The following is a 230,686-nucleotide window of genomic DNA, read 5'->3' on the forward strand; positions in this document are numbered from 1 at the left end:
ATGGATCATGAATTTTCTGTGTATCTGGTTGAACAAACTGTTAATTTTAACGGCGCCAGCCCGTTTTATGAAACGGGGACACAGTGGGTAAACCGTTACTGGTTTGATGATAAAAGTGGTGAAATGCTGAAATCTGAACAACTGTTATCGCCGGCCGGAGAGTTAATTACCATGACGTATCTGAGTCGTGCCCAGAGACTGATTGATGGTCAGGAGGTGAAGCCATGAAAGGATTGATGGCGCTAATCATTATCTCATTATTCAGTGCATCCACGCTGGCATCGGTGAATGTAAAAGTAAACGGTCAGCAGTACCGTTATCTTAATCCGGTCAGGCTGTCTCTTATTTTGCAGACCACGGCAAAAAATGGCGACTGGTACTGGCCCGCCTGTGCTATTTACAGCGAAGACACTGCAGACGTTGAAGCCATGCGTAAAGACGTATTGCAGTCCATTGATGCGGTAGCTGTAGATTTAAGTGTGAACGACGAAAAAGCGATTGCACTGAATGCGCTTAAAAGACAGGTAGAAAACTGGACGCTGGCAAAACGCCTGCCTGTTAAGTTAAACCGGAACGCGGCCCGGCTTGACGTGAAGCAAAATCCTATGCTTCAGGAAGGGAATTACGCCATTTACCTTACTGGCAGACCGGATACCGTGTGGCTCAGTGGCATGGTGAAAACGCCGGGGTCATATGAATACCGTAATCAGAGTACGCCGGCAGATTACGCTGAAGGGGTGAACCTGAGAGGCTATGCCGACCCTGATTATGTGTATGTCATTTCCCCCCGCGGAGAAATCACTAAACAGAATATCGCGTACTGGGGGAAATCTTATTCTCAAGTCATGCCCGGCAGTCAAATTTACGTGCCGTTGTTTACCTGGTTGTTATCGCCTGACGTTGATGATTTAAATGAAAAAGTGGCCAGTCTTGCTGTTCACAGGGTGCTGCCATGATGAAATTTAAAGGAACGCACACACGGTGTGCGGTAGCTGTTGCTGCTGCCTGTTTTAGTAGTGCTGCGATGAGTAACGACAGCGTAACGCTACAGGTTCAGCCTTCACAGATGGTGCAGGGCGGAACCGGACTGATACAGACACCAACTTCGCGAATGGGTGAGGAAGGTGATTTATTTATTAATTACACCGACAATCAGGAATACCGGTTCTGGTCGGTGAATTTACAGTTGTACGACTGGATGCAGGCCACTGCCCGTTATACCGACGTACGTACCCGGCTTTACAGCGATGTACCAAGTTTCAGTGGCGATCAAACGCTGAAAGACAAGGGTCTGGATGTAAAATTCAGATTATTGAAAGAAGGGTTTTATTTCCCTGAAGTGTCGCTGGGTTTCCGTGACTTTGGTGGCACCGGTTTTTTCGAAAGCGAATATGTCACAGCATCAAAAGCCTGGGGGCCGTTCGACTTTCACCTTGGCCTTGGCTGGGGTTATATGGGCACTGCCGACGATATTACTAATCCTTTCTGTAAGCTGAAAGACAGTTACTGTGACAGACCGACCGGATTCTCAGGCCGGGGCGGTAAAGTTGACTATCAGCAATTCTTCAAAGGCCCTATGGCTGTATTTGGTGGTATTGAGTATCAGACTCCCTGGGAGCCTCTGCGCCTCAAGCTGGAATACGAAGGGAACAATTATACCAATGACCGGGCGGGTGCACTGGAGCAGGATACCCGCTTTAACATCGGTGCCGTGTACCGTTGGAAAGGATTCGACTTCTCTGCAAACTATCAGCGCGGAAATACATTCGGATTTGGTGTGACTTATCACTTCAATATGAATACCGCTAAACAGGTGAAAATAGATAAGCCGCCCAGAGATATCGTGCAGTCAAAACCTGCTACAGGTGTGGATTCCGTTAATAAGCGCCGCTTATACCGTGACCTGGCATTTGATGGCGGCTTTATTCTTTCTGATGCCTCTATCGAAGAAGATAAAGCCATTTTCTACGGTAATCAGATTGCATACCGTGATAAAAATGAGGCGGCTGAGCGGATTGGACGTATTGCTGCATCTGAGTTGCCTGAGTCGGTGAAGTCTTATCATATCGTCGAAAATGCCGGTCGTTTACCGCTGGTGGATACTGTCATTGATGCGGATGCATTTAAAGTGGCTGCTAAATACGAAGATATCGAAGCAGATATTAAGCAGACATACACGCGACAGGCGCCGGAAGACAATGTACTCGATAAGTATGATCCGGAAAAAACCAGCGGATTGTTCCATTCTGTCGACTTCTTCTATACGCAGACATTCGGTAACCCGGAAGATTTTTATCTTTATCAGGGCGGCCTGATCCTGAGTGGCGGCTATGCGATAAACCAGAACTGGACTGCAATTTCCAGTATCCGCGCCACACTCTTCGACAATTTCGACAAGTTCAGTTTTACCGTTGACCAGGATACCTCAACCCTTCCCCGTGTACGAACCTACGTGCGTGAATATGTGGAAAATGACTTGTGGGTTGATACCGCCTTCATGCAGTGGAATGACAGCCTTGGCAATGATTTCTTCGCCCAGGCTTACGGTGGCTACCTGGAAACCATGTACGGCGGTGCTGGTGGTGAAGTACTCTGGCGTCCTGTAGACAGTTCTCTGGCGTTTGGTGTGGACATAAATTACGTTAAGCAGCGTGATTATGATGATCAGTTCAGTTTCCTGGACTATACAGCCTTCACCGGCCACATCAGTGCTTACTGGGAACCTGAGTTTCTGGATGACACCATGCTGACGGTGAGCGCCGGACAGTTCCTTGCTAAGGACAAAGGGGTGAATATTGATTTCGCCAAGCGCTTCGACAGCGGTATTGTGGTGGGAGCGTATGCTGCATTTACCGATGTATCGTCAGAAGAGTACGGAGAAGGAAGCTTTACCAAAGGTTTCTATATTTCCGTGCCGCTGGATTTATTTACGCTGAAGCCGGCGAAAGGGCGTGGTACGTTCCCCTGGATCCCGATTTCACGTGATGGCGGACAAATGTTAAGACGGCCGGCGAGACTGATTGATTTCACGAATGCGCGATCGTCATTCCTGGATTGATCTGATCATTGAGTAAAAGATCTGCGATCAGATCGTTACAGGATCGATTTTAGGTGGTATTATGCGCCCCCGATTGTGCGTGACGGATGAATTTTCATGGTCTGCGCGCGGCTAAAAAATGAGTTAGCGTAAAAAATGTCGCGATGAAAAGAAGGTTTTTAGCCTTTTTTATTGAAATCTGCGTCTGTTTGCTGTATAAAATGCGCCCTCTAATTTATCGTAATATCGTCAACTGACCCGGAATACTTATTAGGTGGGATCGATTGGCGCGACAGTTTTGTAGTTCTGGAGACAAATACAATGTCAAGAGTATGCCAAGTTACTGGTAAGCGTCCAGCGGTTGGTAATAACCGTTCGCACGCGCGCAATGCGACTCGTCGTCGCTTTTTGCCAAATCTTCAAACTCACCGTTTTTGGGTTGAGAGCGAAAACCGTTTTGTTAAACTGCGTCTGTCTGCTAAAGGCATGCGTATCATCGATAAAAAGGGTATCGATTCAGTTCTGACTGATCTTCGTGCCCGTGGTGAGAAAATCTAAGGAAGCCGACAATGCGTGATAAAATTAAATTAGTTTCTTCAGCAGGTACAGGTTTCTTCTACACCACTGACAAAAACAAGCGTAACATGCCTGGCAAAATGGAGATCAAAAAATACGATCCCGTTGTGCGTAAGCACGTTATGTTCAAAGAGGCAAAAATCAAGTAATAAAACTTGCTTTTGTCTCCACGAAAACCCGGCTCTTGCCGGGTTTTTTGCGTTTAGCCTCCAGTGCGTTAATCTTACCGGAAAAGGCGCAACACCGGAGTGAGCGCCCGTTCAGAAACCGTCTGCCGCAGGGATGCGGCAGCCGAGGCCCCATGGATGGGTTTACGCCGTGTTTCTGAACGGGCGCTGACAGCAGGTGTAGGAGCCTTTCCGGTTTCTTTAGTGAGTAACTTTATGGCTTTTCTTTCACAGCGCGGTATGAACAACGTAGTGATATTTTCTATGTTGCTTATGATTGCCTTGTTCAATCTGGATACATTTCTGCCATCGGCAAAAGCGCCCGCCGTGGTGCCGTTGATCCCGCAAGACGCTTATGTATTAAAAATAGAGCAGGGGCAGAGCCAGCTGGTCAGAAACGGACAGGGTTGGCGGCAGGTTTCTCCGGACCCGGAGATTGTCACTACTCCCGCGCAGCAAATCAGCGCCTGGCGTTCAGCAACGTTGCAGCCTGAGGAAATGGCGGCGGAGCCGCGCACTGAGCCTCTGGTAGCAGTGGTATGGCTGGCCGGCCAGTCTGACGGCCTGGTGTTTGCCTTTTATCCCCAACAAGATAAAACGCTGGTGAAAACAGAGAATGCCTGGTACCGCCTGAGTGATGCTACACTCACCGGTTTACTACCCTGGGATCAATAGGAAGTAATGTTCTATGCCTGAATTACCTGAAGTTGAGGTAAGCCGCCTCGGCATTTCGCCCTGGCTGATGAATCAGACAATCAGCAAAATCATTGTGCGTGATAAGCGGCTTCGCTGGCCTGTACCGGATGATATTTTTAAAGCTGAGGGCTGTGAAATCCGTAACATCCGCAGGCGGGCGAAATATTTATTGATAGATACCGGCAACGGAGAGATTGTGCTGCATCTGGGTATGTCCGGTAAATTACGTGTGATTGACGCCACGCATCCGCCGGTTAAACATGATCATATCGATATTGTGCTTGAGAGCGGTAAATGCTTACGTTTTAACGATCCCAGGCGCTTCGGAGCCTGTTTATGGCAGCCAACAGGTGAGATGCATAAACTGCTTTTGAAACTGGGGCCTGAGCCGCTTACAGACGATTTTGATGCACAACGGCTGGTGGAACTGGCAAAAGGGAAAAAGAGCCCGGTGAAAACCTTCATCATGGATAATGACGTGGTAGTGGGAGTCGGGAATATTTATGCCAATGAAGCGCTGTTTATGTCGGGTATCGACCCGCGCCGGGCAGCTGGTCGTGTCAGCGCAAAACGTTATGCTGTGCTGACAGACGCCATTAAAGAAGTGCTGGCAAAAGCCATTGAACAGGGCGGTACTACACTGAAAGATTTTGCTCAGAGCGACGGTAACCCCGGCTATTTCGCCCAGCATTTAAGAGTCTATGGCCGTGCCGGAAAGGAGTGTGAAGTGTGTGGCAGTGAAATCAAAAGCGTGGTGATTGGACAACGCAATACCTTCTACTGTCCGGAGTGCCAGAAATAGCTTTCATTGAGAAACACGGCGTAAACCCATCCAGCGGGTCCTGACTGCCGCATCTCTGCGGCAGACGGTTCATCACACTTTGCCAGCCATCACTTACCGTGGAAGCGCTGCTTCAGCGCTTCTTCCACGACCGGATGACAAAAATCAGTGACTTTACCCTTATGCAAAGCAACTTCTTTGACCAGCGTGGATGAGATAAACGAGTTTTCTTCTGCCGGGGTCAGGAACACACTTTCCAGCTTCGGATTCAGGCGGCGGTTCATATTCGCCAGTTGAAATTCGTACTCGAAGTCCGACACCGCCCGCAAACCACGGATGAGTATCGTAGCATTAATCTCATCAGCAAACGCGGCGAGGAGTCCGGTAAAGCCACGCACTTCTACGTTAGGTAAGTCTCTGGTGACTTCACGAATCATCTCCACCCGTTCTTCCAGCGAGAAAAGTGGCTTTTTGCTGGGGTTTGACGCAATAGCCACAATGACATGTGAAAACATTTGGGAAGCACGCTCGATTAAATCTGCATGCCCGTTTGTTATCGGGTCAAAAGTGCCCGGGTAAATGGCTCGTGTGTGCATAGTGTGTCTTCTTTTCTGTAGAGATAACGAAATTACCTGTCTGCGGGCTGAGTTTCAATCACACAGATTGCAAGCCCTCAAGAAAGGCATTCCAGTCGCTTTGCTGCCAGTGAAATCCGGCATGCTTATTTTTTTCTTTAACCAGTGAGCGTAAAAAACGCGCCACGTTTCGGGTTTTCCATTTATCGCCGGCGCGGAAGTCACAGCGATCAAAATCAATGATCCAGATTTCTTCCCGACTATCTATCATCACATTTCTCACATTCAAATCGTGATGGTACACACCGGCACGGTGCATTCTGGCTACGGCAACACCTGTGGCGAACCATCTGTCTTCCGGTAACGGTTGGCGGCATAGCACAGCATGCAGATCCTGACTCTCAGGAATCATTGCGGTAATTAAATCCCCACGGTATACCAGACCACTGCGCTGTACATGTGCGGCCACCGGGCGGGGGACGTTCAAACCCTGGTCACGCATGGCTGACAGCAAACGAAGTTCTTTAAAGGGACGTGTTGCCTCAAGTCCGCCAAACACATACTGGTCGTCAAGCAACTTGCCCGGTAATCCGCCGCGACGATAATGGCGCAGCACAAGCGCCTCTCCGTCTACGTCCAGAAATAACGTGGTTCCCCGGCCTTTCGCCTGACCGTTAACTGCACCTTTTTCCTGCCACCATTGCGGGTCAAACCACTGCGGTGTAATTTGCGGATATTCATCTGCGCAGGTCAGGATATGGTGACTGCCTGCTGACACTTGTTTTATCGCCATGCTACATCGTTAATGTGGTAAATTGGTCATTGTAATGAAAATTTCACAGTTTTCAGCTTTAGAGGTGGGTCCTTGAAGAAAAAGATTTGTTTGATGAGGTTGTCTGCTATTGGCGATGTCTGCCATGCGGCGGCGTTAGTCCATCGGATAAAACAACACTGGCCGGATGCAGAGTTAACCTGGGTCATCGGCAAAATTGAATATGAGCTGATGAAAATGTTGCCGGACGTCCGTTTTATCGTGTTCGATAAAAAGCAGGGCAAACAGGCCGTTAATGCCCTGCGCGAAGCCGTCAGCGGAGAATATTTTGATGCATTGCTGATGATGCAGGTGGCATTAAGAGCGAACCTGGCTTCAAGGGTTATCAAGGCCCGTGAGAGGATCGGCTTCGACTGGGCCAGAAGCAAAGAGCTTCACTGGCTGTTTGCCAATAAAAGGGTCAAAGCGAGGCAGCATGCGCATGTTCTGGACGGCTTCATGGATTTCGGCGACGCACTTGGTCTGCCTCCAGCCGGAAAGCCTGAGTGGGATTTACCCCTGCCTGAAAGTGCTTTTGAATTTGCCGCGGAACTGGCAGAAGAATATCGCCGTTATGCGGTAATCAGCCCTGCAGCAAGCAAAGCTGAAAGAAACTGGTTACCTGAGCGCTATGCGGCGGTTGCTGACCACCTGCATGAAAAAGGCATTCCTGTGATACTGTGCGGTGGCCCCGGGCCAGTTGACCGGCAACTTGCCGATGCCATTTTACGTTGCACCAGCCATATCGCCCGCGACCTGGTAGGTAAAACTTCATTGCACGATATGCTGGCCGTGCTTGAGCGGGCATCACTGGTGATCGCACCGGATACCGGCCCTGCACATATGGCAACGATGGCCGGCACTCCGGTTATCGGTTTATACGCCCACTCTAATCCCCGCCGGACCGGCCCGTACAATGATTTACAGCGCGTCGTGTCGGTTTACGATGAGTGTATTAAGGAGCAAACCGGCAAATCCTGGGAATCACTGCCCTGGGGAACAAGAGCGAAAGGACCGGACTTGATGTCCCGGATTTCAACAGCCAGTGTTATTCAAATGGTTGACCAGTTGCTGTAGATTTATTGGTTATTTTGTATGAATGTGATTTTCCTCAAAAAAAATCACGCAAAATGGCCAGAACCCTCTACACTGTATATACGCAAAATTCTATCAGACACGTTTCTTTAAGGATGAGGTGTCATTTGCTCATTTTCTTCCGCCAGGACGTTGCGACCAGACAGGGTCTCCCGCTGCTACGGATGCTTGTAGCCTGCATCATTCTGTGTATCACTTTTTCAGCCCATGCTTCTGAAGCGGCAGTGATTCTGAATAAAAATATTCAGCAACATCAACTTACCCGCAGTGAAGTGCGCGATATTTTTTCAGCCCGCAAACAGTACTGGCCCGATGGCACAAAAATTACGGTGTATGTGCTGGAATCAAATTCAGATGCTCACCGGGACTTTTGCCGGCAAGTGCTGAAAATGTTTCCCTATCAGCTGGAAAGGCTGTGGAATCAAATTATTTATTCCGGTCAGGGAGAACGGCCTAAGACTCTCGCAACTCAAACTGAAGTGCTGGAAGCCGTAGCCAGCACGCCGGGCGCCGTCGGCTATGCGTATCAGGGTACCTGGTCGCAGGACGTCAGGGAGGTTATCGTACCATGAAGTCTTTTCCTGCCATTTTTGTATTTTTCTTTTCTTCACTGGTCGCCCGGCACTGCCTGGCTGAAGATGCGTTCAGCTGGCACGGGTTTCTCTCTCAGGGAATAAGCCAGTCAATCGACAGCGACTTTATCCATGAAGATGATGAAATCAGCTTTGACCTCACTGAGTTGGGTATAAACATGCGCTACGACATGAACGCTTCCCTTGCTGTGGTCGGGCAGGCTGTTTATCTGAATGGCGGTAATCGCTATGAGCGCGGTGCCAGAATTGACTATTTGTTTGTCGACTGGCGTTTACCTGATATGGAAAACTGGACCGCAAATATCAACCTGGGCCGTTTTAAAAGTCCGCACTGGTTATATTCCGCCACCCGGGATGTACCGCAAACCCGTTCTACTATCATTCTCCCGCAGTCCATTTATTTCGATAATTTCCGTGATGTAGCGCTGGGCAGTGATGGAGTGTTACTGCAATTGTACCGCTCCTCTGACGAGGGAAATCTGAAGATAAACTGGAGTTACGGCAGTTCCCCCATGAGCAGCTATCAGACAAAAGCGTTGCTGGGCGAATTTGCACAGGGAGAATTGAAGCAGGACTATGCCCATCAGTTCAGTGTGTTCTGGCAGCCGCCGTCACTGGACTGGCAACTGGGCGCAAGCTGGCTGGATTCCGACTTCACTTACCATCCATCAGCCAATGAAAACCTGTTCGAGGGCGGAAGGACTGTCAGGTTATATACGTTGTCTGCGGTTTACTATGCGGAAAACTGGGAGTTTAATGCAGAGCTGCAGCGTAATCACAGTCGTGATTTCGGCGGCTATTCACCAGCCTTCTTTGATGAAAATAAAGGGGAAGGGGGATATGCGCAGATCCGTTACATGCTTAATTCTCAGTTTACCCTGACGCTGGGATACGACATGTATGTCTCCGACCGCAATGATCGTGATGGTGAAAAGCTTGAAGCGGCAACCGGTGGTGTCATTCCTGCTTATTTTGGCTATGAGAAAACCGCTACGGTAGGCGTTCAGTGGGATCCAAGGCCCAACTGGCGTATCCAGGCTGAGCACCACTGGGTAAACGGAGCCGGCCGGCTGACAAGCATTCCCGGCCCTCAGAATACACCAGACACAGCCGAGTACTGGCGAATGTGGGCAGTACAGGTTATGTACTGGTTCTGATATGAAAGTTAAAGTATCGGTTACCACCAAATTACTGAGCATTGTCGTTGCAATGATGCTTACTGTAACAGTCGCTATCGCGGTAATGCTGATTGCGCAGTCGCAAAGCAATATCGAGCAGCAGCACAAAGACTTCCAGCTTAAAAATCAGCGTCAGATGGCATGGATGGACGAATTGTTCACTGTAAGGCTGTTGGTCTGGGTGGAAACTTTTTCCCGCTGGGGCCATACCGAAACCTTATCAGAGCAGGAATTACTTAACGCTTTGAAAGAGTCTGAGGATGCGCTGAATGTCAGCCTGCAAATCAGTGACATGTGGCTGTTCAATGCAGACGGTAAGCTGATAACCGGTAACCGTGAAAAGATGCCCGTGTTCATACCGGAGATGGAGCAACATACCCGGGATCAAATTCGCCCGCAGAACCGGTTTGATTGTCGTGAGATGTGTTACCGCTACGTGACCGCGCCCATCATGATAGAAGATCAACAAATCGCGGTGCTGGTGCTCAGTTCCAGCTTCGGTGAACTTCTGGCTGCACTTTCCCAGTTTTCCAGCGCTTATAAAATTGCCATTGTGCGCTACGAAGGATACAGCGCTGACAATATTGATTTAAAAATTGTCAGTCAGTTGTCGAATCAGAATCAACAAATCGTCAATACTGTACTGGCGGCGACGCCTTCAGATGCCACCACTGAAGGGATGGTTGAACGGGGCGTGCTGGTCAAACAGGATAAGAAGCGCCTGCTGGTGAGCTTGCTGCCTATGTCTGAACAGCATTACTACATTCTGTTTATCCGCGATATTACGGCGGTCGTTGAGTCGGTAAACGCCTACCAGAACATGGTTATCGGTACAGCCATCACACTTTTCTTTCTCTTTACTGTTTTGCTGCTGTTACTTATCCACCAATATAAAACCAAGTTGCTTCAGCTGGTGGAGCGGCTACCGTTACTGGCAGAACACAGGTATCAGGAGTTTTCCCATGGCAGTAGTTTTCGCCGTCAATGGAAAGACAAGCTGTTCCCTGATGAACTCGATTTGCTGGAAGAAACGGCGCATAACCTTGCTGAACGGCTGGAAGAACAGGATTCAAAGATTGCAGCGTCGAACGCCCAGCTTGAAAACATGGCCATGTTTGATGGCCTGACAGGCCTGCCAAACCGCACAATGATGACCTTTCAGATTGAAAAACACATTGTGAACGCCACCCGTGATCAGGGGCTGGCTGCGGTGTTATTTCTCGACCTGGATGATTTTAAAAAGGTCAATGACAGTCACGGCCATGATGTCGGCGACAAATTAATTCATGCTGCTTCTGAGCGTATAGCCAATGCAGTAGGTGAACACGACCTGGTCGGGCGCTTTGGCGGAGATGAGTTTGTTATTTTACTCAGCAAAGTCCGTGATAAAAGTGAAGTGGAAGCGGTGGCGAAATCGGTTATTAACGTGTTTTCACGGCCTATTCAGGTAGATTCCCTGCCGTTTTACGTGTCTACCAGTATCGGTGTTGCCATCACTAATCAGCCCGAAACAACGGCGATGGAGCTGTTGCGGCATGCTGACATTGCCATGTATGAAGCCAAAGCATTGAAAGGCGCCTCTTTCAAACTTTACGATGCATCGATGAATATTAAGGTCATGCGTAAAGTAGAACTTGAGCGGGAAGCCCGTGTGGCGCTGAGAGAAAACCAGTTCAGTCTGGCATTGCAGCCGCAAATCAGTATTGATACTTTCCGGCTGGAAGGCTTTGAAGCGCTTATCCGCTGGTATCACCCGGTAAAAGGATATATTTCTCCGGGGGAATTCATTCCCATGCTGGAAAATACGCCGTTTATGCTGGAACTGGATTACTGGGTACTCACCCGTTCTCTGCGTATTCTCAATGAGTTGAATATCAGTGGATACAGTGAACTGAAAATGGCAATTAATATCTCTGCTGCACAGTTTTCAGATATCACACTGCCCAATTTTCTGGCCCAGCAACTGGCACTCTATGAGCTGGCTCCGGATAAAGTGGAGCTGGAGCTGACAGAAACCGCGCTGGTGTCTGATATGGATTCCGCCATTGATGTGTGCAAAGCCTTGCAGGATATGGGGTGTCTGGTGGCTATCGATGACTTCGGCACCGGTTATTCGTCGTTGAGTTACCTGAAATCCCTGCCTGTAGATTACGTAAAGATCGATCAGTCTTTTATCAGCGGCATGCTGGATAATCCGGAAGATGCCAATATTGTGGAATCTACCATCGCCCTCGTCAGAAGTCTGGGAAGAACCGTGATAGCTGAGGGGGTGGAAACGCCGGAACAACTGGGCAAACTGGGAGAGTTTTACTGTCATCAGGCCCAGGGTTATTTAATCAGCCCGCCCATTCCTGAAGCGCAACTCTGGGAGCGGCTGGAGAAAAACGTCAAAGACGGCTGCTGGCAAAATGTGGATAAACGCAACGCTGGCAGTTCTCAGCATCAGTTTGAGTTTTGATCTCAGAAATAATCCGCAAATGCCGGGCAAAGGTGTGCGAAAAAATTTACACTCCCCGTCTGCAGGTTTGAACCCTTGATACAGCAAGGCTGTACCCATCAATACCCAACCATTAGAATACGCGTTTTCGACGGCGGAGAGAAACATGTCACAGTCATTTATCACGCATTTGCGTGAGCAGATAGAAGAAGTAAAACAAGAAGGTCTGTACAAAAATGAGCGGGTTATTACTTCACAGCAGCAAGCTGACATTGCCGTCGACGATGGCAGTGAAGTCATTAACTTTTGCGCGAACAATTATTTAGGTCTGGCCAATCATCCGGATCTGGTATCGGCAGCCAAAGAAGGCCTGGACAGTCATGGATTTGGCATGGCGTCGGTGCGCTTTATCTGCGGTACGCAGGATATTCACAAACAACTGGAAGGGAAAATCAGCGATTTTCTGGGTACCGAAGACACCATTTTGTACCCGTCCTGTTTTGACGCCAATGGCGGCTTATTCGAAACCTTGCTCGGGCCGGAAGATGCGATCATTTCTGATGCACTGAATCACGCCAGCATCATCGACGGTGTGCGCTTATCCAAAGCAAAACGTTACCGCTATGCAAATAACGATATGGACGCACTCGAAGCGCAACTTAAGCAGGCCGTTGCTGATGGCGCACGGTTTAAAATTATCGCCACCGACGGTGTGTTTTCCATGGACGGCGTTATCGCCAACCTGAAAGGCGTGTGCGATCTTGCAGACAAATACGATGCGATGGTGATGGTTGATGACTGTCACGCTACCGGTTTTCTCGGTGAAAATGGCCGTGGCAGCCACGAATACTGTGACGTTATTGGCCGCGTTGACATCATCACCGGCACGCTGGGTAAAGCCCTTGGCGGAGCATCCGGCGGTTACACCTCCGGCAAGAAAGAAATTGTTGAATGGTTACGTCAGCGCTCACGTCCGTACCTGTTTTCTAATTCCGTTGCGCCTCCCATCGTATCTGCCTCACTGAAAGTGTTCGATATGATGGCTGACGGTCATGCACTGCGTGAGCAACTGTGGAAAAACGCTGTGCATTTCCGTACACGCATGGAAGAAGCGGGCTTTACTCTGGCGGGTAAAGATCACGCCATCATTCCGGTTATGTTAGGTGATGCCCGTCTGGCCAGTGAAATGGCCGAAAAAATGCTGGCGAAAGGTATTTATGTTGTGGGCTTCTCTTATCCCGTCGTACCAAAAGGTCAGGCCCGTATCCGCACGCAAATGTCAGCCGGCCACACCATTGAGCATGTAGATAAAGCTGTGGATGCGTTTATCGAAGTGGGTAAAGAGTTAGGAGTTATCTGATGAAGTCACTGGTAAAAGCGCATCGCGAACCCGGGATCTGGATGCAGGATACGGCAGAGCCGGAAGTGGGTCACAACGATCTGCTGATCAAAATTCGTAAAACCGCTATTTGCGGTACCGACATGCATATTTATAACTGGGACGAATGGTCTCAGAAAACCATCCCTGTACCCATGGTCGTTGGTCATGAGTATGTGGGTGAAGTTGTGGGCATGGGTCAGGAGGTGGCCGGTTTCAAAATTGGTGACAGAGTGTCCGGTGAAGGTCATATCACCTGCGGGCATTGCCGTAACTGCCGTGCCGGGCGTCGTCATCTGTGCCGGAATACCGAAGGGGTTGGTGTTAACCGGGCCGGTGCTTTTGCAGAATATCTGGTGATTCCGGCGTTCAACGCATTCCGCATTCCTGACAATATCAGCGATGATATGGCGTCAATCTTCGACCCGTTCGGTAACGCTGTACATACTGCATTGTCCTTTGATCTGGTCGGTGAAGATGTGCTGATTACCGGTGCCGGTCCTATCGGTATTATGGCTGCGGCAGTAGCGAAGCATGTTGGTGCACGTCATGTGGTGATCACTGACTTAAACCCGTACCGTCTTGAACTGGCCGAAAAAATGGGTGCAACCCGTGCGGTCAACGTGGGTACCACCTCATTAAAAGATGTCATGAACGAACTGGGCATGACCGAAGGCTTCGATGTGGGCCTTGAGATGTCCGGTGTCCCTGCTGCTTTCCGTGACATGTTAGATAAGATGAATAATGGCGGAAAGGTTGCTATGCTGGGGATCCCGCCAACTGATGTGGCGGTAGACTGGAATCAGGTGATTTTCAAAGGCTTAACCATCAAAGGTATTTACGGCCGTGAAATGTTTGAAACCTGGTACAAGATGGCCAGTCTGTTACAAAGTGGTCTGGATATTTCTCCTGTTATTACCCATCAGTACAGTATCGACGATTTTCAGAAAGGGTTCGATACCATGGGGTCAGGGCAGTCCGGAAAAGTTATTCTTAACTGGTAGTTATCAACAATGTCAGAATTTCAGCATATCAGCGTACAGGATGCAGCAGCCAGACTCGGCGAGTTTGCGGTTGTCGATATTCGTGATCCGCAATCTTTTGCAACAGGGCACATGCCTGATGCTCTTCATCTCAGTAATGACAATTTCGCTGAATTTCTGACAAACACTGCCAAAGACAAACCCGTGCTGGTGGTGTGCTATCACGGCGTCAGCAGCCAGCAGGCGGCTAACGTTATCGCGCAGCAGGGCTACGATTCCGTGTACAGCATGGACGGCGGCTTTGAAGCGTGGAAGCTCTCTCAGGATGTGGTGACAGCATAAACGTGAGTACACCGTTAATTGCTATTACCAATGAAAGTTACGCTCATCTGCTGGCGAATTATCTGACCAGCCAGCAGTTACCTTCTCAGGTTGCAGATTCTGAAAAAGAGGGTGAGTACATTATTGTACTCGCTGATGGCGGAGACATTAGCCGTGCGACTGCAATTTGCGAAGAGTTCATCCGTCAGCCAGGCCATCCTAAATATCAGCAGGCTGCCTGGGAAAACGGTGAGCACGTGGCATTACATCCTTCGAAATCCGGTAATCTCGGCATCGGCAATTTGTTGTCGTGGGCGAAAACTGCGCCGTTCGCAGCCTCCGTTCTGTTCATCTGTACACTGGTTTATGCCTTATCCTGGCTCGGCTTCTTCGGTACTGTCAGTCAGTACCTGAAAATGCAGCCTGTGGGACAGTTGCTGCAAACCCATGAGTACTGGCGCCTGATTACCCCTGCATTCATACATTTCTCTGCATTACATTTTATTTTTAATCTGTTGTGGTGGAGTATGCTGGGCGCGCAGATTGAACGCACCTTTGGTTTCTCCATGTTACTGCTGGTGTTTGTGGTCTCCGCGATAGCATCAAATCTCGCGCAGGCTGTGGTAAGTGGTCCTGCCTTCGGCGGTTTGTCCGGTGTGGTTTATGCCGTACTCGGATTCGTATGGTGGATTGGCTGGCTGAGACCATCCTGGGGATTATCTATTCCCAAAGCCATTGTTGGCTTTATGCTGGTGTGGCTGGTACTGGGCTATGCTGATGTGCTGTGGGTGAACATGGCCAACACGGCTCATACTGTCGGCCTCATCAGCGGTTGTTTGATGGCGGCGTTACTGGCACTGGGCTCAGGCCGCCGCAAACCGGCTCAGCTGTGATACAGATACTTGGTAAAGATGACGTCTTTTACAATGCTTGCGCCGGTCTCTTTACGCATGTGATCCTGCAGCGCCTTTAAAATTGCCAGCCGGATGTCTTCCCGTCCGGTGAGCGATTTCACTTTATCTTCCGGTTGCTGACCAAATATCTCGATGGCTGTCGCACGCAATAGTGGCAGGTGATGCTCTGCAATATCGAGTACATCCACACTGTCTATCATCAATTCTACCGTGACCCGCACATAGCCAAGTTTTTTCGCGGAAGGACCAATGTAATTAGTAATAATGTCCGGCTCCAGGCTTAAATACCCGTAGTTCGGAGCATCCTGGGCATGGCTTGAAAAGCTCAGCAGGCTACAAAGTAATGACAACGCTGCGAATGCACGAAGAGATAACATTTTCATAGGCTATACAGAATTTCAGTCAGTTAACGCGTTACAAGTATGAGTGTAGTTTAGCAAACGCCGCGAAATAAACACCGCAATATAGGGTATCTTTGCACAGGACTTTGGGCTCAGTGCTATACCAATGCTAAGATAGGACCGTTATCTTCAATGGTGTATTAGTCTTTGGAATTAGATTTAACCTTTCCCGCCGGTCTTGATGTTGCCTGGGAAGCTGCCAGTGCTGCTCAGGCTTTGCCGGTCTGTGCCCGTTCCTGGTTGCTGGACACCGGCTCACTGACCGACCGGATAGAATCCCTTACAGACAAATTTTCTCTGGCACTGGTGGGGGAAGGCAATGCGCCGCTCCATGATGCTGAATTATCTTGTCTCAGTGCTGTGGCGCCACCAGATGGCGACGGTAAATACATTGTTCGTGAAGTCCTGCTGCAGAATGGCGGCACGCCCTGGGTATTCGCCCGCTCGGTAATTCCGGTGGTGCTGATGGAAACTGAATTTAATCAGCTTGGCAGTCAGCCTCTGGGTAAGCGTTTATTTAATGATGACCGCTTCGAACGCGGCGCCTTTGAGTTATGTAAAGTGGGTAATTCATCTTTCGCCGGCGATACCGGTATCACGCTTCTTGGCCGGCGCTCCTGCTTTCATTACCGGCAGCATGCCCTGCTGGTCGCTGAACTGTTCTTACCTGCATCACCTGTTTATCAAACGGAACGTTAAACATGTCACTTGAATTGTCTTTTAGTAACTGGCGGGCGTACATGCAACTGACCCGCATGGACAAACCCATCGGTATTTATTTACTGCTGTGGCCCACTATCTGGGCGCTGGTTATCGCTGCCGGTGGCCTGCCGGATTTGGGGCTCTCGCTGATATTCATCGCCGGCGTGGTATTGATGCGTTCTGCCGGCTGTATCATCAACGACTACGCAGACAGAAAAGTAGATGGCAGTGTAAAGCGCACCAATCAGCGTCCGCTGGTAGCGGGCACAGTAACTGAAAAAGAAGCCTTGCAGTTGTTTGCTTTGCTGGTCGGGATCTCGTTTTTACTGGTTTTGCTGCTTAACTGGCAAACCATTGCACTGTCAGTCGTTGCCCTGTTACTTGCTGCCAGTTATCCGTTTATGAAGCGCTACACCCACATGCCGCAAGCTGTGCTGGGTGCGGCATTCGGATGGGGGATCCCCATGGTTTTTGCGGCCACACTGGGGTATGTGCCCGTTGAAGGCTGGCTGCTGTTTATTGCTAATCTGGCATGGACCATCGCTTACGATACTTACTATGCCATGGTCGACCGCGATGATGATTTGATTGTCGGCATTAAATCGTCTGCTATTTTATTTGGTAAAAACGACCGCCTGATCATTGGCTTACTGCAACTGTTCACGTTGGGTGTTCTGGGAAGTATTGCGGTTTCACTGAATTACGGCTGGCCAGTGTATGTGGCGCTGGTGGCCTGTGCCGTTTTATTTGCTATTCAGTCTTACGAAACACGGGATCGCGGGCGGATGGCCTGCTTTAAAGCGTTTCTGGACAATCACTATGTCGGTTTAGTGTTTGCTGTGGGGTTAATGGTCGACAGAATAGGCCTTAACGCATTGTAGCGTTAAGGCGTTTACTGCAGCGCTGAAACAATTATGCGTCCGGTGTATTGTCTTCTTCAAGCTTAGCCAGACGGGCTTCCAGGGCTTCCAGTTTTTCACGGGTACGGATCAGTACCTGGCTTTGAATATCAAATTCTTCCCGCGTAACAAGGTCCAGTTTGCTTAACTGGGCCTGCAATACCTGCTTCACCCGTGCCTCGGCTCCTTCGGCCATATTGCGTACCCCGGGTGGTACAGCGTCTGAAATTTGTTTGGCGATTTCTTCGAGTTTTTTCGGATCAAGCATACTATTTCCTTTATAATGCGCGTCATCGCGACTATGTGTTTCGTATTCTAATTAGATGCCGCGCACATGCAATTAAAAAACCGTCATTCTCTCAAACCGTTAGCTCGCTCCTTTTCATTATGAAGTTAAATGATGCACAACAATCTGCTGTGACGTACGTCTCCGGACCTTGTCTGGTACTGGCTGGTGCCGGAAGCGGAAAGACGCGCGTAATCACCAATAAAATAGCTCACCTGGTGAGGGAATGCGATTTGCCGGCGCGGCAAATCGCCGCTGTGACCTTTACCAATAAGGCTGCGCGGGAAATGAAAGAGCGGGTAGGGCAGACTCTTGGCAAGCAGGAGGCCAGAGGCCTGAAAGTGTGTACGTTTCACACCCTGGGCCTGACCATCATCAAGGCTCATGTCAAAGAGCTTGGGCTCAAACCCGGCTTTTCATTATTTGACGATAAAGATTCCACAGCGCTACTGAATGACTTAACCGAAGACACTATCGACGGCGACAAAGATCAACTTCAGTTGCTGCAAAGCTGTATTTCAAACTGGAAGAATGACCTGTTATTACCCGATGCGCTGGCGAAAAAAGCCACCAGTGCCGGTGAACGGGAATTTGCAGAAGCTTACCGTCATTATCAGAATCACCTGCGGGCCTATAACGCGCTGGATTTTGATGATCTTATCCTGCTGCCTACTTTACTGCTTAAAACCAATGAGCAGGTCAGGTTGAAGTGGCAAAGTAAAATCCGCTATTTGCTGGTGGACGAATATCAGGATACTAATACCAGTCAGTATGAACTGGTTAAACTGCTGGTGGGAGAGCGGGCAAGGTTTACTGTGGTAGGTGACGACGACCAGTCGATATATTCCTGGCGTGGTGCGCGTCCGCAGAACCTGCATTTACTGCAAGAGGATTTCCCGAAACTGAATGTGATAAAGCTGCAGCAGAATTACCGGTCTTCAGGCCGGATCCTGCATTGCGCCAACATTCTTATCCAGAACAACCCGCACCTGTTTGATAAAACCCTTTTCTCTGAGATGGGCTACGGCGAACCCTTGCGTGTTCTTTCGGCCAAGAACGAAGAACACGAAGCGGAAAGAGTCGTCGCCGAACTGATTGCGCATAAGTTTATGAACCGCACCCAGTACAAAGACTACGCGATTTTGTACCGTGGTAATCACCAGAGCCGTCTGTTCGAAAAGCTGCTGATGAGCAACCGTATTCCTTACCGTATCAACGGTGGCATGTCGTTCTTCGGCAGAACTGAAGTGAAAGACATCATGGCCTATCTGCGCTTGCTGGTGAATCAGGATGACGATAACGCCTTCCTGCGTGTTGTTAATACACCGAACCGGGGAATTGGCCGTGCAACACTTGAGAAACTGGGAAATTTTGCTAATCAGGTCGGTATTTCGCTGTTTGCTGCTACCACACACTCAGGCCTTTCCGGCGTATTAGGTGAATCGGCTTACCAGCGTGTTGCCGGGTTTGGACGGTGGGTGGTGGAAACCTCGGATAATGTAGTGCGCGGCGACAGCAAAGCGGTATTAAGGGATATGATCCGTTCCATGCAGTACGAAGAGTTTCTGTATGAGCATAGTCCCAGTCCCAAAGCGGCTGAAATGGCCATGGCGAACGTCAGTACCCTGTTTGGCTGGGTGACTGATATGCTGGAAGGGTCTGATTTAGAGTCACCGATGACCATGCAGGAAGTGGTAAACCGTCTTATTTTGCGCGACATGATGGAGCGGGGCGAGGAAGACGGCGAAGCCGATCAGGTGCAACTGATGACATTGCACGCTTCTAAAGGTCTGGAGTTTCCGGTGGTGTTCCTGGTGGGAATGGAAGAAGGCTTACTGCCTCACCAGAGCAGTATTGATGAAGATAACGTGGAAGAAGAACGGCGTCTGGCTTATGTAGGGATCACCCGTGCCCAGCGCGAACTTATCTTTAGTCTGGCGAAAGAGCGCAGACAGTTCGGTGAAGTTATCAACCCTGAGCCCAGTCGCTTCCTCTACGAACTGCCTGTAGATGACGTTGTGTGGGAAGAAAAGAAAGTGAAACCCTCAGCGGAGCAGCGCAAAAAGACCAACGAAGCGGGACTCGCCAGCTTAAAAGCCATGTTAGGGAAGAATTAAAGCGCGTTGTTACGCGCGTTTCTGTCTTGCCACCGGTTCCGGGGTTGAAAGTATCTTGCCCTGGGCATAGTGACAATCAATTTCATTCAGGGCTTTAAGCTGAGCTCTGGCGTCCACGCCTTCGGCGATAACGTCGAATTTCAGATGTTCTGAAATCAGCATAACCGACTGGATCAACTTCAGGTTCCGTTGTGAGCGGGGAAGTGATTTCACGAATCTGTGGTCAATTTTGATGTAGTCGAATGGGTAGGCAAACAGGTAGCTCAGTGATGCCAGACCACTACCAAAGTTATCCAGCACCAGGGTGATGCCGGCCCGTTTCAGTTTCTTAATCGCAGGCAGGATAAACTGGGAACGCCGGTTTAAATCGTTTTCATCAAACTCAAACACAAGCCGGTCAGGTGATACCTTATATTCTTCTACTAACTGCAGAATTTTTGTGACCAGTGATGCCTGCAGCAGGTGATTAATCGACACATTCACTGCAATCTTTTCGATACCGGCAGGTTCTTCTGTTTCATTGTTCAGCAATTCACAGGCTTTACGGAGCTGGAATAAATCAAGGTCGAGTGTCAGGCCGCTTTGATCTGCCACTTCCCGGAAATGCTTACGGTTAACTTTTCCGTGTCTTGAATGCTCCCAGCGCACGTACAGTTCATGATAAAACGCGCTGTCGTTCCGCAAATCCATCACAGGTTGCAGATAGCAGTCGAACTCCTCCTGGCGCAGAGCAAGACGGAACTCGTTTTCCAGCTCAAGCTCCTCAATCAGGCGGTCGCGCATGGATTTATCGAACATCACAAAACGGCCTCGTCCCAGCGTTTTGGCCTGGTACATAGCTGCATCTGCATCCCGCAGCACTTCATCAGCGGTGCGGTAGTATGATTCAAGATGAGCTATTCCCACGCTTGCGCCGGAATACATCTCCTTGCCATCAAGAAGGAAAGGTTTAGAAATCGCATCAATGATACGGGTTGCTACGTCTTCAGCGGCGGCAGCATCTTCAAAGTTATCCAGCAATACCACAAATTCATCACCGCCAAGGCGGGCAAGCAGATCGTGTCCGCGGATACACAAAGCAATACGGCGGCTGACTTCGATAAGGAACTCGTCGCCGGCATGATGCCCGAGGGTATCGTTAATGGTTTTGAAGCGATCTAAGTCGATAAACAACACTGCAAACAGGTTTTCAGGGTAGCGCTGCTTGTTGGCAACAGCCAGCTCAAGCCGGCTGGTGAACATTGTGCGGTTGGGTAAGTCGGTGAGACTGTCATGATGCGCGTCATGGATCAGTTTAAGTTCTATTTCTTTTCGTTCTTCAATCTGCTGTTTCAGGAAGGAATTGATCTTATCAAGTTCCCGGGTGCGTTCTCTGACCTTTTCCTCAAGCAGTGCATTGTATTGCTGAATCGCGTCGGTATTCCGCTTTCTGCCAATTGCTGCTGCAATGTGATGGGAGACAAAGCGCAGCAATTCCAGATCTTTAGCCGTGTATTTAGCCAGCTTACCGTAAGTCTGAATGCCTATAACGCCGGAAATCTTTCCGTCTACCACCAACGGGGAACCAAGCCAGGAGTTCGCACTTTTCAGCATTCGCTGGGCAGCTGCCACATCCAGTTCGCCTGCCTGAGTCAGTTCCAGGACCCGTGGCGGGTTGATAAGCTCCGTCTGGCCAGTACGTAAAACGAATTCCGATAAGCCCAGTCCCAGCGGCCGGCGTTCAATGGTCTCTTCAGTGGTATCGCTGAAGTAGGGGAAGTCGAGGTATTCTCCGGTTTCATCCAGCGTGGCAATGTAACAGTTAGGTGCAGTGATCAGGCGGGCCAGTATTTTGTGTATGCTGGCGTAGAAGGCATCCATGTCGCCTTCCAGGTTCGCCGACAACTCTGAAATTTCATATAACGCCTGTTGCAGGGTTTCTATTTTCTGGCGCTCAAGAATTTCTTCCTGTAACTCGTCATTGATTTTACGAAGTTGCCGCGTTCTGTCCCTGATGGTGCGTTCAGTCAGTTCGCGGCTTTTTACCCGGTCCACCGCATTCACAATGTGCTGGGAGACAAACAAGAGCACTTCCAGATCTTCATCTGTATAGAACACTGTTTCGTCGTAAGTTTGTACCACCATTGCACCGATAACCTGGGAACCGCGCTTTAGTGGTACACCGAGAAACTGGTGAGGAACAGCGCCAACAATGCTCACCCCGGTTTCACGGGTGAAGGCTTCCTGATTCTCTTTTTCGAGAAATACATGACGGCCGGTACGCAGAATGTGGCCGGTGATCCCGTCCATCAACGATTCTGCCGGGATTTGTCTGATAGTCTGCTCGTCGAATTCATCGACAAAATAAACAAAATTAACGAGGTTGGCGTCTTTTTCGTAGAAGGCAACGAAGAAGTTATCCGCATTCATGAAGTCACCAATGATTTCATGGATAGCCGGATAGAGGCGGTTTAGATTGCTGACGGAACTTGCCAGTTCGGCAATATCGAAAAGCGCTTTCTGTACTCGCTCAGACCGTTTGTACTTGTCCGTAAGTTGTTGCAGCTGCGGTATGAGTTCGCGAAGCTCTTCCTCTGACAACTCGTACTGCGTTGACTCTGAAGACATCCTGATAAGCCGGTTATTATTCTGTTTAGTGCCCGCTAATAAATTAACCGATTTGTATGAAAAATGCTACTTATTGACGTTAATCTGAGGGAGTTTGTCAGGAACTGGCGGGGAAGTGTATGAAGATTAATACCCTGCAGCCAAAATGCTTATTATGAATGCAGGGTAAAGTATTTGTTAATTAAATGCCTTCGATCATGAACTCGATGGCTGCTTTAATCTCGTCATCACTACAATTGGCACAGGTACCTTTGGGTGGCATAGCGTTAATGCCATTCAAAGCATTTTGCCATACGCCGTCCAGCCCACGCTCATCCAGGCGGGGTTGCCAGTCTGCAGCATTGTGCAAACGCGGCGCGCCTAAAACACCTGAACCATGGCAGGCTACACACGCGCCATTGTAAACATCCTCACCGGAACGGGCGGCAGATGCGCCGGCGCCTGCAGCCGCTGCACCTGCGATGTTCAGTTCACCGTAAGGCTTTATTCTTTCTTTTATTGCTTCGTCTGTCATTTCCTGTGCATGGGCGGTGGTGAGCCCCAAAGCAACAGTCATCGCTATCAATGCTTTTACTTTCACATCTGTCTCCGGCAACGGTCTTGTTAGCAGTAATTGCCTGATTATAGCGGTTAAAAAGTCCCCGACAACATTTTGGTCACAAATACCTGGAAAAAGTGGGTGAAATATTCTTTAACCTGATTTCGGTCATGAAAACGCCAGATTCATGAAGACGTTAGCCGGAGCTTTAGGGTTTTGAGTATGTCGTGCGTGTCCGGATGAAATAATTCCGATCCTTTAAGCGAAGATATCGTAATGCATACGGTGGTGCGAATGCGTTACCGCCGAGTTAGTTGAATACCGCTTGAATACTGTTTATTCTGCGTGTTTTAAGCGCGAAATGTTGTATGACCCGGTACGGAAGTTATGAATTATTGGATGAATGGCACGGATGCTGAAAGTGGGCACACTTTACGGGGCAGGTGTTCGTCACAAGGTGTGAACCGATGAACGAACAGCAGGCCATACCCAAAGCGCCCTCCGCGCATAAATTAAAGCCGCTTAACGATGCGGCAACCTCACCGTTTGGTTTCTTTTTGTTGTGTTTATACACGGCGCTGGTTTTTATTCGTCCTCACGAATGGCCGTTCTGGGAAGTTGAATTCCCGATCCTGCGTACCATTCTGATCTCCACATTCGTTGCTTATCTGCTTTTCCTGAGACCGAAAATATGGGATATCCAGTGTACTTTGCTGGTGTTGCTGCTGTTTTCCATGGTGCTGTCTGAATTCCGCGCCGGGCGGTTCTTAAGTGATCTCACGCCGGTAATTGACTGGGTAAACTCGAACGTTATTCCATTCATTCTGTATCTTGGCTTTCTGGTGTCATTGAAGCGGCAACGCATTATCATGCTGATATCGCTGGTGGCGTGCCTTGTCATGGTTCATCAGGCATGGAGCCAGCTTGCCGATCCTCTCGGACAGGGCTGGGCGGAAAGCGCCATTTACCGGTACGACAGTGCTAACGAAATTCAGCAGGTTCGTTATATCGGTATCTTTAACGATCCCAACGACATGGGAATGTTCCTGGTCATGAACATTCCTTTTGCTGCTTACTTTCTGGTGACGGCTAAAGGCAAACTGGCCAAGCTGGCATCCTTAAGTGTGTTTGCGCTGCTACTGCTCGGGGTTTACTGGACCGGTAGCCGGGGCTCCATGATTGGCGCGTTTGCTGTTTTCTTTGCTTTCTTCTATATCCGCTTTGGCAAGGTAAAAGCTATGCTGGTGGCCGCAATGGGCGTGCCTGCCGGATTTATTGCTTTGATGTCTTTCCGGTCAATTGATGATAAAGACGCCAGTGCCATGGACCGTCTGACAGCCTGGTATGAAGGGATCCAGATGGTTAAATACCGGCCTCTGTTTGGGTTTGGTAAAAACCGCTTTCTGGAGTATCACCCCAAGGTTGCTCACAACTCATTTGTAACTATTATGTCCGAGCTTGGCATCATCGGGTATACGCTGTGGATGGCGTTTTTCATCTTCATCTTCTACATGCTGTTCCGTATCCGCAGAATGCCGGATATTCCGGGTGAAGCCGGAGACAGCCTGCGCCAGGAGAAAACGCTGAGCCTGTACATGGCGGTGTCGATCATCGGCTTTGCTGTAACGGCTTTCTTCATCAGCCGAAGCTATGCCATGTTCTTCTACATTTTTGCGGCAATCGTGTCGGCGTCTTTCTACCGCTTGCGTAATAAATATCCGAAGTTGCCGCTGGCGTTACAGGGTAAAGATATTGCGCGGGGTATCGGATACAGTGTTGTCAGTTTGATTCTGTTGTACCTGCTGCTGAAAAGCTTGCTGTCGTACTTCTACTAAAGCATTCAGGGAGAGGTAAATTGAGTACTTTGAAAGCCAGTGTCATTGTTGCCGTATACAACGGTGAGAAAACGTTGGGCTTAACCATAGACAGCCTGCTGGCACAAACGTATCCCAACCTGGAAATACTGCTTATTGATGACGGCTCTACCGACGGCTCAAAAGCACTGATAGAAACCTATCTGCACGATCCGCGGGTGAAATATCACGCTAAACAAAACGGTGGTGTTGCCTCTGCACGTAATTACGGTATCAGCGTGGCCGAAGGGGATGTGATTGGTTTTTGCGATCAGGATGACCAATGGAAACCTGAAAAGCTGGAGTACCAGCTGCCGGCCTTTGATAATCCGGAAACAGGTCTGGTTTACAGCTGGGTAGAAGTGAGAAAACACGGCGAAGTGTCGGTCAGTAAGCCGGAATTCGAAGGACAGTGTTTTGAAGCGTTACTGAAACGGAACTTTATTTCCTGCTGTACCGCTATGGCCCGTAAATCACTGTTTCTCGAAATTGGTGGTTTCGATGAAAGCCGCGAATTGCATGGTGTGGATGACCGCCACGTGTGGCTGCGTATGGCCCGTGTTTCTAATCTTGCCGTAATAAAGCGTCCGCTCGCTATTTATTTCATTCACGGAGAAAACTATTCTCTGAATGAAAAGAAAATGCTGATCGCTGACCTGGTCTGTGTGCGTAAAATTGCAGCTATGGACGGGGTTAGTGCGCAGGAAAAAGCACTGTGTAAACAAGCCGAGTACGGTATTTATCTGCATTATGCCAATAATTTGTTATATCAGAATCACCCGCAGGATGCCGGTCACTGTTATCTGAATGCCTGGAAAGTAAAACCCGGACAGGTGAAATACCTCATTTCCGGGCTGTTGTTATCTGTTACGCCGCCGCCTTTGCTGCGCACCCTGAAATCATTCCGTAAGAGAGTTGTATAAATGGAACAGAAAGCCGTTATTGTGATCGGAATGCACCGCAGCGGTACTTCCGCTGTCTCCGGTATGCTTGCCGAACTGGGTGTTTTCATGGGCAGTGCTTTGTTTGCGCCGCAAAAAGGGGTAAACGAGAAAGGGTTTTACGAGAACTCGTATCTGGTCAACATGAACGAAAAGCTTCTTGATGAGGCCTTATGGTCATGGGACGATCCTCTTGCACAAAACATGTACGCCGCGCCACCGGAAAACGGTAGTCATTTGTTTGATGAAGCGGTAAAGGTGCTTGAAAGCGATTATGGCAAACAATCATGCTGGGGAATGAAAGATCCCCGTACCACGTTACTGCTGCCTTTCTGGCAACAGGTGTTCGATAAAATGGCGTTGTCGCCCTTCTATCTGCTGATGGTGCGCTCTCCCTTTGAAGTATACGGCTCGCTGAAAAAGCGTGACGGCTTCTCTGCCGATAAATCATTAATGTTATGGCTAAATTATACACTCACCGGTTACTTCTGCAGCCAGGGAAAGCCTCGCTATATCTTAAGCTATCACACGTTACTGGAGCGTCCTGAGGAGATGGCAAAGGCCGTATCTGATGCTGCCGGACTCAACATCGATGTGGATGCGCTGAAACTGGGTTTTGTTGACAAGAAAATGCGTAATCAGAAAAGCGTTAACGTACCTGAAGGTGAACTGTCTGATATTGCTGCTCAGGTGTACAACGCACTTACTGCACCGGAAACAGATCATGATAAACTGGTCGCACTCAGTGCGCGGTATCAGGCGTATCTGGACAATTTGTCCCCCGTGCTGGTGGAGCATTTGTTATCGCTGAAGAAAGAAGAAGTGTACTTCCGCCGTCATTTTCTTGAAGCCTACGAATCAGTGTGGTGGAAAGTCAGCTGGCCGCTTAAAAAGCTGGAACAGTTCGTTAAAAGCAAAAAGTAAGATTTTAAAAGGTAAAGTAGTAAATGTTCACAGTGGGCGTGTACCGGCCGCAGACGCTGCCGGAAAGCTTTAATGTCTGTATCGACAATATCGTGCAGTATTTGCCGGAGCTCGGTGCGTCTTACTTTTGTTCCGGTGATCCCGCGCAGTTATCCGCTGCTGATGTTATCTGGGATCCCCGCGCAGGAGGTGGGCATGCACCGCCGAAATGGCTGACGCTGCTGGAAAAGCCGCTAATCATTACTCTGCACGGTGTGGGCCCGCTGGTATTTCCGGAACATTACAGTGAAGGTTTGCGTCACCGCTTTGAAATCTATAAAAGTAACCGTCGTAAGAAAAAAGCGTGGAAAGCGGCGTCCGGTCGCTACAGCCGCATTGTTACCGTGTCAGAATTTTCTAAAAAGGTAATAAACGACACCCTGAATATTCCGTCCGGTAAAATCGACGTTATTCTCAACGGCGTGGATTTATCGGTATTTACGCCGCCTGAGAACCCCGCTGAAAATACTGCGCCTTACTTTCTCCATGTGTCCAACGACGAGTCCCGCAAGAACGTTGACCGTATTATTAAAGCATACGAAAAAATTAAAGCAGACAACAAGTGGCCACTAATTTTAAAGCTGGCCGGTGACCGTACCTGCGATGTACCCGGGGTTAAAATTATCAATAAGCGGCTGTCGGCAGAAGAGCTGGTTGCGCTGTATGCCGGTGCCGGCGCATTTGTCTTCCCGTCCGTTTACGAAGGCTTCGGGATCCCGATTATTGAAGCGATGGCCATGCGCTGCCCGGTGATCACTTCATCAGGTACCGCCTGTGAAGAGGTTGCCGCCAGTTACGCAACGCTGGTCGATCCGGCGTCTGTTTCTGCCCTGTCGTCAGCGATGGAATCACTGATGCTCAATCCTGTTTCAGAGCAGGCGATTGAAGCTGCTGTTAAACATGCCGGCTCTTTCAGTTGGAAAGAGACTGCTGAACAATATTACCGCGTTTTTCTTCAATCCGCCGGTGAAGGGAAAGCGTCTAAATAATGAAAAGCATTGTTCTGCATTCACTGAAGTGGGTGGCTATCGGTAAAATCCTTGGACAGAGTGTGCGCTGGCTAACCACCATCTTCACCCTGCGTTTCCTGTTTCCGGAAGATTACGCCGTTATCGCTTTATCGTCGTTCTTTACATCACTGCTGTGGGCGTTCAGTAAAAACGGTATTGCTGCTGCGCTTATCCGGGAAAAAGACGTCGATGATGACATTCTCGGACAGTTTTATACGCTGACCATTATCGCCCACACCTCACTGTTTCTGTTACTTCAGCTACTGGCGCCGGTTCTTGCCGTTGTGTACGACGATCCCAGGCTGGAAGATGTCATCCGCGTGTCATCCCTCACTTTCCTGATTTCCCTGATAGGTTTCATGTCGGGCACCATGCTCAACAAGGAAATGCGCTTCAAGAAGTTGTCGATGGTCGATGCAGCGTCAGAGTCTGTCGGCGCGCTTTCCACTGTATTTATGGCATGGTACGGGCTGGGTTACTGGTCAATCGTGTTTGGTGTTCTGGCGATGGAAACGGTGCGGCAAACCGGTTATCTCATCCGTGCCGGTAAATGGGTACGGCCCGGCAAACTTACATCCAAAATCAAAGGGATCCTCGATTTCTCATGGAAGGCGGCACTACAGGCCACCGTGGGTTACAGCATCTTCAATCTCGATATTGCCATCGCCGGTTTGTATTTAAGCACTACCGATCTTGGTTTTTATCAGTTCGCCGCCGTGCTGGCGATGATGCCGGCGGTAAAAGTGCTGCCGCTGCTCAGGCAGGTCGCGCTGCCGGTTTATTCCAAGATTCAGGACCAGGCTTCGCAGATTGAATACTATTTCCTGAAAAGTCAGCGCATGAGTGCCTTGCTATTCGTTCCCGTATTTTGGGGCGTCGCGGCCACCGCTAATACCATGGTACCGGCATTCTTCGGTGAGAAGTGGGTGCCGGCTGCAATGATCATCACACTGTATTGTTTATCTATGCCAATGCGGAGCCTGGAACAGCTGTTCGGGCCGGTGCTGAAATCACTGAATAAAATGAATGTGATCATCGTCAACACCATCATCTTCGCCGCTATTCTGATCCCCGGCTTTTATATCGGTGCACAGTTTGGCAGCGGAGGCATGGCATTGTCGTGGCTGTTCTCATTCTTTATCAGCTTTATGATTGCATCTTACCGTTCGTGCCGCTGCCTGAATATCCGCTTTAAGCGTTTTATCGGCGCGGTGTACAAGCCCCATCTGATCGGCTTGTGTATGCTTACCGCTACCTGGTGGCTGGGGCAGTACCTGATGCAATCCATGACTCCCTGGCTGGTATTTATTATCCAGGTCTTTACCGGTGGTGTGATTTACACCGGTCTGTCTTTACTGTGTGCCCGAAAAGAGAGCATGGAGCTCATTAACCTGGTCAGAAACAGGAACAGCAAATGAAAAATGTGGTCATTGCCGTTATTACCTGTCGCCGCCCGGAATGGCTGGGGCGGTTACTGGACGGTCTACTTGCGCTTAAGTGCGATGAAGACATCAACCCCCGTATTCTGGTGGTGGATAACGATGCCAGTGAGAGCAGTAAGGACGTCGTTATCTCCCGTCAGCAGGACGGGGCTATTCCGGTGTCTTACGACGTGGAAAAACAGCAGGGTATTGTATTTGCCCGCAACCGCTGCGTGGAACTGTTCCATCAGATGAATGGCGATTACCTGGTGTTCATTGATGACGATGAATGGCCGCAACAACCCGACTGGCTTAACCGGCTGGTCAGTGCGGCGGGTGAATTCAATGTGGATGTGGTGACCAGCCATGTTATTTCTGTGGGCGAGCCTGGCACACCGGAGTGGGCTGTCGATTTAATTTACGGCAAAAATCCCTACACACACGGACAATTCATTGACGTGTTTTACACCAATAATTTGTTGTTGAGCCGGCGCATGACCGAAGCCCTGACGCCGTGTTTTGATGCCCGTTTTGCCATGACCGGTGCCAGTGACTATCACTTTGCGCTGCGGGCTAAGCAGGCAGGATATCAGTGCGTTTATATCGATGCTCCGGTGGTGGAAGAATTTCCCGCTTCACGGGCATCCGTTAAATGGTTCTGCCGGCGGGGATTCCGTTCCGGGATCGGCTATACCCGTTCTCACGTGTTTGAAGAATCATACAAAACTGCCTTACTCCGCTGCGTGGCATTAAGTGGTGTCAGAGTGCTTCGCGGACTGGCGAAACTCATTACCGGTGTTGTTACCAATAATAAAACAACCCGGGTGGACGGGCTGTTCCGCCTGTGCTCTGCCGCAGGCACCATTGCCGGTTTATTCGGTATACAGCACGAAGAATATAAAGTGATCCACGGCAAGTAATTCACTGTGCCGTGAACGCTGATTGCATCAATAAGGAAATACTGTGAGTACAAGTAAGCCGCACGTTGTTATTCCGTTAGCATCCAATGCCCGACATTTGCAGCAGGTTTACACCGGTATGGAAGCGCTGGCTGCAAAAGGACACATCAGGCTGGATTATCAGTTCGACTGTCAGCGTCATCACAAAAGCGGGTTGTCATTTACTGTAGATAACCGCTCAGTGTTTGTCGATACAGCCGACTCGCCGGCAATCAGCCTGCAGGACTACGATAAGTGCGATGTCTACTTCAAGCGTACCCTGAAGCCTGAAGATGCGACGGCAATGAACAAGCTGGAGCCATTCGGGCTTTATTTTGAAATCTATCCGTCAGTCCGCTCCGTGCTCACAACCCGCCGGTACATGGCTTATTCTGAAAGCGGCGCATCCAATAAACTGAAAACGTTTATTAAGTCTGTGGATACGGCCAACAAAATGAGCTTTATGCCCCGTGCTGCCCAGTTTGATAATCCGTATCCGGCCGGCAATACCGTGATGTTTTATGTGCGGTTGTGGGACCCGGATTTTGATAAAGAATTTGAAATCAGTGAAGCGGAGGCCGAAGACCGGCGTTTAATTAATTCCCTGCGTATTGCCTGTGTACGCCAACTGAAAGAACGCTTTGGCGACAGAGCGCTGGTGGGGGTGATGGATGACGCATATGCCCGCAAGGTTGCACCGGACTTGGTTATCGCTGCAAACGATACCTCTAAACAAAATTATCTGGAAAGAGTAAAACAGGCCGGCGTGTGCATTGCCTCTACCGGCTTACATGAATCTCTGGGCGCAAAATTTGCGGAGTATGTTGCTCTGGGCAAACCCATTGTCAGCGAAGTGTTTAACTACAGCCTGCCCGGCGATATTCAGGATAAACAGAATTACCTGCAATACACCACAGCAGAAGAATGTACTGAGCAGGTAGCCAGCTTGCTGGAATCACCTGAAGCCATGCAGAAAATGCGTGATGCGAACCTGAACTACTACCGCAACATGCTCACGCCGCAAGCTATAGCACAACGTATTATCGATACTGTACAGCGCCGCTGAGGCGCTGCTGTATTTCACCGTTCGTGTGCGTCAGAAAGATTTAATTTCAATGTAGCCACCTTCCTGTGGCCGTAATTCTTCGATTTTATCCATCGTCGTGACAATAGGAGGCAACTCCCGGTTGCCGGTAATGGTCACCGCAGAACGGTCGTCGCCGTCACCGGTTTCATCCCGCTTCAGCAGACGGGTATCTTCCGTCACGTTATTGTTCTCAAGGGTGATCACCGGGTGGCCTTCTACCCAGTTTGCATCCGGAATTTCATCTGTCAGCAGTACCGGCTCATTCTCATCTTCAATAAAGGCAATCGAATTATTGCGCAGCGTTACTGAGTGCAGCCCCTGAAAGGTTCTGACAATGGTGCGGCCAAAATCTTCATCTATCAAAAACAGGTTGTTTTCGTACAGCGTATCGCCTCTTGAGCCGCTGTTACCGTCACCACCTGTACGGCTGCCCAGACCCGGCGGGCGCATCAGCATAGTGTTGCCCTTTACCTTAAATTGCTGGCCGGCGAAATCATATTTCTGATCGTACCCGATAAGCTCCACCAGGTATTTCGCCTGAGGATCTTCTCCGGATTCAATCCAGTTATTCTCAATCAGTGTGTTTTCAAAACGGGATTTCACACTGTTGCCTCGGTTGTCGTGCAGAAAGCTGTCTTTCAACAGAAACTGGCTGCCCGGAAAGCTGTGCTGATCGCTGGCTACGTACACAGCATGTCCCCAGGAGCGGCCCGGCTTCTTACCGCCGCTTTCCGTGACTTCCACATTGATCATCGATAAATTGCCGGAATTACGGTCGGTGGACAGCACACCGGTACTGCAACGGCGAATAAGCACATTCTTAAGTACGGTGTTCGTGGCTTCATTCCGGAAACACAGCCCGCCGTCCTGCAGGACCACGTTTTCTATAGTCCAGTTGTGAGAATGGCGCACTGCCAACGTCCAGTTGAAACGCTCTGTACCGCCCGCAAAGACTGGTCTGTCTCCGGCATTTTTTGTGTTACCGATAAGCCGGATAGGCAGCGCTTCTGTGCCGGAGATGTTTTTTATCTCAACAGGCTCATATTCGGCATCCGGATCCAGATAAATTGTATCGCCTGCGGCAAGTTGCGGGAGAATGTCCTTCAGCTGACGGTACTGACGGGAAGGGCCCACGTACCAGGTTTCAGGTTTTCTGGGCGTATTGGCGGTTTGTGTTATCCATACAATGCGGTAAATACCACGGCGGCGCTCACTGTCCGATTCTTTGAATTCCAGACGGTTCGTCCACATCGTATTGTATCTGTCCGGTGCCTGCAGACTGACCCGTAAAGTGTCACCATCTTTTACTTCAACGGGTTGATCTTTCACAGCCGGTGCACCGTTTACTGAAATCGCAATGCCTCTGGCTGTCAGTGTAAGCGGGTATTTGCCTACACCTTTCATGGTAAAGCATTCTTCCACCATCGCGCCGGGTGCCAGTTCCAGACGGGCCGGCAAATCGGCAGGATGTCGCACACGCCACTGATAATCAGACACATCTTTCACCAGACATTCACCGTCAGCCGCGTTTGCCTGTGTGATGCCTGAAAACAATATGGAAAAAAGAAGTGCTGGTACTGCGTGTTGCCATCGGCGCATAGAAATCCCTGTAAAATGGTGTTGCAAGTAAAGCTATACGGGACATTACCCAAATTAGCTTAAACTCACAAGTTACCGGCAGATGACAAAGGCCGTATTTACCGCCTTTTACGGCATACTGCATAGCGCCGTGAATGCTTGAAATACAAAGGCTTCGTTGCTATGTTGCCTGTTCAGGGAATGCCGATGCCTGAAACAGGTGAACAGCTCTAAGCAGTCATCAGCGCTAATATTTACCGATGTGGTATCAGCTAAACAATGAACGTGTATTTCTATTTACCGGAAGATCAGAAACCTGCTCAGTTACCCGCGCAGACCGACTTCACATGGAAAGATTATTCGCTGGGCAAATATTGCTGGGGTCTGCAAACCTATAACCGTTTGCAACTGGCCGGCGTACCCTGTGAACTTACCCACACACTGCCGGAAGAAGGCGTGATTATTGCGCACCGGGCATTCCTGCCGGACTCCATAATTCCAACCCGTAAGCAGGTGCTGGTGTGTATACAGGCCGACTGGAGCCGTCATCCCTTCGCCCAGTTGCATATTTGTCAGAATATGGCGCAAACCAAAATGTCCGGTATACCGCGGCCGGAACGGTTCGCCACCGGTGAAACCTATTTCGTGCACCACTGGCCACAACCGGGTATGACGCCCAGAGATCCTGCCCGTGGCAATACCTTTGAGAACATTTACTACTTTGGCCTGGCCGAGAACCTGGCGCCGGAGCTGAAATCAGACGACTGGCATCAGTTCATGGAAGAAAACGGCCTTAAATGGCACCTGGAATCTTCACCGGCAAACTGGCGGGACTACAGTCAGGTAGACGGTGTGTTATTCGCCAGAGACTTCACTGGTAAGAAGCACATCAACAAACCCGCCAGCAAGTTGTTTAATGCCTGGATAACCGGTGCTATTCCAATTTGTACACCGGAATCTGCTTACGTCGATGAAATTGAAAACGATACCCAGGCCGTCGTAATAAACAACTACGACGATTTAAAAGCCAAACTCGTTGCTCTTAAAAACGACCCCGACCGCATCCGCAATATGCAGCAGCAAGGGGCGGTTAAAGCGAAGCAGTATTACCCCGAAGCCATTGTGCAGGAATGGGCAGCCATTCTGGAAAAGGTAAAGCAATACAGGATGAGTCGCGGTCAGTACGCAGCATTCATCACCAAACGCAGCTTCAGCTGGTTGCTGTGTAAGTGTGTGCGCTGGTTAAGATAACAGCAATAAATACACCGGCCGGCTTCTTAAACAACGAATATGCCCGATAACGGATAAATCAGTTGAAGCCGGTGCAATGCATCAGTATCATTAGCGCCCGATTGAGCAGACAACCACTGTCATTCAATCCCCCTTCTACGCACCCGTAGCTCAGCTGGATAGAGCGTTGCCCTCCGGAGGCAAAGGTCATAGGTTCGAATCCTATCGGGTGCGCCATTCAAATCAATCAGTTACACCAATTCCCAATTTACTAAAATCGCCCTGTGCCCAAATTGTGCCCATTCTGTGGCAACTACTCATTTTGACCAACTTCCCAAATGTCGATTTTGATATTTGCCCTAGAAATTTAATTTCTTCGGAGCTTATTAGTGATTTGTGTAGGTCAAAGTAGTAGTATAAAAAGCCGATAGAAGCACTGGCTAACAATTCCAGTGTTATTTTCGGCACAATACTTTTCCTTTTTACTTGTTCTTAGTTTAGTTAGTTCCGCTAACTCTCATAAGGAACGCCCTCACAATAGACGAAGTCCCCTTTCCCTCAACATAGATAATATCTTTAGTAATACCTTTAACAGCATAGTATGCTTGGTGTGCAGCGCTTTTATTACAAAAAATGAAGTAGTCTGCTGTTTTAGCAAGGTGAGTCAATTTATCAGTTGCGACTTTATCGTGGTTTAAGATAACTTCTATATCCTTAAACTGGCTTTTCAGAATTTCAGCCGCTCGCAGTCCCGCTTTTTCTGTGAGTGTCGATATGCCCACCTTGAGCCCTTCTAAAGCTCTATTACCAGACTCTTTTTCAAATTCTTTTTTGTCTAGGTTACTTAAAATAAGTATGTCAACTGAAAGCTTTCTTTCAAGCCACAACAATACCGAGGTGTGAGCTAAATCAAGATCGTTCCAATTCCGTTCCGCAAACGCTCTTACTCTTGGCCAGATTTCATAATTCAGTTTGTTTTTATCCTTAATTGGATAATCGTGAAGCCGTTCAAGAAATTCAATAATGTAGGGGAGAGATCGTGTGCTTAATTCAGTCTCAATAACCAGTTCAATACCAGACAACGCATCAGTATATTCATCGGACGAGTGAGGTACATCCAGTAAATTGAAAATTAACTCCTTTAAAAGCAGTATCGTGCCCGAAGAAGTCTGATCGTCAATTGAAATAAGTTCGATGAGGGCTAACCAAAATGGAGCGTTCGTTTTTTTATTTTTATTTTGAATCCATTGTAGGAGAGTAGGTGTTATGTTTCTAATCTTTTCAGAATCACTACTTTCTTTAATACGCTCAGTAATGAGCGAAATCTCAAATCCAGACTCATCACTCTCTAAAAGCACATCAGTGCTGATTTCTGTGTTGCTACAAAACCAATCGTTCCAAGTGGCTTGAGCAGATATTTTTGTTTCTGTTTGACTATTTTCAGGGTCATCCTGAATTTGTTCTGAATCAAAGATGAAATCTTCCAGTTGATTCCATCGTTGTCGAAGTGGACTAACAGATTTTACCTGCTTGATTACCTTTGAAGGTAATTCGTTAAGCCAGTCAACGATTTCAGGAATCTCCGTAGACGGAGCATTGTTGCTATAGTCGAGGAGTTTAGTCGCTGAATCTAACGTTTTATCGTTTTTAATCAACGCCTTTAATTCGGATGAGAATGCTTCTCTCACTTCCATTTCGACGTGAGAAGCTTGTATCTGCTTATATGCTAAATCAAACCATGCTTCATCAATAAAGTTCGGAAGTATTTGTTTTACATCTTTCGCACCTAGAAGCAGGTTGAAAATCGCCCAATGTTTCCATTGAGATTCAAAAGACTGGTTAATTGGGATTGATGCTTTGTTCAATAACAAAGGAGCATATGGATCAAGTTTGGTAAGTACGTCGCCAAAATCGACATCAGTTAGGTTCTCTAAATCTATATTAAAGATTTTAGATAGCCCCTCGATTATTAGTAAATAAATTTTGCTCGGAATAATGCCATTACTATAATCGCGAAAGGAAGGATGCTCAAAAATTTTGCCCCATTCTTCTTTTGCTGCATACGCCTGCAATTCTATGCCTACAAAGTTACGATGACTGAGCCCTTGTGCATGTTTTAGCTCTTCTTTGTATTCATCGATCAAATCGGCATCTTTTTGATCGAGTGCAATGAAAAAGTCTCTTAAAATTCGACCCACAGGCCTTTTGGTGTTGATGCTCAAAATAGGACGTTGCTCAAACCTTTTGTGCATTTGAGCAAGGGTGGTGACCACATAATTTATGTTTGTTTGGTTTTGGTTTGGACTTTTAGAAAAGTAAAATTCGAATTTGATTATCCCATTACGAAATTTTTTTAAAGATTCTATTTCAAAGCCCAAGTCAGGTGATGTAATTATCTTGTGAGTTGAGGTGTGAGATGTACCAAGCGCAAAGTACAGACTGTTTTTTAGTTCAAGTAACTGTTTTTTTGAGTGTGCGAACCCATAAAAATAGAGCCTGTTGTCTGAATAAGAGGCTAAAAAAAATGGATTTTCTGAATTTAGGCTGTCTATGGCTTTTAAGAATAGTGGAGATATAGAGTTGAGCAATGCATTTGCATTGGGCTTATCAAAACTAACTTGATTCTCGTTACTAAAGAAGGCGTTTAACCACGAAGGATATTTAGAGGAACTCATAATCATCCTCTTCATCGCCCACGGGTCTCTCTGTCACTGAAGATTCATCACCAATTTCTCTGCTCTTGGGGGAATATGAAAATATATAGTCATTTTTGAATTCTATTTTCATATTTGATATTTCGTGTTGGTCTGATGTCAGTGAAATGAGTTCGTCGTTTAAGTTTGCGCCTCGATAAGTAAAGTTCATAGAACCCTTTAAAAAACAAGTTTGAGTTAGAAATCCTTTTTTGTGTAAATCCTCTGTTTCCAAAATTTTAAAGTCAGTATTTTCTCTCAAATTTGTTTTTAACCGGTAAACAGATTTACTGTTAATTTCGTCCTTTTTTACAACTACATTAAGTTTACAGCCTTTATGCGCAGCAAACTCTAAGAGTTCAATAAATGTGACAGTCTTAGGTCCCCACTCAGGATTTAAAAAGCTCCAGTTCCCTGAGCGATTGTCTAGAACATCAAAATCAGTAAGCCAGGCCGTAACAAGCCAAATCTCCTCGGGCACAATTATTAAACCGGCAAAAATGTTGGTGAGTACCTCTCTAAGTTGACGTTTCCCGAGCGGCGTCTTAGTAACAATATCTCGTGTCATTGATTTGCTCATTGAATGGTTTCTGCCATCTCAATAAATAAGGATAAAAAGTCTTCTTGTCGCTTAATTTTGGATACTCTCATATGAAAAAGAAGGCCATGATAGTCTATTGTTTTTAGGTTGATTTGACAGAGTATTTGGTTGATTTCTGCAACCATTAATGTTGGCAGACGAAGCTCAGCTTTGCCTTGGTTTGAAGATGACAAAATAGTTGTAATTTCTTCTAACCAAGACTCAGAATATTCTACGTACTTAGTTTTGCTTGAAATCATCTGATAAACAATTTTTCTCTCGAAAAGCTGTTTATCGGCTACAAATCGGTTATAGAACTGCAAAGAAGAATTTCTCACAACACTGCCTCGAGGCCAGAGCTGTCCAACAATTTTGTTTTTGTTATTGTTTATTTCGATGGGGTCATCAGAATCTCTTGCAAGTATGTAAGCTATGGAAACAAGAGGTACTTCAAAAGCCATTCTTTTTTCTAGTTTTTCCCACTCATCTAGCCATGTTAGCGTTTTATCGTCGTCTTTCTCAGTACTACCTGCCTTAAGGATCCTAGTATGAAGAATACTATTGAAACTGTGAGTTTGTGTTATACCCAATTTCGCAATCGCGGTTCTTAAAACTTCAAGCGCCGTTAAGCGAGTATGGAAGTCTTTTGCCTCTCTAAACTTTTTAAACTTAGCCTTTAACTCATCATCACTAGTTAATTGTCGGAGGATTTGGTGGATGTCATAGTTAACTTGCTCGTACTCACACATTTCGAAACAGTGAGACAGGTGGTTTAGAACACTCAAAGGATCAGCTATGAAAATTTCTTCTAGTCTATCTATTATTCCAACACCACCAGCTTCATTTTCGGTGAGCCATACAACTAATTCATCATTGGACCAGATACTATCAACGTTTACATCGACTTCGGCAACATCAGGAAGGAGCGTGTTGACTAAGTTTGATATTCCTCCTGAAAGCGTCGATGAAAGAATGTCAAAAGCCCAAGAATAAAACGAATCATCCGTCAATTCGCAATAAAGCGATTGAAGAAGAGGTTTAAGCTTTACCAGATTTTCAATCCTACTTAAAAATGTAAGTATCTCTTTTTGCAGTGCTTGCTCTTCCGCCGCATTCTCATCAATTTTTTTTAGTTGAAACAACTCGATAGGTGTTTGCAAAACTATCTTATAGTTTTTATCACTATCAATGTTTGAAAGAACTGTTTTGACTGTTTGATTGTTCTCTTTCGCAATACGAAGTATTGCACTTAAAATACACTCAAAAACCCAAGCACCAATAAATTCGTTTTTGAACAGTGGGGACTGTTTAAAGCTCCATTCTGTATAGGCAATTCGGAGGCTATCTACAACATCTTTCTCTTGTAAAGTAGTAGTAAGTTGCTCTTTTGAAAAACTAAAACGCCACTTTATGCCGTCAACATAAAGTATGGTTCCTATGCCGACAGCACTTCCATTTTCAGTCCATGAAAACTTAACTTTTGAACTGGCTCCAGATTTAAAGTTGATGACGGAATTGGAACCTTTTGTATACCGAGTTAACTCGATCTGAGATGTTTGGTCATGCTTGAAAAACGTAATATCGCTTAGAATTTCATTCCATTCAGAGCTTTTGGGCGTTTGATGGGTCGTACCATTGTCGGATGTTGAGAAATCTGAATGCCATCTCAAAAAAGCATTCGAAGTTTCAGTAATTGATGACTCTTTTACGCGTGATGTAAGAATTTCAGACGGTTTATATACTTCGAGCTTAGTTCCATTTTCAGCTAATAAAGATTTTAAGTGAAAAAAATCACCTCCAAAAGCTTCATCAATTTCGAAATCCATTGCTGTTTCGACATCAGGAGAAATTTCAAAATTACTTGGGATAAGCCAATCACTTTCATATTTATGGTTTAAAGCATACCTTTTTGAAATTCTTCCTGGAGCATATTCCTTCAGCCCTTGAAAAAAGCCAAGACTCTCCCACTCTTCAACTCTATTGTCTTTAGGGCCTCTTAGAGTTCGAATTCCTAATGTTGGTAAAACTAATTCGCTGAATAATGTAGGAGGAAAAAACTCTGGCAAGGGGGAACCCTGGTTACTAACGGATTTCCATTCCTCGCAACCCAATGCCCAATTGGTTGAAAGTTTTTGATGCAAACTTGGTATGAAGTCCATCATTAGATCTCTCGGTCCTTGCCAACAAATTCTCTCAACAGCGTCTTGCGATATTTTTAATGCCCAAGACAGATAATGCTTAAGTTCCTCTGCTGCGCTATCACTTTCTATTAATTTTTGAACTTCATTTCTTAATTTGATGAAAAATTGGTTGTTTTGTCTTCCTTGTGGATTCTTCAGGCTCCACCAAATGTTGCCTTTTCCAATTTTGCTGCTCAACCAGTCAAGTATTGCTTGGCAAGCTTGCATTTTTTGAATGTGACTGTTTTCAATTGGTAATTTACTCGGTTTAATCTCCGGATCGATCAAACTTTCATAACGCTGAAAAGCAACTCTATCTCTACCATAATCAGATAAAACTGTAACCATCCAGGGCCTCATGCCTCGAGAACGGCCTGCTCGACCTTTTCTCTGCACATAAGAAGCCATTCCTCTAGGAGCCTTATGTTGTATTACTGCACCAACACTTGAGTCGTTAAAACCAACCTCAAGTGAAGCGGTTGCAATGATAACGTTCGCATTTGCTTCAACGCCTGTGTCTTGGCTTGATGTTCTTGATACGATAGCTCGATCATGTTCATCCATACTGTGGCCAATGTATTCAGCTGAAGACCAATCTTGACCCAATTGTTGGAGTATAGATTTTTGCTGAGCAAATTCTGGGTGGGAGGAACTCCTCAAGAAGGCTAAAGGAGGTTGAGATGGACGTAAAGCGCCAAACTTATGGTCCCATCCTTCAGCGTCAGCGACCATTTCAAACAGCCTATTATTTACATCTAGATCGTCTGTAAATACGAATGATTTTGTTCCATAGGTACCATGAGATACATGATTACTCTCATTGTCTAGCATTCGCCTTAACAGCATTACTGTTTGTATAGAGGTTGATAAAAGAGCAGTTTGTGAAACCGGATCTCCCCTCAATGCGAGCATGTATTCAGCACCTTCTTCAATCATTTCAGAAGCTAAGGGCTCAATTTTCTCTACTAGATTCTCATGGACGCCAACAAAGTTTGCGAAAAACTTTGATGCGTTGCTAAGTGTTGCGGATAATCCAACGAAGTGGGGGCGCGAGTTGGTTTTTTGCATCCAACGTCTTAATAAATATGCTGTTTGTGCTCCTGTAGAGCCCTCATACGTATGAACTTCGTCTAACAATACCAAAGGTATTGATTGACCAAAGCGATCGCCAAAAAGGTGATTGTAGTTAGAATTACCGAGGTGTTGATTCAACATTTCAGTGGTTGTGAATAAAATATCTGGCGGCACAGATTGCCGCGATATCGATAATTCGCTTGAATCGATGCTGTTGCCGCATCTTTTGCAATCTAGAATCTCTTCCTTTTTGATAAAGCGCTCATTCCGCCAAACGAATTGGCCTCCGCAATCACATGATAAAAGGTCAAAAGGCGCACCGCCCTTAGACATTACGTCGTCTAGATAGTTAGCGTCTAATGTATCTCCAAAAAATGTACCAATTCGAATTTTTCGGGAGCCTTTTTGTTGTAAAAAACGATCTAGCTTTCGAACTTGTTGGAAAGTCTCTTTAAATTGATCTTTCAAGAGTTCTTTTCTAGGATAAATAGCTAATATCCTTACTTTAGAGGATGAATCGCTTATTAGATTTTGTGCAAGGTAAGAGATTGCCGGTAAATAGAAAGATAAGGTTTTTCCACTGCCTGTTCCCGAGCATACAATGGTTCCTGAAGATTTATTGACTGTCGTATTATTGAGTGCATTTAAAATGCGTTCTGTTGCTCTAACCTGAAACCCAGATAGTTTAAAGCTTTCGTCGTCACCAATGATTGATGACAATGCTTCTATTTGAGTGTCGTTTAACTGATTGTTTTCTCGAATATTACGGATGACTCCAACAGCAGCATGCTCCCTTTGTGGATAAAACCTTGGGCGTCGAACAAACCTGAAGTCAGAAACAAGAGTTTTTGAGTTTTGTATTTTTTTACTATGAAACCATTGGCGAAGCTTTTTACTGAGATTTACCGTTTCTGCCATTCTGCTGCGATACGTAGTTTGACCAAATGCAGATGGGATCGGTAGTATCAGAGCGCGTTTCCGCAATGTTTTAAACAGTGAGACGCCATATTTTGGGGATACAGTATCGAAGAGATTTAGTAATTCAGTTTCAGTATGCTGAACATCAGTGTCTCCCCATGCAAGAAGTTTATATTCTTGCTCTTCTAATGCGTCCAAGCACTTTTGAATAGTTTGTTCGTCAACCATATTGTTTAGACCGCTAGTGTTTGCGTTCTACCTTAAAGTTTTTCAGATAATTATGCTCCGTTATCCACTCTAGAACTTCAGGAGTTAGATATTCAAGAGTTGCGGTTTCGAAACGGTTGTCAACGGATTTAAAAAATTTTTCAACGTCTTTGGGAAAGTCGGATAGGTCAAAGTTAGCTTTAATATCTGCTAATTCAGTTGCCAAACGTTGAATATCTTGTGCTAACTGACTCGACTTATCTCTTTCTTTGAGTTTGGTTTTATATCTTGACTGTTTCTCGTGAAAATCATCGTAGTTTGCTTTTTGGCTAGGGTTATGCCTCTGTTTTTCTAGAAATTCGTCCTCAATTTTAATATCGGCATCTAGGATTTTTAACCAATTTTCCCAGTGTGAAGTGTTATTTTGCTTCAGTGTTTCTACTATTGATTTTAGAGAATCTCGTGTATCGGTATATGATTCTTGTTGCTGAACTTTATACTCTAGTCTTTCCCAATCATTATTAAAAATATTGAACTTTGAAATGATTGTTTCTAATCTTAACGAGAACTTTTTCCTAAACTCCAAAGTGCCTAAGTACGCATGATATTCTTGGTTATTTTGAAAGATTTCATTATACGAACGCGAGTTCTCATACCGTTTATTTATAAACTTGATGGCATTTAAGAATTGGACTTGGTCCTCTAGTGATTCAGTTATTTTCGATAACTCTCTAGCGATAATGCCAGTTTTCTCAATGATATCCTCGTTTCTTTCGTTATCGTTAATGCGAATTAACTTTCGTTTAAACTCGCTAACCTCCTCTCCTAGTTTACTCATTCAGTATCTCCTTTGTGTTGCTCGAGACTAACTAAAGACCTTTCTATTTTAAGGATGCTCTGTGTTACTGCCTCACTTAATTCATCAATATGTTTCTCATCTACGGAGTTTAGACGTTGGTTCATGATTGGATTTATAGCTTTATTAAACTCAGACCAATGAATTAAGACCTTTCTAATATTGTCGATCATCGAACCATCAATATTCGATAGTATCTCTAACAGTTTTTTTTCATTACTTGTGACTTGTAATTTAATAATCTCTTTAAACTGATTCCATTTTAAATTTTCTTTTAAATCATTGATGTATTGCTTGGCCGTTCTGTAAGTAACAGTATTCGGCGGATACAGTCCCAACTTTTCGGAGGTTTTATATGACTCCAGTATTTCATCAAGAATTTGGTATAATTCTTCGACGTTTTCAGTTTCGCTTAAATTCTCTGTTATTTGTGAAAAAACGGGTTTGAGTTCTTTTATTACAACGCTTTGAAGTTTACGTAAGTTACCTGGTAGTTGGTTGTCGACTTTTTTTCTTGCTTGTTTTAACGCTATATTGAAGTTGTCACGATCTACTGCAACATTGCTGATACTGAGAAGATCTTTCCACATACTTTGATTGATTTCCCATTCATCCAAAACAGCACTTCTATATTCTTGAAAATTCTCGTTTATTGGTTTCTCAAGTGAGTTTTCGATATGAACGCGCGTCATTAAAAACGTATCCAATATATCTGTTTTAACCTTTAACCCGAGTCCCTCTTGTAATGCCAAGTGTTTTGCAACTGCGTCCGTTAAAAAGCGTTTTCTTATGGTCTTTGCAATTTCCTGTATTTGAATCGGCACCCACTGAAATTCAAAGTTTTTATAATATGTATAGTCTTCAAAGCCTTGTGGGTAATCCCATCCTTGTTTCTGACCATCGTTTGGATTATTCTGTCTATATCTAAGTATTGCTAAAGCGGTTCTTTGCGCCAGTGCTGAGGTGTCGCTACCAGAAAAAAAATCCTCTTCTGAGTAAAAATCAATGTTGCTCGTTCTTTCATTTGTCGATGACCCAGGGATATTAATTAAATAACGCTGACCGGACTTAAGTGTAAAATCAAATACATCGCTCTTCGAATTAACTTTGGTAAATATCTTACTATTTTTGAATCCATACCAATCGCTAGGAGAGTGTTTTCTAATCATTTCATATAGTTGGATTCTGAGTTCATTTGCATACTTTTGTGATATTTGGGCTTGCTTGTTAAACCAAGGAAGTAACTCATCTTCTAGGTTTGATCCTTTATCTGGAACATTTATAGGATTTTTGGGTTCTCTTGGAACGGTTGGAGGTGGAGCGGGGTCGATAATAATATTAGACCCCAAAAGTTTCGCAAAGTCTTCCAAATTGAAAGCTTGCGCAATTTCCTTCGGTGTTGAAGATGAAAGCTGCTCAACTGTCTTTACGTCAGCCCAAATTATAGACAATTTTATTGCTTGGTCTGGAGAGTTTAATGAAAGTTGATTAATTCCTTCTATTAAAGAAGGGATTCTCTCCTTTATCTCTACATTTAGTGGAAATAAACCTTTGATATAGTCTTCTCTGTGATCTCTTAAAATATTCAATAGAACATCTTCGAGTATATCTCTAGGGTTAAACACAATTTCATTAGAACTATTGCGGCAATACCAAGAAGCTAGCCTGATTATTGATTTTCTGTTGTATGGGAATAAAGGAATGTCGATTGATGACTTACCGAATGACTCAAGTTGATTCGCCTGTTTCTCATCAAGCTCGGTTGACCAGACATCAATGTTGTCTGCCTGTTGGTTTCTTTGTACTATTTCGTTTAATTGTTTACTGCCGTGCCGTGCCGCATTTAAATATCGACTACAGAAATCTACGATTCGATTCTGTATGTTTTCTTGAGTGTCATTGTTATCTCGGATTTGCCATTCGTATCTTGCTCTTGTTCTTATAGTGGCTTGTCGTTTGGTATAACCAGTATATCCGCCCGTTACAGCTAGAACTGACTTAAGAGTGCATAAATCATCTTGTGCTTCCTCTAACAAACAGTCAATCAAAACATCTTCAATCGCAGAAACTGCAGCAAGATCTTCAACTAAAATGACAAGAGTTCTATCTAAAGACTTAAGGTGTCTTCTGATCTCTTTAAAAACATCTTGAAAATTACCATTGTTAAATTGGAACAATTGTTGAAAAGTTGTTTGAGTCGCTTTTACGATACCGTCATTAATAACTTGAAGCGCACTTTTTCTTTTCTCTTCCACCGAGTCCAATTGTAGCGCTTTAATGGCGTTTCTACTGGGAAGCGAAAGGTCATCAATGCTAAAGCTGTTGATTATTTTTTCAAACTCAATAATGGATAGTTCGAATTCTTTTAATTCTAACTCTCGCTCGGAAACTCCCTTAATCCACCTTGTTGCGACTTTATAGACGTAGCTTTCTGGATGGATTAGGTATTTTTTAAATTCAACATCGTCTACAAGTGAAGGTAGTGCCCTAGCAATACTTGCCTTTTCTCGAAGTTTCTTTAGTTGCTCTGGGTCCCCATCTCTACCAATGCTGCGCATTGTGTTTTGTGCGTCCACACTAATTTCTTCGATCCGATGTTTAAGGAATGTTACAAAAAGGTCAGCTACTTCTTTTGCGACTAAACTACTTCCAACTTCATCAATTTTTTTTCTGGCGCTTTCGAATATTTCCCCATCTAAATTCTCGAGGAGTAGGTGTAGAGTTTGGCGAAGACTAGCATTTTTTGGGATTCTGACAATTTGCCATTTTTGTTCTTTTACTATTTCTTGTGTTTTCAGTTTGGCGTGTAACCATCTCACTAGGTGTGATTTACCCAAGCCTGCGTCCGCTACTATCGGGATAGGGCGGTCAATTTGTAAAAAGTGCTTTAATAAATCGTTTTCAGTGGCGACTACTTCATCTGTACTTGTACTAAATTTTACAAGTTGCATGGGTTCATGTACTGAAAGTAGCGTCTCTTCCGATAACTCTTCAGCTTCAATTTTTACACAGGCTAATACGTTTTCTCTTGCTGGCCAATAATTCTCAAGTCCCATTACATCCCTCCTAAGCTTATGTGACTTATTGGCCTAGTTGTATTGCCGGGCAGCAACATATGCATAGTTAACTCAGAGTCAGACTTGTTCTCCAACTTAATCACTCTGCCTACCGTAAGTCTATGAAGCGCAATAGAAAGGCTTGCAGAAAGCTGGTGACTTTGTGGTTTTATCCAATCGCTATTTTTACTCGAAATTAAATTCTCTACGATTACCCTATATTCTCCGCCATCTACAACTGGTATCTCTCTTCGCAATTCAATCAGAAAATCATCGATCGATAGTCCATTTTTCGCAATATCTGAGGATAGTACTTTCTTAATGAATGGAGAAAAAAGGCGCGTTGGATCAACCGTGAAAAGGTTCTTATCAACTTTCTCAAATAATCCCAAAAGTATTCCATAATCAGATAGCACCCCAGTCTCAGAGTTGTTTATGCTCAATCGAGTTTGATTTTCAGAAAAGCTAGGGAAATATTTTGAAGCTATATTTCCGATATCTGTTGACCTAAAGTGCTCGTTTCCAACAAGAGTGTATCGACCTAGCGAGAGGAAAAGTACCATTGAACGAATTAGGGGCTCAATGCCATTTCCGTCTATCACATCGACTTTTTCGCTAAAAATGCACTCGCATAATCTCGATGGAAAATTAAGTTCAGAGGCATTCATATCTTTTGCACAAATATTGTCGTCTTTTTTTTGCCATAAGCCTAAATTAGACCAAAAACTCAATGATTCCTTCAACTTTTTGTATGGATTATCCTGAAACTTGAATTCACCATTTTCATCTTTTTTATCATCTTTAAATAGATAGTCGGGGCGATACTTTTCCAGTATTTCTTCCATAGGAATATACTCTGCCTTACCGTTCTTTATTCTTCTGTTTACTAGACGATCTATAAAAATCAACGAAGCGATATGGCTTCCTGAATGTGCATTATTTATAACAGACATCGTTATATACCCACTAGTAGTTTAAAGTTATGAAGGGATATAGAGCATTGCTCTATTTGATACCAATTCCTGAAGCTTGATGAACTGTTTTTGGCACTTTTATTTGCAATAACAAGCGTCATTTGTTCCTGCAATTTCGGTAAATCTATAGTGCTATGATCCGTATATAATAAAATCGATGGCCACAGACTCTGGTCATTTGAATTTGAGTCAGATATCCAAAAGTGTGAGAAGCCTGGAGGAAGATGCTCCTGGATCTCAGCAAGACACTTTTCATCTCCTACGATTCTATTGACTAACTTTTTTTCCAAAAGTGATTTTACAAGTTTTGACCATTCCAAAAAGTCGTTGTACGACTCAGATTTTTCAAAATAGATGGGTAAAACATTGTCAATTGAGAGGAGGTTGTCCAACTCTTTAATAACTGAGTTTTCTGGTTCAAAGTTCTGAAGGGTAGGGGATGTTCCTAGGGTTGGCAGAAAGCCTTCACATCCAAGACATCCGCGACATGCTTTCTCGGGACGACTACCGAATAGTGAGTAGTAGGTTGTCAAACGTTCACAAAGCGGAATTTCAGGTGAGGTAATAACCTGCCTTAGCTCCTCAAATCTTTTACGCTGTATTTTGAGTTCTTCATCTCTGGCAGAATTTAGCTCATTTTCCCAAAAACTATCATGTAAGACATTTGAGTCGATGAGTTCCACAATGACCTTTTCTTGGTATCTTTTCCAGAATTCTGAATCTGCTTGTGTGATAGTTCCATCATCATTGATTGTCGTTGTGTCCGGTATGTCATAGTAGATTCTAATCAAACCATTTCGTTGCAAAAACAAAAGAGTACCCCAATTCCAATCCGCGTTTGTTTCTGTTTTTTTTCTTAAATTATTTCCAAACAATCCAACGTTTAATTCGTAAAAACCTTGCTCTTTAAAATATGAATTTTGTGGTTCCTTATTATCTCTCCACATGTCCTTCCATCGACTTAAACCTTTTTCAATACTAATTATTTTGTCGCTGTTTACACCCTGAGCAGTGCTCAACTGCGCTTCATGATAGATAAGATAGGCAGTCGCCGCACTTCCGTTACGTCCTGCGCGGCCGATTTCTTGATAAAATCTGTCAATGTTTTCTGGTACAGATGCGTGTATTACAGACTTAATATCATCCTTGTCCATTCCTACGCCGAACGCAGAAGTTGCAACCATGATGTCATACTCATCTCTCTGCCATTTATCTATTACGTCTATTCTTTGATTGTAGGAAGTCTCACCCGTAAACAAACCTACTCGTGTGAGCCCGAGTTGTTTGAATGCTTTGTATATCTTATTTGAGTCATCTTTTTTTGTTGTGTAGATGATTAATGGTTTTGGAAGTTTAAACGCTTTATCGAGAAGTTTTGTGAAGTGCTCCTTATAAGGTAATTTTTCAAATGATGTTTTTATCTCTGGACGCAAAAAGTTGCCGTTAACCACTGTAGGTAAGACATTTGGTTCACCATAAATCTTGTTAATTTTTTCAATACTGTTTTGAGTGAAAGTAGCGGATAAGAAAATTAAGTTGAATGGAGTTGCTGATACTGTTCGGAGTGTGGAGACTAGTGCTCCAAATTTTTGAAACTCAGGTCTAAAATTAGCTCCCCAAGAGTCAATTAAATGCGCTTCATCAATAACAATTTCAGATAATTGTCCTCGTTTGGCAAGAATGAATAATGTGTTAAGTAAACTCGTTGTAAGTGCTTCTGGAGATGTAAACAGCACTTGTTGATTACCAGCTAACAAATCACTTCGAATTTTCCTCCTTTCATTCTCGCTTAAATTTGCGTGCCAAGATAAATTTTCTTTTAGTGAGCCTTGAAGAATTTCGCTCATTCTTTGAGCTTGTTCAATCGCTAGGCCTACTGTTGGCATTAGGACTATTGTGCTTGAAAACTTTCTTTGAAATAGAACTGAAGATTGAATAATTAAGCTTTTTCCACAACCTGTTGGGAGATTTATAAATAGGGTCGACCCCTTTTTAGCCGTAAGGCATGTTCTCACGGCAAGTTGCTGACCTTCTGTTTTATAAGTTTTGTATCCATGCGCTTTTAGTTTTTGCTGGAGGCATATATCCATATCCTTTTTAACTGTGTTGCGAGTATTTTTGAATTGGTAAATGTCTAAGTCAGCTTCATGGACAGCACTTTCAATAAGGTACAATTGATTTCCAACTTCCCTCTGAGAGACACCTATCAATCGTGCAAGTTCAAGTTCGGATTGATTCAACTTCCTAACAAAATTAAACGTCGTATATTTCAGTTCTACTTGATGTTGGATCGATAGGAAAAAGTCTTTCAACAAGTAAAGAAACTCAATGCTCGAGACTTTATGTTGCTCGACCGCCGAAAATAAACGACGGAAAAACATATTATCAGGATAGTCACTTTGAAGCTTTTCTAGTGTTTCTAGTAACGACTGATACTGGGTCTGTGTAAAACTAGTGGAGTTGGAAGTAATCACAACACTTATCCCCCGATCAGCGTTACAGACATTGCAGAGACTAATTTGACCGATAGCTTAGAAAATTGGTCTGGTGTCAGTTTTTCTGAAATTAATTCTTCAATTAATTCGGTTTCTCTATTCGACAGTTGTGTTTCAATTATTTCCTTCCATTCGCTTGGATCAATAAATTGATTGACAAGTTCCCAAACATCCTTCTCAGCAGAAACCGAAATCTCGAAATCCTGATAAGAATCGTTTGAGTCGAGTTGTTTAAATTTTATTGGCTTTTCTAATAATCCTAGTATTGCTTCGTTGTTTTCAATGTTTCCACGAGAGTTTAGCCACTCGCTCTTCAATTCTGGCGGAAATGTCTCATCTAAATCTCTTTGCTCAACGGATGATTCTGACTCAAGAGTACAAAGCCAATTAAGGTTAATAAAAGTTTTTGGTTCCTCAAGCTTTACATTTATTTTTCTTATCACAGCACTGGATAAGCCTATGGGTGTTGCAAGCGTGAAATTAAAAATAGTGTCTAAAAATGGTTGGCCGAAACGCAATGGATACGCGCCCGTTCTTGATGTGAGTTGCCTATCTGGAGTCATAGGCTTTGTAGATGGGTTTCTTTGGCCACTGTCGAAGTCCATGCCCAAAATGCAGTGTTTTAAAAACTCATCCACATTAAGTCGAGTTCTGCCTAGACTATATTGATAAACGAAGCAGTTATTCTCTGTTTTTTTTACGTTGAATTTGAGGCTTTCTTTAATCCATTTTTGAATGTGTTGATGACTTTCCTCTGAATCGACATCACTAGTTTGTAGGTTGTGCGAAAAGGCCTTTATTTCAGCTATTCCATACTTCATTTCTTGCCAAACTTCTTGATCGGCTACTTTCTTCTTTTCTTTGGCAATTAGCCCATCGTCACCACTGAGTGTTTCTTTTATAAATTCTAGTCGGTTAAATCCACTTTCTAGTAGTTCAGGCTCTTCTCGTTTTAGCAACTCCTCTAGAACTAACTGAATACTGGCAGTTGTTTCGGTAAAAACTCCAATCGTATCAACCAATAAACGGGCCCAATTGGCAATAAAACCGCCTGATGATGGAACTAACAGCATGTTTTCTATTGGCTTTATGCCAATGTCGGTAGCACAGTACCTATTTAGCCTTCCAATTCGCTGCTCTATTCTCACGATTGAACGGGGAAGACTATAATGTATGGCTAAACGCTTTGAGCCTTGCAGGTTTAACCCGTCCTCTCCGTTTTTATCAAGAACAAGAATGTGAATTTTATCGTTGTGAATAAACTCGGGTAAACTCAGAGGGATGTGCCGCTCAACATCATCCCTTGATTGCTCAATTAAGCGGAAAAAGTTATCTGCAACTGAAGATTCTCCACAGAAAACGGTAACCTTTCCCTCGGGGTTTTCTAACAACCATTCATCGATGTACTTCTTCGCAGAAATATCTTTTGAAGTTTGTTCGTCGTTTATACTTTCTAGAGCAAAAGCAATAATTTCATTATACTTTCGGAATTCGTCTTGTTTTTTCAAGATGTTGAGTTTTTTTGCTAACTCATTCGGTGAGTCGAGTAATGCATCGAGTAGTTCAAGAATAAACTCATGATTGGATACATAATTTTCCCCAACGACTATGCTTCGAAAATCATCTAATTGTTCGTCGAGACTGGGTATGTCATCGTTCACCGCCCATTCGACAATATCCGCTTTTCCCAAACCTGGAAAAAGTTGTTCTATGCTACTGTTTTTGGCTCCACGCCTATTTCTAATGAATCTCTGAAAGAGTCTATATTTTTCACCAAAATGGTTTTTAATTTGAATAACTAAGTAATTTCTTAACTCTTCGTTTTTTTCATCATTAAAAAAATCTATTTCAGGCTTCAGTTTGTCCAATAATTCAATAAGTCGATTATCATCTAGGTTTAGCGCCTCAATATCTGCTACAACGCCTTCAAGCGTAAAGTCATCGGTTTCGATAGATAAAGCTTCATAAATCCCTGCTAATTGTTGCCTTGACTCTACCTTAAAATCAAAGTCCTCAATTCCCTTCTGAGTTAGATGGTAATTTTCAGGACTTAGACAATGAAGCATAGCCAAAAAGGATTTAGCATTGCCCGAGATGGGCGTTCCAGAGAGTATCAGCGTTGTAGTCGACTCATTGCATAAATTTGAAATCTTGTTGTAAACATCCGATTCGTCAGACCATGCAAAGTTAGCAAGGTTATGCCCTTCGTCAACAACGACCATTGTTGGGCTCTCAAAGTGTTTCGTAATAGAAATAGCGTCCGTGTATGGAACAACGAGAATTTTTTGCTCATCGTCTCCAAAATCATCTTCCATTACGTCTTCAAGATGAAACTTTGTAACCAGTTCAGACTTCCATTGGTCAACCAAGGCATCTGGCGTAAATACTATAATTACAGAGTTATTCTTTTTTTCTAGAATATGCTCTCGAATCAAAAAACCTGCTTCGATTGTTTTTCCTAATCCTACTTCGTCACCAAGAAGATATTTTTGTTTCGGGTCACTTAAAACCTGCATTACGACAGAGAGTTGGTGTGCTTCCAAATTAACAGCGCTGCTTGGAAGAGAAGATATAGATCTACAAGCTTTTCTTTGTTTAATGTAAGAATCGATGAATTTAGTTCTATTTATGTAATGCTTAACAGAGGTCGTTGCTCTTGCTGCAATAAAGTCCAACGCTGAAAAAGAGTGGCGGTTTAGAGGGGTCGGTACGAACAAGTCCTCTATGTCAAAGGTATCTGATTCTGCATTGCTGAAGTAAATAAGATGTTTATTATTTGGCCGTTGTCCGTCATAGAAACCCATACGCCAACTTTGTAGTGGGCCGAACCTGCAATAAACGACTGTTTTCTCGAACAGTCGCTCTTTGCCATTTATTTCAGAGCCTTTTAATTCAATGACTGAATCATATGGTGTTTTGGGGGATGTAAAAAAGCCAATTTTAGCTGTCTGATGTTCAACAGAAATTTCAATTATTTTACCAATTCCTTTGAAGTGCTTTTTACTTTCTACTAATGAGCCTACACCCAGTTTCAAGACATCCTCCTTGTCGACAAAATACTACTAATACTGTCATTTAAACTACTACCAATAGTGCCATCTATAGTTAATATTAAAACTCCTTCATTCGTTAGCACGAGGCTCGAACCACCATTTCTGGATAATCTCCACCGTCGTGTTTCCTGGACAATGACCGATATTGCTTTGTATTATCAATGTTACCTTAACATGTACACAATTCCAGTACACCAATGGCTCTGCACGATACAGTCTACTAAAACAAGCCAAATCACCATCTTAACAACACATTAACAAACTAAACTCCTGGTTTGTATCAGAAAATGGCTTAGAGAAATACCCTGAACGAATTTTAGTGCTTTGTTACTGTAATCCTCAAGGGAAAAGTTAAGAGAGTTAAGTGTCCGCTTTATGATACTTCCTTACGAATGTATCAGGTACCTTTGTGCTCTTGAGGGTTTGTCCACTTCCCCTAAACTGAGACAGACTTAATTGGAGTTTTCTGCAATGATTAATGCAGGAGACGACTATGAAAAAATCACGATATACAGAATCTCAGATTATTGGGGTGTTAAAGGAAGTTGATGCAGGTATGAAGGTTGAGGAAGTCTGCCGCCAACACGGTATCAGCAGCGCAACCTACTACAATTGGAAGTCCAAATACGGCGGCATGGAAGCGTCTGACGTCAAACGGTTGAAAGAGCTTGAAGAAGAAAACGCTAAGCTCAAAAAGATGTTTGCAGATGTCAGCTTAGAAAACAATGCCATTAAGGAGCTTGTCGCAAAAAAGGGTTGGTGACAGCAGAGAAACGAGAGTGCGTTAGGATCCTAGTTGATGCGGGACTAAGTATCGTAAAGGCCTGTCTGTTTGTTGGTATTGGCCGTGCGACCTTTTATCGTCCAGAAAGAGACTGGCGCAAAGTAGATGCTGCTGTCATTGATGCTATCAATGCGGTCTTGGAGAAGTCGCCACGAGCAGGCTTCTGGAAGTGTTTTGGCCGAATGCGGTTCAAAGGCTTTCCCTTCAACCACAAGCGTGTCTATCGCGTTTATTGCCAAATGGGATTGAACCTGAGGCGCAGAACTAAACGGGTACTGCCCAAACGAATAGCCCAGCCATTAGAAGTGCTGGATCAGGCAAACCATCAATGGGCGTTGGACTTTATGCATGACACGTTATATTGCGGGAAACGGTTCAGGACACTGAATGTGGTGGATGAAGGCACGCGGGAGTGCCTTGCTATTGAAGTCGATACGTCTTTGCCTGCTGGCCGTGTCGTACGCGTGTTAGAACAACTTAAGGCCGAGCGGGGATTACCAACTCAACTACGCATGGATAATGGCCCGGAACTCATTTCGGCAACGCTGACAGACTGGTGTGAGAACCACAATGTTGAACTGATATATATCCAACCAGGTAAGCCACAGCAAAATGGCTTTGTTGAACGCTTTAACGGTTCATTCCGCAGAGAGTTTGACCTTTCCCCCAAAAATAACACCATGACATTGATGAGATTTCCAATAAACTGGAGACAATGGAGATCTCAACATGAAGAAACGTTACAGCGAAGAGCAAATTATCAAGGCAATCAAGCAGCATGAAGCTGGGGCCAAGGTAGACGACATATGCCGTGATATGGGCATATCGTCGGGTACGTTTTATAACTGGCGAAGCAAATATGCGGGCATGGAAGTCAACGAAGCTAAGCGGCTCAAAGAATTAGAGTCCGAGAACAGTAAGTTGAAAAAGATGCTGGCTGACAAACTTCTTGAAGTTGAAGCGATGAAGGATGTGCTGTCAAAAAAGTGGTGACGCCAGCAGCAAGAAAGCCTGTAGCCCGCTATTTGATTGATGTATTTAAGCTCAGTGAACGGGTTGCTTGTAAGCTTGCTGGTGTTAGCAGAACGGGATTTCGCTACTGCCAAAAAGGTAAAGCTGATGATTCAGTTCGTTCACGTTTGAAAGAGCTGGCGTCTCAATATCCTCGATACGGCTATTTAATGCTTCATGGCTTACTGAAAGGTGAAGGTCTGGTTGTTAATCGCAAGCATACATACCGACTTTATACCGAAGAGGCGCTCCAGGTACGTACTAAGAAGCGTAAAAAGCTAACGCGACCAAGACAGCCAATAGAGGTGCCTTCAGCGCCGAATCAACGCTGGTCTATGGATTTTGTATCAGACCAGCTAAGCAGCGGAAGGCGCTTCCGCGTTCTGAACGTGGTTGATGATTTCTCTAGAGAAATGGTTGGACAGCTAGTCTCGGTATCAATTAGCGGACGACAGGTCGCTCGTTTTCTCAGCCAACTGATAGAGCTACGGGGAAAGCCTAAAAAGGTGATTTGCGACAACGGTACAGAATTCACCAGCAAGGCGATGTTCTTCTGGAATAAAGAAACAGGTGTTGAGCTTGGATTTATCCAACCAGGTAAACCGACACAGAATGCATTTGTTGAGAGCCTGAACGGTAAGTTCAGAAACGAATGCCTGAATCAGCACTGGTTCAGAACCTTAGATGAAGCAAGATACGAAATCGATCTATGGCGCGAACATTACAATAACGTTCGACCACATAGCTCACTGAATTACCTGCCGCCTGTTGAGTATGCAAAACGGGCAGCATAATATGAAAAATCTCATCGGAAGATTGGTGCTAATTCGGGGGAAAGGTCAAGTTCCTTGATGCTTACTTGTTTGAAAATCTCAATCAGGTTAGAGAAATGGCATGGTTCTGGCGACTGGATTATAACGAAGAAAGAACACATGAAAGTCTGGGTAACCTGCCTCCGGCAGCTTACCGAGCAAAACTGGAAAACTCTAATTTAGCACTGTCTCATTAATGGGGAAGTGGACAGGTTGTCTTTCTTGGCGGTGATTGTCAGTTCAACTATACACATTGACTTTTATTCATCGAATCCAGCCATTTCGTTTATTTAGTTTGATAAGTCAGTGGGTCAGGTTTTTTATTCGCTTCGAAAGCCTCTAACCTCTCAACACAAGAGCCACATTTACCGCAGGCTTTTTCAAGCCCTTTATAGCAGGTCCACGTTTTTGAATAGTCTAGGCCCATCTTCAGACCATCTTTCAAAATGCCTACTTTGTCAGATTGGAGGTAGGGGGCGACGACTTTTACAGGTTGAAAGTTAGCGACTGAAGAAGCTTTATCCATGATTTCGACGAATTCTGGTCGGCAGTCAGGGTAGATCACATGATCACCAGAGTGCGCTCCATACCATACTTCTGAGGCCTCGATGTTTACTGCGTAACCAATAGCCAGAGACAGTAAAATCATATTCCGGTTGGGTACTACGGTTGATTTCATATTGTCGGCCTCGTAGTGCCCTTCTGGTATGTCGATTTGGTCAGAAACCAACGATGAATTGGTGAACAAGGAACTTATACTTTGGATATCTAGTATTTTATGCGGAGTAGAATGTTCTTCCGTTACCTCTTGGGCACAAATGAGTTCCTTGCTGTGCTTTTGGCCGTAATTAAATGATAAGGCATATACCTCATGACCGGCACTAAGAGCTTTGTGAAGAACGGTAAAAGAATCCATACCGCCTGAATAGACCACGACTACTTTACTCATTTTTTATCTCCACACTTCATTACGATATTTGCGTAACAGGTGATTAGTGAGAGTTTGTAGATCTTTAGAAATATTTTGCAGTTCATTCCATTTAACTTTGTGATCAACACCAAAATCCCAGTATCCATTTGTCCATTTGCAGTATGGTCTAAGTAATTCTAAATCTTGTTTAAATTGTTCTTTTGATACGAGTTCGTCATGAGTTTCTGAGTGATAACGGTCGTATATAGCATCCATTACATGCCCCATGGCGGAAATGCCCGCACCGTGCATTAAACGTGAATCTTTAGGATTTACATTCCATGCATCAGGGAATACTTCACTGATAGCTCCCCAATAATTACACAAGAGAGTAAACATTGACTCAATATCGCCTTCACCTGTTTCTGGATCACGAAATCTATACAGTGCTCCTTCAGAAAGACTACTTTCAATCAATTTTAAAATTGAATTATCCTTAATTTTTCCGTCAGGATTTGTAGCAGTTTTAATCATCTGATACATAGGAGATGAAGGTTGATAATTGAGTTCATCCAATAACTTCGCAGGGAATCGCTTCTTCTGTAAGGGGCGTGCGAGTTTAGTATCAGTAAATGGTAGTAACTCGTAGATCAACCCCTTCGGCAATGGCTTAGTTGAATTTACTAAAATAAACTGCTCTCTTTGTTCTTGAGAGTCATTAGTGATAAATGCTGAAACAGGCATTTGGAACTCACCACAATCAGCTTCTCTCAGCGCCGCGGATCTTTGTTGGCCATCTACAACCCAGCCAGGTTTGGGGTTGTCACCTTCAACAAGCGGAATATTCAACTCCCCGAAAGTGCCATCTTCAGTTAATGCGGTAAAAGAGACTCTGTCATCGAATGCAATTACGATTGCATTTGGGATCATCGGGTTATCTGATTCTAAGTACCTGGCAATTTCATTGATGTGCGAAGATACTTCTGGCCTTTGATATCCAGCTAAATTATTTTGTTCTCGTTTTACTCGCGAAATTGCAGCAATATCTTGTATTGCTTTTCCTTTGATTGCGAAACTATATAGTTCACGTTTAGGGCCTTGTTTAATCTTTAAGGCTGGAATTTTCAACATCGTCATAGTGTTAATCCGGAATTTTCTCTAATTCTTTACGTATGGTGTTATAGGCATTAAATAAGTTATGAAAACCACGGCGGCGGTTTCTAGCAGCTGCACGCTTTAGAATGACATGTATGCCAATTTCCTGACATATTTCGCAAGGACAGTTTTTCCACGGCTTATCGGTTAGTACTTTATCCATGAGTTCTCGTCTGCTTTTTAAGTGTGCATCTTTTAAATACAGCTTTTCGTATTCGCACAATGAATGGAGAACCGATTCCTTTGAAGCTAGTCCTTTGTCATATTTAATAACAAGGTCTAAGCATAGCTTTTCTAACTTTAATGCATCGTCCTGGTTAACTGTCCCACTGGCCACCAACTTTCTCATTGTATTGTTAGCATCTACCTGAGGGATAGCTATTGATGTGTACTTATGATTGGGTAGGTGGTAATTAAATTTATCATCCTTTAATCCTTGCATAAGAGGCGATGTTGAATCAAAGCTAGTTACTCCATATTTATGGAATTCCGCAATATATTCGAGTCTATTCACGCCTAATAGGTGGAATTGCGTCTTAGTATTTCTAACATCCTTAACACATTCGAGAATCTCTAAAATATCCTTTGTTTTTAGCGGAATCATTCCCCCCAGAGCGATTCTTGTATAGCCCATGGCCTGCAGATTGTATACGGAGTCTGCAAATGACGAAGGGCTCCATCCGTGCGCAACACCATAAGGAGTAAAAGGTTCGCTTTTGGATACATGAAGAAACTTAGAGGCATTTTCTAAATTAAGCTCTGCTCTTCTCAGGCACTCTTCTAAACGCTCACCAACGATCTTGGGCGCTTTAACATTATCGCTCTCATAGTCAAAGATGATGTGGTCCATTGCGATGCCATAAGTAACGCCGGAATTGGTATAAAACTCAGCGACATCTTCTACTTTGTATGGCGGTTCCTCTTCCTTAACATAACTGAATGCACCACAATCGCCGATGGTTTCATAAGACCTTGGTAGTCTAAAAAAGCGGTAGATGCCTTCCCTGAAAAAGCGCTGCCGTTGCGCAACTGAGTATCTTCCTTTTACGCCGCTAAGACCCTCAACAATGGCTTTTGATACGAGTATTCCGTCATAAACAGGTGACGAAAATATTTCATGAGCATACTTGTCATCTCTTTGAATAACACGGTGCTCGTTGTTCGTTTCCTTTTCAAAGTCAAAACTTGGATCTACAAAGTCATGACTATCAGGGAAGTAGAATTTAACTTTCTTCATATTCTATTCAACTACAAACCTAATCGCGGTTTTGAATAACCGAGAAAACCTTTTTTGCTCGCAAGAATAACCTTTCTCTCTAAATCTTCTTAAGACCACAGACGCTGCAAGTTTTACATCGGGTAACTCAACGAGTAGATCTTCAATAATTTTTAAAACCTCATCATCCGATAGTTTTTTTATTGGTTTTTTTTCAATGTCGGACGATTGCTTCTCGAGCGCTTGGTATTCCTCTTTCATATTCGCTATGGAATAGTTAGATTTCTTGCCGGACTTCAATAAATGCCTTGCAACTCTTGTATGAAGGGAGACCATAGAACCTCCGATGGCTTTGTGGGTTCTAACTTTTTCTCTAGTTACTACCGAGAAATCTTGCAGGTCTTTATCAATTAAACTGGTAATCATAAGCAGGTTATCTTTACTTAATAGCCGGGATGAAATGCTTTTTTTTATGTCCTGCTTAACAACATTGATGTAAGTGGGGGCCGCTGCAATAATAAAAATATCATTCTGAAAGCGTCTAAAAAGTTCGGTTAAGGACAATGAATTATCATTTAATTCTGTAAGCCCATTCCACCATATTCTGTTTTGTTCTTGTGGAAGCGAATCTAGACCAAGGTTGTTGCAAACTGAGTTTCTATTGCCAGTAGAAAATGTTGCGTCATATGATGCTATTTCATTTCTAGCATTTATAAGGCCATAACCAGCAGATAGAACCCATAACTCAGCGGCGTAGTTTTCTAGAATATCCTTAGATACCGACCAATGATCACCTGTATAAACCTCCAAAGCAGGGCCCTTTTCCGCTCTTTGCGAAAGTGCACTTAGCCATTTTGCAGGGCTAAACTCCGGATGTTCTGAACACTCCGATAAGGGTAATGCATTGCCATACTTTACTGCTTTAGACTGTGTGCAACTGGTAATAAAATGAACAGTTCGCTTACTGTCCACGATAAATGGCACCACAAGTACAGGTTTCCTTAACTTCAACTGCGCTAATTTGCGGGAGTTCAGGTTTTAAGCGGTCCCAAATCCACTTTGAAATAACTTCTGCTGTTGGATTTTCTAATCCTTCAATATCGTTTAGATAGTTATGATCAACCTGGGATAATATAGGTTTAAATGCCTTCTTAACGTCCGCAAAGTCAATAAACCAACCTGTAGTGGCGTCTATTTGGTCGGTTAGGTGAATTCTCACTTTGTAAGAATGTCCATGTAGCCTTCCACATTTATGACCTTCTGGAACATTAGGTAAGAAGTGCGCTGCTTCAAACGTAAAATCTTTATAAATCTCAACAGTCATATTAAGACCTCCCTTAATTTTTATATTGTATCCAATCATTCGCTAGACAGCTACTGTGGATTTTGTCTAAACGGGGTTAATAGGTGTTATCCAACCATAAATGTTTTTAAAAGATGGCATCTCTTGTTTGTATTGACATAAAACTGCATTAGTACTTTACTGTGATTAGAACCTATTAATGGAGTCTCACGGTATGAAAGAGCAAGAGTTAATTCATTCACTAGAAAGAATCGTAGAGGTTTTGTCGCAAAACAGGAATGGTTGCAAGCAAGAGGCAATTAATATTGCGCTAGATGCTTTAGGCGTTCATGTTGAGCATAACCCCATAAGAGAGTTTCTTAATTCAACTCAGAGTGATTACAGAGAAAGCGCATAGTCTCAATCTACTTTTTCAAATAAGTCGCTTACTTCACACTCGAAAAGATTACAAAGTTTGTCTATAGCTTCCAAGTCTACGCGAAGGGCAGTTTCTTTGTAGAGCAAGGTTATGGTGTTTCTATTGAGGCCTGTCTCTCTTGCAACGTCTGTTATTTTCATTTTCTTTTCACCCATCAATCTAGCTAAGTGACACTTTATCACTTTTTAACCTCCTGATTAAAAAAATGCCATTTAGAATGTAAAAAAGCCATTGAAAATGGCGTTGAATGTGTGTAGCTTGTCATTCTGGATGGCAAGTTTGTTTTTAGTATGAATATTTGCCTTGTAAAGTAACACTAAAGTAGATTTATAGCGACTAAGCCATGGCAAATTATGTAACGACAGAAGAACTGTCTCAATTGATAAAGTATGATTGTCGTACGATTCGTGAACAACTAAAAGACAATGTATTAATTCACGGAGTTCACTATATTCGCCCGTTTGGTGGGAGGAAAATCCTGTACGATTGGGATGAGATCAAGAAAGATATGTGTTTATTTTCTAAGGGGAAAACTAACTAAAACCACTCGATAATTAATATGAAAGGAACTCATCCGCGGTATCTACAAAAAGTTTCTCGTTGATTAATTCATGTTTTATGGTTGTAGGGCTTTGTCCACTTCCCCTAAACTGAGACAGACTTAATTGGAGTTTTCTGCAATGATTAATGCAGGAGACGACTATGAAAAAATCACGATATACAGAATCTCAGATTATTGGGGTGTTAAAGGAAGTTGATGCAGGTATGAAGGTTGAGGAAGTCTGCCGCCAACACGGTATCAGCAGCGCAACCTACTACAATTGGAAGTCCAAATACGGCGGCATGGAAGCGTCTGACGTCAAACGGTTGAAAGAGCTTGAAGAAGAAAACGCTAAGCTCAAAAAGATGTTTGCAGATGTCAGCTTAGAAAACAATGCCATTAAGGAGCTTGTCGCAAAAAAGGGTTGGTGACAGCAGAGAAACGAGAGTGCGTTAGGATCCTAGTTGATGCGGGACTAAGTATCGTAAAGGCCTGTCTGTTTGTTGGTATTGGCCGTGCGACCTTTTATCGTCCAGAAAGAGACTGGCGCAAAGTAGATGCTGCTGTCATTGATGCTATCAATGCGGTCTTGGAGAAGTCGCCACGAGCAGGCTTCTGGAAGTGTTTTGGCCGAATGCGGTTCAAAGGCTTTCCCTTCAACCACAAGCGTGTCTATCGCGTTTATTGCCAAATGGGATTGAACCTGAGGCGCAGAACTAAACGGGTACTGCCCAAACGAATAGCCCAGCCATTAGAAGTGCTGGATCAGGCAAACCATCAATGGGCGTTGGACTTTATGCATGACACGTTATATTGCGGGAAACGGTTCAGGACACTGAATGTGGTGGATGAAGGCACGCGGGAGTGCCTTGCTATTGAAGTCGATACGTCTTTGCCTGCTGGCCGTGTCGTACGCGTGTTAGAACAACTTAAGGCCGAGCGGGGATTACCAACTCAACTACGCATGGATAACGGACTACCTATTGAGTCAACCATTTTCGGGGACAGCATATCCCTAGCTACACGTCATATGTAACGCTGTTTAATCTTAGTACGTTGCTGACGACAATACCCAGCCCGAAAAAATATTGCTTACCATGATGTACAGGTGTCCCTATCTGAAGGGCACTAACGGACTTAACATAGCATTATTAAAAGTCGGGGACGTAGAGCATTATCCACTAGGTCGCGTAACGCGCCTTAACGGCCCGATTGATTTACGTCCCCCGACAAACCTCGTGATAACCGTGGTAGTCGACATCATTCTTGACGATTGAGTGGGCAACTCTGGCTAACTTAACTGCCACAGCGGTATATGCTTTGCGTTTAATATCAGCAGAATTACCATTGAGTCTGATATAACGCTCATACTTATAACGAAAGCTATTTTCTTTCATTCTGATTGCTGCGTTCGCAGCGAGCCAGTAACCATACCTTAAGCGCGCGTTGCCACGCTTTGATAGTCTGTAGCTGCCTTTCTGTTGCCCACTTTGCAGAGCTGACAGGTTAAACCCACAGTAATTTAAATATTGCCGATAATGAGCAAAACGAGATAAATCCCCGCTTTCAGCAATTATGATAAGCGCGATGATGGCCCCAACCCCAGGTATCGTTTTCAACCTTTGGTAATCTGAACGTTCTGATAGAAACATTTCTGACTTACGCTCAAGCTCCAATCGCTGCCTCGTCAAATCGATGTATCGCTGCAGTTGCATGCGATACGTTTCTACGGCAACACTTTTGATATCTACTGGCAAACCGATTGATTTTTCGGCGATGACGTAAAGATGTTCAAGGAACTGCTGCTTGAATTGCTTTCTACCGATGACATCCCATGCTCGCTTTACAAATGTCTCTTGCCGGTATCTGGTAATCGACTGAGGGGTTGGAAACTTCAGTAAAAAGTCACAAAACCATTCTGATCTAGAGTTGTGAAGAAATTGTTCAGCTTCAGGGAAATACAATGTCAGATTGTGGTTAACCAGGCTGTTCAAACAGCGAGTTCTGGCAATAGTTACCTGGTGATAAGTATTAGACAACTCCTGAATATCCATAGTTTGATGAACTAATGGATCAAAAAATGGCCGGGACATGCCCTGACTGAGTAGATACAAAATAACGCGCGTATCTTTACGATCATTTTTGTCCCAAGTTTGATAGAGCATCTCTCTAGCGCGGGCGCAGGACAATGAAGAGACGAGATGACATTGCGCTCCCTTTGCTTGAAACCAATGAGCAACATTGCGATGGTAATCAGCCGTCGGTTCAAATCCAATCCGGATAGTTGAGCCGTGGGCACATGATTCATCCCACAAACGCTGGTAGCCTTGTAATGTGTTTTCAATTTTCATCTGCACAGTGCGGCCGTTCGTAAATTGAATAAGAGCATCATGACTTTTCTTGGCAATATCGATCGCTACGTAAGTCAGATTTTTACTATCATTATTCTTGTCGGTCATTAGTTAACTCCACTTATTGTTTGGTCACTATAAGTAATAGTTAATGGCCGACATCTTTAAAAAGATTGCTCGAAAAGCATTATTCAATAGGTACCACGGACCGGAATTCATCTCTGTCACTCTGGCCAGTTGGGCTGAAGAACATGGCGTTGCTCTGGAATTTATTAAACCAGGCAAACCTACACAGAACTCCTTCATCGAGAGATTCAACCGGACTTACCGGACAGAAATACTCAATATGTATGTCTTCAGAACCCTGAATGAAGTTCGGGAACTGACCGAAAACTGGATAACGGAATATAACGAAGAACGCCCCCATGATGCTCTGAACGATCTGACACCATGGGAATATTTAAGCAAACATGAACAGGCCGAAAGCTCTAATTATGGGTGTAACTAATTAGGGGAGGTTTACAGTAGCCTGAAAGTTCAGTATCGCTTATCCGTTTGTCGCCCATTTCTATAGTATCGCTCTTTGAACCACCACTAATTCCCCTGAAGCTTCTCTGTCAGCTAAACCATGCGGAAAAGAGTATTCAAAACCAGAAAATCAGCCCCCGGAGTCAGTAAATCCGGTATACTCAGGTTCGGTACTTTAAGGTGGAGTTTTGTAATGCGTGTATGTGGTGTAGAACTGGCGGGAAATGATGCAAACATTGCCCTGTTGAATCTTGAGAACGATATGTTCAGGCTCCCTGATTGCCGCACTCGTAAATTGAGCCTGCAAAAGGCCGCGACTGCCCATGAGCTTAAGTACTTTCAGAAATCCTTCGCTCAGTTGGTGCAGGATTACAAAATCGAAATAATCGTTATCCGCCAGCGTCCGATGAAGGGCAAGTTTGCCGGTGGCGCTATTGGCTTCAAATTGGAGGCGGCGCTGGAATTACTAAGCGGGGTGCAAGTTATCATAATGCCGCCGACCGAAATTAAAGCAGCATTAAAAGATAGCCAGATGTACGTAGAGTTTAGCGAGACGGGTTTAAAAGGATTCCAGAAGTCAGCATTTGAAACTGCTCTGGCCTACATGAGTCAACACCTGTAGTTTTCCCGCAAGGTCATTTTGCTGAGTATCTCTCCCTTGTGCCAAACCCGCCTTGCTGATATACCTGTTTCATTCAATTGCATCTTGCAAATAGCTGGCGAAGGAAACGCTGCTTGACTGACAACATCACCTATTATTCGAAGCATGCTGAGCGTTTGACTGCGCAGTACAACAGTGTGTCTTTCGAACAGGTGCATGAGGACTGGCTGGATGAAATACCGCAACAAGGCTTTGCGCTGGATATTGGTGCCGGTTCCGGTCGTGATGCGCGCTATCTGGCGTCCAGAGGGTTAAGTGTGGTTGCTGTTGAGCCAGCCGGCGGCATTCGCGAGCGGGCGCAACACTATGCCGTAAATCAACCTGTTCACTGGCTGGATGACAGTCTGCCGGAACTCAAAAAAGTGTTTAACCTGTCTGCCCGGTTCGATCTTATCTTACTCAGCGCGGCCTGGATGCACATTGTGCCTTCTGAGCGGGAGCGCTGCCTGCGCAAAGTCAGTGGCCTGCTAAAAGCCAATGGCAAAATTGTTATCTCTCTTCGCCATGGTGGCGCAGTTGATGACGGGCGCACTATGTATCCGGTTTCCGCAGATGAGCTGTCAGCGCTGGCAAAGCGGTTTGGATTAACCTTCAGGCTGCTAAGCAAAAAGGCAAAACTTGATGAGCTTGGACGTAGCGACGTAACATGGGAAACCGTGGTGCTTTCGTTACCGGACGACGGCTCCGGTGCATTTCCGTTACTTCGAAATATCATCGTAAACGACAGTAAGTCGTCGACATACAAAGTCGCCTTACTCAGAACCCTGCTCAGAATAGCCGAAGGCCACCCCGGAGCGGTTATCGACCGTACCGACGGGTATGTTGTATTACCGGCGGGACTGGTGGCGTTGTACTGGATCCGTTTATTTAAGCCTCTCCTCGATCATTTTAATCTCCCGCAGAACAGCGACCCGGCTAAAAAGCCCGGATTCCTGAAAGAAGATGGCTGGGAAAAACTGGCTTCTTTTTCCGGCAATGATTTGTATGTCGGGGCGAACTTCTCAGACCCTCTGAGTGCCCGTGCTGTTCATCGCACAATAAAAGATGTGGCCACCGTTATCAGAGATATGCCGGCCAGATACATCACGCTTCCCGGCACAAAAGACAGTGTGTTTGATGTCACTCTTAACCATCCCCGTGTTAAGGACTGCCTGTCACTCGACGGGGCTTATTTTGCATCTGTAGGTAAATTCTATGTGCCTGAACACATCTGGGATTCCCTTTCACGGTTCAGCGTTTGGATAGAACCGTCGCTGGTGAATGAGTGGGTAGCGCTGATGGAAAGCTACATGACCAGACAAAACCGCACGGTCTCTAAAGGGGATTTACTCCGTGCACTGAGCTGGGAAGATCCTGTCAGAACAACAGCCAGAGTAAGGGGCCGCGTGGACAGCTTGCTGACGCAGGAAGAAGTGAAATGCTGCTGGTCCAGCAAGGCTATCAGGATAAACAGCTACGCCGTTGATCACGCAATGCCATTTTCACGTTGGCCTAATAACGATCTTTGGAATCTTTTACCGGCACAATCAAAGATAAATGCTGAAAAATCCGATAAGTTACCGACGAGTTTGCGGATGATGAATAGCCGGCATGTCATTACCGGATGGTGGGAGCAGGCGTGGCAGGATCAGGCTGATGAGTTTTTTATTCAGGCTAACCTGTCTCTGCCTAATTTAAGTGCCGCAAACCGTAGTTTCTCAGACGTATTCGAAGCCATGGTGATGCAACGGGACAGAATTAAAGATTTTCAGCAACTAAAAGAATGGTAGTGCGGCGCAGCGTTAAGTCCTATAGTAAGTTTAGTGAAACTGCCCGAACCATGCGCCAAAGAGGGAACGATGAACGCATTCAAACACCTGTTACTACTGACAACTCTGATGCTTACTACACTTACTCAGGCTGCTGAGAACGGTAACTTTGAAAAGCTGCCGCCGCTGAAGAACTTTCAGGTAAATACTGAAAATATGGTGAGTTCCGGACTGCCGTCAAAGCCTCATTTTGATGTGTTCAAAGCGCAGGGGGTTACCACTGTGATTGACCTGATCCCCGGTGACAGAAGTGAGGAACGGGAAATTGTTCTGGATACCGGCCTGGCGTACGAGAATGTGCAGGTGGTGTGGGATAACCCGACGCTGGAAAATTTTCAGGAGTACGTGGGCTATATGCAGCAGGCACAGAGCCGGGAAGGAACAACGCTGACCCATTGTAAACTGAACTGGCGTGGCGCTGTGTTTACCTATTTGTACCGCGTCACTCAGCTGGGCGAGCCTGAAGCTGAGGCGAAGGCAGACCTGGATGCCATCTGGCAACCTAACGAAACCTGGCAGGCTTTCATCGACACCGTTAAAGCGCATTATCAGGTAAGCTGAATGCCGGGGCGCATTTCATCAAATGCGCCTTTCACTTCGACCCTTTTTTTATGGCACTCTAAAACCGTCCCTAATCTGCCCGTAAGCCCGGTTTTCTTATCGGGACCGCGCTGTAGTCTGAGTCTTTTACCTTACCGGACTACCTGAATGACATATCCCGCCTGTGCTTTTCTGTTCATGATTATCACTGTCTTCTCTGCTGCTGCGCTGGCAAATAAGCCTGTTGATGAGGAAAAGTTGCCTTTGCAACTCGCTTCACAGTACTCAGATTCGATTGATATTCAAAATTACCTGATAAGTGAAAAGCTGGATGGCGTCCGGGCCCGGTGGACGGGTACAGAACTGAAAACACGAAACGGCAATAAAATACATGCGCCTGAATGGTTTACTGCGAACTGGCCGGCACAGGCGCTGGACGGGGAGTTGTGGACGAAGCGTGATGATTTTCAGCGTATTGCATCGGTAGTACTACGGGATACGCCGGATGAACGGTGGCAGGAAGTCAGCATGATGGTGTTCGACTTGCCGGGGTCCGCAAAGCCCTTTGCTGAGCGGGTAAAACTAATCAATAAGCTGGTGGCCAGCACAAACAGTACTGCGCTTAAAGCTGTGCCTCAGGAGCAGATGGCTACTGCAGCAACTTTGGAACAAAGGCTGGATGAGGTCGTTAATGCGGGCGGTGAAGGGCTTATGCTGCATCACAGGCAGGCCCTGTATAAGGACGGTCGCAGTGAGCTGCTGCTGAAACTAAAACGTCACGAAGATGATGAAGCAGAAGTGATTGGCTATGTGTCAGGGAAAGGCAAATATGCAGGACTGACCGGCTCGCTCATTGTACAAAGCCGGAATGGCCTCACTTTTAAAGTAGGCAGTGGCCTGAGCGATGCCGATCGCGCCAGTCCGCCACCGGTGGGCAGTTGGATAACGTATAAATTTTACGGCAGAACACAAAAAGGTCTGCCCAGGTTTGCCAGTTTTATGCGGGTGAGGCCGGACAAGGATATGGGAAATCATCAGTAAAGAGAGTCACATCTCTGCCGGCTTCTCTTTGCTCACTTTTGCCCGGCTAACCGGTACACTTTCACTGACGAAGAGTCCCGCACTGCATCAAACCGCACCAGTGCAGCATGGGCGTGTTCTTTCATTAAGGCTTCTGCACGCGCTCCCTGACGGTTTAGCAAGGCATCAACAACGGCATAGTGCTGCTGGTGTGCGTAAAGCAGGCGCCGGTATTCCCTGGCGCTGTCTTTCGGGTCAAATACCATGGCGCTGACCGAGGCCATGGGTAAAAATTCGTTGGGCTGCAATGCCGCCGCAATGGCAGGATTGCAACTGGCTTCAAGGATCACCGAATGGAAGGTGTTGTTCATTTCTACATAACGCTGGACATCATCATCGGTGAGTTCGCCGTCAGCAAAAATTTCATCGCCCTCATGCAGGCATTCTGCTAACTGTGCCTGATGCGCTTCGCTCAGACCTTTCTCTGCCGCCAGCCGCGCGGCTAATCCTTCCAGCACACCACGCACTTCCACAGAACCGTTTATGTCTTCCTGATTAAGATGACGTACCTGATAACCACGTCGCGGGAGTTTGGTAAGCAGTCCTTCCTGCGCTAACTGTCTGAATGCAATACGTACCGGAGTGCGTGAAACACCAAGTGCCTCTGCGGTGGGGATTTCCGCCAGTCGCTCACCCGGAGCAAAATCACCGGAAAGGATTTTGTTTCTCAGAATACTGATAACAGCGTGTTTACCTGTAACCAAAATGAACCTGTTGTTAATGCTGTACAAACTGAGACAAGCATACACGCCCCCGTGTAAAACATCATGTACTCCGTGAGACAACGCGCATTTCTTTCTTTGGATCCATTCTTGTTTGCGAAACCGGATTAACACTATTTTTTAGTCCGAATAATGATCTATTGGATCCAATATTAAAGTTAGTGTAGGGTTAATGCCGTTACTTTACTTTAACATTGGATCCAATTTCAGGGTGTTCCTATGACGACGTTTATGAAAAATACCTGGTATGTGGCTGCAGCAGCTGACGAGGTCAATACCACTGCGCCACTTGGCAGAACCGTATGCAATATCGACATTGCTTTTTATCGTGATGAAACAGGGGCAATTCAGGCCGTTGAAGATTTCTGTCCTCACCGGGGAGCGCCCTTGTCGCTGGGTTACGTGGAAGAGGGCAAGCTGGTATGCGGTTATCACGGTTTGCAAATGGACAAAACCGGTAAAACCCATTCTATGCCTAATCAGAGAACGGAGCGTTTTCCCTGCATCCGCGCTATTCCTGTTGAGGAAAAGTATGGCTATATCTGGATATGGCCCGGCGACAAAGAAAAAGCCTGTGTGTCTGACATTCCTCATCTCGAGTGGGCAGAAAGTCCTGAGTGGGCGTACGGCGGCGGGCTGTATGAAATCGCCTGTGATTACCGGCTGATGATAGACAACCTCATGGATTTAACGCACGAAACTTACGTGCATGCCACCAGTATCGGACAAAAGGAAATTGATGAAACACCGGTAAAAACCACTATGGAAGGTAAGCAGGTGGTCACCAGCCGGTTTATGGAAAATATCATGCCTCCGCCATTCTGGCAGGCAGCGATGGAGATGAACGGGCTGGATAAGAATGCGCCGGTAGACCGCTGGCAAATTTGCCGCTTCGACTTACCCAGTCATGTGATGATTGAAGTGGGCGTAGCTCTGGCCGGTAATGGCGGGTATCACGCACCCGACGAGGTGAAAGCCAGCAGTATCGTGGTGGATTTCATCACGCCGGCGACCGACACCTCTATTCTGTACTTCTGGGGCATGGCCAGAAAATTTAAACCGCAGGATCCGGCGCTGACCGATAAAATTCGCGAGGGGCAGGGTAAAATTTTTGCCGAAGATCAAGAAATGCTGGAACGTCAGCAACGGAATCTCAGCCGCTATCCTGAACGCCATTTACTGAAACTGGATATCGACGCTGGCGGTGTGCAGGCAAGACGCATGATCACAAAAGCCATCAAGCTTGAATCGGAGTCTTCTGTTGCGGAGCAAGTGGCATGATTAAGGCTACGGTCGTCTCTAAAATCTTACTCAATGACTCGGTATGTCAGTTAAAGCTGGTGGCTGAAAATGGCCTCCGGTTGCCTGAGTGGCAAGCCGGTGCGCACATTGATGTGCAGTTGCCGGGTGATTTCACCCGTCAGTATTCTCTGTGCGGTCAGCCGCAAGATAATCATTACACCATCGCCGTACTAAAAGATAAACAAAGCCGTGGCGGCTCTGTGAGCGTGCACGAAACAGTGCAGAAAGGCGACACGCTGATCATCAGTGAGCCCCGTAATCACTTTGCCCTCGATAACAGCGATGCGCCCTGCTACCTGTTTGCTGCGGGTATTGGTATTACGCCCATTGTGACCATGGCTGAAGCCTGTCAGAAAGCAGGGCGGTCGTTCCGTGTTTTCTATGCAGTTGCTGACGACAAACGGGCCGTGTATGCAGACCGGCTCGGACCGGCATCCTGTGTGCACGTTATCAGTAAGGCTGCATTCGTCGGTAAGCGGGTTGATCTGAACAGTTGTTTTTATGGTGCGCCTGATAAAGCACAGGTGTATGTGTGCGGGCCGGGCGCGTTTATACAAGATGTACTCAGTGCGGCAAAGAACGCCGGGTTATCGCCTTCACAACTGCACCGCGAGTTTTTCACCGCAGCAGAAACAGATACCTCATCAGATGAAGCATTTGAAATTGAACTCAAATCCAGTGGTGACATTTTCACCGTGAATAAAGACAGCACAATCCTCTCGGTACTGGAAGAAAATGACGTGTTTGTGCCGGTTTCCTGTGAAGAAGGGGTGTGCGGCACCTGTGTCACCGGCTTGCTGGATGGCGAAGCTGAGCACCGCGATGTTTTTCTCACCGACGAAGAAAAACAACAGATGAGACTGATCACCCCTTGCTGTTCGAGGGCCAGAAGCGGACGCTTAGTGCTGGATCTGTAGAATGCTGAAAAACTCAATCGTGAATGTGCGTCAGTATATTCACGATTTTAAGCGTTTCTTCTTTAAGTTACCCGACCCACTCCTACGTTCGTCGAATATGGTATCGCAGCCTTTCCATATACTCTGAGCATACAGAGTCTCTCATCGTAATATGTACAAACACATACACTTGACTGACGATTCTTTTCAGAAAATATAAATACTGTAAAAAGAAACGTAAAAATATGAACAGGGCAATTGAAAAGTGTGTCTTTTGTTTGCGTTTGATGGTGTTTTCTCTTTTAAACTCTTTTGAACTCATATTTGTGATCCGTTACAAAGCAGAACACAGACATAAAAATTTAAGATATTTTATAAACAGGAGGTTTTCATCACTATGGCTATCACAGCAGTTTTGCCATTATGTATACAGGGAAGTTACGGTGTTGATGATCTGGGCCGTACGGAAATTTTATTTGCTACGTTCAGCGCGTTTAATGCCGCTGAGGTTTTCAGTGAGTTTCTGATTGTCTGTCCACCGGATGAAGTGGATATTATTCGCCGTCGCACTGCGAAGTGGTCAGAATTTTCTATCCGCGTGATGTCTGAAGAAGCGCTAATTCCGGAATTTGAAAAGCACCGTCATGTCCGCGGCTGGCGTAAGCAGCAAATCGTCAAGCTGGCAGCACCGAGAGCGATAACCACGCCTTATTATCTGACACTGGATGCCGACGCAATTTGCCTGCGTCCGTTAACCGAATCGCTTTTATTACCCGGCGGCAAAGCGCTTATCCAGTACGAGCAGCGGGCGCAGCATCCCAAATGGTGGAAGTCCTCCGCCCGCATCTTAAAAATGTCCGGCGATGTGGGCAATCCTGAGCTGGGCATGACAGTAACTCCGGCGCTGATGGCCAGTGACATCAGCGAAGCTACCGGCGAAGAAATTGCCGCTAACCTGCGTGGTAAGGGGTCTTGGGTGGATAAATTATGCGGTCTGCATAATCCTAAATCGCCAACGAACTGGACCCTCTACCGGCATCGCCGTGGCAGATGGACCGAATATTCTCTGTATTATCTGACGGCGCACAAGCGCAATATGTTGGAGCAATACCACGTGGATGCCTGCACAGCTGAAAATCCTCAGGCGCTGCTTATTCACGATTCACACCCTTTTGAAGCCTGGCAGGCAGAGCAAAGCTTCGCCCCGAACGGACACGGTTTATTTTGTGTTGTAAACAGCAGTATGCGGTTTGACAATAATCTTGTATGGGACAAAATAGCGCCTTTCATCCCGGGTCCTGAGAGGAAGCTTCATGCCAGCTAAACGGCAGTTATCCTGTTTTGTTATTGCCAAAAATGAAGGCGACAGAATTGAGCGTTGCCTGAAATCACTGCATGGCTGGGTCGATCAACTCATTGTGCTGGACTCAGGAAGTACGGATGATACCGTCGGTATCGCCAAAAAGTATGCAGACGAGGTCATCGAAACAGACTGGCCGGGTTACGGTGTACAACGAAACCGTGCCCTCACTTACTGTAAACATGACTGGGTACTGAACATCGATGCCGATGAAGAAGTCACGCCTGCTCTCAGAGATGAAATTGTGGCGGTGTTGTCCTCAGAGCACCTGTCTGCAAATTTCATAAAATGCCCCTGGCACACTGTCTTTTTGGGCTCTGTGCTGAAGCACGGACGTTACAGCACGCCGCAGGGTAAATTGTTCCTAAAGCACGGTGCGAAGTTCAAAGAAGCCAGCGTGCATGAATCGCTGATTCTGGAAAAAGAGCAGGTACTGGTGCTGAAATCGCCTTTATTGCATTACAGCTGGCGTAACTATAAACACGCTATCGATAAGCATGTACAGTACGCGGTATTGTCTGCAAAAGATAAATTTGCCCGTGGTAAAAAGGCGTCGCTGGGTTATGCCTGTCTGCGTTTCTTTACCGATTTTCTGCAACAGTATGTGCTTCGTGGTGGCTTTCTGGATGGCAGAGCCGGATTGATGATGGCCATTATTCTTGCCCAGTACGGGTTTCATAAATACGCCGCACTGTGGGCCATGAACAGAGAAGGAAGTACCGGTGAGTAACCCGTGTCCACTGAGTGTTTATCTGATTACGTTCAATGAAGCTGAAAGGCTGGACGAGGTGCTCTCTGCTGTCAGCTTTGCTGCAGAAATTATAGTGGTGGACTCCGGCAGTACCGATGACACTATCATGATTGCAGAGCGTCACGGGGCCAGAGTGATCCACCGGAACTGGCCCGGCTTTGCTAAACAAAAGGCCTTTGCGATGAGTCAGTGTACTCAGCCCTGGTTACTGAACCTTGATGGTGACGAGGTGCTGAGTGAAGAATCCGCAGCACACATTCAAACGGTAGTTACCGGCGAAAACCCGTCTCACGGTGCGTACCGCCTGCACTTCGAAGATATTTTCTGGGGCAGACCCATGTCGTCGAAAGCGGCAAAGCGCCATATTGTGCGGTTGTTCAGACAGGGCACTGCCCGATACCCGGAAGATCGTATGGTGCATGAAAATGTGAAACTGGAAAAGGGTACCACCACCGGCGATATTAAAGGGCTGGTCATGCACTATGGCTATGGCAGTACCGAACTGCTGATGAATAAACAGAACAGTTATTCATCGCTGAAAGCGCAGCAGAAATTTAACAGCAACAAAAAACCGTCTTTGCTGAAATTGTTGCTGGTTTTCCCGCTGACTTTTTTAAAAACTTACCTGTTCAAACGGCATTTCATGTCCGGCAAGCGGGGACTGACCCACGCGTACATTGAATCGATGTATGCATTTTTAAAAGAAGCGAAGCTGTTCGAGCTGACTGAGCGGAATAAATAGTACTCATAAGGTAGAAATTCAAAGTAACTAAAATCCGGAGTCCCGGACGATCAGGCAATAAAGCCGGACAATTACGTTATCCGCTTCTGGCAGCCTTGTGCTAAAAATAACGTTATAAGCAGCGTTTTTTTTCACCCGGGATCAGGAATATGCTTCACTCTGCAGCCATCGATATTATCAGCGATAAACTCGCTGACCGGATTAGCCGGCATACCGCCGGTCAGTCAAATGTGATCACTGATATTGCCGGGCTCAGTTTTTATCGCAAAGATGCGCCGACGGAGTGTACAACCTGCTTTGTTGAACCAAGTATCGCGCTGGTGGTACAGGGGGAAAAGCGGATGGCGTTGGGTAGTGACATCTTTCATTACAATCGCTACCGCTTTTTAATTACCTCACTGGATTTACCGGCGCAGGCGCAGATTTTAAAAGCAGAGCGTGCTGAGCCATATCTCGGTCTGGCGTTGCGGCTGGATTTTACCACAATGAGCGAACTGCTCATGCAAGCGTCTGCAGATACCAAAACCTTAGCCTCTTCTAACAGCGGTATGTCGGTCGGGAATACTACGCCGGAGTTGCTGGATGCCTGTGACCGGCTGGTTAGTCTGCTGGACGATAAGGCATCGCTTTCAGTGCTGGCTCCGCTAATTAAAAAAGAGATTTACTGGCGGGTTCTGAATTCGGAGCAGGGTGACAGACTCCGTCATATTATTTCAGCAGGAAGCCAGGGCTTAAGGATAGCGAAAGCCATCGACTGGTTGAAAACTCATTTTACGCAATCTTATACCGTGGAAGAGCTGGCGGAACGTGCGCAAATGAGTAAATCCACCTTCCATCATCATTTCAGACAGCTCACCTCTATGAGCCCGCTGCAATATCAGAAAAGCCTTAAACTGATGGAAGCCAGACGTCTTATGATAGGCGAACAAATTGACGCTTCGGACGCTGCATACCGTGTGGGCTATGAAAGTCCTTCCCAGTTTTCCCGTGAGTATTCGCGGTATTTTGGGAACTCTCCGAAGCGGGATGTGGAAGCGCAATGGCGTATGATCGAAGGCGAAAAAAGGACTCTGCAGGCGGGGTGACAGTGAACATCACCGCGCCTTTATTCCTGATATTTCAACCGGTCGATAACCAGTCGCATGGCTGAACTGATCTGCCGGTTGCTGGAAATACACAAATGGTAGCCGTCGAAAGGCGGGCACCAGTCCGCAAGTACACGGCGTAATGCACCGCTTTCTATTTCATTTTCTACTTCCTGTTCAGTGACAAAGGCAATGCCGTGGCCCTCACGTGCCGCATCAATACACATATCGCTTTCACTGAAAATGAACGGGCCTGATACTTTTTTTACGATCTCAATACCGTCCTTTTCAAACTCCCAGTCATAGGCCGGTGCCAGCGCATTAAACCGCAGAGACAGGCAGGCGTGATGGTCCAGTTCGTCGGGATGTTCGGGGACACCATGTTTTCGGAAGTAGTCAGGCGTAGCGACTGCTGCCAGTGATACAGGGGGGCCAATTTTTATCGCAATCATGTCGGGGCTGACAAATTCACGCAGCCTGACACCGGCATCAAAACGTTCCGCAGCAAGGTCATTCAGACGGCTGTCGAGGTTCAGTTCAATATTCACTTCGGGGTAATCCCGAACAATACCAGATATCTTCGGCCACAAAAGAAAACGGGCCGCAGGTTTACTGGCTGAAATCCGCACTGTTCCTTTGGGCGCATCGCCAAGCATCCGCAGCTCTTCTATTCTGGCAGTGATCTGGCTGATACCGGGTTTCAGTGCAGCCAGCAACTTCTCGCCGGCATCAGTTACCGACACTTTTCGTGAGGTTCTGTGCAACAGCCGGATCCCCACCGAAGCCTCCAGTCTTCTCACCGCGTGGCTTACTGCCGACTGTGATACGCCCAGTGTTACAGCTGCGCGGGTAAAACTCTTTTCCTCTGCGACCACCATAAAAAGTGACAAATCGCCCAGTTCGTCTCTGATCATCACATTATCTCTTTCGCTAATCTGCCTGCCAGTGTACGCAGTGCCAGCATAAAAAACATCTTCTTTGATGAAATCAATTCATGGTTGAGATGACAGCGAGCCAATTGTTCGCTGTAAATAACGAAAATATAATTAACGTGAATTTTATTGAGCAGGTTGTAATGAATAGAACTCATCAAAACGATAGCAGTAACAAAGCCGGTTACTGGAGTGCAGTGTTCTCAATGACACTGTGTGTTGCCATGCTGATTGCTTCTGAGTTTATGCCCGTCAGTTTGCTCACACCTATTGCAGATGGCCTGGATGCGACCAAAGGGCAGGCCGGTCAGGCAATTTCAGTCAGCGGTTTTTTTGCCGTTGTCGCCAGTCTGTTAACCAGCACTGTAGCAGGAAAACTGAACCGGAAATGGGTATTGCTGGCGATGACAGGGTGTATGCTGCTGTCACTGGTATTCATTGCTCTTGCGCCTGACTTCATCATGTTAATGGTAGCGAGAGCGTTACTTGGAATTTGTGTCGGCGGGTTCTGGTCGCTGGCGACTGCTGTGATCATGCGCCTTGTACCGGCAGACAGTGTATCAAAGGCTTTGGCAATAATGTATTCGGGACAGGCGGTGGCTGCTGCATTCGCTGCTCCTCTTGGCAGCTACCTGGGTGATCTGATTGGTTGGCGCGGTGTCTTTTGGGTACTGGTACCTGTGGTGGCAGTTAATCTGATTTGGCAGATGATTTCACTGCCTTCGATGCCCACAGATAAAAAACAAGGTTTTGGTGAGATGTTCGGATTACTGAAACGGGGCTACTTTGCCCGCGGCATCATTGCCTCTATTTGTGTTTATGCCGGTGCATTTGCCATGTTTACGTATTTGCGGCCCTACATCGAATCTGAAGTGAAAGGGGACGTTCTTCTGCTTACCTTCCTGTTACTCTTACTCGGCGTAGCCGGATTCGCAGGCACCTGGCTTGGCGGCAAATTCGCAAACGATCACGCTGTACGCTTTCTGCAAGGGGTACCGCTGGTGATGAGTGTGGTAACCGCCGGACTTATCGGGTTAAGCGGTTCTGTATTCATGGTAGGTGTGCTGCTGGCTTTATGGGGCATCTGCAACACGGCTATGTCCATCGGCTGGATGACCTGGCTCAGTCAGAATGTGGATGATGCACCTGAAGCGGCGGGCAGTATTATAGTGGCGGCTATTCAGGCGGCGATACTTTTCGGTGCAGCAGCCGGCGGTGTATTACTGGACGGTTTCGGTATCAATGTGACCTTTGCAGGCAGTGTGGTGCTGACGCTGGCATCGTTATGTCTGGTGGGGAGTGGTCGCGGAGTGCTTAAGCCTCAGGCGGAGTGATTACTCCGCCATCAGGTTATGCAGTTTGAACGACACAACAAAACCGCCTTCCGGCGTGCTTTCATTATAAATGTCGCTGGCCAGTGTTACTTTTACCAGGTTGTACACCACACTCAATCCCAGGCCCGCGTTTCCTGCACCCCGTTTAGTGGTGTAGAAAGGCTCAAACACTTTTTTGAGTTCTTCTTCGGTGATCCCCACACCGTCATCGGCAAAAGTAAACTGATACCCGTCGCCGGCGGGGGCAATGGTGATGGTAATTTTGCAATGCTCATGACCCGGGCCTGAGGCGTGGATCATCACATTGGATGTGAGTGCCGTCAGGATCTGAATAAGCACGGCCGGGTAGGTGGTGACGATGATTTTAGGTGGAAATCTTGGAATAAAAGTAATGGTTTTATTCTGAGAATGATGCTCATAGGAGGCGATAAATTCTGTGACCAGTTCTGATACGTTTACCTGCTCCAGCTGGCTGGCTTCTTCAGACTTTTTAACCGCAACTTTCTTAAAGCTGGTCAGCAGCTTCGATGCGCGCTGCATGTTCTTCAGCATACTGGAAGTGATGTCCTGCGAAGTCTCCAGGAACTCTGCGAATTTATCGGTATCAAGCTCGCCGTTGTCAAAGTCCTGTTTGAGTTCGTCAAGCAGTTCCATCAACAGCGTGCAGTTTGCAATATTAACACCCAGGGGCGTGTTGATTTCGTGGGAGACACCGGCAACCAGTCCGCCCACTGCATCCATTTTTTCAGATTCAAACTGCTTTTCCTGATCTGTTTGAGAGGATGAATTTTCAAATGCTTTGTTCATGTACGTCAATTCAGTTTCAGTGCTGAGAACCAAAAAGCAGGGGAGCATATGTCGCCTGCTGTACCTGATAAAATCGTAGTGGCTAAAAAGCAGAACTGCAAAAAAAGTGACGGGTCAGTTGCGGGGGAAAGTGGTACATATTTGCACCACTCAGAGGGGAAACGGGTAGTGGATCTACTGGTAGTCTTCACCGGCTGCAGCCGTAAACGCCATTTCTACCAGCCAGTCCGGATCAGTCAGTTCCACTTTCACACAAGCGCGGCTGGGGGCTGTCCCTTCGTCAAACCATTCGTCCCATACCGCATTGAGGCGGTCTACATTGGCAAAGTCGGTTATATAAATAGTGACAGTAAGAATTCGGGACTTGTCGCTGCCCACCAGTGCCAGCATGGCTTCAGCCTGAGAAAACACGGCTTTTACCTGTGCTTCGATAGTGGTGGCGCTTTCGTCTTCCGGTACTTCAACAAAGTTCGCGATACCGTTAAAAACAGTGACTTCAGACCAGCGTCGGGTGGGATTAATTCGATGTATTTTCATGGCTGTGAGGCTTTCATTGCAAAACGTCTAGTGTGGCATTTTTGCTCCGGTAAATCGACCCGAAGGATCACCGCGCATTAATGAGTTTTACTAATAACGCTGTGTGAGACTTAGTGATTATCGTTTGTGGTGACCGCCGGTATGGTGATGCACGGGGATGTATAAGGAGAAAAGAATGTTATTCAAAACACTGAACAGTGGCGAAACGATGCCGGCTCTGGGTCTGGGCGTGTATCAGGTTGAGGAACCGCGGCTGTGTACCCGCTGCGTGGAAATTGCGCTGGATACCGGTTATCGCATGTTTGACACTGCATCAGCCTATCGCAATGAAAAAGCGGTGGGTGAGGCGGTCAGAACCAGTCATGTTGCCAGGCAGGATATCTTTCTGACAACCAAATTATGGATCTCTGACATGGGGTATGACTCAACCTTAAAAGCAGTAGAAACATCCCTGAACAACCTGGGCACGGACTATCTGGATTTGTATCTTATCCATCAACCTCTCAATGATATTTACGGCTCATGGCGCGCCATGGAAAGGTTGCACAAAGAAGGTGTGCTGAAAAGTATCGGAGTCAGTAATTTTCATTCCGACCGGATTGCTGATTTAATCGCCTTTAACGAGATTAAACCGGCGGTAAATCAAATCGAATATAACCCTTTCTATCAGCGCAAAGCCGAGCTGGAATATCTGAAAACTAAGGGTATTGCGCTGGAGTCATGGGCACCGTTCACTGAAGGGCGGCATAATTTGTTTGAATTGCCAGAGCTTAAGGCCATTGCAGGAAAGTACGGCAAATCCGTGGCTCAGGTAGTGCTGCGCTGGCAACTTCAGGAAGGTGTCATTGTGATCCCGAAATCAGTAACGCCTTCCCGCATTAAAGAAAATTTTGAGGTGTTTGATTTTGAGTTAACTGCAGATGACATCGCACAAATTGAAGCTCTGGACCGTAAACAAAGTTGTTTCTTTTCTCACAGAGATCCGCAAACCATCGAGTTTCTGGCATCTTATAAATAGGCTGGCAAAGTGTTGGTATTAACTAAGCAAACGCGGAATAAGATGTAGAGCAGGTCAGCGATGAAAATGCTTCCGCCACTGAAGAGCTTTGTTTCCCGTAGCGATCTGGCCAGCAAAAACATTTATCCGTTTAATACGAACACCGGCTTCTTCAGCCGTCAGATAAATATAAACACTAAGCGGATACATTTAAAACGTGAATCCGGTTACCACCATTTTTGTTGCGGCAGCGATTCCAGTGTGAATGTTTCGCCAATGTGTGGTGTTGCTACATTCAGGTTCTTGCCTTCGGCGGCCCTGGTGAACCGGATCACAGGCTCGTTCCAGTCATGAAAAGCGAGGTCGAACTTACCCCAGTGGATTGGCATCACGTTCTTCGCTTTAACATCCAGCGATGCCTGCACGGACTCTTCCGGCAACATGTGAATTTCCGGCCAGTAGGGGCTGTAAGCGCCGTCTTCCATAAATGCCATATCGAAAGGACCAAACCGCTTTCCTATTTCGGCAAAATCGGGGCTGTAGCCACCGTCACCACTGAAATATACCGACACTTCGGGTGCCTGAACAACCCACGAACCCCACAGTGTGTCATTGCGTTGTCCGGGCTTGCGGCCGCTGAAATGTTTCGACGGCGTGAATATAAACCGCGTATCATTCAGCATGGCATCACCGAACCAGTCCAGCTCAGTAATTTTACTGTCGTCTATACCCCATTTCAGTAAATGCGCCCGCACAGCAAGGGGGACATAGAAGTGACCTGTTTTACTATCAAGCTCTGCGATGGCTTTGGCATCCAGATGGTCATAGTGGTCATGAGAAATCAGTACCGCGTCGATATACGGAAGACCGTCGATAGTGAGCTTTTTATCCGCCGGATACGGTGTGCCAATCAACCACACAGGAGAAGCGCGGTAAAAAACAGGATCCGTCAGCACAGTCATTGAACCGGTGTTGATAAGAATGGTGGAGTGTCCGAACCAGGTAAACGGAGGTGTTTGCTGTGCAACAAAATCCGGCAATTTCGCCGGCAGCAAGCCGGTAGGGTGCTTACCCGCCGGCGGGAAGATAACCGAATTCAGCCATTTTCCCATGGGAGGCTTCGCGCTGTCGGGATTGTCGGAAACTGGGTGGCGGTTAACAAAAATGTCGTCTTTAAAGTTATCGGAAGCCAGCATCCGCGCCCGGGTTTGTTCATCAGGCTTACCACCAAATACCGGCGACAATGTCACAAATAAAAAACCGCTGACAAACAGCAGTATCACAATGGCCAGCGACCAGACCAGTAATTTCTTCATAACACCCAAAGCAGGTACTCCGGCAACTTACTCACCGTCATTTAGTGCGTTCAAAAATTATCAGCTAAATCGTGGCAGGGACGCAATCTTTCTGCGTTCAAGTCAGTACTATGCCGATTTTCCGGCTGGTAAAGCAAGGCAGGGGTGAAGAGTGACTTGGGTTCATATTTTAAAGGATACCTTCATATGTGGCATTTGGTAAGGCCGGTTGTTATGTGTTGAATATGGGATTTACTCTATGAAAATACCAAATGTTAATATATCTATATTTTTGATGACTGCTATCCATATCTTGGTAGCAACCGTATATGCATGAAATTAATAAATTTTTCATTATGTTTTGCATTGTTGGCCGTAGGGTTTCAAGAAAGTTGTTAACAGAAGGTTGTCAATGTTTATATTTAACGTATATTGGCCTTACCAAATATTTCTGTTTTACCAATTTCAAATGAAAAGAGTTATTTGAGAGAACTTATGAAACCTGCGAGCGAAAAAAATCTATCACCATTAGCCATTTGTATTTCTGCACTCGTATCGGGCGTTTCGATTGATGCCGTGGCCGCCGAGCTTGAAATTATTGAAGTAAAGGCGCAAAAGCGAGCCCAGGCGCAGCAAACTATACCTGTAGCCGTGTCAGTACTAGGAGAAAGCGCCCTTGAAAGACTCGATGTAAAGAACTTTGACGATGTGACCCGGGTCTCTCCATCATTGACGGTAGAGCATGGTGACGATCCTCAATCAAGTAGCATTCGCATGCGGGGCGTCGGCACATCAGCTTATAGCATCGGTGTGGAATCCAGTGTGGCGGTGGTTGTCGATGAAGTGCCGCTGATGATGGCTGCACAAGCTTTTAGTAATCTTACAGATATACAGCAGGTCGAAGTGTTAAGAGGTCCTCAGGGAACCCTGTTTGGTAAGAATGCGTCTGCGGGTGTTGTAAACGTAACCACTAAAGCGCCATCGCCGGATTTCGAAGGCAGGGTGGAAGCAGGCCTGACAAGTGATGATGAGGTCAAAGGCCTGATAACCTTATCCGGCCCTGCTTCAGATACGCTGAGTTATCGGATTAATGGCTATTACAAAGATCGTGACGGCTATCTTAATAACTTAACTACCGGCGAAAAAGAAAACGGTGAGAAGAGCCATGGCTTGCGCGGAAAATTACTCTGGTATGCAACAGATGAGCTAGACGCCACGCTAATTTACGACATCTCACATATCGAAGGTGGAAGTACCCCCACCTGGGTCGATGCAGAAGAAGGGGTTGTTGGTGAAGGCGAGGTGCCGGGAGAAGATAATCGCAACGTCAGACGTGATATACCCAATGAGTTCGAAACAGACCAGTCGCTGGCTGTTCTTAAGCTAAATTATAATATCAATGACGATCTGGTATTTACTTCCGTATCAAGCTTTCAGTCATTTGAACAAGCAGCTATTGCAGATGCCGATTTGACAGACGTTGCGATCGAAGATGCTTTTCCTCCATTTCTGCAAGAGAGATTCAATCCACTGGGGCTGACCGGCCCTCAGGTTGAGCAAAAAGGCTACATTGACGCTGATGCTTTTACCCAGGAACTGCGTCTCACCGGTACATTGTTTGAAAAATTCGAATTCATAACCGGGCTTTTTTATAGCGATCAATCGGTATACCGGGATTTCGATCGAAAGCCTTTGGTGTTCGTGCTTGATAAATGGGATGCGCAAGCGGACTCAGAATCCATCGCTTTGTTCGGGCAGGGGGCTTACGAGATTTCAGAAAGTACTTTTGTTGATGTAGGGCTTCGCTTCAACCATGAAAAAATATCTGTCGACTTCAATGATTATTATGCGAACGGATATGTGTTGAATCCAACCAGTGCTGCTACTTTCAGTGGAAATGATGATCAGGATGCTGTTACCGGTAAGGTCGCACTTCGTCATTTTCTCGAAAATGGCACCATGATATTTGGCTCTGTAAGTACAGGCTATAAAGGTCAGGCTTATGATGTTGCATCCGGGTTTACGCAAAATGACGCGGACAACCCAATTGGGGAAGAAACGTCGGTATCTTACGAACTAGGCATAAAAGGGTTTTCTGATAGCCGGAATTTTAGCTATGAAATCATTGCGTTTATGACAGATTTCGAGGATTACCAGGCACAGGGCGGTCGTAATGACGAAAATGGCGCGCCAGTGTTCACGTTGAATAATGTGGGTGAGCTTCGCACTAAAGGCATAGAAACCGAGTTCTCTTATCAGGCTACTGATGCTTTGCGATTGGATGCTTCCATTGCTTATACCGACGCTGTTATTGAGTCGTTCGTCAATGCGCCCTGTTACGGTGGACAAACTGAAGCTGAAGGCTGCACATTGTCTGCAGATATAGAAGGCCTGAATGTACAGGACTTAAGCGGACATGACCTCAATAACTCTCCCGATTTCAAATACAACCTTGCCGCTTATTGGGAACAGCCTGCTCAGGGATACGAATTCAGCTGGTTTGCGCAGGCAAGTTACCAGTGGCAAGACGATGTAAGCTACGACTTGTACGGCGACCCGTTAAACCGTCAGGAAGCATATGGGATTGCTAACGCCGGCGTTGGCATCGTGGACAACCAGGATCGTTACAAAGTGACCGTATTCGTCAACAACCTTTTTGATGAAAATTATTCTATGGGTTACACAAATTATGATGAGCGTTTTCAGGGCCTGACAGCACTCTCGAAACGTTGGTCGCGGGGAGCTATGCGCTATTTCGGTGTAAACGTGTCTTATCGATTCTGACACTAACATGATTAACAAAAGCAGTATGACAACAATCCATGCTGCTTTTGTCATTTTAAACATATTTAAGGAGAGTTCATGAAGCGTTGTAGCGCACTCTTTTTCATCTTACCCGCGGTTTGTATTCTTATCGCTTGTACTCAGGTTGCTGATTTTAATGCTGACTTACCAAAAAATGTGGAAGTACGAGACCAGCAAACACTGAATAACGACTGGCAGTTTATCTTTGCCGATGAAATTCCAGCGGGTATCCATGCCCCAACATTTAAATGGACTGGCGCAGAGTATGTCTCCGTGCCCCATTCCTGGAACCGCGTAGGCTATTATCTCGATGATCAGTCAGCTCATATTCATAACGCAGGCAATATTAATAATACGCAGGGTAAGGGCCTCTACCGGAAAGTGTTTAATGTACCTGCACAGACTGAAAATAAAAGGCTTTGGCTGGAATTTGATGCAGTAAGTCGTGTGGCAAATGTGTGGGTTAATGGAGAATTTGCCGGTGAACATCGCGGAAGCTTTAATCGTTTTCGCTTTGATATCACTGACCTCATAAACGTAGGCCGACCTAACGTTCTGGTGGTTCAGGCAGACAACAGCAAGCCAACAGCAGATTCAACCACTGCAGATACGTTACCTATTGCCGGAGATTTTTTTGTACATGGGGGAATTTACCGGCCGGTAAGACTTATCACAACGAGTAATATTCATGTTGATATGAAAGACTTTGGTGGTCCTGGCGTTTACGCGACTACCGCGGTTGAGGGCGACAAGGCGGTGGTTAGCATCGAAAGCAGGATCACTAGCAATGAAGGCGAAGCAGAAAACGTAACGCTACTTACTCAATTGACTGACGATACTGGAAAGATAGTAGCAAAAGATGTCCGGGATATTTTGCTTCAGCCGGATGAAACAGAAATAACCGATGTGTCTCTTTCCGTATCTTCACCACAATTATGGCAAGGTATAGATGACCCTTATTTATACACGCTCGCAGTGTCGATATTAGACAACAATGACAATCTCCTCGATACGGTGAAGCAAAATATCGGCTTGCGCACCATTGATATCTCGGCAGATAAAGGATTGACGTTAAATGGTCAATCCCTTGAGCTTCGCGGTGTGGGCTATCATCAGGACAGAGAAGGAAAAGGTTGGGCAGTCTCTGCTGAAGAAATAGAAGAAGATGTGCAATTGCTGATGGATATGGGGGTAAATACTATCCGGCTGGCACATTATCCTCATGGTCAGCCAGTGCACGATTTGGCTGACAAACTTGGCCTGTTGTTGTGGGACGAAATCCCGCTTGTTTCTGCGTGGCGTTACGGCGAGGAACATGAGGCTGTAAATACCGCGTTAGCTGATAACGCCAGTCTGCAACTCACAGAAATGGTTAAGCAGAACTTTAATCACCCCTCTGTAGCGGTATGGGGTATAGCCAACGAAGTTGACTTTGGTGCCGTCGTCCCCGTGTTCGTGCAGAGTAGTCCCGGCTCTAATCCTGATCCGCGACCTATCTTAAATCGCTTGAAAGCGGAAGTAGCGCAGTTGGATCCGACGCGTAACTCGACGTTAGCCAACTGTTGTGCGGGTGTGCCAACATGGGATCAGTCAAAGGTGCCCAACACCTCCGCTATCACCACTACTACGGGCGCAAACCGCTATTTTGGCTGGTACTACGGCGAGCCTGCAGGCCTGGCGGAGAACCTCGACGCCTTGCATAAGCAATATCCGGAGCAGCCGCTGGCTGTCACTGAATACGGCGCAGGCGGAGCGCCTAGCTTCCATTCTGACAATCCTCTGGGAGGGCCGGTAGCGGCAACCGGCAGAAATCAGCCGGAAGAGTATATGAGCTATGTGCATGAGGAGAATTGGCGCGTACTCAGTGCGCGGGATTACCTGTGGGCAAACTGGATTTGGAATGGTTTTGACTTTGCGACAACTACTCGAAGAGAAGGTGACTCACAGGATATTAATACCAAAGGGCTCATCACTTATGATCGCGCCATAAAGAAGGATGCATATTATTTCTACCAGGCGAACTGGTCAGCTCACCCTATGGTTCATATTGCTTCACGGCGCTATATACAGCGGGCTTACCAAACCACCGATATCAAGGTGTACAGTAACGGCAAACAAGTCGAGTTGTTGGTGAATGATCGGGAAGTGAGTGAGGCTCCTGATTGCGATCAGAACACCTGTGTCTGGCGGGATGTGCGGCTAGTGGCTGGACAAAATAAGATTGTAGCGCGGGCAAGTAGTTTCGCTTCCGCACCTTCAGATCGCGTTGAAGACAGTGTGATGTGGCATCTGGATGAATCGCAGATCAACGCATATTACATTGATGCGGGCGCCATTATGTCAGCGGATTCGTCAAAAGCCCATTTCGGCTCGGATGACTTCTTTACCGGAGGAAAAGCAATGTCGCTTGATAAGCCAGGGGGGTGGGGTAGACCATCAGTTAAAGCAGTAATCGGGAATACGCAAGAGCAGGCTTTGCATACAACTTACCGTGCCGGTGAGTTCTCATATCATTTACCGTTGGATAACGGGCAGTATAAGGTCACACTCTCTTTAGTCGCTCCAGACAGTAAAAGCCGCTTTGATGTATTCGCGGAGGGAAGTACTCTGTTTGTGAATATCTCTGGAAAACAAAATGCAGATGGAAGTTTTACCGCGTTTACGGTGGCAGAAAATGTGAATGTGGCAGATGGCAGTCTTGAACTCAGTTTTAAGCCGTCAGTAGGTGACGCTTATGTGTCAGCAATAAGTGTGATGCCCGTTAAGTAAAATAGAATGCGTGTTATTTCGCCCGGCCGTGAACAGCGTGCCCGGGCTTTTTTTGACTCTTTTTATAGAGTGTAGCAATATGTAGCAAATCATATTTTATTGGTATATTCATGGGCATTGTTAAAATCTCCGAACAATTGCACGAAGAAGTGCGTAAGAACAGTGTGGTGATGGAGCGTTCTATCAATTCGCAGGCTGAGTTCTGGATGAAAATCGGGAGACTTGCAGAGCAAAACCCCACGCTTACCTATGAGCAAATTCTGGAACAGGAAAAACGTCAGCAAAACGTATCTACAGTGAGGTTGGTTCATGAGTAATGTATCGATAAAAAATGCACAGGAAATCGCATTGATGCGTGAATCCGGTCGGTTACTGGCCAGTGTATTTCATGCGCTGGACAAAGAAATTCAGGCCGGCATGACCACCATGGAAGTGAATGATTTCGTCGATGCATTCATCACTGATACCTTGCAGGCAAGACCGGCCAGCAAAGGGCAGTACGGCTATGAATATGTGCTTAATTCATCGGTAAACGAAGTGGTATGTCACGGCGTGCCGTCGGTGGCAAAGAAGCTGCGGGAAGGGGATATCGTGAATGTGGATATCACGCTTGAGAAAAATGGCTTTATTGCCGACAGCAGCAAAATGTATTGCATCGGTAAAGTATCACCCATTGCGAAAAAGCTCGTAGATACGACTTACGAAGCCATGTGGAAAGGCATCGAAACTGTAAAGCCAGGCGCTACACTGGGTGATATTGGTCATGCTATTCAGTCGCATGTAGAAAAAGAAGGCTTCAGTGTCGTGCGGGATTACTGCGGGCACGGTATTGGCCGTGAAATGCATGAAGAACCGCAAGTTGTGCACTATGGCCGTAAGGGCACTGGCATGCATTTAGTGCCGGGCATGACATTTACCATTGAGCCGATGATTAATCAGGGCACCTACAAAACCAAGCAAAAGAAAGACGGCTGGACAGTGGTGACCCGCGACAAAAAACTCTCAGCACAATGGGAGCACACCATTCTGGTGACTGAAACCGGGTTCGAAGTGCTTACGTTGCGGGATGAAGAGAAGTAGTAAGCAACAAAGACTGGCCAGAGTGACGGCTTGAACGTGCTTATAATTTGGTCTATAAATGAGCTTCATTCCGACGTAGGGGGTAAGTTGTGCAAATTAAGCCAATAAGTTTTATAGAAAAACATGCAGCAGATCTGCCTGTTGACGAACCTATTGTTGTGACGCAAAACGGGGAGCCTGCCTACGTTATCGAGAATTATGCTCAGAGAAAGTTCAGGGATGATGCTATCGCAATGCTGAAAATGTCCACGTTTTCCGAAAAAGATGTAGCTGCGGGTGAAGTGATTGATTCTGATGTTCTTAAAACCCGTCTGAGGCAAAAACTAAAGGCTGCGTCTGAGAGCCGCTAATTTGTTTCCAAGCAGAAAGGAACTCTGCCGTGGACTACTCCATTTACTATACGAAGACATTTGAACAACTTGTTGAACTCTGTGTTCAGCACCTGGCCCCATTCACTTCAGAGGAAGAAGTGCTGGAAAGAGTATTCAGGGCAATTGAGCGTTTTGAATTCACATTGGCTGCAGGCTCTGAGGCTGCTCCTGTTTCTCCTTATCTGTCGACACTGGGCGTCTTTAATTACAGAGAGTTTAATGTCGATGGCTTTCGAATATTGTATCGCCACGATCGGGCTGCAGATGCCATCATCGTCGTTCTCTTCTGTTCTCAGAAACAAGATCTGGTTGCGCTTCTCGTAGATTACTGTCTTATTTACAAATGACAAGATAACAAAGGCAGCCGAAGCTGCCTTTTTCATTAGCGCTTAAACATCAGGATTAGAACGTCAGTCCTGCGCGGCGTTTATACAGCGGGTTTTCGCTGTCGTCTGCATAACCGGGTTTCTGTGCTTCTACGGCTTCATCAGAAGAAGGCAGCTCCAGCGGCAGGGTGCCGGTGGGTGATACTTTGCCGGTTAGCACATCAATCACGGCATCGTCAGCACTACCGAAGTTAGCCAGAATAGCGCCTGCGGTATTGTTCAATTCACCCATGATCATGGGGCGTTCCAGGAAGACGGATAAGATAGTTGGCACTTGCTGGCTGACGGCCAACATTTGCTGATACTTCTCATCGTCTTCGCGGAATGACACGCGGCCTTCGTTCTGGCGGCTGCCGAAGAAGTGGTTCGGATGCAGCTTTTCACTTGGCGTTGAGAAGCGGAAAATCGCAAAGTCGGCTTGGGCCGGGTCGGTCACAACTTCAAAGCCACGAGCGGTAAGTGCCTCTGCATTTAAGCCATCAACGAACACTTTCTTCATCGAGTCAGCCAGTGGCAGCAGCTTATCTGCATTTTTCAGTAGCACCTGAGATTTTGCCTGAACTTCCCGTGCCAGTGCCCGCCATTCCGGTTTACCTACATTCGATGCTGCAGTCGCTTCATCCACGTAGGGGTTGTCGAATAAACCGAGCTCAAACTTCAGTGTAAGAATACGGGTGGCCGACTCATCGATACGCGCTTCTGTCAGTTTGCCTTCATGTACCGCGTTAACGATGATTTCAGGCTGGTCTTCACCGCCGAACTGGTCGATACCTGCGGTAATACCTTTCACGAAACGCTCAGGAATCGTCAGGTCTTCCACACCCCACGGCGTCGCAATTTCCCGCACACCTTGTGGTTTAGTCGGTGCCTTGCATTCTTCGCTACAGTCCCGGGTTACCGCCCAGTCTGAAACAACAACACCTTTAAAGCCGGCATCGCCGCGCAGCAGGTTTTGCAGTATTTGTTTGTTGAAGCCCGGGCTTACTGCTTCTACCGGCTCACCGTCTACAGTGATGCCGTGTAAGATAGGATACGCAGGCATAATGCCGGTGGTTTTGGCTTCGAAAGCTCCGTCAAATGCGCGGATATGGTCTTCAAAACTGGTATCGTCCAGTTGGGCATTGCGGCCGTAATAGTTATGGCCATCAAAACCTTCTACCGCTGCACCGTAACCCACCCAGTGTTTGGTAACAGTTGATACGCCTTCCGGCGTGATGCCATCAGAACTGCCCTGGAAACCACGAATATACGCGCCAACCTGCTTACTCACTTCACCAGCATGGCTACCGAAGGTGGCAATGATACGGGGCCAGCGGGGTTCAGTGGCTAAGTCAGCCTGCGGTGATAACGCCATGGTAAAACCGGTTGCACGGTATTCCTGACGGGTAATGTCACCAAACTGTTCGGTAATTTCAGGGTCGTTCAGCGCACCAAAACCAAGAGGCTCAGGCCACTGCGTGAAACCATCGGTAGACTCTGCAGCACCTAGCACGTACTGGAAGTGGTTGCGCGGGTCGGTACTGATGATAGCAGGAATACCCAGCCGGGTGGTTTCTGCCAGTGCCTGAACTTTGTTGTTCTCAACGGCCAGATCTGCCGGAGACATATTCAGGCGGCTGATATAACTGCCGATGTGTTTATCTTTGAACAGTGATGTGGCGACATCGATGTCATAGCCGTCCTGAGAAAAACCGGCAAATCCATTTTTACCAGGCAGTGTGCCGTGCACCATTTCACCGGCTTTTTCTTCCAGCGTCATGCGTGCAACCAGGTCGGCCACACGTTCTTCAACCGGCAAACGCCAGTCTTCATACGGGGTAAGTTTGCCATCGGCATTCAAATCACGGAAAGTCAGGCCGTCCTGTTCGATAACCGCTTTGCTGGTGGTTTTTACCGCCACCTGGCTTACAGGGGCAGAATCTTTCTTCGGTTGCTCAACCCGGGAGGGCGAGGGTTTCTCGCCACAACCAGTAAGCATAGCGGTAGTGATAAGGCAGGCACTACCCAATGTTGCTGTATGCTTTTTCATTAATCGTGTCCTTGACCGGATAATTATTCGTTAACGGCGCCTGTGATCTGGTAAGTACCTGAACCTAATGAAAAGGTGTTCAATTCACCGGCACGGGAAACGTTAGCTACGAACTTACTGGCTGTCACATTCTCGCCGTCAATCTTCAATGCTTGCTGCGCGCCGGGTAACGAAATTGTTGCTGTCGTGTTAGCAGGAATGGTTACCCGGTAGTCAAACTTACCATCTTTTACTTGCCAGTGGCTCGAAATTTTTCCGTAAGGTGAATCATATTCAGCTTTTACCCAGTCAATTTCGTTCTGCGGGTCAAACTCCGGCTTCAACGCAAAGGTTTTAAAACCGGGGCTCAGTCGTTGAATACCGCCTGAGTGGCTGATTAACCATTCACCGATAGCACCGAATGAATAGTGGTTGAAGGAGTTCATGCTGTTATTGCCACCGAATCCGTCTTCTACTGTGTAACCGTTCAGGCGTTCCCAAATTGTTGTTGCACCCTGGTCGATAGGATACAACCACGACGGATACTGGTCGTTGAGCAATAAGCGGTATGCATCACCGGTATAGCCATTCTCAGACAGCGCTTTGCTGATCCAGGCAGTACCAATAAAGCCGGTCATCAAAGAGTAAGCCGGGCGGGTTTTCCCTGCATCGTCAACGTTTTGTGACGATACCGAACGGGTGAGCTTCTCTGCCATCGCTGCTGCGTTATCTTCGTTGAATGCGTTCATCGCCAGACCAACCGCAAACGAGGTTTGGGTGTCTGCTACTGCCCATTCTGCCGGTGGAGCCACCGGATTAAACATACTCGGGCCGCCCACCAGGCCAACGGTTTGCTGTTCATCATTCACGAACTTATCGTTAAAGAAGGCTTTGCGTTCATCATACTGATTGCGGTACTCGCGGGCCTGCGCATCATCGCCCAGTACCGCTGCTACCTGCGCCATAATATCCAGCGCATAAATGTGATAAGCGGTAGCCAGATAATCTGCACCTAACTGATTGTTCTGCGGGCCTAACCAGTCTCCTAAACCTGAGTCAGTGCTTAAGCCGGTTTCGCTGTCGATGGAGTCGTGCAGGAATGTCATGTATTCATTCATGGACGCGTAGTGTTCAGCGAGCAAGCCTTTATCACCATATTGAAAGTAGGTTTCCCACGCAACGGTGATACCGGCTACGCCCCACAGCACGCCACCGAAACCGCCGCCAACAGGAGCAACGTCTGCATACCGGCCACTGTCAGCCTGAGTATCCCGCATTGCCTGTAAATGGCGACGCATAAACTGTGAGGCATCACTCACATACGTCGCGGTGGGGGCAAACACGTTGATGTCGCCGGACCAGCCCATACGTTCGTTTCGCTGTGGACAGTCAGTCGGTACAGACAGAAAGTTATCTACGTTAGACCATGTCAGGTTTGACCATAGCTGATTAACCTTGTCGTCTGAACATTCGTAACTGGCAGTCAGCGCCTGTACTGAACTTACTACCACACCGTTGACCGCTTCAAGGGGCAGAGGCTTTTCAATGCCTGTGACTTCAATGTACTGGAAGCCATGTGAAGTGTAATGCGGCTCAAAGGTTTGCTCGCCGTCAGTCATGATATAGATATCCTGACTGAGTGCGGCGCGATAATTTTCTGTCATGATCATGCCCACGTTCGGGCCTGATTCTGGTAAGTCCGGATAGAGCATTTCGGCAAAGCGCACGGTAACGGCTTCACCTGATTTACCGTCTGCGAAATGCAGACGAGGTACGCCAACGATATTTTGTCCAAGGTCGTAGACAAACACGCCGGGTCGCACCTCTTCCACACTTTTTGCCTGAACGGTGGTAAATTTACGGGCCGGTTCACCAATTTGCCCGATAAGCTTCATATTGTCGTACGACAGCGTTTGTGCAGGGCGCATCATGTTTGGTTGTACATTCTGCGCTTTTGTTTCCTCAAGAGAAATTTCAACTGCCGGTTCCCATTCACCTTCAAACGACGGGGTCGCCCAGCCTGCCTGCGCTTCTGCGATTCGGGCATCGTACACTTCACCCATAGACAAACTGCCGTACACTACCGGTGACGTGTCGCTGAACTGCCAGCTGCCCGGTTGGGTAACCACAATACTCTCAGAGCCGTCTTCATAGGTAATGACCAGTTGCGCGAGCAACGACTGTCGATCACCAAATCCATTCCAGGTGTTGCCGAAGCCCAGCATACCGCTCCACCAACCTTCGCCCAGCCGTGCGCCCATGGCGTTTTCACCTTTTTGAATGGCACTGGTGACATCATAAGACTGATAAAGGTGGGTCAGGTTGTATTGGGTAAGGCCCGGATTGTAATAATCGTTACTAACCTTTTCACCGTTCACATAGTATTCGTAAATGCCCCGCGCGGTCACATACAGACGGGCTTTGCTGACGGCCTTTTCTGCCACATCAAACTCAGTACGTAACTGCGGCATACCGTTTTTTTGGGTATCAACAACAACCAGCTGGCTGTCATCAGAGCCGGTGAAGGTAATCCCTGCTTTGGTATCGCTGACCTGAGCAGATTTTTCTGCGAATGCAGCGCCATGCTCGGCGCCATTAAACAGCACGCTGTGAGGCGTGTGCATGTTGCTCACCGTCAGATTGCTTACTGTGACGGTTGTACCAGCATCTGCCGCTACACCTATATCGTTAAGCATGCCATAGGTAACATAGTCGTGGTTGTGACCCAGAGGATTCAGCTGTACCGTTGCCCCTTCCACCAGTGGCGGAAACATCATCTGGAATCCGGATTTTTCTTCAGATTCCGCACCCACCCAGAATGCAGGGTTGCCATCTAACTGAACGGTGACATTGCCGAATTCATTATTGATAAGCAGGTGGTGAGGTTTAAAACGGTTATAGGCATTGATCAATGATTGCTTAATATCGAAGGATTTAACCGGTGTATCTGCGTTGTCATCCGGCGTGTAACCGGCACGGTAAAAGTTCAGCGTCGCCGGTTCACCGTTTTCAACACCTTCCACGTCCAGCTCAATCTTGAAATAACTCTCGTCTTCGCCGCTTTCTACCTGATAGATATTCTTATACTTATCCATCATTCTCGGGTCATTAGCCGCATAAACAATACCGCCGGCTGTACCACCTTCAGCAATGGTGATATCTGCACCGATACGGAAGAGAGGCAGATAATCGCCATACAGGGGGAGGGCGTTGTCATCACCACCAATCCAGGTTGCGCCGTTCCAGGCATTCAGTGAGGTATCCAGTAAGCCTGTTTCAAAAGTAGAGGTGGCTTCACTCGCATCGCCTTCGCTGTCCCATACCGTCAGCTGCCATGTGTACTGTGTACGCGGGCTTAAAGGCTTGCCCTTATAGGTAATATGCAGCGCTTCTGAGGAGTTTTGTTTGCCGGAGTCCCATACCTGCGCGCCGTTTTCATCTGTCACGCGGATGCGGTAAGCCGACTGGCTAAGACCTTTTGCTCCGCCTTTGGCTGACATCTGCCAACTAAAACGGGGCGTAGTGACGTCAATGCCAATGGGTTGGGTGCGATAGTCAGTTTTCAGTGCTGCAAGATCAAACTGATCAGTAACACTTCCGACGCTGCCAGTTCCTCCGCAAGCTGAAAGTAACGTGGCGGGTGCTGCAACAGCAAGGGTGAGAATAAGTTTGCGCATGCAAATCTCCGGTACATACCTGATGGCAATCTGTTCAAGTGAAACTGAATATATCGTCAGTTTTCCTGAAACGTTATGATTGAAAGTGATTGGCATGTTGCCCTAAGCATATAGATGTTGTCAATGTGTTAACGGCGGTTCACCGGAAACGAATGGTTTTGGAGGCGTGTGAGTGTTACCAACCGGACTGAATAATCCGCGCCGGTGTAGTGCGCTGTAAAGTGATTAGCGCATTTTGGATGCGCTGCAAAGCATGTTTTATCAACTTTACATCCAGTTCTGCGTCGATCTGTCAGTTCGCAAAAAATTGCTTGTTTTTTATCCATGAATTTTATCAATAGCTGGTATTAATCATATTTGTTTGTGATTGTTATTGACTGCATATGATTGTCGATGTACTTTGTTGCCTCAATGTTAATTAATATCGAGCAGTTTTAATAAAAATAACACGCTGCCAAAAATTAGATAAATCACTGACACAACCACGCAAGGAGTTGAAAATGGCTTCATTTTCAGGACTGACAACCACACCAGTTTTCCGCCGTTCTGTACTCGCGGCACTTATCACTGCTTCTTTTTCTCAATGTGCAGTTGCACAGGAAGCAGAGTCTGCACAATCTGAACCGGATCCAATGGTAGAAACCATTGAAGTTCGTGGTTCAGCAACTGGTACCCTTATCCGCGGTGCAACACCGGTAGGTACTAACGTTGTAGGGATTTCAGAAGAAGATGTCGCTGAAATTGGTGTGCCTGACAGCAACGAACTTCTTGCACAAATTCCGCAAATGACCAGCACCTTCAACAGCCGCCCGACCATGGCGACTGATATTGGTCAGGGCATGCCGATGCCAAAATTGCGGGATATCGGTACCGGTGGTGGTAGCACGACACTGGTACTGCTGAACGGTTTACGTTTACCGGGGTCGGGTATTATCCAAACCGTTCCAAATGCTGCGGCCATTCCTCCTTCAGTATTAAGCACGGTAGAAGTGGTAATGGATGGTGGTTCTTCTATTTACGGTTCTGATGCCATTGCCGGGGTGGTTAACTTTATCACCCAGCGTCCGAAAGATGGTGTGACCGTAAACCTTGAAGGTGGATTCGGTGACAGTTATACCGCAGGTTCCCTTAACCTGACTGCCGGTACTTCATGGGATTCCGGTGCGGCGATGTTGTCTTTCTATCACGCGGAAAACGGTGATGTGATGGGCTCAGACCGTGATTTTATTACTGCTGACAGCACAAGCAACGGCGGCGGTGACTACCGTACCCGTCAGTGCAGCCCGGGCAATATCACGGCAAACGGGACCAGTTACCGCATGGACACGCTGACAGAAGGCAGTAATTTATGTGATCCTAACGATGGTATTTCTTATGTACCGGAACAAAAGCAGGACACCATCTTCCTGGCTCTGGAGCAGGAATTTTCTGACAACGTTTTCCTCAACCTGAATACTTACTATAGCGACTGGGGTGTAGACATTACCGGCGATGCGACCAACGCGTTAACGGATCTGGGTGCTTCCGGCACGATAACGTCAGATAACCCTTATTTCACAGCTATCGGTGATGAAACTTCGCAAACTGTGGACTTCAGCTTTTCTGACGTAGTTGGCCCGGGCGCGAAAAACAGCAGCGACTTTAAAGCGTTTTCTTTCATGCCGGAACTGACCGTAGAATTACCGAACTACTGGCGTCTGAAAGCCGCATACAGTTACGGCTGGGCGGAAACCCACGGTGAAGAAACCGGCGTAAATGCGACTGCCGTTGCTACTGCGCTGGCCGGCACGGATGTATCTACTGCGCTGAACCCGTACGATGTAGCTTCAACAGACCCTGCGGTACTGAGCAGTATTCTTTCTTACTACGGTACTCTGGGTGATGCCAAGCAAACCCACCATCAGATCCGTCTTACACTGGATGGTGCTATTTATTCCTTACCGGCCGGTGATGTGATGCTGGCTGTGGGTACTGAATACTTTAAACAAAACTATGACGTTTCGTTCGGCGGTGGCGCAGCAGATGCCCTGCAAATGACAGAAACATCCGCGTCACGCAACGTGAAGTCTGTTTTCAGTGAAGTGGTTGTGCCGGTGATGGATGACATCGATGCCGGTACTATCGACTTTACTGCATCCATCCGTTACGACAGTTACAACGATGTGGGCAGCACGACCAATCCGAAGATTGGTGTGGATTATTCACCTACGGACAATTTACGTCTGCGTGCACAATGGGGTACCTCATTCCAGGCGCCAAGTCTGGCAGACTCCGGTGCAGCCGTTGATACCCGTGCGATTACAATGAGTGTCAGTCCGTTCATGGCGCCGGATGCCGCTGATTCTGACTTCTATCGCGGTACTATTATTCTTGCCGGAGGTAGCGACGGACTGCAGCCTGAAGAATCTGAGTCATACAGCGTAGGTTTCGACTGGACACCAGAGTTCTCTGAGGGACTGAAAGTCAGCATGACCTATTTCGATGTGGACTATTCAAGTGCAATCAGCCTGGCACCGTTCTACACGCCTAGCGTACTGTTCAGCACGGAAGGTTACTCGGATTACTACACAATTAATCCAACACTGGATGAGGCGCTGGCAGCGGCTGATGGCATGCGCATTGACGGTCAGTCCATCGAAAGTCTGTATGCTGACGGCAATTCAGCCTACGTCCTTTTCGATGCCCGCCGAAACAATATGACGGCCACCAAGCTGTCAGGTATCGATTTCGACATCGCCAAAGAATGGCAAACCAGCTTTGGTAGCGTGAATGCCAGCGTCGCCGGTTCTTATACTCTGGACAGAACATTCCAGCCTGTACAGGGCGCGGCGTATCAGGATGAAAAAGGTACCGATGAGCGTGGTGACTACAACCTGTTAGCCCAGGTAGGTGCGACTTACGAAAACATGCTGGGTACTGTGCGTATTCTTCACACCGATGGCTGGGAAAACGCGGTTGCTTCAGCAGACTCTCTGACCACAGTAAATCTGTTCGGTAAGTACGATTTAGGCGAATATGAGTTTGTGGAAGAGGCATCTGTTACTGTAAACGTAGACAACCTGTTCGACGAAGATGCAGTTTACTATGATGATGCAAACGGCTTTATCAGTGGTTCAACACTGGGCCGGGTGATTTATCTGGGACTGAATCTTAAGATGTAATTCAGTGCATGAACTGAAAGCGGAGTCTGCAGACTCCGCTTTTTGTCGTTCAAAGTAAGGCTTAGAAACGGCCTGAGCACTGACGAAAGCAACATGACGGAACACAATAAATGCAGGAGAAAAATCATGCTTAAAGCCGTTCTGGATATAGGCAAAACCCACATTAAATTGCTGTTGGTAGATAACGGTAAAGAATGCGCCAGCTTCAGCTGTAAGAATGCGCCCATTGCCGGCATGTATCCTCAGGCAGATGTGGAAGGCATATGGAACTGGCTGGCAGAAACCTTACGCTCCTGCACACTTACGCCTGATATCAACGCTTTTGTTGTCACCACTCACGGCGCGACGGCTGCGTTAGTGAATACAAACGCCCCTGAAGGAGAGCAACTGGCACTGCCGGTCCTTGATTATGAATATCAGGGCGTAGAGAGTTGCTCTGATGCTTATGAAAGTGTGCATCCTGACTTTTCAGAAACCTTGTCACCCGCGTTGCCTGCAGGTTTGAATCTGGGTAAACAATTATTCTGGTTACAGCAGAAGTATAAAGAGGCGTTCGACTCAGCCTCAACCATTTTGCTTTATCCGCAGTACTGGGCCTGGCGTCTCGGTGGCTCACCGGCTGCAGAAGTAACATCTTTGGGGTGTCATACCGATATGTGGCAACCTCAGATAAAAGACTACTCTTCGCTGATTGATAAGTGTGGCTGGCGGGAGAAAATGCCGGCACTTAAAAACGCATGGGATTGTCTTGGCACCGTGTCGGCACAGGTTGCAAAGGAAACCGGATTATCTGAACAGTGCGAAATTTTTGCCGGTATTCACGACAGCAATGCCAGCCTGCTGCGCTATTTGTCACTGGCGAAAAGTGGCGAGAGTTTCAACGTGATTTCTACCGGAACCTGGACCATTCTGATGCAGGCAAACGGTAACACCGGCAAACTTGCCAGCTATAAAGATACCCTGGCCAACGTGGATATTTTCTCTAACCCGGTCAGTTGCGCACGTTTCATGGGCGGACGGGAATACGAAAGCATTTGTACTTCTCTGGGCGGCAACATTCGCATGAGTGCTGAAGCCGGGGATATTCAGCAGGCGCTGGATGAAGGCTGGATGGTGACGCCGGATTACAGTCAGGGGAACGGCCCTTTCGGTGGCCTCACTGCAAAACAATTATGTCCGGATGCGCCGCCTGCTCCCCAGGCTATTGCGACACTGTATTGTGCGCTGATGATTGATCAACGGTTAACTGATCTGCATTCCACCGGCACGATATATATAGAAGGGGCTTTCCTGAAGAACCCGATGTTATGTCAGTTAGTCGCGCAGCTACGTCCGGGCCAGACTGTTATGCTCTCCCGTGACAATACGGGGACTGTAATGGGCGCGGCGAGTTTAATTCACTTTGATAAACAGGCTGCAGCTGAACTGGACTTAGTGCCCTGTGAACCTGCTGCATTTGATAAGTTGGAAGCGTACCGGGAAAAATGGTACAACGCGATTGGATGAATCTATCATATTCAATCAAAAACTTGGTGTTTTGATTGATTGTGCTTGAACAGGTGACTATATTATCGCTTACACGAATAACAATTATACAGGCAACACCATGCTGGAGAAGCAACGTCACCAGCTCATTCTGGATATCCTTGATGAGAGCACCTTTGTGAGTGTGCGCGACTTGTGCGCGCAACTTAACTCGTCTGAAGCGACCATTCGTCGTGACTTAAACAAACTGGCTGATGCGAAGAAAATTAAAAAAATTCGCGGCGGCGCGCAGGTGTTAGACAGTAAGACCGTGTCTAATATCCGTCTTTCCGGTAATGCATTTCTGGTGGACAGAGAGCGCAATACCAGTACTAAGCAACTCATTGCCAAAGCGGCTACTGACATGTGTGAAGACGGCGAATCTATCATCATCAATGGCGGTACATCCACGTTCATGATGTCTGAGTTTCTCGCCGAAAGACGCATGAACATTCTGACGAACTCCTTTGTACTTGCACATGAGTTACTGGAAAACAGTCAGAATCAGGTCACGCTCCCCGGCGGGGAAGTGTACCGCAAGCAAAGTATCATTCTCAGCTCATTCGAAAACGACACCACACAAAACTACCGTGGCAGTAAAATGTTCATGGGTTCACCCGGTGTCAGTGAATTCGGCGTAATGGAAACCGATCCACTGCTTATTCTGGCGGAGCAAAAACTCCGTAAGCGGGCTGATAAACTTATCGTACTGGCTGACAGCAGTAAAATTGGCGTGAAAGGTAATCTGATTTTCTGCGGATTGTCTGAAGTCGATACGGTCATCACCGACAGTAATGCAGCACCCGAAGCACTGGATAAAATCCGCGAATTCGGTGTGAATGTGATTGTGGTCGAGGCCTGCGATTAAGATTTACCACTTGTACAAACAGAGCGCGGTATCCTTCCGCGTTCTTTTCAGCTTCTGTCTCTGAATCAGCCCTGCCTTCATCAACAACTGCTAAACATCCGCAAATCGTCACCCCCGAATAAATTTATACAACCCTTAAAATACTTGTAACAATTCTGTTATATTGTGATTGGAAATGATTGACAAAGATTGTATTGGATGTATATTGAATCATTAATGAATTAATGAGTCTCACAAAAGACCAGTTTCAATTAATTAACTTCACAGGATGCCTATAAATGCCTTATCAGCCAGATGAATACAAACACGTTAAATATCTGTGGGAAGACGAGGTTGCAGATAAACTCGATCCCGTAGAAAACCTGGTATACCGCTCGAATAAGCTGGGCGAAGACCAGCGTATTACTAATACCGGCGGCGGTAATACTTCGGCAAAGTTAATGGAAAAAGATCCGTTAACCGGTGAAGAAACTGAAGTGCTGTGGGTAAAAGGCTCCGGTGGCGATCTGCGTACATCAAAGAAAGAAAACTTCTCTTCTTTATACCAGGACAAACTGAACGCACTTGACGGCGTGTATCAGGACTATTCAGATAAAGGCTATAAGTCTGCCGGTGAAGACCGTATGGTCGGCATGTTCAAGCACTGTAACTTCTGCCTGAATCCACGGGCCTCGTCTATTGATACGCCTCTGCATTCAATGATTGACGAAAAGCACGTTGATCACCTGCACCCGAATGCCGTTATCTCCGTTGCATCCTGTAAGGCGCAGAAAGAACTGACTGAAGTGATCTGGGGCGGCAAGCTGGCCTATGTGCCGTGGATGCGTCCCGGTTGGGAAGCGGCGAAACTGTGTGAAGACACCTATGCTGCGAGCCCTGACATCTGGGGTATTCTGTTAGGTCAGCACGGTCACACCAACTGGTCATCTGAAAGTAAAAGCTGTTACGAAACTTCTTTATGGGTTATCGAAACAGCGGCACGTTACATTGAAGAGCATGACAAAGGCGAAATGACCTTTGGTGGTCAGAAGTATCAGTCTCTGGACGATGCAGCCCGTACTGATCTGTTAAAAGACTTTTTACCGGTAGCCCGCGGCCTGCTTTCTAATAAAGTGAAGTTCATCGGTACTGTACAAACTGATGATGCCACACTGCGCTTCGTAAACAGCGTTGATGCGCCCCGTCTGGCTGAGTTAGGTACATCGTGTCCAGACCACTTCCTGCGTACTAAAATTAAGCCGCTGTTCGTCGATTTCGATCCGCAGAATGACGACTTCGATACCCTGATCACTAAGTTTAAAGCTGGTCTGGAAAAGTATCGTGAAGATTACACGGCATATTACGAAGCCTGTAAACGTGAAGATTCTCCGGCTATGCGTGACCCGAGCCCGACGGTTGTACTGATTCCGGGTGTAGGCATGATTGCCTGGGGCAAGAACAAGAGTGAATCCCGCGTTACTGCAGAATTCTATAACTGTGCTATTGAAGTAATGCGTGGTGCAGAAGCGATTTCTGAATATACCGCGCTGCCAGCTCAGGAAGCGTTTGATATTGAATACTGGGCGTTAGAAGAAGCAAAACTTCAGCGAATGCCGGCAGAAGCGCCACTGGCCCGCGACGTGGTTGTAGTGATTGGTGCCGGTGACGGTATCGGTAAAGCGACAGCGCACCGTGTTGCTAAAGAAGGTGCCCACGTAGTGTGTGCAGACCTTAACCTTGAGAACGCACAGCGCACCGCGAAAGAACTTACTGATAAATATGGTCAGGGAATTGGTGTAGCCGGTACAGGGATTTCTGCCTGTGGCCCGGCTGTAGCACTTCAGGCTGACATCACTAAACGTGAAACCGTGGAAGAGTTGTTCACACAGGTACTGCTGGCGTATGGCGGTCTGGATAAAGTGATTGTGACTGCGGGTGTATTCATCGCAGAAGGCGCAGACATGGCGAAGAACGATCAAATCTTCGACCTGAGCTTTGGCGTGAATGTGAAAGGCGGTTATGTGGTTGGCTCAACGGCTCAGAAAATCTGGGAAGCGCAGGGCCTGAAAGGCGCACTGGTACTGACTACCAGCGTGAATGCAGCCGTATCGAAGAAAGGTTCTCTGGCGTACGACACCAGTAAAGCTGCGGCAAACCATCTGGTTCGCGAACTGGCGGTTACCTTGTCACCGCTGGTCAACGTAAATGCACTGGCACCGGCAACAGTTGTGCAGGGCAGTAACATGTTCCCGAGAGACCGCGTGATTTCATCACTGACCAAGTACGATATTGCTCATGATGAAAGTGAAAGCACGGAAGAATTACGTAACAAGCTGGCGCAATTCTATGCACAGCGCACGTTAACCAAACAACCTATCACACCGGATGATCAAGCCGAGGCGGCCTATCTTCTTGTATCCGGTCAACTGAGCAAAACAACCGGGCAAGTGATCAGTGTAGACGGCGGTCTGCATGAAGCTTTCCTGAGATAAGAGGTGACTTATGTTAAGAAGAATTGATGCATCCATTATCAGCGATGACAACGAAAAGCTGAAAGGGCACTTAGACGCAGATTACGCTGCGCTGGCAGATAAACTGGCACGCCAGGATATCGATATTGAGAAAATCACTGAGCTGGCCGGCGAATTCCAGGTTGCCGTACCTTCATGGGGTACAGGTACCGGCGGCACCCGTTTTGCCCGTTTCCCCGGTGAAGGCGAGCCGCGCAATATCTGGGAAAAGCTGGAAGACTGCGCAGTGATCAACGAAATGTCAGGTTGTACTGACAGCGTATCGCCTCACTTCCCCTGGGATGTGGTTGACGATTTCTCTGAGCTGAAGCAAAAAGCAGATGAGTATGGTCTGAAGTGGGTATCGGTGAACTCAAACACGTTCCAGGACCAGCGCGGCCAGGAACACTCTTACAAGTATGGCAGTTTGAGCAACACCAAAAAAGAATCCCGTGACCTGGCGATTCAGCACAACCTTGATGTGATTGGCTACGGTCAGCAACTCGGTGCAAAAAGCCTGACAGTATGGGTTGGCGACGGTTCAAACCATCCCGGCCAGCAACATTTCCAACGTGCATTCGAGCGTTACCTTGCCAGCATGGAAGAAGTGTATAAAGGCTTGCCCGATGACTGGGAAATGCACATTGAACACAAAATGTTCGAGCCTGCATTCTACTCAACAATCATTCAGGACTGGGGTTCAAACCTGCTTGCCGCTATGCACTTAGGGCCTAAGTGTAAGTCTCTGGTTGATTTGGGTCACCATGCACCGAATACCAACATTGAAATGATTGTGTCACGCTTAATTCAGTTCAAGAAGCTGGGCGGTTTCCATTTCAATGACAGTAAATATGGTGACGATGACCTGGACAGTGGTTCACTGCATCCTTATCAGCAGTTCCTGATCTTTAACGAACTGGTTGATGCTGAATATCGTCAGCAGGACGAGTTCGGTCCGGCGTATATGCTTGATCAGTCACACAACGTGACCGACCCGGCAGAGAGCCTGATCAATTCAGCCATTGAAGTACAGCGCTCTTACGTCAAAGCATTGCTGGTTAACCGCGAAGCCCTGTATGGTTTCCAGGAAGACAATGATGCACTGATGGCGTCACTTGAGCTGAAAAATGCGTTCAACCTGGATGTATCACCTATTCTGGCGATGGCGCGTTACCGTAAAGGTTCACCGATCAACCCTCTTGGTGTTTACCGCGGTGTTGGTTATCGTGAAACCATGGCAAAAGAGCGTCCACGCGACCCCAATGCCACCGGTTCTGGTATTGTCTGATTCAGACGGACTGTGAATTTGGCCTGAAGATACAGCTCGCGTTTGCGGGCTGTTTTGTATCTGAGGGCTGTGGATCTGTAGCATGAGAACGGAAAACAATAATGCGATTAAGCCAGTGTCATAATTTTCATGATTTTCGTAAGTTGGCGCAGAAGCGTTTGCCGGGGCCAATTTTTAACTACATCGATGGCGGTGCTGACGATGAAACCACGTTACGCCGCAACACGTCGGCTTTCCGTGAGTGTGATCTGATCCCCCGTGTACTCACCGGGGTGAAAGATATTGATTTGAGTGTTGAAGTGATGGGGCAAAAACTGCAGTTGCCGGTTTATTTGTCACCAACCGCACTGCAACGTTTGTTTCATCATCAGGGTGAACGGGCTGTGGCAGCGGTCGCAGAGCAATTCGGTACCATGTTTGGTGTGTCATCCCTCGGCACAGTCAGCATGGAGGAAATTGCTAAGCAATACGATACGCCTCAGGTATATCAGTTCTATTTCCATAAAGATCGCGGTCTCAACAGAGCCATGATGGAGCGGGCGAAAGAGTCTGGTATCGAAGTGATGATGCTTACTGTCGATTCCATTACCGGCGGTAACCGCGAACGGGATTTACGTACCGGTTTCTCCATTCCTTTCCGGTTGAATCTGGCGGGCTTGTGGCAGTTTGCGACTAAGCCGGCGTGGGGCATTAACTATGTCACCCATGAAAAATTTTCGCTGCCGCAACTGGATGCCCACATTAATATGGGCGGTTCAACCAGCTCTATTGGTGACTACTTCACAAACATGCTCGACCCGTCGATGAACTGGAAAGACGTGGCAGAGATGGTGAAATTTTGGGACGGCCAGTTCTGTCTCAAAGGGATTATGAGTGCCGACGATGCTAAACGTGCCGTTGATATCGGCTGTACCGGCATTGTGATTTCAAACCACGGTGGCCGTCAGCTTGATGGTTCCCGAAGTTCCTTTGATCACCTGGCTGAAATTGTTGATGCCGTTGGTGACCAGATTGACGTTATGTTCGACAGTGGTATTCAGCGCGGTACACATGTACTCAAAGCATTAGCGCTGGGTGCGAAAGCGGTCGGACTGGGGCGCTATTATCTTTATGCACTGGCAGCGGCTGGTCAGAAGGGCGTAGAGCGTGCGATGCAGCAAATGGTGGCTGAAATCGAACGGGACATGCGCCTGATGGGCTGTAGCAAAATCAGTGAGCTGAACCGCGACCACGTGCGGTTCAGATAAGCGTTTTGTACACTTTGTAAAAATAAGCACGCACGCAGGCTAGCCTGCGTGCTGTCATTCTGATGCCCTCCATCTATCCCTGAATCCTGATTCAATCCGTTAACAGTTCTCCGGATCTCCTTTAAATACATCACTGTATGCGTATCCCTGCACCTCATGATTACTACTTTTGAATATTTGTGATTGAAAATGATTAAAAGTGTGTGATTTACATAAAATTATTGTGTATGCTGGCAATTGTATTGTTTAAATGATGTAAACCCGTTACTTAAAAATTACATGCGGGTGGTGTACCGGGAGTAAAGGCATGACACCAAATCCATTACTAGGGGTATTGTTTCACTGGCTGGGCGGTTTGTTCTCTGCCAGTTTCTATGTTCCGTACAAACGCATTCAAAAGTGGTCATGGGAAATCTTCTGGCTGACCGGTGGTATTTTCAGCTGGTTCCTGTGCCCCTGGTTTTTCGCGATGGTCCAGACCGAAGATTTATTTGGCGTTCTGGGCAGTACACCGGCAAGCACATTGCAGCAATGTTTCCTTTGGGGTCTGGGCTGGGGCTTTGGCGGTTTAACCTTTGGGCTGGCTGTACGCTACATGGGTATCTCGTCAGGCATGGCTATCGTGCTGGGTCTTACTACAGTATTAGGGACGTTAGGCCCACCTATATTTGATGGCACAATCGGTGCCGTACTGGCAACCACCAGTGGCCAGTTTGCTGTAGGCGGTACGTTGATGACCCTCGTCGGGGTTATTGTTGTTGCCAGGGCGACTGCTGAAAAGAACCGCAGTCTCGGCACCACAGAAGAAGCCGAAACCATTGATATGAAAAAAGGCTTAGCCATCGCCGCGTTTTCCGGCGTCATGTCTGCCTGTTTTGCTTTCGGTATTGCGGCGGGTAAACCCATCCGTGAACTGACTCTTGAAGCCGGCACCGATCATCTCTGGCAGGGTTTGCCTGTATTGTGTGTTGTATTGCTGGGTGGTTTAACGACTAACGCTGTCTGGTGTATTTATCTGATTGCGAAAAATGGTTCTGCCAAAGAATTTTTTGGTCAGGTCGCCAAAGGCACTGAGCGTCTGCAGGGCAACACGATGGTGAAAAACTATCTGCTGGCTGCATTAGGCGGTGCATTCTGGTACTTCCAGTTCTTCTTTTACACCATGGGCGAAAGCAACATGGGTAAATACGAGTTTTCCAGCTGGACCATTCATATGGCCAGTATCATCATTTTCTCCACGCTGTGGGGATTAGCGTTGATGGAATGGAAAGGCAGCAACAAAAAGAGTCGTATGCTTCTGCTGACCGGTATCTCTTTACTTGTTCTTGCCACGCTGGTGATCGGCGTAGGTAACTCTCTGCAATAACGTAACAGTCCCTAGCGCCGGCCTTGGTATGGTTTCCAGTAGGTTGGCGCGCTTAATTCCTTTCCGGTACGCTGAGCTGTATTGTCAGCCGGTTAAGTGACAAAACTTAATTTCCTTTTGTGCGTTCAAATTATAAAGGCTTCCGGGCCTTGTCTTGCATTATTCACAAGAGGTAGTTGTATGAATATCAATAAATTGCTGGGTCAGGTTTTAAATTCTTCTGCGGTAAAACAACACAAAGATAAATTAAGCGGTCTGACAGGGTCATCAGGCTCCTCCGGCGCAAGTTTATTGAAAAAGGCTGGCCTTGGCGCTGCGGGCGGTTCATTGCTGACATCTATGTTGAAAAAAGGCAAAGGCTCAACCTTGCTGAAGGTGGGTGGTGCCGCGGCGATAGGTGCACTGGCGTACAAAATCTACAATAATTATCAGATAGAGCAATCTGCTGCGCGAAAGCGGGAAACGTTTGAAGACAACGACCCTCAACATCCGGTAATTATTCTTAAAGCCATGATAGCGGCAGCCAAAGCGGATGGTCATATTGATGAGGCGGAATTGTCCCGTATTCACGATGCCCTTGCTAAGTCTGACGCAGGATCTGATGAGAAGGTCTTCCTGGAGGGAGAGATTAATAAACCGCTGGATCCGGCAGACGTGGCAGCAATGGCAACTTCACCCGCAATGGCCGCAGAAATATACCTGGCATCATTGTTGGTGATCGATGAACAGAACCATATGGAGAAGGTCTACCTCAGAGAATTAGCGGCTTTGCTGCAGTTGGATGATGAAATGGTACGTCGTCTTAACGAGAGTGGCAGAACGTAAACGAATAGAATTTCATACCTGAAAGTTTTCAAATCCCATCCAAAGGTATCTTTTTCCAGAACCAAAAAAACGATATTGTTGTGCTACATTTTTAATCAGTCGATGCAGATACCCATTCAGGACAGATTATGAAAAAGTTATGTAGTGCAGCAGTATTGGCGTTCGCCGCCGTTTCTTCACCCGTCAGCGCCATCAGCGAGGGTGAGTATTATTATCTTCCAAGTGATCTTTGTGAAACCGCCAGTACCGAAAATGTGAGCCAGAACAAGCTGCTTACCGTTATCGGCAATAACTCTCAGTCGCAGGTGCAACTGAATCTGGAATTACTGGCAGACTATCCTGAAACAGGACTGAGTTATCTTGAACAGGCGCAAAACGCTGCACAAATTGCGATTGTAGAAAAAGCTTCAAAAAACTGGGTACACTTCACGCAGGACAATATGTACATCTTAGGGAAAGAAAAAATCCCTTTGTCTGAAGCCGCTAAAATTCCGGCTATCCTTGCTAACTCACCGGAAAAAGCTGAAGCGTATCTGAGTAAAATCGAGTCTCTGGCGAAACGCTACAACTTAAAAGACGATGACATTATTATCGTGCAGACCGGTGCCCGGGTGCTGGTGCAGGACGATACCAACGAAGTATTCCTGAAATCTTTCTTTACAGCATTTGATGCCAGACGGGTAGAAAAGCATCTGCTGACTATCGACCATCACGCTCCGATGATGCAGTCACTGGAAGTGGCCTTCCATGAAAAGCGCAGCCATGGTGCATGCGGTGTGAAAACCCAGGATGTCGCTAAGCTTTAATACAGTCCGGTAATCGTTGCTCCCGGCAGTCATCTGTGCGCGGAGCAATGATTTCAAATCCGCTATTTTTTCTTCTGAACTTCCCCGTTTTCTTCTGCAACAAATTTCAACACATTCACATCTTATCTTCTGAGGAATTGTTGTAATCCTAATTGATACATTATAACATTTCAGTAGTTGTTATAATATAACATATCTGGAGTGATTATGGCTTTATCTTCTGTTCGCATTTTCATGGCAGCCACATCCGCAGCCGTTCTTTTATGTTTAGCTCCTTTTTCTGCAGCCTATGCCCTGGCAGGCAAGCATATTCACGGACACGGGCAGTTACTCGTTGCCCAGGATGAGAGTAACTGGCAGCTTCAATTTTCAATTCCTGCAGCGGATTTACTGGGTTTCGAGCATGCACCGGAAAGTGATGAACAGATGCAGCAGGTACATCAAATTGAAAAACAAATAAGTGAGTACAGCAACGTTTTCTCAGTAGACGGAAATTGCCAGCTGGTCAGTCAGGAGATTGATTTTCCCCACCACGAATCTCCTGAACACAACGTTGGCCATGAAACTCATGGCTCGCTGCATGAAGATGAGCAACACCATGACGGGGAGCATCACGACGAGGATCATCATGATGCGCACCATCACGAAGATGTCACGTTAGCCTATCAATTATCTTGTGGTGACGACATTTCTGAAATGACGGTAACCCTTTTTCGTCTTGCTCCATCATTGTCAGCCCTGGAAGTTCAGTGGGTAAACGACAAAGGTCAGGGGATGACTGACGCCACACCTCAAAGCGCAACAGTAAGCTGGTAAATATCACATGCAAAATACTCCTCTTTACAACGGAAATACTATGCCGCGAATTCAGGAAACGGGCGATAAAATCGCTATCGCACTTTCATCTTTATGCGTTGTTCACTGCGTACTCACACCATTATTAATCATCGCCTTACCCACTTTCGGCGGGCTTGCAATCCCCGACCACGAAGTCTTCCATCAGGTTTTACTGTTTTTTGTTGTACCGGTAGGTCTTGTGGCGTTACTTGCCGGTTACCGGCATCACAAGAATGGCAAAGTACTTTCCTGCGGACTGGCAGGTTTGTTTCTGCTTACCCTCGCCGGCACGGTTGCCCATGACATTGCCGGTGAAGAAGGAGAGACGGTGTTAACCATAATCGCCTCACTATTTATCGTCATCGCACATATTCAGAACTTTCGAAAGCGAAACCTCACCCGCTGTGAGCACGCCTGAAATACCGATTGTTAAACGCTCAGAACAGGCACCACCATGCACCGCAATAAATTACCTGTTACCGGAAAGCGGTGAAAAACACCTGATCATGACACTGGATTTTATGTAAGGCCCTTTTTACTCAAACAGTTCGTAACGATCCACATTCAGTGTGTAAGCTGCGGTGCCTAATTCATGCTGACGGGTTTGAATATCCACTTCGCCCTCGAACCAGAATGGCTGCTGCAAATCCTCTAACGCCAGTCCTTGCTCATAGCTCACATAAATAATCTGGTTAGGCGGTGGCGGCGGCATATGCAGACAGGCACCAAAGTAGGGTACGATGAAAAATTCGGTCACTAACTTTTCTTCATTTTGTTGAAGAGGGACCACGTAGCCCGGAATTTTAATTGAACGGCCGTCGAATTCAGGAATGACCTGCACAGAGCTTAACGCCTGCTTGAAACGCTCTACTTTCTCATCTTCAAACGAGTTCTGTGTAAACGCCTTTACAGAATCTTGTTGAGATCCGTCCTTAACATTGCTTAGATAGTCAGGTGGGTCCAGCAGGGCAGCCAAATCACTGGCCGGCATTAACGCGGTCCACTCTATTTCTTCATATTCGGTAGCAGATAGTGACGCGCTGAAGGGAAACGTACTCATACACATTAAAATTGCGATTTGTCTCAGGATTCGTTTCATTAAAAGCGTCTCTATTGGTTAGGTAAAATGCCCGATGTTATAACATCACCAGATTCTATAATAACGATAAGAGTTCAGTTTGAATAGTCAGCATACCAGCACTTCGTCGGCTTCTGTCGCGATACATCTCAAAGATGTGGTTCATCAGTATCCGAAAAGTAAAACCCGCATGACGCTGCCGGAATGGACAGTGGAAAAAGGTGAACGCATCTTTTTGCATGGCCCGTCGGGCTCGGGAAAGACCACGTTATTGAATATGCTGGCCGGTGTGCTGAATGCAGACAGTGGTGATATTACCTTGCTGGGCGAGGATTTCTCTTCACTGTCATCCGGTAAGCGGGACGGGTTCCGTGCCCGGCACATCGGCGTAGTATTCCAGCAATTTAACCTGGTGCCTCATCTCAGTGTTTTGAAGAACATCGAACTGGCCGCTTATTTCGGTGGTAACAAAGGCAATATCGAAAGCAAAGCAGGGGGCTTGATCAACGCACTAAAATTGCCTGCAGAAGTGTTAACCCAGTCAGCCAAAAGCCTGAGTGTGGGGCAGCAACAACGGGTGGCCATTGCCCGCGCGCTCATCAATGAACCTGAAATTCTGCTGGTGGATGAGCCAACCTCTGCGCTGGATACCGACGCCCGTGATGCTTTTATGACTCTGCTGATTGATCTGTGTAAACAACATCACACTACGCTTATCTTCGTCAGTCATGATAAAAGCCTCGCGCAGTATCTGTCGTCATCGGTGTCTTTGCAGTCGTTATGCTCATTTAGTGAGGTGGCGTAATGTTGTTATCTTTTGCAGTAAGCAGTTTACGAAGCCGCGCGAAGTCAGTGCTGCTTACTTTTCTTTCGTTGCTCATCAGTATCAGTGTATTACTCAGTGTTGAGCACATCCGCCTGCAGGCAGAAGCCAGCTTCAATCGCACGGTGTCCGGTGTGGACTTAATTGTCGGTGCGCCAAGCGGACAGATGAACCTCATGCTCTACAGTATTTTCCGCATGGGCAGTCCCACCAATAACGTGGAATACGACAGTTTTGAAATGCTCGAAAATAACGAACAGGTAAGCTGGGCAATTCCTATCGCACTGGGAGACTCTCATCACGGTTACCGCGTGTTAGGTACCAATCAAACCTACTTCGATCAGTATAAGTACGGTAATAAGCAGCATTTAGCCTTTGCTGACGGCGAACCGTTCAAAGGCATATTCGACACCGTCATCGGTGCGGAAGTGGCAAAGAAGCTGGGCTATAAGGTCGGCGATAAGATTGTTATTGCCCACGGTACCGGAGCAGTAAGTTTTACTAATCACGACCAGTCGCCTTTTAACATTACCGGTATTCTCGCGCCTACCGGCACGCCGGTTGATAAAACCGTACATGTGAGTTTGGCGGGTATCGAGGCCATGCATCTGGCGCCTTCCCAACTGAAAGACATCCTCGCAAACCCCGATGATTTTTCCAATCCGCTGGTTCAGCCTGACAGCGTAACCGCCGTGTTGTTGGGACTTAAATCGAAATTTGCCACGTTCACTTTACAGCGGGCGCTGAACAATTATGAAGATGACAGACTCATGGCCATTCTGCCCGGCGTGGCCATGGCTGAGTTGTGGAAGATGATGGGCACGGTGGAAAATATTCTGCGCGTGATCAGCGTACTGATCCTGGTGTCGTCACTATTCGGCCTGTCTACCATGCTGCTGGCTTCTATGCAGCAGCGGGAAAAAGAGATTGCAGTGCTCCGTATATTAGGTGCCGGAGCTGGTGTGGTCTTCTTGCTTATTTTAACCGAAGCCCTTGTCATTGCTGTCAGTGCCAGTGTCGTGTCACTGGGGTTAGTCACATCCATTTTTGCCGGCGCGAAAGGCTGGCTGGCCAGTGAGTATGGCCTGTTTTTATCTGCCAATGTGTTTAATACGCACAGTGCAATGGTTATTGGTGCTGTGGTAGTAGCAACGCTTATTACCTCGCTGTTGCCCGCCATTGACGCCTATCGCAGTGCTATTCACTCAAGGCTATAGCGGGCAATAAAAGTCAATTTGCCCCGCGCTGCAATCTGCGTTCTGCTCTATTGGTTGCAAGCCGCTGCTGATACCAAAGCAGTGGCGCGCACACGCAAAACAGTCCCAGCGCATAGAGCATCTTTGTGCCCAGTCCCACAGCGATGGTGGCGCAGAACAGGCAGCTCAGCATTACCAGTGGACGGTGCTTTACTGATAAAAGACGGACAGCCGCCAGCATGCTCGCCAGGTAAATGAGTACAAACACGCCATTAACCCAACCAATCAGGTCTTCCAGGTTGTACGCACCGTAATGGGTGATAACCAAGGTGAGTGTCATGACGATAAGTACGCATTGCAGTGCCCGTTGAGGCACGTTGTGCTGGTTAAGGCTTTGAAAGTAACCCGGTAAAACTTTATCGTTGCTTAAACTCCAGGTTAACCGTGCCAGACTGGCTGTGTACACATTCACAGTTGCCAGGCCGCCTGCCACTCCGAGGGCGCCGATAACCGCCGCGCCACCACCGGAGAAGATCTGATCAAATACGATGACCATACTCAGAGAATCCGACACCGGCGTGTCGATGAGCAGCCAAGTACAGCCCAGATAAATTAAACCCACCAGTATTGTGCCGGTCATAATTGCGGGGACTAAATCCCGTCCCGGGTTTTTAAAATCGTCGGCCAGATGGGAAATGGCTTCTATGCCGAGAAAACTCCAGAACGCGATGCCCATGGCGGCCAGCATAGGATTCATATCAAAAGGCGTAGACGTTGCCTCAGGGATTAGTTCGCCCGACGCTACAGGCTGACCTGCCAACATAGCGATGACCACTAAGGTAATCACCAGGGTAAGGATAAGCTGCAAGGTGGAAGAAAACTGAATACCCCGATAATTAAGCGCAAATAGCAGCGCGATAATACCCAGCTGAACGGACAGCGCCCAGTCTGGTGAGAGACCAAACAGCGTTTCGATAAACCAGTACGTCATAATGATGGCAGCAGGCGCGCCAATAGGTACCACAAATAAGAAAAGCAAACCGATAGTCCTGCCTGCAGATTTGCCAAACGCCTTTTCAACAAAATAGGCCGGACCGCCCGCATGAGGGTAGCGGGAAGAGAGTTTAGCAAACACCATGGCAACGGGCAGTATTGCCACTGTTAGCACAAGCCAGCTGATCATTGCCCAGTGGCCAGCGGTGTTAATGGTCATCTGTGGCAGAATAAATACGCTGGTACCCAGCAAAGTGGTGGTCAGCAGCCCGGCGCCCTGCCAGCGTCCAATTTTGTTATTTGCATCGTGCATGGTGATAAACAAACCCAATCGTACTGCATTAATTTCAATTGCGTAATATACTGCGTTTTTGCGCTTCATAACGTGTTACTTTGCGTGCATTCAGCGCGTTGTTGCCGTCATTTTGACGGCAGAAAGACTTTTTACCTGCAAAATGACGGAATTACGATGGACAAATTCGATCAGGCTATTCTTGCTCAGCTCCGACAAAATGCCCGGGCCAGTATTTCAGCGATTGCCGATGAAGTGGGCCTGTCACGTTCCGCCGTCACAGAACGGATCAAGAAACTGGAATCGAACAATGTGATCCGCGGCTATCAGGTTATGTTGTCAGAATCGCAAAAAGAAGGTGTTGCGGCTTATCTGGAAATCCAGCATAAGCGGGCGCGGTGCGCAGATGTGGTGCCCTATTTTCGCGCTATTCCCGAGGTGGTGTCGTGCTATGGTGTTACCGGCGAGTGCGACCTGATCGTGCTGATAAAAGCAGACACCATGCGCCGGCTACATGAAATCCGTGAACATATCGATACTATCGACGACATCATCAAAATCAAAACTCACGTGGTGCTGAATCAGTGGTTGGGGTAACTTCGTCTTAACTGAAGCGGGAACACACAAATGCTCAGAAATACCAACCTCAACTTGCTTCGCACGTTACACGTATTGTTGCAGGAAGCCCATGTGAGCAAAGCAGCGCAACGACTTCATATCACCCAGTCAGCGGTGAGCAGGCAGTTGGCGCAGCTTCGTGATATCTGGCAGGACGAATTGCTGGTACGCAATGGTAATGTGCTTATCATGACGCCAAAAGCTGAAATGCTGAAAGCGAAGCTCGACACGCTGATGGACGATTTCGATTTGCTGCTGGCTGAAACCGTATTCGACCCTGAAAACTGGTTTGGTGAGCTGGTGCTGTCGTCGAGCGATTATGTCGCCCAGTATGTCATGCCGGATGTATGCAAGCTACTCAATACGCAAGCGCCAAACCTGACGGTGAGCTTGCGGCTGTGGGAGCCCGAATATATTCACCGGCTCCACGAACTTAATATTGATATCGCTTCCACTATGTTGCCGCAAAAGCCGGATGGCATTTCTGGTATCCGCATTGGCGCGGACCATTCGGTGCTGGTGATGCACCAGTCACATCCACTGGCTTCAAAAAAGCATGTCACCGTGAACGAACTGATTGCTTATCCGCATATTAAAATTACCGGTGGGGCGGACAAAGATACCTTTGTTGATGACATGCTGCGGCAGCAAGACTTACAGCGCCGGGTTCATTTGCGGGTGCCCTTCTTCAATGCGGCATTAAGCCATTTGCAAGTATTCGACGGGCTAATGGTGATGCCAGAGCACATTGCTGAGAGTTTGGGAGACAGCTGGAATATTGTGCACAAGCCACTGCCTTTCGACGTTGATGAAAACCAGTACTGGCTTATCTGGCATCCAAAATATGATAACGACATCAGACATAAATGGGCGCGGGAGCAGGTAAAAGACGCGATTGCTCATTGCGAAAGCTCAATCCAACTTTGATTGCTTTGTGGTATTACTCTAAATCATAGTTATGATGATATCTTATGATTTCCAGTTATGTTTATGATGCTTCTACAATGCAGGAAATTGGAGGGGCATCATGACCATCGTTGTATTTTTCACTTTATTTTCTGTTTGTTTGTTGGGAGCCATGTCGCCTGGTCCGAGTCTGGCAGTTGTGACTAAACATGCGCTGTCCGGCGGGCGTTTTAATGGGCTTTGTACTGCATGGGCCCATGCGTCGGGTGTTTTTTTCTATGCGTTATTAACCAGTTCAGGGTTGGCCGTGCTGCTGCAACATTCGCCAGTTTTGTTTAAAGCACTCACCTGGCTGGGAGCCGGGTACCTGGCTTATCTTGGGGTAAAATCGCTGATGTCGAAGGGCGGCATCCAGGCGCAATTGCAGTCTGGCAAAAAAGTCTCTGCGCTGGCAGCAGCAGGGGATGGCCTGGCAATATCATTGTTCAATCCTAAGATCGCACTCTTTTTTATTGCCCTGTTCAGTCAGTTTATCGGTGTGGCCGAAAACATGGCGGAAACCGCAGTTATCGTTGCAACCCCAGCATTGATTGACGGGCTGTGGTACACGCTGATTGCCGTGGTGATGTCGAGTCAGGCGGTAGTACAACGGATTCAGGCAAAAGCAGGCATTATTGATAAGGTCACCGGCGGGGTGTTGATCTTACTGGCTTTAAAAGCGGTGTCACTTTAAGAAAATTAAAAATGGAATTAACATTCCATTTTTCAATTAAAGCTATTTATAGAATCAATTTTTAATCAGCAGGAATTTTAGTCACAGTGTTACCGTGACCATAAGCTTATCATTCCAGTTGAGTCGTGAAGGTCGTCAGGCCTGCGTGTCACACTTACCGGTTGCGAAAGCGGACTTCCCTTATGTTCACTTTCGCAACCATTTCCCCTGATCACCATACAGACCGCGCTTTGCAGCGCTTTTACAGGTTTAACGGATATTATCAGGGTGTCCGAGCAGGTAATGCAGTGTTATTTCGCTCAAGTCTTCCAGCATTTCGTCCCAGTCTTCTTCACCACTGGTGGAGTCCACAAAACCCAGCCCCAGAAAACGGGATAAAGCAGAATAGGCATACATAAAACCACGGTGAACGGCACGGGTTGGATCGGGTTGAGTAATTTCATCTTTGCATTCTAAAAGCAGCTTAAGAAAGTCCTCGGTATTTTGCCAGGCGTGTTGTTTACCAATTTCCCGCACCACTTCATCTACCACAGAAATTTCCATTAGCGGCCGTAGAATTCCCTGATATTTGCGAAGGATATCGCCATACTGACGAATAACCGCCGGCACCAGTTGCCTGAGCTTCAGGTTTTGTCTGCGGATCATGTTAATTGCTACAGCTGAGTCGACTTCCAGCGCTTCGAGTTCGTTGCGCTGAACCTGACGGATCAGGTTCTCTTTGCTGTTAAAGCGGTTATAGATAGAACCGATAGAGACGTTGGCACGCTTACTCACTTCCTGAAGCGTAAATTCTGCGTAACCTTTTTCGATTAATAAGTCGGCGGCGGCCCGAAGCAAGCGCTCCAGAGAAGCCCGGCTCCGACTCTGCTTCGGTTCCCTGTGAAATTCAGTAGTATCTGTACTCAAACGGGTATTCCAATTAACAATTTAACGTCATTTTATGCCCTGAATAATAGCGTTTTTCGCCGCAGATAAACACTGGTTTATCGTGGCGGGGCGTGATCACGGCAGTGCCGTTACTTTCTCACGTTAGAATATTACGGCAAAGTTGTAAAAAATTATTTAAACAAATGTGCTTGATCCAATTTTTAGAATCTGTATTCTAAGAACATATTCTGAAGCTGGACCATTTTGAATGAAATCTGTTATCGCTTTTTTCAAACGGCTGGAGCAAATACCGCAGGGCCTGATCATTGTTATCTCTGCATTTCTTCCTCTCTTCGCCATCGTGTCGATGTTTCCGGCATTGCCGTCCATCATCGACCACTTCAAAGACCATCCTAATGCCCGGGAGCTTGTGCCGCTAATTGTGTCGGCGCCCGGGTTAACTATCGCGCTAACCGCTTCTTTTGCCGGTGTACTGGTAGACAAATACGGCAGGGTACGGTTGCTACTGTGGGCAACCTGTCTGTACGGTGTATTCGGTGTGGCGCCTTTCTTCTTAACTGACATCTACGCCATGTTCGCCAGCCGTCTGCTGCTGGGCTTTGCTGAAGCCATCATCATTACTGCGGTAAATACGTTAATTGCTGATTACTGGGAAGATGAAGGTCGTCGCGACTGGTTATTCCTGCAAGGACTGGCCGGGCCGTTCCTCGGCGCTATTGTTATCCGCACCGCAGGCCCTGCTACGGAAATTCAATGGAACGGCGTGTTCCTGATTTACTCAGTGGCTTTCGTTATTTTCCTGCTGATGCTGAAGTATTTAAAAGAGCCGGCGCGTCAGGTGAAAGCGGGAGTCGCCAGTGCAGTAGAAGCCGTCAACAAAGTGCCGTTTCCCACCGCTACCATGGCTGCGATTGGCGCAGTAACCCTGCTGTCATCGGCACTGTACTACGTATTTATTATTTCCGGTGGACTGGTGTTCCGCGAGCTCGGCATTAACGAGCCGTCACGGATCAGCGAATTGTCAGCCATTCCCAGTTTGTTCGTAATGGTGGGAGCATTCCTCTTCCGCTTACTGGGTGGCAAGTCGAATGCAATTCAAATCGGCAGCTTCCTGGTAGTGCTGTGTGGTGGCCTGCTTATTATGGGCACCGCCAACAGCGTAGAAATGCTGGTTCTGGGTCTGGTTATTCAACAAACCGGTGCCGGTATGTCTGTACCCAGTCTGATTGCCTGGACACAAACTAAAGTCCCAGCCCAACACCGCGGTCGGGGTATGGGAGTGTGGGCATCGTGTTTCTTCTTCGGTCAGTTCTCCAGCCCCTGGCTGGTGGCCCGCATCGAATCGATAACCGGCAGTGTGCATGGCGCATTTGCTGTGGCGGGTGGCATTGGCCTGGCGGCCGGCTGCATCGGCCTGCTTCTTCACTTCAAGTCTGACTCCGGCTCTAAAACAGCCAGTGCCGGTCAGCACTAATTAAACAAGAATACTCTTTGGGAGAAAACTCACATGGCAATTAAGCGTGGCGTGAGCCTTTATAGCTACCAGAACGAAACGTTTCTGGGTGAAATGACACTGGACGATTGTATTCGTGTGTGTGCAGAGATGGGCGCGAATGGTATTGAAGTCATCGGCGAGCAGTCGTTCTGGGGTCACCCGGAGCAATCCATTGAAGATGCGGCGATTGAAGGCTGGCACGAATCAATTAAAAAGCATGGCGCAGTGCCGGTTGCTTTGGATTTCATGATTGACTACAAGCGCTACAAGGGTCGCATCATGACACTTGAAGAGCAGGTGGAAAGCATCAAAAAAGACATCGCACTGGCAAAGCGCCTGGGTACGCCGTTCATGCGTGTGCTGGTGTCAATCGACCCTGATGTACTGGTAGCTGCAGCGCCGTTTGCTGAAGAAGCCGGCGTTAAACTGCTGGTAGAAGTGCATGCCCCGCTGCATTTCGATCATCCGTGGATTTTACGTCACGCCGAAGCATTTGATAAATCCGGCTCTGACGCGCTGGGTTTCCTGCCTGATATGGGCATGTTCCTCGATAAATTCCCGCCTTGCTGGAAAGCCCGCTTTATTCGTAATGGTGTGCCGCAGAATATTGCTGATTACATTGAAAAGGCCTACGAAGACCGTGTTCTCAGTGAGTATGTGATCCAGAACGTGCGTGAAATGGGTGGTACAGGCCCTTCACTGGGTATGGCTGAAACCCTGCGTCACAACGGTGCGTTTGCGCCGGAACGTATGCTGCCGCACATGGATCGTATTCATAACATCCACGGCAAGTTCTATGAAATGACCGAAGACTGCATTGAGCCGGCCATTCCCTATGAGCGCATTATCCAGGTACTCACCAAAGGTAATTACGACGGTTACATTTGTTCTGAATATGAAGGTAACCGTTGGATTGAAGATGCGCATACCGTGGATTCGGTAGAGCAGGTCAGACGCCAGCAAAAAATGCTGGAAAACCTTATCAACAAATATCAGCGCTAAGGAGTCATTATTATGTTTGATAACAAAGTGATTGTAGAAAACAGCCTGACACGGGTGACCAGCGCTGAAGCGGGTTTTGATGGCGTAAGTGTACTGGCACGTTTGCCTTACTATCGTGGTCTGGGCCTGTCGATGGTTGAAAACATTGCAGTAACCGTTGATGACAAAATAGTGGCCCGGGAAGACACCCTGTTTTCTGTACGTGGAAACACCTGGACGCTCGATGAGATGGAAACCGAATACGGTGAACGCTGGAATTTTGGTGAAAAGGCCAAAGTACTGGTGAAGCTTCCTGAAGGGCTGGATGACGGCGAACATGATATTTCTGTTGCCATCACCATGCGGGTTTCTTATCTGCCGTTCGTGCCTACCACTAAAGATACAAAGCGTCTGGCGTTGCAGGGTTAATCCTGCAATTCCCTTCTCGTATCGCGTCGGAGCATAGCATGACTGACTCAACTAATTCGTCACGCCGCCAGTTTATGGCAGGTGCATTAATGGCGGCGGCAGGCCTCACGGTAGCACCGCATACTATCTGGGCGGCAACGTCTGCATCTGCTGCTTTTGATCATAAAGCGATGCTGGATTGTCTTTGCGATATTGTTATCCCGGTCACAGACACGCCCGGAGCCAAAGGCGTGAATGCCAGCGCTTTTGTTATGAAAGCGGCGGAACACGCCCTTAAAGGCGCGCAAATAAGTGATGTTGATACGTTTGCCGTTGCACTGAATGACTATGCCGGCGCAGATTTTTTGTCGGTTAAAGCAGAACAACAATTCAGCCTGATAGAAAAACTGGATGCGCAGGTCTACGACCGCGCAGCTTCTGCTTCCCTGCCGCCTGCGCTCATGCTGTGGCAAAAGATAAAGTCGCTGATCCTGGTGGCTTACTACACCTCTGAGGTGGGGGCATCGAAGGAGCTGAAGTATTTACTGATACCCGGCCAGTTCAAGCCGGATGTGCCGTTGAGTGAAGAACCGAGAGCCTGGTCAAACGACTGGACAGGAGTGAAGTACGGATGAATCAGTCTGATAGTACAACCTATGATGCCATCGTCGTTGGCTCCGGTATTACCGGAGGATGGGCGGCAAAAGAGCTCACCGAAAAAGGGCTAAAAGTGCTCATGCTGGAGCGGGGAGAAGATATTCCTCACCGTACCGGCTATAAACATGAAATGACGCCGCCCTGGGAAATGCCATTCCGCGGGGAAGGGGATCAGGCATATTGGGAGAAACACTATCCCATTCAGCAACACAGCGGTCATCTCACCGAATGGACGGAAGACTACTGGGTAGACGACAGTGAACAGAGTTACGAAACTGCGCAGGAACCGGGCTTTCGATGGTTGCGAGGCTATCACCTGGGTGGCCGCTCCCTGATGTGGGGCCGGCAATGCTACCGTTGGAGTGATTACGATTTTGAATCGAACGCCAGAGACGGTCATGGCACCGACTGGCCTATCCGTTATAAAGATATTGCCGACTGGTATGATTATGTAGAGTCTTTTGTGGGTATTTCCGGTGCGAAAGAAAATCTGCCCCAGCTACCCGACGGGCAGTTTCAGCCGCCTATGGCATTAAATGCCGTCGAGCAGCACATGCGCGAGGAGATCTTTAAAACCTATCCGGATCGCTGTTTAACCATTGGCAGAACCGCCAACCTCACCGAGGGCAAGCCCGAAGAGGGGCGGGTGAACTGCCAGTACCGTAATATCTGCTCCCGGGGCTGTTCATTCGGTGCCTATTTCAGTACCCAAAGCAGCACTTTGCCAGCGGCGCAGAAAACCGGAAACTTAACCCTGCGAACCGACAGCGTGGTTGAAACCGTGATTTACGATAACAAGACGAAACGGGTTACCGGTGTCACGGTTATCGACCGGAAAACCAAAGAAAAACTGACGTATAACGGAAAGCTGGTATTTCTCTGTGCCGGTGCGTTTAACTCTGTTGCATTGATGCTGCGTTCCACGTCTGAAGCCTTTCCTGACGGGCTGGCCAATTCGTCGGGCACGCTGGGTAAATACATCATGGATCATGCCGGTACACTGGGCGTAGCGTCCATTATTCCCGGTTACGATGAACACTATTATCACGGCTCCCGTCCTACCGGCGTGGTGATCCCCCGCTTTGTGAACCTGGAAGAAAATGACAAACCTTACCTGCGCGGCTTCTCATACCAGGGCGGAGCTTATCGTTCTGGCTGGACCCGTGGCATGCGACAGGCCGGTGTGGGCGAGGCGTTCAAAGATGAGTTACAGGCACCCGGCCCGTGGAAATTCGTACTCACCACCTTTGCTGAGTGTTTGCCACAAGAGACCAACCGCATCACCCTCAGCGACACAAAAACTGATGCTGATGGCTTACCCCAACTGCGTATCGACTTTGCTTTCAGCGATAACGAATACAAGTTGCTGGCAGCAGCCAAAGAAGAAGCTGCAAAAATGGTGGAAGCGGCAGGCGGTAAGGTGCTGTTCGGCTCTGATAAACCCAATCCCGGAGGCTCGGCTATTCATGAAATGGGCGGAGCAAGAATGGGGAAAGATCCTAAAACCTCGGTACTCAATGGCTATAATCAAGCCCACGATATTCCGAATCTGTTTGTCACCGATGGCGCAGCAATGGCGTCTTCTGCCTGTCAGAACCCGTCTCTCACCTACATGGCGCTTACCGCCAGGGCTGTAGATTATGCAGTGAAAGCGCTGCAAGCGGGTGCAATCTGACCCGGGTTCCTCCTTTCTTATATTTTTAGAATCTATTTTCCAATAATGAGGTATCAATTTCCTTGATGCCTCTCATCATTAAGTTCGCGTTTTAGATAGCGGGAATTCCTGTATTTTATTTTTTGTTAACTAAATGTGTCATTCGGTACATGGGGTTAACAAAGGCGATGTGAGTGATGTCCGGTGGCATGGTGAAACGCAGCAAAGATTGCGGTAACCCGTCCACAGGCATTCGCATAAGAAGACATACAGGAAGCCAAAATGAAAAACACGCAAATTTTCAAAGTCACGGCGCTGGCGGCTGCCATTGCCAGTCCGGTGCTTTACGCTCAAGAAACAGTTGAAACTGAGGAGTCTCAAGGGTTTGAAGTTATCCTTGTGGAAGCGCAGCGGACCACTCAAAACCTCCAGGAAGTGCCGGTGAGCGTTCAAGTGCTCTATGGTTCTGATCTGGCAGAACAGAATATCAATGAACTGACACAACTCTCTGTCATGGCGCCCACACTGCAGGTGGGACAGGACAATACCTACGCCATTCGTGGCATCGGTTCCCAGATTTTTGCCGAGACTATCGACCCCAGCGTTGCGCTGGCCATTGACGGCGTAAGTCTGGGGAGAAATGCACTCGCCGGTCAGCCCTTCAACGACATTGCTTCAGTGGAAGTGCTGAACGGTCCGCAAGGCTTGCTATTCGGTAAAAATGCGTCGGCAGGTCTGGTCAATATCGCAACGAAACGCCCGGTCATTGATGAAAGCTCAGGCAATATCTCATTTGAATACAATTTAAGAGATACCACGCCAACAGATGCTACCGGCAAGATTGCAAAAGGCACTATTAATCTGCCGGTATCAGAAAATTCTGCTCTGCGCATCAATGCGTTGTATTCCATGCAGGACAGTATTATCGACAACATCTATCCCAATACTGAACGTACGGACTTAGATCAGGAAAAGTCCGGGATTAAATTGAAGTACCTGTATGAAGATGGTCCGCTGAGCCTTTATTTTATTGGTGACTACAATAAGAACGAAGGCACCGGAGAGCGCTATGCCAGAACGTTCCGTGAAGTCGATCCTGACAGTGAGATTGTCGCGCTACTGGCAGCAGACAACATTACGCCAGGGCCAGAAAACATGACCAATAATTCCGATGGTGAGATGTTTCAGGACGTAGAAACCGGTGGGCTGCAGGGAGAAGTGGTTTACGCATTCAACAATGGTATGGAGCTTTTCAATATCGCTGCGTGGCGCTACTTCGACAGTGACGCGAACCTGCATAATGACTTTTCATCACTGCCCGATATCGTAAATAACCCGAACACCAATGAGTATGAACAGTTCTCCAATGAATTGCGTCTGGTGTTACCTGCCACTGAAAACTATTCCGGTCAGGTGGGCTTATTCTATTTTGATTCAGAATCGAACATGACAAATAGTCTGGAAGTGCAGGGGCCGCCGCCGTTTGTGGCTGTTGGGTTCCCGTTCTGTGTGGAGGCTGAGATATCCGGTCCGCCACCGGGATGCCCTTACAGCAACGATGTGTTTTTAGGAAACGACTCTGTGACTACACTCACCCAGACCAGTTACGCCGCTTTCGGGCAGTTCGATTTCTATCTCACAGATAAACTCACTGCCACCGCCGGCGCCCGGGTAACGCAGGATGAAGTCACTTCCGATGTACTGCAAATGCAGAAAGATTATTTCATCGGTATCGGTGGCCCCCGTGGACAATTCAATGAATCAGTAGATAACACCAATCTGAGCTGGAAGCTGGGGGCACAGTACCAGTATGACGCCGACCTGATGATGTATGTGTCGGTAGGTCAGGGCTATAAAGCGCCGGGCTTTAATACCGACAATCAGGATAACGAAGCGATTCCGTTTGCCGTTGAAGATGAGATTTCTACCACCATCGAAGCAGGCTTTAAGAGCAAAGTGCTGGATGATAGGGTCATTTTCAACCTGTCAGTGTTTAATACCGATTTTGATAATTACCAGGCGCAGTCGTTTAATCTCGATGCTCAGGCTTTCATCATCCAGAATGCTGCCACCGTAACCTCGCGGGGTGCTGAAATTTCAGTAAGAGCACTGGCCAGTGACAACCTGACTTTCTACTGGGATGCAGCCCTGCTGGATTCAACTTTCGATGAATTTGCGCAGGCATCCTGTACGCCAGACTCAACAGAGTGTGGCCCCGATGATGCTTTTTTTGATGCATCCGGGTATTCCACACCACTGGCGGCAGATTTCACATCCACACTGAAGGCACAGTACGAGCAGGAAATCACGGCAACGATATACGGATTCCTTAATGCCAGCGTATATTACCGGTCTGATATTAATTACGGTATTGCATCGCCTTCAACAGAGCTTGATGCCATCACTACGTTTAACATCAGTGCAGGTTTTGAAACCGATGACGGCTTACGGGTGTGGGTATTCTGTAATAACTGTACCGACGAGAAATACCCCGTCTCTATGGGCTTTGATCCCGGTGAGAATAACCGCGGCTTTGCCTCAATTCACCAAACCTGGGGGCTCAACTCAGTGCGCTCACTCGGTCTGGCTGCCTCCTGGGCATTTTAATCTCATCCAAAGCCAACTCGCCGGGAGTTGGCTTTTTCTTTATTCCGAATTTTCTGTGGGCCGGGTTGTACCTTGTGGGGGCGGTGTACTTCATTTTCAGAAGCAAATTCAGTTAAACTTTGCTGAAAAGGAGTATCAACATGACTGCATTATTTGTTTACGGCACCTTACGGCAAGGTTTCCCAACGAGCATATACTTACCGCAATTGGCGGCGAATTCGAAGCCGGATATCTGCACGGACATTTAATTGAAGAAGGGTGGGGCGCTGCACAGGGCTGCCCGGGATTAAAGCTTGCTGCACATGGGCAACGTATCGACGGTCAGGTATTCACGTCTCCCTCTTTGGATAAACATTGGCAAGGTCTCGATGATTTCGAAGGTGAAGAGTATGTGCGAACAGAAACCGAGATCCAGTTGATAAGCGGTGAAAAAACGAAAGCCTTTGTGTATGTTTTGAAGTAGGGGCTGGCAATTACCAGCCCCCGGCGATGTTACTTTTCAATGGCCACGATACCGTAGGTACCGGAATTATCCGGATAGCTGGTGTCATCACAGTTACAATACGAGAAGGTTTCTGAGAAGGTGTAGTAGGGCTCAGGAATTCTTGGGTAAATCAATCCCGGACGTGATGGCGAGTAAACAGGATACGAATATGCCGGCTTTTTAAAGTGAATTAGTTCCGACCAGATCTGACACATCGACTTGAAAAGATGAGAGTTACCCAGTTTGATAAAGGTGTCGAATCTTTATTAAACAAACCAAAAGGTAACTCTCATGTTGCATACTAGCAATCCAATCATTAAACACAAAGCAGGATTACTTAATCTGGCCGAAGAACTCGGCAACGTCTCTAAGGCCTGTAAAGTGATGGGCGTATCCCGAGACACGTTTTATCGCTATCAGGAGTTAGTTGAAGATGGCGGTGTTGATTCACTAATCAGCAAATCCAGAAGAACACCTAACTTAAAGAATCGCGTTGATGAGCAGACCGAGCAAGCGGTACTCGTTCACGCCGTCGATTATCCCGCACACGGCCAAGCCAGAACCAGTAATGAACTTCGCAAGCAAGGCGTATTCGTGTCCGGCAGTGGCGTGCGTTCTATCTGGCTCCGTCATAACCTTGAGAACTTTAAAAAGCGTCTGGCTGCTCTTGAGGAGAAGGTCGAGAAGGAAGGAATTATACTAACCGACGAGCAAGTTGCGGCACTGGAAAAGAAGAAGCAGGATGATGAGGCCTGCGGTGAAATTGAAACACATCATCCAGGCTATCTCGGCTCTCAGGACACGTTTTATGTTGGTAATTTGAAAGGTGTTGGTCGGATTTACCAGCAGACGTTTGTTGATACCTACAGCAAAATTGCGTTTGCTAAGCTCTACACAACGAAGACGCCTATCACCTCCGCAGATGTACTGAATGATCGCGTCTTGCCGTTCTTCGAGGCTCAGTAGCTGCCAATGCTCAGAATTCTTACAGACAGAGGCACGGAATACTGTGGGAAGGTCGAACAGCATGATTACCAGCTCTATCTGGCGATAAACGATATCGACCACACCAAAACAAAAGCCCGTCATCCCCAGACAAACGGTATCTGTGAACGCTTCCACAAAACCATTCTCAACGAGTTTTATCAGGTTACGTTCCGCAAGAAACTCTATGATTCACTGGAGATGTTGCAGAAAGATCTGGACGAGTGGCTGAATTATTACAACAATGAACGAACTCATCAGGGCAAAATGTGCTGCGGCAGAACGCCAATGGAAACATTAATCGATGGGAAACAGATTTGGGCTGAGAAGAATTTAGCTCAAATCTAATCTGACGCTGGCACCAGAAAAACTGGGTAACTGTCAGATCAGGTCTGAGCTAGTACATTTAAAGCCTGGCGGCAGTCCTTCCATGCGTTCTCCGGCTTCACGCATGGGGCCGGTATCTGCTTTGTGATCGGCTGCACCATTGATTACCGATAAGTTTTCAATCATCGATTCAGGCAGGCCAGGCGTAAAATCGTAGGCCATTTGTAAATGCCAGATCTTCCATTTACCGTCTTCCAGAATGAAATCGCCGGCATATTTTTCCCAGAAAAAGACGCTGCCAACTTTAGCATCGTCGCCTTCAATGTTGGCCATTAAGCCCATACCAGGTGAATACCAGATCCCTTTCGCTGTTTTACCGTCACCGGCCACTTCAATCACCGGCGTGGTGTTGGTATGCATCGCCCACTCATGACCGGCGCCAAGGTTTGATTCTTCCAGTTTCAGTTCCGGCATAACTTTCTGCATGGCTTTTAATGCCAGTTCACGGTTTTTCTGATTTTCTTTACCATAAGCATTGCGCACAGTTTGTAAGCCATCCATCACCCACAGCGGGCTGGCAAAAACGGCAGAATCGGCAAACTTACCTTTCGCATCTACCCAAAGGGTGTCGACTTCTTCAAGGTTCATACCCGCAGCATGTAAATAGGCATGTTTGCTCATCACGTTTTGCACCTGAAGAGCTATATACGCGTGTTCACCTTTGCTGATAACCGGTCTGTTGTCTGCCATAGCTTCCCCGGATGCCATAAAGCCGGTGGTGGTAGAGAGAAGCACTGCCATAGCAACTGCTTTTACTGATGAATTAATCATTATCTTTCCTTAACGTTGATTTGTGCCGTGCACAATTTGAGAATACGTTGATGAATCTTTCTAAATACTTATGGGAGCGCTCCCATGTTGTTGCGATGTCAAGTCGCGATGTCAAACCTGTCAAAATACATTGCAATGTAATTAAAATGTTATCAAATTGGTAATGGTTATGAAGTTAATCCAATTTATGGATGCCGTTCTTCTTGTTGCCCGCGAAGCGTGTAGAATAAAGTGAAAGGGATCAGATTCCTCAGTTAAGGGTCGGAGTAGCGGGTGTCATCGGATAATAAAAAAACAGTCAGAAAAATGAGCAGAGCAACCGGAGAAGATGTTGCAAGACTGGCTGGTGTTTCCAAATCTACCGTTTCGCGGATCTTTAATGGTGGAGTGGTTTCTCCGGTGGCGCGGGAAAAAATTCTGGCCGCGGCTAAAACGCTGCATTATCGTCCTAATCCTACCGCGCGTTCTCTCACAATAAAGCGTTCTTTTCTGGTGGGCGTTGCGATTACCCAGCTTGATAATCAATTTTATCCTGACTTTGTGCAGTTGCTGTCAGACAAGCTGGCATCTCAGGGATACAGAATTGTTTTATTTGTGACACACGGTGAACGTGGAGATGATCCTACCCTTGAGGAAATTCTCAACTACAGCCTGGATGCTATCATCTTTGCTTCCAGTCGCAGTGCTACAACAACGGCTGCGGCTTGTGCGGAAGCGGGTATACCCACAATCATGTTTAACAGTGTGGACCCGGTAGAAAACTGCAAGTGCATCAGTACCGATGACATTGATGGTGCTGAGCAAATCGCGAAGGCGCTCTATGAGGCTGGTCACCGGTTCATCGGTGTACTGAAAGGACTGGAAGAGAGTGTGATTACCCGTCGCAGGGTGAGCGCGTTTTCAAACAAGATATGCGAGCTGGGCGGCGCAAAAGTGGTGGGTGAGAACTGCAACTTTCAGTTTGAATCAGCAAAACTGGCTACCCGCCGCCTGTTAACCCGGTTCCCTGATACAGATGCTATTTTTGCGTTAAACGATCATATGGCTCTGGCCTGCATGGAAGTGTGCCGGAATGAATTTCAACTTACGCCGGGTGAAGATATATCTATAATCGGGTTTGATGATGTGACGATATCTGGCTGGGGGACGTTTTCCCTTGCCAGTTTTGCTCATCCTCTGGGTCATATCACCGATGAAATTGTAAACTATGTGCTGGCGTCACAGCGTGCAGAGCAGCCCGACACCTCGCCAGTCTATCTCAAAGGTGAACTGAGATACCGTTCATCATTGAAGTCTCCTTCTTAATGCTCTTCTGAGTACTTCCTTATCACTATTTGTTAATCAAATGTTTTAAATTCGTTTATTGGATTTTTCCGATTACTGAGTTTTAAGTAGTCTCATCGTCAAGTTTTCAAATTTGGGAGCGATCCCAATTGGCTATCTGTCGGGGGATTCCTATTGCTCCCGGCGTGAACAAGGAGCATTACGGTGAAACGCATAATCTTAAGTTCTTTTATCGCTGGACAGTTCATATTAGCTGGCTGTGCGTCGACTTCAGCAGAACCCGGAGCCGGCGTGAGTGTTGCTAACGCTGATTTTAGTCCGGTACTGGAAGCGGTTGATACTAACCGCGACGGAAAAATGTCCCGTGCAGAGTGGCAACATGCTGGTTTGCCAGCATCCTCTTTCGGCATGTTTGAAAAAGGTCGGGGTTTTGTTACTAAAGCCGATTTTGATGAGAATCCCGCTCCTCCGGGCATTGATATAAATGGTGACGGCAAGCTGACCGTTAACGAGTTCAGACAGTTCGACCGTATGATGTCTGCAAAAATGAACCCCCGCGAATCCATTTCTGCCGCTGAACGGGCGCTGGCAATGTGGGAAGTTCAAAATGTGATGAGTAAGCATGCTTACTATCACGCCGCTGCATTAAATCTGGAAGAAATCACCGCGATATGGGTAGACGAATATGGTGACAATGCGGCCACGGCTAAGTTCTCAAGCCCTGCCTGGGTAATGAATGGCATAAACACCATCAAAGGTGCTTATGGCAGGATAAATCAGGACAACCGTCAAAAAGCGCTGGAGAAGATTGCCAAAATTTATCCGGACATCGAAGTGACAGAAGCGAATCTTGGCGCAGGCCATGAGTGGGTGATGCATACCAATACGACACCTGTCATCGAGGTGGCGGGTGACGGTAAAACAGCGAAAGGGATCTGGTATTCACCGGGCATGGGGTTAATCACTGAATTTGAAGGTGATACCGCACGTGTTGACGGTACGTTTTTCTGGGAGAAATATGCCGCCGACTTCGTTAACGAAAACGGCGTTTGGAAAATCTGGCATTTGCAAATGGCGTATGACTTTACGCCCAAGCTGGATGATAAATGGCTGGATTTTGAGAAGAAAGGCATGGTGCAAACCGGAGAACGGGACGGCGAAATGCCGGATGGTTTTTCAAAACCAGAATATTCCTACCCGTCTTACAGTATGAAACGAGCCGCAACGATTTATCCGGCCATTCCTCAGCCTTACTACACCTTTTCAGAAACATTCAGTTATTGAGTTATCGCCGCCCGGTCGGGCGGCGTTTTATCAGTCGTGGAAGCCGCTGCTTTGCCGCTGGTCAGGCTAATTCTGAGCTCTCCACATTAATTTCCAAAACTAGCGGGTATTTGTAACTCAAATGTTTTGGATTTGTTAATTCGATTGGGCATGTAAAACAGGATTTTTAATAATCATCCACAGACGCTCCTGTCTGTAACGTTTTGGGAGCGCTCCCATAAGTGAAAAGAAGATTCGTTAACAGCAAGGACATGAGATATGAGAACTAATCAAAGAACATCACTTGCCAGTGCGGTTGTGCTGGCTTTGTCCGGCATTGCCGGTACTGCTGCTGCGCAAACAGATAAGAAAGATGACGATAAAACACTGGAAGTGATTGAAGTAACCGCGCAGAAGCGGGTGCAGAGTATCAATGATACCGCTATCGCCATCAGCGCAGTGAGTGGCGATGACATCACCAACCGCGGCGACAGCTCCTACGATGCTGCCATTAAAGGTACACCGTCTGTGAAAGTGCAGGGCATTGCTCAGGGGGCTCAGGTATTTATTCGTGGTGTGGGTTCCCAGATCGATCCTGCCTTCGCCGACCCGGCAGTGGCAACGCTGATTGATGGTGTGTATACCGGCAGAACTGAATCTGTGCAGGCGGGCACTTTCGACATCTCACGAATCGAGGTATTAAGGGGGCCGCAGGGAACCTTGTATGGCAGAAACGCGTCTGGCGGCTCGATGAACGTTATCACCCGCGACCCGGTGTTGGGTGACGTAGAAGGCTACGTCACTGCACAACTGGGCAACTTCAGTATGAAACGTCTGGAAGGCGCACTTAATCTACCCGTCGGCGAAGATTTTGCCATTCGTGTTGCCGGATATAAAAGTAGCCGGGATGGTTATTTAAGTGATGGCAGTATGGAAGATGACTCGTCAGCGTTACGGGTAAAAGCCCTGTATGTGCCTTCTGATGAAACCCGCGTGTTGTTCAAATACGAGAAATCCACCTATGAAGGCAATGCGGCAAATACAGTGCCGGTAGAAGGATGGGAAGGTAACCTCACATTTCCGCCGTTTCTCGCTGCTTTCGCCCCGGATGGTTGGGTGACGGACAATCCTGACGACCCGTGGACAAACGACAAGTATCACCAACCCGGCCTCAACAAGCGTGACTCGGTTACCTATTCATTGCAGGCGAGTCAGGACTTTGACTGGGCTACAGTTAATGTGATTGCGGCTTATTCAAATCACGAAAACTCCGAGAAAACCAGTCATCTGTTCGGTATTACAGACCCGGATATCTTCCTCGCCTGTGGTTCATCGGATTGTTACGACGATAATACCGGTAATGCAGATTATAAAACCGTTGAAGTACGCCTTGATTCACCGGCCAGCTCGGACGTAATGTGGATGGTTGGCGGTTATTTTCTGAAAAGTCAGGGGGATGTGGGCGGTGACGGACAGGAGCTGACACTGGGTGATGCCATTTATACTTACAACCAGGCGTTCGCTCCCAGTGAGACAAAAGCCATTTTCGGGCAGATGACTTATCCGTTGTCGGATACCCTGCGTCTGACAGGTGGTTTGCGTTTCAGTAATGATACCCGGGAGAACAGTTATGAGCTGTATGATCCCGAGGGTGTGCAACTTGAAACCGACAGTCAGACCACGGAAGACGACTCAGTTACGTGGAAAGCGGGTATAGAATATGATGTCAGCGACGATCAGCTTTTTTATGCGCATATTGCTTCCGGGTTTAAGCAAGGTGGCGTTAATACCACAGTGCCGGTGACGGATTTCGACCCTGAAGAATTGATCAGTTACGAAGCCGGTATGAAGAACACGCTGCTGGACAATCACCTGCAAGCCAACTTTGCCGTGTTCTACTATGATTACATGGATTACCAGGTCCCCACGCTGCAAAATATCCCCGTTGGTGATACCGGCGAGATATCTTCTTTCCCGGTGGTGCTGAATGCCGGAGACAGCACTATTTACGGTGCGGAAGCGACATTTGACTGGATTGTGTCAGATGCCGGCAGATTGAAAGCATCCATGAGCTATCTGAACACCGAATATGGCGAAACAGAGTTACCGGTCAACCCGTTTATCGACGGCGGCCCTTATCAACTTGAAGGGCGGGAAATGGTCAACGCGCCTGAGCTTACCGCGATGCTGGGTTATGAGCACAGCTGGTATCTTGACAGCGGCTCACTGATTGCGGGCATCACAATGAATTACTCCAGTGACTATATGACTTCCGTTGAGTTTTATGTGCCCGGAGCGAGGCAGGAAAGCTTCACCCGCACCGATGCAAGCATTCGTTATGAATCTGACTCAGACTGGACGTTGGGGCTGTGGGTGAGAAATATTGAAGACGAGGCGCAAACTACGTATGTATTTCCTGCATACAGACGTTTTGTTACTTCTCCCCGAACCTTTGGCTTAAATTTCACATACCGTTATTAACGGTATGCAGAAATCAAAAAAGCAGCTTTATAAAAGCTGCTTTTTTTAATTCTTTTCGCAATTATGATGACGGCGATTCTGAAATTTCCGGTGATTCCGCATCTTCGTTTTTCTCAATAATTTCCGGATTGCACATCGTTAAAATATCGCAAAGAAAATACATCATTTGGAATGTCTCCCGTCTGTAAGATGAACCGAATATACCGCCACATCAACAGCTTTACAAGTGGAGAACAATAAATTTACAAAAGCGTGTTTTTCACCAGTGTTGTAATGTCACCGTCGTGGCGGAATCCCGCATGCTCTGCAGCTGGCGTGAACAAAGGCGGCTGTTTTCCAAATCCTTCTTCCAGCGCTGCATCCGGCTTCCAGCTCACCAGTTCTTCAGACGCGCCGGTCTGCGAGGCAATTTCCTGAACCAACTCACGCATACTGACTCTCACTGCAGGCAGCGTAACCACACGGCTTACAGGCATTTGTGAGCTGTCCAGCACGGCAGCATTCAAAAGGTTATTCACACACTGGTTCACTGACATCAGCCACATGGTAGCCTGTTCAGACACCGGAGAAACATAGGGTTGACCGTCTTTGAGTAAATGGAATACATCACTCAGAAAAGCTGATTTAAGGCCACTTTTGGCCAGCGGACGGGCGACAATGCCAGGTAGCCTCACTGTAACGGTATCGGCAAGTTTGCGGCGGGAAAAATCAGCCAGAGCTAACTCTATCATGGCCTTATGCGTGCCGTAGGTCATGGCCGGTACAATCGGGGCATTGTCGTCTACCACGTCAGGCATAGGAGCGCCGAGGACTGCTATGGTGCTGGTGTATACAATACGCGGGCGGTGACCATTTTCGCACGCCTTTGAAAACAGGGTCAGTGTGCCATCCAGATTCACTGTTTTGGAGAGTGCGGGGTTCTGTTCTGCTGCACCGCCGGGAACGGCTGCAAGGTGGAACAGAATATCACAGGGTGATGAGAACACTTCTGACAGCATGGTTTCATCAGAAAAAGGGGTTTCAAACGCCGCAACCCGGTCATGATTTTTCAGGAAATCGGGTAATACCATATCAATGGCAATCAACTGCCAGTCCGGCTTTGCCAGAATAGCATCACACAACTTTTGTCCTACGAAACCGCCTGCGCCGGTTACCACCACTCTTTTCATTTGCATTTACCTTTTTCTCATTGTGGATACAAATAATAAAACACCTTTTAAAGCGTAAATATTCGTTTTCCAGATACATTTTATTAATAAATCCGATTCGGATTTCACGCCCTAATTTCTTATAAATACACTCACTGATTTATACCTGTTGACTGCGTGAATTTGTTTGTCAGGAAAACATGCCTGAAATTAACAAAGCAATTAATCTGAAAATTTTGGAGTGAAAATATGGTGACAGAAATGGCGCGACTGGTCGTTTCTCCTGAGAACAAGATCCGGTTTGAAAAAGCGGTCTCTCTGGCTGTGGAACACTTCAAACAAGCAGAAGGTTGCCACAGCTTTGCTCTGGATGCAGTGATTGAGAACGAAGGCGAATATGTTTTGCTGGTGCGCTGGGACTCTGTCGAAGCGCATATGGAAACTTTCCGGCAGTCTGAAGGCTTTGCAGCCTGGCGGTCGCTGGTGTCTGAGTTCTTTATTGCCCCGCCGGCGGTGGTTCACACCAGAACAGTGATAGACGGCTTTTAATTACCCTATTTGTAACGGAGACCACCATGGCTATTTGGTTAAAGCGGGGCGCGGAAGCGCAGGTTAAAGCAGATGCTGACCGCAAAGTACGCGAGATTGTAGAAGCGACACTTGAAGACATTGAAAAGCGGGGCAATGCGGCTATCCGCGATCTTTCCGTTAAATTTGATAACTGGGACAGAGAAGATTACCGGCTGACAAAGGAAGAAATTCAGGCGTGTATGGACTCGCTGTCTCCACAAGATCTGAAAGACATTGAATTCGCCCAGACGCAGGTGCGTAATTTCGCGCAAATTCAGCGCGACTCCATGAAAGATGTAGAAGTAGAAACTCTGCCCGGTGTGATTCTGGGGCACAAGAATTTACCGGTAAACGCTGCCGGTTGTTATGTGCCGGGCGGAAAATATCCGCTGCTGGCTTCCGCTCACATGTCGGTTATCACCGCAAAAGTGGCCGGTGTTCCCCGTGTTATTACCTGTGCGCCACCGTTTAAAGGCAAACCTGCACCTGCCATTGTTGCGGCACAGGCACTGGCCGGTGCGGATGAAATTTATGCGCTGGGCGGTATTCAGGCTATCGGCGCAATGGCGCTGGGCACCGAAACCATCAGTGGTGTGGATATTCTGGTTGGCCCGGGCAATGCGTTCGTTGCTGAAGCGAAGCGTCAGTTATATGGCCGTGTAGGTATCGACTTATTTGCCGGTCCTACAGAAACTCTGATCATTGCTGATGAGTCGGTAGACGGTGAAATGTGTGCTACTGATATTCTCGGTCAGGTCGAGCACGGACCGGACAGCCCGGGTGTGCTGCTGACTAATTCAGAAAAACTGGCCAGAGAAACCATGGCAGAAATTGAGCGTCTGCTGGAAATTCTGCCTACCGCCGACCATGCCCGTAAAGCGTGGGAGACCTTTGGTGAAGTTATCGTGGCAGAAAGCTATGAAGAAATGGTGCAGATTGCTGATGAGATTGCCAGTGAGCACGTGCAGGTAATGACGGCTGATCCGGATTATTTCCTTAAAAACATGACTAACTACGGCGCGCTGTTCCTTGGTCCGCGTACCAATGTGGCGTATGGCGATAAAGCTATCGGTACTAACCACACGTTGCCAACAAAGAAAGCCGCCCGTTATACCGGTGGTCTGTGGGTTGGCAAATTCATTAAAACCTGTACCTATCAGAAAGTGGTTACCGACGAGGCTTCTGCATTAATCGGTGAGTACTGCTCGCGCTTATGTGGTCTGGAAGGCTTTGCCGGTCATGGTGAACAGGCAAACCTGCGGGTGCGTCGTTACGGCAATATTGATGTGCCGTATGCCGGAACGGTTACACCCACCGCAAAAACGAAGGTTTAGGAGTCACTATGACAAACAGTACTTTACCGGCATTACCGGACTTTCGTCTGGAGGGTAAACGGGCACTGGTTACCGGTGCAGGGCGGGGCATTGGCCTCGCCATTGCTGCCGGACTGGCGGAAGCCGGGGCATCGGTAACACTGGTTGCCCGCTCCGCCGGCGAAATTCAATCTGCGGCAGAGGCCATTTGTGCGCGGGGCGATAAGGCGCAGGCTGAGGTACTGGATGTCAGTGATCTTAATGCAGTGCGTGACTTCTTCGAACGGCACGACCCGTTTCATGTGCTGGTCAATAATGCCGGTACTAACCGGCCAAAACCGGTCACTGAAGTCACAGAAGACGACTACGATGCGGTACTTAATCTGAATGTGAAAAGCGCCTATTTTGTCGCACAATCCTGTATTCAGCGCATGATTGCCGGTGGCGTTAAAGGGTCGCTGATTCACATCGGATCGCAGATGGGACATGTGGGCGGCGTTAACCGCTCGTTATATTGTGCATCGAAATGGGCACTGGAAGGCATGAATAAAGCCATGGCCCTCGATCTCGCTCCGCACGGGATCCGCACTAACACTATTGCCCCTACGTTTATTGAAACGCCGCTGACCAAACCTTTCTTTGAGGACAAAGCTTTTCTGGCTTCTGTGCTTGAAAAAATCAAAATCGGCAGACTGGGTAATGTGCAGGATCTTATGGGCGCGGCATTGTTTCTGGCATCAGATGCATCCGCATTAATGACCGGCACCAGTCTGGTAGTCGACGGTGGCTGGACAGCGGAGTAAGCATGACTGATAACGTGTTACCGGAATTTATATTCCATCATGGCGGTGTAAGTGTGCCTGATCTTGAACAGGCAAAAACCTGGTATGCCAGCGTGCTGGACTTTGCCACCGAGCGGGAATTTTACATCGAAGCTGCCAGGGCGAAGGTGGCGATGGTACGACGGGGTGACCTGCGCTTCGAAATATTTGAAGTGGAAGGGGCGGCTTCGTTGCCCGAAGAAAGGCGGCATCCACCGCAAGATGTAAAAACCCACGGCAATAAACACGTGGCGTTCAAAGTACCTGATCTGGAACGCTTTCTCGACGTTGTGGAAGCTCGGGGAGCCGATGTTGCCTTCGTGGTCAGGGAGAAGTTTGGTAAAGGCTGCTTTATCCGCGATTGCGCAGGAAACCTTATTGAATTTGTTGAAGAAAACAGAAGCTAACTGCCTGCGTTTCTGTTGTCCGTAACGGCAGTGTGTTTATCACACTGCCGTTTTTTTTCGCCCGACATTCACTATTGCCGTTACGAATATCTGGCATCGGTAATGACGATTTAATTTAATCTTCACGTTTCTCTATTGTTGTTCCGTTGTTAATCAATTGTGATTGCTCATAGCGGTTAGCCGGCGCACTATTTTGTCGCCAGGATAATAAACCGCCCCGGCGTTTCACAAACGGATGAGAGAACCTGGAGTACAAACCTGTGAACAAAACGCGAATCCCTACCATGCTCGCCCTGGCTGTTGCTGCTGCCGTGACCCCGGCTTATGCACAATCAGATAATGAAACCGCGCAGTCCGGCCTGGAGGTTATTGAAATCACTTCCCAGCACCGTACTGAGAATGTGCAGAAAGCGGCACTGGCGGTATCGGCCATTTCCACAAAGCAGTTGGAGAAGAGCGGTATTACGCAGCCTGATCAATTGTCATTTTTAGTGCCTGCACTGCAAATCAACAAGACCGGCGGCACAGGGAACAGTTTTTACGTACGGGGTGTGGGTACGCAGGGTACGAATGCGTTTGCCGAAAACGCGGTGGCCTTCAACTACGACGGTGTTTACATTGGCCGTCCTGGTTCCGTGGTGGGAACTTTTTTCGACCTTGAGCGACTTGAGCTGCTGAAAGGACCTCAGGGAACGCTTTACGGCCGTAATGCTACCGGCGGTGCTATCAATGTTATTTCCCGCAAGCCTGAGTTGGGCTACACAGAGGGCTACATTAGCGGCAGTGTTGGAAATTATAATTCACGTCAGTTGGCGGGCGCGGTAAATGTTGCTGTCAGTGACAACTCAGCTTTGCGCATTTCCGGGCAGTGGGTCAGCCGCGACGGGTATTTATCAGACGGTTATGATGACGAAGACGGAAAAGCGTTGCGGGTGCACTACCTGTATGCCCCCAATGATAAATATGACGTATTGCTGAGCGGTGACTACTACAAGGCTGGCGGCAAAGGTGCGGGCAGTGTGCTGATCTCTGACGGCGCGCCGGAAATTGATGAGCGGATTGGTGGTGCAGACCCGGTGAGTATAGCGGCATTTGAAGCAGCCCAACCCACCTCCTTTTTCCTCAGCCGCCCTGAGTTTGTCAGTACTTACATGGATTTTGAGACCTTCAATTTCTATGACGCTGACGAGGGCGTTGATTACGAAGGCTATCAGGACAGTACTTTCTGGGGGGTGTCCGCCACTATCAACGCTCACTTTGACAGTGGCTCGCTGACGGTTATTCCTTCTTACCGCGTGGCTGAGCCTGACACAACCTTCTACTTGCCTGGTTTTCCGGTTATCAACCAGGACGAGAATAAGCAAAGTTCACTGGAAGTGCGCTTCGCCTCAAACGATACCGGCGCAATTAAGTACGTTGCCGGTGCATTCATTTACGCTGAAGATCAAAAATCTTTGACCTGGGCGGCGCCTTTTTCCTTTGCTGCTTCATTATGGGGGCCGGCTGGTGAGTATGTTTACTCTGATCTAGGCACAGACAGTCAGGCGGTGTTCGGACAAATGACCTGGTCGGCCACTGATAACCTCCGCTTTACTTTAGGTGCCCGTTTCACTGATGAAGAAAAAGAGATGCAGGTGCGTCAGTCCCCGCTGACGCTGGAAACGTATAACTTATACGACTTTAACAATACGCCCGACACTGTGCAGGCTGAAGACGAGCGCTCTTTCAGCAACTTCACCTACCGCGCGGGAATTGAATACGATGTGAATGCAGATTCCATGCTGTATGTGAACTACACCACCGGCTTTAAATCGGGCGGCTTCTTTGCTGACTCTGTCGATAACTCCTATGAACCGGAAGAAATCGGCGCGCTGGTGGCCGGTAGTAAAAATCGCTTTATGGATAATCAGCTACAGCTGAACATTGAAGCTTTTTACTGGGACTATAAAGATCAGCAGGTGACTTATCTGGGTTACTTACCGTCCGGCGCATTTGGTTCTCTCACTCGTAATGCCGGTGCTGCCACCATGCAGGGGGCAGAGGTAGATATTCAGTATGCTGTCAGCGATTACGGTTTGCTGAAAGCGAATATTCAGTATCTGGATGCCAGTTACGATGAGTTCATTTATGACGGAGCAGGAGCAGACACAACAGTAACCACCTGTGCAACTACTCCCGATGATGACGGTACTACTCTGGTGGTTGATTGTTCCGGTAAACCGGCACTCAATAGTCCTGAATGGACATTGAATCTGGGGTACGAACACACATTCGAACTCAGTGACGGGCTTTATCTGGTGGGCTCAGTCTGGCATCACTACGAAACAGAACGCTATCTAGATATTGGTTACGAAGATTCACAAAAACAGGATGCTGTTGGTGTCACAGATCTATCATTTACACTAGACAACGGCGGGGCCTGGACAGTGACTGTGTACGGAAACAATATCACTGACGAAACGGTACTGACTGCCGCAATACATCGCCCGGCATCAACCGCTACTTATGCAGCACTGAAAGCACCACGTACTTACGGTGTCAGAGCTAAGTACAACTTCTGATATACAGATAAGAGAAAACCCCGCTGACAGTTAACTGGCAGCGGGGTTTTTAATTGGCGGGTTATACGGGCAATGTCTTGCCCGCTATTCGCCAGACGACACTTACCAGGCAATGGCCCCTGCATCAATGGAAAAATCTGCGCCGGTGACAAAGCTGGCTTCGTCACTGGCAAGATAGGTGGCGCACCAGGCAATGTCTTCCGGCTTGCCTAAGCGGCCCAGCATGTTTTTTGCCATGACATTACTGAGGAACTCTTCATCGTCAATCACCGGAGCTGTGGCGCCGGTTACAATGAGCCCGGGTGATATAGTATTTGCCCGAACACCATGAGGCCCACCTTCCATCGCCAGTTGGCGGGTCATTGCCAACACACCTCCTTTGCCCGCACAGTGAGCCAGTGCGGCAGAGCCTTTTAATGCCTGGTAAGCGTTGGCCGAAGCAAAATTAATCACAGAACCGGATCCGGATGCTTTCAGATGTGGCCAGAATGCCCGGGTGACCAGATATACCGAGTCCAACTCTGCTTTTAAGGTTAACTGCCAGTCGGCATAGGTCATGTCTTCTATCCATTTAAACACGGCGGTGGCCGCCGCATTAACGATGATATTTAGGGAGCCGGTTAGCGTCGTCACTCTTTCACGCAAATTGGTGATGTCATCTTCATCGGTGAGGTCAGCGGCACAGGCGAACTGCAAAGACAGACCTTGTGACTGCGCTTCTTCTACCGTGCGCAGCGCCGCTTCTTCATTAATATCAGTGCCAATGACCGTCGCGCCCTGTCTGGCGAACATGAGAGCGCAACCTTTACCGATGCCGTCACCGATACCTGTGACCAGTGCGGTTTTCCCTGCCAGACGGCCGTTTTGTTCTGAAACCCTGTTACTTTCGCTTTGCATATTCTTTCCTCTGAATTATTTGAATTAAGTGTAAAAAATGTTGCGAAAGTTTGAAAATTTGCGTTACTGATGAGCCGAATCCCCCGCACAGATAGTGTGTTGTTACGGGCAAGCCGCGAAGCTGTTGTGAATCATTTGTTATTGGAATGTGTGCTATCGGCATAACCGATTTGTGCGCACAGAGCCTGTCAGTACACTTTGAGTCATAACATGAACATGCTCAAAGAAAGGTAAACGATGGGACGACTTAAAGATGTACGCCGTGTGGTAACGGGGCACGATGAGAATGGCAGATCGATTTTCAAAGACGATCAGGCTTTTGAAACAAAATTAATTCCCAGCGGTGATGCGGAGTTTGCACTTGTCTGGACAGCGCCTGATTTGCCGGTGGAAAACAATGATGAAACCGACGGTCGTTACCGTGATGCCGGACTCACATTGAACGGCGGTTCTGTGATCCGTGTGGTGGACATGCTGCCGCAATCGGCGTCGCCTTTTCACCGCACCAACAGTCTGGACTACGGCATTGTGCTGCAGGGCCAGCTGGAACTGGAGCTGGACGATGGCAACAAAACTCTGCTTCATGCCGGTGACATCGTAGTGCAACGGGGCACTATCCATCTTTGGCGGAATCCGTCTGAGAACGAAGTATGCCGTATTGTTTTTGTACTTACAGAAGCAACGCCGGTAGAAATTAACGGTGAACCTCTGCCGGAAGTTCACCCTTAACAGGAAGTAAAAAATGGCTGATTTTGATGTAATCGCAATGGGCGCAGGCCATAACAGTCTGACAACGTGCGGATATCTGGCAAAAGCCGGAAAGAAAGTACTGCTGCTGGAGCGCCATGACTACGCCGGTGGCGGTGCAGCCACACAGCAAATCCTGACCCCGGGTTACCACCACGATCTGCACTCCAGCGTGCATATCATGATTCAGGCGAATCCGCTTATTACCAACGATGAACTGGATTTGTTCAAAAAGTACGGCATGGATTACAAATATTCAGACGTACCTCACGCCACTATTTTTGCCGACCAGTCTGCACTGATGACCTACAAAGATCTGGATAAAACCTGCGAAGGCATGGCGAAAATTTCTCAGCGCGACGCTGACGCGTACCGTCGTTTCGTGGAACTCGGCCAGAGCATGCTGCCAATGATCATGCCCGGTATGTATAAGCCTCAGCCTCCCCTTGGCGCGCTGATGGCTATGCTGGACAGCAGTGAAGAAGGCCGTGTGATGATGGACATGATGCAACGCAGCAGCATGGATATCATTAACACCTGGTTTACCCACGACAAAATCAAAATGCACATTGCCCGTGCGGTGTCTGAAAACCTGCAGTTGCCTGATGAGCTGGGCACTGGCATGGGTACGGTGATGTTTACGGCGCTTATGCATACCTACGGTGTGGCGCAACCCTGGGGCGGTTCCGGGAAGCTGTCTGAATCTATGGTCCGTGCCATTGAAGCCACCGGCGGTGAAATTCGTTATAACAGCGAAATCAGGCGCATCCTGGTGTCAGGCGGTAAAGCCAAAGGCGTTGAACTGACCACCGGCGAGAAAATCATGGCACGTGACGCCGTTATCGGTTCCATGCATCCCCATAAAATCCGCCAGTTTGTTGATGGTGTATCTGAACCTGTACTCAAGCGTGCTGAAAATGCCAGTCTGGCTGCGTTCAGTTTGTTTGTTTCTCACTACGATCTTCGTGAACCCGTGCAATTCCGGACTTCAGAAAAAGACGTGGAAAAAGCCATCATGCTTACCCTTTGTCAGCATGAATCCATGGCGGATATGCAGCGTGACTTCGATGCCCTTAAGCGGGGTGAACTCACCGACATGATGTTCTCTGCCGGTAATGATGAATCTAAAACCGATCCTACCCGTGTGCCCAAAGGGGCCGGTATGTGGCACAGCACCGGTTTTGCGCCGTTCAATCTGCTTGAAGGTGGCAGCAGCCGCTGGGATGACATTCGTGAAGCTTACGGTGAAGAACGCCAGAAGCAACAGGGCAAGTTTGTGTCGAACCTCAACAGCGACAATATCATCGCTCATAAATTCTATACGCCACTGGACCTGGAGCGTAATTCTCCGAACTCCATGGTGGAAGGTGATGTGCACGGGGTTGCACCGTATTTCTATCAAAGTGTGGGGCACCGTCCTACGCCGGATCTCGGTCAGTTTAAGGTGCCGGGTATCGATTCACTTTATCTGGTTGGTCCGTCAATGCCGCCTGCCGGTGGTGTGGTGGGGGCGGGTCGCGCCGCTGCCATGGTGATGTTTGAAGATCTGGGCATGGATTTCGACAGCACGTTCCAGACCGGCGAAAGCAAATCCAAAAATACCGTGAAGGCCAGAACACAGGCGCCGGATGACGGTGCAGTGCGACTGTTCGACGAAAACGATGCTGAACTGATGACAGTTGACAGCATTGATACACAAGATGATGAGCTGGTGGTACGGGGCAAAACCTTCGGCACCATGCCACTGACTGCCCGTCTGGGGCCCGGAGACTTACGCAGAGCCGCGAAGATGGCGCTGTCTCCGGCGAAGTTCATGACAATCGTAAAAATGCTGTTCAGCAAAGATTAAACAATAACAACTCTACTACGGAAAGGCTCCGGGAGGACGCAACATGGTTACCAGAAAGGCAGGTACGATACAGGGAATTATTCTGATACTTCCTATTACACTCACAGTGATGGGGGCCGTGTTGTTAGCGCCAATCATGCCATTGCTTATGCAGGCCTTCGGGCATATTGAGCATGCAGATTACCTGGTGCCTATTCTTATCTCCATCCCGGCTTTGTGTATTGCTCTCGGTGCGCCGCTGGCCGGCTGGATGGCAGACAGAGTAGGGCGCAGAAAGCTGCTCATCGGAGCAATTGGCTTATATTCAGTATGTGGTGTGTTGCCTCTGTTTATCACCACCTATCCGCCATTGTTATTATCTCGCATTGGTGTTGGCCTGTGTGAAGCGGTCATTATCACCTGCAGTACAACGCTTATTGGTGATTACTTTTCCGGAGCACAGCGGGACAAATGGTTAGGCAGTCAGGCGGCACTGGCGTCACTGACGGCTATGCTACTGTTTCCTGTTGCGGGATGGTTGGGTCAGCAGTACGGCTGGCAGGGACCGTTTGCCATCTACGGTTTAGCGTTCCTGTTTATGATCGGCGTGATTGTATTCACATGGGATGTGACCAAGCAGGAAGCGGCAGAGACCGAAGTCGCGGCAACGCCGGCACAGGCAGATATGCCCGGTGCGCAGTTCCCCTGGGCACACATGGTTAAAGTGTGCTTCTTTACGCTGGTGGGCGGTGTGATGTTCTACATCCTTCAGTTCCAGTTAAGCAGTGCACTGGCGACGTTTGATATCCAGGATACCGGACAGGCTGGTCTGATGCTGGCGGTGGCAAGTATTGGGGTACCGGCCGGTGCGATTGCTTACCGCTATATTCACAAACTGCTCAATACACAAAAACTCATTCTGCTGGAGTTTGCGATTCTGGCGCTGGGCTTCTTTGGTATGTCGCAGGCTGATACTCCGTTAATGCTAATCATCACCGGCTCTATCAATCAGTTCGGTGCCGGCATGGTGCTGCCTACCATGCTAACCTGGGCGGTATCTCCTCTGGTATTCAGCTTCCGTGGCCGGGGTACCGGGATCTGGCAATCAACCTTTGCTATCGGACAATTTGTGTCTACCGTCAGCTTCTCCTTTGTGTTGCAGCAGGTGGGCGGTAATAACTTTCAGGGCGCATTTATGGTGTTCTCTGTAGTGGCGGCCGCCATGTGTGTAATGACACTGTTGCTCATAAAGCCTGTACGCCCTGTGAATACGGCGATGGCACTTTAGAACAGTCGTCAGCGGCTCTTCGAAGATCCGCTCACTGAAAAGACGAAAAACCCCGCTACAGACTTTCTGTCGCGGGGTTTTTAATTAGCTTCTGAATCATTGGAAATGATTATGGTGAGACTACACCGGTATTTCCGGCAGGTAACACTTAACAATCTGAGATCAGTGTTCCCCCGTCTACCACAATATCCTGACCTGTTGTAAAGCCACCGGCTGCACTGGCCAGATAAAGTGCGGTAGCGGCGATTTCATCTGTTGAGCCAAGGCGGTTAAGTGGCGTTTGTTGCATACGTTTCGTCATAAACGCAGCGTCCGCCTGCAGATGTTTTGATAATGGCGTATCAATAAGACCGGGGCAAATACAATTGGCAGTAATGCCATATTTGCCTTGTTGCACCGCGTAGTTGCGGGCAAGCTGAGACAGTCCGGCCTTCGTGACCGAATACAGCCCCAAGGCCGATGTGCCCCGTTTGCCCGCAATACTGCCTACGTAAATTAACCGTCCGTCACCCCGCTGCTGCATGCCTTTAACTGCGGCAGCAGACAGTAACTGGGCTGACAGCAGATTAATTCTCATGGTACGCAACCAGTCGGCCTCAGCGCAGTCGTCCATGCTTCCCACATGACCTTCAATGCCTGCGGTGTGAATAACAATGTCTACCGGCGCATTCTGAATATGCTGGATGAGCGCATCAGCACCGCCTTCAGCACTGAAATCCGCAGGAATATACACTGTACCGGGCGGAGTTTCCCGGAAGCTGTGCTCACGGTCAGCCAGAATAAGCTTTGCACCAGCCTCCAGAAAAAGACGGGCAATGGCACTGCCAATCCCGCCCAGTGCACCTGTCACCACTACGCGTTTGTTCTCAACGCTGAACAAGGAAGCGACATTAGCGGTCATGGTTTTACCATGATGTGGTCAATTTTGCCGAATACGCTCTGACCCAGGTGATCTTTCACGTCGAAGCTGAGGGATTCACCGTATTTTAGAAAATCGGTTTTCACTTCACCGTATTCCAGAATGTCCAGTGCACGGCGCTCTGCCAGACAGGCAGAACCTGTTTCTTTCCAGTCTTTACTGGAAACAGTGCCTGAACCTAAAATCATTCCGGCTTTGATGTTTCGGTTGTACGTGATGTGCTGAAGGATTTGCCCGAAAGAAAAGTCCATTTCGCCGCCATTAGGGTGACCAAACCATTCCCCGTTCCGGCTCACTTCCATGTTCAGGTGCACACGTCCGTCTTTCCAGGCATCCCCCAGTTCATCCGGGGTAACCGCTACCGGTGCAAACACGGTTGCTGGCTTTGCCAGTATAAAGCCAAAGCCCATTTGTAATTCACGGAAAAGATGCTTACGCATGCTCATGTCATTTAAAATGGTGATCAGTCTTACCTTGTCCAGCGCTTCAGAGGCTGACGCCCCCATTGGAATATCGCCGGTAATCACCGCAAATTCCCCTTCAAAATCGGCATTATCTTCTTCAGAAGGGAATGCATAATCTTCATGGGGCCCCATAAAGTCATCGCTCTGACGCTGAATAAGAATAGGGATGTTTGGATCTTTCTTCACATCCAGGTCGAAGGCCTTTTCCATAATGTTGCCATGGTTTAAAAATGCCGAAGCATCAATGAACTGGTGGCAGCGGGGCAGGGGCGCCATAGCCTCCTGAGGATTAAACGTGAATGCGCCTGAAACCGTATTGTCATTAAGCTTGTCGTAAATGGCGGTGAGATCAGCAAGCACCGCGTCCCAGTTTTCCAGTGCCAGCTGCATGGTTTTAGCAATATGGGAAACGTCTGCTGCCCGGGTTAAATCACGGGATACCACTAAAAGGGTTCCGTCGCGGGTGCCGTTTTTCAGTGTTGCCAGTTTCATAGCCTTCTCCTTAAAAGTTAACGCCGCCGTCGCAGTTGATGGTTTGCCCGGTAACAAAGCCGCATTCTTCCGATGTCAGGAACAATAATGCGCCGGTTAAATCCTGAGGCTCTTCGGTTTGCTTAATCAGTTGCAGGTTATTTTTCACGTTGTCGAATAACTGCGGGGGTAAGTTTTTTGCCGATTCCGGCGTACGGGTAAGTCCGGGGGAAAGGGCATTGACTCTGACACCTGAAGAACTGAATTCCGCTGCCAGTGCGCGTGTCAGACCAATCCCCGCCATCTTGGTTGTCACATACGCCGAAAACCCGGGCATAGCCGTGCCGGTGGTGCTGGAAGCGATTTGAACGATGCGTCCGTAACCCCGTTCAGCCATGCCCATACCGAAGGTTTTGCCCAGAATGAATGCCGCTTCTACGTTAATGGCTTCAAATTTTCGGAAGGTGGCTAAATCAAGTTCCGCCAGGGGTATTACCGGCATAAAAGCGGCGTTATTAACCAGAATGTCTACCTGACCGAATTCATTCAGCACGTTATCAGCAAACTGCGAGACCTGTTCTGCGTCTGACAAATCAACAATTTCACTGTAAGCCCGCTGACCGGTGGCACGAATCTCTGCTATCACGCCGGATGCATCCTGAATGTCGGCTATGGCGATATCGCATCCCCGTGATGCCAGAGCGAGAGCGAATTCCCGCCCTAATGCACCGGCTGCGCCGGTAATTACTGCTATTTTGCCTTGATGTCCCGGCATAGTTTTTTCTCCGCAATGAGTTGTGAAGAAAGTGTAACAGCGGGGCTTTTGAGGGAATATTTGATTTGGTAAACAGCGACTATCTGTTTTACCGATAGTCGCCGTGAAGCTTGTATTGTGGTCAGCCGAAGGTTTCGCGGGCTGTAGTAATAATTTGCTCACGTAACCATACCAGTGCCGGGTCATGATCGCGGTATTTGTGCCATTGCAATGCCCAGGCGATTTCCGGCAGTGGTTTGGGTAGCGGCACAATTTTTATCGGGATGAGTTTTTGCCAGTGCTCTGCGAGATGCTGGTAAACCGTGGCAATTCTGCCGGTGCCGGGCAAAAACTGGGGAATGGCGTTAAAGGTCGAAGTAATAATTTCCACATTAGGTTCAACCCGCCACTGATCTTTCATCAGTACCTGGTCCTGGCTGGTTACCCGGCTGGTACCAAATTTTACTGTAACGTGTCCCAGGTTCAGGAACTCATCCATGGTCATGTTACTGTGCACGGCATCGTTCTGTGCGCAGGCGATACTGACAAATTTCTCTGAAAACAGTTCTACTGAAGGGTGATGATCAACCTTTACCGACGTGGGCATGATCATAAAATCCACTTCTGCACGGTCGAGCATTTCCCCGGGCTTATTGGTGGGGATGAAAAATTCAAACTGGATTTCCGGCGCCAGGGTATTGATATGCTTGGCTACTGCTGTGAGTAGCACTGTACTGCTGTAATCGCCAGCCAGAAATTTAAACTTCCGGTTACAGGTAAACGGGTCGAATTCAATGCCCCGTTCTACCGTTGCCTGAATTTGCAACAGAATATTGTGAACCGGTTCGGCCAAGCTTTCTCCCAGCGGGGTAGGCTGCATTTTCGCACCCACCCGCACCAGTAGATCGTCATTGAAGAATTCCCGCAACCGCGCCAGAGCACCGCTGGTGGCAGGCTGACTCAAACAAATACGTTCAGCTGCCAGCGTAATACTGCGTTCGGTCAGCAAGGCATCCAGTGCTACCAGTAAATTGAGGTCGAGTCTGTTTAAACGCATGAGAAAACCTGCATGAAAGCCCTAAAGCACTAGTATCATTTTTTAACTATATGATTACAACAAAGAAAACATTATTTTACTTAAGGCTTTCGTATTACTAATAAGCAGGGGTTAAATTGGCGCCATTAATGCGCTCATGGTCAACGCCATAACCTGAATATGCTCTACTTTTGAACCGCCGGTTTGCTCGATTTCACCGAGTCGGCGGGAGTTATTCACAATCATACTGCAACGGGGCCAGCGGCGATTCTCGAAGCGGGTGAAGATCTCTTCTACCGTGCCACCTGATGCAATTTCATCGGCTATCACCACAGCATCTTCATGGCCCATACCTGCACCCGACGCCAGATGGGGTGTTGTGGCATGAACTGCATCCCCCATCAGCAATATCCGGCCTTTAAACCAGGGACGGGGCATGATCATCCCTTCCAGCGGGCGTGCCAGAATACTGGATGACTCAGAGAGTTCTGCTTTCACAGCTTCAATAACCGGTGCAGTAAAAGGCGCAATCAGGTTCTGCAGGTAAGGCAGCAGTTCGTCATCAGCGATGCGGGACTTTTGTGGCCGTTGTTCGGTGTAATTCAGGTACATGTGGGTGGATGATACCGGGGTAAAACCAAGTTTACCGTTGCTTCCGTAAAACAATGCCGGACGTTCCAGACCGTGACGTTCCACCACCGCGCGCCACACCACCTGACCCGTATATTGAGGCACCGGTGCACCTTCAAAGTACTGTTCACGGGTTTTAGAAAACACACCATCTGCCGCGAGTACCATGTCAAACACATGCTCAGAGCCATCTGTCAGAATGGCTTTAATGCCCTCTTCCTGCTCTGTCAGTGTTTCGTAGGTGCAGCCAAGGTGAACATGTACGCCACTTTGCTGCACTTTTTCAGCCAGAATACCGGCTAGTACCGGGCGCATGATGCCGCCACCGCCGGTAATACTTGAGCCGGGGACTGCAGGGGTAACAATTTGACGCAGGAATGTACCGTCTGCAGTGAGCATGTCGACGTTCTGGCAAATAGCACCGTGGCGGCGGAATTCGTCAATCAGGCCAATCTGCTCTATGGCCCGCAGCGACGGACCGCTTACTGTGATACCGGCACCGTCTGTTTTCCATTTTTCATCCAGCTCAACAAGGTGTACTTCTATTCCCTGTTTACTTAGCAGAATGGCTGTAGACATTCCGGTGAAGCCGCCACCGACAATTAGCACTTTATTTACTGATGATGTCATGTTCATGCTCTTTTTGTTTCTGAGCCAGGGTACCAGACCAGATCCCCGTGACTGTTTATTTCTACCTGTACCGGCGTTAAGTGAGTCCCTTTACAGGGGCCGGAAATACATAAACCGGTGTTGCGTTCGAACAGTGCGCCGTGTGAGCCGCATTTAATGAACTGGCCAGACCCGTCCAGAAAAGCATCTTTTTTCCAGGCCATGGACGCATGTTCGTAGCCCTTGTGCGGACAACTGTTACGAAAAGCAGCAATACTGCTATGGCCGGTTCTCACAACAAAAATAGACGCTGCCTGCTGTGCGCCGGTGCTGAAACCTTTACTGGTATTCAGCGGAATATCGTCCAGCGCACACAGGGTGATGCCATCAGTGCGGATCGCCACCGGGCATCCATTTTTTCACCAGGGTGAAATTGAAAATTTGCGAGGCATCTGCGCTGGCCATGGCTTCCCGTGGCGTCCAGCTGTCATCATGCAGATCCATATCTGCATCGTATTCAACGTGCACACCCATGGGGCTGTTGAAGTACCAGAAGTAGTTTGAACCGAAGATATGCCTGCCCGGACCCCAAAAGGTTTCGTAGCCTTTATCCTGAAAACGTTTGCCCGCCAGTAGCAGCTCGTTAGGCCCGGCCAGGTGGAAAGTAAAATGCTCACAACCCTGCATATGCGGCGGGGTATCAATGAGAAACAGTGAGTGGTGGTCAAGGGTGCCCTGCGGGCGCAGAAACGGCCCTAACTGGGTGAAACGATCGGCAACCCGGAACCCGAGCCTGTCGATGTAGAACGACTCTGCCTCTTTAATATTCGGAACGAAATAAACGACATGAGACAAGCTGGCAGGAATGATGTCGTAGCTGTCATCTGCGCCGGGTTCATTTACCGGACGCTGTGGTGCGAAACCGGGAGAATTAATCTGCTCATTTTTACCGGTAAACGCCCTACGGCAGGTGATTTGAAACTTCAGCGCAAAACCGCTGTTGTCCACGGTAGACAGGCTACCGTCCTCACCGGTGACCACTTCACGGTCAGTGCTCAGTTCCGCCCTGATGGCATCCAGTGTGGCCTGGTTATCTACGCCATACACGGTTTGTCTCAGCATTGATGCGGTAGGTAACGGTGCAGGTAGTGCTGCATTATCTTTATGCCTGATGATAACAGCGGTGCCATCCTGTCCTTCAAAGCGGCCACCCTCATCAGATACATCCACAGGAACAAGGCCGTAATCGGTGAGGTACTGACAACAAGCCTGTACGTCGTCAACACCGAATACCAGTTCGTCTAAACCAACTATATTCATGGTAAATCCATCATTTCTTTAACTTAAAAGCAGTGTAGAGAGATGGGGAGCGGGTTTGAAATCGCTTGATTGGATGAAGGTTATTTACAACTCAGATACAGGATGGAAACAATTGGTGGGCAGATGAAACAAGCACACCGGAGAGGATTCCGGTGTGTTTTTTGGCGTCAGCTTTAAAAACGTGTTACTTCATTTTCTCAAATTCTGCTGCGCACCAGTCGGCAATGTAATCCCGCATGCCGGTACCGTTATCTGCGCCACAGTGTTCAATTTCGAAATCTTTTTTGGTGAATACACGAATATGGCGGTGTGCACTGTTTACTGCCTGTTCATATGAACGATAGGCGTTACTTACCGGAATCTGGCGGTCGCCTTCACCGTGGGTAACCAGAAACGGCATCTTCATTTTCTCAATTTGACCGTCCAGTGTCACATTGGGCATATAAGCCATAAAGTCATCAAGGTTTTCCTTTCCCCATACCCACAGCACGTGATCCCAATAATGTGGCACAGGGTTCTCACCTTCACGCTCCATGCGCTCTTTTTGTCTCTGGCCCCAAACATGATTAGCACCCATTACTGCGCACAGTGCAAAACGGGGTTCATTTGCAGCCGCACGTGGCGCGTAATAACCACCCAGTGATAATCCGAAAATGCCGATGCGACTGGCGTCCACATCATCACGTGATGCCAGATAGTCGAATGCCGGTGTTGCCCACTTTTCTGTATCGTACACCGCAGTCAGGCCGCGTTTACGCAGTGCTTCTCCGGTACCGGGCTGATCCACAAACAAAGTGTACATGCCCCGGTCCAGGTTAGATTTACCATGACCCGCCATGTTCACCTGTTCTTTCATCGAGTCCAGACCATTTACTGAAACCAGCGCCGGACGCTTAATGCCACTGCCGTCGTGAACGAAAATTGCGGGGTAAGACGTGCCTTCGTAAGGAATATCCACAAAATCGACATATAAACCACTGCACTCTACGTGTTTACGGTACAGCGCAAGGCCTTTGTCATAGGCTTCCCAGCGGGGAGCATAGTCTCTGGATTGCATGCGTTCGGCAGACAGATAGTAACCGGATGCGCGGGCGTACTTTGTTCCGGCAGACAACAAATAGCCTTCTTCTTCATCTTTGCGGGCGTTCTCTTCGACCTGCTTCGCCACTGCAATCCAGCTGTCAAAAAGCAATTCTGTACCGGCATCCTCGCCATTAGCGGCAGCCTCCAGAATAGGCCGGCAAGCTTCATCCACTTCGCCGTGATTGCCGCCGCATACGAGCGCCAGATTAACTTGCAGATTCCAGACGTAATTGCCCTTGAACGGTTCGAACATAATGGACTCCTGATACGGACAGACAAAGCCTGCCCTGATTTTCGAAAAACAAAATTATCCGTTCATCTTTGCTCATCATCGAAGAGGCTTTCAACGAAATCCGCATCGTTTATCCGGAATGTCCCTATCGCCCCGGCGAATACTCAAGGTAATGGCAGTGTAGTGAAGAGAGTGAAGTAACGGTGTCAGAGAAAAGTACAGAAGGGTACAGGTAGTTTATTACATGTAAATGACTATCGATATCATTTGTTAAGTGCCTTTACAAAATGCTTGCAATCAAACGCATGTTTAATATATAACCTACCTGTTACATTAAATTAACCTTTTAAGCGTTTAATGCAACAAAAAGGGCGATAAAGAGAGAAATAGCCCGATACGCGAAATGTGTGATGGGGTCTGAGAGCCAAAGCGTGAAACCATAATGACATCGATATCACGGGGCGATCAGTAAGGGACATGCATTTCATTTGTGTCACAAAAACTCAATTGGAAACCAAATAATGTTTAAAAAATCAAAACTGTCATGCGCGGTGGCAGGTACTCTAAGCGTTGTGGTTGCGTCACAGGCCTTTGCTCAGCAAGCGCCGGAAGAAATGGAACAGATTGAAGTCCGTGGTGTTAGGGGATCACTGTCTCAGTCTATGAACGTGAAACGTCAGTCATCTGGTGTTGTTGACGCCATTTCGGCAGAAGACATGGGTAAATTCCCTGATACTAACCTGGCAGAATCACTTCAACGGATTACCGGTGTATCAATTAACCGGGTAAACGGTGAAGGTTCTGAAGTTACCGTGCGTGGTTTTGGTGGTAACTTCAACTTAATCACGTTAAACGGCCGTCAGATGCCGGCTGCAAACGTAGCATCAATTACCGGTAACTCAGATGACCAGGGTGCTTCCGGTTCTACCCGTTCATTCGACTTCTCTAACCTTGCCTCTGAAGGTGTAAGCGGTATTGAAGTATACAAAACCGGCCGTGCAGCAGTACCGTCAGGTGGTATCGGTGCAACGATTAACATTAACACCATTAAACCACTGTCTCAGGGTGAAAACCGCATGTCTTTCGGTGCTAAGGCAATGAAAGACGAAAGTGGTGACGGCGTAACGCCGGAACTGAGTGGTATGGGTAACTGGTCTAACGACGACAATACCCTGGGTGTAGCAGTATTTGGTTCTTATCAGGAACGTAATTCCGGTAGCCGCGTGATGAACGTGTCTCAGTATCAGCTGTTTAACTGGGATTCTACTTCACCGGGTACCTTTGGTCTGGTGGACGGGGCAACTGTTACCAATCCACCGGAAGAAGGTCAGCTGGTGGCGATGCCACCTAACGTAGGTTACGGTGTGAACGAAGACAGCCGTGAGCGTTTAAACGGTATGGTTACGTTGCAATACGCTCCGTCAGATACTCTGACCATTACTGCTGATGCGACCTATGCAAGCAATACCATGGAATCCACCTCTATCACTGATGGTGTCTGGTTTGCCCGTCAGTTTACTGACATGGAATTCGATGGTAACCCCATTGTTGCCACACCTATCCGTTTCAGTGAAGACATCGACGGCGGTAAAGACTTCTTCTTCCAGAACCTGGCGCTGGCCGCGAAAGATGAAATGCACTCTTTCGGCTTAAATGCGAACTGGTGGGTGTCAGACGAACTGAACCTGCGTTTCGACGTGGCGTCATCAGAAGCTACAAGTGGTGGTGATGGTCCTTCCGGTAAAAACGTTGTACGTATGAACGTTGCCGGTGCAACTGCTGGCTGGCAGACGGTTGACATGTCTTCAGGCTTCCCGCAAGTGAGCATCGTGGTAGACGACTCAATTAAGGGTAACAATAACGGCATCTTCGATATGCCGGACGTAGGTCCTCAGGTAGCCCGTGCCATTGAATCTAACCAGAAGCAAACTGTTGATCAGGTCCGCTTTGACGGTACCTGGGATCAGGGCGCAGACGTGAAAATCGACTTCGGTGTAGGTTATATCTCTACTGAGATGAACCAGAACCGTTTTGAGACCGAAGCGCAGCTTGGTGGCTGGGGTGTAGCTGATGTAGGTAATATTCCGGAAGGTCTGCTGGAAATCACCTGTACTGCCTGTGCGTTTGAAGATACCAATATCACTGGCGTAGCTGGTGCTGACGCCATGGCTGTTCCGGCCGGTTCAACGACTATTCCGTTAGGTAGCGTGTCATTCAAGGGGAATGCGGTAGAACTGGTTAACGCCATCGCGCCTATGTACGGTTACACTCTGGATACGTTCAACGCGATTTCTTCTGCTGATAACACAGTGAAAGAAGACATTCTGTCTTTATACGGTATGGCGTCAATGGACGGCGAACTGGGTGGTTTCGAGACTAATCTGGTAGTCGGTGCACGCTATGAGAAAACAGACGTAGAGTCGATTTCTTTACAAACCGTTCCGCTGCAAATCAACTGGGTATCAGACAACGACTTCCGTATGGTTCTGGGTGATGAAACGCAGGCACTGTCGCAGAAACATTCTTATGAAGCGTTCCTGCCGAATATCGACTTCTCGATTAACCTGACTGACGATTTGAAAGCCCGTGCTTCTTACAGCATGACGCTGGCCCGTCCGGCCTATAACCAGATGTACACTGCTACTACAGTGGGTGCGCCTGGTCGTCCTACCTACCTGGGCGGACAAGGTTCCGGTAGCCGTGGTAACGCCGCGCTGGATCCGCTGGAATCAAATAACTTCGATCTGTCTTTAGAGTATTACTACGGTGATGCGTCTATGGTGTCTATTGGTTACTACCGTAAGGACGTAGACAACTTCGTAGGTACACAGCAGGTTTCTCAAGGTCTGTTCGGTCTGCTTGACCCTACTTCCGGTGCAGCCGGTACCGTGTCTGCTGAAGCGATTGCTGAACTGGAAGCCCGTGGTGTAGAAGTGACAGAGCGTAACTTCTTTACCATGACAGCACTGTTAACCAACCCGGATAACTTCCCGGGTGGTGCTGATGAGTTCGAAGAAGGTCAGGCATTCGCAGATGCAGTATTTGCTTCAAACAACGTTGAGCCGCAAGCCGGTGACCCGGAAATGCAGTTTGAGGTGACTCAACCTGTGAACAACCAGAGTGCACGTATCTCCGGTTACGAGTTCGCATGGCAGCATTTCTTCGGCGACAGTGGCTTCGGCTACCAGGCTAACTTCACCATCGTAGACGGTGATATCGGTTACGATGTAGGTGCGAGCCCTGCCATTGAGCAGTTCGCACTGGAAGGCTTAAGTGACAGTGCTAACCTCGTATTAATTTACGAGAAGAATGGCCTGTCTACCCGTATCGCTTACAACTGGCGTGACGCGTTCCTGGCAGAAGTTAACCGTTCTGTATCGTCACAGCGTAACCCGCTGTTCATTGATGAATACAAGCAGTTAGATTTGAACGTAAGTTATGACTTCACTGATGACTTCACCATGAGCCTTGATGTCATCAACTTACTGGAAGAAGGTCAGCGTCAGTATGGCCGTACACAAAACAACACGTTCTTTGTTCAGGAACTGGACAGACGTTTTGTACTGAGTGCCCGTTATAGCTTCTGATTGAAGTTATAACAACCGTTGAAACCGCACCTGATAGTTGAGCAGGTGCGGTTTTTTATGTCTGCCGTAAATAAAACAGAAATAAAAAAGCGCCGTCCCCACGCAAAAAGAACGACGCTGAGTAGTGCTCAGAAATGAGGATCAGTACTGGCTGATGATGTGGCGGCACATCTTGTGATGTTTTTCGACCATATCAAATGCGCTGACTTCATCAGCATCCCAGAATGCATGACCTTCCCATTCACTGGACATGGAAATTTCACGGTCTGCCTGTGCAAACACTTTCAGTATGGCCGCGTAATCAATGGACGGAGAGTCAGTGTTGTCTTCGTTAACTTCATAGAACTTACCGTGAATATGTACTGTGCGGTCCAGCAGTTCTTTCCAGTCTTCCGGCTTCTGACGGCCAAACATAGTGAAGATTAATCGGGCCTGGGCAACAGGCAATTCTGGTTCACCGGCGGCTTTGGCCGTTTCCGCAAATGCCATGTAACGTTCAATCGGCGTGCCTTCTGCCTTCCAGTGCGCTGTTAACGAGGCAACACCTGCGTCTGACAGACCGGCCATTTTAAGTTTATCAATCATGCCCGGCGCAATAGCACGCATACTTGAACTGAAGTCAGGAACAAAGCCCAGGTATTCAGAATCGATACGCTCGTACACCTCACGGGTAGCCATTACTTTTGGCGTGTTAGGCCCTTCAGGTGCGTGAATTTCCATACCCAGTTTTACGTTGGCTTTACGGGCGATTGGCTCCAGCTTTTCCAGTACCTCAGGGGTCAGACCGATCTGAATACGCATAACCGGGAAGCCCATTTCGCCGGCAAGTTCAATTTGCGGGCGCATGAATTCCACGCTTTGATCGGTATCCATCCAGGCTTTCGGATGTGTGGCGATGTCAGCATTACCCGCTAATGAAGTAAGCTGAAGTTCGTTTCGCTCAACAGCATTTAAGAAATCGCTGATGTCTTTCTTATCGACCTTGCCGGGAAAGCCGCGCAAGCTCTGAAAACCAATCATCTCAAGGCCCGGGCCTAATTTGCGCTTACCCACTTCGTCGATGAGCGAGGGCAGGGTGTACTGGCCGGATAACCATTCATTAGTCATCGAATAAATTGTCACGCCTAACTGAATACTCATTGTACGGTTACCTCTTTTTCGACATCTGTGCGTTGTACCAGCGGGAAGTTGGGGCCGATGATGATGTATGGAATGCGGGTAGCCAGAGACACCGCCAGTTTCGTCTTTTCGCCGGCATTGACCGGAGATGCATCCGGCACCTGAAAGGTCAGTGCATCCTGAACAAACCACCAGTCTTCGGTACGGTCTGCCAGTGCACTGAGAGGTAACAGTTCACCCTCCCACTTCAATTTCACATCCTCACTGGTAAAAGACTTATCGCCCAGTGTGATAGTAATGCTTTCAATACAAGACAAAGGTAATGAACGATACCAGGCAATATGCACCGCAACGTCATAACCCTCTGATGTGCGTGAAACGGCATCGTCCCGGATCACGTTAGCTTCGAGTGTCATAATGAATCTCCAGATAATGTGTCAATCAATATTGGAATTTGTATTCCAAATTGTCAATCATGTTTTTAACAAAATTGTTTCATATAATTGGTTTTAAGGTGGATTCTCAGAGATTTTTGTAAAAATAAAGATCTTTTTTTATCTTTTTTAGGCAGTTTTAAGGTTGTGATTGTTCTATTTTAGAATTAAAGTTCTATAAAAATTGTGAGGTGCAATCATGAACACAACAAAAGAATTTGATGCCATTGTGGTGGGCTCCGGTGCGACCGGTGGTATTGCCGCAAAAGAGTTGACTGAAAAAGGTCTGGAAGTCCTGTTGCTGGAAGCCGGCCCTGCGCTGGATGAAGCCATTTTCAACCGTCCGCCACTGAAGCGCCCCGTGAATGTATGGGACCGCATGAAAGCCGGTGTATCTGGCCATCATACTCAGGCACGTTGTTCATGGTATTCACCCGATAAAAAAGAATTGTTTGTAAACGATTTTCAGAATCCGTATACCACCAGTGGGGATGACTTCTTGTGGATCCGTGGCCGTCAGGTAGGTGGACGTTTCCAGTCTTGGGGTCGTGTTGCGGTGCGGATGTCTGATTACGACTTTAAAGCTGCATCCCATGACGGATTTGGCGAAGACTGGCCTATCGAATACAGCGATCTCGTACCTTACTATGAGTCTGTGGAAAAAAGCCTCGGCGTTATTGGCCGTAAAGAAGGACTGGATAATTTACCCGACGGGGAGTTTATCCGCGAAGCAGGACTCAGCTCGTTTGAAGAAAAATTCAAGAATACCATTCAGAATAAGTGGGAAGACCGCAAGCTTACGCCGTGGCGCTATGTGCAGTCATCGGCAACCTTGCCGGATGATACCGGCAGTAAGCATATTACCTCGCCAATTGCTGCGGCACTGGCAACAGGTAAACTAACATTACGTGATAACGCCGTTGTCAGCCAAATCGAAACTGACGCTTCAACGGGCCTTGCTACGGGTGTGACGTTCGTTGACCGCGAATCAAAACAGAAATACACCGTAAAAGCCAATGTAGTGATGCTGTGTGCATCCACCATTGAAAGTGTGCGTCTGTTACTGAACTCAGCTAATGCGGCTAATCCCGATGGATTAGCAAACGGCTCCGGTGTACTGGGTCAGTATTTTATGGATCAGACCAACGGCGTGGTGTTTGGTAGCATTCCCGGCCACACCGGCTTTGAACTGGTTGACGGCAAGCATCCCGGCGATAACCACGGTGGTTTCTACATTCCCCGCTTCCAGAATCTGTCTGCTGATGACAATCGTTACGATTTCATCCGCGGTTTCAACATTCAGGGCATGATTGGCCGTATTCCGGTGCCGGATACCATCCCGACACTGTTCGGCTTAACGGTGCAGGGTGAAATGCTGCCCCGTCAGTCTAACTGCATTACAGTAAGCCGGAGCAAAAAGGATGCGTGGGGTATTCCGGCTGCCAATATTCATATTCAGTTGTCGGACAACGAAAGGAAGATGGCAGCAAAACAGATGCAGACCATTCTGGAAATGGTAAAAGAGATGGGCTGGAATGTGGAAATTGCTGCCAGCTTGCTGGATATCCATAATCCGGACTCTCTGATGCCAACGGCGAACTGGTTTGAGCGCATGATGTTCCGCCAGTCTTACAAGCGCAGTCTGGGTCTCGGCTCTGCCATTCACGAATGTGGCGGCGCTAAAATGGGCGCAACAGCGGAAACGTCGGTCCTTAACAAGCATAATCAATGCTGGCAAATTCCTAACCTGTTTGTCACCGATGCAAGTAGTTTCGTCACGAATGGCGCCTGTGGGCCAACGCTGACGTCGATGGCCCTGACAGCGAGAGCGGCAGAGTTTATTGCCGGCAACTATGAAGGCAAGCCATTGACAACCCAAGCGGTGTAAACAGCGAGTATGACCGTGAAAAATACCTCATCAGGGGCAATGATCTTTGTTTACTGTTCATTGTTCCTTGATGCCATGGGACACGGCTTGCTTGCGCCGATCATCCCTACGCTCATCGGCGAGCTGGCAGGCGTTAATGTCTCTGAAGCTGCTGTATACGGCGGCGCAATTGTTGCGCTGTTTGCCACAGTACAATTCTTTGCGACGCCATTGCTCGGCAATTTAAGTGATGCCATCGGGCGCAGGCCGGTGCTGGTCACATCGATTTTTGCATTTGGCATTAACTACATGCTGATGGCAATTTCCCCTTACCTTGCCTGGCTCTTTGTGGCTCAGGGTTTTGCCGGTCTGTTTGGCGCAACACCCGCTGTGGCTGCTGCCTTTATTGCTGACAGGTATAAAGCCGGAGAACGGGCAAAAAGGTTTGGAACCCTTGGCGCGGCCTATGGCCTGGGATTTATGTTTGGTCCTACGCTCAGTGGCTTATTGGCTGAATGGGGGCACAGAGTCCCTATCTGGGTTGCCGCCGGATTGATCCTGACTAACGCGGTGGTGGGGCTGTTTGTTTTCAAAGAATCGTTACCCGAATCAGCACGTAAGCCCTTCCGGCTGGCCGGTGCCAGTCCATGGGGAGTATTTAAGCAGGTCAGCGTGAATAAGGCTGTGCCTAAATTGTTGCTCGTAGTGCTGTTGTTACACATTGCACTGAATACTGTACCCGTCGTGTGGCCGTATTTTACGACCTGGCAGTTCAACTGGACCGCCAGAGAGATAGGTTTGTCTATGGGCTTCTATGGCATATGTAGCATTATTGCTCAGGGCATTCTGGTGGGTAAATTATCAGCCAGATTCGGTGACAAAGCTGTGGCGTTAATTGGTATGTCCGGCCTGGTGATCAGTTCGCTGGCATTTGCCTTCATTACCAGTCAGTGGTTCATATTAATCTTTATCTTCCCAAGCGCCATGGGCTTCATGAGTAATGCCGGATTAATGAGTCAGCTGTCAGCCATGACCGATGCCTCGTCTCAGGGCGCGGCGCAGGGGGCGTTTTCTGCTACACGAAGTCTGGGTGCCATTATCTCACCGCTGGCGATTCCCCCGTTGTTTCATTTGTTTACCACACCGGACAATACGTTACCGGTTTTCGCAGGGATCCCGTTTTTGTTAGCTGCGCTGTTGGCCCTACTGGCGATAATCGTCATGAAACGCACCGTCTGACCGGCGAAAAGCGCAGGCGACAATTACTCTTTACATTGTTTAATGAATGTTAATTCTAAAAGTGTGTGGAGCCGGTTTTTTCGGCTTTATGCACTTTTTTCGTTCGTGCCATGTATCCGATGATTTAATTAATGTTATTTTTAATCAGTAATTTAAAGTCATTATCCGTTATCTAAATAGTCAGTATTGATTAATTTAATGTTAACAATCTGTTGACATTATTTGTCTCGATCTATTAGTTTAGAATGGCAATTCACATTTCAATTAGTTGGTTTGTGAATTGGGAGAGCGACACAGCCTTACAACAACAATAAAAGGCTTACCGCTCAGAACATGACATAACACTGACTGGTGGACACATGCCTTACATCACACTAAAAAAATCAACACTGAATACTGCTATCTGCTGCGCTTTAGGTTTTCTGACAACGTCCGTTCTGGCACAGGAAACCACCTCAGAACAAACGAATGAACCGAAAGGCAGTGATCTGGAAATCATTGAAGTGACTGCGCAGAACCGTGTTCAGTCAGTCAACGATGTACCGATTTCAATGAGCGTTGTCAGCGGCGAGCAGTTAAAAAATGCCGGTGTGACTGATATTCAGACACTGAACCGCATTGCGCCGGACTTCGTTACCACAAACGATTCAATAGCCACTAAGGTATCCCTGCGTGGTATCTCTACGGAAAGTTCTGATGAGGCGCAGGATCAGTCGCTGACAGTCAGTATTGACGGTGAATACATAAACCGTCCCCGTGTGATGAACGCGGCAATGTTCGATGTGCAACGTGTTGAAGTACTGCGTGGACCGCAGGGCACGCTGTATGGCCGTAATGCCACAGGCGGTGCGGTAAATATTATTGCCAATAAACCACAACTGGGCGAATTTACCGGTGAAGGTACAGTGGATGTGGGTAATTTCAATTCCCGTAAAATTAACGGTGCGGTAAACATTCCAATCGGCGATAACGCAGCGACCCGTATTGCTGTGACGTCTACGCAGCATGACGGATACCGCCAGCACGCCAATCAAAATACTGAATCCGGTGACCAGGATGTGCAGGCGGCCCGTGTGGGTTTCCAGTTTGAGCCTACGGATGAGTTTACGGTTTATCTGGCTTATGAAACCAGTTCTCTTGATCAGCAGGTGCCATTCCTGGCGGCTTACGATTTGAACGCTTCCGGTCAGGCGGATGACGGCACCGGTAACTGTAATACATCAGCGGGCTGGTCGCTGGTTGGCGTGCAGGACGGGAATACCCTGTGCGCACCGTCAAATACGAATAATCTCGCTACCATCGATAAAGAGAACTTTGATGCCCCGCGCACTGCGCCGTTCGCTTTCCATAAAGTAGACAGCGACGCATACCGCGCTAACCTGACTTACAATGCAGATGATTTTACGATTTCTTATCTGGCGGGTTACCGCGACAGCACAGTGGATGCGGATGAAGCGCTGAATCCGGGATACATTTTCTATCGTAACACTGACATTAAAACGTTGAGTCACGAATTGCGTATCAGCGGCGGCGAAGACAAATTCTTCTGGCAGGGCGGAGCGTTTTATTTCAACGAAACTCAGGACGTTCACTCAGCACTGCTTTCTTACATCGGTGCATATCCAAACGGTCCCCAGGGTTACTGGGTAAACACCTTCTATCGCCCCGACGTGGAATCCGTATCGTCGGCCATATTCGGTCAGGTTGATGTACCACTGAATGACGAGTTTACACTCATTGTTGGCGGCCGCTGGACTCACGACAGAAAAACAGCGTCGCAAACTAACTTACCCAGCGGACTGACTTTTGAAGAGCAGCCTGTTATCCGCCCTATCGACACTGCCGGTGGTGTAACTGAGGATCTTGCTTTCAACAATGACGAGTTTACCTGGGCGGTAGGCCTGAACTACGAGCCTGACGATGATGCCATGTACTATGTGAAAGCCAGCAAAGGCTATAAAGCCGGTGGTTTCGACAGTACTAACAATGCTTACGACCCGGAAATCCTCTATGCCTATGAAGCGGGTGTAAAAAGTCAGCTGGACTCAGGCAATCTGAATGGCTCGGTTTTCTACTACGACTATTCAGACTTGCAGGTTGCCGTGCTGCTGGACACCACGAAAGGCGGACAAACCTTCAATGCCGGTAAGGTACGGATCTGGGGTGGTGAGGTGTCGTATAACACCTGGCTGACAGACTCTGACCGTTTCACCGCATCAGCTAACTATCTGAACGCCGAGTATACCGAGTTTGCGGCAGCCATTCCGGTACAGTGTCTGGGAGGATGCGGTACGACAGCAGTGAGCAGTATTGATGGCGAACTCATCAGTCTGGCAGGTAATTCTCCGTCGCAGGCACCTGAATTCATCTTCACTTTAGGTTACGACCACTATTGGGAAGTTGACGGTGCATCAGTGGTCGCCAGCGTCTTTTCCCGCTGGAAAAGCGACTATTACATGACCGCGTTCAACAATAATGACGGTAAGCAGGACAGCTTCTCCCAAACCGATTTATCACTGAAATACATCAGTGAATCAGAGGACTGGGAAGTGATGGCATACGTCAGAAACATTGAAGACGAACAACCGCTGACATTTTATTCTTACACAGCGGCAGGACCGGATGATGTGCAGTTGTGGAGCTTTGGTGCACCACGTACTATGGGCGTTTCTGCGACATACCGTTTCTACTGATCCGACGGTAATTGAAACTGTGTAATCTTTGCCGCCCCTCGCCGGGCGGCTTAGTTATTTTTAACGAAAAGTATTTTCAGGCAATAAAGGAATTCCACTATGCATTATCAGGGCGAGCAGTTTGAGGGAAAACATTTTGATGAAGACCTCGAAGCCGTAAAATTCGAAAATTGCCGGTTTATCGATTGTGACTTTACCCGTGCAAAATTATCAGGCGCAGAATTCTCAGGTTGTGCCTTCACCACTTCCGACGGCGATAAAGGTTGCAGCTTTTCATTTGCTGATATTCGCGACACCAGCTTCCGAAATTGTCGCCTGGCACTGGCCAGCTTCCGTGGTGCTGACGGATTTGGCGCTGAATTCAGAGATTGTGATTTAAAAGGCGCTGATTTCAGGCAGGCATCTTTTGCTAACTTCATCACCACAAAATCTTACTTTTGCTCAGTTTTCATCACCGGCTGTAACTTAAGTTATGCCGATTTCGAAGGGCAATTATTCGAGAAGTGCGAACTGACCGAAAACATCTGGCGCGGTGCGAATCTCAGCGGCGTCAGTATGGACGGGGCTGATCTCAGCCGTGGCGATTTTTCTTCAGACAGCTGGGGCACATTCAGCCTGAAAAACTGTGATCTACGCCATGTAGATTTACATGGTCTCGACATCCGCAGAATGGATTTAAACGGCGTGAAAATTTGCGACTGGCAACAGGAATCCCTGCTCAGTCCTCTCGGGTTGGTGGTGAGTTAACGTTTTTCTGTTCCTTCCGGGCCGGCTTCTCCCCTCCTGCCGGCCCTGTAATACACTCCGTTCATGCTTCGAATAATCCCTGCATTCACTCCTACGACGATACTTTGTAAATTATAATTAAAGTTCTAATTAATGATGGTTTTCTAATCATCTAATCCATACTTGCATGTATCTGAAAATAAACATCTTTTGTTATTTCATTACAGTTTTCGTAAAGCTGATATCAATTAAATTAATGTTAAATAAATTAACGGTATGTTGATCTGAATCACAAATAGAATTAGCATTCCAATAAATTCACATTAACATTGGATTGCGAAATGGAAAAGAGCAAACTGACTCTGGCGTTGTTGTCAGCTTTCATGGGCGTTTCTGCTACCGGTGCGGTTGCACAAGAGCAGGAAAACGCCGGACAACCTCAGGCGACAGAGACTGAGTATGAAGTTATAGAGGTAACTGCGCAGAACCGTTCTCAAAGTGCGCAGGATGTACCTATTGCGATGAACATTCTCACCAGCAAGGATATTGAAAAGGCAGGGGTTACTGATCTCAACGGCCTGACCCGTCTTGCCCCCGATGTGCAGATCACCAACGATACGGTTTTTACTCGTATTGCTATCCGGGGTATCGGTACCAACAGTAACGATGAAACGCAGGATCAATCACTCACCATCGCTATTGACGGGGAATACCTTAACCGTCCAATCAGTTTGAATGCATCGCTTTTCGATATTGAGCGTGTCGAAGTGCTTCGCGGGCCACAGGGAACGCTTTATGGCCGCAACGCCACAGGGGGCGCGATAAACATTCATGCTCGTCGTCCCGGTGATGAATTCGGCGGCAACGCATCTTTGACAGTAGGGAATTTTGGTCAGAAAACTTTTGAAGCCGGCGTGGACATTCCCGTCAACGACACCACCGCAATCCGCGTGGCAGGCTTAAGAGCTAAGAACGACGGTTACACTTATCATCCTAATATTGATCAGCGCAGTAACGATCAGAATGTGACGTCAGGACGAATTTCTATCACCTCTATGCCAACGGCTAATTTGTCTCTGTATGGTGCGGTGGAGCTGGTGGATGTAGACCAGGCATCCAATGTAAGCGCATATGTGAACGTAAATGAAGAGGGGAACCGTGCAGATGAAACCGGCCCTGATTTCGCTGACGGCTGTTCCGGCAGCGGCTGGCAGGAGATTGCACCGGAACTGGACGGTATTCAGTGTATTCCGGTAAATACTGATTACTTATCGCAAATAGACCGTGATAATTACGATGCGCCTGCGACAGGTGTGGGCACGTTTGAATCCAGCCAGATTGCTGCACGGGGACGGGTTACTTACTACCTCGATAACCTGGAATTAAGTTATCGCGTGGGTTACAGGGATTCTGAATCCAGCGGACAAACTCCCCTGGCTCCCGCTTACATGTTCTATAACAACAATCTGGACTCAGAGTCTTTGAGTCAGGAGATCCGTCTGAACAGCGAAACCGAAGGTGGCATCATCTGGCAAACCGGTCTGTTCCTGTTTGATGAATCCCAGTTCGTGTCCCGCGGTTTGTACACGCCTTATGCCGGTGAAAACGGCAGCTACATCACCTATTTCTACCGCCCGTTTGTTGATGCGAAGTCGTACGCTGCATTTGGTCAGGCGGAAATTCCGTTCAGCGATAAGTGGACGGCTATTGTTGGTGCCCGCTGGACTAAAGATCAGAAAGATGCGCAGTTTGATAACTTTGGCTTCCAGTTTAATTCCGGCTCAGCCCCTTTGACTGAAGGTGCGCCGACGGTACTGGATTTAGAAGCCGATGCATCAAAATTTACCTGGACGGCTGGTCTTAATTATCAGCAGAACAGCGACTCTCTGTATTACGGTAAAGTCTCTACCGGATTTAAAGCAGGTGGTTTTGACAGTGTAGGCAGTTATGCGCCGGAAACCGTAACGGCATATGAAGTGGGTAGCAAAAACCGGTATGCCAGCGGTCGCTACACACTGAATTTGTCGGCATTTTATTATGACTATAAGGACCTGCAGGTAACTGCCCTGATTGACAGCAGCACCGGTGCGCAAACCTTCAATGCCGGTAAAGCTGAAATCTATGGTCTGGAATCTCAGTTTACAGCCTATGTAACAGAAAGCGGTAGGTTAATCCTGAATGCGAACTATCTGCACAGCCAGTACAAGTCTCTGCTGGCCAGTGTGCCGGTGCAGTGCTTAGGGTGTGACCTTAACGGTGTAGGTGATTTAACCCCGGACCCGGACAATGTGGTGCAGCCAGATCTGGGCGGTAACGACACGCCGCAGGCACCGAAATGGGTAGTCTCAGCAGCGTATGATCAAATCTGGGATTTATCCGGTGGGGCAACGCTGACAGGCAGTGTGTATTTCCGCTACAAAGACAGCTATTACACCAATATCTTCAATTTCAACGACGGTCAGCAGGACGCATTTACGCAAACGGATTTAAGTCTTGAATATGCGAATGCCGATGGCGACCTCAGGATTCAGGCCTATGTCCGTAATCTGGAAAACGAACGGCCGGTAACCTTCTCGGGATATACCAGCGCCGCGTCTGACGATATTTACGCCTGGAACTTTGGCGCACCGCGCACCTATGGTGTTAAGTTATCTTACGACTTTTAATTGTGTGATTGAACAAAGCCCCGTTTACCGGGGCTTTTCGGGCTCAGGGAGTGATTAAACGTATGTCTTTCATGAACAGATTTTACGGAGCAATGCTGGTTTGTATGTTGGCCGGATGCAACGGAGCGCCGGGTACTGATACGAAGGCCAGTAATTCGCAAGCTGACAGCGAACCACGGGTTACGGTATCTGACGGTGATTTGCAGGGCCGGACTCTGCAATCCGGCGTCACCGCTTTTCTGGGCGTGCCTTATGCTGCCAGTACCGGCGGTGAGAATCGCTGGCGCCCGCCGCAACCTGTAGCAGCCTGGCAAGGCGTGCGTGATGCAACACACTTTGGCCCGGATTGTTTGCAACTGCCGCCTCCGTCCATGAAAGCCCCCTGGGGACCGGAATTTCTTACGGACAATGATATGAGTGAAGACTGCCTGTCGCTCAATATCTGGATGCCTTCAACCCGTTCGGACAATAAAGTGCCCGTGTTGGTGTGGATCCACGGCGGTGCCTTTATTGGTGGTGCAGGCGGAATCGACATTTACCACGGCGATAAACTGGCAGAGCAGGGCATTATCGTTGTTACCATTAACTACCGCCTTGACGTATTTGGCTTCGCCGGCCATCCTGAACTGGCAACAGAATCAGATTACGAAGGTCAGTATGGCTTGCTCGACCAGGTAGCAGCAATTAAGTGGGTGCAGAAAAATATTGAGGCTTTCGGTGGCGATCCGGATAACGTGACCGTCGCGGGGCAGTCTGCCGGCGCAGATTCAGTGCATGCATTGATGGCGCATCCTGAAGCAGAAAAGTTGTTTGCCAAAGCCATTGCGCAAAGTGGCTCCGGGATGGGGATTACTCACCCGGACAGAGCAAAAGCAGAATCGCTGGGGTTGGCTCTGCAACAAGTATTGAATGCAGACAATATTGCTGCAATGCGTGCACTGCCGGGTAAAGAGATACTTGAAAATGTGCTGAACATCCCTGTGCCAATGGCGATCATGCAGTTCCGTCCGGTTCGCGATGGCAACTTCAGTAAGCAGCGCTCAAACAAAAATATATCGCTACTCACCGGTTTTACCGGCAACGAGAACAGTTACTTTCTGCCCGAATGGCATGTTGAAACTGAAGACGATCTCCGGGGCGTGATAAAGGCCAATATGGTTGATGACACCGTTACTGACGCCATGGTGAAACTCTATCTTCAGGAAGCAGATACTCCGCAAAATGCGGCGCTGCAATTTCTGCGGGACAGGGCATTAATGAGCCTGCTTAACTGGGCAGAGCAGTATCACGATGCCGCAAATATTCTGGCTTATCAGTTCGACTATGTGCCGCCCGGTCCACCTGAAGGCTTCGGCAGCTTTCACTCGTCGGAAATCCCCTACGTGTTTGGTCAGCTCGACGCCGGAGACAGGCAGTACTCTGATGCTGACAAGGCGCTGTCAGAATTATTACAGAATCACTGGCTTGCATTTATTAAGTCAGGAAAAGACAAGGTGATTGCCGGTGACGACTGGCCGGCGCTGGCGTCCGGGCAACTGCTGGTTGTCGGTAAAGAAGGCAATGCAGCCGCGGAGCCTGTGCTTACAGAAGACAAGATTCAGTTGTTTGAAGAATCGTTAGCAGCAGGCGGGACGTTGGGGATGTTTTCGGCAGAGGGGTTTCATTGAGATCCCCGCTTCGGAAGAGTTTACCTACAGAATGTGGAAGCGATTATGAGTAATACAATTGAATCAGAATTTGAAAAGTGCATTTCGAAACAACAGCAATCCGAGATATTAATACTGGAGGTCGGGAAAGGATTCCAGCAATTATCTGAGGGCCTGGTTTCAGGGAAATCAGCATTGGATATATTAGTTGAAGTGAGTAAGGAAATTGATGGAAAGCTATAAATTATCAGAGGATTGCGGAAGATTTAAGGTTTGAGACTGGAAGTATTTATCAATCTATTCACCGCTGGTTAGATTTCTAACCAGCAAGATTTTTCGCATATTCAGACACCAGTTTCCGGCTGCTTTCAAGCTCATTCATTTTCGTATTCAGGCGCTTTATTTCGTCATTGAGCACCTGCCTGACTTCTGTACATCCGTAAAAAGCAGGATCAGGATCATCGTTGGAAAGGCAGGTGAGCAACACTTTTATGGCGTCCAGTTTCATGCCTGCGGTACTCAATATTTTTATGCATGATACCAGCTTTACCCACTTCTCATCATAGTGCCGGTAGCCTGCAGCACTTCTCACGGGCTTGATAAGTCCGGCATCTTCATAATAGCGGAGCATTCGCTGACTAACACCGGTGTGGGCAGATAAATCACCGATTTTCATTTCTTCTCCAATGCAAGGTTGACTCTAACTGCTGTGTCAGGGTTTAAGCTACTTCCCGATTTTTGCAGTTTGAGCCCCTTCCCGGATAAAAGAAATTCTTAATGTTCTCGTATCCGGGATAAGTGGCAGGCTCAAACAGAACATTCAAAGCATTGTGGAGTAACTACATTGAAAAAAGTACAAGTGTTTATCGTTCACGGGTTTATGGCGTCTCCGGATGACCATTGGTTTAGCTGGCTTAAGCTGGAACTGGCAAAACGGAATATTGAGGCGGATATTCCTTTGCTACCTGACTCAGGTACACCGTCTGCAGAAGTATGGCAACAAACGCTTTCAGAGAGCATTAACAGACTCGACGAAAACGTTTTTGTTGTGGCTCATAGCCTTGGGTGAATTTCCGTTCTTCAAAATATTGCTGAGAGAATTAACGGAAGCCAACTTGGTGGTCTGTTACTTGTTGCAGGCTTTCAGTCGAAACTGGAAATGTTCCCGCAATTAAACCCCTTTGTGGAAACGCAGGTAGCGCTCGATACGCTGACATCAAACACAAACAGTATTGATGTTTTTGCTTCCCCTCAGGATCTGCTCGTACCGGTAGCGGATACCATAGCACTTGCAGATAAGCTGAACGCAGGTTTCCACACTATCGCTGACGCCGGCCATTTTCTTGGTTCTGATGGCTATACGGCTTTTCCCGAAGTGTTAGAGGTACTGTTAAAGCAAATCGAAAAGTAAAGGTAGAGCGGGCAGACATAATCGTTTGTCCGCAATTGCGGCTAAAAACCAAAATGCCCGCTATTCAATGGTTATTGAGCGGGCCGTTCTTTTTACTCTGCGAACAAAGCTGGTCTGCTAATCAGCATCTACAGGTACAGGGCAGGCCTTTCGCTTACCGGAAGCCTTTAGCTTTATGATATTGGCGAGATAGGCAGCATCACTTGCTACGCCTGAGAAGCGACCAGAGCCCCAGGTATGAAGCCAGGGTAAGCCAATAAAATATGTGCCGGGAACTGCCGTCACACCACGTTTGTGTGCTGGTGCTCCTCTGCCGTTAAATACCGGTAAGTCGAGCCAGTTGAAATCTGGCCGGAAGCCGATACACCAGATAATGGAAGTGATCCCAGAGTCTGCCAAATTAAGCTGTTCGCGTTCTGCCGAAGGTTGCCAGACTGGCTCGTAGGTACTGCCAGCGGGTGCAGAAATACCGTTCTCTTCAATGTAGGCATCAATTCGGCTATTGATGTTATTGTAGACCGAATCTGCGAAATCAAGATTTTCTGTTAAATCTGGTTGGAAGATCAGATTGTCGCCTTCGAACTCCGTCATTAATCCGAACAATTCCATGCCCTCAGTGGCGAACTTACGCAAATCAATATCTCTTCCGCCATCCCTGCCGGTGACATAATGATTTGTGTTGTCTCTCACACCTTCGCGTAGCGGATGCTCTTCCACTGATTTTTTGTAGTAACCCATGTCGTCGAGCCATTCCACAACGTCTTTACCACGGTATTGTCTGGCAACACGGGGTGCATTTCCCACGGCCAGAAATACTTTTCTTCCTGTAAGATGAATGTCTTCTGCTATCTGCGCACCGGACTGGCCAGAACCGACTACCAGAACGTTTCCGGGCGGCAGTTGATCAGCGTTCTTATATTGATTTGAGTGGATTTGAACAATATTTTCCGGGAGGCGTTCAGCCATTCGTGGAATGATGGGCTGATGGTAGCCGCCACTCGCCACAATAACGTGATCACAGGTGAATACACCGGCGCTGGTCTTTACCGTATATATGCCTTCGTCGTCGCGGCTCACGTTTTCTACCGTTGTATTTTCAATTACCGGAGCATCAACTTTTGATGCGAATCGTTCAAGATAGCCAATGGTTTCCTCCCGGTTCATAAAGCCCTCAGGCTTATCACCATCGTACGGATGGTCGGGAAGTGCGCACTGCCAGTTAGGTGTAACCAGGGTAAATGAGTCCCAACGCTGGGTTTTCCAGCTGTTCAAAATTTGTGATTTTTCAATAACCAGATGCTTAATGTTCTCTTGTTGCAGACAATAGCTGACAGATAGGCCAGCCTGACCGCCGCCGATGATAATTGCCGGGTAATGAGCAGGAGTTGTATGAGTCATAATCGTTTTCGCCGTGTAATTAAGGTTGGAATGAAGTAACAATCACTTTGCTTTCGGGAGCCTCAAAGGCATCGCACTTTTGATTGATGTCCGACAGTTGATCCATCGCGCTGGAACACGCATAGCCGAACTTCTTTTCAACGCGTTGACTGGCTGCGTGCAATGCTTCATTACAGAGAGCTTTAAATTCAGCGATGCCATAAGGTTGCTGGACTTTCAAATACTCGCGGATAACGGTTGAAGGTGAATAGCAGGCCTGAACAGAGTTATCAGGCCAGCGCACATGAAAGGTAGTTGCTGGCATTAGTGTGTCTCGCTAAGTGTTAGTCGCGTTTCTCTGGCAGGCACCATAAAACGTGATTCAGTTAAGTCGAAGAATGTTTCTGTCACGCCGTTGAAGGTGACAGTAATACGCTGGTTGCTGTTGATTTTTCCCAACAGTCCTGTGTGGATATTCCTGGTTTTGAACAGGTGTCTGACTGCCTCCGCACACGCGGGCTTACAGCTAATCAGATAGCCGAAACTGGGAAACGTCCGAAGCCAGTCTTCCCAGCAAACGTCCGCGGGTTTAGGGATTTGCGAAAGGTCGATGTCTACGCCCGTTTCAGAGCAATCCATAAACATCGCGGCGGTGCCAAGAATGCCGGCCTGAGAGATATCTTTAGCGCCAGTGACACCGTCAATAGCTGCAATTAGGGGCAGCAATCCTATATCACCTTTCAGCTGGTCTGGCGGTGCAGAGGTTGCTGCATCCCAGTTCAGGAAGGGCTCACGGTATTCACCCCGCAAGTCAATAGCGCAAAGCATTATGTCATCCTCGCAGGCGTCAAAGCTGGTGAGCAGGTTGGATGCCTGGCCGATTATCGAAACAGAAAGCTGATTAAGGCCACTATTCTGGCATGTGTGCCCTCCGGCTATTGGCACATCAAAAGCGCTGGATGCTGCTGTCATGCCCCTTAATAGCTGGCGCAATACGTCGTCATCGTCGCTCCAGATTGCATTAGTGATTGCTGTGGGTCTGCCACCCATGGCTGCAATGTCGCTGCAGTTCACCATTACTCCACACCAACCGGCAAACCAGGGGTCATGTGCTACAAAGGCGGGAATAAAGCCTTCCATGGCGAAAAGCAGATGGCCGTCAGAAGAAGGCAAAACCGCAGCATCGTCACCATTTTTTATGTTATGAGAGGCACCGCTGCCCACTGACTGAAGCACTTGCTTTAGCTGCTGTTTAGATCGTACGCCCGAATACTGGCGGACAATATCCAGTGTCTTCTGAAGGTTCATTGAATAGCTCCCTTCAACACGCTGGCCGTGACAGGAAATTCCAGAGCCGAAGAAGGAATACTGATTTTCTGACGCTTGCCTTCCACCCGAAACCCATCTGCCGGTGTTGTCATTGGTGAATATGCATTTAAATCAGCCTCCATTTTTACGTGAGGCATATTTTGAATTGTCAGATAACCACGGGTTTCCCAGTTAAGGCGCTTAAACAGATTTTCATTCTGGGCCTGAACGGTCGCGAGAAAGGTATCGCAGCCCAGAGAATTCGCGCTTCTGACCGCTAATTTGATTAGGCTGGCACCCAAAATACCCTGGCGGCGAAATGCCGTTGCAACAGCGAGCCGTGAACCCCACCAGACCCGGGGTGCTGACTGATGAATGCGCACTGTGCCGACAACCGTGTCAGGCATACCCGCTAACTGTCTGACTGCTACGAGGATGATAGCATCACAATCTATATCGTCGCGGTCGTGTTCTTTGAATAAGCCCTGTTCATCACAGAACACACTACTGCGGATCCTGTAGGCCTGTTCCTTTTCCCAGTTATCGGTGGCCCATTTTATCTGGAATTGATCATGCCGGTACGAAGTCAGCATTTGCAGCCTCCTTTTCGTATTCAGACAGAGAAGAGCACGCACCGCATTTCACGCATCCGGCTTGTGTATCCTCGCCGCGCATACCTGAACTAACCAGTTTCTTAGCAATGGGTTTGAGTACACTTTCCATAAAGGCTGCGGAAGGGGGCGGGTGGTCCTCAAGGGGCGTGCCCCGTATCGGTACAAACGGAACGACAAATGGATAAACACCCATGTCGATGAGCTTTTCTGAGGTGCTGATGATTGCTTCTTTGGAGTCACCCAGGCCGGCGAGTATGTAGGTGCTGACCTGTCCCTTGCCAAACACACTCACAGCCGCTTTAAACGCATCGAAGTATTCTTCCAGTGAGACCTTTGCCTTACCGGGAGTCATCACCTCCCTTACTTCCGGAGAGACGGCTTCAAGATGCATTCCCAACGAATCGATACCGGCAGCTTTCATGCGACTAAACCAGATGTGATCTTTAGGTGGTTCACATTGCCCCTGAACCGGTACATCTACTGCTGCTTTAATTGCCTCGGCACTTTCGCACATAACTTTGGCGCCACGGTCTGACGATGCTGGTGTGCCCGTGGTCATAACGACATGTTTTACGCCGTCGAGCCTGACCGCAGCCTTTGCGACTTCAGCCAGTTGTTGCGGTGTCTTCCGCGCAATTGTTCTGCCTGCATCAAGGGACTGGCCGATTGAACAGAATTTACAGGCTTTGCGTCGACTTTCGTAACGGATACAGGTTTGCAGCACTGTGGTTGCCAGTACATCTTTGCCGTGCAGCGTTGCTATCTGCTGATAGGGAATGCCGTCGTCAGTAGTCAGGCCATAGAATGCAGGTGTGTTTGTACCGGTGATGTTTCGCACCGGGATGATCGTTTCCTGATTTCGCCGGTCCTTAATATTCCCATCTTCCAGCGTAAACGGTGACTCCCAGGCGCTCTGGGTATAGACAGGTAGCATTACTGTCGTACCATCTATGGTGAAAGCCTGATGATCCGACGGCCCGGCTCCGCCCCTGCGACTGACGTGGTCAGAATCCTGTCCGATCAGTCTGATGCCGCGGGTTTGCAACTCGGTTAACAGCGCGGAACGTGATTCAGAGTTGAGATTCATTGGCCATCTCCTTAATTAATTCTCCTTCCGTACTGGCCGTAACTGTCTGAACTGAAGTCCTTACAACGTATTCAGAAGGTGCATCCTGAATGTGCAGACTGAGTAGCTCAGGGCGGGCGTAATGACCAACGGAATCCATCATGCGCTTGCGTTTATCAATCAGGTTCATTTCAAGGTCGGCAACGAGTAATCCTTCACCCTCAGTCAGCGGCGGCACGAGATGTTTACCCTCAGGGGAAATGATGGCGGTATTGCAACCATCTTTGATTGCCTTTTGCATGGCAGGATCATCAGTAAGAGACTGGATTTGCGACTCTGTCAGCCAGCCTGTGGCATTGATAACAAAACAACCAGACTCCAGGGCATGATGACGAATAGTCACGTCCATCTGTTCGGCAAAGATGGGGCCAACCAGGGAGCCGGGGAATTGTGCGCAGTGAATTTGTTCGTGCTGCGACATAAGTGAATATCTTGCCAAGGGGTTGTAATGCTCCCAGCATGCCAGTGCGCCCACTCTGCCAACGGCAGTTTCCACTACTTTCAGACCTGACGCGTCGCCTTGTCCCCAAATCATTCGTTCGTGATAAGTCGGTGTAATTTTTCGTCGCTTGAGCACCAGCTCGCCGGTAGCATCAAAAATAAGCTGGGTGTTGTACAGTGAGCCATGGTCCCGTTCATTCACGCCCATCACTATCACCATACTGTGTTCACGTGCTTTTTGTGAGAGCGCTTCGGTTACGAAGCCGGGTACTTCAACGGCTTCATTGTATAACTTAAGGTGAGGCTTTCCCTGTTTTACCGGGGGTAAAATGAAGGAAAAGTATGGGTAATAAGGCATGAACGTTTCTGGAAACACGATCAGCTCCACCTGCTTTTCAGCGGCCTCATCCAGAACGTTAAGAACTTTTTTCAGAGTACCGCTCAAACTTTCCAGGTCAGGAGAAATTTGAACGGCAGCAACGCGTACGGTGTCTTGATTTTTCATCGTTGCTGCCCTCCGCTTACACTGTCCAGGTATCGATGATCAGCGCGTCTTCACGTTTGTGAAGCAGCTTCAGATCAAGTACATCGAGAGGATTGATAGGTTTTATACCTTCAATGAGTGAGCGCTCACCGTGTCCGTATAAAGCCTGCAATGCAAAGCGGCACGCATAGACTTTACCGCCTTCTGCCATGAACTTTTTAAGTTGATTATTAAAGTTCATGTGACCCGGAAACGCTTCATCTCCAAGGGTAGGGAAGCCTCGCTGAACACCCAGGTTAACGCCCGGGCCGTATAGCAGGATGGATGTCTCGTAGCCTTTACGCTGAAGGCGGGTTGCCTGCAGCATGTTGACAAAACCAATTGAACCTTCAAAAGCGACAGTATGGAACGTGACGAGCGCTTTCTCGCCCGGGTTAGCTTTAACGTCTTCAAATACCTTTTCTTCATAGTCGACAAAAAAGTCACCGTCTTTGTTTAAAGGGTAGTTTACTTGTGGCATCAGGATCTCCCGTAATGATGATTGTTATGAGCGCGGCTGTTACCGGCTTTCAGGAAATACATTGCAGAAGAAATGCCAGTGATTGCATTTAAAAAAGCAATCAATTTGCGATAAGGTACTTTGTGAACATTTTTTAGCTATGATATTTTTTGAAAAAAACTCTGCAGAGCCTAATTTATTGGTCTTTCAGAGTTGATAAAAGTTTGATGATTGCACTTTGTGAGTGCATTACTTTCACTTATTGAGTGCAAATCTGGAGTTGGTGTTGGTTAAATCACAAATTGAACGTTGGCAAAAAGCTATGGAGCGCAGAGGAAAGTATCCGACGTATAAGTTCCTGGCTGACTTAATTGAACAGGAAATTGAAAACGGGCTAATGCAGCCACAGGACAAGATTCCTCCTATGCGGGATCTGGCGCAATATCTGTCTATCAATTACTCCACAGCGTCCAGGGCTTATGCTGAGGCTAAAAAACGCGGACTTATCGAGACAGTAACTGGTGCGGGTACGTTTGCTAAAGGCAAGGTACCTGCTGTTAAACCCAGTCTGGCGCCCTATGAGCTCACTATGAATATGGTGATTGAGCCCGGTATTCCTACACTTATAGAAGAGATAAAAGATGTAGCTCTGAGCACGATTAGCCAGGGCGATTTGTTCAAAATGCTTCGCTATCAGGAATATGGCGGTAGCAATGAAACCAAAGAAATGGTGATCAGGCACCTGCTAAAAAAGGTGCCCGGTGCCAGTGTATCGAATGTGGTGTTGTCGCAAGGCATACACGCTATCCTCACCGCGCTGATGACGCAACTGCATGGCGAAGGAGAAGTCGTCTGCGTTGATTCGTTGACATATCCGGGGATTAAATCACTGGCGGCGCAGCTGGGTGTCAGGTTGCATGCACTGGAGCGGGATCACAGCGGGCCAACTGCATCATCATTTGAGAATGCCTGTAAAACCCATAAGGTGTCTGCGCTGTATGTTAACCCTGCTATGCATAACCCGACCTGCACAACTATTCCCCGAAGCCGGCGTGAGGCGCTGGCCGATGTTGCCTTACGATACAGTGTGAACATCATAGAAGATGATGCCTATGCGTTGCTTGCAGACAATAAATTACCGTCATTTGCCAGCCTCGCACCTGAGTTGACGTATTATCTCTCCAGCCTGTCAAAATGCTTCGGGCCAGGCATTCGCTTTGGTTATGTCGTTTGCCCTTCAAACCGTAAAGCGGAGCATACTACCGGCGCATTGCGTTCGCTGAATGTGATGTCTGTTCCAATGGTTGAGTCAATGGTAACTAACTGGTTGAAAGAAGGAACGGTAACCAGAATGGTGCAGTCTGTTCAAAGGGAAGCCAATGCCAGACAACGTCTTATTAAAGAGATATTCAGAGACTTTGCCATTAACATGGAGGAGAACGCTTTCCACTTCTGGTTGAAATTTCCCAAGCACACAGACTGGCATCCGGCTGAACTTGCCATCCTGTTGCGTGCTCAGGGGATAAGTGCAGTGGCCAGTGTAGCCTTTGCCACTGACAATCATCCGCCAGATGCCATGAGAATTTGCTTCGGAGGACCATTCAATCGGGCGGATATTGAAGAGCAGATGCTGAAATTGAAAGAGCTTCTTATTCAGCCTGCTCACCTGGCGCCAACGCAATATTAGTATGGTTGCGCAGCTAAACACTGCGCAATTAAACGCTGAGTATCTATCTGCCGGAATAGAACGTCACGTTGCTGACCGTGGTCTGATTACTTTCAAGGTCGGTAACAGTGAACTGCACGTTACTCATTTGTTCAGCAGGGCGTTTCAGAGCTTCTACCGAAAATGGCACGATACGCTTTTCGCCCGGCGCGACACTGAATTCACCGGCTCCGGTTATGCGAAGTAACGACTGATCTTTTATTTCGATAGTGAAGCTTTTTACTGTTCTGGCCTTGTTTAATAGCGTGAGCGTATAGGTGTTTTCAACTCTGCCGGCGCTGTTTTCACGGTACAGGGCGTTACGATCGCGACTGATACCGGCTTCGAAATCCTGACGGTCAATTGCCCATCCGGCCATGGCAACGAGAATGACTATAATGGCTATGCCGTACAAATAGTTAGTGAAGGTTCTTGCCGGTTGGGCCTGCTGGCGTCTAAAACCGATGAGTTTTGTGGCATAGCCAAATTTATTCATCACCTTATCGCAGGCATCTATGCAAAGACCGCAGTTGATACACTCGTACTGTAACCCTTCTCTGATATCAATCCCTGCCGGGCACACCTGCACACACAGTTTGCAGTCAACACAGTCCCCCTTGTCTGAAGGCGCCGTGTAACGTTTTCTGGGGCCACGGGTTTCACCGCGGGCTTTATTATAAGTGACAAGAGACGTGCTGTTGTCGAACATAGCCGCCTGAAAGCGGGAATAAGGGCACATATGCGTGCACATTTTTTCCCTTATCCAACCTGCGTTAATGTATGTACATCCTGCGAAGAACAGTGTCCACCCGGTAATCAGTGCCGGCGCAGAAAACGACACAAATTCAGTATAAAGCGAGGCGGCAGGATAGAAATAAGACATAAAGACCAGCGCAGTCAGTAAGCTGATACCGGCCCAGGCTGTATGCTTGGCTGCTTTTATGGCAACCTTCCTGCCAGTAAGTGCTTGTTTATCCAAAGCCCTGCTCTGATTGTGTGTTCCCTCAATTCTTCTTTCAATCCAGTTGAAACCCAGCGTCCAGAGTGTTTGCGGGCAAGTGAACCCGCACCACACCCGGCCATAGTGGCGGGTTACCAGAAACAATGAAAACGCAGCAAGAATAAAAAGCAGCGCAAAAATCATAAGATCCTGCGGGTACAGTACAGTGGTGAAGAGCGTCAGTGTTTGTTTACCTACATTAAACAGAATAGCCTGCTCTCCGCCGTACTGAATAAACGGCAGCAAGACAAACATCGATATAAGTACCACATTCAGGTACCGGCGTATTTTCTGATACTTGCCGGTTTCTTCACGAATATAGATTTTAGATGGATTTACAGGAGTGCATGCAATGATGTCTTCCTGCCGGATTTTGACTACAGCCATTAGCTTTTCTCCAAAGATGTATAAGCTAATGGTAATTTTTATGACCGGACAAAAAAGGAACAGATCAGGCGTATCTTTATAGAACAGTTAATCCCCGGACCGCGTGATATTGATGATATAGCCCGTCAGTTTCTTGAGTAATGTGCGACGCGCCTCGTTTAGTTCAAACGAGGCGTTCAGCCGGAAGCAATGATTAAATTCATCATGCAGGCTGAACAGTTTTCCCGGGGCAATAGTAATGTGCAGGCGTAACGCTTCACGATAGATATCCATTGCATTCACGTGGGGCTGACATTCTATCCATAAAAAATACCCGCCCTCTTGCGCATGAATCGTAGCAACGTCCTGCAAAAGTACCTCAAGGCAGGCCAGCATGGCTTTTTTTCTGGTGATCAGCTTCTTACGAAGTTGCTTTAAGTGCGACTCGTAGTTTTTGGTAGACAAATAGTCAACCAGCGACAACTGCACAGGCGCACTGGTAGCCAGTGTACTCATCAGCTGTTGTTTCTGAATATCCAGTGACTGACGTCCTGCTGCCACCCAGCCAATCCGGTAGCCTGCTACCAGTGACTTGGAAAAAGATGAACAAAGTAAACTGTTCCCGTCTTCGACAAAATGCTTAATAGGCATCGGGGGCGTTTGACCGGTATACAATTCAGCATAAACATCATCTTCGATTAAGGTGACCCCGTAGGTTTTCAGCAACCTCGCAATTTGCTGCTTTTTGTCATCATTAAGTGAGTAGCCAACCGGATTCTGAAAGCTGCTCATCAGCCAGCATGCCTTCACCGGATGATTCTGAAAAGCCCGCTCCAGCGCGTCAATATCCAGTCCGTTCTGCGGCGAAACCGTTACTGTAATTGCCTTTAAGCCAAGCCGTTCCAGTGCCTGCATGGCACCATAAAATACCGGAGATTCAATCACTACCCAGTCACCCGGCCTGGTACAGGATTGCAAACTCAGACTGAGTGCTTCAAGTGCACCTGCCGTGATAACAATTTCATCAGGGGAAATGTTCATGCCCCGCGCCGCATAGCGCTTAGCAATAATTTGTCTGAGTTCAGGGTTACCCGGTGGCAGGTTATCCATTGCACTGGTCAGTGAAATTTGTTGTGCCGCAGCGGCGATGGACTTATTCAGGTGGTGCCTGGGATACAGAGCAGGGTCGGGATATGCAAAGCCTAAGCTGAACATATGCGGGTCGCGGGATGCCTGAAGTACTTCATAAACAAAATCATTAATGCTGACCGCTTCCGCTGTTTGTACTTTGTTCTCAGAAGCCGGGCGGGCAGCTGCGGCGACAATAAATCCGGAGCGTTCATGGGAGCTGATCAGTCCCTGACTTTCAAGCATCTGATAAGCATGAAGTACGGTCATCAGACTGTAACCAGTTTGCCGGGCCTGCTTGCGCAGCGAGGGAAGCTTTTCATTTTCCAGCCAGATCCCCCGTTCGATCTGCTCTTTTATTTGTCTGGCTAAAATTTCATATTTCGCCATTGCTTACTCCGGCTAAAAAGTTCATCAGATTATAACAAGTGAATAAACGATCTGTTATAAAAAAATGCTCACTTTCTGTACCTGTTTATTGTTCCTCTGCGGGTTTACTTTTAACCCTGTCAATAAAGGGTTTCGTCCAGTCGTTGTCTGGCCCGGAATCCGAACCATGTCAAAGAGGTCGTCATGAAACTGTATTTACTCTTGTTGTCTTTATTCCTTGCTGCACCGGCTCATGCAGGTGGAGGCACGGTGTTAGGTATGATTTTTACTGTTGTTTTTGTTGTCGTCATGCTGGTGTTGTACTGGATGGTCGTGGCGGAAGTGGGCGAGAAAGATAAGAGCTGAACGTTGTAATAAAGCTAATGGCTTTTAGGAGGTTGTTATGCATGAAATAGATGCATTTTTCCTGGCGAGAGTGCAGTTTGCTTTTACTGTCTCATTTCATATTATTTTCCCAGCTATAACGATTGGTCTTGCGAGCTATCTCGCTGTGCTTGAAGGGCTATGGCTAAAAACCAGAAATCCGGATTACAAAGCGCTTTATTTCTTCTGGTCGAAAATATTTGCCGTTAATTTTGGTATGGGCGTGGTATCAGGCATTGTCATGGCATACCAGTTCGGAACGAACTGGCAGGGCTTTTCTCAATTCGCCGGCAGTGTTACCGGACCACTACTTACCTATGAGGTACTCACCGCATTCTTTCTGGAAGCAGGATTTCTTGGTGTCATGCTATTCGGCTGGCACAAGGTGGGGGAAAGATTACACTTTTTTGCTACATCCATGGTGGCACTGGGTACCTTCATTTCTACCTTCTGGATACTGGCGTCTAACAGCTGGATGCATACACCGCAGGGTGTAGAAATCGTGAACGGGCAGGTAATTCCAGTCGACTGGCTTGCCGTTATTTTTAATCCATCTTTTCCCTACCGGTTAACACATATGACGCTGGCAGCGTATGTCAGCACAGCATTGCTTGTCGGTGCGGTGGGAGCGTGGCATTTACTCAGGGGAAACCAGTCAACAGCGAACAGAAAAATGCTGTCTATGGCAATGTGGATGCTACTGCTGACAGTTCCTGTTCAGACATTCATTGGTGATCTTCATGGTCTCAATACGCTGAAATACCAACCTGCAAAAATAGCTGCCATTGAAGGACACTGGGACAATTCCAGTGGCGAACCCACTCCGCTTATTCTGTTTGGCTTGCCTAATGAAGATAAAGAGGAAACGCAGTACAAAATTGAAATTCCCTATCTTGCCAGTCTTATTTTGAATCATAGTCTGGAAAAGCCCATTCCTGCACTGAAGGATTTTCCCAAAGATGAGAGACCTCCGTCTGCGGTGATTTTCTGGTCTTTCCGGATCATGGTGATGCTGGGTATGCTCATGTTGCTACAAGCATTTGTTGCGCTGGTCTTGCGCAAAGGCAGAAAGCTCTATCAATCAGGTTTGTTTCTCAAATTCGCTGTTGCGATGGGCCCCTCTGGATTGATCGCTATCCTCGCCGGTTGGTTTACCACCGAAATCGGACGCCAGCCCTGGACCGTTTATGGTCTGCAAAAAACGGCTGACGCTGTATCTGCTCATAGCACGTTACAAATGTCCGTAAGTTTAATCCTGTTTATCGTAATTTATTGTGCCGTCTTTGGTGCCGGGTATTTCTACATGCTGGTTCAGATGCGTAAAGGCGTCGTGTCTGATGCTGGATCTGAGCACGAAGTGCCTGTTATCTCTGGTCGTTTGTAGGAGTCTTAAAATGGGGTTTGATTTAAGCATTCTCTGGTTTGTCATTATTGTTTTCTCCGTTGTTATGTACGTTGCCATGGATGGCTTCGACTTGGGGGTTGGCATGTTGCTGCCATTCGCTGCCGGCCGTGGTGAACGGGATGTGATGGTGAACAGTGTTGCGCCGGTATGGGACGGTAATGAAACTTGGATTGTACTCGGTGGCGCAGGGCTGATGGGGGCGTTTCCCCTTGCTTATTCAGTGGTACTGGACGCTTTTGCTATACCGGCAACATTGATGCTGCTGGCGCTGATTTTTCGTGGTGTTGCATTTGAATTCCGTGTCAGGGCACTGGATAGTCATCAGGACTTCTGGGAGAAAGCACTGGCCGGTGGCTCGTTGTTAGCAAGCTTCTTTCAGGGCGTCATGGCCGGAGCGCTGGTGCAGGGGCTGCCTGTGGTGGATGCGCACTATGCCGGAACGAACTTTGACTGGCTTACCCCTTTTTCTGTTTTCTGCGGCATCGGACTTGTTGTTGCTTACCTGTTGCTTGGCAGTACCTGGCTGGTGCTGAAATCCGAAGGTGCTCTTCAGGAAAGATTACGGGCGTATGCTCAAAAAGCGCTGGTTTTTATGGCGGTAATTTTATTTTTTGTCAGTGTGTGGACACCCCTTCAGAGTAACATGATTGCAAGCCGGTGGTTCTCTGCGCCTAACCTCTATTATCTCTGGCTACTTCCTGCAGGCAGCCTGAGTATGTTGATACTTGCAAAGCACGCCCTGGCAAAAGGGCACGAGTACACCGGTTTTGTTTGCTCACTGGGCGTTATTCTTTCAGGATTTGCCGGTCTCGGTATAAGTGTTTGGCCAAATATCATTCCACCCGGAGTGAGTATCTGGGAGGCTGCGGCACCGCCGCAGAGTCAGGGTTTTATGCTGGTGGGCGCACTGTTTATTATCCCTTTCATACTTGGCTACAGCTTCTGGAGCTACCATGTGTTTTCCGGCAAAGTGAAAATGGGTGAGGGGTACCACTAATGAAAGCGAATCATAGTGAGCCGGTGAAGAGACTGAGTTGGTTGGTATTGTTATGGGGATGCAGCGTACTGACTTTACTCATCATTTCAGCATTGATGAAAGGGCTGATGTATCTCGCTGGCCTGACTACCTGATAGTAAAGACTGGCAAGGATACTGCCACCAGAGTTTTAAAAAGTTAGTCAGAATGGATAGCCCATGCGTGTTATCCATTTTAGCATCCAGTATTTGTTCGTTACCGTACAAATAGTCCGGATGTTCGTGCAGCCACATTACAATGCCAGACCAGCTAAGTGACAATGACAGCGGCGTTGAATACGTCCGTTCGTTGAATCTGATTAACATCGGTTCTTGCCTGTGAGATTCTGCCAGTACCGTTGCGGTTAACGGCGGGGGAGAGGATTTCATCGTGCAGATTGTCCAGCTGCTGAATCTGTCTGGCAGTGATGCTGTCAGAAAGTCCTTTTCGCTCATACTTTTATACACCGTTTTTAGTCCCGGCTTTTGCAGTTCAAGATTAACACCACCAAATACCGAATTAAGAACAAGGTGTGCAAATCCAAAACCGAATATCGGGCACGCATCATGACTTGCTTGCTTCAGCCACTGAAAAAGCCGGGATGGAAGGCGTGAATGGGCGGCGTTGTTCCATAGCCCACCCACAATGATAACGGGCTTGTTTCTGGTACATGGCAGGGGCTTATTGCTGTTGATGCAGCAAATCCGGATATCGTCGGGCGGGAGGCGAAGCGCTGCGACCAGATTGTTTAGCGACGCTCCCTGTCGGACAATCAGCTCCGGCGGGAGCTGGTCGAGCTGGATAAATAGTATTGAAGCTGACATTAATCACCGCTTCAGGCGGAATGAAAGTCGACAGGAGAGTGGACAACAGGCTTTACGATACCCGCTTCAATGCAATAGTCTCCGAAACCGGTTTCTCTATTTTGCGACGCCCAACTGGCAATGAGTTCGTCTAGTGTCGACAGGATATCGCTTGTTGGCTGGTTGGTTTTATACAACCGGGGGATCCGCGTGCCGTTACTGTTACCGCCCAGATATAAGTCGTACCGGCCTACTGCTCTGCCGACCAGTCCCACTTCAGCCAGCATGGCTCTGCCGCATCCGTTCGGGCAACCTGTGATGCGGAAAACGAAGCTTTTGTCTAACATATCATGCTTCGCCAGCATCGCGTCTATCTGCTGACTGATGTCAGGCAGTGCCCGCTCAGCTTCCGCCATGGCCAGCGGACAGGTAGGGAACGAAACACATGCCATCGATGCTTTACGCTGAACGGTAACAGTTGTATCAATCAGGTTATATTTAATGGCAAGTGCTTCAATAGCGGCTTTGTCTGCGTCGGCAACATTAGCGATGATCAGGTTCTGATTAGGCGTCAGCCTGAAGTCGCCTTTGTGAACTTTTGCAATTTCAGCAATGCCGGCTTTTCTGTTTAAACTGTCATCGTCGGTTAAACGGCCGCTGGGGATGAAAAGCGTTAAATGCCAGGCATTATCAACGCCGGCTACCCATCCGATCCTGTCGCCGCGATCTGTAAATTCAAAAGGCCGGGAGGTTACAAACTTCACGCCTGCGCGTTCTTCGACTTCCCGCTTAAATGTGTCTGTGCCAACCCGTTCAAGCGTGTATTTTGTTTTGGCGTTTCTCCGGTTAGTTCTGTCACCCCAGTCGCGCTGAACTGAAACCACGGCTTCAGCCACAGCAAGCACATTTTCTTTCTTTACAAAACCAAAGTCTGTTGCCAGTCTGGGCCAGGTTGTCTCATCACCATGAGTCATTGCCAGCCCGCCCCCAACCAGAACATTGAAACCAGTCAGGGTGTTATCATCGCCGATAGCAACGAAATTCAGATCGTTTGCATGGATGTCTACGTCGTTCTGCGGCGGAATGACTACTGTGGTTTTGAACTTACGCGGCAGGTAGTTGTTGCCAAGTACCGGTTCGTTCTCTTCGTCAGACTGCACCTTTTCACCGTCCAGCCAGATTTCTGCGTAAGCGCGGGTGCGTGGAAGCAAATGTTCTGAAATCTTCTTTGCCCACTCATACGCTTCCTGATGAAGCTGGCTTTCTACAGGGTTTGACGTACACAATACATTCCTGTTGACGTCACCGGCAGTGGCGCGGGCATCCAGACCCAGTGAATTCAGTAACTGATGCACCGGTTTGATGTTGTGTTTCAGCACGCCATGAAGTTGAATAGCCTGGCGGTTAGTAATTCTAATCGATGCATATTCAGTATGTTCCGATGCAAATCTATCGATACCGGCCCACTGCTGGGGTGTAACAATGCCACCCGGGAGCCGGATCCTGAGCATAACCGTGTGTAAAGGCTCAAGCTTCTGCTTCTGACGTTCCTGACGGATGTCGCGGTTGTCCTGCTGATACATGCCATGGAAACGAATTAACTGAAAATTATCGCCTTTAAATCCACCGGACAATGTGTCTTTGAGATCTTCAGAAATTGTGCCTCTAAGTAGATTGCTTTCGCGCTTCAGTCGCTCGTTATCAGATAGTGGATTCTTACTCACTGTGGTGCCTTCGGAAAACTAAAAGGCTTATTGTTCTATCGGATCGGTTGGAGTAACAGGTACAGATCCTGCCTGATAATGAATAACAGTTATCAGCCAGGAGCACCAATTAAATAAAGAGAAACATTGCGTTGTATTCCTTCAGGTTTCTGAAACCGGACAGTAATTCGAATATTCGATAAAGCTGAATATATCTAAGAAATTGATACCAAATATCCGCAAAATTCATTTCTTGAATGATAAGGCATTGCATACCATCGGCGTTGTTTACAACCAGTTAACAGGAGCCCCTATGCTGGAAAGACAACTCGTACAAGCCAGAGGCAGCAAAGCCTTAACGCTGGGAGACGGCACGCCGGCCTTTCAGTTTCAAATTAAGAACCCGAATTACCGCGGTGTACCGGCAAGCCTCATCGATGGTATCGACATTGAATTGAATGGTAAGCAGTATGCCCACGATGCGGCAAGCTGGACACTGGGCGGTCAAACCCTGTCACTCGCGCAATTGCAGGAAAGCGAAACCCTGCGCTGGCCGCTGGATGAACTGGCTACCATTACCTTGCCGGTTGATGCACCGTTAGAGGCGGGCGTACAGGATTTGTCTGTGTGTGTTTACATCAGACGCCCTTATATTCCGGGCCCGTTCTGCCGGTCTCCGTTTCGCGCCAAAGCAAAGCCGGTGATCATTGGTGAAAATAAGAATACCGGTATGCCGCTGAGCGTTTCTACCTACAGCTACACCGGTGATATGTACACGCTCATTACGCTGGAAGACTTCATGGCAGATGCTGCGGATATGGGCGCGACCGGTATTGAAATGCTCGCTGAAGCTAATCTGCCCGGTTACCCGGATGTGTCTGCTGAATGGAAAGCAAGCTGGTTTGCTTTGCTGGAGAAGTATCATCTAACGCCAACGAATCTGGGGACCTGGATAGACACCGCCCGCTGGCACAGCCGTGACCTCACTGCAGACGAAGGCGCAGCGCAGCTGGAGCAGGATTTGAAACTGGCAGCAGAGCTAGGCTTTACCTCTATCCGGCCAAAATTTGGTGTGACATCCCTTGAACTGGACCCGCACCCCATCTGGCAGGAAGCTGTGCTACGTGCCTTACCGCTGGCAGAAGAACTGAATGTGATTATTTGTCCGGAAATCCACAGCCCGACACCAATCAAACATAAAGTGACACAGGACTACATTGCTTTCATTAAAAAGCACAATACCACGCACTTTAAGCTGATGATCGACACCGGTATCTTCCAAACAGCGCCTTGTGACGATGGCCACGAAGGTATTGAGGTGAAGGGTGGCAAACGTCCTCCGTTCCTGGAACCGCTGGCAGTACCCATGGCTGATTTTGCTGAAATTATGGAGCACGTTTACTTTATTCAAACCAAGTTTTTCGAGATCGACGATAACCTCAATGATCTGCACATTCCTTGGGACGCCATTGTTGCCACACTGAAAGAGTGTGGATGGAAAGGCTGGTTGTCCAGCGAGTACGAAGGCCGCAGAGAGCCATACCGGGGCCGTGATCAGGTTCGTCGTCAGCACGCTTTACTGAATAAGCTGTTATAAATCAGAGGTAAATATTAAACCCGAACTCGGGTTCAATATTTGGTAAAGGCTTGAACAATCAAGCAATTTGATACCTGCCTCTTCAGCTATCTCTTTTATGGATGGAATGTATAAATATCTTTCATTCGATCGCTGATGTTAATAAAAGTTATGCTTTATGTAACTTTGTTGAAGGTTAACGTGTAACATGACCCGGCTGACTGACTGATTGACCCAATCAGTTTTTTTTGGCTTGATTATAAAACTTGAATGCTAGTTCGACTTTTGTCGTAAAGTACTGAGAGATAATATGAAAAATATGAATTTGCCTTATAAAAAATTGGCAGTTGCTATTGCTACGCTGCTCACCACGCCTGTGATTCATGCACAGGAAGCAGACGTTGCAAACCCTGGTGCAACTGAGGATTCTGGTCTGGAAATCATTCAGGTGACGTCCCAGCGCAGAGTGGAAAATCTGCAGGAAGTGCCGGTGAGTGTTACAGCTATCTCACCTACAGAGCTGGAGCGAAAGAATGTGTCAGACGTGTATCAGATGACACTGAATGCCCCAAGCTTTCAGATTGGCGAAGACAACTCCATGTCTATCCGTGGTGCCGGTACACTGGCGTTTTCTTCGTCGTTGGATTCCAGTGTGGCCGTGGCTTTTGATGAAGTGAATCTTGGCCGCCGTTATCTGATGGGCGCGGTGTTTAATGACATTTCACAAATTGAGGTATTGAGCGGACCTCAGGGTCTGTTGTTTGGTAAGAATGCCTCTGCAGGTCTGGTCAACATTACTTCTACTAAGCCACAGTTAGGCTACACCGAAGGTAAAATTGATGTGGAATACCAACTGCGTGACACCACACCGCAGGATGGCAGAAGCATTATCACCCGTGGCATGTACAACATCCCACTCACCGACAATTCTGCCCTGCGTATCAACGCTCACTATGCAGCTGAAGATCCGGTGGCCCGTGCTATCAAAGTGGTGGGCGATCCTAAACTGGACGAAGAAACCACTGACTGGGGTGTAAAGCTCAAGTACCTGAACGAGCTTTCTGAAGAAGTTAGCGTGTATGTGATTGCCGATACAAACAAAGAATCTGGTGTGGCCGGTAACTTTGACCGTACTTTCCGTTCTATCGGTGAGGGCAGCGGCAAGCTGGATACTATTCTTGCAGACGGTGTCGTGCCGGGGGATGAAAACCTGGACTACGGCGCCGATGCCGACAATTTCCGTGATGTGGAAATGGGTGGTCTGATGGCGAAAGTCACCTGGGCTGTGAATGACAACTATGAATTGTCGAATATCACCGCATGGCGCTACTTCGAGCTGGTGCAGGGCACAGACGACAACATGGCCTCAAATGAACTGAACATCAATTTTACCACCAGTGAATATGACCAGTTTAGTAACGAAACCCGCTTATCGATGGATTTCGACAATATGCGCGGTCAGGTCGGCTTGTATTATTTCCATTCAACACAATCAGAAGACCGTTTCCTTGCCGGTGATGGCCTGTTGCCAGCGTTCCTGTTGCCTAACTTCCCGTTCTGCGTGGGTGCCGAAGTGGTTGAAGGTGATATGTGTTCTGTCAGTAATGACCATTTTATCGGTAATGATACGGTCATGGATATGGAAACAGACAGTGCGGCCATTTTCGGTCAGTTTGATTTCCTGCTCACAGACGACCTCACTCTTACCACAGGTTTGCGCTATACCTACGACGAAATCTATATCGATCTGGCGAACTTCCAGCGCTATAACTTCTTCACCACCATCGGCACGCCGGCGTTAAGAGAAGAAACAAATTCGTCGGATAATGTCTCCGGCAAGGTATCGCTGCAGTATCAACTCGACGATGACAAAATGGTTTATGCCTCCTATTCCCGCGGCTACAAGGGGCCTGGCTACACCAATACGCCATCACCGGAGCAAACGGATATCTTTATTCAGCCGGAAGTAGTCGACAACTACGAGATCGGTGCGAAAACGGTGTGGCTCGACAATCACCTCATCGTGAATGCCAGTGTGTTCGATCAGCAGTTCGACGATTATCAGGTGCAGGCGTTTGATGCCGCTATCAGTCAGTCGGTTATCCAGAATGCAGCCAGCCTGTCGTCTACAGGTGTGGAACTTAGCATTACCGCTATGCCGTTTGAGTCGCTGACGGTGAATGGCGGAGCTACTTTGATGGATTCCCAGTTCGACAGCTTCCCGGGGGCCGCATGTTACCCGCAACAACCGGACTGTGATGAAAACGGTACCTTTGATGCTGCGGGCTTAACACCGCCGACAGCCGCGAAGTTTACCTCAACCGCTTCTGCTACCTACGATTTCGAGTTGCCGCTGGACGGCTACGGATTCGTAACGCTGAACTATTACCACCGTGATCCGGTGAACTACCTGATTTCCAATGCGCCGCAAACCCGCATCGGCAATGTAGACCAGTTTGGTCTGAACATTGGTGTTCGTCTGGACAATGGCTGGGATATCACATTGTTCTGCAAAAACTGTACTGACGAGAAAGTGCCGGTGGCAACGGGTATCGACGCGGGTGACAGTGCTCAATACGGTACAACTTCAGTGGTACAAAGCTGGGGCTTTAACTCGGTGCGCAACATTGGATTGCGTGTGAGTTACGGCTTCTGATAACACCTGACAGATAAGGCTGCGTATATAGTTACGCGGCCTTTTTGTCTTTCAACGACAGGAACGATATTTGTGACAGACTCCTCTTCCCGACATACCCCCCAGGGCATTGTTCTTCTTTTCGTGCCGGTATTTATCATGCTGGGGCCGGTACTGATTTCGCCCATTATCGGCTCGCTGTTTCAGCAATTCGCCGGTGAACCCTATGCCAATGTGCTGGTTCCTCTGCTGTTAACCGCGCCCGCGCTTTGTCTGGCGTTATGTTCTCCTGTGGCAGGGTTTCTTGCAAACCGCATAGGGGGCAAAAAGGTACTGGTATTTTCACTTGCCTTTTACGGTGTGGTAGGGGCGGCGCCTATGTTTGTCAGCTCGCTGCACGGTATGTTGTTTTTCCGCATATTACTGGGTGTGGCTGAAGCCGGTATTATCACCGGCGGCATGGTATTAACTGCCAGCTACTTCAGCGGCGATGATCGTCAGAAATGGATTGCCTGGCAAAACGTCGCCCTGCCGTTAATTGGCGCAGCATTATTGTACGCAGTGGGCATAGTAAGTCAGACAAACTGGCAAAATACCTTCGGGCTCTATGGCCTCAGTCTGATTATTTTTGTCGCTGCCGCTTTTGTTTTATTCGAGCCTGAAAAGCAGCTGGCAGCATCAACACATCATGCACCGGCAAGTAAGGTGCGCATTCCCGTTACTACCATGTTGCTGCTGGCGGCTATTGCTATTCCGGGCTCGCTGTCTTTCTATGCGGTGCCGGTAAAGCTGTCTTTTATTCTCCGTGAAATGGGCGAAACCTCACCGGCGGTGGTGGGCGAGCTCATGTCTATGGGATTGATTTTCGGGTCTCCCGCAGGCGCACTGCTGGCCAGACTGGTGAAACACTGGCGGTTTAGCTATGGATTAGTCTGCGCCATGCTGCTGATGGCTGCCGGGCTTATTATGCTGGGTATCGCAGAGTCCAAAGCCATGATGATGGCAGCAGTCATTATTCAGCAAGCGGGCGGCGGCTTAATGCTGGTGGTCGCGCTAACACTGGTACTGCACATGGCTCCGAAAGGTCAGAGCGGTATTTACTCCGGCTACTGGTGGCTGGTGTATACGCTGGCCAATTTCGCCACGCCGCTGGTATTAACCGCGCTGGACGTTTTAACCGGCAGCAGTGCTGCCACCATGCTGACATTCGGTGTGATTGTTGCCGCTATCAGTGGCTGGTTACTGTTCGCCCGTCCGCTGGCAACCAGTATGGTGAGTGCATCAGACGCGAATTCTGCAACAAGGGCAAATACAAGTGCAGCAGGAGCTGGCCATGAATAATCATTTTGACCACGCCCGCCGCAATTTTATTACCGGCATGCTGGTTGTGTCCGGTCTCACCGTTTTACCTGCAAAAGTGTGGGCAGTGGCAGAGAAGCAGCCTTCATCTAATCCGGATAATTTGTTCCTGAGCACCCTGTGCGATCTTGTGATCCCGCAAACGGATACTCCAGGTGCCGTTGACGTAAAAGTACCTGAATTCGTTGAGGTGGCCGTGAAACATGGCTTGTCCGGTGCGCCTGTGGATGCCCTCAGTCGATTTGAATTTGCACTGCTTAGCGACGTGCCCGGCTTCAACACCTTAAGTTACCAGCAGCAAATTGAAGCACTCACCCCAATCGACAATGGCAGCTTCAGCCGCAATCCGGCAGAGAAACCACAAGGCGATCTGGCGTTATGGAAAGCCATCAAAGCGCTTATTGTTACCGGCTATTACACATCGCAAGCCGGCAGCAGTGAAGAACTACGCTACGTGCTTATTCCCGGCAAGTTCGATGCAGATGTGCCCGCCGATGCGTCAACCCGCGCATTTTCAAGTGACTGGACAGGAGTAAAATTCGGATGAGTGAGCAGTACGATGCCATTGTTGTGGGCTCCGGCATTACCGGTGGCTGGGCAGCTAAAACCTTGTGTGAACAGGGCCTGAAAGTGCTGTTGCTGGAGCGGGGTAGGGATCTGCCTCACCGCAGTGGCTATAAAAATGAGATGAAAGCCCCCTGGGAGTTGCCTTTCCGGGGCGAGGGTGACCAGGCTTTTCTAAACGAACACCAGGCCGTTCAACAGCACAATATCCATCTTGATGAATGGACACAGGACTACTGGGTAAAAGATTCCGACCATCCTTATCACACGCAGAACGATACGGCGTTTAACTGGTACCGTGGCTACCACCTGGGCGGTCGTTCAATAATGTGGGGGCGGCAGTGTTATCGCTGGAGTGATACCGACTTTGAAGCTAACTTAAAAGACGGACATGGCACAGACTGGCCGGTGCGTTACAGCGATCTGAAAAGGTGGTACGACAAAGTTGAAGCCTTTATCGGCGTATCCGGTGCAAAAGAAAATCTGTCCCAGTTGCCGGATGGTCAGTTTCAGCCGCCCATGGCGTTAACGCCAGTGGAAACACACATGCGTGAGCACATTGCCGCACATTATCCTGATCGCAGGCTCACCATCGGGCGCACGGCCAACCTGACTGAAAGCAAGCCGGAAGAAGGCCGTGCCGCGTGCCAGAACCGCTATATTTGCGGGCGCGGTTGCTCCTATGGTGCCTATTTTAGTACCCAGAGTTCTACCTTGCCCGCCGCAATGGCCACCGGCAACCTGACCGTAAAAACCGATGCGGTGGTCGAAACCGTGGATTACGACCCGCAACTAAAGCGAGCCCGCGGGGTGACGGTGATTAACCGTCTTGATCAAAAACGCACACAGTATGCTGCCCGCATGGTGTTTTTATGTGCCGGTGCCTTTAACTCCGTTGCCTTGTTGCAGCGCTCGGTGTCTGATGCATTTCCTCAGGGGCTGGCAAACAACAGCGGCGTACTGGGCAAATACATTATGGATCACGCATCCACTCTGGGTGTGGCGTCGATAATGCCGGGTTTCAATGATCACTATTATTACGGAAACCGGCCCACAGGTATTGTTATTCCCCGGTTTGTGAACATGGGAGAAGACAAGCGGGAGTTTTTACGGGGCTTCTCTTATCAGGGCGGTGCGTACCGGCCAAGCTGGAGCCGGGGTACAAACATGCCCGGACTCGGTCATTCATTTAAAGAAAATTTACGGCAACCGGGTGACTGGAAGTTTGTACTCACCACGTTTGCTGAGTGTCTGCCAAGGGAAGGCAATGCCATCAGCCAGAACTGGCAGGCAAAAGATGCAGACGGCTTGCCGGTACTGAATATCAATTTCGCCTTCGGTAAAAACGAACATGATTTGCTGAGTGCGGCGAAAGAAGAAGCCGCTGCTATGGTGGCGAAAGCCGGTGGCCATGTACTGTTCGGCTCAGATCGGCCAAACCCCGGCGGCTCAGCCATTCACGAAATGGGCGGCGCGCGCATGGGGCGTGATGCCAGAACATCGGTTTTGAACGGGTATAATCAATCTCACGATGTCCCCAATCTGTTTGTGACAGACGGTGCTGCCATGGCATCGTCAGCCTGCCAGAATCCCTCTCTTACCTACATGGCACTGACTGCCAGAGCAGCAACATACGCTGCAGAGCAGTTACGGGCGGGAAGGGTGTAGTCACACCGGGCCGGTATATTTGCGTGTTATACCGGCCCGTTTTTATGTGTTTTGGTGAGATTACCATGTCAGGCGTTGTGATCGGGGGAACACAGGTAGTAGGTTTGCACTTCGGTCACTTCTTCCAGCAATTCTTCCCAGCTCAACCCTTCTGTAATGGGCTCCAGGCTGCCGAATCCCAGGTATCTTGCCAGCGACGTGTTGAGAATTTTAAAACAGGTATGGGCTACCCGTTCCGGGTTCTCCCGTTTTATCTCGTCTTTGAATTGCAGCAGCAGTGATTCATACAGCGCCTGACTGTTTTTATAAATTTTCGTACCGGCTTCAGAAACGATTTTGTCACTAAGGGCGAGTTTCATGAAGGCGCGGATAAGCGGCGCAAAAATTTGTAAATGTTCGGCGTATTCACGGCCAGCTTGCTTAATGGCTTCCTTTAACGACGTTGTGGTTTCAGACAGCTTAAGAAACCGGGCTTCAATATCTTTCGATGCTTGCAGGTACTCTTTTTTCTGTAATTCAATCAACAGGGTTTCTTTGCTTTCAAAGCGGTAATAAATAGACCCCACTGACACACCAGTCAGTTTACTGAGTTCTTTAAGCGTAAATTCATCAGGGCCTTTTTCTTTCAGTAAATTTGCAGACACCTCAAATATTTTTTCCTGAGCGTTACGGCTCCGGCGCTGCTGTGCCTGACGAAATCGGGCAGGTTCGTTCATCTTTTTCTTCTTTCTGTTATGGAATTTAACTATCTGATTTTCAGGTAGTTCTTATCAATGTTATTGATTTTTCAAATCGTTAAAAAAATGTTGTGATCTGGCATGCTGTGAAGTGCTTCTTTTCCAGTTGAGTCACTCCGGCATCATGTGCATTAGCACGCAAAATGCTTCCCTTATGTGTTTTGATGCTAATGCACACATTCTTTTTTTTACAGAAAAAATTGTCAGGTTCGACAAAATCGGGCCTCAGACGGAGTAATGCCATGCCAGTGTCACGCAGAGATTTTCTTTCCTTATCCACCGGAGCGGCCACCGGCCTGAGTTTATTACCGGGACTGTCTGTGGCATCAGCAAGCCAGCCTGCTTGGCGACGTTCAGCAGAAGGGCATCGTCAGGCTGACCTGGGTGACGGTACTTACCTGAATCCGGTACTGGCCGGAGATTATCCTGACCCCACAATCCTGCGGGATGGTGACGATTACTACATGACCCATTCGTCGTTTGATGCTGCGCCGGGCATTTTAATCTGGCACTCCAAAGATCTGGTGAACTGGCAACCCGTGGGCCCTGCGCTGGAAGAGCCGTTGGGGATTGTGTTTGCCATGGATTTAGTCAAACACAACGGCCGGTACTACATCTATATTCCGTTTATGAAAGCGCCCTGGTCGCCGCCACTGGCAAGTTTTGCCAATATTATGGTGATTCACGCTGACAACATTGAGGGCCCATGGAGCGAACCTGTTGATCTGCACCTCGGCGGTGTGATTGACCCTGGCCACATCGTGGACGAGAAGGGGCAGCGCTGGCTGTTTACATCAGGCATTAAGCGAATTCGACTGGCAGATGATGGTCTGTCGACCATCGGTGAGCTGGAGCAGGTGTATGATGGCTGGCAGTATCCTGATGACTGGATCACCGAAGCCTACGCACTGGAAGGACCTAAGTTATTCCGTCGCGGGGATTACTTCTATCTTGTGTCTGCAGTGGGTGGTACCGCTGGTCCTGCAACCGGCCATATGGTGATTGTGGCGCGCTCCAAAACCATCGACGGTCCCTGGGAAAATTGCCCGCATAACCCCATTGTCAGAACCGAAAGTGAGGACGAAAAGTGGTGGTCCCGTGGCCATGCCACCATGCTGGAAGGGCCGCAGGGCAAGTGGTACATGGTGTATCACGGTTATGAAAATGGTTTTCGTACGTTGGGACGACAAACCCTGGTTGAGCCTATGGGCTGGGATGATGATAACTGGCCTGTCGCATTGGGTGGTGATTTATCTCTGCCGCTACCAAAACCAGAAGGCGAGGCGCTACCTCATGGGTTTACTCATTCAGACAACTTCACATCGTCTTCCCTTGGCACCCGCTGGACCTTCTTTGGCGCCGCTGCCAGTGAGAAGTCGCGGGTAACTTATACGCCTGATGGTTTGAAACTGAAAGCCGCCGGTTCGTCCCCAACCGACAGTGCGCCGTTGGTGCAGACCATTGGCGATCAGGCCTATGAAATCAGTGTTATCGTCAATCTGGAAGCGGGTACCGAAGCGGGCTTATTGCTGTTTTATAACAACCGTTTGTATCTGGGGATGGGACAAAGTGAATCAGGCATGGTGACCTACCGTGGCGGTAAATCCAGCTACTGGCGGGAGCCGGCACCGCAAACCAGACGGCTTCACATGAAAATACGTAACGACCGTCACATCGTTACCTTCTACTACAGTGAAGACGGAAAAAACTGGACCCGCCATACCGTGCGCAGTGAGACCTCAGGGTATAACGTGAATACCATTGATGACCTGCAGGGGCTGAAACCGGCATTATTTGCCTGCGGGAAAGGCAGTGCTACGTTTAGTCAGTTTACTTATCGCGGGCTGAAATAAGTCCGCGATACTCACTCTCTATACCTGGCCCTGCAACCTATTGAAAATACACAGTCCAGCTATTGAAGAAATCCATTGTATGAAATGTTAAAAATTTGCTGAAATGCAAACTTGAGTAAAGGTTCAAGTTTATGTGGGTTGATATCCTCTCTTCTTGACGTTATGACATTCAATGGAGAGATAAATGATATTCAACCCGCGCCGCGTTTTCCTGCTGGTTCTCGCTTTCATTTTTAGTACTCCGGTTCTTGCTGAGTCTTCAGAGTCATTAAGTGACAACTTCCACACGCCTTCATCAACCTACGCCCCCCATGCGTGGTGGCACTGGATGAACGGCGATGTAAATCCCGATGAAGCCGCTGCCGATTTAGAGTGGCTGCATGCTGCCGGTGTGGGTGGCGTGCAATTGTTCGATGCAGGCATGGGACCGCCACCGGAAACACCGCTTACTTTTGGTAGTGCAGCCTGGAAAAGTGCCGTTCAGCAAAGTGCTGCCAAAGCGAAATCGCTTGGGTTAGATTTTGTGATCACCACATCCCCGGGCTGGAGCGCCACTGGCGGCCCGTGGGTAATGCCTCAGGATGCCATGAAAAAATGGGTGTGGTCAGAAACTGAAATAAAAGGCGGTGAGCAAATCACCACGTCATTACCTTTACCCCCCGCCGTTGCAGGGCCGTTTCAGGATATTCCCGTTGAGGCCATCGGTCACGCATCCCATCATATCGACGATTATTACCGCGATGTCAAAGTACTGGCCTACCCGGTTAAGGCACATGAGTCTGTTGCTCTTCAGGTTTCAGGAAAGGCATCACTGACAGAGCAGCTGGGTGACGGACGCTTCTGGCCAGCTACGGCTATTGATGCTGATGAAAACGGTATCGTGCGCTTGCAATTCGATGCCGGTAAAAATGTGAGCGTGCAGGGCGTGACACTCGGCTTACCCGGCAGCCGCGGTTTTGGTACGCCTAATCCGCCGGTAGCCACCTGGTTTGCTTGTGAAAGTGAGTCTCAGACAAGCTGTACGCCGCTGGCAGTGCTAGATGCAACACGCTCACTTACCCGAACCGCCTCGTTTGAAACTGTTACCGCCCGCTACTTTGCCCTTACACTCACCCGCAGCACTGAACCGGGTTTTATCGATACGCTAAGTTATGCTCAGGGGGCAAACAAATTGCCTTTCCCTGCCCACGCCAGTGCTTATGCGGTGTCGGAAGTGCAGCTTCATGTTCGCCCGGTGGTAAATGCGTTTGAAGAAAAAGCCGGATTTGCCGCTGCGTCCCGCTACTACCCGTTAAATGTGCAAAATGCTTCTGAGGCTGCTGTTTCAGCAAATGATGTGCGCGACATTACAAGCTTTATGGATGAGAACGGTACCTTAAACTGGCAGGCGCCGGCAGGGCAGTGGCGTATTGTCAGGTTGGGGTACAGCTTAACCGGACACGAAAATGGTCCGGCACAGCACAATGCCACCGGCCTTGAAACCGATAAATTTAACGCTGAAGCACTGAGCCGATACCTCGATACGTACCTGCAGTTTTACCGCGATGAAAACGGTGAACTGTTCGACGGCATCACCGGCCTGCTCAGTGACAGCATCGAATCGGGTCCGCAGAATGCTGGTACCGAATTGCTTGACGCCTTTGCAGCAGCCACGCCCTATGATGTAACGCCCTGGTTGCCAGCACTCACCGGTGAAGTGATTAGCAGCGCTGCCGAAACCGACCGATTCTTATGGGATTACCGGCACTTTCTGTCACAAACGTTGAATACCGCGCACTACAAAACCATTGCTGCAAGAGCTGAAAAACTCGGGCTCGACTATTACACCGAAGCATTGGAAGACCACCGCCCGCAACTTGGGAACGACATCGATATGCGTCTGGCGGGCGGGATTCCCATGGCAGCGTTCTGGTACTTTGACCCTGAAAAAAATCCTAAGCCCACCTACATTGCCGATGTGAAAGGGGCGGCTTCTGTCGCCACGCTGAAAGGCGAACAGATTGTGGCAGTTGAAGCCATGACTGCCTTCGGTCAGCCCTGGGACATTGGTCCTGCGGAACTGAAGCGGGCAGCCGACAGAGCACTGGTGTACGGCGGCAACCGGTTTATGTTGCACAGCTCTGTGCATCAGGCGCAAGGTATTGACGGTACACCCGGCAAGCCGATGATGCCGCTGCTCGGGCATTACTTTAACCGCAACAGTACCTGGGCTGGTATGGCAAAGCCATGGATCACCTATCTCACCCGCGCTCAGTATTTGATGCAGCAAGGCGCGCCGGTAAGTACCTTTGCCTATTTTATTGGCGAGGAAGCACCGGTGACGTCTCTATTTGGTGATGAGCAGCCCGGTGATGCGCCACAACATAGTATTCCTCCGGGCGCCGCCTTCGATTATGTCTCGGCGCAGGCACTGGACTGGCTAACAGTAACGAAAAATAAAACCCTTCAAACCCGGGGCGGCACGGAATATCAGTTTATCTACCTTGGTGGCGATGCCTCGCTGATGACACTGTCAACCCTGCATAAGCTGCAAGAACTGGCAGAGCAGGGGGTGACGATTGTTGGGGAAATGCCCGCTGGCAGTCCGTCCCTTGCCGATGATCAGGCTGTGTTTAAGAAGCAGGCAAACGCCCTTTGGCAAAGGACTAATGTAATCGCCACAAGCAACATTCAATCTGCCATGGATGCGCTGAGCGTGCCGCCACAATGGCAGTTCGACAATTCGCAAAATGATTTGCTGGTGAGGCAACGCCGCACAGATGACGGCGACATTTACTTCATTGTGAATACCGCTGATATGCCAGTGGAGAACCTTTTTACTCCGTCCCGTAACGGCAACTTCGCATACCGGTTTGATGCAGTAAACGGAAAGGTTACTGAGCTTGAACAGTCGGGTAGAAGCGTGTCGCTGTCACTACCTGCATTTGGCTCTGTGTTTATTTTTATTACCAATAAACCGCTGAAAAAAGCAGCACCGGCGCAGCAACCGAGCCTGCAGAAACACGAAGTTCAAACTGCCTGGTCGTTAACCTTCGATAGCGCTGACGGGCCGCTTGAGGAAGTGAATCTGAATGCGCTCACCCCGCTCAATGAACTGGGAAATACAACTCTGCAAGGGTTCAGTGGTATCAGTCACTACGAGACCGGATTTACTGTGCCTAAAAGTTGTACCACTCCGATTGGCATAGCGGTGGGGGACGCAGGGAATATTGCCAGATTCACACTTAACGGCCACGACATCGGCACACTGTTTACACCGCCCTGGCAGGTGATTGCACCCGAAGCATTTAAACGGGGGATGAACACCCTTCGCATTGATGTGGCTAACTACTGGGCCAACCAGCTTATCTGGCAGGCAAAAAACAACCCGGTGAAAAGCGGATTCCCGTCGGGCGTGTACTCACCGGATGCCAGTTACCGGATGGCCGGACTCCGCGGGCCTTTTTCAGTTTTATGCCAATAACCTCACAGGATGAACATGAATAAAAACGTTACCAGACGTACCTTTCTGAAAGGTTCTATCGCCACTGCCGTAATCGCCGCCGTCTCCGGCTGTGCCAGCCAGGTAAAAGGCAAACAGGACACACACCTGACCGGCCTCATTGCCCGTATGACACTGGAAGAAAAAGCCGGACAACTGCATATGGACGGTGTGTTGTCTCCCCGTATGGTGCAGCCGAATTTCCAGAAGATTAATCCGTTCACGCCTAACTTCTCACCGGAGCAGGCGGCAGACTTACTGAAGAATCAGCAGGCGCAAATCAAAAGCGGCATGATGGGCATGATGACGTCGCCGGAAGACATCGATTCGGTTATTTACGCACAAACCGCAGCGGTAAAAGACACCCGCCTTAAAATTCCGTTAATTTTCGGTGCCGATATTATTCATGGCCACCATACTATTTTCCCGGTACCGCTGGCGGAAGCGGCCAGTTTTGAACCGGAACTGGCAGAACGCACAGCACGGGCCTGCGCCGTTGAAGCAACGACCAATCTGGGTATTGATGTGACCTACGCGCCCATGGTGGACATTGCCCGTGATCAGCGCTGGGGCCGTGTGGTGGAAGGTGCCGGTGAAGATGTGCTGTTAGGCAGTTTATTCGCAGCGGCGAGAGTCAAAGGATTCCAGGGGAGCGGCCCTGCCGACTCACGGGGATTACTGGCGTGTCCTAAACACTTCCTTGCATACGGAGCGGCGGAATCCGGGTTGGATTATCAGGGCACGTCAGTGTCTGACCGGGTGCTGCACGAAGTGTATTTGCCGCCTTTCAAAGCTGCCTTTGAGGCGGGTGCCATTTTTACCATGGCGTCTTTCAATACTATTGACGGCGTGCCAGCTACCGGTAATAAGGCCATTCTAACCGACTTACTGCGTGATGAGATGCACTTCAGCGGCGTGGTCATTTCCGACTTCCAGAGTGAACTGGAACTGATTAAGCATGGCTATGCCAAAGACGAAAAAGCAGCGGCAAAACTGGCGCTGTCAGCAGGTTGTGACATTGGTATGGTCAGCGGCATCTTCCCTAAATATGTGCCTGAACTGGTGCGCAGCGGCGAGCTCGACGAGGCCATTGTGGATAAAGCCGTGTACCGCATTCTGCATGTGAAACAGCAGGCCGGATTGTTTGACGACCCGTTCCACCGCATCGACGAAATAGCGGCACCGCAGCAGGCCCCGGAAGAACATATTGCACTGGCGCGGGAAGCTGCAACCAAGTCGGTTGTGTTACTGAAAAACACCGGCAGTGTGCTGCCGCTGAGTAAAGAACAAAAAGTTGCGTTGATTGGCCCCTTCGCGAAGGATCTTAAAAACATCGACGGTTCCTGGTCGCCTTTTGCACCGCAAAAAGCGTCTGTATCCCTTGAAGCCGGATTTGCAGAGAAAATACCTGCTGCGCAACTCCTTACTGAAGACGGGTGCGGTATCGACACCGCCATTGAAGGTGGCATAAAGCGAGCTGTAGAGGCTGCTAAACAGTGTGACGTGGTGGTGCTGGCAATTGGTGAGGCCACTAACATGTCTGGTGAGGCGTCATCGCGGGCAGAAATCACTCTGCCGGCAGCACAACAGGCGTTAGCTGAAGCACTGGCCGCTACCGGCAAACCGCTGGTGGTATTACTGCGAAATGGTCGTGCCATGGCGCTGGAAGGGGCAGTGCGAGAGGCATCAGCCATTCTGGTCACCTGGTTCCTGGGCACAGAAAGCGGCCATGCTATAGCTGATGTGGTGTTTGGCGATCAGTCGCCTTCAGGTCGTCTGCCGGTAACTTTCCCCATCGCCAGCGGGCAACAGCCGTATTATTATGCAAGGGAAAGCTCCGGTCGTCCGCCGGCACCGGGTACAACCCATATGTTCCAGTCTCATTTCATTGGTATTCCCGATGATGCGCTGTACCCCTTCGGACATGGTCTGACGTATTCGGAAATCACCTACAGCGGTGTGACACTGGATAAAAGTGAAGTGAAAAAGGGTGAGGCGGTCACGGCATCGGTTACGGTGACGAATACCGGTAAGCGGGCAGCCACAGAAGTTGTGCAGTGCTATATTCAGGACCGGTTTGCCTCAGTTGTGCAACCGGTACAGAAGCTCATCGACTTCGACAAAATTACCCTGGCTGCCGGGGAAAGCCGGTCAATTTCTTTTACCATCAAGCCGCAACAGATGACTTTTATTGCCCGCGATTTATCGCAACAACTGGAGAGTGGTGAATTCAGAGTGTGGATTGCGCCATCGGCAAGAGCCGGTGAAGCGGAGAGTTTTACACTAAGCTGATTGCAATGGGTGCTGTGACCACAGCGCCCTTTCAAAAAAAGTGCAGTTGCTGGTAGCTAGCCGCCAGACGTTGAAGCCCGGCAATTATACCGGGCTTCAGTAAAAGTGAGTTACGCAGACATTACTCTTTAAACGCAGCCGCTTTCTCAAGTACATCAATGGTAACGTCACCCGTAGCAGCCCACTCTGTACCACGCAGGATGAGTGACTTCACACCGTCGTAGGCAATGGTGTCAGGGCCATGGCCCAGAGCAATACAGAATACCCGGCCTTTTTCGTAATCAACTGTCCACACTTGTGGATTTTCCGCATCCATGCCCTGCATATTGTTCAGCTTTTCATCCGTGTACAAATGCGGTGGATATTTCGGGCCCGCATACTTTTGCTGATAGTTGGCAGCATCATCGTAAGCGGTGGCCAGAACATGCACTTTGGCATCAGGATGCCAGTACATGTTGGTGTACATATCATCCATGAAGGTCCAGAAATACTCGCGCATGCCTTTGGTGACAGGGTGATCACGGTCGGTCACATGTACGCGGAAGGCATCTGGCGGAGAGCGCCGGCTGCCGTGAAACGGGCGCATGGTGCCGCCGGCAAGCTTTTCGTACTCAGGCCAGGAGGGCGAGCCGATATTAAATGAACTGTGGTAGATCACCAGGCCGCCCCCCTGCGCTACATAGTCGAACAGCGCTTTTTGAGCCGTTTCGCTCCAGCGATTTTCATTTTCATCGGTGTAATTCCATTTGCCCAGGTAGTTCAGAAATACCACGTCATACTTTTTCAGCATGGGCAGTGTGGCAACGGAGAAGTCTTCAATAACCCGCACATCCAGTTTGCCCGAGTCCAGCATCATGGTGCGGAGCCTGGCGTTAACACCGGTCCAGTCGTGCTCATAAGAGTTTTCACCGGCAACGATCAATACCTTGCTGCGTTCAGCGTCGGGGACTATTGGCACCGAAATTTTCTGAACGGTTTCAGGCGGACGGTAATCCGGTACCGGTATAACAGTGCTTTCGGCTTCTGCTGCCAATGCAGACTGCATCAGCGGCAGCAATAAACTTGCTGCGCATAGTAGATTTCTAATTTTCATGGTTTCTGTCCTTGTTTTAGTAGAATTTATAAGTGACTTTCACACCGGCAGTGCGGGGCAGTTGCCAGCTCCACTGCTGCACGTCGTCAGGACCAGCAACATTGAATACATAGCTGCTGAGTACGTAGTTGTCCTCGAGGTTTCTTACATAGCCCTGAACTTCCCACTGCTCAGAAGGGGAGACGTATTTAAGGCTGATATCGGTCTGGAAATAGCTTTCCTGGCGGGCGTCTTCGTGGTTTGAAGGCAGCAGGTAGTAGTCGTCTTTCCAGCGGGTGAATATGTTGCCCACCAGTGAGCCGTTACTTAATTCCCAGAAGTGGGTGTAAGACCCGGTGAAAATCCAGTCCGGCGAATTTGACGGCTCGTTCCCGGCAAGGTTGACTGTTTCTCCGTCAATCACTGTTACTGTGGTGGTTGAGCAGCCGCCAAGACATTGCACACTGATAGCAGAAGCGAAATCATCGAACTCTGCATTCAGGTAATTCGCCGTCAGGGCCAGCACTCCTGCATCCATGATTTCTGTCGTCAGTGATGCTTCTGCACCCCAGATTGTGGCTTTACCTGCGTTAAAGGTTTGCGCACCTTTTTCTGTATCCAGTAACAAGGAAACCTGAAGATCTTTATAGTCGTAGTAGAAAGCGGAAGCATCGAAAGACACTGTGGAAATACGGGACTTGGTGCCTATTTCCCAGGCGTAAAGGATTTCAGGCGCATACTCTAAACCTGTACTGTCGAAGCCACCTGCTTTATAGCCTTTGCTCACTTTTCCGTAGAGCATGGTGTTGTCTGAAATATCCGTGTTCAGACCCAGGTTCCAGGTGAATTCATTGTTCTTTGCTGACAATAATTCAGTGGTGGCGCCTTCGGTTTCTTTGGGACGGAGTGTGGGGTTCTCGTCAAAGGTGAGGGCGCCGGGCAGAATGGTATTGGTGCCAGTCTTCTCGTCTTTGGTATAGCGGAATCCGGCAATCACGGTGTAATTATCTGCCAGTGGATATTCCACTTGTCCGAATGCGGCTACCGATTCAGAGGTGTAGTCAGGACGATAGAATGTATTTGCCCAGTAGCCCTGAGGGCCAAAGGGATAGGCGCCGATATAGGAAAGCAAACCTGAGTAGATATTCATTTCTTCTCTGAACTGGAAAATGCCGCCCTGCCAGAAGAAATCGCCTTCGCCGCCACTCAGTCTGAGTTCGTTACTCATGGTGTCTATGTCGTGGTTACGATAGAACAGATAGCTGGGGAAAAGCGTCTCAGCAGCACGGAGTTCGCTCTGGCGGAAAGCCCCGCGATATGAAACGGTGAATGCGTCAGCGGCATAGTCCAGTTGCCCGCGAACAGCGTCACCTTCAAGCTGATAAGATCCCATTTCTGCGGTTGTTGCAGCCGGGTAGTTTCGTGGATCGATACTGTCTTTATTATTGGTAAATTGCGGAGAACACAGCACGTTACCTTCAATTTGTGTAACTTCAAACCAGCCGGCGGCTTCATTACATTGCCCGTTAAGATCGGACTGGCCTTCGGTCGCATCATTGAATGATGCTGCTGATACCGGATTATTTTCCTGTTGCGAGGTTTCCAGCGCCAGGTACAACGACAACCGCTCCGTGGGTTCTGCCGCAAAAGATAGTCGCGCAGCCTTTACATCTTTATCGCCGGATTTAAACGACACATCCGGGTGAGAAATATAACCGTCTCTGTCTGAACTGAAGCCGGCAAACCTGACGGCGGCGTTGTCGCCTAACGGCGCATTTAACACTGCATTCAGCTCTCTGGCGTTAAACGAGCCGAAATCAGCAGAGGCTGAGCCTGACCATTCACCGAATACAGGCTTGTTCGATATAATACTAAGTGCGCCGCCGGTGGCGTTTCTGCCAAATAGTGTGCCCTGCGGACCACGCAAAACTTCAATGCGGGAGATGTCGAACAGGGCTGCATTAAGCACCCTTGGACGGTTCAAATATTCGCCGTCGATGCTCACCGCCAGTGACTGATCTTGAGTTTCATCGGCACTTTCTGTGGTGATACCGCGTAGTGATACCTTGGTGGAGATGGTGTCCTGAGTAATGGAAAAATCAGGAGACAGCTTTGAAATGCCGTGCAGATCGCTGGTAGCGTTATCTTTTAACCACTCACCGCTGAGTACATTCATAGAGATAGGTACATCTGCAATCGACTGTACCCGGTTCTGTGCGGTAACTTCGATGATCTCTACATCTTCTTCAACTGTCGCGGGCTCCTGACTCCATGCTGTCTGGTGGCATGCAGCTGAAACCGCTGTTGCTAGTAATATCCGTTTGCCCTTCATTGAATCCTCATTCTATTTCTAAATCAGTCAGTGAAAGCATTTTTGTCTGCCTGATTGTTAAATGGAATTTGAATTCTATTTAAAGGGTTGAAATTATCTGTTTATAAATTTGTTAATCGGGTTATGATTTTGTAAATCAATGTTGGTGATTTATTCTGCAACTTCTGTTTTTAGCTCCTGCTGGCAAATTAAAACTCCTCTGCCAGCGTCTTCTTCAACTCATTGCTAAACCATTGCACCACAGGGCCGTGCAGGCGGCCCCGTGGCGTGATGATGTCTACCGGTACGCTCCAGGTTTTATGATCAAAAACCATGTCCATTGGTTTGAGTTTGCCGGTTATCAGCGCATCCTTAGCCATAAATGCTGGCAGGTATGCCCAGCCAATTCCTTGCAGAAGTAATGACAGTGCGTGCTGGTAGCCTGAACACCACCACACGTTAGATGCCATGCTGATTAAGAATTGAGATTCGCGTTTTGCGCTGCCGCGAACGGCTATCTGTTTGTGCTGTAGCAGCGCCGTTGAAGATATCTTGCTGGCCTCTGCGAGGGGGTGTGACGGATGGCACACCGCGACAAAAGGAACATTGGCAACGAAGAAGAAGTCTGTGGTTTTCATGGATTCAATTTCCGAAAACATGAGACCCAGGTCAATTTTACCGCTTTCAACCGCGAGAGCGATATCGTGAGAAGGAAGGGTAGCGAAGTCTAATTCCAGTGTGGAAAAGCGGCTTTCGAGTCTGGCAATGAGCGCATAAATGGCAGGTGTCAGCATACCGTCGTCGATGGCGATACTCAGCCGCGTTTCCTGAGACTGGCTAATTGCCGCAGCTGTTTTCGACAGCTCATCGGCTTGCACTAACAGACCCTGGGCCATTTTCAACAGGCGTGTTCCTGCTTCTGTGAGGACAGGTTGTCTGGATGTGCGGTCGAACAATGTCACGCCTAAGTCAATTTCAAGATTATTGATTGCCTGACTTACCGCCGACTGCACTTTCCCTGTCTTGCGGGCACAGGCAGAAAACGAGCCTTGTTCTGCGGCGATAACGAACATGCGGATATACTCAAGATTTAACATATCAGTAAAAGTGATGGTTGCTAACTGGTATTCATTATAAATAAAGATAGTATGCCGCCCAATAGTTCATCATTTAATGAGGAAAACGATGAGTTGGGTTTATCTGGTGCTGGCAGGGTTAACCGAAATTGGCTGGCCTCTGGGCCTGAAGTTATCTCAAAGCGGTCAGTACAAATGGGGTGGCATCGCCATGGCGATTGCATTTATGGGTGTCAGCGGCTTTTTACTCTATCTGGCACAAAGGGATATTCCTCTTGGCACCGCGTATGCCGTATGGACCGGCATAGGCGCTGCCGGTACATTTCTGGTTGGCGTTTTTGCTTTTGGCGACCCTACATCACTGCTGCGCTACATCGGCGTATTTTTGATCATATCTGGTGTGGTGCTGCTGAAAGTAGGATAAGAAATGTGAGGTGAATATCACCTCACGACATCAACTACTCACCAAGGCCGCTTCTTCTAAAATCAGGGTGCGCAGCCAGCGGTGAATAGGATCGCTGTCTACGGTAGGGTGCCACATCATGGCTTCCCGCAGGTCGGGAAAATCGAAGGGCATGGATAAAATGTCGATGGGCATGAAGGTGGCCATGAGTTCAGCGAAACGACGGGGGATAATGGCCAGTCTGCCGGTGCTGACCACCGTGGTGCACAGTGAGGTAAAGTCGTTGGTGATCACTTCGACTTTACGTTCGATGTTGCGCTCGTTTATCAGCCATTGTTCAATGCTCAGTAAACTCACGCGGCCAAAACCCACTGAGGCGTGCCCCAGCGATGAGAAGATTTCCGGCGTCAGGCCACCCTGCGTATCCGGGTTGTCTTTACAGGCAATGCAGGCCAGTTCGTCGGTGGAGAAAAAGGCGTGGGGATAACCGTCTACGGTTTCACTTTCCGGCGCAATCACAATATCAATGCCGCTTTTCACCATGGTTTCCACTTCAACAGTGAAAGGTGAAAGAAATTCGAAGGTCATGCCTGGCGCCAGTTTCTGCACTTTCGCCAGTACACCGGCAAGGAACACCTGAATAATATAATCTGACGCAACAATGCGGAAATGTCGCTGGCTGGTGGCGGGCTCCAGTTTACGTTTGTTGGTAATCGAGCCGCGCACAATATTCAGCATTTCTCTTACCGGTTCCTGCAGTTCAAGGGCGTAAGGTGTGGGCTGCATTTTACGACCTATCTGCACCAGCAAATCATCATCAAAATAATGCCGCAACCGCGATAAAATACTGCTGGTGGCCGACTGTGACAGGTGCAGCTTGTCGGCTGTTCTGGTGATATTTTGTTCTTCCAGCAGTATGTCTAATGCTACCAATAAATTCAGATCCAGCTGTTCAAACCGCATAACGCCCTCGTTGCCTGTTTAGGTATCTATGAAATTGATGTAAACCATCTATACATTCAATTTTTTGTTTGGTCAGCGCCCATTTAACATTGTTTCTCCATTAATTTAAATATTTTTAACAATAAAAAATCGAATTTTTGTTCGGTTTGTGGAGCGGCGATGAAACTAGCCTCAATCGATAACGGTAGTCCGGATGGCCAACTGGTTGTTATCTCAAAAGATACTTCGCAAATGTGTCGTGTACACGGTTCTGCCGGCACCATGGCCGCGTGTCTGGCTGACTGGCAGAGTGTGCTTCCGGTACTTCAGGACATCAGCAACACATTGAATAACGGCACCTGTGAACAGGCCGAGCCGGTTGCAGGTGCCTGTTTCTTAGCGCCTTTACCCCGCACGTATCAGTGGCTGGATGGTTCATTGTTTATGAACCACGGCCATTTGATGCAAAAAGCATTTAATCTCGACCCCACTGAAGACGCCGACAAATATCCGCTGATCTATCAGGGTGCCGGCGATGCTTTCACCGGATGTAACGACACCATTGCGCTGTATAACCCGGCCCACGGCGTAGATTTCGAAGGCGAGTTCGGTGTTCTGACCACGGATGTGCCTGTGGGGGCTACGCCCGACGAGGCTATGCAGGCCATCAAACTGGTGGTGCAACTGAATGACATCAGTTATCGCGGTCTCGCGCCCCGTGAAATGAAAACTGGATTCGGTTTTGTGCAGGCCAAAGGTGAAACCGCTTTTGCGCCGTTCGCGGTAACGCCGGATGAGCTTGGGGACAGCTGGGCAGACGGCAGAATTCATTTAACCCTCAATATCACCCGCAACGGCGAATGGTTTGGCAGTCCGTCGGGCAGTGAAATGCATTTTGGCTTTCACGAGCTCATTGCCCACGCCGCCACAACCCGTCCTATCAAAGCCGGTACGGTATTTGGCTCCGGCACGGTTTCCAATGCAAACCCGGAAGCCGGTCAGGCTTGTATTGCCGAGCTGCGCGCTAAAGAACTGATAAGGCACGGCAAGCCGCAAACCCCGTTCTTAAGCGAGGGTGAAACGGTACACATGGTGTGCCGCGACAAGCAGGGCCAGCCGCTGTTCGGCGAAATCAATCAAACAGTAAAAGGAGGCTAATATGTTCAGCCCCAATGATTTTGACATCGTAGATTTGTCCGTCACGCTGGACAACAACCCTCACACCGATCCGCCGCCGCTGTTGCCGAAGATTGACTATATGGATCATCAGGAAGGCTGGCCCGAAATGGAGGCTATGTTCCCCGGCCTTACTCTCGACCAGTTACCCGGCAATGAGTCCTGGGCAGCCGAACGCCTGCAAATCACCACCCACAGTGGAACGCACATGGACGCGCCATGGCATTACGCATCGACCACCGACGGCGGCAAGCCAGCTTTTGGTATTGATGAATTGCCTCTCGACTGGTGTATGCGTCCGGGTGTGAAGCTGGATTTCCGCAATATGGAAGACGGCTATGTGGTGACTGCAGAAGATATCGAAGCTGAGCTGAAGCGCATTAACTATGAACTGCAACCGCTGGATATCGTGGTGGTGAATACCCGCGCCGGTGCCATTTTTGGCGAGCCGGGCTACCTGGAAGCCGGAGTGGGGCTGGGCCGCGAGGCCACTATGTACCTCCTTGAAAAAGGCGTGCGGGTAGTGGGCACCGATGCCTGGAGCTGGGATGCGCCCTTCAAATATACCCGCGAACGCTTCGCTGAATCCGGCGATGCGTCAATTATCTGGGAAGGCCATAAAGCCGGCCGTGATATCGGCTACGGGCAAATGGAAAAGCTCTCAAACCTTGAGTCACTTCCCGCGTCCGGATTCTGGATTTCCTGTTTCCCTTACAAAATTAAAAAGGCATCGGCGGGCTTTGTTCGTGCCGTCGCGTTCGTGCCTAAAAAGACGAATTCTTAAGAGGAGTTATCATGTTTAAGTATTTCCCCACCAACTATGTGTGGAACCTGTCAGTCGACCTCGCCATTGAAATGGGCGCCCGTATCGGTGAAATCGAAGAGATGTGCGCACCGCTGCAGGAAGCCGCAAAGAAAAAAGACAAAGAGGGTACCGAAGCGTTCCGCAATACCTGGGCAAACATGGCAGACAAGCTGTGTGTGCTGGCTGAAGAAGACGAGCAGGCTGGCCGTATGATTTCTGCCGGTGAAAAGTACATGCGCGCTTCCTCGTACCTCATCACCTGTGAGCGTTTGCAGGCTCACAATGCCCCTGGTCGTCTTGAGCTGTACAAGCGCGAACTGGAGTTGTTCGAACGTGGCATGGCGCTGAAAGGTGCGAACTGTAAGCGCGTTGAAATTCCTTATGAAGGCAAACATCTGTCCGGTCTTTACGTAAAAGCGAAAAACGTAGATGGCCCGGCACCGCTGCTAATTCAGGTAAACGGCCTGGATTCCACCAAAGAAATGAAGTACCTCGTTGGCTTACCAAAATGGCTGGCTGACCGCGGCGTGTCGTCTCTGGTACTGGATCAGCCGGGTACCGGCGAAGCCTTACGCCTGCAGGATATTAACGCCCGTTTCGACAGCGAACACTGGGCATCACCGGTGGTTGACTGGCTGGAGCAGCACCCTGAAGTAGACAACAGCCGGATTGGTATGGAAGGGGTGTCGTTAGGGGGTTACTACTGCCCGCGTGCGGTGGCCAACGAGCCGCGCCTGGCATTAGGTGTGTGCTGGGGGGCAAACCACGACTGGCGTGATGTTCAGAAACGCCGCCTGGAAAAAGAAGGCGACTTCCCGGTACCGCATTACTGGAATCACGTGTGCTGGGTATGGGGCGCAAAAGACATCGACGAGTTCATGACCATTGCTGAAAACGTGTGCCTGGACGGTGAAGTGGAAAAAATCAAAGTGCCTTTCCTGGTCACCCACGGTTCGAAAGACTCACAAATCCCGCTTAAGTGGGCAGAGCGCACCTACGAGCAACTGGTAAACAGTCCTAAGCGTGAACTGAAAGTGTTCACCGAACGTGAAGGCGGTGTACAGCACTCCAGCTTCGACAACAGTATTAACGCCGGTCATTACATTGCTGACTGGGTAGCGGAAACGTTCAACGCCCGCACATCGATTGAAGGATAAAATCATGAATATTATCGGACCGGATTTATTGATTTTTGGTGTTGATGATGTGGAAGCCTGTAAACAGTTTGCGCTGGATTACGGTTTAACGCAGGCATCTGAACACCGCTTCGTTGCCCTTGATGGCACGGGTATTGAGATTTACAGCAAAGACGACAGCAGTTTGCCTGCGCCGCTGGAAACGGGTTCAAGTATCCGCAAAACAATTTACGGTGTCGCAGACACCGCAACCGTGGATGCCATTTACGACGAACTGTCGAAAGACCGTGAAGTAAAACGTCTGGATGACGGCAGTATTGAAGCTGTGGATGACATGGGTTTTGTACTGGGCTTTCAGGTCACTATGCGCAAACCGCTGGATATGCCGGCAGAGAAGATTAATGCACCGGGTGCACCTGCGCAGCGTCCGGCCAATGAAATTGGCGTATCGAAAGACTTTACGCCGGAGCCGCGCACTCTGTCTCACGTGGTGTACTTCGTGCCGGATTACAAAAAAGCGGAAGCGTTTTACGCCGAACGTCTGGGCTTTATTACCACCGACCGCTTTAGTCATGTGGGTCCTTTCATGCGTCCTGCAGGGACTACCGATCACCATACGCTGTTCTTCCTGAACACGCCGCCGCACATGAAAGGTATTGAGCACTTTACCTTCCACATGTCTGGCCCGACTGCGGTGGTGCAGGCCGGTAACCGCATGGTGGAAAAAGGTTACCAGAGCTTCTGGGGACCGGGTCGTCACATCTTCGGTTCCAACTGGTTCTGGTACTTCAAGAGCCCGTTTGGCTGCAACATGGAATTCGATGCAGACATGGATCTTCATGATGACAACTGGGACGCACGCGAAGCCTTGCCGGGTGCGGATAACTCACAGGTGTTCCTGCTGCAGTACCGCGAAAAGTGGGCACCAATGGGCCCGCCGCCACCGAAAGGCTGATTGTCATGAACCAAGGTGTTCTGCTCTGTAAGTTGGATGATTTACCCGACAATAGTTCCCGGGGTTTTTTGCCTGATGCCCAGGGTCAGGACACCGTTTTTATTGTGCGCCGTGGCAGCAAGCTGTATGGCTACAGCGATATTTGTCCGCACTATGGCGATACCGCCTTACCCTGGAAAAAAGATGTTTATCTGGATGCCGGTGGTGACTATATCGTTTGTGCGGCGCATGGCGCGTTATTTACACCCGACACCGGAGAGTGTGTGAAAGGTCCGTGCAGGGGCGACTTCTTAACGCCCCTGAACATCACGGTAACCGCTGAACAGGATGTCGTTTTACTCTGTGAATCACGAGGAAAAGAACAATGAGCGCATGCGTAAATAAAGTATTGATTATTGGTGGTGGCTTCTCAGGTATGTCTGCCGCTATCGAAATGAGTAAGCGCGGTATACAGGTTGATCTCGTTGAGATTGATAAGAACTGGCGTACCGACGGTGCCGGGATCAGCATTGGCGGCGCCACCATAAGAGCACTGCGTCAAATCGGTGTGCTGGATGAATTTAAAGCGCAGGGTGCAACCCACGCCGGTTTAGATGTGCACGCGCCTGACGGAACCCATCTGGCGCATATTCCAGCGCCGCCGGTGGTAGGAAATGAAGCACCCTGTGAAGGTGCCATCATGCGCCCGGTACTGGCAAAAATTCTGGCCGCCAAAACCCGCGAATACGACGTGAATGTACGCTTAGGCATTACCTTTGAGAACATTAACGACAAAGGCGATAGCGTAGAAGTGACCTTTACCGACGGTACCAGTGGCGAATACGAGCTGGTGGTCGGTTCAGACGGCCTGATGTCATCGGTCAGAACTACATTGTTCCCTGATGCACCCAAGCCATCTTACATCGGCCAGGGCGTATGGCGTGCAATTTTGCCCCGCATTCCTGAAATTGAAAACATTCACATGTGGATGGGTAAGAACGTGAAAGTGGGTGTGAACCCCATGTCGAAAGACGAAATGTACATGTTCATAACCGAAAACCGGGCTGACAACGAGTTTATTGAACCGGCTACTTTCAAAGAGCGCTTTATTGCGTTGCTGGAGTCTTTCCCCGCCCCGGTTGTGCAGCAAATGAAAGGCATGTTGCACGAGAAGTCGATGATTCACTATCGTCCGCTGGAAAGCATGTTGATGCGTGCGCCCTGGTATTCAAACCGCGTAGTATTAATTGGTGATACCGTGCATGCGACTACGCCACATTTGGCATCCGGTGCTTGTATCGGACTTGAAGATGCCATTGTTTTGGCAGAAGAACTGGATGACAAAGCGACATTGTCTCAGGCATTAAGCGCATTCCAGACCCGCCGGTGGGAGCGTTGTCGCCTTGTGGTCGAAAACTCAGGTCGCCTTGCTGAAATCGAAATTGAGGGCGGTGACAAAATGGAACACGCCGGCATCATGCGTGATTCTGCTATTGCGATGGCGCAGCCGCTTTAATCACTATTCAGCGATAAAAAAAGGTGCGCTTTGTATCAGCGCACCTTAGTCATTATGGGTAAAAATTCGCTTTTCAGAACTCGTAACTTACATTCGCGAATACCATTCTTGGTCTGGCGTAGGCAGCTTCAGCGTAGCCACTGCCTGAACCTAAAGATGAGTTACCAGACACGCGGTAAATCTCATCGGTAGCATTGTTAACACCCAGTGCCACCTTCCAGTCCATATCCGGCGACTCGATAACGACCGAAATATCAACCAGCGTATAGGCATCGTTTTGCGCAATGGCTTCAGTGTTTGCCGCATCAAAATATACCGGGTCGCTGTAGGAAATATCAATGCGGGGCTGAATACCGTAGCCGTCAATTTCGCCGTAGTAACCAATACCGATATTCCCTTGTAATTCAGGCGCAAAAGGTAACTGATTGCCTTCTGCGGGCCCTGCGCTTACCGGGCGGCCGGGCACTTCAATTTGAACTGCTTCATCAATAGACGTATCGAGGTAACCCAAACCGCCTTCGATAATCCAGTTATCGTGAGGGATCCAGGTGAACTCCAGTTCGGCACCATCAATGGAAGCCTTACCTGCATTGAACAGCCATGGCGCAATGAATACCCGGTAACTGAATTGCAGGTTGGAATAGTCAGAGCTGAAAACCGCACCGTTTAAGCGGAATTCGCTGGTAATGTCAGACTTAAAGCCCAATTCATAGGTTTTCACTTCTTCCTGGTCGAACAGGTGGCCGGCGTCCAGGTCAGACTGCTCAAGGGCGAAGTTAAAGGTTGAATTCCAGCCGCCGCCTTTAAAGCCTTCGGAATAGCTGGTGTACACCATGGTGTCTTTGGTTACCGTATAGCTTAGGTTCGCCGCAACCGTGGTGGCCGAGAAGTCATGTTCATACAGCTTCTTTTCCAGGTATTTGGTGTCCGGGTCGGCGTAATCGAACTGATCAGGAATCGAGCCTTTGGTTTCTGAGGTATAACGAATACCGAACGTACCGGCCAGCTTGTCGGTGAAGTCGTAAGTGGCCTGAGCGAAATAAGCCATGGCTTCGTTATCGGTGATATTGTTGTCGCTGTCGAGGTGGCAACGGTTTGTGCCCTCTCCGCAGGTAAAGCCGTCACCCCGGTCGCCTACCTGCACTGTCAAAATGTCCGTCACTTTTTCAGTGTAGTAAAACGCCCCGACAATGGCCGACAGGTCGTCACCGGTGTAAGTCAGTTGCAGTTCCTGACTGAACTGGTCGCCTGAGGAATCAAAATCGGTATGCAGAATAGTAAATGGCGTGTTGTCAGCATCCCGTTTACCGGTCCAGGCAAGGTCGCGGTATGCCGTCACAGACTTAAGCTGCAAGTCACTGTTGATGGCATATTCAAGGTGCAGAGATGTGCCCCAGTTTTTCAGCTCACTGCCAACTTCTGCAGTGCCATTGCTGGTAAACGGGCCGCTGTTCCACTGATTGTTCGCACAGGCCGAATCGGTATTCTCACCCACATAACCACGGGGGCCGCCGCCAACTGTCACCAGACCTGAAACGTCTAGCGCCGAACCTTCCGCTGTCGTGACCGGACGTCCGGGAGGACCGGGCAGTGCAACCCAGGCGTCACTGCAACCTGCCGCTACACTCTGGTTTGCTGCAAACCAGCCTGCATTGGCCGCCGTGCCGGTTTCATTCACGTCGTTGTTGTTGTTATAACCGGCAAATACCAGCGGAGAACCGTTTTCATCCGCTTCGGTGTAGTCAAAATTTAGCTTGGCGGTAAAGTTACCGGCGGGTTCGTATAAGAATTTAGCCGTTGCAGTGGTGTTATTAGTGTCACCTAAATCCAGACCATCGTAGGCGCGGGTAACATAACCATCCTGCTTTTTCGTACCAAGGGTGAAGCGGCTGAACAAGTCATCTGTTAAAGGAATATCCACTGCACCGGAGAGTTCCATTAAGCTGTCACTGCCAATGCCGGCTTTGACTTTGCCCCCAAATTCATCGCCGGGTTGCTGCGTATTGATGATAACCGCGCCACCAATGGTGTTGCGACCAAACAGCGTGCCTTGCGGGCCGCGCAGTACCTGTACACTTTCGATATCCCGCATTTCCATGGTGCCGCCGACTGATTGCCCCATGTACACATCGTCAATATATAACCCGACGCCCGGGTCAGTATTGGCCCTTGAGCTGATTTGTCCGACGCCACGAATAAACACAACCGAAGAATTATTGTTACCTGCTAAAGGCGCATTATTAGTAAATTGCAGGTTAGGGGTAATTTTGCCGATGTCGTCAGTACCGGAAATCTGGCGGCGTTCCAGAGCATCGCCGTTGAATGATGTCACTGAAATAGGCACTTCCTGCAAGTTCTCAGTCACTTTACGGGCGGTTACCTCTATGGTTTCCAGTTTATATTTGCCCTGACTTTGTGTGTCGTCAGTTTGTGCCGACGCACCGGGGCTTGTCAGTCCGCCATGCAAAGCAATCGTCACGGCCACAGCCAGACCTTTGCGGGAAAATAATGCCGCCCCCGGAGAGCGCGCTTTCTTCGTTTGGGTAGGATTCATGGTTACACCTGCTCATGGTTTTATGTATTGTTGTTTTTATCTGGTTAAGCAGCAGAAACTGCGATCTCCAGACTTGTATAAAATGTTAAAACCGTTAACTGGGTGTAACAATTAGCCGGGATGAAACAGTTTGTTCGCCAATCAGAAACAATTGAGGATGTATAGGATAAATCTATACTGCTCACTAAATAATCTATTTTTAGTAATGTGAATTTGCTGTTAATTTTTCGTTTAAATTAAAAGACGAAGAGAAACACATGGAAAACAGCACATTCACTCTCACCAAACTTGCCTGTATGACCGCGATGGCACTGTCATCTGCTACGCCTTATGCTTTTGCACAGGAGGAACAGTCCGAAGAGAAACAACACGCTATCGAAAAAATCATGGTGACAGCGCAGAAGCGCTCTGAGTCACTGCAGGACGTTCCGGTCGCGATGACCGTTACCACGGCTGAACAACTGGAACGGGATCAGATTTACAGCATCACCGATTTGCAGCGTACTACACCTGCTCTGGAAGTAAGTCAGTCTTTCGGCGGCGAGTCTAACGGCGGTGGCCGTATGCGGGGTATTGGTACAAACGTATTTAACGAAACGGCAGCAGCTTCGGTAGCTATCGTGGTTGACCAGGTACCACAGGGTAACGTGGTTTCACCACAACTGTTCGACCTGGCGCAAGTCGAAGTATTAAGAGGGCCGCAGGGTACTCTGTTCGGTCAGACCGCTTCTGCCGGTGTGATTCAGGTCACGACAAAAGCACCGGATTACACGGAAGTGTCCGGTGAAATTGGTGCTGACTACGCCTGGGATGATGTGGACCGTACGATTATCCGCGGTGCGCTGAATGTGCCGGTAACAGACTATTCTGCACTACGCTTTTCCGGCCGGGTAACCAAAGAAAAAGGGCTGCAGCGTAATATCGTGCTTGACCAGGACAACGTGACAGAAGAACAGAGCTACCGTATCCGTTACCGCAATGAAGCGCGGGAAGATTTGATGGTGGATCTTATCGGCGAATACAATCTGCAGGATTTTGATGGTGTGAATTTCTTTGCACCGGCCATTGCCCCCACCTTTGCTCCGTCCATTGGGAACTACACCGCGTGTGGTTTAACTGACATTCAACCTGACGCGCGGGAGTACTGTGCAGAGAAAATGTCACAGGAAAAACGGGAAACCATGAGTCTGTCAGCTATCGTAAACTGGCATATTCCCGATCATACGCTGACCTCTGTAACGGCTTACAAAGAAAAGAATATCGAAACAGTACATCGCAATTATACCAGCCGCGTGGGCGCGCCCACTGCTGTGCGTGAAAACCTGGAATCTACCGGCGAGCAGATTTCTCAGGAGCTGCGGTTAAGTTCTGATACCGACAGTGATTTTCAATATATCGCCGGTGTGTTCTTCTCCCGTTATGCTTACGATACCGGCGCACTGAATGATCCTGAATACGGTAACCCGCTGAATCTGACCGGCTTCAGCGTGTGCGCAACCTCTATCGATGCTGTACCTCCGGTACCGTTTTTACAAGCCGCGTTTGCTGCTAACGGTTACTGGTGCCCGGTCGGTGCTGCAGCCGTTATGGAAGATATCGATGTGTCCTCACAGGCCATTTTTGCTGACGTGACATACGATGTGAATACCGATGTGACGTTATTCGGTGGTCTGCGTTTTACCCGTCAGAAGAGTGAGTTCCGTAGCGGGCTGGACGGAGAATTTAATAATAGCGGTGATACTACGGATAACGAAGTATCCGGCCGCGCTGGTGTGCGCTGGCGGATCAGCGACGACAACATGATTTATTCTTCCATTTCACGAGGCTTTAAAGGTTCACTGGTGGAAATCAGTGCTAACCCCGGTGTCGCGCCAAATATTTTGAAACCGGAAATTGCCACCTCTTTTGAGATTGGTAACAAAATGACCCTGCTTGATGGCGACATTGCCATTGATACCAACCTGTTCTTTACCAAAATCGATAACTTCCAGTCTCAGCGCACCATTTATGTTGATGCTGAGCTGACTGCGGTATCCACCAATGTTGAAGAAGTGGAATCTAAAGGATTTGAGATTGATGTGTTCGGTCAGCTTACCGACAGCATCTCACTGAACGCCGGCTACATTTATGCCGAAGCGGAGTACCCGGACGGTTACCTTGGCGATGACGGTACAGACCTTACCGGTGAGCAGCTAATCTTTGCGCCTAAGCACAAGTTCACCCTGTCCGGTGAGTATTTCAAAGCGCTGGGTGAAAACATGGAAGCCTTCGTGAATGCCAATGCGACCTACAAAAGCAAAGTCATACTCCGTGCTTCTTCCGATCCGCTATTCGCTTATGACGGCTATTGGAATATCGGCGCAAGTTTAGGTGTGCGCGACATCGACGGACAGTGGCGCGCTTCATTGTTCGCCCGCAATCTGACAGATGAAGCTGCACCAGCCGCCTACCTTGCCGGCGACTACGCGGGTACTGCAGATGGTGGCGTAAGAGCGTTGCCGGTTGCAGGTATTACCACGCGATTGATTGGTGTGTCTTTTGACTATAAGTTCTGACCATTAACGCATTTACAGGCCGGGCCCCTGCAATAAGCAGGGGCTTTTTAAGTTCTGTTAGTTTGCTTTTTCACAATGCAGCGCGCCGTCTGTAGCGGTGCAATCAAGCTGACTACCAGCGTTAAAGAACGCCTCACCAGCCCAGGGGTAAGCGGGTATTGCCGGACCTTCTGTCTGCGTGAAGTTCTCTGCGATGTGCCAGTCGCCCTGACCGCTATAACGGGCAACGGACGGGTATGGGAAGACCGGAAGCGTCCGTTTCACATAAGCGACGTCAACAACTTCTGCTTTACGACCGTCCGGTGAGCCCATCGTGCCCGGCTGGTCAGCCGGTTTACCTTTACGGTGGTTACCATCATCAGGACGGCGACGTTGCTTACCTGCCGTGCCGTCATGACTGGCAATAATCACTTCAGGCTTTATGCCCTGTTCTACCCACGCCATCATCGGGGTGAGTAAATCAAAATCGTGCGGGCCGGTACCGCCATCGCAGTGATACATGCCCGGGAACAAGTAGAGCTGCATGAAATCGCTGACGTCCTTGCCCCCGGATGATACCTTTTTGGCTGCTTTGTAATAAGTAACCGTATTTACCGGTGAGATGTGCGGATCCTGTAGTCCATGCCAGATGATCAGCTTGCCGCCGCTCTCACGGAAGGCATTGATGTCCGGGTTTGTGCCGCTGTATAAACCGTTCAGTGGCCTTATGTTATTGAAGTTGTCTTCGGTGAACTGAAAGTCGTCAAGGGTGTAATCAGCGGGAGGATTCTGCTGATAAATCAGGTTTTTAATCGCACCGTCAGCAATCATGGTACTGAAGATTTGCTCACTGCCTGCCCGTGGCACATACACACCGACCCAGGAGAGTTCAGAGCCGGGTTGCGGGCCACCCAACGTCAGAGCTTTACCGGTGGAAGGGTCTTTAGGGCCTTCATACAGCTTTTTCGCGGCATCTATTTTTTCCTGTGTCAGGCAGTTTTCGCTGTCACCTTCTTTGCACAGAGTAACCTGCGGATCAAAGTCACACTGGAAAGGCTGTGCAATAATGCCGTCTTTGAGGCCGTCCAGTTCGTCACAAGCCGCTACTGCTGCGTTATAAAGTACCGGCATGTCTGCCGCGTGTAAGATGGCGTTTCCGTCGGCACCGGTGTTCGAGCGTGCCTGCCAGCCGTGGAAGAAGCTGTTCTGCACAGAAAAGTTCATTGCCGGCGCACCGGCGATGATGCCGTCAAAGTCATCGGGATAACGCTGTGCTTCAACCAGCGCTTCGCGACCACCGTCTGAGCAGCCGTTGAAGTAGGCGTACTTTGCGGGCTGGCCGTAGTATCTCTCTATCAGCGCTTTCGACGCCAATGCAGTAATATGCACACCGCGATAGGCAAAATCGATGCGTTTCTGCAGGTCCTGGCCGAAATCGCCGCCCATGCCCGAGTGCCCCATGTCGGTGCTGGCAAGTACAAATTCATCAGATTCTACCGCCGTACAGCCATCGGCAGCACTAATATTCATGTTTATCATTCCGCACAAACCACCGCAGCCCAGTTGCATGAAGCGCTGTGTCCAGGACGCTTTTGGCAGCTTCACTTTGAAACCCACTGCAGGCGCCATGGTGCCTTCAACCACGCAGCTTGTTTTGCCGTTGGTGGTTTGCTCTGCTGCTGATGTGATCTTGCTACCTTCACCTCCGATTTTGGTTAAATCGAATGTCAGCAAACTGTCGCAGCTTGCTAACGGTGTAACAATGTTCAGTGAAGGTGGAGAGTTCAGTGATGTTGTGGAACCCGCCGCAGGCAACTTGCTTTTGGCTTCTGGTTTACTGTTTGCCGCCTGCTGACCACAGGCACTGAGAAAGACACTGAAAACAGTAATACAAGCGACGATCAGTGAGGTTTTGTATTGATGAAACATGAGTGTTCCTTTTGAACGAAAACATTGAAAAATAAAAACCAAATCGGGAGAACTAAAAAAGCCGTACGTACTACTTGTTTTCGCCCGATACTGAATAGGTCATTGCCACTTTACGGGTCTCCAAAAACGCTTCCAGTGTTTTACCACTCATCTGCGCGTACACATCCAGATTGGTCATACCCAGTACTGCCGCCATTTTTTCCAAGCTGAAGAAAATCACGCCATAGTGAATAAGGCCAATCCAGTCACGCTTTGTCAGCAGTTCACGTTCCTGCTCTGACAAACCGTATTCTTCAAATAATGCCTGTGGTTCATCAACAAAACGCTGGCGGTGTGCGGGTTCAATAAGACGATGGAGGAAGTCATTAATCCGGTAAGCCCGGTGAGAGACTTCCAGCGTGAACGGGTGCGTACCGGCAATCTGGTCAACACCTTTCAACTGATGGCCCACGTGAGCACGGTGCGCTTCAATGGCTGCCTCACCGGTCTGGCTGTGGTTTTCGAAAATGATGGTGGCCATATTGGTCATCGACGGGCAGTGAGTGGTTTTATGAACGCATGTGACATTGGAAGATAACGCACCGCGCATGATTAACCACATGATCACTTCCGCACCTTCCATGCCGCCAAGCTCAGCGTACTGCGCATGGGTAATGTGGGTCAGCGCTTCAGGATCGTGTTCCAGCAAGGTCAGAAACTTCTCGTCCCAGGCTTCATTATTAAAACCGCAACGCTCACCGTGTACCTGATGAGACAGGCCGCCGGTTGCCACAATGGCAACATCAAGATCTTCCGGGAAGCTTTCAATGGCACGACGTAATGCTTTACCGAAGTTGTAACAGCGTCGGGCAGTGGGTACCGGAAATTGCAGTACGCCTACCTGTAATGGCACTACGGAGCCGGACCAGGCGTTACCCCGGTCCGTCATCATCGATAGCGGTGAGAACATGCCATGATCCACCGGTTTATTCTGATAGAACGACAAATCAAATTCGTCAGCAAACATGGAATGCCCGATATGACGGGCCAGTTCAGCGTGACCGGCTACTGGCGGATACTCGCGGGGACCGCCTCCCTCATCAGCCGTTTCGTATTTTGAGTCGACACCCAGTACAAAAGGAGAATAGTGGTCGAAAAAGAAAGAGGTGATGTGGTCGTTATAAATGACAAACAGCACATCCGGCTTCTTTTCTTCCAGCCAGGCAGTGACGGGCTCAAAAATATCAAATGTGCCGGTCCATTGCGCGTCTGCTTTAGTGTGCCGGTCTTTCGCGAAGCCAATGGTTGGTGTATGTGAGGCACCGATGCCGCCGATAATTCTGGCCATGATTCAGTCCTTTTTAACAGGTTGATGATTGATTTTCAGAATGGTTGCTGTGGCGACCAGCAAGGGGATACTGAAGATTATGAACATCCATCCCACGGGAATGCCCGCACCAATCAGCACACCGGCCAGTGCAGGGCCACTGACGGCACCAACCCGTCCGGCCCCGATTGCCCAACCAACACCGGTGGTTCTGATCGACGTGGGATAGAGGCGGGCCGCCACAGCATATAAACCGGTGAAACCGCCTTGCACAAAAAACATCAGAATGAAGATGGCGACAATAGCGCCGGCCACATTCATGTCGACAGTGCCATACACCACAGACGCGATGGCACCTAAAATAAAGAACACTGAAATAACCCGGATTAGCCCCATTTTCGAAGACAGCCATCCAAGCAGTACAGAGCCAAAGAATGCGCCAAGATTTAATGAGATGCCCGCCAGCATGGCATCTTCTACGGGGAGTCCGGCATCAACAGCAAGTTTTACAACCCAGCTCAACAGAAAGTAGAGGCTGGCGAATGCCATCATGAAGGCCAGCCAGAGCAGCAGCGTAGCACTGCGCAAATTGCTTGTGAGCAGGGCGGGTAGTCCGGCAGATGTGGTTGTCGCCACTTCCACAGGGGGCAGGCTGGGCACGACAGTATGCTTTAAGCTGAGTAAAATACGGTTTACTTTTTCCAGTGCCTTGGCTGGTTGCCGTGAAACTAAGAAATCCAGCGATTCGGGTAATAAAAACAAGGCCAGAGGTAACGCACACAGCGATATCAGGGCGGTCACTTCAAACAGCGGCTGCCATCCCCATTGCGGCAGAATATGTGCGGCCATAAAGCCGGCGATAATAGCGCCTATGGGATAGCCGGCGTGAAGGATGAGAATCGCCTGATTCCGGTATTTATCCGGTGCATATTCCGACACCATCGAGGTGAGGCTGGCTAACATTGAGCCAATGCCGAGACCAGCCACAAAGCGGAAGAAGGCCAGTTCGGTTACCGAACCTGAAAGGGCAGTAAACCACATGCCTGCGGTGATGGTGCAAATGCTGCCGACGATAATTTTCTTGCGGCCCAGTTTGTCTGAGTAGGGGGAAACGAACACGGCACCCAGCGCCATGCCTACCAAAGCGGCACTGAACACAATACCCAGCGCACCCGGTGACACGTCCCAGGCATCAGAAATAAACGGCGCGGCGAATGAAATAACCAGCACATCCATGCCGTCTAACATATTGAGCAGGAAGCAAATTCCCAGCACCCGCAGATGGAGTGCTGTAAGCCGTGGTGTATTTATTATTTGATTCAGATTCATGGCTACAACTAATCACTTGCTTTCGAAGTAGGGGGGATGTTATTAGTGTTAAGATGTTGTAACAATTGGTTCCCTGGAAACGCATTGTTCGTATTTGGGAAACGATGAAAGGCAGGTGCTGGCAGTGGAAAGAAAGTGGAATATTGAACATTTACCCGTGTTTGTTCAGGTGGCTGAAACACTGGGGATCTCTGCCGCTGCTAATCAGCTGGATTTACCTAAATCTTCAGTCAGCAAAATCATCAGTCAGCTGGAAAAAGCACTCGGCGTTAGGCTACTGGAACGTAATTCGCGAAACGTTCGATTGACCACGGAAGGCGAGGTATTTTACCGCGAAAGCATCCGCATTCTGGAGCAGGTTGATGAAGCTGCTCACACCATGCAGGGGCTGGTGAGTCATCCCTCCGGCCGCCTGACGGTGGCTATGCCTATTGCCTTCTCCAGAGAAATCATGGCCCCGCGATTAAGTGAGTTTGCCGCGCTGTATCCTGATATCGCCCTTGAAATCGTGGTTACGAATCAGGCACTGGATATCATCAAAGAACAAATTGACCTGGCGGTGGTGGTCGGTGCGCTGAACGACTCGGATTTAATAGTGAAAACGCTTTATCACAGCCGGCTGTGCTGTGTTGCTTCTCCGGCATACATACAGGCAGAGGGGCTGCATGAAGAGATGGTTAACCTGCAGTCTCACGTTCGTATTGCAGAGTCCCGTTATGCCATGCGTCGTTTCCCGATAAGAATCGATCAAAACAAAAGTCAGATCGATTTATATTCAAAGGTGTTCCGGGTGAATGACCCGCTTTCAGTAAGGGATGCTGTAATTAGCGGCTTTGGCGCCGGACTGGTGCCTTATCAGTACTGCAAAAAGCAACTGGCAGACGGCACGCTGAAAGAAGTGTTTCCTAAAGTGAGCTTTGATGTGACCGCAGCGACACTGTCGGTGATTTACCCGACACGCAGACTGTTGTCGAACAAATCCCGGGCCTTCATCGATTTCCTCACAGATACCTGTAACGCTATCTAACGATTTTCTCCATACATTGTATTCAAAAGACTAATTTTCGCATTGTGTTAATCAATTGTATATTGGGTGTAAGTTTCGGGTGAGCCGGAACGCCCTACACATTAACTAAACAAGAAGAATAACAACGTTACGCAGGAGATGGTTATGAATCAGTCTTTTCGTCGTGCAAGAGAATACACATCGCAGGTCGTGCGCGATCCTATTCCTTATTGTTATATGGCCGGTATCGCCGCTTTACTCATGGTTGACCGTTTCGTGTCGATTGGTGGATACTGAGGTTGAACGGGCTGTTTTTGAAACAGCCTGAACACCCGGGCGAAGTCATTTTTCGTCAGTAACATCTTCTTCTTTTTATTGTTGTCTGCACAACGCGCCAGGACACTAAATAGCGCCTTTACGAGGCTATTGGTATGTCCGGACAGACACTTTCTTCCGTTTCATCTGTCAATGATTCTCCTGAAACACCCCGTGGTATTTTAAAGCGCCGTGAGGTGCTGGCTTATGGTGCCGGTGACGTAGCTGCCAGCCTGGTATGGAATGCCGTCAGTGCATTTGCGTTAATCTTTTATACCGATGTGGCGCTGTTACCTGCCGCTGCTTTAGGTACGTTGTTTTTCTTCACCCGTATTTTTGATGCATTTTTCGATGTGGCCATTGGCCTGTCGGTAGACCGCACTACTTCCCGATGGGGAAAAGCCCGGCCTTATTTACTTTACGGGGCCGTGCCCTTTGCTGTGCTGGGTGTTGCCACGTTCTACGTGCCGGATGCGTCTGAAAACATGCGCTTCCTGTATGCCGCCATTACCTATTTCCTGCTCGGCCTGCTGTTGTCTGTGGTCACCATTCCCTACAGCGCCATGTTGCCGATGATGAGCAGTCATCACAAAGACACGGTGGATTTAAGTGCCGCACGTTCGGTGGCAACCTCGGTGGGCGTCATCGTCGTCACCGCGTTGTTCCTGCCGGGCGTTGAATACTTCGGTCAGGGCGATGCGCAGCGAGGTTATCTTATTATGGCGGCCATAGTGTCGGTGGCAGCACTCATTATGCTGCTGACCTGCTTCTCTTTATGTAAAGAGCGGGTACAGCCTGTTGCTGCTAACAAGCTGGAAATCAAAACTGATGTATCCCGGATGTTCCGCAACCGGGCGTGGAACATCGCTTCCGGTTTTGCGCTGCTGAACTTCATCCGTTTCGGCGCGTTACTTTCTCTGACCCCGTTTTTTGCAATCAACGTACTGCAACAGCCCTGGACGATTTCTGTGCTGTTACCTGCGCTCTCCGGCACTTTGCTGGTAGGGGCGTTTATTGCCAGACCTTTTCTCAGCCGTTTCGGCACCATCAAAACTGACTCTGTGGCACTGATCGCCGGCGCAATCCTGTTCGGATTACTCCCCTTATTTGAATCAGAGCCGGTGATATTCCTCACCCTGTATGTGCTCTCGTCACTGGTGATCAGCATCACCATGACCTCTATCTACGCCATGGCGGCAGAAGCCGTGGATTATCACCAGGCATTATTCGGTACCCGTCAGGAAGGCTTGCTGGCCGCCGGCGTATCACTGGCAATAAAAATCGGTATGGCAGTGGGCACAGCCGGTGTGGCCTGGGCGCTGGCATTCAGCGGCTACTCCCCGCAGGCCGTGCCTGAGAACGCCATTTCCACCATGCGCTGGTTGTACTACGGCCTGCCGCTGGTTGTTTTCGCATTGCAGTTTATTTGCATTCGCTTCTATCCGGCTGATCAAGCATCAGCCTGAACCTCTTAGTCTTTTATTTATAATTACAGGAATCAAAATGAAATTATCCGCTTGTATTGAATGGTTATTTGCCGATGAAGCAGACAGCCTCGCCGACCGCGTTCATTGCGCAAAAAAGGCGGGTCTGGACGGGGTGGAGTTTCACCTGTGGCGCGATAAGCCCATTGAAGATATCAAAGCCGCACTGGATGAAACCGGCCTGACGCTGACCAGTTTTTGCGTAGATCCCCGTCGCAGTATTGTTGACTTAACCCAGCAGGAAGAACTGCTTACCGCTATCGAAGGATCTGCAGGGGCCGCACAAACACTGGGCTGCTCAAAAATGATTATTGCATCTGGCTTTGTGTTGCCGGGTAAAACCCCTGAAGAACATTTCGAACTGGCTGTAGCAACGTTGAAAAAAGCGGCGGCACTGGCAGAAGAGAAGCAGGTAACACTGTTGCTTGAGCCACTCAATGACAAGGTTGATCACCCGGGCATGTACCTGGTGTCGGTGTCTGTTGCCCTGGATTTGGTCGAAGCAGTAAACAGCCCGAACCTGCGCTTGATTTACGATGCGTATCACTCGCTCGTAATGGGTGATGACATAACTACCGTGCTGAAAGGTCGCATGCAATGGGTTGAGCATATTCAGGTAGCGGATATGCCGGGACGTGGCGCACCGGGTACCGGCGACATCGACTGGCAGGCAGTCATGAGCATGCTGGAGTCTGAAGGCTACAAAGGCTGGATCGGCATGGAGTTCGTGCTTAACGATATGACAACGGCGCAGGCCGTGGCCTCCACGCGTAAAGCGCTGGGTATGGAGTAAACTGTCATGTTCAGTTTATCAGCCAATCTTGAATACATGTTCCATGAAGCCGGCGATGCGTTAAGTCAGCGTATCGAAATGGCTGCGGCATGTGGCATTAACAAAGTGGAAGTGTTTGCTGTTCCGCCGGCGCAAACCGCGCAGGTAGCCGGAGCACTGGAAAAACACAACGTGACCCTGCATACCATGCTGGTGGACCCGCGCATCATGCTGGTGCTGGAAGACACCCACGACAAGTTTATTGAAACCGTTGAACAAACAGCGCAGCAGGCTAAAGCGCTGGGCTGTCAGCATCTGGTGTGCGGTTCCGGTACCGGTGCGCCGTTTCTGAACCGGCAGGCATCACTCGCTGTGGTATGCAAAGCCATTGGCCGTGCAGCGGAAGTCGCAGAAAAGCATGGGCTAACCCTGTTGCTTGAAGCGGTAAATACCCGTGTTGATCATCCCGGCGTGTTCTTCAGTCATACCAGCGACACATTGCATGTGGCAAAAACCTTAAACCGCGACAGTGTGAAGGTGCTTTACGATATCTATCATTCTCTGGCAGAAGGCGAAGATGTAGCTGCTACGCTGGAGCAGGCAAAAGACCATATTGGTCACATTCAGATTGCCGATTTCCCCGGCCGTCATGAGCCCGGCGCAGGTTCAGTAGACTGGCACAATATGCTTCAGCTTATTGCAAACAGCGGTTATCGCGGTGCCATTGGCGTTGAGTGCTATCCGTCTGTGGCGACCTCGCAGGCGCTGCAGTTTATTCGTGAGCAAATTACTGCATTTAACAAGGAGGCCGTATGAGCAGCCATTTCGCCATGAGCCTGGACATGATAAACCGGCACTACCAGGAACCTAACCGTAACCGTTATGAAACCCGTCAGTTCTGGGAAGAACTGTATCCGTTGATTGCTGCGGCCGGGTTTGACCATATTGAAGTGCCTTTCGAGCCTGTGTGGCAGTTTGGTGGCCGCAGCGGCGTGCCAATGACGCCTTACAGCATTGAAACCAAATACGGCAACAGCGAAAACTACCTGGAATTACTGGCTTCAGCAGGTATACGCGGCGTGAGTGCGGTCACTTTTACACCCAACCTGTTTGTACGTAATCCGCATATGGATTTTTATTTTGGTGCGTTCGGGCATTTCGCCAGTCAGGCCATTGGCTTTACCCGTGATCTGGGCGCAGATATTTTGGTGTTATCGCCTTCTGCCTATGCCGGGCGACTGCTTCATTATCATCCGGGATTAAAAGACGATGCCGGAGATTTTATTGTACGCACTCTGACTCTGTTCACAGAACTCGCTGAAAAAGCGAAAGATGAAGGTGTGAAGCTGGGCCTCAGGCCGGAGTACTGGAGCATTTTGCCGGTAAATACCGTGGTCGATTTTTGTCGTCAGCAAGACAACGTGGAGCTGGTGGTAAACACTGCGCATATTGCGCTGAGCGGTTCAGATCCTTCAGCCTTTCTGAATGCGAATCTTGATATCACTGCCTACGTACAGCTTTCTGATACCAAACTTGAAGACAGCCGTGCTTTTGCCCATGCGCCGAACCCGGAGTTTCCGCCGCAGCAAGCTACTCAGGTTTTCTGTGATGCCGGTCAGGGCAGGGTGCCGGTGAATAACATTCTGGAAATGGTAAGCGGGTCGCTGCCACCGGAAAAAGTGTGCTTTTCTAACCATCATACCCGCGACCCCATGCGCGCCATGTTACGGAACCGCGCGCTGATCAATCAGCATTGTTCACAGACCCCGTTGTCTGACGTTGTGGAGGCCTGAGTTATGTCGAACATCCGTTATGCCAATATGTGTCACTGGAAAGTTGTGCCCTACGCGCAGGTACCTAACTTTCGTGATTTTTACTACGAAGACAACACTAACAGCGTGTATTACGCCGACTGGGACAAGCTGTTGAAATACCAGAAAGCCCTCGGCTTCGACGGTATTGAAATTGCGCCCTGGGATCTGGCTGACTTAACTCCGCTGTTCGGCTCGCCGGAAGCATTCCGCGATTTTGCCGCTGCCCGCGGTGTGGAGGTGACCGGTATGTTTCACGGGGCACATGCCTGCCACGTGAAAGAGAAATTCGACGAAGTGGTGCAGGCCGGGAAAGACGCGGTAGACACCATTGTTAAGTTTGGCGGTACACAAATGAATACCTGTCCTACCGACAACTACCACGGCATCGGCCCGCTCAACGAAGAGCAACTGGCAAACTGTGCCCGCGCCATTAACGCCATTGGTGACTATGCTATTTCAAAAGGGGTCAAAGTAGGGCTGCACAATGAGTTCTTCTGTGGCATTAATCTGAACGAGCATCGCCGCTTTATTGAAATGACCAACCCGGAATCGGTTTTCTACTGCATTGATACCGCGCAGATTTCATTGATGGGCGAAGACTTACTGGATTTCTATGATACTTACGCCGATCGCATCAGCGGTTTTCACTTAAAAGACACTGCAGACCCGGGCCTGCCGGATGAAGTCCGCTTCTCTAAAGATCCTGAAATTCAGGACGACGGCAAGCGCTGGTTCTGGGAGCCGGGTGAGGGTGTACTGGATTTTAAAGGGCTGTATGCGCTGTTGAAGAAGCATCAGTACAAAGGCTGGATGACACTGGAAACCGACGGTTCGCCGGATTATCTGGCGTCCATGGCGTTGTCCCGCTACTACATCGATACGGTGTTAAAGCCTATTTACGATTAAAACGGGGACATTCTGTCTTGTCATGCTGCCTGACCAACTAAACAGGATGTTTGGTCAGGCACTTTTCAGGCGGGAATCTATTTTTTCAATAGCTCATATTGATAAACAAGGCTTCTGAAAATAAAGAGTAAATATTATATTAACGGCAACTTATGATCTTCCCGTAAGAATTTGCTATGAACAGAGTTTTACTTCTACACTGGTTGCTTTTAACCCTACTCATTTTTCAACCCGCAACCGCTGCTACAGAACACCCTAATATTGTTGTCATCATGGCTGATGATGTAAGTAGCAAGATCGGCGCTTTTGGTGACAGTATCGCGCAGACTCCCAACTTAGATAAATTAGCTGCCGGGGGGATCCGCTATACGAATTTCTTCACCGTTGCCGGTGTTTGTGCCCCCAGCCGGGCTGCTCATATTACAGGTATGTAGCCAATATCTTTCGGTGCGCAACATATGCGCACGGAGGATAAACACTACCGGGCTGTACCCCCACCGCATGTTAAAGCATATCCTGAGTTGCTCAGACGTGCCGGATATGCGACAGCGAATGTGGCAAAGCGTGACTATCAGTTTGGCGAACCTTTTAGTATCTGGGATGTGGATGTAAATGGCTTCATGGATGAGCCGGATTTAGCGGTCTGGAGAAAGCTGCCTTCCGGGAAGCCGTTTTTCGCAATGATTAATCTGCTCTCAACCCACGAAAGCAGGCTGGCTCCACGGAAGACACAGGAAACTATTGAAGGCCCTCACGCAGGATTCTTAAAAGCAATGGGGGGGGGTTAGCCAGAATGTACAGGAGGTGACGCAATCAAAAGATGTCACTGTGCCTCCTTATTTACCTGATACGCCGAAAGTACGTGACTCTGTAACGCAAATGTATGACTTGATCCATTACATGGATGCTCAGGTGGGCAGTATCATAAGTAATCTTGAAGAAGACAATCTGCTGGAAAATACGATTATACTCTGGACCACTGACAACGGTGATGGTTTCCCGCGTGCCAAAAGAGCCGTACTGGACTCAGGTATTAAGTTACCTATGATATTAAGGTTTCCTGACGGCATTAGCCCGAATACTGTCGACAGCCGGTTGGTATCAATGGTCGATATTGCACCTGCCGTATTGACCATGGCCGAAGTAGAGGTACCCGATTACATGCAGGGGAGAAACTTTCTGAGTAATCAGAGGGACTATATCTTTGCAGCAAGAGACCGGATGGACCAGGTTGAAGACAAAGTCCGGGCTGTCAGGAATAAACGGTATAAGTTAATCCGTAACTACTTAGCTGATAAACCTTATTTCCGCCCGCTTCCTTTCCGTGACTGGTTTCCGGCTATGCAGGAATTAAATGAACGCCATCAGGCCGGGTTGCTGACACCTCTTCAGGAGTCCTATTTCTCGGCTCCGAGGGCTGAAATTGAACTGTACGACACATTGAACGACCCGCATGAAATCAATAACATCGCTGGTCAGCCAGATGTCCGGGAGATCCAAAGTGAGCTGGAGTCTGCACTGGATAATTGGATGGATGTTGTTGATGACGGCAAGTACGAATCGGAAGACATGTTAATTAATGCAATGTGGCCCGGCGGCAATCAACCACAAACTTCAGCTCCGGTTATTAAACTTGAAGAAGTTAGCGGAAATAAGAAAAAAGTGATTCTGAGCAGTCAGACCGAAGGTGCGTCGATCACTTATTCTACCGACCCTGAACAAAAACACTGGCACCTGTATACTGGTCACCTTGTTATTGATGATGAGAGTCACTTGTCAGCAAAAGCAATAAGATACGGTTTTGCAGAAAGTACAATCAGTACACAGGTAAAAAATTAACTACGCCCGTCAAGCTGCAAAACATCCATATCCTGTTCGATGGCGTTTGATATATGGGCGTGCATGGCATTGCGGGCCCTGGACGGATCGCGGAGTTTCAGTGCATTGAGGATTTTACGGTGTTCATCTACATACGGGTGAACGCCTAAATCCCGTACCCGCTGGTGAAATGTGGAACTGAGCACTGACTGGTTGCGCAATCCCCACAGCCATTTCACGTAAGATTCCAGTGCGCTGTTGTCGGTCGCTGTTGCGATGGTGCAGTGGAAGAGTTCATCAGCCTGCTCTTTGGCTTTCTCACTGGATTTGGTGTCTTCCATGATGCGAAGGGCGTTTTCCAGTACCGCCAGCTGTTCTTTGTTTATTCTGGCGGCGGCAAGACTAACCGCTTCAGGCTCAACCAGAAGGCGTGCCTCCAGTACTTCGAAGGGACCGGGTACATCATCAAGTTGTCCGGCATCCAGTTCATTCAGCGGCAAAGCATAAATGCCTGACCCGGTGCGAATTTCCACCAGACCGGCAATTTCAAGGGCAATCATCGCTTCACGAATAGTGGGGCGGCTCACTTCAAACCGTACTGCCAGGTCACGCTCTGAGGGTAAACGCTCGCCCGGTTTGATATTTCCGCTGCGGATCTGACTTTCTATTTGTGTGGCGACTTCAATATAAAGTCTGCGTACTTTTACCGCTTCTACTTTCATGGCCTGATTCTGATTTTTCTGTCTGCTTAACCGTAAAAGCATAGGGAGACAGGTAAATTAGTCAAGCCAATTTTATCCATCAGTTAACGCGGAACTTGTGCATTTTCGATTGCAGTACCTCGTTGTTTTGTTTGAGCTTCTCTGCCAGCTTATTCAGTTCCTGCGCCAATGTATGTTCATGAGCAGCGGCATCCTGTACGCCAAGGATATTTTCAGCTATCTGACGGGCAGTAACCGACTGCTCTTCGGTGGCTGCCGACATAGTGTTAGCAAGCTGTTCCACGTTACCGGCCCCCTGTTTCACTTCTTCTGCCGCCTGTTCGCCCTGAGCTGTGACATTCAGGGATTCCATGGCCCGCTCATTATTACTGCTGATCCCACTGATAACCGTATTACTCACATTCGTGAGGTTTTCCAGTAAGTCTGAAATTTTATCCGTCGAAGCCCGGCTGGCAGTGGCGAGTTGTCTTACTTCATCGGCGACCACGGCAAAACCGCGCCCGTGTTCGCCTGCCCGTGCGGCTTCGATGGCTGCGTTTAAAGCCAGTAAGTTGGTTTGCTCAGACAAGGTGTTAATTGTATTCAGAATCGTACTGATTTCAGACACCTGCTGACCCATGGTTTGTGCCTCGGCGGCCACGCTGTCCATGTCTATGGTTAATGCCTGCATGGCGGCTTTAATTTCCCGGTTTGCGGCCAGAGAGCGTTCAGAAATGCCTTTTAACGACTGACTGGCTTCCAGTGTTTTCATTGTTGACCGCGCTATCTCTTCGCTGGTGGTTGCCATTTCTTCAATTGCAGAAGAAATCGTCATGGCCTTACCGGATGTCTCGTCGGCATCTTTTAATACCACTGAAGTCGACTTATATAAATCGTCACTGATGCGGTTTGAAATACTCACAGATTCTTTCACGCTTTGCAGTAAATCCCGCAATGTGTGAATGGTCTTATCGATGTAGCCGGAAATCTGCCCCAGTTCGTTATTGTCCGGCAATCGTATATTGACTGTCAGATCGCCATTGCCCGATACTTTATCCAGATTGGTTGAAAGGCTGCGTAACTGCTGGCGTAACAGAGAAATCATAAAGAAGTAGAGCAGGCCAATGACCAGCACGACAATCAGTGAAAATCCGATTATCAACATGAGCTGGCTGTTAGCCATGTCACTGTTGCTGATGGCCATACTATTGATGCGCTCCCATTGCTTGTCCAGCTGTTGCTTGACCTTACCGATTTGCCGTGTGGAGGCCTGAAACCAGTCAGCCGGAGCCGGCAGAACAGAAAAGTTAACGGGGTCAGATTGCAAAGCATCCACCACGCTTTTCATTAACCCGGCGTCTGCAGAGTCTGCTACCTGCTTAAATGCTGAAAGGTCATTCCCGCTGAGCAAATTATTTAATTGCTTTGTGATGTAACCAATATCCTGCTCGTAGGCAGAAATTTCGTTAAGGGCGGCAGGATTTACGGCGCGTTTAGCAAGCACGCCATTTACTTTGCCCCGTACCTGTCCAAGCCGCTCCTTGAGCCACGCATATTGAATCGCATAGGTAAGCTCTGTGGCCGCTTCGCTGCTATGAATATTCAGGGTGAGGTTTGAGGCTGCATCCAGAGCAGATTTATTCAGCTTGCTGTAAAAGCCAAAGGCATTTTTGCCATTGCCGGCATCCACTTCTTTTCTGATCGCCGGCTTAGCTTTCAAGGTTTCCTGCAACAAAGCGACTTTTCGCGGCACATTGAAGCTTTCCGGCCACTGGCCGGATAACAGCGCCATAAGTTGTTGTTCTGCAGCGTCAGCTTTAATGCGCTGAGCATCTACTTTCGCTTTTGCCTCATCACTGCCTGAACCCAGGAAGCCTGCTGTTAGTCCCCGTTCAACGGCAT

General features: G+C 48.3%; 187 protein-coding genes, 1 tRNA gene and 6 pseudogenes (2 of these 194 only partly in view). 126 read left to right on the forward strand and 68 right to left on the reverse strand.

The features are described 5' to 3' along the window. The 7 genes from DS731_RS00265 to mutM form a co-directional block, all read left to right on the forward strand. A protein-coding gene (locus DS731_RS00265; RefSeq protein WP_161599055.1) for a YjbF family lipoprotein crosses the window boundary here: on the forward strand, positions 1-228 show its end. It extends 456 nt beyond the left edge of the window; 228 of the gene's 684 nt are visible here — the last part of the coding sequence; its start codon lies beyond the left edge, outside the window; its stop codon occupies positions 226-228. Further along, positions 225-956 (forward strand): capsule biosynthesis GfcC family protein, encoded by a 732-nt coding sequence (locus DS731_RS00270; RefSeq protein WP_119499463.1) that lies wholly within the window; start codon positions 225-227, stop codon positions 954-956. The genes DS731_RS00265 and DS731_RS00270 overlap by 4 nt, the downstream gene beginning before the upstream one ends. After that, the gene (locus tag DS731_RS00275) at positions 953-3,058 is read left to right on the forward strand and encodes a YjbH domain-containing protein (RefSeq protein WP_332311121.1); all 2,106 of its coding nucleotides are present in this window, start codon (positions 953-955) and stop codon (positions 3,056-3,058) included. The genes DS731_RS00270 and DS731_RS00275 overlap by 4 nt, the downstream gene beginning before the upstream one ends. A gap of 300 nt (positions 3,059-3,358) precedes the next feature. After that, positions 3,359-3,595, forward strand: a complete 237-nt coding sequence (gene rpmB, locus DS731_RS00280; RefSeq protein ID WP_119499464.1) for a 50S ribosomal protein L28 — start codon at positions 3,359-3,361, stop codon at positions 3,593-3,595. A gap of 11 nt (positions 3,596-3,606) precedes the next feature. Continuing rightward, positions 3,607-3,762, forward strand: coding sequence for a 50S ribosomal protein L33 (rpmG, locus tag DS731_RS00285; protein WP_012516577.1), 156 nt, complete (start codon positions 3,607-3,609; stop codon positions 3,760-3,762). Positions 3,763-3,861: 99 nt separating this feature from the next. Further along, complete coding sequence (locus tag DS731_RS00290) at positions 3,862-4,455, forward strand: hypothetical protein (protein ID WP_232373449.1); 594 nt, start codon at positions 3,862-3,864, stop codon at positions 4,453-4,455. Positions 4,456-4,468: 13 nt separating this feature from the next. Then, positions 4,469-5,278 (forward strand): bifunctional DNA-formamidopyrimidine glycosylase/DNA-(apurinic or apyrimidinic site) lyase, encoded by an 810-nt coding sequence (mutM, locus tag DS731_RS00295; protein ID WP_119499465.1) that lies wholly within the window; start codon positions 4,469-4,471, stop codon positions 5,276-5,278. Positions 5,279-5,367: 89 nt separating this feature from the next. Here mutM and coaD read toward each other — a convergent pair whose 3' ends face one another. Together coaD and DS731_RS00305 are read right to left on the reverse strand one after the other, a co-directional pair. After that, positions 5,368-5,853, reverse strand: a complete 486-nt coding sequence (gene coaD / locus DS731_RS00300; RefSeq protein WP_119499466.1) for a pantetheine-phosphate adenylyltransferase — start codon at positions 5,851-5,853, stop codon at positions 5,368-5,370. A gap of 58 nt (positions 5,854-5,911) precedes the next feature. Next, a complete protein-coding gene (locus DS731_RS00305) occupies positions 5,912-6,625 on the reverse strand; it encodes a 3-deoxy-D-manno-octulosonic acid kinase (protein ID WP_119499467.1) in 714 nt (237 codons plus the stop codon). A 93-nt stretch (positions 6,626-6,718) separates the two neighbouring features. Here DS731_RS00305 and DS731_RS00310 point away from each other — a divergent pair, with 93 nt between their 5' ends. The 8 genes from DS731_RS00310 to glpG all read left to right on the forward strand — a co-directional run bounded on the left by DS731_RS00310 (position 6,719) and on the right by glpG (position 15,521). Then, positions 6,719-7,720: a glycosyltransferase family 9 protein gene (locus tag DS731_RS00310; RefSeq protein WP_119499468.1), complete on the forward strand. Its 1,002-nt coding sequence runs from the start codon at positions 6,719-6,721 to the stop codon at positions 7,718-7,720. A 182-nt stretch (positions 7,721-7,902) separates the two neighbouring features. Next, positions 7,903-8,310, forward strand: a complete 408-nt coding sequence (locus tag DS731_RS00315; RefSeq protein ID WP_119499469.1) for a hypothetical protein — start codon at positions 7,903-7,905, stop codon at positions 8,308-8,310. After that, positions 8,307-9,488 carry a hypothetical protein gene (locus DS731_RS00320; RefSeq protein WP_232373451.1) on the forward strand — a complete coding sequence of 394 codons (1,182 nt, stop codon included), beginning with the start codon at positions 8,307-8,309 and terminating at the stop codon, positions 9,486-9,488. Before DS731_RS00315 ends, DS731_RS00320 begins: the two co-directional genes overlap by 4 nt. Position 9,489: 1 nt before the next feature. Beyond that, positions 9,490-11,967, forward strand: a complete 2,478-nt coding sequence (locus DS731_RS00325; protein ID WP_119499470.1) for a putative bifunctional diguanylate cyclase/phosphodiesterase — start codon at positions 9,490-9,492, stop codon at positions 11,965-11,967. A gap of 145 nt (positions 11,968-12,112) precedes the next feature. Beyond that, on the forward strand, positions 12,113-13,306 hold the full coding sequence (locus tag DS731_RS00330) for a glycine C-acetyltransferase (RefSeq protein ID WP_119499471.1): 1,194 nt from the start codon (positions 12,113-12,115) through the stop codon (positions 13,304-13,306). After that, the gene (gene tdh, locus DS731_RS00335) at positions 13,306-14,328 is read left to right on the forward strand and encodes an L-threonine 3-dehydrogenase (RefSeq protein ID WP_119499472.1); all 1,023 of its coding nucleotides are present in this window, start codon (positions 13,306-13,308) and stop codon (positions 14,326-14,328) included. The genes DS731_RS00330 and tdh overlap by 1 nt, the downstream gene beginning before the upstream one ends. A 9-nt stretch (positions 14,329-14,337) precedes the next feature. Further along, positions 14,338-14,649 (forward strand): thiosulfate sulfurtransferase GlpE, encoded by a 312-nt coding sequence (gene glpE / locus DS731_RS00340; RefSeq protein ID WP_119499473.1) that lies wholly within the window; start codon positions 14,338-14,340, stop codon positions 14,647-14,649. A gap of 2 nt (positions 14,650-14,651) precedes the next feature. Next, a complete protein-coding gene (glpG, locus tag DS731_RS00345) occupies positions 14,652-15,521 on the forward strand; it encodes a rhomboid family intramembrane serine protease GlpG (protein WP_119499474.1) in 870 nt (289 codons plus the stop codon). On the opposite strand, the gene DS731_RS00350 is transcribed toward glpG, so the two are convergent. Next, positions 15,512-15,925: a flagellar basal body-associated protein FliL gene (locus DS731_RS00350; protein ID WP_442858435.1), complete on the reverse strand. Its 414-nt coding sequence runs from the start codon at positions 15,923-15,925 to the stop codon at positions 15,512-15,514. The two genes, glpG and DS731_RS00350, sit on opposite strands and share 10 nt — an antisense overlap. 165 nt (positions 15,926-16,090) lie before the next feature. Here DS731_RS00350 and DS731_RS00355 point away from each other — a divergent pair, with 165 nt between their 5' ends. Then, positions 16,091-16,642 carry a chorismate--pyruvate lyase family protein gene (locus tag DS731_RS00355; RefSeq protein WP_119499475.1) on the forward strand — a complete coding sequence of 184 codons (552 nt, stop codon included), beginning with the start codon at positions 16,091-16,093 and terminating at the stop codon, positions 16,640-16,642. A gap of 2 nt (positions 16,643-16,644) precedes the next feature. Next, positions 16,645-17,526: a 4-hydroxybenzoate octaprenyltransferase gene (ubiA, locus tag DS731_RS00360; RefSeq protein ID WP_119499476.1), complete on the forward strand. Its 882-nt coding sequence runs from the start codon at positions 16,645-16,647 to the stop codon at positions 17,524-17,526. 31 nt (positions 17,527-17,557) lie between these two features. Here ubiA and ubiK read toward each other — a convergent pair whose 3' ends face one another. Continuing rightward, positions 17,558-17,812 (reverse strand): ubiquinone biosynthesis accessory factor UbiK, encoded by a 255-nt coding sequence (ubiK, locus tag DS731_RS00365; protein WP_119499477.1) that lies wholly within the window; start codon positions 17,810-17,812, stop codon positions 17,558-17,560. Between the two features lie 119 nt (positions 17,813-17,931). Here ubiK and rep point away from each other — a divergent pair, with 119 nt between their 5' ends. Further along, a complete protein-coding gene (gene rep / locus DS731_RS00370; RefSeq protein WP_119499478.1) occupies positions 17,932-19,947 on the forward strand; it encodes a DNA helicase Rep in 2,016 nt (671 codons plus the stop codon). 9 nt (positions 19,948-19,956) lie between these two features. On the opposite strand, the gene DS731_RS00375 is transcribed toward rep, so the two are convergent. Together DS731_RS00375 and DS731_RS00380 are read right to left on the reverse strand one after the other, a co-directional pair. Beyond that, a complete protein-coding gene (locus DS731_RS00375; protein ID WP_119499479.1) occupies positions 19,957-22,554 on the reverse strand; it encodes a sensor domain-containing phosphodiesterase in 2,598 nt (865 codons plus the stop codon). Positions 22,555-22,735: 181 nt separating this feature from the next. Continuing rightward, positions 22,736-23,110, reverse strand: a complete 375-nt coding sequence (locus DS731_RS00380; RefSeq protein WP_119503235.1) for a c-type cytochrome — start codon at positions 23,108-23,110, stop codon at positions 22,736-22,738. Positions 23,111-23,559: 449 nt separating this feature from the next. On the opposite strand from DS731_RS00380, the gene DS731_RS00385 reads away from it, so the two are divergent. From DS731_RS00385 to DS731_RS00415, 7 genes are read left to right on the forward strand one after another with little or no spacing between them, the layout of a single operon-like run. Then, the gene (locus DS731_RS00385; RefSeq protein WP_119499480.1) at positions 23,560-24,927 is read left to right on the forward strand and encodes an O-antigen ligase family protein; all 1,368 of its coding nucleotides are present in this window, start codon (positions 23,560-23,562) and stop codon (positions 24,925-24,927) included. A 20-nt stretch (positions 24,928-24,947) separates the two neighbouring features. Next, positions 24,948-25,868, forward strand: coding sequence for a glycosyltransferase family 2 protein (locus DS731_RS00390; protein WP_161599056.1), 921 nt, complete (start codon positions 24,948-24,950; stop codon positions 25,866-25,868). Beyond that, complete coding sequence (locus DS731_RS00395) at positions 25,869-26,810, forward strand: sulfotransferase family protein (protein ID WP_119499482.1); 942 nt, start codon at positions 25,869-25,871, stop codon at positions 26,808-26,810. It abuts the gene before it with no gap. 23 nt (positions 26,811-26,833) lie between these two features. Further along, positions 26,834-27,838, forward strand: coding sequence for a glycosyltransferase family 4 protein (locus tag DS731_RS00400; protein WP_119499483.1), 1,005 nt, complete (start codon positions 26,834-26,836; stop codon positions 27,836-27,838). Then, on the forward strand, positions 27,838-29,277 hold the full coding sequence (locus tag DS731_RS00405; RefSeq protein ID WP_119499484.1) for a lipopolysaccharide biosynthesis protein: 1,440 nt from the start codon (positions 27,838-27,840) through the stop codon (positions 29,275-29,277). Before DS731_RS00400 ends, DS731_RS00405 begins: the two co-directional genes overlap by 1 nt. Further along, the gene (locus DS731_RS00410; protein WP_119499485.1) at positions 29,274-30,200 is read left to right on the forward strand and encodes a glycosyltransferase family 2 protein; all 927 of its coding nucleotides are present in this window, start codon (positions 29,274-29,276) and stop codon (positions 30,198-30,200) included. Before DS731_RS00405 ends, DS731_RS00410 begins: the two co-directional genes overlap by 4 nt. A 43-nt stretch (positions 30,201-30,243) precedes the next feature. Then, positions 30,244-31,284 (forward strand): glycosyltransferase, encoded by a 1,041-nt coding sequence (locus DS731_RS00415; protein ID WP_119499486.1) that lies wholly within the window; start codon positions 30,244-30,246, stop codon positions 31,282-31,284. A 30-nt stretch (positions 31,285-31,314) separates the two neighbouring features. Here DS731_RS00415 and DS731_RS00420 read toward each other — a convergent pair whose 3' ends face one another. Next, the gene (locus DS731_RS00420; protein WP_119499487.1) at positions 31,315-32,904 is read right to left on the reverse strand and encodes a hypothetical protein; all 1,590 of its coding nucleotides are present in this window, start codon (positions 32,902-32,904) and stop codon (positions 31,315-31,317) included. A gap of 258 nt (positions 32,905-33,162) precedes the next feature. Between DS731_RS00420 and DS731_RS00425 the strand changes: the two genes are divergently transcribed. Together DS731_RS00425 and DS731_RS00430 are read left to right on the forward strand one after the other, a co-directional pair. Next, a complete protein-coding gene (locus DS731_RS00425) occupies positions 33,163-34,134 on the forward strand; it encodes a glycosyltransferase (RefSeq protein WP_119499488.1) in 972 nt (323 codons plus the stop codon). A gap of 139 nt (positions 34,135-34,273) precedes the next feature. After that, a tRNA-Arg gene (locus DS731_RS00430) sits at positions 34,274-34,350 on the forward strand. Between the two features lie 260 nt (positions 34,351-34,610). Here the strand turns inward: DS731_RS00430 and dpdD are convergent. The 8 genes from dpdD to dpdE are packed head-to-tail and all read right to left on the reverse strand — an operon-like array spanning position 34,611 to position 52,181. After that, the gene (gene dpdD / locus DS731_RS00435) at positions 34,611-36,788 is read right to left on the reverse strand and encodes a protein DpdD (RefSeq protein ID WP_119499490.1); all 2,178 of its coding nucleotides are present in this window, start codon (positions 36,786-36,788) and stop codon (positions 34,611-34,613) included. Beyond that, positions 36,775-37,386, reverse strand: coding sequence for a phospholipase D-like domain-containing protein DpdK (gene dpdK / locus DS731_RS00440; RefSeq protein ID WP_202980688.1), 612 nt, complete (start codon positions 37,384-37,386; stop codon positions 36,775-36,777). The genes dpdD and dpdK overlap by 14 nt, the downstream gene beginning before the upstream one ends. Continuing rightward, entirely contained in the window at positions 37,383-41,786 is a 4,404-nt protein-coding gene (dpdJ, locus tag DS731_RS00445) for a protein DpdJ (RefSeq protein ID WP_119499491.1), read from the reverse strand. Before dpdJ ends, dpdK begins: the two co-directional genes overlap by 4 nt. Before the next feature lie 13 nt (positions 41,787-41,799). Next, positions 41,800-42,603, reverse strand: a complete 804-nt coding sequence (locus DS731_RS00450) for a hypothetical protein (RefSeq protein WP_119499492.1) — start codon at positions 42,601-42,603, stop codon at positions 41,800-41,802. Beyond that, the gene (gene dpdH, locus DS731_RS00455) at positions 42,600-45,677 is read right to left on the reverse strand and encodes a protein DpdH (protein WP_119499493.1); all 3,078 of its coding nucleotides are present in this window, start codon (positions 45,675-45,677) and stop codon (positions 42,600-42,602) included. The genes DS731_RS00450 and dpdH overlap by 4 nt, the downstream gene beginning before the upstream one ends. Continuing rightward, the gene (gene dpdG, locus DS731_RS00460; protein WP_150154199.1) at positions 45,677-46,630 is read right to left on the reverse strand and encodes a protein DpdG; all 954 of its coding nucleotides are present in this window, start codon (positions 46,628-46,630) and stop codon (positions 45,677-45,679) included. Before dpdG ends, dpdH begins: the two co-directional genes overlap by 1 nt. Positions 46,631-46,632: 2 nt before the next feature. After that, complete coding sequence (gene dpdF / locus DS731_RS00465) at positions 46,633-49,125, reverse strand: protein DpdF (RefSeq protein WP_119499495.1); 2,493 nt, start codon at positions 49,123-49,125, stop codon at positions 46,633-46,635. A 5-nt stretch (positions 49,126-49,130) separates the two neighbouring features. Further along, the gene (dpdE, locus tag DS731_RS00470; protein WP_119499496.1) at positions 49,131-52,181 is read right to left on the reverse strand and encodes a protein DpdE; all 3,051 of its coding nucleotides are present in this window, start codon (positions 52,179-52,181) and stop codon (positions 49,131-49,133) included. Positions 52,182-52,692: 511 nt separating this feature from the next. On the opposite strand from dpdE, the pseudogene DS731_RS00475 reads away from it, so the two are divergent. The 3 genes and pseudogenes from DS731_RS00475 to DS731_RS00485 form a co-directional block, all read left to right on the forward strand. Next, a pseudogene (locus DS731_RS00475) lies at positions 52,693-53,639 on the forward strand (IS3 family transposase); the annotation flags it as partial. Between the two features lie 73 nt (positions 53,640-53,712). Beyond that, a protein-coding gene (locus DS731_RS00480; RefSeq protein ID WP_119499497.1) for an IS3 family transposase occupies positions 53,713-54,788 on the forward strand; the annotation gives its coding sequence in 2 pieces (ribosomal slippage) (positions 53,713-53,962 and positions 53,962-54,788; 1,077 coding nt in all). Positions 54,789-54,835: 47 nt separating this feature from the next. Then, positions 54,836-55,003: pseudogene (locus DS731_RS00485) on the forward strand (integrase core domain-containing protein); the annotation flags it as partial. Positions 55,004-55,092: 89 nt separating this feature from the next. Here DS731_RS00485 and queC read toward each other — a convergent pair. The 5 genes from queC to queD are packed head-to-tail and all read right to left on the reverse strand — an operon-like array spanning position 55,093 to position 59,411. Then, on the reverse strand, positions 55,093-55,755 hold the full coding sequence (gene queC / locus DS731_RS00490) for a 7-cyano-7-deazaguanine synthase QueC (RefSeq protein ID WP_119499498.1): 663 nt from the start codon (positions 55,753-55,755) through the stop codon (positions 55,093-55,095). A gap of 3 nt (positions 55,756-55,758) precedes the next feature. Then, positions 55,759-56,853, reverse strand: coding sequence for a DGQHR domain-containing protein DpdB (gene dbpB / locus DS731_RS00495; protein ID WP_119499499.1), 1,095 nt, complete (start codon positions 56,851-56,853; stop codon positions 55,759-55,761). A gap of 4 nt (positions 56,854-56,857) precedes the next feature. Further along, positions 56,858-58,108 (reverse strand): tRNA-guanine transglycosylase DpdA, encoded by a 1,251-nt coding sequence (gene dpdA, locus DS731_RS00500; RefSeq protein ID WP_119499500.1) that lies wholly within the window; start codon positions 58,106-58,108, stop codon positions 56,858-56,860. Between the two features lie 3 nt (positions 58,109-58,111). After that, entirely contained in the window at positions 58,112-59,074 is a 963-nt protein-coding gene (locus DS731_RS00505; RefSeq protein WP_150154201.1) for a DUF6884 domain-containing protein, read from the reverse strand. Then, the gene (gene queD, locus DS731_RS00510) at positions 59,049-59,411 is read right to left on the reverse strand and encodes a 6-carboxytetrahydropterin synthase QueD (RefSeq protein ID WP_119503237.1); all 363 of its coding nucleotides are present in this window, start codon (positions 59,409-59,411) and stop codon (positions 59,049-59,051) included. Before queD ends, DS731_RS00505 begins: the two co-directional genes overlap by 26 nt. Before the next feature lie 193 nt (positions 59,412-59,604). Between queD and DS731_RS00515 the strand changes: the two genes are divergently transcribed. After that, positions 59,605-59,787 carry a hypothetical protein gene (locus DS731_RS00515; RefSeq protein ID WP_119499502.1) on the forward strand — a complete coding sequence of 61 codons (183 nt, stop codon included), beginning with the start codon at positions 59,605-59,607 and terminating at the stop codon, positions 59,785-59,787. A 2-nt stretch (positions 59,788-59,789) separates the two neighbouring features. On the opposite strand, the gene DS731_RS00520 is transcribed toward DS731_RS00515, so the two are convergent. Continuing rightward, entirely contained in the window at positions 59,790-59,963 is a 174-nt protein-coding gene (locus DS731_RS00520; protein ID WP_442858446.1) for a helix-turn-helix domain-containing protein, read from the reverse strand. A 547-nt stretch (positions 59,964-60,510) separates the two neighbouring features. On the opposite strand from DS731_RS00520, the pseudogene DS731_RS00530 reads away from it, so the two are divergent. Next, positions 60,511-61,355 (forward strand): annotated as a pseudogene (locus tag DS731_RS00530) (IS3 family transposase); the annotation flags it as partial. Between the two features lie 211 nt (positions 61,356-61,566). Here DS731_RS00530 and DS731_RS00535 read toward each other — a convergent pair. Continuing rightward, entirely contained in the window at positions 61,567-62,808 is a 1,242-nt protein-coding gene (locus DS731_RS00535) for an IS110 family transposase (RefSeq protein ID WP_119499505.1), read from the reverse strand. 94 nt (positions 62,809-62,902) lie between these two features. Between DS731_RS00535 and DS731_RS00540 the strand changes: the two are divergent. The 5 genes and pseudogenes from DS731_RS00540 to DS731_RS00560 all read left to right on the forward strand — a co-directional run. After that, positions 62,903-63,208: pseudogene (locus tag DS731_RS00540) on the forward strand (integrase core domain-containing protein); the annotation flags it as partial. A 213-nt stretch (positions 63,209-63,421) separates the two neighbouring features. Further along, a complete protein-coding gene (locus DS731_RS00545) occupies positions 63,422-63,850 on the forward strand; it encodes a DUF3010 family protein (RefSeq protein ID WP_119503238.1) in 429 nt (142 codons plus the stop codon). 113 nt (positions 63,851-63,963) lie between these two features. After that, positions 63,964-65,658, forward strand: a complete 1,695-nt coding sequence (locus DS731_RS00550; RefSeq protein ID WP_119499506.1) for a methyltransferase domain-containing protein — start codon at positions 63,964-63,966, stop codon at positions 65,656-65,658. A 69-nt stretch (positions 65,659-65,727) separates the two neighbouring features. Then, positions 65,728-66,258, forward strand: coding sequence for a protein tyrosine phosphatase family protein (locus DS731_RS00555; protein WP_119499507.1), 531 nt, complete (start codon positions 65,728-65,730; stop codon positions 66,256-66,258). Positions 66,259-66,405: 147 nt separating this feature from the next. Then, the gene (locus tag DS731_RS00560) at positions 66,406-67,278 is read left to right on the forward strand and encodes a DNA ligase (RefSeq protein ID WP_119499508.1); all 873 of its coding nucleotides are present in this window, start codon (positions 66,406-66,408) and stop codon (positions 67,276-67,278) included. A gap of 32 nt (positions 67,279-67,310) precedes the next feature. Here the strand turns inward: DS731_RS00560 and DS731_RS00565 are convergent, their stop codons facing one another. Beyond that, entirely contained in the window at positions 67,311-68,021 is a 711-nt protein-coding gene (locus DS731_RS00565; RefSeq protein ID WP_202980689.1) for a GntR family transcriptional regulator, read from the reverse strand. A gap of 237 nt (positions 68,022-68,258) precedes the next feature. On the opposite strand from DS731_RS00565, the gene DS731_RS00570 reads away from it, so the two are divergent. From DS731_RS00570 to DS731_RS00595, 6 genes are all read left to right on the forward strand, one after another. Further along, positions 68,259-69,320: an aromatic ring-hydroxylating oxygenase subunit alpha gene (locus tag DS731_RS00570; RefSeq protein WP_119499509.1), complete on the forward strand. Its 1,062-nt coding sequence runs from the start codon at positions 68,259-68,261 to the stop codon at positions 69,318-69,320. Further along, on the forward strand, positions 69,317-70,258 hold the full coding sequence (locus DS731_RS00575) for a PDR/VanB family oxidoreductase (RefSeq protein ID WP_119499510.1): 942 nt from the start codon (positions 69,317-69,319) through the stop codon (positions 70,256-70,258). Before DS731_RS00570 ends, DS731_RS00575 begins: the two co-directional genes overlap by 4 nt. A 376-nt stretch (positions 70,259-70,634) precedes the next feature. After that, positions 70,635-71,561: a DUF6492 family protein gene (locus DS731_RS00580; protein WP_119499511.1), complete on the forward strand. Its 927-nt coding sequence runs from the start codon at positions 70,635-70,637 to the stop codon at positions 71,559-71,561. Further along, the gene (locus tag DS731_RS00585) at positions 71,551-72,327 is read left to right on the forward strand and encodes a glycosyltransferase family 2 protein (RefSeq protein WP_119499512.1); all 777 of its coding nucleotides are present in this window, start codon (positions 71,551-71,553) and stop codon (positions 72,325-72,327) included. Before DS731_RS00580 ends, DS731_RS00585 begins: the two co-directional genes overlap by 11 nt. Continuing rightward, the gene (locus tag DS731_RS00590; RefSeq protein WP_119499513.1) at positions 72,320-73,090 is read left to right on the forward strand and encodes a glycosyltransferase family 2 protein; all 771 of its coding nucleotides are present in this window, start codon (positions 72,320-72,322) and stop codon (positions 73,088-73,090) included. Before DS731_RS00585 ends, DS731_RS00590 begins: the two co-directional genes overlap by 8 nt. Before the next feature lie 149 nt (positions 73,091-73,239). Further along, on the forward strand, positions 73,240-74,175 hold the full coding sequence (locus DS731_RS00595) for an AraC family transcriptional regulator (protein WP_119499514.1): 936 nt from the start codon (positions 73,240-73,242) through the stop codon (positions 74,173-74,175). A 20-nt stretch (positions 74,176-74,195) separates the two neighbouring features. Here DS731_RS00595 and DS731_RS00600 read toward each other — a convergent pair whose 3' ends face one another. Then, entirely contained in the window at positions 74,196-75,089 is an 894-nt protein-coding gene (locus tag DS731_RS00600) for a LysR family transcriptional regulator (protein WP_232373528.1), read from the reverse strand. 161 nt (positions 75,090-75,250) lie between these two features. Between DS731_RS00600 and DS731_RS00605 the strand changes: the two genes are divergently transcribed. Beyond that, a complete protein-coding gene (locus DS731_RS00605) occupies positions 75,251-76,441 on the forward strand; it encodes an MFS transporter (RefSeq protein ID WP_119499515.1) in 1,191 nt (396 codons plus the stop codon). On the opposite strand, the gene DS731_RS00610 is transcribed toward DS731_RS00605, so the two are convergent. Next, positions 76,442-77,248: a sensor histidine kinase gene (locus DS731_RS00610; RefSeq protein WP_161599057.1), complete on the reverse strand. Its 807-nt coding sequence runs from the start codon at positions 77,246-77,248 to the stop codon at positions 76,442-76,444. It lies immediately after the preceding gene. A gap of 174 nt (positions 77,249-77,422) precedes the next feature. Continuing rightward, positions 77,423-77,785: a RidA family protein gene (locus tag DS731_RS00615; protein ID WP_119499517.1), complete on the reverse strand. Its 363-nt coding sequence runs from the start codon at positions 77,783-77,785 to the stop codon at positions 77,423-77,425. 175 nt (positions 77,786-77,960) lie between these two features. Between DS731_RS00615 and DS731_RS00620 the strand changes: the two genes are divergently transcribed. Further along, entirely contained in the window at positions 77,961-78,803 is an 843-nt protein-coding gene (locus DS731_RS00620; protein WP_119499518.1) for an aldo/keto reductase, read from the forward strand. A 206-nt stretch (positions 78,804-79,009) separates the two neighbouring features. Here DS731_RS00620 and DS731_RS00625 read toward each other — a convergent pair whose 3' ends face one another. Then, entirely contained in the window at positions 79,010-80,098 is a 1,089-nt protein-coding gene (locus DS731_RS00625) for an MBL fold metallo-hydrolase (RefSeq protein ID WP_232373529.1), read from the reverse strand. 474 nt (positions 80,099-80,572) lie between these two features. Here DS731_RS00625 and DS731_RS00630 point away from each other — a divergent pair, with 474 nt between their 5' ends. The 6 genes from DS731_RS00630 (at position 80,573) to DS731_RS00655 (ending at position 87,449) form a co-directional block, all read left to right on the forward strand. Beyond that, positions 80,573-82,861, forward strand: coding sequence for a TonB-dependent receptor (locus tag DS731_RS00630; protein ID WP_119499519.1), 2,289 nt, complete (start codon positions 80,573-80,575; stop codon positions 82,859-82,861). Positions 82,862-82,939: 78 nt separating this feature from the next. Beyond that, positions 82,940-85,651, forward strand: coding sequence for a glycoside hydrolase family 2 TIM barrel-domain containing protein (locus DS731_RS00635; RefSeq protein WP_119499520.1), 2,712 nt, complete (start codon positions 82,940-82,942; stop codon positions 85,649-85,651). 110 nt (positions 85,652-85,761) lie between these two features. Further along, a complete protein-coding gene (locus DS731_RS00640) occupies positions 85,762-85,968 on the forward strand; it encodes a ParD-like family protein (RefSeq protein ID WP_070125995.1) in 207 nt (68 codons plus the stop codon). Beyond that, on the forward strand, positions 85,961-86,731 hold the full coding sequence (map, locus tag DS731_RS00645) for a type I methionyl aminopeptidase (protein ID WP_119499521.1): 771 nt from the start codon (positions 85,961-85,963) through the stop codon (positions 86,729-86,731). Before DS731_RS00640 ends, map begins: the two co-directional genes overlap by 8 nt. Positions 86,732-86,820: 89 nt before the next feature. Next, positions 86,821-87,081: a hypothetical protein gene (locus DS731_RS00650; protein ID WP_119499522.1), complete on the forward strand. Its 261-nt coding sequence runs from the start codon at positions 86,821-86,823 to the stop codon at positions 87,079-87,081. A gap of 29 nt (positions 87,082-87,110) precedes the next feature. Then, complete coding sequence (locus DS731_RS00655; RefSeq protein WP_161599058.1) at positions 87,111-87,449, forward strand: type II toxin-antitoxin system RelE/ParE family toxin; 339 nt, start codon at positions 87,111-87,113, stop codon at positions 87,447-87,449. A 55-nt stretch (positions 87,450-87,504) separates the two neighbouring features. On the opposite strand, the gene DS731_RS00660 is transcribed toward DS731_RS00655, so the two are convergent. Together DS731_RS00660 and DS731_RS00665 are read right to left on the reverse strand one after the other, a co-directional pair. Then, positions 87,505-89,517 carry a glycoside hydrolase family 3 protein gene (locus DS731_RS00660; protein ID WP_202980692.1) on the reverse strand — a complete coding sequence of 671 codons (2,013 nt, stop codon included), beginning with the start codon at positions 89,515-89,517 and terminating at the stop codon, positions 87,505-87,507. Positions 89,518-89,540: 23 nt separating this feature from the next. Further along, the gene (locus DS731_RS00665; protein WP_161599059.1) at positions 89,541-93,173 is read right to left on the reverse strand and encodes a family 78 glycoside hydrolase catalytic domain; all 3,633 of its coding nucleotides are present in this window, start codon (positions 93,171-93,173) and stop codon (positions 89,541-89,543) included. A 500-nt stretch (positions 93,174-93,673) separates the two neighbouring features. On the opposite strand from DS731_RS00665, the gene DS731_RS00670 reads away from it, so the two are divergent. The 11 genes from DS731_RS00670 (at position 93,674) to DS731_RS00720 (ending at position 108,002) form a co-directional block, all read left to right on the forward strand. Further along, on the forward strand, positions 93,674-96,334 hold the full coding sequence (locus DS731_RS00670; RefSeq protein WP_119499525.1) for a TonB-dependent receptor plug domain-containing protein: 2,661 nt from the start codon (positions 93,674-93,676) through the stop codon (positions 96,332-96,334). A gap of 126 nt (positions 96,335-96,460) precedes the next feature. Next, positions 96,461-97,840: an FGGY-family carbohydrate kinase gene (locus DS731_RS00675; RefSeq protein WP_119499526.1), complete on the forward strand. Its 1,380-nt coding sequence runs from the start codon at positions 96,461-96,463 to the stop codon at positions 97,838-97,840. A gap of 100 nt (positions 97,841-97,940) precedes the next feature. Then, positions 97,941-98,726 (forward strand): DeoR/GlpR family DNA-binding transcription regulator, encoded by a 786-nt coding sequence (locus tag DS731_RS00680; RefSeq protein ID WP_119499527.1) that lies wholly within the window; start codon positions 97,941-97,943, stop codon positions 98,724-98,726. A gap of 278 nt (positions 98,727-99,004) precedes the next feature. Further along, positions 99,005-101,197, forward strand: coding sequence for a bifunctional rhamnulose-1-phosphate aldolase/short-chain dehydrogenase (locus DS731_RS00685; protein ID WP_119499528.1), 2,193 nt, complete (start codon positions 99,005-99,007; stop codon positions 101,195-101,197). A 10-nt stretch (positions 101,198-101,207) separates the two neighbouring features. Next, the gene (locus DS731_RS00690) at positions 101,208-102,503 is read left to right on the forward strand and encodes a TIM barrel protein (RefSeq protein WP_119499529.1); all 1,296 of its coding nucleotides are present in this window, start codon (positions 101,208-101,210) and stop codon (positions 102,501-102,503) included. A 101-nt stretch (positions 102,504-102,604) separates the two neighbouring features. Next, positions 102,605-103,750, forward strand: coding sequence for an alpha-hydroxy acid oxidase (locus tag DS731_RS00695; protein WP_119499530.1), 1,146 nt, complete (start codon positions 102,605-102,607; stop codon positions 103,748-103,750). A gap of 307 nt (positions 103,751-104,057) precedes the next feature. Beyond that, positions 104,058-105,116, forward strand: coding sequence for an L-rhamnose/proton symporter RhaT (rhaT, locus tag DS731_RS00700; RefSeq protein ID WP_119499531.1), 1,059 nt, complete (start codon positions 104,058-104,060; stop codon positions 105,114-105,116). A 180-nt stretch (positions 105,117-105,296) separates the two neighbouring features. Further along, complete coding sequence (locus DS731_RS00705; RefSeq protein ID WP_119499532.1) at positions 105,297-105,941, forward strand: tellurite resistance TerB family protein; 645 nt, start codon at positions 105,297-105,299, stop codon at positions 105,939-105,941. A 128-nt stretch (positions 105,942-106,069) separates the two neighbouring features. Further along, the gene (locus tag DS731_RS00710; protein WP_119499533.1) at positions 106,070-106,747 is read left to right on the forward strand and encodes a hypothetical protein; all 678 of its coding nucleotides are present in this window, start codon (positions 106,070-106,072) and stop codon (positions 106,745-106,747) included. A gap of 207 nt (positions 106,748-106,954) precedes the next feature. Continuing rightward, positions 106,955-107,563, forward strand: coding sequence for a ZrgA family zinc uptake protein (locus DS731_RS00715; protein ID WP_119499534.1), 609 nt, complete (start codon positions 106,955-106,957; stop codon positions 107,561-107,563). 40 nt (positions 107,564-107,603) lie between these two features. Next, complete coding sequence (locus tag DS731_RS00720; RefSeq protein ID WP_119499535.1) at positions 107,604-108,002, forward strand: MerC domain-containing protein; 399 nt, start codon at positions 107,604-107,606, stop codon at positions 108,000-108,002. 117 nt (positions 108,003-108,119) lie between these two features. Here DS731_RS00720 and DS731_RS00725 read toward each other — a convergent pair whose 3' ends face one another. Continuing rightward, a complete protein-coding gene (locus DS731_RS00725) occupies positions 108,120-108,683 on the reverse strand; it encodes a DUF3299 domain-containing protein (protein WP_119499536.1) in 564 nt (187 codons plus the stop codon). A 79-nt stretch (positions 108,684-108,762) separates the two neighbouring features. Between DS731_RS00725 and DS731_RS00730 the strand changes: the two genes are divergently transcribed. Together DS731_RS00730 and DS731_RS00735 are read left to right on the forward strand one after the other, a co-directional pair. Continuing rightward, entirely contained in the window at positions 108,763-109,467 is a 705-nt protein-coding gene (locus DS731_RS00730) for an ABC transporter ATP-binding protein (RefSeq protein ID WP_232373452.1), read from the forward strand. Then, positions 109,467-110,702 (forward strand): ABC transporter permease, encoded by a 1,236-nt coding sequence (locus DS731_RS00735; protein WP_119499537.1) that lies wholly within the window; start codon positions 109,467-109,469, stop codon positions 110,700-110,702. The genes DS731_RS00730 and DS731_RS00735 overlap by 1 nt, the downstream gene beginning before the upstream one ends. A 13-nt stretch (positions 110,703-110,715) precedes the next feature. Here the strand turns inward: DS731_RS00735 and yjeH are convergent, their stop codons facing one another. Then, on the reverse strand, positions 110,716-111,987 hold the full coding sequence (yjeH, locus tag DS731_RS00740) for an L-methionine/branched-chain amino acid transporter (RefSeq protein WP_119503244.1): 1,272 nt from the start codon (positions 111,985-111,987) through the stop codon (positions 110,716-110,718). Between the two features lie 156 nt (positions 111,988-112,143). Between yjeH and DS731_RS00745 the strand changes: the two genes are divergently transcribed. The 3 genes from DS731_RS00745 (at position 112,144) to DS731_RS00755 (ending at position 114,223) form a co-directional block, all read left to right on the forward strand. Continuing rightward, a complete protein-coding gene (locus tag DS731_RS00745) occupies positions 112,144-112,563 on the forward strand; it encodes an Lrp/AsnC family transcriptional regulator (protein WP_119499538.1) in 420 nt (139 codons plus the stop codon). Positions 112,564-112,593: 30 nt separating this feature from the next. After that, entirely contained in the window at positions 112,594-113,511 is a 918-nt protein-coding gene (locus DS731_RS00750) for a LysR family transcriptional regulator (RefSeq protein ID WP_119499539.1), read from the forward strand. 100 nt (positions 113,512-113,611) lie between these two features. Beyond that, a complete protein-coding gene (locus DS731_RS00755; RefSeq protein WP_119499540.1) occupies positions 113,612-114,223 on the forward strand; it encodes a LysE family translocator in 612 nt (203 codons plus the stop codon). A 249-nt stretch (positions 114,224-114,472) separates the two neighbouring features. Here DS731_RS00755 and DS731_RS00760 read toward each other — a convergent pair whose 3' ends face one another. Then, positions 114,473-115,129, reverse strand: a complete 657-nt coding sequence (locus DS731_RS00760) for a TetR/AcrR family transcriptional regulator (RefSeq protein WP_161599060.1) — start codon at positions 115,127-115,129, stop codon at positions 114,473-114,475. A 229-nt stretch (positions 115,130-115,358) separates the two neighbouring features. Between DS731_RS00760 and DS731_RS00765 the strand changes: the two genes are divergently transcribed. The 8 genes and pseudogenes from DS731_RS00765 to DS731_RS00805 all read left to right on the forward strand — a co-directional run bounded on the left by DS731_RS00765 (position 115,359) and on the right by DS731_RS00805 (position 124,729). Continuing rightward, positions 115,359-116,585 (forward strand): MFS transporter, encoded by a 1,227-nt coding sequence (locus DS731_RS00765; RefSeq protein ID WP_119499542.1) that lies wholly within the window; start codon positions 115,359-115,361, stop codon positions 116,583-116,585. Between the two features lie 33 nt (positions 116,586-116,618). Then, a complete protein-coding gene (locus tag DS731_RS00770) occupies positions 116,619-117,608 on the forward strand; it encodes a sugar phosphate isomerase/epimerase family protein (RefSeq protein ID WP_119499543.1) in 990 nt (329 codons plus the stop codon). A gap of 12 nt (positions 117,609-117,620) precedes the next feature. Next, positions 117,621-118,016: a C-glycoside deglycosidase beta subunit domain-containing protein gene (locus tag DS731_RS00775; protein WP_119499544.1), complete on the forward strand. Its 396-nt coding sequence runs from the start codon at positions 117,621-117,623 to the stop codon at positions 118,014-118,016. Positions 118,017-118,054: 38 nt separating this feature from the next. After that, positions 118,055-118,630: a gluconate 2-dehydrogenase subunit 3 family protein gene (locus DS731_RS00780; RefSeq protein ID WP_119499545.1), complete on the forward strand. Its 576-nt coding sequence runs from the start codon at positions 118,055-118,057 to the stop codon at positions 118,628-118,630. After that, positions 118,627-120,327, forward strand: coding sequence for an FAD-dependent oxidoreductase (locus DS731_RS00785; protein ID WP_119499546.1), 1,701 nt, complete (start codon positions 118,627-118,629; stop codon positions 120,325-120,327). Before DS731_RS00780 ends, DS731_RS00785 begins: the two co-directional genes overlap by 4 nt. 261 nt (positions 120,328-120,588) lie before the next feature. Then, complete coding sequence (locus DS731_RS00790; RefSeq protein WP_119499547.1) at positions 120,589-122,913, forward strand: TonB-dependent receptor; 2,325 nt, start codon at positions 120,589-120,591, stop codon at positions 122,911-122,913. A 55-nt stretch (positions 122,914-122,968) separates the two neighbouring features. After that, positions 122,969-123,376 (forward strand): gamma-glutamylcyclotransferase family protein, encoded by a 408-nt coding sequence (locus DS731_RS00795; protein WP_232373453.1) that lies wholly within the window; start codon positions 122,969-122,971, stop codon positions 123,374-123,376. A 312-nt stretch (positions 123,377-123,688) separates the two neighbouring features. Continuing rightward, positions 123,689-124,729: pseudogene (locus DS731_RS00805) on the forward strand (IS481 family transposase). Between the two features lie 33 nt (positions 124,730-124,762). Here the strand turns inward: DS731_RS00805 and DS731_RS00810 are convergent. Further along, positions 124,763-125,539 (reverse strand): nuclear transport factor 2 family protein, encoded by a 777-nt coding sequence (locus tag DS731_RS00810; RefSeq protein WP_202980693.1) that lies wholly within the window; start codon positions 125,537-125,539, stop codon positions 124,763-124,765. A 306-nt stretch (positions 125,540-125,845) separates the two neighbouring features. On the opposite strand from DS731_RS00810, the gene DS731_RS00815 reads away from it, so the two are divergent. The 3 genes from DS731_RS00815 (at position 125,846) to DS731_RS00825 (ending at position 130,567) form a co-directional block, all read left to right on the forward strand. Then, the gene (locus tag DS731_RS00815) at positions 125,846-126,844 is read left to right on the forward strand and encodes a LacI family DNA-binding transcriptional regulator (RefSeq protein ID WP_150154203.1); all 999 of its coding nucleotides are present in this window, start codon (positions 125,846-125,848) and stop codon (positions 126,842-126,844) included. A 183-nt stretch (positions 126,845-127,027) separates the two neighbouring features. Then, complete coding sequence (locus DS731_RS00820) at positions 127,028-128,107, forward strand: nuclear transport factor 2 family protein (protein WP_119499549.1); 1,080 nt, start codon at positions 127,028-127,030, stop codon at positions 128,105-128,107. 258 nt (positions 128,108-128,365) lie between these two features. Beyond that, positions 128,366-130,567, forward strand: a complete 2,202-nt coding sequence (locus DS731_RS00825) for a TonB-dependent receptor (RefSeq protein ID WP_119499550.1) — start codon at positions 128,366-128,368, stop codon at positions 130,565-130,567. 242 nt (positions 130,568-130,809) lie between these two features. Here the strand turns inward: DS731_RS00825 and DS731_RS00830 are convergent, their stop codons facing one another. Further along, on the reverse strand, positions 130,810-131,742 hold the full coding sequence (locus tag DS731_RS00830; protein WP_202980694.1) for an NAD-dependent epimerase/dehydratase family protein: 933 nt from the start codon (positions 131,740-131,742) through the stop codon (positions 130,810-130,812). Positions 131,743-131,964: 222 nt separating this feature from the next. Here DS731_RS00830 and DS731_RS00835 point away from each other — a divergent pair, with 222 nt between their 5' ends. The 5 genes from DS731_RS00835 to DS731_RS00855 all read left to right on the forward strand — a co-directional run bounded on the left by DS731_RS00835 (position 131,965) and on the right by DS731_RS00855 (position 137,387). Next, positions 131,965-132,264, forward strand: a complete 300-nt coding sequence (locus DS731_RS00835; protein ID WP_119499552.1) for an antibiotic biosynthesis monooxygenase family protein — start codon at positions 131,965-131,967, stop codon at positions 132,262-132,264. A 26-nt stretch (positions 132,265-132,290) separates the two neighbouring features. Next, the gene (hisD, locus tag DS731_RS00840) at positions 132,291-133,619 is read left to right on the forward strand and encodes a histidinol dehydrogenase (RefSeq protein WP_119499553.1); all 1,329 of its coding nucleotides are present in this window, start codon (positions 132,291-132,293) and stop codon (positions 133,617-133,619) included. A gap of 8 nt (positions 133,620-133,627) precedes the next feature. Then, complete coding sequence (locus tag DS731_RS00845) at positions 133,628-134,401, forward strand: SDR family NAD(P)-dependent oxidoreductase (protein ID WP_119499554.1); 774 nt, start codon at positions 133,628-133,630, stop codon at positions 134,399-134,401. Positions 134,402-134,403: 2 nt separating this feature from the next. Next, positions 134,404-134,826 (forward strand): VOC family protein, encoded by a 423-nt coding sequence (locus DS731_RS00850; protein ID WP_119499555.1) that lies wholly within the window; start codon positions 134,404-134,406, stop codon positions 134,824-134,826. A gap of 260 nt (positions 134,827-135,086) precedes the next feature. Further along, complete coding sequence (locus DS731_RS00855; RefSeq protein WP_150154205.1) at positions 135,087-137,387, forward strand: TonB-dependent receptor; 2,301 nt, start codon at positions 135,087-135,089, stop codon at positions 137,385-137,387. Between the two features lie 102 nt (positions 137,388-137,489). On the opposite strand, the gene DS731_RS00860 is transcribed toward DS731_RS00855, so the two are convergent. After that, on the reverse strand, positions 137,490-138,284 hold the full coding sequence (locus DS731_RS00860) for an SDR family NAD(P)-dependent oxidoreductase (RefSeq protein WP_119499557.1): 795 nt from the start codon (positions 138,282-138,284) through the stop codon (positions 137,490-137,492). Between the two features lie 237 nt (positions 138,285-138,521). On the opposite strand from DS731_RS00860, the gene DS731_RS00865 reads away from it, so the two are divergent. Genes DS731_RS00865 through DS731_RS00875 form a run of 3 tightly spaced genes read left to right on the forward strand, consistent with a single transcriptional unit; the run spans position 138,522 to position 142,147 of the window. Continuing rightward, complete coding sequence (locus DS731_RS00865; RefSeq protein ID WP_119499558.1) at positions 138,522-139,013, forward strand: cupin domain-containing protein; 492 nt, start codon at positions 138,522-138,524, stop codon at positions 139,011-139,013. Positions 139,014-139,026: 13 nt separating this feature from the next. Further along, positions 139,027-140,880, forward strand: coding sequence for a phytoene desaturase family protein (locus DS731_RS00870; protein WP_119499559.1), 1,854 nt, complete (start codon positions 139,027-139,029; stop codon positions 140,878-140,880). 43 nt (positions 140,881-140,923) lie between these two features. After that, positions 140,924-142,147 (forward strand): MFS transporter, encoded by a 1,224-nt coding sequence (locus tag DS731_RS00875; protein ID WP_119499560.1) that lies wholly within the window; start codon positions 140,924-140,926, stop codon positions 142,145-142,147. Positions 142,148-142,295: 148 nt separating this feature from the next. Here the strand turns inward: DS731_RS00875 and DS731_RS00880 are convergent, their stop codons facing one another. The 8 genes from DS731_RS00880 to DS731_RS00915 form a co-directional block, all read right to left on the reverse strand. Further along, positions 142,296-143,048, reverse strand: a complete 753-nt coding sequence (locus DS731_RS00880) for an SDR family NAD(P)-dependent oxidoreductase (protein ID WP_119499561.1) — start codon at positions 143,046-143,048, stop codon at positions 142,296-142,298. Then, a complete protein-coding gene (locus DS731_RS00885; protein WP_119499562.1) occupies positions 143,045-144,022 on the reverse strand; it encodes a fumarylacetoacetate hydrolase family protein in 978 nt (325 codons plus the stop codon). Before DS731_RS00885 ends, DS731_RS00880 begins: the two co-directional genes overlap by 4 nt. A 10-nt stretch (positions 144,023-144,032) precedes the next feature. Then, positions 144,033-144,776 (reverse strand): SDR family NAD(P)-dependent oxidoreductase, encoded by a 744-nt coding sequence (locus DS731_RS00890; protein WP_119499563.1) that lies wholly within the window; start codon positions 144,774-144,776, stop codon positions 144,033-144,035. A 121-nt stretch (positions 144,777-144,897) separates the two neighbouring features. Further along, on the reverse strand, positions 144,898-145,812 hold the full coding sequence (locus DS731_RS00895) for a LysR family transcriptional regulator (protein WP_119499564.1): 915 nt from the start codon (positions 145,810-145,812) through the stop codon (positions 144,898-144,900). A gap of 111 nt (positions 145,813-145,923) precedes the next feature. Further along, positions 145,924-147,051 carry an FAD-dependent oxidoreductase gene (locus DS731_RS00900; protein WP_161599061.1) on the reverse strand — a complete coding sequence of 376 codons (1,128 nt, stop codon included), beginning with the start codon at positions 147,049-147,051 and terminating at the stop codon, positions 145,924-145,926. 2 nt (positions 147,052-147,053) lie between these two features. Beyond that, positions 147,054-147,434, reverse strand: a complete 381-nt coding sequence (locus DS731_RS00905; RefSeq protein WP_119499566.1) for a Rieske (2Fe-2S) protein — start codon at positions 147,432-147,434, stop codon at positions 147,054-147,056. Then, complete coding sequence (locus DS731_RS00910) at positions 147,418-148,350, reverse strand: VOC family protein (protein ID WP_119499567.1); 933 nt, start codon at positions 148,348-148,350, stop codon at positions 147,418-147,420. The genes DS731_RS00905 and DS731_RS00910 overlap by 17 nt, the downstream gene beginning before the upstream one ends. 184 nt (positions 148,351-148,534) lie before the next feature. Continuing rightward, a complete protein-coding gene (locus DS731_RS00915) occupies positions 148,535-149,686 on the reverse strand; it encodes an alpha/beta hydrolase family protein (RefSeq protein ID WP_119499568.1) in 1,152 nt (383 codons plus the stop codon). Positions 149,687-150,186: 500 nt separating this feature from the next. Here DS731_RS00915 and DS731_RS00920 point away from each other — a divergent pair, with 500 nt between their 5' ends. Beyond that, entirely contained in the window at positions 150,187-153,252 is a 3,066-nt protein-coding gene (locus tag DS731_RS00920) for a TonB-dependent receptor (RefSeq protein ID WP_119499569.1), read from the forward strand. A 141-nt stretch (positions 153,253-153,393) separates the two neighbouring features. Here DS731_RS00920 and DS731_RS00925 read toward each other — a convergent pair whose 3' ends face one another. Both DS731_RS00925 and DS731_RS00930 read right to left on the reverse strand, forming a co-directional pair. Next, positions 153,394-154,392, reverse strand: a complete 999-nt coding sequence (locus DS731_RS00925) for a sugar phosphate isomerase/epimerase family protein (RefSeq protein WP_119499570.1) — start codon at positions 154,390-154,392, stop codon at positions 153,394-153,396. After that, the gene (locus DS731_RS00930; RefSeq protein WP_119499571.1) at positions 154,389-154,787 is read right to left on the reverse strand and encodes a C-glycoside deglycosidase beta subunit domain-containing protein; all 399 of its coding nucleotides are present in this window, start codon (positions 154,785-154,787) and stop codon (positions 154,389-154,391) included. Before DS731_RS00930 ends, DS731_RS00925 begins: the two co-directional genes overlap by 4 nt. A gap of 217 nt (positions 154,788-155,004) precedes the next feature. On the opposite strand from DS731_RS00930, the gene DS731_RS00935 reads away from it, so the two are divergent. The 7 genes from DS731_RS00935 (at position 155,005) to DS731_RS00965 (ending at position 165,885) form a co-directional block, all read left to right on the forward strand. Continuing rightward, positions 155,005-156,693: a GMC oxidoreductase gene (locus tag DS731_RS00935; RefSeq protein WP_119499572.1), complete on the forward strand. Its 1,689-nt coding sequence runs from the start codon at positions 155,005-155,007 to the stop codon at positions 156,691-156,693. A 9-nt stretch (positions 156,694-156,702) separates the two neighbouring features. Then, entirely contained in the window at positions 156,703-157,911 is a 1,209-nt protein-coding gene (locus DS731_RS00940; protein ID WP_119499573.1) for an MFS transporter, read from the forward strand. A gap of 359 nt (positions 157,912-158,270) precedes the next feature. Then, positions 158,271-160,604, forward strand: a complete 2,334-nt coding sequence (locus DS731_RS00945; RefSeq protein WP_119499574.1) for a TonB-dependent receptor — start codon at positions 158,271-158,273, stop codon at positions 160,602-160,604. 99 nt (positions 160,605-160,703) lie between these two features. Then, positions 160,704-161,351 (forward strand): Qnr family pentapeptide repeat protein, encoded by a 648-nt coding sequence (locus tag DS731_RS00950; RefSeq protein WP_119499575.1) that lies wholly within the window; start codon positions 160,704-160,706, stop codon positions 161,349-161,351. 320 nt (positions 161,352-161,671) lie between these two features. Beyond that, positions 161,672-163,996, forward strand: coding sequence for a TonB-dependent receptor (locus DS731_RS00955; RefSeq protein WP_119499576.1), 2,325 nt, complete (start codon positions 161,672-161,674; stop codon positions 163,994-163,996). Positions 163,997-164,067: 71 nt separating this feature from the next. After that, positions 164,068-165,663 carry a carboxylesterase/lipase family protein gene (locus DS731_RS00960; RefSeq protein WP_161599062.1) on the forward strand — a complete coding sequence of 532 codons (1,596 nt, stop codon included), beginning with the start codon at positions 164,068-164,070 and terminating at the stop codon, positions 165,661-165,663. Positions 165,664-165,708: 45 nt separating this feature from the next. Beyond that, complete coding sequence (locus DS731_RS00965) at positions 165,709-165,885, forward strand: hypothetical protein (protein ID WP_232373454.1); 177 nt, start codon at positions 165,709-165,711, stop codon at positions 165,883-165,885. A gap of 76 nt (positions 165,886-165,961) precedes the next feature. On the opposite strand, the gene DS731_RS00970 is transcribed toward DS731_RS00965, so the two are convergent. After that, positions 165,962-166,318 carry a MerR family transcriptional regulator gene (locus DS731_RS00970; protein WP_119499578.1) on the reverse strand — a complete coding sequence of 119 codons (357 nt, stop codon included), beginning with the start codon at positions 166,316-166,318 and terminating at the stop codon, positions 165,962-165,964. Positions 166,319-166,522: 204 nt separating this feature from the next. Here DS731_RS00970 and DS731_RS22170 point away from each other — a divergent pair. Further along, positions 166,523-167,053: pseudogene (locus DS731_RS22170) on the forward strand (RBBP9/YdeN family alpha/beta hydrolase). A 117-nt stretch (positions 167,054-167,170) separates the two neighbouring features. On the opposite strand, the gene DS731_RS00985 reads toward DS731_RS22170, so the two are convergent. The 7 genes from DS731_RS00985 to DS731_RS01015 are packed head-to-tail and all read right to left on the reverse strand — an operon-like array spanning position 167,171 to position 172,923. Then, positions 167,171-168,451 (reverse strand): MSMEG_0569 family flavin-dependent oxidoreductase, encoded by a 1,281-nt coding sequence (locus tag DS731_RS00985; RefSeq protein ID WP_119499581.1) that lies wholly within the window; start codon positions 168,449-168,451, stop codon positions 167,171-167,173. A gap of 19 nt (positions 168,452-168,470) precedes the next feature. After that, complete coding sequence (locus DS731_RS00990) at positions 168,471-168,755, reverse strand: MSMEG_0570 family nitrogen starvation response protein (protein ID WP_119499582.1); 285 nt, start codon at positions 168,753-168,755, stop codon at positions 168,471-168,473. Next, positions 168,755-169,738: a sll0787 family AIR synthase-like protein gene (locus tag DS731_RS00995; protein WP_119499583.1), complete on the reverse strand. Its 984-nt coding sequence runs from the start codon at positions 169,736-169,738 to the stop codon at positions 168,755-168,757. The genes DS731_RS00990 and DS731_RS00995 overlap by 1 nt, the downstream gene beginning before the upstream one ends. Further along, positions 169,735-170,331 carry an MSMEG_0567/Sll0786 family nitrogen starvation N-acetyltransferase gene (locus DS731_RS01000; RefSeq protein ID WP_119499584.1) on the reverse strand — a complete coding sequence of 199 codons (597 nt, stop codon included), beginning with the start codon at positions 170,329-170,331 and terminating at the stop codon, positions 169,735-169,737. Before DS731_RS01000 ends, DS731_RS00995 begins: the two co-directional genes overlap by 4 nt. Continuing rightward, positions 170,309-171,439, reverse strand: coding sequence for an MSMEG_0568 family radical SAM protein (locus DS731_RS01005; RefSeq protein ID WP_119499585.1), 1,131 nt, complete (start codon positions 171,437-171,439; stop codon positions 170,309-170,311). The genes DS731_RS01000 and DS731_RS01005 overlap by 23 nt, the downstream gene beginning before the upstream one ends. Continuing rightward, entirely contained in the window at positions 171,423-172,424 is a 1,002-nt protein-coding gene (locus DS731_RS01010; protein WP_119499586.1) for a Nit6803 family nitrilase, read from the reverse strand. Before DS731_RS01010 ends, DS731_RS01005 begins: the two co-directional genes overlap by 17 nt. Positions 172,425-172,440: 16 nt before the next feature. Further along, positions 172,441-172,923 carry an MSMEG_0572/Sll0783 family nitrogen starvation response protein gene (locus DS731_RS01015; RefSeq protein ID WP_119499587.1) on the reverse strand — a complete coding sequence of 161 codons (483 nt, stop codon included), beginning with the start codon at positions 172,921-172,923 and terminating at the stop codon, positions 172,441-172,443. Positions 172,924-173,188: 265 nt separating this feature from the next. On the opposite strand from DS731_RS01015, the gene DS731_RS01020 reads away from it, so the two are divergent. Further along, positions 173,189-174,589 (forward strand): aminotransferase-like domain-containing protein, encoded by a 1,401-nt coding sequence (locus DS731_RS01020; protein ID WP_119499588.1) that lies wholly within the window; start codon positions 173,189-173,191, stop codon positions 174,587-174,589. A 43-nt stretch (positions 174,590-174,632) separates the two neighbouring features. Here the strand turns inward: DS731_RS01020 and ccoG are convergent, their stop codons facing one another. After that, complete coding sequence (gene ccoG / locus DS731_RS01025) at positions 174,633-175,994, reverse strand: cytochrome c oxidase accessory protein CcoG (RefSeq protein ID WP_119499589.1); 1,362 nt, start codon at positions 175,992-175,994, stop codon at positions 174,633-174,635. 87 nt (positions 175,995-176,081) lie between these two features. Further along, entirely contained in the window at positions 176,082-177,491 is a 1,410-nt protein-coding gene (locus tag DS731_RS01030; RefSeq protein WP_119499590.1) for an aminotransferase-like domain-containing protein, read from the reverse strand. A 183-nt stretch (positions 177,492-177,674) separates the two neighbouring features. Between DS731_RS01030 and DS731_RS21845 the strand changes: the two genes are divergently transcribed. From DS731_RS21845 to DS731_RS01045, 4 genes are read left to right on the forward strand one after another with little or no spacing between them, the layout of a single operon-like run. Further along, positions 177,675-177,836, forward strand: a complete 162-nt coding sequence (locus tag DS731_RS21845) for a hypothetical protein (RefSeq protein WP_161599063.1) — start codon at positions 177,675-177,677, stop codon at positions 177,834-177,836. Positions 177,837-177,873: 37 nt separating this feature from the next. Then, positions 177,874-179,238: a cytochrome ubiquinol oxidase subunit I gene (locus DS731_RS01035; protein WP_119499591.1), complete on the forward strand. Its 1,365-nt coding sequence runs from the start codon at positions 177,874-177,876 to the stop codon at positions 179,236-179,238. 10 nt (positions 179,239-179,248) lie between these two features. Continuing rightward, positions 179,249-180,256 (forward strand): cytochrome d ubiquinol oxidase subunit II, encoded by a 1,008-nt coding sequence (gene cydB, locus DS731_RS01040; RefSeq protein ID WP_119499592.1) that lies wholly within the window; start codon positions 179,249-179,251, stop codon positions 180,254-180,256. Then, the gene (locus DS731_RS01045; protein ID WP_119499593.1) at positions 180,256-180,390 is read left to right on the forward strand and encodes a DUF2474 domain-containing protein; all 135 of its coding nucleotides are present in this window, start codon (positions 180,256-180,258) and stop codon (positions 180,388-180,390) included. Before cydB ends, DS731_RS01045 begins: the two co-directional genes overlap by 1 nt. Here DS731_RS01045 and DS731_RS01050 read toward each other — a convergent pair. Next, entirely contained in the window at positions 180,343-181,098 is a 756-nt protein-coding gene (locus DS731_RS01050; RefSeq protein ID WP_150154207.1) for a hypothetical protein, read from the reverse strand. The genes DS731_RS01045 and DS731_RS01050 overlap by 48 nt on opposite strands. 11 nt (positions 181,099-181,109) lie before the next feature. Then, positions 181,110-182,801 (reverse strand): assimilatory sulfite reductase (NADPH) hemoprotein subunit, encoded by a 1,692-nt coding sequence (gene cysI / locus DS731_RS01055; protein ID WP_119499594.1) that lies wholly within the window; start codon positions 182,799-182,801, stop codon positions 181,110-181,112. Positions 182,802-183,093: 292 nt separating this feature from the next. On the opposite strand from cysI, the gene DS731_RS01060 reads away from it, so the two are divergent. The 5 genes from DS731_RS01060 to DS731_RS01080 all read left to right on the forward strand — a co-directional run bounded on the left by DS731_RS01060 (position 183,094) and on the right by DS731_RS01080 (position 190,582). Beyond that, positions 183,094-184,377: a C-glycoside deglycosidase beta subunit domain-containing protein gene (locus DS731_RS01060; RefSeq protein ID WP_119499595.1), complete on the forward strand. Its 1,284-nt coding sequence runs from the start codon at positions 183,094-183,096 to the stop codon at positions 184,375-184,377. A gap of 289 nt (positions 184,378-184,666) precedes the next feature. After that, positions 184,667-187,012 (forward strand): TonB-dependent receptor, encoded by a 2,346-nt coding sequence (locus DS731_RS01065; protein WP_119499596.1) that lies wholly within the window; start codon positions 184,667-184,669, stop codon positions 187,010-187,012. A 72-nt stretch (positions 187,013-187,084) separates the two neighbouring features. Next, complete coding sequence (locus DS731_RS01070) at positions 187,085-188,332, forward strand: MFS transporter (protein WP_150154209.1); 1,248 nt, start codon at positions 187,085-187,087, stop codon at positions 188,330-188,332. Continuing rightward, positions 188,325-188,897, forward strand: coding sequence for a gluconate 2-dehydrogenase subunit 3 family protein (locus DS731_RS01075; protein WP_119499598.1), 573 nt, complete (start codon positions 188,325-188,327; stop codon positions 188,895-188,897). Before DS731_RS01070 ends, DS731_RS01075 begins: the two co-directional genes overlap by 8 nt. Next, on the forward strand, positions 188,894-190,582 hold the full coding sequence (locus tag DS731_RS01080; protein WP_119499599.1) for a GMC oxidoreductase: 1,689 nt from the start codon (positions 188,894-188,896) through the stop codon (positions 190,580-190,582). Before DS731_RS01075 ends, DS731_RS01080 begins: the two co-directional genes overlap by 4 nt. 68 nt (positions 190,583-190,650) lie before the next feature. Here DS731_RS01080 and DS731_RS01085 read toward each other — a convergent pair whose 3' ends face one another. Further along, positions 190,651-191,298, reverse strand: coding sequence for a TetR/AcrR family transcriptional regulator (locus DS731_RS01085; protein WP_119499600.1), 648 nt, complete (start codon positions 191,296-191,298; stop codon positions 190,651-190,653). Between the two features lie 263 nt (positions 191,299-191,561). On the opposite strand from DS731_RS01085, the gene DS731_RS01090 reads away from it, so the two are divergent. From DS731_RS01090 to DS731_RS01100, 3 genes are all read left to right on the forward strand, one after another. Beyond that, positions 191,562-193,172: a family 43 glycosylhydrolase gene (locus DS731_RS01090; protein WP_119499602.1), complete on the forward strand. Its 1,611-nt coding sequence runs from the start codon at positions 191,562-191,564 to the stop codon at positions 193,170-193,172. Positions 193,173-193,356: 184 nt separating this feature from the next. Next, positions 193,357-196,635, forward strand: a complete 3,279-nt coding sequence (locus DS731_RS01095) for a glycosyl hydrolase (RefSeq protein WP_119499603.1) — start codon at positions 193,357-193,359, stop codon at positions 196,633-196,635. A 15-nt stretch (positions 196,636-196,650) separates the two neighbouring features. Then, positions 196,651-198,945: a glycoside hydrolase family 3 N-terminal domain-containing protein gene (locus tag DS731_RS01100; protein WP_119499604.1), complete on the forward strand. Its 2,295-nt coding sequence runs from the start codon at positions 196,651-196,653 to the stop codon at positions 198,943-198,945. 121 nt (positions 198,946-199,066) lie between these two features. On the opposite strand, the gene DS731_RS01105 is transcribed toward DS731_RS01100, so the two are convergent. From DS731_RS01105 to DS731_RS01115, 3 genes are all read right to left on the reverse strand, one after another. Beyond that, complete coding sequence (locus tag DS731_RS01105) at positions 199,067-200,038, reverse strand: ThuA domain-containing protein (protein WP_202980695.1); 972 nt, start codon at positions 200,036-200,038, stop codon at positions 199,067-199,069. Positions 200,039-200,054: 16 nt separating this feature from the next. After that, positions 200,055-202,349, reverse strand: coding sequence for a TonB-dependent receptor (locus DS731_RS01110; RefSeq protein ID WP_119499605.1), 2,295 nt, complete (start codon positions 202,347-202,349; stop codon positions 200,055-200,057). Positions 202,350-202,537: 188 nt separating this feature from the next. Then, positions 202,538-203,401: a LysR family transcriptional regulator gene (locus DS731_RS01115; RefSeq protein WP_232373455.1), complete on the reverse strand. Its 864-nt coding sequence runs from the start codon at positions 203,399-203,401 to the stop codon at positions 202,538-202,540. A 112-nt stretch (positions 203,402-203,513) separates the two neighbouring features. Here DS731_RS01115 and DS731_RS01120 point away from each other — a divergent pair, with 112 nt between their 5' ends. Then, positions 203,514-203,828 carry a DMT family transporter gene (locus DS731_RS01120; RefSeq protein ID WP_070125969.1) on the forward strand — a complete coding sequence of 105 codons (315 nt, stop codon included), beginning with the start codon at positions 203,514-203,516 and terminating at the stop codon, positions 203,826-203,828. A 30-nt stretch (positions 203,829-203,858) separates the two neighbouring features. On the opposite strand, the gene DS731_RS01125 is transcribed toward DS731_RS01120, so the two are convergent. Further along, positions 203,859-204,770, reverse strand: coding sequence for a LysR substrate-binding domain-containing protein (locus DS731_RS01125; RefSeq protein ID WP_119499607.1), 912 nt, complete (start codon positions 204,768-204,770; stop codon positions 203,859-203,861). 159 nt (positions 204,771-204,929) lie between these two features. On the opposite strand from DS731_RS01125, the gene DS731_RS01130 reads away from it, so the two are divergent. The 6 genes from DS731_RS01130 to DS731_RS01155 are packed head-to-tail and all read left to right on the forward strand — an operon-like array spanning position 204,930 to position 210,316. After that, positions 204,930-205,907, forward strand: coding sequence for a fumarylacetoacetate hydrolase family protein (locus tag DS731_RS01130; RefSeq protein WP_119499608.1), 978 nt, complete (start codon positions 204,930-204,932; stop codon positions 205,905-205,907). Between the two features lies 1 nt (position 205,908). Then, entirely contained in the window at positions 205,909-206,709 is an 801-nt protein-coding gene (locus DS731_RS01135) for a cyclase family protein (protein ID WP_070125966.1), read from the forward strand. A gap of 11 nt (positions 206,710-206,720) precedes the next feature. After that, entirely contained in the window at positions 206,721-207,887 is a 1,167-nt protein-coding gene (locus DS731_RS01140; RefSeq protein WP_119499609.1) for an alpha/beta hydrolase family protein, read from the forward strand. A gap of 4 nt (positions 207,888-207,891) precedes the next feature. Further along, a complete protein-coding gene (locus tag DS731_RS01145) occupies positions 207,892-208,821 on the forward strand; it encodes a VOC family protein (RefSeq protein WP_119499610.1) in 930 nt (309 codons plus the stop codon). A 5-nt stretch (positions 208,822-208,826) separates the two neighbouring features. Then, positions 208,827-209,189, forward strand: coding sequence for a Rieske (2Fe-2S) protein (locus DS731_RS01150; RefSeq protein ID WP_119499611.1), 363 nt, complete (start codon positions 208,827-208,829; stop codon positions 209,187-209,189). Beyond that, positions 209,186-210,316, forward strand: coding sequence for an FAD-dependent oxidoreductase (locus DS731_RS01155; protein WP_119499612.1), 1,131 nt, complete (start codon positions 209,186-209,188; stop codon positions 210,314-210,316). The genes DS731_RS01150 and DS731_RS01155 overlap by 4 nt, the downstream gene beginning before the upstream one ends. A gap of 73 nt (positions 210,317-210,389) precedes the next feature. On the opposite strand, the gene DS731_RS01160 is transcribed toward DS731_RS01155, so the two are convergent. Then, on the reverse strand, positions 210,390-212,870 hold the full coding sequence (locus tag DS731_RS01160; protein ID WP_119499613.1) for a TonB-dependent receptor: 2,481 nt from the start codon (positions 212,868-212,870) through the stop codon (positions 210,390-210,392). Positions 212,871-213,127: 257 nt separating this feature from the next. Here DS731_RS01160 and DS731_RS01165 point away from each other — a divergent pair, with 257 nt between their 5' ends. After that, complete coding sequence (locus tag DS731_RS01165; protein WP_119499614.1) at positions 213,128-215,425, forward strand: TonB-dependent receptor; 2,298 nt, start codon at positions 213,128-213,130, stop codon at positions 215,423-215,425. A 57-nt stretch (positions 215,426-215,482) separates the two neighbouring features. On the opposite strand, the gene DS731_RS01170 is transcribed toward DS731_RS01165, so the two are convergent. The 3 genes from DS731_RS01170 to DS731_RS01180 all read right to left on the reverse strand — a co-directional run bounded on the left by DS731_RS01170 (position 215,483) and on the right by DS731_RS01180 (position 219,968). After that, the gene (locus DS731_RS01170) at positions 215,483-217,333 is read right to left on the reverse strand and encodes a tannase/feruloyl esterase family alpha/beta hydrolase (protein WP_119499615.1); all 1,851 of its coding nucleotides are present in this window, start codon (positions 217,331-217,333) and stop codon (positions 215,483-215,485) included. A gap of 70 nt (positions 217,334-217,403) precedes the next feature. After that, positions 217,404-218,660 (reverse strand): gallate dioxygenase, encoded by a 1,257-nt coding sequence (locus DS731_RS01175; RefSeq protein WP_119499616.1) that lies wholly within the window; start codon positions 218,658-218,660, stop codon positions 217,404-217,406. A gap of 3 nt (positions 218,661-218,663) precedes the next feature. Then, positions 218,664-219,968, reverse strand: coding sequence for an MFS transporter (locus tag DS731_RS01180; RefSeq protein ID WP_119499617.1), 1,305 nt, complete (start codon positions 219,966-219,968; stop codon positions 218,664-218,666). Between the two features lie 124 nt (positions 219,969-220,092). Between DS731_RS01180 and DS731_RS01185 the strand changes: the two genes are divergently transcribed. From DS731_RS01185 to DS731_RS01225, 10 genes are all read left to right on the forward strand, one after another. Beyond that, positions 220,093-220,995 (forward strand): LysR family transcriptional regulator, encoded by a 903-nt coding sequence (locus tag DS731_RS01185; RefSeq protein WP_150154211.1) that lies wholly within the window; start codon positions 220,093-220,095, stop codon positions 220,993-220,995. 144 nt (positions 220,996-221,139) lie between these two features. Further along, positions 221,140-221,271, forward strand: a complete 132-nt coding sequence (locus DS731_RS22325) for a hypothetical protein (protein ID WP_269748657.1) — start codon at positions 221,140-221,142, stop codon at positions 221,269-221,271. 134 nt (positions 221,272-221,405) lie between these two features. Further along, positions 221,406-222,755, forward strand: coding sequence for an MFS transporter (locus DS731_RS01190; protein ID WP_119499619.1), 1,350 nt, complete (start codon positions 221,406-221,408; stop codon positions 222,753-222,755). Between the two features lie 37 nt (positions 222,756-222,792). Beyond that, a complete protein-coding gene (locus DS731_RS01195; RefSeq protein ID WP_119499620.1) occupies positions 222,793-223,566 on the forward strand; it encodes a TIM barrel protein in 774 nt (257 codons plus the stop codon). A 6-nt stretch (positions 223,567-223,572) separates the two neighbouring features. Continuing rightward, positions 223,573-224,361, forward strand: a complete 789-nt coding sequence (locus tag DS731_RS01200; protein ID WP_119499621.1) for a TIM barrel protein — start codon at positions 223,573-223,575, stop codon at positions 224,359-224,361. Further along, a complete protein-coding gene (locus tag DS731_RS01205) occupies positions 224,358-225,338 on the forward strand; it encodes a sugar phosphate isomerase/epimerase family protein (RefSeq protein WP_119499622.1) in 981 nt (326 codons plus the stop codon). The genes DS731_RS01200 and DS731_RS01205 overlap by 4 nt, the downstream gene beginning before the upstream one ends. A gap of 3 nt (positions 225,339-225,341) precedes the next feature. Continuing rightward, positions 225,342-226,265, forward strand: coding sequence for a sugar phosphate isomerase/epimerase family protein (locus DS731_RS01210; protein WP_119499623.1), 924 nt, complete (start codon positions 225,342-225,344; stop codon positions 226,263-226,265). Between the two features lie 176 nt (positions 226,266-226,441). Then, on the forward strand, positions 226,442-226,699 hold the full coding sequence (locus DS731_RS01215) for a sulfatase-like hydrolase/transferase (RefSeq protein WP_119499624.1): 258 nt from the start codon (positions 226,442-226,444) through the stop codon (positions 226,697-226,699). Between the two features lie 24 nt (positions 226,700-226,723). Continuing rightward, positions 226,724-227,053 carry a hypothetical protein gene (locus tag DS731_RS01220; RefSeq protein ID WP_119499625.1) on the forward strand — a complete coding sequence of 110 codons (330 nt, stop codon included), beginning with the start codon at positions 226,724-226,726 and terminating at the stop codon, positions 227,051-227,053. Positions 227,054-227,069: 16 nt separating this feature from the next. After that, a complete protein-coding gene (locus tag DS731_RS01225) occupies positions 227,070-228,104 on the forward strand; it encodes a sulfatase/phosphatase domain-containing protein (RefSeq protein ID WP_119499626.1) in 1,035 nt (344 codons plus the stop codon). On the opposite strand, the gene DS731_RS01230 is transcribed toward DS731_RS01225, so the two are convergent. Together DS731_RS01230 and DS731_RS01235 are read right to left on the reverse strand one after the other, a co-directional pair. Next, positions 228,101-228,805 carry a FadR/GntR family transcriptional regulator gene (locus tag DS731_RS01230; protein WP_119503247.1) on the reverse strand — a complete coding sequence of 235 codons (705 nt, stop codon included), beginning with the start codon at positions 228,803-228,805 and terminating at the stop codon, positions 228,101-228,103. The two genes, DS731_RS01225 and DS731_RS01230, sit on opposite strands and share 4 nt — an antisense overlap. 79 nt (positions 228,806-228,884) lie before the next feature. Further along, a protein-coding gene (locus DS731_RS01235; protein WP_150154213.1) for a methyl-accepting chemotaxis protein crosses the window boundary here: on the reverse strand, positions 228,885-230,686 show its 3' portion. 184 nt of this gene lie beyond the right edge of the window; 1,802 of the gene's 1,986 nt are visible here — the last part of the coding sequence; the start codon falls outside the window, past its right edge; it ends in the stop codon at positions 228,885-228,887.

Origin of the sequence: Alteromonas sp. RKMC-009 (genome assembly GCF_003584565.2) — a bacterium.
GTDB lineage: Bacteria > Pseudomonadota > Gammaproteobacteria > Enterobacterales > Alteromonadaceae > Alteromonas.

Bases quoted from the DNA above. Each gene is read 5' to 3' on its own strand.
- dpdD (WP_119499490.1), bottom strand. From the start codon at position 36,788: ATGAGTTCCTCTAAATATCCTTCGTGGTTAAACGCCTTCTTTAGTAAC.
- DS731_RS00710 (WP_119499533.1), top strand. From the start codon at position 106,070: ATGAAAAAGTTATGTAGTGCAGCAGTATTGGCGTTCGCCGCCGTTTCT.
- DS731_RS00535 (WP_119499505.1), bottom strand. From the start codon at position 62,808: ATGACCGACAAGAATAATGATAGTAAAAATCTGACTTACGTAGCGATC.
- DS731_RS01095 (WP_119499603.1), top strand. From the start codon at position 193,357: ATGATATTCAACCCGCGCCGCGTTTTCCTGCTGGTTCTCGCTTTCATT.
- DS731_RS00745 (WP_119499538.1), top strand. From the start codon at position 112,144: ATGGACAAATTCGATCAGGCTATTCTTGCTCAGCTCCGACAAAATGCC.
- DS731_RS01110 (WP_119499605.1), bottom strand. From the start codon at position 202,349: ATGAAGGGCAAACGGATATTACTAGCAACAGCGGTTTCAGCTGCATGC.
- DS731_RS01130 (WP_119499608.1), top strand. From the start codon at position 204,930: ATGAAACTAGCCTCAATCGATAACGGTAGTCCGGATGGCCAACTGGTT.
- DS731_RS00630 (WP_119499519.1), top strand. From the start codon at position 80,573: ATGAAACCTGCGAGCGAAAAAAATCTATCACCATTAGCCATTTGTATT.
- DS731_RS22325 (WP_269748657.1), top strand. From the start codon at position 221,140: ATGAATCAGTCTTTTCGTCGTGCAAGAGAATACACATCGCAGGTCGTG.
- DS731_RS00380 (WP_119503235.1), bottom strand. From the start codon at position 23,110: ATGACTGTTGCTTTGGGGCTCACCACCGCCCATGCACAGGAAATGACA.
- DS731_RS00615 (WP_119499517.1), bottom strand. From the start codon at position 77,785: ATGAAAATACATCGAATTAATCCCACCCGACGCTGGTCTGAAGTCACT.
- DS731_RS00620 (WP_119499518.1), top strand. From the start codon at position 77,961: ATGTTATTCAAAACACTGAACAGTGGCGAAACGATGCCGGCTCTGGGT.
- rhaT (WP_119499531.1), top strand. From the start codon at position 104,058: ATGACACCAAATCCATTACTAGGGGTATTGTTTCACTGGCTGGGCGGT.
- DS731_RS00325 (WP_119499470.1), top strand. From the start codon at position 9,490: ATGAAAGTTAAAGTATCGGTTACCACCAAATTACTGAGCATTGTCGTT.
- DS731_RS00555 (WP_119499507.1), top strand. From the start codon at position 65,728: ATGAACGCATTCAAACACCTGTTACTACTGACAACTCTGATGCTTACT.
- DS731_RS01170 (WP_119499615.1), bottom strand. From the start codon at position 217,333: ATGTTTCATCAATACAAAACCTCACTGATCGTCGCTTGTATTACTGTT.
- dpdJ (WP_119499491.1), bottom strand. From the start codon at position 41,786: ATGGTTGACGAACAAACTATTCAAAAGTGCTTGGACGCATTAGAAGAG.
- DS731_RS01195 (WP_119499620.1), top strand. From the start codon at position 222,793: ATGAAATTATCCGCTTGTATTGAATGGTTATTTGCCGATGAAGCAGAC.
- DS731_RS00720 (WP_119499535.1), top strand. From the start codon at position 107,604: ATGCCGCGAATTCAGGAAACGGGCGATAAAATCGCTATCGCACTTTCA.
- DS731_RS00420 (WP_119499487.1), bottom strand. From the start codon at position 32,904: ATGCGCCGATGGCAACACGCAGTACCAGCACTTCTTTTTTCCATATTG.
- DS731_RS00515 (WP_119499502.1), top strand. From the start codon at position 59,605: ATGAAAGAGCAAGAGTTAATTCATTCACTAGAAAGAATCGTAGAGGTT.
- coaD (WP_119499466.1), bottom strand. From the start codon at position 5,853: ATGCACACACGAGCCATTTACCCGGGCACTTTTGACCCGATAACAAAC.
- DS731_RS01085 (WP_119499600.1), bottom strand. From the start codon at position 191,298: ATGAACGAACCTGCCCGATTTCGTCAGGCACAGCAGCGCCGGAGCCGT.
- ubiK (WP_119499477.1), bottom strand. From the start codon at position 17,812: ATGCTTGATCCGAAAAAACTCGAAGAAATCGCCAAACAAATTTCAGAC.
- DS731_RS00395 (WP_119499482.1), top strand. From the start codon at position 25,869: ATGGAACAGAAAGCCGTTATTGTGATCGGAATGCACCGCAGCGGTACT.
- DS731_RS01165 (WP_119499614.1), top strand. From the start codon at position 213,128: ATGGAAAACAGCACATTCACTCTCACCAAACTTGCCTGTATGACCGCG.
- rpmG (WP_012516577.1), top strand. From the start codon at position 3,607: ATGCGTGATAAAATTAAATTAGTTTCTTCAGCAGGTACAGGTTTCTTC.
- DS731_RS01135 (WP_070125966.1), top strand. From the start codon at position 205,909: ATGTTCAGCCCCAATGATTTTGACATCGTAGATTTGTCCGTCACGCTG.
- DS731_RS00400 (WP_119499483.1), top strand. From the start codon at position 26,834: ATGTTCACAGTGGGCGTGTACCGGCCGCAGACGCTGCCGGAAAGCTTT.
- DS731_RS01205 (WP_119499622.1), top strand. From the start codon at position 224,358: ATGAGCAGCCATTTCGCCATGAGCCTGGACATGATAAACCGGCACTAC.
- DS731_RS01015 (WP_119499587.1), bottom strand. From the start codon at position 172,923: ATGCCACAAGTAAACTACCCTTTAAACAAAGACGGTGACTTTTTTGTC.
- DS731_RS01125 (WP_119499607.1), bottom strand. From the start codon at position 204,770: ATGCGGTTTGAACAGCTGGATCTGAATTTATTGGTAGCATTAGACATA.
- DS731_RS00930 (WP_119499571.1), bottom strand. From the start codon at position 154,787: ATGACACTCGAAGCTAACGTGATCCGGGACGATGCCGTTTCACGCACA.
- DS731_RS00815 (WP_150154203.1), top strand. From the start codon at position 125,846: ATGAGCAGAGCAACCGGAGAAGATGTTGCAAGACTGGCTGGTGTTTCC.
- DS731_RS00580 (WP_119499511.1), top strand. From the start codon at position 70,635: ATGGCTATCACAGCAGTTTTGCCATTATGTATACAGGGAAGTTACGGT.
- DS731_RS01200 (WP_119499621.1), top strand. From the start codon at position 223,573: ATGTTCAGTTTATCAGCCAATCTTGAATACATGTTCCATGAAGCCGGC.
- DS731_RS00725 (WP_119499536.1), bottom strand. From the start codon at position 108,683: ATGAAACGAATCCTGAGACAAATCGCAATTTTAATGTGTATGAGTACG.
- DS731_RS01115 (WP_232373455.1), bottom strand. From the start codon at position 203,401: ATGTTCGTTATCGCCGCAGAACAAGGCTCGTTTTCTGCCTGTGCCCGC.
- cydB (WP_119499592.1), top strand. From the start codon at position 179,249: ATGGGGTTTGATTTAAGCATTCTCTGGTTTGTCATTATTGTTTTCTCC.
- DS731_RS01035 (WP_119499591.1), top strand. From the start codon at position 177,874: ATGCATGAAATAGATGCATTTTTCCTGGCGAGAGTGCAGTTTGCTTTT.
- DS731_RS00690 (WP_119499529.1), top strand. From the start codon at position 101,208: ATGTTAAGAAGAATTGATGCATCCATTATCAGCGATGACAACGAAAAG.
- DS731_RS00560 (WP_119499508.1), top strand. From the start codon at position 66,406: ATGACATATCCCGCCTGTGCTTTTCTGTTCATGATTATCACTGTCTTC.
- DS731_RS00575 (WP_119499510.1), top strand. From the start codon at position 69,317: ATGATTAAGGCTACGGTCGTCTCTAAAATCTTACTCAATGACTCGGTA.
- glpE (WP_119499473.1), top strand. From the start codon at position 14,338: ATGTCAGAATTTCAGCATATCAGCGTACAGGATGCAGCAGCCAGACTC.
- DS731_RS00735 (WP_119499537.1), top strand. From the start codon at position 109,467: ATGTTGTTATCTTTTGCAGTAAGCAGTTTACGAAGCCGCGCGAAGTCA.
- DS731_RS01140 (WP_119499609.1), top strand. From the start codon at position 206,721: ATGTTTAAGTATTTCCCCACCAACTATGTGTGGAACCTGTCAGTCGAC.
- DS731_RS00375 (WP_119499479.1), bottom strand. From the start codon at position 22,554: ATGTCTTCAGAGTCAACGCAGTACGAGTTGTCAGAGGAAGAGCTTCGC.
- queD (WP_119503237.1), bottom strand. From the start codon at position 59,411: ATGACTGTTGAGATTTATAAAGATTTTACGTTTGAAGCAGCGCACTTC.
- DS731_RS01155 (WP_119499612.1), top strand. From the start codon at position 209,186: ATGAGCGCATGCGTAAATAAAGTATTGATTATTGGTGGTGGCTTCTCA.
- hisD (WP_119499553.1), top strand. From the start codon at position 132,291: ATGGCTATTTGGTTAAAGCGGGGCGCGGAAGCGCAGGTTAAAGCAGAT.
- DS731_RS00320 (WP_232373451.1), top strand. From the start codon at position 8,307: ATGAAGTCTTTTCCTGCCATTTTTGTATTTTTCTTTTCTTCACTGGTC.
- DS731_RS00610 (WP_161599057.1), bottom strand. From the start codon at position 77,248: ATGAACAAAGCATTTGAAAATTCATCCTCTCAAACAGATCAGGAAAAG.
- DS731_RS01230 (WP_119503247.1), bottom strand. From the start codon at position 228,805: ATGAAAGTAGAAGCGGTAAAAGTACGCAGACTTTATATTGAAGTCGCC.
- DS731_RS00945 (WP_119499574.1), top strand. From the start codon at position 158,271: ATGCCTTACATCACACTAAAAAAATCAACACTGAATACTGCTATCTGC.
- DS731_RS00275 (WP_332311121.1), top strand. From the start codon at position 953: ATGATGAAATTTAAAGGAACGCACACACGGTGTGCGGTAGCTGTTGCT.
- map (WP_119499521.1), top strand. From the start codon at position 85,961: ATGAGTAATGTATCGATAAAAAATGCACAGGAAATCGCATTGATGCGT.
- DS731_RS01120 (WP_070125969.1), top strand. From the start codon at position 203,514: ATGAGTTGGGTTTATCTGGTGCTGGCAGGGTTAACCGAAATTGGCTGG.
- DS731_RS00915 (WP_119499568.1), bottom strand. From the start codon at position 149,686: ATGTTCGAACCGTTCAAGGGCAATTACGTCTGGAATCTGCAAGTTAAT.
- DS731_RS00860 (WP_119499557.1), bottom strand. From the start codon at position 138,284: ATGCAAAGCGAAAGTAACAGGGTTTCAGAACAAAACGGCCGTCTGGCA.
- DS731_RS00875 (WP_119499560.1), top strand. From the start codon at position 140,924: ATGGTTACCAGAAAGGCAGGTACGATACAGGGAATTATTCTGATACTT.
- queC (WP_119499498.1), bottom strand. From the start codon at position 55,755: ATGAGTAAAGTAGTCGTGGTCTATTCAGGCGGTATGGATTCTTTTACC.
- DS731_RS00665 (WP_161599059.1), bottom strand. From the start codon at position 93,173: ATGCGCAAACTTATTCTCACCCTTGCTGTTGCAGCACCCGCCACGTTA.
- DS731_RS00520 (WP_442858446.1), bottom strand. From the start codon at position 59,963: ATGGGTGAAAAGAAAATGAAAATAACAGACGTTGCAAGAGAGACAGGC.
- DS731_RS01215 (WP_119499624.1), top strand. From the start codon at position 226,442: ATGAACAGAGTTTTACTTCTACACTGGTTGCTTTTAACCCTACTCATT.
- DS731_RS00625 (WP_232373529.1), bottom strand. From the start codon at position 80,098: ATGAAGAAATTACTGGTCTGGTCGCTGGCCATTGTGATACTGCTGTTT.
- mutM (WP_119499465.1), top strand. From the start codon at position 4,469: ATGCCTGAATTACCTGAAGTTGAGGTAAGCCGCCTCGGCATTTCGCCC.
- DS731_RS00960 (WP_161599062.1), top strand. From the start codon at position 164,068: ATGAACAGATTTTACGGAGCAATGCTGGTTTGTATGTTGGCCGGATGC.
- dpdG (WP_150154199.1), bottom strand. From the start codon at position 46,630: ATGTCTGTTATAAATAATGCACATTCAGGAAGCCATATCGCTTCGTTG.
- DS731_RS01010 (WP_119499586.1), bottom strand. From the start codon at position 172,424: ATGAAAAATCAAGACACCGTACGCGTTGCTGCCGTTCAAATTTCTCCT.
- DS731_RS00785 (WP_119499546.1), top strand. From the start codon at position 118,627: ATGAATCAGTCTGATAGTACAACCTATGATGCCATCGTCGTTGGCTCC.
- DS731_RS00940 (WP_119499573.1), top strand. From the start codon at position 156,703: ATGACCGTGAAAAATACCTCATCAGGGGCAATGATCTTTGTTTACTGT.
- tdh (WP_119499472.1), top strand. From the start codon at position 13,306: ATGAAGTCACTGGTAAAAGCGCATCGCGAACCCGGGATCTGGATGCAG.
- DS731_RS00885 (WP_119499562.1), bottom strand. From the start codon at position 144,022: ATGAAACTGGCAACACTGAAAAACGGCACCCGCGACGGAACCCTTTTA.
- DS731_RS00675 (WP_119499526.1), top strand. From the start codon at position 96,461: ATGCTTAAAGCCGTTCTGGATATAGGCAAAACCCACATTAAATTGCTG.
- DS731_RS00660 (WP_202980692.1), bottom strand. From the start codon at position 89,517: ATGAAAAAGCATACAGCAACATTGGGTAGTGCCTGCCTTATCACTACC.
- DS731_RS00425 (WP_119499488.1), top strand. From the start codon at position 33,163: ATGAACGTGTATTTCTATTTACCGGAAGATCAGAAACCTGCTCAGTTA.
- DS731_RS01220 (WP_119499625.1), top strand. From the start codon at position 226,724: ATGCGCACGGAGGATAAACACTACCGGGCTGTACCCCCACCGCATGTT.
- DS731_RS01000 (WP_119499584.1), bottom strand. From the start codon at position 170,331: ATGCTGACTTCGTACCGGCATGATCAATTCCAGATAAAATGGGCCACC.
- DS731_RS01100 (WP_119499604.1), top strand. From the start codon at position 196,651: ATGAATAAAAACGTTACCAGACGTACCTTTCTGAAAGGTTCTATCGCC.
- DS731_RS01210 (WP_119499623.1), top strand. From the start codon at position 225,342: ATGTCGAACATCCGTTATGCCAATATGTGTCACTGGAAAGTTGTGCCC.
- DS731_RS01150 (WP_119499611.1), top strand. From the start codon at position 208,827: ATGAACCAAGGTGTTCTGCTCTGTAAGTTGGATGATTTACCCGACAAT.
- DS731_RS01160 (WP_119499613.1), bottom strand. From the start codon at position 212,870: ATGAATCCTACCCAAACGAAGAAAGCGCGCTCTCCGGGGGCGGCATTA.
- DS731_RS00890 (WP_119499563.1), bottom strand. From the start codon at position 144,776: ATGCCGGGACATCAAGGCAAAATAGCAGTAATTACCGGCGCAGCCGGT.
- DS731_RS00385 (WP_119499480.1), top strand. From the start codon at position 23,560: ATGAACGAACAGCAGGCCATACCCAAAGCGCCCTCCGCGCATAAATTA.
- DS731_RS00835 (WP_119499552.1), top strand. From the start codon at position 131,965: ATGGTGACAGAAATGGCGCGACTGGTCGTTTCTCCTGAGAACAAGATC.
- DS731_RS00985 (WP_119499581.1), bottom strand. From the start codon at position 168,451: ATGACTCATACAACTCCTGCTCATTACCCGGCAATTATCATCGGCGGC.
- DS731_RS01190 (WP_119499619.1), top strand. From the start codon at position 221,406: ATGTCCGGACAGACACTTTCTTCCGTTTCATCTGTCAATGATTCTCCT.
- DS731_RS00330 (WP_119499471.1), top strand. From the start codon at position 12,113: ATGTCACAGTCATTTATCACGCATTTGCGTGAGCAGATAGAAGAAGTA.
- DS731_RS00845 (WP_119499554.1), top strand. From the start codon at position 133,628: ATGACAAACAGTACTTTACCGGCATTACCGGACTTTCGTCTGGAGGGT.
- DS731_RS00640 (WP_070125995.1), top strand. From the start codon at position 85,762: ATGGGCATTGTTAAAATCTCCGAACAATTGCACGAAGAAGTGCGTAAG.
- DS731_RS01175 (WP_119499616.1), bottom strand. From the start codon at position 218,660: ATGGCCAGAATTATCGGCGGCATCGGTGCCTCACATACACCAACCATT.
- DS731_RS00635 (WP_119499520.1), top strand. From the start codon at position 82,940: ATGAAGCGTTGTAGCGCACTCTTTTTCATCTTACCCGCGGTTTGTATT.
- DS731_RS01050 (WP_150154207.1), bottom strand. From the start codon at position 181,098: ATGTCAGCTTCAATACTATTTATCCAGCTCGACCAGCTCCCGCCGGAG.
- DS731_RS00680 (WP_119499527.1), top strand. From the start codon at position 97,941: ATGCTGGAGAAGCAACGTCACCAGCTCATTCTGGATATCCTTGATGAG.
- DS731_RS00865 (WP_119499558.1), top strand. From the start codon at position 138,522: ATGGGACGACTTAAAGATGTACGCCGTGTGGTAACGGGGCACGATGAG.
- DS731_RS21845 (WP_161599063.1), top strand. From the start codon at position 177,675: ATGAAACTGTATTTACTCTTGTTGTCTTTATTCCTTGCTGCACCGGCT.
- DS731_RS00870 (WP_119499559.1), top strand. From the start codon at position 139,027: ATGGCTGATTTTGATGTAATCGCAATGGGCGCAGGCCATAACAGTCTG.
- DS731_RS01090 (WP_119499602.1), top strand. From the start codon at position 191,562: ATGCCAGTGTCACGCAGAGATTTTCTTTCCTTATCCACCGGAGCGGCC.
- dpdA (WP_119499500.1), bottom strand. From the start codon at position 58,108: ATGAAGAAAGTTAAATTCTACTTCCCTGATAGTCATGACTTTGTAGAT.
- DS731_RS01045 (WP_119499593.1), top strand. From the start codon at position 180,256: ATGAAAGCGAATCATAGTGAGCCGGTGAAGAGACTGAGTTGGTTGGTA.
- DS731_RS00705 (WP_119499532.1), top strand. From the start codon at position 105,297: ATGAATATCAATAAATTGCTGGGTCAGGTTTTAAATTCTTCTGCGGTA.
- DS731_RS01145 (WP_119499610.1), top strand. From the start codon at position 207,892: ATGAATATTATCGGACCGGATTTATTGATTTTTGGTGTTGATGATGTG.
- ubiA (WP_119499476.1), top strand. From the start codon at position 16,645: ATGTCACTTGAATTGTCTTTTAGTAACTGGCGGGCGTACATGCAACTG.
- DS731_RS00765 (WP_119499542.1), top strand. From the start codon at position 115,359: ATGAAATCTGTTATCGCTTTTTTCAAACGGCTGGAGCAAATACCGCAG.
- DS731_RS00270 (WP_119499463.1), top strand. From the start codon at position 225: ATGAAAGGATTGATGGCGCTAATCATTATCTCATTATTCAGTGCATCC.
- DS731_RS00900 (WP_161599061.1), bottom strand. From the start codon at position 147,051: ATGACATCATCAGTAAATAAAGTGCTAATTGTCGGTGGCGGCTTCACC.
- DS731_RS00305 (WP_119499467.1), bottom strand. From the start codon at position 6,625: ATGGCGATAAAACAAGTGTCAGCAGGCAGTCACCATATCCTGACCTGC.
- yjeH (WP_119503244.1), bottom strand. From the start codon at position 111,987: ATGCACGATGCAAATAACAAAATTGGACGCTGGCAGGGCGCCGGGCTG.
- ccoG (WP_119499589.1), bottom strand. From the start codon at position 175,994: ATGGCTGTAGTCAAAATCCGGCAGGAAGACATCATTGCATGCACTCCT.
- DS731_RS00450 (WP_119499492.1), bottom strand. From the start codon at position 42,603: ATGAGTAAACTAGGAGAGGAGGTTAGCGAGTTTAAACGAAAGTTAATT.
- rpmB (WP_119499464.1), top strand. From the start codon at position 3,359: ATGTCAAGAGTATGCCAAGTTACTGGTAAGCGTCCAGCGGTTGGTAAT.
- DS731_RS00920 (WP_119499569.1), top strand. From the start codon at position 150,187: ATGTTTAAAAAATCAAAACTGTCATGCGCGGTGGCAGGTACTCTAAGC.
- DS731_RS00880 (WP_119499561.1), bottom strand. From the start codon at position 143,048: ATGACCGCTAATGTCGCTTCCTTGTTCAGCGTTGAGAACAAACGCGTA.
- DS731_RS00600 (WP_232373528.1), bottom strand. From the start codon at position 75,089: ATGATCAGAGACGAACTGGGCGATTTGTCACTTTTTATGGTGGTCGCA.
- DS731_RS00685 (WP_119499528.1), top strand. From the start codon at position 99,005: ATGCCTTATCAGCCAGATGAATACAAACACGTTAAATATCTGTGGGAA.
- DS731_RS00695 (WP_119499530.1), top strand. From the start codon at position 102,605: ATGCGATTAAGCCAGTGTCATAATTTTCATGATTTTCGTAAGTTGGCG.
- DS731_RS01105 (WP_202980695.1), bottom strand. From the start codon at position 200,038: ATGAAAATTAGAAATCTACTATGCGCAGCAAGTTTATTGCTGCCGCTG.
- DS731_RS01180 (WP_119499617.1), bottom strand. From the start codon at position 219,968: ATGAATCTGAATCAAATAATAAATACACCACGGCTTACAGCACTCCAT.
- DS731_RS00310 (WP_119499468.1), top strand. From the start codon at position 6,719: ATGAGGTTGTCTGCTATTGGCGATGTCTGCCATGCGGCGGCGTTAGTC.
- DS731_RS00315 (WP_119499469.1), top strand. From the start codon at position 7,903: ATGCTTGTAGCCTGCATCATTCTGTGTATCACTTTTTCAGCCCATGCT.
- DS731_RS00850 (WP_119499555.1), top strand. From the start codon at position 134,404: ATGACTGATAACGTGTTACCGGAATTTATATTCCATCATGGCGGTGTA.
- DS731_RS00990 (WP_119499582.1), bottom strand. From the start codon at position 168,755: ATGCCAGCAACTACCTTTCATGTGCGCTGGCCTGATAACTCTGTTCAG.
- DS731_RS00895 (WP_119499564.1), bottom strand. From the start codon at position 145,812: ATGCGTTTAAACAGACTCGACCTCAATTTACTGGTAGCACTGGATGCC.
- DS731_RS00770 (WP_119499543.1), top strand. From the start codon at position 116,619: ATGGCAATTAAGCGTGGCGTGAGCCTTTATAGCTACCAGAACGAAACG.
- DS731_RS00830 (WP_202980694.1), bottom strand. From the start codon at position 131,742: ATGCAAATGAAAAGAGTGGTGGTAACCGGCGCAGGCGGTTTCGTAGGA.
- DS731_RS00670 (WP_119499525.1), top strand. From the start codon at position 93,674: ATGGCTTCATTTTCAGGACTGACAACCACACCAGTTTTCCGCCGTTCT.
- dpdK (WP_202980688.1), bottom strand. From the start codon at position 37,386: ATGAGCAAATCAATGACACGAGATATTGTTACTAAGACGCCGCTCGGG.
- DS731_RS00545 (WP_119503238.1), top strand. From the start codon at position 63,422: ATGCGTGTATGTGGTGTAGAACTGGCGGGAAATGATGCAAACATTGCC.
- DS731_RS00950 (WP_119499575.1), top strand. From the start codon at position 160,704: ATGCATTATCAGGGCGAGCAGTTTGAGGGAAAACATTTTGATGAAGAC.
- DS731_RS01030 (WP_119499590.1), bottom strand. From the start codon at position 177,491: ATGGCGAAATATGAAATTTTAGCCAGACAAATAAAAGAGCAGATCGAA.
- DS731_RS00965 (WP_232373454.1), top strand. From the start codon at position 165,709: ATGAGTAATACAATTGAATCAGAATTTGAAAAGTGCATTTCGAAACAA.
- DS731_RS00825 (WP_119499550.1), top strand. From the start codon at position 128,366: ATGAGAACTAATCAAAGAACATCACTTGCCAGTGCGGTTGTGCTGGCT.
- DS731_RS00970 (WP_119499578.1), bottom strand. From the start codon at position 166,318: ATGAAAATCGGTGATTTATCTGCCCACACCGGTGTTAGTCAGCGAATG.
- DS731_RS00755 (WP_119499540.1), top strand. From the start codon at position 113,612: ATGACCATCGTTGTATTTTTCACTTTATTTTCTGTTTGTTTGTTGGGA.
- DS731_RS00810 (WP_202980693.1), bottom strand. From the start codon at position 125,539: ATGATTAATTCATCAGTAAAAGCAGTTGCTATGGCAGTGCTTCTCTCT.
- DS731_RS00995 (WP_119499583.1), bottom strand. From the start codon at position 169,738: ATGAACCTTCAGAAGACACTGGATATTGTCCGCCAGTATTCGGGCGTA.
- DS731_RS01065 (WP_119499596.1), top strand. From the start codon at position 184,667: ATGAAAAATATGAATTTGCCTTATAAAAAATTGGCAGTTGCTATTGCT.
- DS731_RS00350 (WP_442858435.1), bottom strand. From the start codon at position 15,925: ATGAAAATGTTATCTCTTCGTGCATTCGCAGCGTTGTCATTACTTTGT.
- DS731_RS00750 (WP_119499539.1), top strand. From the start codon at position 112,594: ATGCTCAGAAATACCAACCTCAACTTGCTTCGCACGTTACACGTATTG.
- DS731_RS00790 (WP_119499547.1), top strand. From the start codon at position 120,589: ATGAAAAACACGCAAATTTTCAAAGTCACGGCGCTGGCGGCTGCCATT.
- DS731_RS01075 (WP_119499598.1), top strand. From the start codon at position 188,325: ATGAATAATCATTTTGACCACGCCCGCCGCAATTTTATTACCGGCATG.
- DS731_RS00715 (WP_119499534.1), top strand. From the start codon at position 106,955: ATGGCTTTATCTTCTGTTCGCATTTTCATGGCAGCCACATCCGCAGCC.
- DS731_RS00585 (WP_119499512.1), top strand. From the start codon at position 71,551: ATGCCAGCTAAACGGCAGTTATCCTGTTTTGTTATTGCCAAAAATGAA.
- DS731_RS00925 (WP_119499570.1), bottom strand. From the start codon at position 154,392: ATGAGTATTCAGTTAGGCGTGACAATTTATTCGATGACTAATGAATGG.
- DS731_RS00910 (WP_119499567.1), bottom strand. From the start codon at position 148,350: ATGAATATAGTTGGTTTAGACGAACTGGTATTCGGTGTTGACGACGTA.
- dpdH (WP_119499493.1), bottom strand. From the start codon at position 45,677: ATGGGACTTGAGAATTATTGGCCAGCAAGAGAAAACGTATTAGCCTGT.
- DS731_RS00780 (WP_119499545.1), top strand. From the start codon at position 118,055: ATGACTGACTCAACTAATTCGTCACGCCGCCAGTTTATGGCAGGTGCA.
- DS731_RS00605 (WP_119499515.1), top strand. From the start codon at position 75,251: ATGAATAGAACTCATCAAAACGATAGCAGTAACAAAGCCGGTTACTGG.
- DS731_RS00935 (WP_119499572.1), top strand. From the start codon at position 155,005: ATGAACACAACAAAAGAATTTGATGCCATTGTGGTGGGCTCCGGTGCG.
- DS731_RS01005 (WP_119499585.1), bottom strand. From the start codon at position 171,439: ATGAATCTCAACTCTGAATCACGTTCCGCGCTGTTAACCGAGTTGCAA.
- dbpB (WP_119499499.1), bottom strand. From the start codon at position 56,853: ATGACGATGTTGAAAATTCCAGCCTTAAAGATTAAACAAGGCCCTAAA.
- DS731_RS00595 (WP_119499514.1), top strand. From the start codon at position 73,240: ATGCTTCACTCTGCAGCCATCGATATTATCAGCGATAAACTCGCTGAC.
- DS731_RS00955 (WP_119499576.1), top strand. From the start codon at position 161,672: ATGGAAAAGAGCAAACTGACTCTGGCGTTGTTGTCAGCTTTCATGGGC.
- DS731_RS00570 (WP_119499509.1), top strand. From the start codon at position 68,259: ATGACGACGTTTATGAAAAATACCTGGTATGTGGCTGCAGCAGCTGAC.
- DS731_RS00775 (WP_119499544.1), top strand. From the start codon at position 117,621: ATGTTTGATAACAAAGTGATTGTAGAAAACAGCCTGACACGGGTGACC.
- rep (WP_119499478.1), top strand. From the start codon at position 17,932: ATGAAGTTAAATGATGCACAACAATCTGCTGTGACGTACGTCTCCGGA.
- DS731_RS01060 (WP_119499595.1), top strand. From the start codon at position 183,094: ATGCTGGAAAGACAACTCGTACAAGCCAGAGGCAGCAAAGCCTTAACG.
- DS731_RS00410 (WP_119499485.1), top strand. From the start codon at position 29,274: ATGAAAAATGTGGTCATTGCCGTTATTACCTGTCGCCGCCCGGAATGG.
- DS731_RS00405 (WP_119499484.1), top strand. From the start codon at position 27,838: ATGAAAAGCATTGTTCTGCATTCACTGAAGTGGGTGGCTATCGGTAAA.
- DS731_RS01080 (WP_119499599.1), top strand. From the start codon at position 188,894: ATGAGTGAGCAGTACGATGCCATTGTTGTGGGCTCCGGCATTACCGGT.